A 230,686-nucleotide genomic window follows, 5' to 3' on the forward strand; every position below is an offset into this window, starting at 1 on the left:
TTTGGTGGTTCGCGATGATCAAAGTCTGCTGGGTCTGGTGAGTGAGCGCGATATTATCCGCGAATGCCTGTTTAGAAATTTGCCTCCTGATAAAACCCCTGCGATTGATGTCGCCTGGAAAAACGTCAGTATTCTCACTGTTAATGATCCAATCGAAAAAGCGATGGAAGTGATTACAGAAACCAAGCGAAGGCATGTGCTAATCACCGAAAACGGCGAACTGACGGCAATTTTGTCAATTGGTGATTTGCTATTTCACTTGCTGGAAGATAAAGCAAGAACTATTGAGCACCTGGAAAATTATATTCATACGTATTAATTGAAACTCCAACTTCTCTCCATTACACTTTTAAGGCACTGTTACTACAGTAACCTTTAATTGATAATGGAAGAGCCAATGCCTAAGCACTGTCAGTGGATACTCAGCTTCATCTTCTCCTTTTTTATTACACTTGCATGGGCCAAAGATAGCGATAGCCAGTGGTACGAACTGGATGCGAATAATAAGGTGACAATCAAGGTCGACCTCTTTTTGTCTTCCACCTGTCCTCATTGTCAGAAAGAAGATGCCTACTTCAAATCAATTGAGCCCCAAAACAAATGGTTGAAGGTGGAGCGACATTATATTGATAGGGACAAAGCATCTCTTGAGCTTTTCAATCAATACCTCAATCAGCAGGATTCAACTGACTTTTCCGTACCAGCGGTTTTCTTCTGTAATTCAAAATGGGTTGGATTTAACGAAGCGGCTAACAGCGGAAAAGCGATTATGCAGGGTTTGGAGCTTTGCCGACAACAGATTGAAAAGCGGGGCCAGCTGACTAAAAACACCTCTTCAATTCTGGGGACTATGGCGACCACCAGTATGATGGAAGCCAGTATCGAGCAGGGTGCATCGTCTTCACCCCGCACATTGATTCCCTTAATGGCTGCAATTGATGCCTTAAATCCCTGTGCCTCCATTCTGGTGATGCTATTGTTTGCATTCATGGTAGCAAGTAAAGATACCTATCAGAGATTAACAATTGCCGGATTATTTTTATTGACTGCCGGAGTGGTGCATTTTATTCAGCAAAGCCATATCCTCCATTTTTATAGCCTGTTGCCCTGGTTAAGGATTCCCGTGATATTAGTGGGTGGAGCATTAATCGGGTTTGCGTATTATAAATATACGAATAAATCAATTGAAGCCGTGGCCTTGTTCGGGGTGGTGTTTTTCACCGCTTTAGTGGCGCAAGTCTATCAACTGGGATGTTCTCCCAACATCGGTTTGATTTTTAAACAATGGCTCGGAGCACAAGGATACGACAGCATTAAGCAACAGTTACTGCTTGTTCTTTACAATGTTCTTTACCTGTGTTTCCTGGGGCTTTCCACAATTTTTATGTATGGAGTAACCCGGATGAAGCGAGCTTTGCGTTATGAGCAATTTATTAAATATTTTGCTTATTCCTTCTTATCGCTGGTCGGTATTACCCTGATTGTCTATCCTTATATCATAGCGAGTGCAGTTTATATGCTGGCTGCAGTAGTATTGGCAGTTATTGTGGCCCAAATCTTAAAATACTATAGAGTGCGCTAAATGGATGCTGAAGATGCAGGGCCTCCTCCTTATTTCCCCATTGCCTGGGATGTAGAAGAGGGGCAGACATACGAATGGTGTGGTTGCAAGGAAACAAAGACGCCACCGTTTTGTGATAAAGGGGATTGTAAGGAAAGAGTGCTCTACCAGGCGCCGCTTACGGATACAGTGTACTTTTGTCATTGTAAGGAAACAAAAGATCCTCCATTTTGTGATGGTTCTCACGCGAGATTATTACGTGAATTTATAAAGAAAAGAAACAGCCAGGAATAGCCGGCAGTTTTTATAAAGCGTTTGATATTTGCTGGAAAACAAAAATTCACTTGATCTGCGCCTGGTGATTTGGGATTATCAGAAGATTTAATTTTCAGGTAGCGGTGGTATGAGTAAACTGAAGGATATTCCTGTTGTTATAGAGAGCGGCAAAAAATACAAAACCTCTCAAGGTATCGTCGCAATTAAAGACGGCATCAAATCGGCTGCAGAGGATGCGCCCCGGTTACCAAAACCCAAATGGCTTCGGATTGTTAATAATACCAGTCCTGCCTACCATCAGGTAAAACAACAGGTTGAAAAACACCGTTTAGCGACTGTCTGCGAAGAAGCCAAATGTCCTAATATTGCGGAATGCTGGTCTCATGGAACCGCTACTATCATGCTCATGGGAGCTGTTTGTACCCGCGCCTGTCGTTTTTGTTCTGTGGATACGGGGAACCCGCGTGGCTGGCTTGATGCTCAGGAGCCTGAAAATTCGGCCAATACCGTCGCACTGATGAATCTGGATTATGTTGTTTTAACGTCTGTAGATCGTGACGATCTTCCTGATGGCGGAGCCAGACATTATGCGGATACTATTCGCGCCATTAAAGAGCGTTGCCCCAGAACGAAGGTAGAAGCACTTACCCCTGATTTTCAGGGGATTGAGGAGCATGTCGCTATACTGCTGGACAGTGGTGTGGATGTGTTCGCGCAGAATGTTGAAACGGTAGAGCGCTTAACTCATCCTGTACGTGATATTCGTGCGGGTTACTGGCAGACTCTGGATGTGCTTGCTTTTGCAAAGCGCTATCGACCCGATGTGCTGACCAAAACCAGCCTCATGCTGGGTTTAGGGGAAACCGATGAGGAAATCATTCAAACGATGGATGATTTACGGGCACAAAATGTGGATATCCTGACTTTGGGGCAATATCTGCAACCTACCAAAAACCATTTGCCTGTTATTCGATACGTTACTCCTGAAAAATTTTTAGAGTTTCGAGAAATCGGGCTGGCTAAAGGGTTTTTTGAAGTCGCCTCGGGTCCTATGGTTCGCTCCAGTTATCGCGCTGATCGCGTATTTAAAAAAGATAACCTGGGATTATAGATTTATCACAAGAAAGGGAATTCCATGTTCAGACGAGCAATTGTTCGCACTCCAGCCAAATCGATGGTTCAAGGTATTTCAAGCGCAGATTTAGGCCTTCCTGATTACCATCTGGCACTACTTCAGCATCAGCAATACATCAATGCACTCGAAAACTGCGGTGTTGAAGTGCTGGTTTTGCCTCCTGAAGAGAGATTTCCTGATTCCTGCTTTGTGGAAGATCCTGCGTTGTTAACCGAACGTATCGCTGTGTTGGCGAGGCCGGGAGTCGAGAGTCGGCAAGGGGAGGTGAGTCTTCTCGAAGAGAGTATCCGCCGCTTTTACGCTGCCAATATTGTTAAAATTCAGGCTCCGGGAACATTGGATGCCGGTGATGTGCTTAGGGTTGAAGATCATTTCTATATTGGATTATCGAAGCGGACCAATATGGAAGGGGCCAGGCAATTAATTAGCCTCTTACACAATCATGGCTACACTGCTTCAGTCATTCCCTTAACCGAGTTTTTACATCTGAAAACCGGGGTATCCTATCTTGGCAAGGGAAATTTATTAGTCAGTGGGGAGTTAATAAATCACCCGGAGTGGAAGTCTTTAAAGCAAATTATTATTGACTCCTCCGAGACCTATGCCGCTAATTGCATTGTAGTGAACGACTATGTACTGATACCCAGCGGATTTTCAATGATTAATCTCCGCTTAAAAAGTCTTGGTTACAAGCTTGTGGAAATCGACTGCAGTGAGTTCCGCAAGCTGGATGGTGGTTTGAGTTGCCTCTCTTTGAGATTTTGATTAAAAACAAAAATCACAGCAATTCAATATTGCGCCGCTTTAAATTTCCCTGGATCAGATGCGCCAGGAACCACATGACTAATCCAAGAATAATGGCGGATATTCCAAAGCCAAGATAGTAGTTTTGATAAATGGGCAGTGAGTCGATTGCCAGGATATCCTTAGGCACTGCGACAAAACCTGCCAATTTTCCTGCAATCGTATTTGACAGCGAACTGGCCAGATACCAGACGCCCATCGCAAATGCCAGATCCTTGCTGTCACAATAGAGTCCGATCATACTAAGTCCAATAGCGCTTACCCAAAGCTCTGCTAATGTGATAAGAACATAAGTCAAACCAATAAAATTACCATTTACAAGCCCATTAGAGGACACGCTACCTGCCAATGCCATAATTAACAGCGCGATTCCAGCAAGTATGGTTCCGCTGGCAAATTGATAGGGGATTGTAAATCGCGGAATGCGGCGATAAAAACGCGGGAGCTGAGTGCCCAGTAAAATGATCAGCAGGGGATTAAGTATTTGGTAATGAGCAGGCGATATTTTAAGGCCCAGCAGCTGAAGATCAGAATTACTCTTGGCAAAAAGTACCAGCGTGCTGTTCATCTGATTATAAATTACAAAAAATATGATTGCTTCTATAATCAGCAAAACGGCGACCATTTGTTTTATGCGCGCAGTTGATGACAATTTCAAGGTCTTGATTAAAAACCAGAGAATGCCTAAGCCGCAGCCGATACTAATCAGAATTATTGATAATTGAACATGCGAATAAGCAAAGAGGGTGAATAAATAGATACCCGCGATATAGGCTGCTAATCGTCCCGCCATTTTTCGGCTGAAGGGTTTGGCGTCCTGACCATAAATCACGTTATCATAGAGCCTGTACTTTTTAGCAAAATTCAATGCGGCAATCGATTTTCCAGCGAAGGCGAGTGTGAGTACCGACAAGGGCCCATAGCGGCTATCCAGCAGCGCAGGCGCAATCATCGTTGCCAGCAAGGCGCCGACATTGATTGCCATATAGTAATAGGTCATTGCGGATTTGGCCTTAATGGCATTATCGCTGTAAATATGAGAAACCATGCTTGAAGCAGTGCCCATTAACAGGGAATTAGTTACTGGTACAAGGGCATAAGCCATGATGAACAGCTTATCACCATGTTCGTTGAGGGAGTATCCGCTAAGCATTACAAATAAATAGGCTAAAGCAAGTAAAAAACCACCTAATAAAATCGAGCGCCTGATCCCTAATACCTGATCAGCCATAAATCCGCCTAATATAGGCATCAGATAACCCGTTGCCTGCGATACTCCGATAAAGGCATAAGCCTGAGCATGGCTGTATCCGAGACCATGCTCGAGAAAGGGGCGGGTGAGGAATAAAATCAGAATGGTATTTAAAGCATAGACAGCAAACTGGCTCCAGAAGGTAATGAGCACGATGTTATTGGTCTGTTGCTGGCGTGTATCTAAAATTGCGGAGTCACTCCTTGCAGCATGAGAAAACACATTCACTCCTTGTGAAAACTTCATCCATAAACTACATGCTAAAACCATAACACTCTTTGAGATTTGGGTATAGATAGATCTGGGTCTTCCCACCAATTAATTCATTCCCCCTTGTGCCTCGGCTTGTCCGAGGCATCCAGGAAATGTTGAACTATATTAGGATTCAGAGGGCTATCGTATCCATCTAAACCATAGCGTCCAGCCTGATTATTAACGGTATTAGCCCTTGACTGAGAAACTTATGGATGCCTCGGACAAGCCGAGGCACGTAGCTGGTTGTTGATTAAATGTAGTCAGTGTGTAAAAATAAGGCACGAAATAATCTCTTATCCATTCCTTAAGAGATAAACAAGCGTTTCTATTAGCGGAGAAATTAATGAGTTTATTTGATGCACAAACAATTGAAGAGTTGCAGATTATGCTGCAAGGTCTGGTTGATAAAACAGAACTCAGCCAGAAAAATTCAGAAAATCAAACGCCTATTGTTTATTTTGCTTCAAGAAGGGAATGGGATAAAGTTCGAGCTTTGTTAGACGTTGCCCCAATTAGCGCAGATGACGCGAATTTATTGGGACGTGAGGCAGTTCTTGCAGCCCGAACCGGCAACATGGAATTAGCTATTAATCTTTTAAAAATTGACAATGTATCACGCTCAGAGCAGTTGAAGGGCTGGACTATTCTGCATTGTGCCGTTGCCGATGCGACTGATAGCGACGATCTGGAGGCGCAGGCAGAAGCAATACAACAAATTCAAACACTTCATCAGCTGGGTGTTGTAAAACAAAACTGTAATCAGGCTACACTTCGTGAAAGCAGTCCTATTTTCCTCGCTGCAATGAGTCAAAAATGGTATTTGGTTGATGCCTTATTGAATGAGTTCAATACTCCTGATGATCCTCAGCAATTGGCAGAAATCATTATTCGTGCACGCACTGCGGGTCAAATTGAACTGGCACAAAAAATACTTAATACAGTACAGCCAAATACTAAATGGTTAATAATCAATGAAGATGGCAGCAGAGAGATAAGTCTTTTACATTTGGCAATTCTTAGAAATAGACAAGAAGAAATCGCCAGGCTGGCACAAGAAGTTGATTTGCGGGTTAAAACAGCCAGGCAGGAAAATGCGGGAATGACTGCGTTACAGCTTGCCGTTCATTGTAAAGATTGGAGTACTGTAGAATTACTGACACAGCATAGCACTGATCCAGAAGACAGCTTTCAATATGGTACAGCAATGCTTTATGCTGCAGATAATGAAAAGTGGCAACTAGCTATCGATTTAGCACAAAAAGGAGCACAGCCCACTTGGCATTTTGGACCAAAAGAAGATAAGCTTAACTCATTTCATATTGCCATTCTAAAAAATCAGGATGACTTTCTCACAGCGCTAATTGCAAATCAAATTAATAGAAGGGCGGACGATACCTGGGCATTAGGACATAAATACCAAAATCGTACCCCAATTGAATTGGCTGTTCATTCTGAAAGATGGGATTTATTGCCTTTGTTTGCCAAGATTAAACCAGCTGACCCTGTGGCCTGCGGTTATGTGGCTGCTTATGAAGCTGCGAAAAATGCCAATATATTAGCGCCCGAAGATCTGGAGGTTCTGCGTGAGGCAGCAAAAGTCCCAAAAGAGTTAGCTCCTGAAGCTGAAAAGAAAGATAGTCCATTAGGTGAAAAATCTGCCGATAGCCGCCAAAGCAAACAGGAAGAAGATGCACGTTTTGTTGAAGCATTCAAAAAGATTTATCAGGCTTTATATAAGGGCCAATCCTCATGGCTTAAATCTGCAAACTTCCTTGAGCAGCACGATAAATTGACTCGGGGCTTGATTGAACAGCACATCAGTGCAAAGCCTAATTGTCGATCTAAGAAAGCGGCAGCATTGGCTGAAACATACAAGGATGACATCAACAACATCAAATTGGTTCAAGAGATCCATTCGTACTCTTTGGATCGAAGCGGGTTTTTCAGCCGAACCAAGAACGGAGCTCAATTGAATTCTGACCAAGCGCAGGAAGCTATTGATAATGCGGATGAAAATTCAAGATTGGGCCAAATCAGAATTGCACTGCGTTAGTTGTTATTCTCATCACAAGGTTTTCCCGAACTAGTTGGGAAAACCGAGAGAGTTCATAAACTGTGTCATTACTCACAGGAGCGCCGTCATCTCGAACACAGTGAGAGATCTCCTCAATCTTGGTTTGTGCCAGCATTCGGAGATCGCTCACTGCGTTCGAGATGACAGGGCATGATACAGTTTGATGAATGCTCCGGGAAAACCTTAGTAACTTCAATTGTCCAGCAGCTTTATAATTAACTCGTTTTTATTCCTCACTCTGTATTTGGATTTTAATGATTCGATCTTGTCTTCGATGGTTCTTGGTGAAAGATTCATGGTAAAAGCAATTTCCTTTGTGGTTTTTCCGCTAATCAGTAATTGGGCACATTCGATTTCTTTCAAACTTAAAGGCATCTTACTTGAACCGGAGAGGGATTGTAGAAAAGAGGCCCTATGGCAGTCAGGGAGCTTGCCAACTTCCGTGCTGTTTTTTTCAAAAGAAAAACGCTGACTATAGGCACTACACAACTCTTCATCCTCACTGACTCTTGTTTCAAAATACTGAGTAAAACGCTCAAGCAGATCCAGATTATTGATATAAGTTTGATGAATACCAATATTGCTCAGATGAGTGCCAAAATGATAATAGTCGGAATACTCAGCAGTTTGTTTGACCAGGGTAAACACATGCCTGAAATTATAATGAGCTGAATCCTGCAGCATGGCGGCAGTTAGGCCGCGACAATCAAGTATATCCCAGACGATATACTGCCCAAAATCAATGGATTCAGACTTGATCTGCACGCAGGGATCTCCTTTGTAATACTCTTTTTTTGCATAGTTCTGTACAAAATCAGGGTGATTACAGAGTAATGAAAAATCATTTTCATTGTAACTTCTGATGTGTGAAAAAGTACTGATATTGAGGTGCTGCAATGGGTTGCATAAAGTTTGTATTTTTTCAGAATGCGAAACAAGAGGGTGTTTTTTGAGCTGTTTCATCATGCTATTCATGGTTTTTACTCTCTTTAATCATACCGGCTTCATCTCGCTTTTAAGTTCCATAGCCGTTGATAGCTCAAATCCAAATGTCCGATAAAAATCTTTAGCGCTGGCATTACCTTGCCAAACAAATAAACCGACAGAGACAAAATCGCGTCCTTTAATTTTATTAATCAGATGGTTCATAATCAGACTGCCAATTTTCTGTCTTTGATACTGGGGATGAACGCATATGTCATAAAACATGCACATTTGTCCGTCTTCTAAAATTCGTCCGAAAGCGATCAACTCGTTCTGCTCTTTGATATAAGCGATATGGCTGGAAGCACTAAGTACAACCTGCCATTTCTCAGGTGAAGAAAAGAAATTCTTGCCCCAGCCTACAAGTTCAGTCAGATGATTAATTTCATTCAGTCTGATAGCATGCTTTGATTCACTGATAAAATATGCCATGGTGTCTCCGCTCAATAAGATAGCGCAATTATACAAGTCAATTGATCAAAAAATAACCGTAGTTTTTCGGTATCACAAAATTTTCTGACTCCATGCTCATGGTAGCCAGCTTAGTCAATCTATCTAAGTTGATGACATAAAAGCTCAACCCTCTCGTCCTACGTTCCCCGCTTTATGCCTGAGGGCTCCCCTCATTTTTTATATAGTCAGCGGATGACTTAACAATTGCTCAACAGGTCTATTTTCGTGTCATTCCCGCGAAGGCGGGAATCTATTTCTCAAGGTAATTCCTAACGTTTGTTTGCAAGATGGATTTCCGCCTACGCGGAAACGACACTATTTAAAGTCATTTTGGTCTTATAAGCTACGTATTTATTTGAATGAAAAAATGAGGGGAGCCCTCAGGCTTTATGCGGGAAGCCGAGGGGAGGCGCCTGCACAATTAGCAATGTGTTTTCTGAAAAATATGCTAACATGCTTCCGATTTTTTTAAAGAAATCAGAACGAATTGATAAAAATGTCATATGGAGAAATGCATGTTAGATTTAAAAAAAAACTGCTTTAGCGGTTTTAGTGTCAGTAAGCAGTGCAGGTTTTGCGGGAACAATGGGACCTGTCTGCCAGCCAGGTAATGTGACCGTCCCATGCCCATCCAGCGCCTGGGATTTTGGGGTTCAGGCCTTGTATTTAAAACCAAGTTATAGCGCCAACGCTGTTTATGTCGGCTATGTACTGAACGGCGATCGTCAAATTCGGAATGAATTTGAACCGGAATGGGATTGGGGTTTTAAACTGGAAGGATCTTATCATTTCAACACTGGCAATGATATCAATGTGAACTGGTATCATTATAAACAAAGCACTCGTCGTTCTTTTACCTTGTATAGTTCAACCTTTGAAGCCAATGTCCCTTACTCCACCTGGATTGAGCCTAAGTGGGATGCAGTAAACTTTGAATTTGGCCAACATGTTGATTTTGGAGAATATAAAGATATTCGTTTTCATGCTGGTTTTCAGTACTTGCGTCTTGAGCATGATATACAGAATGGCGTGACCGGAGGAGCAGTTCATCCATTCAATCTGGAGTTTAAAGGATTTGGTCCACGGATCGGTATGGACATGGCCTACAACTTCAATGATGCGTTTGCCATTTACGCCAATAGTGCAGCTGCTTTATTAGTCGGTGATAGTGACGCCAACGGATACTCAGCAGCAACAAGCCTGTATATTTCGTCCAGTAAATGGACCACAGTTCCAGAACTGGAAGCCAAAACGGGTATCAAATACAATCATTTATGCGGAAGCGGCGTACTGACTGCCGATGCAGGTTACATGTGGGTGAATTATTTTAACGCCCAGCATTCTGTTGATATCGCCGATGAAACCAATGTCGCGTTTAATGGGCCCTATATTGGCCTGAAATGGCTTGGCAGCATCTAAAGTAAACCCGGTTGAAACCGGATGTATCTGAACTGTGTGTGACTAGCAGCCCGATTATCGAAGCGGGCTGCTGATTTAATTACTTACTGTTTACCAGGTTTTTCATCTTATCGCCGAGAGCATTGGCTGTATTGCGGCATACTTTCGATAATTCATGTGTATAATCTCCGAAACTTGCTCGACCGCTTTCAACATCGTAAAGAGCACCCACAATGCCAATTTCATTTTGATCCAGCATAATTCTTAAAATTTCGCTATCCTGATAAATTTGCTGCAGGGTGTTCGCAATATTAAGCGATGTGACATGGCTTACAAATTGTCCATTCTGACTCGTACGATTTTCTGTCGTTTCAGTTTCAGCATTTACCGCTGGTTTAATTTTTGCGAGCAATTCGGTAATATGTCCTTTTTCGACATTATCACAGGCAGCACCAATCGCTCCGCAGCGTGTGTGGCCAAGAACAACAATCAGTTTGGCGCCTACTACGTGACAAGCGTACTCAATACTTGCCAGCACGTCATCATTAACCACATTGCCTGCTACACGAACGCAGAAGAGATCTCCAAAACTCATATCAAAGATTGTTTCAACCGGAACACGTGAATCAATACAGCCGAGAACAACGGCCATTGGATGCTGCGTTTTGGCCGTTTGTTTGATATCTATTTTAGGATTACGGTGTATACGCGTGTCTTTAAGAAAGCGCTGGTTTCCTTCACGCAGCAGGTTCAAGACTTCGACTGGTTCAAGTGTGGCCAGCACGTCATAGGTAGTTACATTGATGAAATCGATGTAATTGTGAATATCATAATGCTCCTTGAACCCCATGAGATTGAGCGATATCTGTTTCAGAGGCGCTTGCTCATCCTTAAACTCTTTAATCTGCTCAATAATTTCTTTATCGATATAATTGGTATAGCGAGCATCGATAATCAATTGAGAGTTTCGCGGAATAGAATTGAGCTCACTTATCAGCGAGGCCTTATTCAGGAAAGAAATCTGCTGAGGAAGTACCAAACGGTTGACTACGCCGTTAGGATAGTTTTCCTTCACGATGTCCAGTCTGGCCTGGCTGTTAGTTTTAAGAATATAGAATAAGCTTATTGCAAGACCAATGCTTATTCCTGCCAGTAAGTTAAATGCGACGATACTGATTACTGTCGCGATGAACGGAATGAAGCGATCCATTCCCTGCTCATAGACTGATTTATAAATAGCGGGTTTAGTGAGTTTATAGCCGGTATAGATCAATATGACTGCTAAAGAGGATAGAGGAATCTTGTTTAACCATCCTGGAATAAGCATCACGGCCAGCAACAGGAACACACCGTGGAGAATAGCCGACATTTTGGTTTTTGAGCCGGCCTGCACATTAACCGAGGTGCGAACGATAACTGAAGTAATTGGGATTGCTCCGACCAGGCCTGCGGTAAAATTACCAACGCCCTGGGCGATTAATTCCTGATCTTTTGAGCAATAGCGATGCTTGGTATCAAGCTTTTCACCTGCCTTGACATTAAGAAGACTTTCCAGGGAGGCAACAGTTGCGATAATAAAAGCATAAAGGTAAACCTTTGGATTCTTCCATGCAGACCAATCAGGAAATTGCAATTGATTGAAGAAATCTGCGAAGCCATCATGTTTGGGAATGTTGACCAGATGAGGATTATTTTGAGCAAGGGTAGAGCCAAGCGTAATGAACAGTTCATTGAGTAAAATACCGGCCAGAACGACAACAATCGGAGCTGGAATTCCCTTAAGCCATTGGGTTTTAGTTTTTTCAAAATAGAACATTATGGCCAGAGAAATCACAGAGATGATGATCGCGCCGGTATTGATATGGTAACTTAAGTCTGACAGGGGACTAAATGAGAAGCTTTCTGTCGTTTCCAGCAAATGGGCCTGTAATTCCTTTGACTCAGTCGATAAAGTAAATGTAAAAGGGATTTGCTTGACAATGAGCAAGATACCAATTGCACAAAGCAGGCCTTGAACCACATTGGACGGCACATAATCTGCAACAAATCCAGCTTTAAAAGTGCCTACTAACACTTGTAACATGCCGGCAAGAACCAGTGCTAACAGGAAAATATTATAATCACCCAGCTGTGTGATGGCTGCCAGCACCACCGCCGCCATACCCGCCGCCGGACCGCTCACGCTCACCTGAGAACCACTCAGGCTGCCAACTACAACTCCCCCGATTATTCCGCTTAACAGTCCCGCAAAAAGAGGGGCCCCTGATGCAAGAGCAATTCCAAGGCAAAGTGGAATTGCTACCAGGAACACTACGATGGCGGCAACCACATCAAATTTAAAACTGCGAGATCGATAAACCCGTAGTTTTCTCATGTTGTTGATAATGTTTTCAGTCATAATGCTACAGAGATTTAGTGATTTTCCCCAATGTTAGCGCAGTTTGCACATTTTGTTAACCCTTTTCTTTACAAAAAAGAAATATTTCTTAACTTGACATAAATTTTGATGTTTGAGAGTTTAGGCACTGCTCAACATACCTGGTTCCCTCATGCAGTTGTTATCTCTAAGCAATTTTCAGGAGTTGCTAATTCAGTCTGGCACTCAGATCAAATTATCTCAACTTTATCTAACGAAAAATCATATCAGACTACTTGCAAATTATTTAAACAAAAATCGCAACATCAATTCACTTTTTATTGAGAACTGTTCTATTAATGATGATTTATTTGCTGAGCTGGCTGAGTTCTTCACCAGAAAAAATACGGAGCTGCATTTGATCGGTGACATCGTTAATGCTAATAGTCTCCGATGCCTTGAAAAAAGATCTCCCCAGTTCACGACGCTGGTTTTACAAGGTCAAACCGCTATCGAACACGAGACAGCCTTAGCCATAATTCGAGTCATTAAAAACTCTCGGAATCTGAAAAAAGTAATTCTGGGTTCGCTGAGTGAACAAAGTGTTATTGTTTTGACCGATTTTTTCAAAAGTTCAAATACCATTACGGATCTGGAATTCAGGCATACAAATTTTAACATGCAGTCTGGAGAAAAACTTGCAGCGATGTTGTCTGAAAATGCAAGGATTCAAAATCTCTCTTGGTGTAACTGCCGAATGGATAAGATGGGTCTCTCCATGTTGACCAGGGTGGTAATTCAAAGTAATAACTTAATCGATATTAAAATTAATGGAGTGTCGCTGGCCTCTGAGAATTTATATCAACTTCGGATTAATGAGGATGAGGATACTTTAGAATTCTACAGAACAATGGCTGTACACCTCAAACGTGACCAGCGTATCAGACAGCTCTGGCCTGAAGTTGAGAATGCCATAGGAAATAGAGATATTTTGAAAATGGCCACACTGTTCTCCCAACTGAAAGCCAGGGATTTACCGTCTGATACCAGATTTGAGATTATTGAGGGCTTTTGGAATTTGCAATGCAGCATCTCGGAGCCAGATGTAAAAATTGCTTACTATCGTCTTATGTTATGGTTATTGCGTGAGGAGCAGAATTGCCCGTTTTACCAGCAAATAATTCGCAGCTGTGCCAGGCAGTTACAAACACATGAGAATAAGCAATTAGTCAATTTAGATTCAACGATGCTTGGATTGTATAATGATTCTCTCGCGAGTGGAGTGGTATTCAATATTGAGGCTTTTATGGCTGGCTTATATCAGTTGCCAATATTGGAATTATTAGAGAAGGATCAGGCGCTTCTCAATAATTTTGCCATGCGAGCAAAGCTCTGGTCAGTTTCTGATTGTATCTTTGGCTTTTTCTATTCAGTATGGGATTCTGCGAATAAGTTTTTAGAGCAAGGGCTTGAAGAGGGTGGGCCTGTATTAAGTTAGTTTCAATTGTATATCACACTGTCATCCCCGCGAGGCATTGTTGTGTAATAGAACCAAGCAGCAAACCTGTTGTCTTTGCGAACAAAGTGAAGCAATCCAGCTCGAGGCTTGAACAAAGCAAGGAGCTGGATTGCTTCGCTGACGCTCGCAAAGACGATTTTTTATGCCCCCATTTTCATTTACGCAACAACTCCCCGCAAAGGCGGGATCCATCTTCGCGGAAATGACAAAACTCCTTACTCAACACCCTCCAACTCAGCAATCGATTCCTCATCAATCACGGCTTCCCCTGTTGAATGAGCTGTTAGCAGTTCCGATTCAAGATTCTTGAATTGCCATAAATCCTGATCCATCAGTTGACTGGGTTTAACGCTTTGCAGGGCATGCAAAATGTTACTGGGAATTTTCGGGTTTTCTTCAGCAAGCTGATCAATCAATTTGCCTATTTTTTTTCTTGCCAGATTTTCCTGAGAACCGCAAAGCGTGCAGGGGATAATCGGGAAAGCCTGCTCATTGGCAAAAGTAATGATATCTTTTTCCTGAACATAGGCTAAGGGTCTTATTACAATATGTTTCTTATTATCACTTAAAAGCTTTGGCGGCATGGAACGTATGTCGCCATTGTACAATATGGACATCATTAAGGTGCGAATCAAATCATCGCGGTGATGGCCCAGAGCGATTTTAGTAAAGCCATTCTCTTCGGCATAGCGATAAATAATACCCCGCCTCAGTCTTGAACAAAGAGAACAGTAAGTTTTGCCTTCTGGTATTTTCTCTTTGACGATGCTGTAAGTATCACGGGTTAAAATTTCATAGGGGATCTCTTTTTCCTGAAGCCAGGCATGCAGCGCCCGATCATCCCAGCCCGGCTGGGCCTGGTCAAGTGTAAAGGCAAAAAGATCAAATTTATGATTTGAACGGCGTTTTAAACTGTGCAGTAAAGTTAATAAGGTGAAAGAATCTTTACCACCTGATAAACATACCATGACTCGATCGCCACGCTGAATCATGTTGAAGTCTGCAATTGCCTTACCAGTGTAATGTAAGAGTTTTTTTTCGATAAATGTGGGTGTCGATGACATAATAATATACAACCTAAATTCAAGTTTTGTTGAAGGCTAAGCGCATCATAGCCTGTCGAAGTAGTAATTAAATAAAGCTTAATGCTTCCAAACTAAGGATGGCGTCGAACTGGCCCCGGGTTAGGGGGAAATGTGCTTATTCGTGTTGTGGCCAGCCAGGCATTAACTTCCTCAATGTCGTTGGCGTTCAAAGTACCTGCAAGATACTTTAAATTCAGTAAAGCGTTGATCAAATCATACTGATCACTGGCGAGCTGCCGCTGCGCTTCAAACAGACGTTGCTGTGCATTCACCACATCAACCATTGTACGGGTTCCCACCTGAAACTGTGCTTCAGTACTTTCCAGAGAGTTCTGGGTTGAAATCACCGTTTGTCGGTCGGCCTTCACCTTACTGATTCCGTCAATAATTGTATTAAAGGCAATACGGCTATTCACTTCTACGTCGCGATACGTTCTTTCCAGTTGTTCACTGGCTGATTGAAAGTCAAACTGTGCCTGGCGGGTTTGTGACTGAACCAGACCACCCTGGAAGGCAGGAAAATTCAATGCCAGTGCAACATTTGAATTGCTCTGTCGTGATGGAATGAAGAAAGAACCATTGCCTGCTGCATTATGCGTTTGACTGCTGTTACCCTGAATGGTAAGCGTTGGCCAATTGCCCGCAGCCTGAGCCTTAATATTTTCTCGTGCCGATAGCAGATTATACTTGGCTGCAAAGAGATTATAATTCTGGTTCAAACCCAGATCTATCCATTCGTTCACATTATCCGGTTCGGGTTTAATCAGTGGGATGCGGCTGTCACGTAAGGGAGCCAGATATTCATAAACATGATTAGTCAGCTTGCGTAAATTTTCATTTTGGTTAATCTGATTATTTCGCGCACTGATTACTTCTGCCACTGACTGATCATAAGCTGCCTTGGCCTCATAGACCGAAGTGATCGCGTCCAGACCTACCTTGAACCGCTGCTCAGCCTGATCAAGCTGTCTTTTGTTGGCCCGTTTTTTCGCTTCAGCAAAGTTAAGCGTATCTTTGGCTAACAGGACATCAAAATAAGCTTTCGCAGTGCGCAGGATCAAATCCTGTGCTGAATTATTAAAAGTTGCCTGTGCCGCTTTAACGGATGCTTTTGCCTGCTGAACTTTGGCCCAGGCCTGATAATTGAATACCGCCTGAGACGCAGTGACCTGCCATTGATTACTGTTGTAGGTCTGCTCGACGCTCGCGCTTTGGCTTCTTACATCTTCCACATTCCTCGCAACCTGAGCTGTCGTTGTCAACTGAGGGTAGAGCGCTGCACGTGCCTGAGGAAGCGCTTCGTTACTGGACATGTAAGTGCTGTAGGCTTCTTTAAAAATCGGATCATTTTCCAATGCCTGATGGTAAATATCCATCAAATCAGCTGAATAGGAAATTGTGCATAAACCCACACTCAAAAGACAGCTTAGAAGCGTTTTTTTCATTGAGCAAGTCCTAGAAAACAAATTCTTTGGGTTTTAATCTGTCTACCAATGGAGGAATATTAGTATCAAACAGGAAGGTTTCATGCCATTGATTATTGTGATCAAGAGTATGCAGCTGGCATTGCATAACTGGCTCTCTGCCCACGATAGTAATTAATTTTCCACCCGGCAGAAGCTGAAGACGTAATGTTTCAGTGACTTTTTCAATAGCGCCTGTAAATACGATCACTTCATAGGGCGCTTTATCAAGCCAGCCGCGGCTCGCATCGCCAGTGATTAGCTCGACATTACTCACATGATGCGTTTGCAGATTCTTTTTGGCCATACTGGTAAATTCAGCATAATAATCAATTGAAATTACTTTCTTACAGAGCTGGCTTAGCAAGGCACTGAAGAAACCAGTGCCTGTTCCGACTTCAAGAACAGTTTCATTTCCGCTCAGCTTTAAAGTCTGTAAAATTTTGCCCTCTTCGAGCGGCGTGAGCATGCGCTGACCATGAGGTAGCGGGATTTGCATATCGGAGTAGGCAAATTCCTGCATATTTTTAGGTACAAATTCATGACGAGGAAATTTGTCATACAGAGCCAGGATGTTTTCATTTAAAACATCACCTGTTCTTAATTGCTGTTTGACCATATTTATTCGAGCGTTTTGACTAATCATTGAATCTTACCATCTACTTAAGTGACTTAGGCCTTGCTGAGATTTGGCGTGATACGATGCCGCGCCTGAAATTTCAGAAGCTCCTAGGTTAAAACGTTACTGGCATTTTAGCAAGATTTACCAGCGGGCGCGATTATTATCCGCATAATAATTCATTCTTTTTTTGCAAAATCCCTGAGTGCTGCATCGATTTTCTTCACTTCTAGTGAACAAAGAGAGAATTTGTTATGATTGCATCAGTTTTTTAAATCTGGGAGAACAGCGTGCTTGAGCGATTTTTGGATCATTTGCATTCCGAAATAAATAACCTGAAAAAAGAAGGTTTATATAAGTCCGAGCGAATCATTAGTAGTCAACAGCAAGCAGCGATCGAAGTGAATGGCAAAGAGGTCATTAATCTTTGCGCAAATAACTATCTGGGTCTGGCCAACAGCCCCGAGCTGATTGCAGAGGGGCAAAAAGCCCTGCAAACCTATGGATACGGAATGGCCTCTGTTCGTTTCATTTGCGGAACGCAAACGCCTCATAAGATGCTGGAAGCTAAAATCAGTGAGTTTCTCGGAATGGAAGATACCATTCTTTACTCATCCTGTTTTGATGCGAATACAGGCTTATTTGAAACACTGCTCGGAGAAGATGACGCAATTATCAGCGATGCCTTAAATCATGCCAGCATTATCGACGGCGTGCGTTTATGCAAGGCGAGTCGTTATCGCTATGCTAACAATGATATGAAGGATTTGGAGCAACAGCTGATTGCCGCCAAAAATGCTCGTTTCAGGTTAATTGCGACAGATGGCGTTTTCTCTATGGATGGTATTATTGCCAATCTTCCTGCTATTTGCGATCTTGCGGATAAATACGATGCCATGGTCATGGTGGATGACTCCCATGCGGTGGGATTCATGGGGGAAACCGGACGAGGTACTCCGGAGTATTGCGGCGTGACAGATCGCATTGACATTATCACCGGAACTCTTGGAAAAGCGCTAGGAGGTGCTTCAGGCGGCTATACTTCTGCCAATGCTGTAATCATAGATTGGTTAAGACAGCGTTCAAGACCTTATTTATTCTCAAATACTCTTGCTCCGGTAATCGCTCATTCTTCTATTGCGGTTCTTGAGCAATTAGAGCGAAGTAATGAATTGGCGAATAAGGTAAAACAAAATGGCCAATATTTTCGCAAGGCAATGACGGCGCTAGGTTTTGATCTGGTTCCTGGCGAACATCCAATTATTCCCGTAATGCTTGGGGATGCCGCGCTCGCTGGAAAAATGGCGGATTTATTATTGGCTGAAGGAATTTATGTCATTGGTTTTTCTTTTCCGGTTGTACCAAAAGGCAAGGCCCGAATCAGAACGCAAATGTCAGCAGCTCATGAGACTCATCATTTGGATCGAGCCGTAGAAGCTTTTGCCAAGGTTGGAAAACAGCTTGGTGTCATTCAATAAAGAGAAAACCCTCTCTACCCCGCGGGGAGAGAGGATTTTTAAAATATAGACAAATCGATGGGAGCACTATGAAATCACTGGTAAAAGCCAAGCGCGAACCTGGCATATGGATGCAGGATGTTCCTGTTCCAGAATACGGTGTAAATGACGTTTTAATTAAAATCCATAAAACTGCGATTTGCGGAACTGATATTCATATTTATTCCTGGGACGATTGGGCGCAGGCGACTATTCCTGTTCCAATGACAATAGGTCACGAGTTTTATGGCGAAATTGTCGAAGTAGGGAGGGAAGTCCAAGGTTTGAAACCAGGACAAAGAGTATCCGGAGAAGGACATATTACCTGTGGTATGTGCCGTAATTGCCGTGCTGGTAAGCGCCATCTCTGCCGTAATACTCTGGGCGTTGGTGTGAATCGTCCGGGTTGTTTTGCTGAATATCTGTCAATGCCTGCCAGCAATGTGCTGGTTTTACCGGATGATATAAGCGCTGATCAGGCCTCTATTCTCGATCCTTTCGGAAATGCGACGCATTGTGCCCTGGCCTTTGATGTCGTGGGGGAGGACGTGCTGATTACCGGTGCCGGTCCTATCGGAATTATGGCTGTGGCGATTGTGCGCCATATCGGCGCAAGGCATGTGGTGATTACTGACGTCAATGATCACCGTCTTGAGCTGGCTCGTAAAATGGGTGCTACCGCTGCGGTGAACGTAAAATACCGTTCCATTAAGGATGTAATGGAAGAGTTGGGTATGCAGGAAGGTTTTGATGTGGGGCTTGAAATGTCCGGGAATCCCATGGCTTTGAATGACATGATGAAAGTGATGAATCATGGCGGTCATGTGGCCATGCTGGGGATTCCTCCTCAGGAAACAGCCATCGACTGGAATCAGGTGATTTTCAAAGGTCTGGTGATCAAGGGGATCTACGGACGTGAAATGTTTGAGACCTGGTATAAAATGATTGCCATGTTGCAAAGCGGCCTGAATATTTCTCCGGTAATTACCCATCATTTCCCAGTAGATGCTTATCAGGATGCTTTCCAGATAATGGCTTCCGGGCAATCAGGCAAGGTTATTCTGGATTGGTCATAAGTTGAATTGATAATAACGAGAGCACAATGTCGCAATATATTTTTACAATGAACCGGGTCAGTAAGATAGTAGATAATCAACGAGCCATTCTCAAAGATATTTCCCTTAGCTTTTACCCCGGCGCCAAAATTGGTGTTTTGGGCTTAAATGGTTCGGGAAAATCCACCTTATTAAAAATCATGGCTGGTGTGGATCAGAATTTCGATGGAGAAGCAAGGCCGCAACCAGGGATCCGTATCGGCTATCTGGCTCAGGAGCCTGAGCTTGATCCTGAAAAAACCGTCAAGGCGGTTGTTGAGGAAGGAGTTGCCTCTATTAAAGATAAACTGACTCAGTTTGATGAGATCAGCATGCGTTTTGCCGAGCCAATGAGTGATGACGAGATGAATAGTCTTCTCGAGAAGCAAGGTGTGCTGCAAGACGAAATTGAAGCATGCGGCGGCTGGGATCTGGATAGAAAGCTGGAAATTGCAGCGGATGCCCTGCGTTTGCCTGACTGGGATGCCAAAATCCAGAAACTTTCGGGAGGTGAGCGTCGACGTGTAGCGCTCTGCAGATTATTGCTTTCCAGTCCCGATATGTTATTACTGGATGAGCCTACCAACCATCTGGATGCTGAAAGTGTCGCCTGGCTTGAGCGCTATCTGGAAGAATTCCCGGGAACAGTAGTGGCTGTTACCCATGATCGTTATTTTCTCGACAATGCGGCTGAATGGATCCTTGAGCTCGATAGAGGAGAGGGTATCCCTTATAAAGGAAATTACAGCGCCTGGCTCGAGCAGAAAGAAGCTCGACTGGCTATGGAAGAAAAACAGCAGGCGGGTCATGAGCGTGCATTGAAAGCCGAGCTGGAATGGGTCAGAACGTCACCCAAGGGAAGACATGCCAAAAGTAAGGCAAGACTTGCCCGTTATGAAGAAATGCGCTCCAGAGAATTTCAAAAACGTAATGAAACCAACGAACTTTATATTCCGCCCGGCGATCGCTTGGGTGATCTGGTAATTGAAGCCAATAACATTTCAAAAGCTTACAGCGATCGTTTATTGATTGATAACTTGAGTTTCAAGCTACCAAAAGGCGGTATTCTCGGTATTATTGGTCCTAATGGCGCAGGTAAATCCACATTTCTTAAAATGGTGACTGGACAAGAACAGCCGGACAGCGGTGAAATCCGAATTGGCGAGACGGTTAATCTTGCGCATGTGGATCAGTTCCGTGATCATTTGGATGACAGCAAGACTGTATGGGAAGAAATTTCAGACGGTTTGGATATCATGCAGGTCGGATCTTTCCAAATGCCTTCCCGTGCCTATGTGGGGCGCTTTAATTTCAAAGGCACTGATCAGCAAAAGCGTTTATCGCAGCTTTCTGGTGGAGAACGAAATCGGGTTCATCTGGCCAAACTATTGAAAAGCGGCGGTAACGTCCTGCTTCTTGACGAACCCAGTAACGACCTGGATGTTGAAACCCTGCGCTCGCTGGAGGAAGCTATCCTGAACTTCCCGGGTTGTGCCATTGTTATTTCCCATGATCGCTGGTTCCTGGACCGCATTTGTACGCATTTAATGGCTTTTGAGGGGGATTCTCAGGTAGTCTTTGTAGAAGGAAATTACAGTGATTACGAGGCTGACAGAAAGCGGCGTCTCGGTGATGAGGCCAATCGTCCTTCGAGAATCAAATACCGTCGTTTGAAACATTAATATACTACTCTGCTGCATTACAAGCTTTACCAAGGCTCGCAATGCAGTGGATAATGACTCCGGTCGCCTGGTTTTTGACAAGCAGGCGTTATTGCATTAATGAAAATAGGTACAAAAACTGTCTTTGCGAGCGTTAGCGAAGCAATCCAGCACTTAACTTTGTTCAAGGTTCGATCCGGATTGCTTCACTTCGTTCGCAAAGACGACTGGTTCTATTGATGCAACAATGCCAGCAAGCTACGGTACATTGATATAGTTACTTTGATAATTGAATCCTGTGTGGAGATTTCTAAATATGAATAAGTTGTTTTGGCTGGGGCTAGCCTGCTCCGTGGGGTTGACCGGCTGCGTTGAATTTGATGAGTCAACCTATATTACGGATGATGCCGGAAAAGTTCACCATACGATTCACTATACTAAAGACAAACGAGGACGTGATCATTTTCCCGTTAAAGCGACGGCTACAGGCAGAAAGCAATTTATTTTCGACCCGAAAGCCTATGCATGGGCCGCTTATGATGAAGAGGGCAATCGGGTTATGACTGGGGCTGCTTCTGGAGGTAAAGACTTCTGTGAAGATGTCGGCCAGCCTTGCCGTACAGTCACCGGTACATTCCGCGTTTATAATAAGCGAGGCATTAATTGTCTTTCTGGTGAGTATCCAGTGGAAACAACCGGCGGGGCAAAAATGCCTTACTGTATGTACTTCTATCGCGGGTTTACAATTCATGCAGGATATGAAGTGCCTTATGGCAATTCAAGTCATGGCTGCGTACGAGTGTTCCCAAGTGCAGCCAAGTGGCTGAACGAGCAATTCATGACCATAGGTACAGGCGTGACCATTCTTCCTTATTCTGATGATGAAACAACGAATGGATAATCCAGAGCCCGGTGGTTTGCAACCGGGCATAGCTCGATCAACGTATGATTGAGTTATCCAATACTTTTCGCGCTTGCTCATCTCTGTGCTTCTGAACAGCTTTTCGATATTCCGGATATTTATTACCCAGAATTGACGCCGCCAGGATGGCCGCATTGACTGCACCGGCTTTACCCACTGCTAAAGTTCCTACTGGGATACCCGCTGGCATTTGTACAATAGAAAGCAGCGCGTCAAGACCGTCGGTGAAGGTGGAGGAGGGCATAGGCACACCTAAAACCGGCAATAGCGTTTTGGAAGCGACCACCCCTGGTAAATGGGCAGCTCCTCCGGCTGCAGCAATAAATACCTCAACACCGCTTTCCTCTGCTTCTTTAAGATAACTGAATAAGGCATCAGGGGTGCGATGCGCGGAGAGCGCCCGGACTTCATGCGGTATAAGCAAGCCTTCAAGTGTTTTGCTTGCTTCTTCCATAATTGTCCAATCCGATTTGGAGCCCATGAGAACAGCAACTAGTGGAGTTGACATATCGATCCTTTTTTTAATTGTTAAAACTCAATTTTAGCAGAGAGCTTATTGAACTGTGTCATTCCCGCGAAGGAATCCATTTCTATCTTGGCACTGTGCCAAATTATAGATGGCTCCCCGCCTTCGCGGGGAGGACATGTTCTATAAACACTCTGCTTGCATATTTAATGTATGCGCATTTATCGCTCGTATCAATGCCTTTGCTTCCAATGCCTGTAGCCTGGTTTTCAATAATTCAGGCGTATCATAGGGAAGCACGGGACATTTGAGCTGACAAATAATCGGTCCCTCATCCACTTCTTCGCTGACATAGTGGACAGTGCAGCCAGAAACACGCTTGCCTGCGGCAAGAACTGCCTTGTGTACCTCCAGATCCATTAAACCCGAGAAATCAGGTAACAGGGAGGGATGTACGTTTATAATTTGGTTAGGCCATGCTCTTACAAATTTAGCCGATAAAATTCGCATGTAACCGGTTAAAACGATTAAATCAATGGAATGGGATTGCAGTAAATCATATATTTGCTCATCATAAGCTTCACGGCTCATCCCCGCCGGGCTTAAAAAATAGTTCGGTATCCCATTATCCTTCGCTTTTTGAAGAATCAGGGCATCATTTTTATTGCTCAATACCAATTTGATTTTTGCCTTCATACGGCCATCTTTACTGGCAGCGATAAGAGGCAGCAAATTGCTGCCTCTTGTTGAACCGAGGACTGCCAGGTTTATCATTGCGCTTTCAACCTTTGCATGTGACTGATACGCTGTTCAATCAAGGCTGCAGTTCCTATATCTTTGCGGTGATAAAGGGAGCCGCCGACTCGGGAAATTTCAGCTTCAGCAAGAACTTCTGCCTGATAGATGGTATTTGCAATGCCTACATAAGCGGCTGTTCGGGAGCCTGTAGCCACCGTTCGCTCATTGATCTGATTCACTGCGCCAAGGTAAAGATTATCGGGATTAGTGACGGAATGAATATCAATTTCAAAATTATTTAAAGGCTTATCCGGATAGCCTTCAGGTACCGCATATTTGCAAACAGTCGCTTTATTAGCAAAATGAATATCGGTCAGATCCAGTCTTCCTGTAACCATAGCGGCGCAAAGGGTTACAAAATCGCTTTCAAGTATAGATAAAACGTTTAAGGCCTCAGGATCTCCCATGCGTGCATTGAATTCAATCACATAGATCCCTTCTGCTGTCGCAATAAAGCTCCCGTACAAAAAGCCAATATATTTATCCTGGCATTCTGATGTTAATGCATGATATACCGCATTATTAATGGCCAGAGCGGTTTGAACTTCATTTTTGGATAGAAAGGGCAGACTGTGATTGGCGTCGGAATAGCTTCCCATTCCCCCGGTATTGGGGCCTTCGTCACCTGCAAAGGCTCGCTTATGATCCTGAACCAGCGGCATTGGAAACAAGCGAACACCGTCTGCAAAGCACATAAATGAGAATTCCTGGCCTTCCAGTTTCTCCTCAATAATAATGGATTGGTTTTTTGCGAGAATTTCGTCACAGAAGGACAGCGCTTCCTCTTTGGAGTGAAGATGCTCTCCAAAGAGCTTGACCCCTTTACCACCCATCAGCCCATTGGCTTTGATGACATAATTATTGTTTAAAGAATCAAGAAAGGACTCTATACCTGACATTGAATTAAATGTTTTGTAAACGGGCAAACCCGGGATATTGTATTTTTGCATCAGGTTTCTTGCGAACTCTTTGCTGGTTTCAATACGGGCCAGACTTTGTTTAGGGCCAATGGTCGCAATGCCAATCTGCCAGAGCGCATCGGCAAGTCCCATTTCCAAAGGGGCCTCTGGTCCAATGATACATAGATCAATGGCCCATTCATGTGCCTGATGAGTAACCCGACCGAAATCAGTTATATCGCCTGCCAGATAGTCCTGAGTCAATTGTCTGATACCCGCATTGACAGAAGAACCAATGCAATAAATTAAAGGTTGTTGGGGTGAGCGATGCAAGGCTCTAACAATAGCGTGCTCACGGGCACCTGAACCGATAATCAGAATTTTCACAGCAATTTTTTCCTATTTTTTGATATTTATAACAATGTTTCTTTATCGGTATGTCATTCCCGCGAAGGCGGGAATCCATTTCTTCATGAGGCACAGTTCCTGGTCTGGCGTGGATCCCCGCCTTCGCGGGGATGACAATAAAGCAATCTCTTTAATTCTTTCCCCTGTTCACTTCTTCGCCTTATCCTTAGCCCTTTGTAATTCAAGCTCTTTTATTTTTTCCGGTGTAATTGATTTGCAAAAGTATTCACCATCCATACAGGACATACAGGGTTTTTTGATGTTGTGATCACCGCGTCTGGTGACCGCCTCTATTAAATCTTCAAATGATTGATACAGTAAAATATCCACACCGATTTCATTAGCTATTTCTTCTTCAGATTTGTTGGACGCTATCAGCTCCTGAGAGCTGGGAATGTCAATACCATAAAAACAGGGATATTTAATCGGAGGGCAGGTGGACACCAGATAAATTTTCTTTGCCCCCATTTCTTTTATCATTTTTACAATTTCACGAGAGGTAGCGCCGCGAACAATACTATCGTCAACAATGAGGACCGATTTATTTTGTATTTCGGTTCGTAAAGGAGTTAGTTTGTAGCGAATATTACGTTTGCGTGCTTTCACATTAGGCATAATGAATGTGCGGCCAATAAAAGGATTTTTATAAAGTGCCTCGGTATAACGAACGCCCATCTCCCGGGCGAAAGACAATGCGGCTGTATTCGCAGTAAAGGGTACCGGCACGACTACATCAGGGATAATATCAGGATATTGGGCTTTCCATTGCTTACATAAATTTTGGCCCATCCGTAAACGGGCGCGGTACACATTAATATGATTTATTGTAGCGTCGGGTCGGGAGAAATAGACATATTCAAAGACGCAGGGCCTGAATTCTGTTTCTCTTTTATTGATAACACGGCGAAACATCTGCCCCGATTGACTGACATAAACAACTTCTCCAGGCAATACATCACCTTCCTCTTTAAAACCCAGCGCATAAAACGGAGTGGTTTCAGAAGCAAAGATGTAATCGGTTTTGCCGAATAAGCCCTCACGAGAACCCCAGACAAGAGGCCGGATGCCATGAGGGTCGCGGAAACAAACCAGCCCCTTTCCAATGACCACGCTAACAATGGAATAAGCGCCTTTCACATAATAGGAAATGAATTCCACCGCTCTGCAAAGCACTTCAAAAAAGCGCTCATCATCTTCGTCAAAATAAGAATTTGCCAACTGATCAGCCAGTGTAAGCAGAAGTACTTCCGAATCCAGTGATGAATTAAGATGGCGTTTTTGTTTAAACCGAATTTGCTCGGCTAATTCCTGATAATTAGTGAGATTACCATTGTGTGCCATAGCTATGCCGCGCGGGCTGCCAATCCAGAGAGGCTGAATGTCGGTATTGGTATAACCACCTGCTGTGGGATAGCGGGTATGCCCAATGCCAATGTTTCCCAGCAGACTGCTGACGTTTTTCTGATTAAAAATCTCTCGAACCAGGCCTAAGCCCTGGCGTGAATAGAAACGCTCGTCACAGGTTAAAATTCCCGCCGCATCCTGGCCGCGATGCTGCAGGTGAATCAGGCTGTCAAATAACTCGTTGGCTACGGGTTCCTGGCTGATAATTCCGACAATCCCACACATAATCGACTACCTTATATAATCAGCGATATTATGCAATATGCGTTTTTCTGCTGTTTCGTGATGTTTTTGGAACTCAAATGGGCGGCCAGTGATCATTTCATACAATTGGATGTATCGTAGAGACAGCTGCTCGACTAATTCCTGGGGCGCTTTTGGCAAATCATTATCTTTATAAGGGTCACAATTTTTGGCAAACCACAGTCGCAAAAATTCCTTATCAATGTTTTCCGGCTCCAGGCCCTCAGCAATACGTTGCTCATAGGTATTGGCCAACCAGTAACGACTTGAGTCCGGTGTATGAATTTCATCCACCACAATGACTTTGCCTGAAGAGTCCAGACCAAATTCATATTTGGTATCAACCAGTATTAATCCATGCTGGCGCGCAATTTCAACGCCTCTGGCATATAATTTCTTTGCTAAAAGGCTGGCCTGTTGCCAGTGTTCCTCTTTCATCCAGCCTTCGGAAATAATCTCTTCGGGTGAGATGGGCCTATCATGAACTTTTTCCTTGGTGGTTGGAGTCAGAACTGGTTCCTCCAGTATCTGATTCTTTTTCAGGCCTTCTGGAAAGGAAATACCGCAATAATTTCGGACTCCTTTGTTGTATTGAGTCCAGAGAGAAGTATCGGTGGTGCCAGTAATATAGCCTCGCATCACAAATTCGACAGGAAAGACCTGGCATTTTTTTGCAATGACTGCATTGGGGTCTGGAATGGCGACGAGATGATTGGGAACGATATCTTTGGTTTGCTCAAACCACCAGGCACTGGTTAGGTTGAGTACTTGTCCTTTGCAGGGGATAAGAGCGAGAGGTCTGTCGAAGGCGGTCAGTCGATCGGTAGTAATCAGCAAAAGATATTCACCCAAATCATAGGAATCTCTGACCTTGCCTGTGTACTTCTTACCTACTGGCAGGTTAGTCTGATCCAGAACATAAGCTTGTTCAGCGCGTATCTCTTCCAAATAGCGGGAAGTCATAGTTGAAGTATTCGTGAGCATACCGGTTCCCTAATATGTTAGTTGATAAAATATCTTTAACAAACTGACTGACAGGCAGCGTATCGCTATGAAACTGCCAGACTACTCCATGCCTTATCTTAAGTCCTGTATCTGTATCATGTTGAGCATCGAGCGTTTGTTTGGCTTGCTGACCTATCAAATCCTCTTTAGTTCGTACCAGACAGGAGAAACTGTTGTTTTGTTCAGTATAGGACGCAGGTTTATAAATTTGTTCTTTCCGTTCGCAAAATAAAACACCACTTGATTGGACGCGCTCGAGCTGACTGGCTGATTCGCTAAGAATTTCCCAATGATCAAAGCGTTTTACTTTTACAGGAAACCCCATTTTTTCAAGTGTTTTTTGAACGGTAAGGGCTTGATTATCTGTAATGTTTAACTGAATTAGATATTCTTTAGAGCCTGTTTGAGGCTGGTAAGATTGTATAGGGATTTCGGGAACAGGACGCTTGCTATAGTTTGTAATCGGTTTACTGCCTTCGCTGATATATTCACGCATTGAATGAAAAATTGCATCCCCATTTTCTGTTCTCTCGGGATGAGGCATCATTGCCATCACATTACCTGCCTCATTGGAAATGGCGGCAATATTGTGCAGGGAACCGTTGGGATTAATCGGGAAATTATCGATGATTTGGCCCTGTTCGTCGCAGTAGCGAAAAAGACATAAGCCATTTTCCTGCAGATACTGTAATAAGGATTCAGGCATGATAAACCGGCCTTCAGCATGTGCAACCGGTAAATGAATGATAGTTTTGGAATCGAGAAAACGGGTAAAGGCATTGGCTTGATAATTATCGGCCAAGCGCATATTGACCCAGCTGTTGTAGAAGCCCGTTCCAAGAATTTTACCTTCCTGGATGCGTTTATTCTCAGTAAGCGCGATTTCCCCATAGCCAGGGATCATGCCTGATTCGACGAGAATTTGTGCGCCATTACAAATTCCTAAAACGGGTTTTCCTTTTAAACTTTGCTTTTTTATGTCATTCAAAACAGGATCAAGTGCTGCGATAATTCCTGCCCTCGAACGATCTTCATAGGAAAAGCCGCCTATTAATACATAACCATCCAGGGTTTCCAGCTTATGCAACGGCTCATTCCACAAAAATTCTACGGGCTCCATCTTGGCCCGTTTGATTGCCAGAGCAGTTTCCCGTTCACAGTTTGAACCAGGGAATTGAATCAGGCCGATGCGGATCATAATAGAGTGACCTCTCTGTTACCGTTAGTTATACGTCCGATTTCATACAGGGGGAAATCAGGAAATGCCTTTAAGGTTTTGGTAATCGCTGTTTGGGCTTCAGGCGCAAAAACCAAAACCATCCCCGCACCCATGTTGAACGTGCGATAGAGTTCCTGATCATCTAAACGGCTAATGCGTCGCAGCAGATTGAACAGTGGGAGTTGGGGAATCTTACTTTTATTTATTTTTGCAGCACAGCCAGCCGGCAACACCCGTGGAAGATTCTCAAGCAAGCCGCCACCCGTAATATGTGCCATTCCTTTTATGGGCATATTATTATCAAGCAGATGCAGAATCGGTCTGGTATAGTTGATATGCGGAGTCAGCAGCTCTTCACCAAGGCTTTGATCAAAATCCTGGAAATGAGAGTTCACATCATAAGCGGCGACATCAAAAAATAATTTCCTGGCCAGAGTATAGCCATTCGTATGAAGCCCGCTTGAGGCAAAACAGGCGACAATATCGCCTTCACAGATAGTTTGTCCTAAAATCGCTTTGTCTTTTTCTACAACGCCAGTAATAATACCCACAAGATCAAGCTCGCCTGGACAATAGGTTCCCGGCATTTCTGCCATCTCGCCACCGACCAGTGAAATATCATTATCACGGCATGCACTCACCATGCCTTTGATAATATCCTCTATAATTAAAGGATTTAATTTGTCGTTGGCAATGTAATCCAGCAAGGTCAGCGGTTTGGCGCCTAAAACAATAATGTCGTTGGCAGTAGCACTCACCAAATCCATTCCAATAGTGTTAAATTTTTGCATCATTCTGGCGACCATCATTTTGGTTCCTACGCCATCGATGCTTTGTACCAGCACAGGATGCCTATAATGTTCCAGCAGAGATTTTAAATCATACATGGAGGCGAAATTGCCGATACCGGTTAAAACCTGTTTTGAAAAAGTACTTTCAACTGCATTTTTGATACGCTTAACGGCCTGATTGCCTGCCTCTACATCCACACCTGCTGTTTTATAATCGATGCTTGTCATGATAAAAGCCTTTTGCGTAAACCATTAGTCCAGGCCGAACGAGCGTCTTCGACAGCCAGATTAATCAGAGAGTTAATTTTTAAGCGGGAAGCCTGGGTAGTTTTACCAATCACCTGGGGACTAACCTGATATTCTGCAAATAAATTAAGAATAAGCTCCAGAGCCTCAGGAAACACTTCCAGGATAAAACCACCGGTTTCTGCAAATAGCAATTTATCGGCGGCAAGGGGATCTTTTAAATGCACCTCAGCACCGATACCCAGTCTAAAGCTCATTTGTGCCAGTGTAGTGGCGATGCCGCCTCGGGAAATTGCTGATGCCGAGAGGATCAGGCTCTGCTGAATAGCCTGATAGACTGCAATAAGCTCCTGACCAATTTTTTTCAGATCAGGTTTGGGTAAACTATTACCCAGTGTATGCTGTGTTTGATAGTAAACACTGCCCCCGCATTCGTCACGCCGTGCACCCACCAGAATCAGGATGGAACCGGCTTGCTGGAAGGAATGTGTTAAAGCCTTGTCAGCATCGGGCATGGCACCTGCGCAACTGATAATGGGGCTGGGTGGAATAGAGCTTTTGGTTGATTCGTTATAAAGCGAGACATTCCCCGAAATAATCGGCAGGCTAAATTGAGGAAAATCAATAACCGGGATTGCTTTTGAAGCATCAACAATACCTTGTATAGCTTCAATCAGTTCTGCCATTTGTTCTGGTTTTTCCGGGTTGCCAAAGCATAGGCAATCGGTCAGAGCGACAGGCCAGGCACCAGTGGCAACAATGTTGCGCGCCGCTTCCATAACGGCATTGACCGCACCCCAGTAAGCATCAATTTTACAATAGGCAGGATTTTGAGCAACTGAAAGGGCAACGCCTGTTTTGCGGATTTCAACCGGGTATTTATCTTCGTTAAATGGGGTCAAAACACCTGCGGCAGCTTCACCGCGCTCCAGCCAGGTGCGGCCCTGAACCTGTTTGTCGTAAGTTTCATAAACAGGCTCCCGACATGCGATATTTTCATGTGTTAGTAGCTCAATCAGCGCGGCATTGAAGTCAGATGGCGGGGTGATTACAGAACTATCGAATTCGCGTTGTTTCTTTTCATAGGGTCTTGAGTAAAGGATCCCTTGGGTGATGTCTCCGGCCTTTGCCTGAACTATCGTTTGATTGTTATATTTAACGATATATTGATCGTCTGAACGCAGTCTCCCTATGATGGTCGCCTGAGCGCCGTCGCAAATATCGGGCAGAGCAAAACGGATATTGTAATGTTGCAGGAATCGGTCAGCGAGAGACTCGGGAACCACCCACATAAAGCGTTCCTGTGTTTCAGAGCACAAGATAACTGCCGGCAGTAAATCAGCTATACTCGTTGGAACTTTTTCAAGATCAATTTCAGCACCGAAACCAGCGGCATCAGCCAGCTCAACACTGGCACAGGCAATTCCGCCGGCTCCCAGATCTTTAAATCCGACATGAGCAATCAGATTGTCGTTTCTCAACTGTTCAAACATAGCATAATTGGCTTTCAGAATATGGCGCTGCAAAAAGGCATTAGGCTCTTGTACTGCACCTTTATTCTCATTTTCCTGTTCGCTGTCTAAGGTCGATGAGGCAAATGCTGCTCCGCCAAAACCACTATTATCTGTCGGCTTTCCAACCAGAATAAACACGTAGTCTTTTGCATCAGCAGGAGCGTGGGAATGAATGATCTGATCCTCGCGCACCACACCTAAAGTCACCAGAGTAACCAGGCAATTTTCATTATAACCTTCGTCATAAGCGACATCACCAGCAAGATTCGGGATCCCCAATGGATTGGCATAGCCTGCAATTCCCCGGACTACACCTTCCTGAATCCATTTGGTTTTCGCCCGGTCGATGGCCCCGAATCGCAGACTGTCTGCCACGGCAATCACTTCAGCCCCCATACAGCATACATCCCGTACATTACCTCCCACTCCGGTTGCAGCACCTTCATAGGGAACGAGTTGAGAGGGATGATTATGCGATTCATGACTCATCACAATGCCATAGCGTTTGCCTTGCTTATCGGTGGCGACGGAAATAATACCGGCATCTTCTTTTGGACCGAGTATGACATGAGGGCCGTCTGTGACAAATTGTTTCAGATGTATTCTGCTGCTTTTATAAGAGCAATGTTCCGAGCCCTGGATGGACCACAAGATACATTCTGCATAAGTAGGGGGGCGTTTTAAAAAGTCGTTTTGTATGGTAAGTGCTTCGTCGACAGTCAGGCGGATATTAAATTGATTCAGGAGCCGAGCGATATCATCCCTGGAGAGAAGGGAGAAGTCAAAAAAATCGGGCGTTTTCGTCACTGAGTCATCCTTCGGGCTCAAACGTATTGTATAAGATAGCAGCTTTTAAATTTAAATCAATATTTTTTGCTAACTTTGCATAATTAGGTCAGTTTGTTGAAAATATAACTGATCGGTTCTTGATCCATTCAAATATTTCCTTGGCAACCAGAGGATGAGAGATATAGTATCCCTGGGCCTGATCGCAGCCTATCTCGCATAAATAGCTAAGCGTATCCTTGTCTTCGAGCCCTTCCGCGGTGGTTTGTAAGCCCAGACTTTTACCTAAGTCCACTATCGATTTGATCACTACTTTGGATTCCAGAGAGTGTTTTGCATTAATGACAAAGGATTTATCAATTTTGATTTCCGAGAAAGGCAGGCGTACCAGCTGCAACATGGAGGAAAAGCCTGTTCCGAAATCATCTATTGATAATTCAAAACCCTGCATTCTCAGACGTGTCAGAATTTCCAGAGATGCAACCGGATCTTCCATTGCTGCGGTTTCTGTCAGTTCCAGAATCAAACAATTGGGCTCGAGCCCAAGCTTTTTGATGTTTTCACTTAATTGTTCAAACAAAGGGGTATTTTTTAGGGAGGAAGTCGAGATATTAACGGAAAGTTTCAGGTTTTTAATTGTTTTTTCTGAAAGATATTGTTTATAAACTGGACCTGAAATGATGTCGCTAAACCAGTGCAAGGCCTGGTCCAGCACCTCATAGGTAATGCCATCAATCAGGTGACAGGATTCAGCAAAAGGTATGAAACGATCTGGCTGTACAATGCCAAAACGGGTGTTAACCCAGCGGCTTAATACTTCAAATCCTTTTAATTCCTGAGTTTTGCAGTCAATCTTGGGCTGATATACCACATAAATCTCTTTTTGCTCCAGAGCATTGGATAGATCGCTTTTTAATAGAAGTTCCGGTTTCTTTTCAATTAAACCGAAATAGTTAGACGGAGGTTTTTTAACTGAGGTGTTTAGCTGAGTTAATAATTTTCTCAGATCAGTTAATGAGAAAGGTTTGGGAAGTACTGCCACTACATTAAGACCATGCTCATAGGCGGTTCTCTGGGCAGCATCCAATACCCGACTGCCTACTCCGCTGGTAATAAGTATCTTGGATGTGCAATGATGCCTGGCCAGCTCGGTCATAACCTGAATACCGTCCATTCCAGGCATGATCAAATCAATTGCGAGAAGTTCTGGCTCCCAGGCCTGAACCTGATCCAGAAATGTCGCTGGACTTGTTGTATACTGAGCTTCGATGTCTGTAAACCGTGCAATGTTTTGAATGGTTTTACAGATCATTACATCATCATCCAGAATTAATAAACGATTACTCATCCTGGTCTTCCTTGTTATTCGCTTTTCAATGTATCCCTAACCTTGTTTAATAAATCCGCTCGCCGATAAGGCTTGTTTAGTAAATGAACTCCGGGTGTCAATTGTCCCTGATGGCGTATAATATCTTCAGGATAGCCCGAGGTGTATAGCACTTTTAAATCGGGTCTTAATTTTTGAGCCAAAATGGCCAGTTCTGTTCCACTTAATCCTCCTTCCATTATTATATCTGTAAAAAGCAACTCAAAATCATCTCGTGCCTTAAGAATTTCAAGAGCACTAAGACCATTAGCTGCCACCTCGACCTCATAGCCTGCGGCACGTAATTGCTCGGAAGCATAAAGGCGTACTTTCTCATTGTCCTCTACTAAAAGGATTTTTTCATGTCCTGTAGCTATGAATTTGGGTTTAGCTTCCTCTTCAGGCATAGCCACATTATCGGCTTTGGGCAAATAAAGGCCAACAGTGGTACCATTTCCTGGTTCTGAATAGATATTGATGTGCCCCCCTGATTGTTTGATAAACCCAAACACCATACTGAGTCCAAGACCAGTTCCTTTGTCCTTGGGCTTGGTCGAAAAAAAAGGCTCAAACACTTTGTTCAGATGCTCGGGGGCAATTCCGCTGCCAGTATCTGAAATCAGAATTTCAGCGTAGTGTCCAGGCCTGATTTCAGTATGTGAATCGGCATACGTTTCATCCAATTCGGAGTTTCTGGTTTCAATAATGAGCTGTCCTCCACCAGGCATGGCATCACGAGCATTTAAGCATAGATTTAAAATAGCATTTTCAAGTTGCGATGGGTCAACCAGCGTTGGCCATAATTGAGGCTCTTTTTTAAATTTTAATTCGATATTGTCGCCGATTGTTCGTTTCAGGAGACCCATCATGTTTTCCATAAGCACATTCAATTCTATAACTTTAGGTTCCAGGGCCTGGCGCCTGGCAAACGCCAGTAAGCGTTTGGTCAGCTCCGCTCCTCGCTGAGCAGCGCTGTATATCATTTCTGCCATTTCATTTAGCATAGGGTTATCGGATAATTGCTCAGTCAGTAATTCAGCGTTACCCATTATAATCGTGAGCATGTTATTGAAATCGTGTGCCACGCCGCCCGTTAATTGCCCCAGGGATTCAAGACGTTGCGATTGGCGAAGCTGCTCTTCGAGCTCATAACGTTCGGTTAAATCGGTCATGCCGCCAATCATGCGTATAGCTTTTCCGCGGTCATCCCGTATTACATTGCCCCGATCAAATACTATTGCGTAAGTGCCATCTTTCCGCCGGAATCGATACTCAGCATTCCAATGTGTTTTTCCCTCATTAATTACTTTGAAAACCCCCTGAATTACCCGATTGAAATCATCTGGATGAATATAATTCATCCAGGAGTTGATATTGGGAACAATTTCTTTACGCTGATATCCGAAGAGTATTTCAAAGCCTTCATTCCACCAAATTGAATTATTTAAAAGATTAAGATCCCAGATGGCATCATTGGTCGCATCAGATAGCAAGCGAAAGCGCTCTTCACTTTCTCGAAGCGATTGTTCGGCTTCTTTTCTCTCAGTGATATCTTCGGCGACCCCGGCAATCCTGTAAAGCTGACCTTTACTATCGTAAATATTAAACGAACGATCATGAATCCAGCGCATTTGACCGTCAGGCCTGATAATGCGGTATTCCTGATTATAACCCTGGCTTGAGTCATCAAGTAAGGAAAGCATCTTACTTCGATCTTCTTCATAAATGGCTTCCAGCCACTGCCGAGGGTTTTCACAAAGACCCTGACAAGATCGCCCCCAGATACGTTCGTAGGCCGGGCTGATATATAAAATCTGATCATGAGCCGCATTGGTTAGCCAAAACACTTCCTGAATATTCTCAGTGAGCTGGCGGAACCGCTGTTCGGTTTCCTGGCGTACTTCTTCGAGCTTTTTTTGCTCAGTGATATCTTGAAACGCTCCCTGGACCTTAATGATCTGCCCTGATTTATCCCGGGCAGATTCTCCCATAATTTTTATCCAAAGCGGATTGTTCTTCGGACTGAGAAAGGGTAATTCAAGTTGGAAAGGAATGCCTTTATACCTGCATTGATCGAAAGCATCCTTAAGCTTTTGGCGACACTTTTGGGGATATAGGCTAATTAGATTATCAAGTGTAGGATTGAAAGAGCCAGTCATTTCATGAATAAATTGTGCTTCCTCAGACCAGGTAAAGCATTGCTCCGGTAGTTTTAATGACCAGGCGCCAGTACGGCTTATCTGTGACGCCATGCGAAGAAAGGATTGGTTTTCCTCAAGCTCATTAAGCATTCTTTTTTTCTGGGTAATGTCTTCGCATACAGCGATAAAATTAATAGGTTGTCCGGTTTCATCGCGAGGTGCTGAAATGCTTAGCCGAACCCAGATTTCCTCATGGTTTTTGGTCAGATAACGCTTTTCAAAGGTATGTCCTTCCTGCTTATTCAACAGACTGCGAGTAAGTTCCCAGCTAATTATTTTATCATCGGGATGGGTAACATCCATAAATGTCATTTCATAGAGCTCTTGCTCTGAGTAGCCCAACATCTCACAGTAAGCCGCATTGACCTGCAGAAAATGACCGCTCAAATCAGTAATCGCAATGCCAGTTGCCGCATCCTGAAACGCATGACGAAATCGGGACTCACTTGTTTGTAATGCGTTAGTTTTTTCATTAAGCTCAATGCAGATTCTTACCAGATAACCGGCATGATCAATCAGTTCAAAATCGTTTTTTGTTGGCTCATAGCAATGGTCATAATACAGGGCAAAGGCTGCAATTACTTTATTATTACTGTCAAGCACTGGCGTCGACCAGCAGGCTTTCAGATTATTTTCCCCGGCTAAATTAGCGTAATCCTCCCAAAAAGCACTGCTGCTTATATCCGATACTATCACTCGTTTCTTTGAAAACATCGCCGTACCGGAACAAAGCTGTTGGGGACCAATTTCCATTCCGTCTATTGTTTTCGTGTAAACAGGAGGTAAATGAGGAGCGGAACCCTGACGAATATGAATGCCGTCTTTGTCCAATAAAAGAATGGCTACTTTTGCGCCTTCAGTAATTTCCTCGATACCTAAAGCGATTGTGTCCAATAATGCGGAAAGAGGAGTATTTCCAAGAATCAGCTCAAAAATCCTTCTTTCAACCTGAAGCAAGGATTCATATCTCGATGCAAAAGTTGCTGATTTTTTAGCCGGTGAATGCGGTCCAATACGTTTTGGGGATTTCTCCATTGACTCACCTTTAGTTATACCATTTGTGCCTTTTTTATAAGTGTAGCTTATCCAATTGTGCTGAGTGACAGGTGATGTAACAGAGAAGTATGTCAGAGATGATTAATTGCCCCAGAATGATAAAAGAGTACTATAATCATATTATTAGGACAAAGAGAGTAGCCATCATGCATGAACTTCTTAATTTAATTGCAGTCATTATTGTCTTTGGATTGGTCATGTGGTTGATTAATGTTTTTATTCCAATGCCTGCGGCCATTAAATCTCTTTTGAACATTCTGGTACTAATTGTTTTGATTATTTATATCCTGCAGTTCTTTGGCGTGATCAATACGATATTGCCTCCCATTCGTATTTTGAAGTAAATTGACAGTTGAGTGGATTAACTGTCAATAGCAAGGATGGAGCATGCCCAGTTCAGAAAGAGCCAGCGAGAAAAGGGACTTTAATCTTAGGTCGCAGAAAAAAAATTCAGCGATTGCTGTGAAATCTGAACAGATAAGTCAGAGCATTTCATATGACCATTTTTGTGCAGAGCTGTTGGCTGAAGCGAAACATGTTAATGAAACGCTCAATGGAATACCGCTATGCAGCGGGGCACAGTTTAAAATCGCTTTAATTGGATTTGGAGACAGGCAGATGCTGGAAAGACAAATTAATTCGGATCTTAAAGTGGACCTCCCTGAAAAGTTTGAAGTCGATATGAATGCCGGTTTTGATTGGCTTGATCTGGCTGTTAGTTATGGCAGCAAGGAGGCAAAAAAATACTTTCGTTTACACATCCAGGAACCCTTTTTTCGACAAGCATTCTGTGAATATCGAACACACCGTTCAGACAACCATCTGGAGCAACTCGTAGACATAAAGCCCGGCTTTTTCAATGAGAGTTTGAAGCAGAAAGAATCGGCAGCTGGTTTGTGGCAATTGGCTAATTTGCTGAGTCATCGCAATCAGGATGGGCCGCAATTCAAATAAAATTTCGGAGTAACTCACCCGGTACGTCATTCTGTCCCATGGTACGTCATCCTGTTCCCTGGTACGTCACCCTGTTCCCTGGTACATCACCCTGTTGCCTGGTACGTCACCCTGTTGCCTGGTTACGTCACCCTGTTGCCTGGTTACGTCACCCTGTTGCCTGGTTACGTCACCCTGTTGCCTGGTTACGTCACCCTGTTCCCTGGTTACGTCACCCTGTCCCTGGTACGTCACCCTGTTGCCTGGTTACGTCACCCTGTTCCCTGGTTACGTCACCCTGTCCCTGGTACGTCATCCTGAACGCAGTGAAGGATCTCCTGAATCTGGCTCAGCTCTAAGCAGTTTGAGATCCTTCACTGCGTTCAGGATGACGTTGGGACGATTTGATGCTTTTTACATTTTCATTTTTTTGTAAATAAAGAAGGGCAAATTAGAGATGATTGCCATGATATATCGCCAGAAAAATGGATGGTAGCTTAGCCTTTTTTTTCTGTCTAATGCTTTGAAGCAGGCTTTGGCGCAGTCTTTTGGAGAGGACGCATAAAAAATACCGGGCTTTCCGAACGTTTGCGTCGTATCAATAAAGCCGAGGCGCATGATAGTCAGTGTTTGCGTCTGTGAAGCAGATTGCTGTAGCCCCTGCAGATAAGTTTCGATAGCTGATTTGCTGGCACCATATAAACTATTTTTACTGCGTCCACGGCTGGCTGCGACTGAGCTTAAAAAAATAAGCTGGTGGTCACTTTGTTCTTTTTTAAGATACCCATAAATTAGTTCACAGCTGCTTGTAATATTGACTTTAATGACTAAACCAATATCTGATTCATTAAGATCCTGATTTTCAATAATTAAACTATGAGCTAAAAATAGCGACAAATTCTCCTGACGTGAGAACAACTGATGGCACAAGGTTTTGCTGTCATTGGCGAAGTCAAACACTATGGTCTGGCAAGGGATTTTATAGCGCAGCGCATAATCGGCAGCCATAATTTTAAGTTCGGCCGCATCACGTGCAATTAAAATTAAAGGATGCCCCTTACTCGCTGCTAAATGACCGAATTCTCTGGCGATTGCCGAACTGGCCCCGCTAATGATCCAGGTCGTTTTATTCATATACAAATCCCTAATCGTCGACCTAAATCAGAACAGGGGTGATTAGGCAGGGTTTCAAGCAGTTTGATGAATTGTCCGCTATTAGGGTATTGGCATCTGAACTGCTCTGATGTTAATAGCAAATCTTTTGCCAGGTACACTTTGCCCTGATGCTGCGTGATCCATTCATTCAAATTTTTAATTGTTTGCCGGGCTTGCGGTTGATTCACAAAATCAATGGCAATGGTAAAGCCTGGCTGAGTGAATGACAGCAAGCCCGTTCCAGTATGATTTAAATATTTTAAGACTGCCAGCGCAGGCAGTGCATGATGTTTACGGCTAACCAGCAGACATTGCTCAAGGCATTCCTTAATCAAATCAGCTCCAACGACGGCCTGGAATTGAATTAAGCCTTTTTTCCCATAGAGGCGATTCCAGTTACTGATTCTATCTAGCGGATTATTGAATATCTGGATAGGGCTGACTTGTGGAGAAGAGCTGGTAAAACGAAAATAAAGCTGATTAAATACTTTCATTCCCAGACGGTTAATCAGGCGAAAAGGAATGGGTGGAATATTAACAGGAGCCGCTTCCTGCCTGTTTAAACTCTCATGATAGCTGGCATGAGAAAGTATGGCATGCTCCGGGTTAAGAAAATCGAGCCAGGCGGCTTGATAATCACTGCTATCTGCCAATTTCAGCATTCTTTCAACCAGTTCATCCCAGCTCTGATATTTCTCATTTTCGGATTTTACAAACTGCGGTGCTTTCTTAAGTTTCAGCCCGACACGTTTGATAATTCCTGTCAGTCCCAGGCCGGCAATGGTTGCATAAAACAAGTCAGCGTTGTCCCTGGGGCTACAGTGTATTGACTCCTGATGACATTGTAATTCTATCCATTCAATATGCTGCCCCAAAGCCGCTTCTTTCGGATTATTTTTTCCATGAACATCATTAGCAACACCTCCCGCTAAAGTGGCGCGAAGCGTGCCGGGAATCACTGGTGGGATAAAGCGCGTGTCAACCTTGAATAAATCGGCAAAAGTAACGCCGCCCTGACAAACTAACAGGCCGCTTGCAGCGTCAAAAGAAAGAAAGTGATTAAGTCGCCTGGTATCAAGAATGGACTGTTGATCATTGAGGCAGCAGTCATTATAACTGGTTCCAGCGCCGCGTGCCAAAATCGATTCTTTCGCAGGTATCAGTATTTTTTCTATTTGTTTTTCACTATCCGGACGATAGCATTTCGATTGGGTCTCAATATTATGGGCAAAGTTACCAAAGGGCATTAATTTAGGCTGCATTGCTAGTTTTATCAATCGAAAATTCAAGTGTGTCATCTTTACCAGGCATTGACAATTGTATTTTGAAATCAGCGCCTTGGCAAAATGAATTTGGTGTATTAAATAGCCGAAATGAATGCAGGCAGATCATGATGAACTGCTGATGCTATAATTTTTAATCAAAGGATATTGCATCGATACTGGAAGCACTTCAAAAGGAAAAGTCATGGAATTGTTAAAGTTAATAGTGAAATCGGCGTTGCTGGGACTTTGGATAATGATTCCAGTTTCTATTTATGCAGCTGATTTACCGACAGTGGTTATTGGCTCTGAGAAATACGATAAACAAATGTGTATTGAGCGCTATACCCAAGACTGCCTGGATTCAGTCTGTATGACATCTTCTGATACGGATTGCAATGATAAATGCCAGTCGGCTGCGGAGGATAAGTGTCAGGATGAGGCAGATGATTAGTCATTTTTTTGACTGATAAATATTAAAGCCCGTTCACATGCGTCTGCCACCATGATTAAAGTTGGCATATAAATTGCTAGGGAATAGTTTAACGTATTGAAGCAGATTGGATGCAGGATTACTCATGGTTGAGAAGGATGTATTATCGCAAGAGGAAATTGATGCCTTGTTAGGCGCTGTAGACAGCGATAATTCGGATTCTGCAGAAGACGAGATTAATGCAGAGAATGATCTCCCAACGTCGCCAACCGCTCCTAAAACTGAGCATATTGAAGTCCTCAATTTTGCAAGCCAGGAACGTATCGTTCGTGGTGAGCTTCCGGTTCTTGATAAAATCCATGATCGGGCAGCGCGTTATTTTGCCAATGATATTTATCTTTTAATGGCCAAAGAAATTCACATTAAGCAAGAGCCGATGACGGTAGTGAAACACCGTGAATATCTAAGTGCTTTGCCCAATCCCAGTTTAATGACTATTTATCGATTTAAGCCTTTACGTGGTAAGGCGCTGATCGTGTTTGACAATACCTTTGTGTATGATTTGGTCGATTATTATTTTGGCGGCAGTTCGCAATTTTGTGCACAAACCGATAAAACAGATTTCACAGCCGCAGAATTGCGAGTGATGGATATTGTGATCGGTAAACTGGTGCGCAATATCGAGCAAGCCTGGGCACCGATTATTCACCTCGAACCCCTCCGGGTCAATGACGAAACCAATCCGCAATTAGTGCACATCGGTGAACCGGATGAATTATTGCTAGTCAGCAAATTCAGCCTTGATTTTGGTAAGGAACAGGGGACCTTTGCATTCATTTTACCTTATTCAATGGTGGAACCTATCAAACAGCAACTGGAACTTGGAGCTGCCAGACCTGATGAAGATATTGATCCGAACTGGATTATGTCTCTTAAGGAAGAGTTAATGGAGGTGGAGTTAACTATTAGTTCAGTTATGGCGCAAACCACAAGCACTTTAGGCAAGGTGATGGAGTGGAAAGCAGGAGATTTTTTAACCCTGGAAATGAATGAGGAAGTGACAGTCGATATAGAAGGGACGCCTGCTTTTGTTGCTACTGTAGGGAAAGTGAATGATAAGCGAGCTTTAAAAATAACAAAAAAAATAAGTTACTAGAGGTGGTTATGAGTGAGAATACAGAGGTCGTCACAGCCAAGTTAACTCAGGATGCAGCAGGCAACACTGAGAATGAAAAAATGGAAATGATTCTGGATATTCCAGTGACGGTCACCGTAGAAATCGGCCGAACTAAAATGTCAATCCGAAATTTATTACAACTTAATCAGGGGGGCATTGTCGCTCTGGATCGCATGGCAGGGGAGCCGCTTGATGTACTGGTCAATGGAACTCTGGTTGCTCATGGTGAAGTTGTTGTGGTGAACGACAAATTCGGGGTCCGTCTGACGGATATAGTAAGCAAGGCAGAAAGAATCAAGCGATTAAGATGAAGCTAGCAAGCAAGGGATTGTATCTGTATTTATTTTTAAGCAATACGGCTTATGCAGCGGGTTCTGAAGGATCAAGTCTAAATGGTGGCGATTTCTTCAGAATTCTCATGGGTTTATTGTTTGTTATTATCTTTATTTTGGGTTTGTTCTGGCTTATGAAGCAGACAAGCCGATTAGGAACCGGCAAACACATCAATCTGGAAGTGATTTACTCTGCTAACCTGGGCCCACGAGAGAGAGTTCTACTGGTACGCGCGGGTACACGCTATCTGCTTTTAGGGGTCACCAGCCATAACATCACGACATTATGTGACTTTGGCGAAGAGCTGCCTCCGGGCTTTGAGAAGCAGGCCGAGACGCGGTTCACTGAATTTTTCAAACAAGCTTTAAGGACGAAGTCTCAATGAAACGACGCAGTTTGTTGTATGTCCTGATTTTATTGTTATTCCCCTCAATTGTACTGGCGACGAATTTATCGCTTCCAGCCGTAACAGTGAGTCCATCAGCAAACGGTGAAACCTATAGTGTCAATTTACAGATTATACTGTTAATGACCTTATTGAGCGTAATTCCGGGATTGTTAATGGCGATGACTTCATTTACCCGAATCATCATCGTTCTTTCAATGCTGCGTCAGGCAATCGGGCTTGGGCAAACACCCACCAACCAGATATTAATAGGCATCTCTCTTTTCCTCACTTTTTTTGTTATGTGGCCTGTTTTTAATCAAATAAATCAAAATGCAATTCAACCTTATATTAAGGAACAAATTGACTTTCCCCAGGCTCTGAATCTGGGAGAGCAGCCCTTAAAACAGTTTATGCTTCGACAAACCCGTAAAAACGATTTAGCCTTATTTGAAAAATTTGGCAATAGCCAGGTCGCGAATGTTTCCGACATTCCCATGCAAATTGTTATTCCTGCTTTCATAACCAGCGAATTAAAAACGGCGTTTCAAATCGGATTTATTCTATTTCTCCCTTTTTTGATTATCGACATGGTGGTGGCTTCAGTGCTAATGGCGATGGGTATGATGATGCTATCCCCCTTAATTATTTCATTACCATTTAAAATAATGCTGTTTGTAATGGTCGATGGCTGGACCCTGGTGCTGGGTTCATTGGCCTCGAGTTTTGCGGTGAGCTAGGAGAAATCATGACAGCAGATTCCGTTTTATCCTTATTCAGTGAAGCGGTGTATTTAATGATTTTATTATTGCTGGTTCTAATAGTTCCCGGATTGGTTGTGGGCCTGATTGTAGCCATGTTTCAGGCCGCCACGCAAATCAATGAAGCCAGTTTAAGCTTCATCCCCAAACTGCTGGTTACCTTTCTGGTGATGGTTATAGCCGGACCCTGGCTTTTAAAGACCATGTTGAATTATACCGAGAGTTTATTCGGTAATATTCCCTATTTACTGGACTAACATGGCCATTTCTCATCAAACCGTTATCCTGTATTTAAGTCAGATAGTTTGGCCGCTGGCTCGCATATCCGGATTATTCCTGTCAATGCCTTTAATTTCTTCTGTATTATTACCCAGAAGCATTCGTATTATTTTTGCATTTGCCCTGGCGTTCATCGCCATGCCCTTTATCCCGGAATCCATGTCTTTTTTATACTTCAGACTGGAGCATCTATTTTTTCTGATGAATGAGATATTGCTCGGATTGCTTATGGGGTTCGCGCTGCAATTGGTTTTTCAGATTTTTATTGTGGGTGGCCAGATTATCGCCATGCAGGCTGGACTGGGTTTCGCGGTAATGGTTGATCCGGCCAGTAAAGCCAGTGTGCCTTTGGTAAGTCAGCTTTATCTAATGATGGTAAGTCTTTTATTTTTGACTTTAAATGGTCATCTGGCGCTTTTCGACTTATTTCTTGAGAGTTTCAAAATAAAGCCAATAGGTCAATTTGAGGTAGGGGTGACTGAATTGGCTTCGATACTGGGATTTTCTGCCTGGATGCTGAAAGAGTCTGTTCTGGTTTCTCTTCCTGCAATTCTTTCCTTATTATTAGTCAGCCTTGCCTTTGGTGTGATGAGCCGGGTGGCGCCACAGCTTAATTTATTTTCGATTGGCTTCCCTATTACTTTGTTGATGGGATTTATAGTGATTCGCTTTAGTTTACCCGGCCTTTTTGACCAAATGAGCGATAGCATTGAACAGGGCATTTTACTCATAAAAGGGATGTTACGCTGATGGCCGAAGAAGAACAGTCGCAGGAAAAGACGGAACAGCCCTCGCAAAAGCGCATCAAAGAGGCGAGAGAAAAAGGGCAGGTGCTGCGTTCCAAAGATTTTAACGCAACACTGATTCTCATTTTCTCAAGCTTAAGTGTCCTGATTTTGGGTCATTTTCTGGCTGAACAGGCCAAAAAGATGATGCAGCAATCGCTGCATTTCAATTTGGAATTATTCCGGTCGGATGCCAACCTGTTCTATAAAATGCGCGAAGTGATGAGTTTGGGATTTAATCTTGTCTGGCCATTGCTGCTCTTAATTTTATTGTTGTCAATTATTGCTCCCTTACTAATTGGCGGCTGGGTATGTTCATTTGAGGCAGTGAGGCCTCAGTTTTCACGCATGAATCCCATGAAAGGATTAAAGCGTATGGTTTCCTTGAAGGCAGTGGTCGAGATGGCCAAATCCTTTATCAAATTTGTGTTAGTCGCTTTGGCAGCGCTGCTTATATTGCATTGGCAAGTGCCTTCATTAATGGCATTGGCTAATTTTTCACTGGAAAGCGCTATTGGCGAGGGCCTTAGAATTATTTCCTTTTCTTTTCTGATGATTAGTTCCTGTTTGATTCTCATTGCGGCCTTGGATGTGCCTTTTCAATGGTATGAATTTCAAAAGCAGTTAAAAATGACGCGTCAGGAACTGAAGGATGAGTACAAGGAAACGGAAGGAAAGCCTGAGGTTAAAAGCCAGATCCGAAGAATGCAGCAGGAAATTTCGCGCCGGCGAATGATGGCAGAAGTGCCCAAAGCCGATGTGGTGTTGACGAATCCAACGCATTTCGCAGTCGCACTGCAGTACAAACAAAAGGGTAATCGCGCGCCGGTTGTGGTGGCTAAAGGGAAAGATCTGATTGCTTTCCAGATCAATAAAATCGCATTAGCGCACAAAGTGCCGATCTTGTCCTTACCCCCATTGACCCGGGCTATTTACTTTTCAACTGCTCTGAATAAAGAAATTCCCAGAGGCTTGTATGTGGCGGTAGCGCAAGTGCTGGCCTACATTTTTCAATTAAAAAATCGTCAGTATTACGAGCGGCAACCCGCTTCGCTTAACGATTTACCTATTCCTGAAGATCTTAGACGCAGCGAGGAGGAGAACTGATGAATTCCTGGGTACAAACGATTAAATTATGGATCAATCAGGGACTCGGTACTCCGCTGATGATGGTTATCATGCTAAGTATGATGATTCTGCCTCTGCCTGCTTTTCTGCTGGATATCTTCTTCACTTTCAATATCGCCCTGTCCCTGATTGTGCTGTTGGCCGTTATTTACAGCGAGCGCCCCCTTGATCTGGCGGTTTTCCCAACAGTCATTCTGATAGCGACCCTATTACGTCTTGCATTAAATGTCGCTTCAACACGAATCGTTTTGTTGAACGGCCAGAATGGCACGGATGCCGCGGGACAGGTAATTCAATCCTTCGGTGAGGTCGTTATTGGCGGCAATTATGCAGTGGGCCTGGTGGTTTTTATCATTCTGGTGGTGATTAACTTTGTAGTCGTCACCAAAGGAGCCGGACGGGTCTCGGAAGTTAGCGCCCGATTCACTCTGGATTCTTTGCCAGGAAAGCAAATGGCCATTGACGCTGATTTAAACGCTGGCCTGATTAATCAGGAACAAGCCATTAAACGACGGGCGGAAGTATCCCAGGAAGCAGATTTTTACGGATCAATGGATGGTGCCAGCAAGTTTGTCCGAGGAGATGCGATAGCCGGTATTTTAATTTTGCTGATTAATATGATTGGCGGTCTAATCATAGGCGTTTTGCAGCATGGAATGTCGTTCGATGATGCCTTGCACAATTATATTCTATTGACTATTGGTGATGGTCTGGTGGCTCAGGTCCCTTCGCTGGTTCTGTCCACAGCAGCTGCTATTATTGTCACTCGCGTTTCCAGTGCGCAAAATATGAGTCAGGCATTGGTAAAACAAGTATTCGGACATCCGAAGGCACTCATAATCGCAGCGAGTATTATCGGTTTGATTGGTGTGGTTCCTGGCATGCCTCATATTGCTTTTCTTTTATTGGCAGCAGGTATTGGCACTATGGCTTATCTCATGATTCGCAGCAATCAGGACAAAGCCAGAAAAGAAAAACTCAGTGAGTCGCACGAGCCTTTAAAGGATAATTTACTGGTCTCTGAATTAAGCTGGGATGATGTCAACCCGGTCGATGTTATTGGACTGGAAGTAGGTTACCGCCTTATCCCACTGGTTGATAGCTCACAAGGCGGTGTTTTATTATCCAGAATCAAAGGCGTCAGAAAAAAGATTTCCCAGGAATTAGGTTTTTTAATTCCAACTGTTCATATTCGGGATAATCTTGATCTTAAACCCAATCATTATCGAATCAGTCTGGCGGGTGTCATTATGGGAGAGGCGCCTGTTTTTAATGATCGTCTGTTAGCTATAAATCCCGGACAGGTATTTGGTGAGCTGGATGGGCAGGCAACCAGGGATCCTGCTTTTGGGCTTAATGCAGTCTGGATTAATGAAGGCCAAAAAGAGTTGGCACATACTTATGGCTATACAGTAGTTGATGCCTCCACTGTAGTCGCTACCCACTTAAGCCAGATTCTTGAGCAGAATAGTCAACAGTTATTAGGCTATGAAGAAACCCAGCAGCTGCTTGATAAGCTGGCATTGTCCTCACCTAAGCTGGTCAAAGAGCTGGTTCCTGACAATTTAACACTGGGAGCTGTAAATAAAGTATTGCAAGGCTTGCTGACTGAACATATTCCCTTAACCGATATTCGCACTATCGTGGAAACCCTTGCAGAGTCATCCGGCAAATCCAAGGACATTGATTATCTGATTGCTCAGGTTCGTGTCGCTTTATCGCGTTTGATCACACAAAAGATGAGTGGTTTAAACGAGGAGCTGCAAATCATTACGCTCAAACCGGAGCTGGAACAGTTATTGCAGCATTCACTCCAAAACAGTAACGGACAAAATATGAGTTTTGAACCGGGGATGGCAGACAAGATTCAGCAGGCCTTACTGCGGTTTGCAGATCAACAACAGGCACGTCAACAATTGGCCGTTTTGGTGGTTCAGCCTGGAATACGATCCATCCTGGCACGTTTTGTGCGTAACATTTCCAATAATCTGCATGTAATGTCCTATCAGGAAATACCTGACAACAAGCAGATAAGAATAGTGGGTACAGTGGGATAACAAGGGATTTTTATGAAAATAAAACGTTTCACCGCATCGGATACACGAACAGCCATGCAGCAAATCAAATCCGTTTTTGGACCGGATGCTGTTATTTTATCCAGTTCAAAAGTGGATAATGGCGTGGAGATTGTGGCTGCTATCGATTTCGATGAAACTATATTAAGCCCTGAAGCGGCAGTCTCAACTCTTGGCAGAGAGAACGCTTCCAATACTGCGGTATCCTCTCCACTGGATGAAATGAAGCAGGAAATTCAGACACTTAGAGGGATGCTTGAGGCGCAGTTGCGCGGCAATGTTGGCCGGCAGGAACCGCTTCATACCATTTTGATGCAAAAATTGCTTTATCTTGGTGTCAGCCAATTGACAGCCACATCTCTGATTACGCATATCAACCCGGGACTTAACCAGCAAAATGCCTGGCAGCAAGTATTAGGTCGTTTATCTGAAGCGCTCCCTATTTGTGACAGCCGACGAATTGAAGAAGGGGGAATCTATGCTTTCGTAGGACCCACCGGAGTAGGTAAAACAACTACTCTGGCAAAGATTGCCGCCCGATTTGTATTACGCTTCGGGGCAGACAAGTTGGGTTTGATCACAATGGATACCTATCGAATTGCTGCTCAGGAGCAGTTAATCGTGTATGGAAAAATATTGGGTGTGCCTGTTTGCGTGGCACAGGATGAACTCTCTCTTTCCCGAGTTATCAGTCAGCTGAATGACAAAAAGCTGATTCTGATTGATACGGCGGGAATGAATCCTGCTGACGAGAGGGTTAGCCAGCAGATGGATATGTTAAGCTCCCATCTCCACTCGATTTCAACGGTACTGGTTTTACCTGCAACCAGTCATTATCAGGTTATTATTGAGGCGATTAAACGCTATCAGGTGAGCCGGGTAGAGCAGTGTGTGGTGACGAAACTGGATGAATGTCTGGCCTTGGGAGGGGTATTAAGCGCTATTGCGGAAACTGGAATAGGGGTCAGTTACGTAACCAATGGACAACGGGTTCCTGAAGATATCAAACTGGCCACGCGCTATCAGTTAATTGAACAGTTTGCTCAGCAGGAATTACGCATGAATGAGTATGATACGGCTGCGCAAACAATTCAGAATGCTGCAAGGAGGTTTTATGTCGAAGATTGAAAAACCTTTAGATGATCAGGCAGCGGGATTACGAAACATAACTCGCTCCAAACCGGTTAAAGTCATCGCGGTGTCAGCCGGAAAAGGAGGTGTCGGCAAAAGTAATATCTCTGTAAATCTGGCAGTTGCACTCGCGCAAATGGATAAGAAAGTACTGTTACTGGATGCCGATTTGGGTCTGGCCAATATTGATATCATGCTGGGTTTGCATACAAAATTTAATTTGTCTCATGTGATTCAGGGGATCTGCCATTTGGCGGATATTATGTTGACAGGCCCCTATGATATACGAATTGTTCCCGCTGCTTCCGGAACTGATTATATGACTCAGCTAAGTCCGAGTGAGCATGCCGGCATTATTGATGCATTCAATGAGTTAACCGATGATTTCGATTATATGATTATCGACACCGCTGCAGGGATTTCTGATACTGTATTGAGTTTTGTCCGTTCTTCGCAAGAGGTGGTGGTAGTCGTTTGCGATGAACCCACGTCATTAACCGATGCCTATGCTTTAATTAAGGTGATGAGCAAACGCTATGAGTGGAGCCATTTTCATATCCTGGCCAATATGGTCAGAAGCATGCGCGAAGGGCGTGAGTTGTTTAATAAGCTTTATCGAGTGTCGGAGCAGTTTCTCGATGTTAGCCTGGATTATCTGGGAGCCATCCCATTCGACGAAAGAGTGCATGACGCGGTTAAAAAACAAAAAGCGGTATTGGCAGCATTTCCCGATTCAAATGCCGCCAAGGCATTCAGAAATCTGGCAAAAAATGTGGAAAAATGGCCGTTTAAACCTGTGCTGGGTGGCAATACCAGTTTTTTTCTGGAGCGTTTGGTAGCCAGTGAACATTAAAACTGGCTTAGCCTAAAAGGAATTTTTTCAATAAGAAAAAATAAGGAGACAGTCGTGGATGCGTTAGCAGCTTACGGCAAAGTAAATCAGCAAACCCAGGAAACCCTTGTCAAGGCGCATGCGATGCTGGTTAAACGAATCGCGCATCATCTGATGGTTCGTTTGCCGCAAACAGTGCAGCTTGATGATTTGATTCAGGCAGGGATGCTGGGCTTATTGGAAGCGGTAAGACATTATGACTCAAGCAAGGGGGCTTCCTTTGAGACTTATGCCGGCATCAGAATCCGCGGGCACATGCTGGATGAAGTTCGTCGAAATGACTGGGTTCCCAGATCAGTGTATCGCAATGCCAGAATGATTTCTGAAGCAGTCAAACAGGTAGAAAACCGCCTGGGTCGAGAAGCTAAGGACGCGGAGGTTGCTGCAGAGCTGAATTTAAAACTGGAAGAATATTATGAAATGCTGCAGGACTCTGCGGGCAGCCAGTTATTCGGGTTTGATGATCTGGGTGTAACCGAAGATGTATTAAAAGGTGAGGGCTATACCAGCGAACCGCACACCCATGTGATTCAGGACGATATGATCGCAAGACTGGCTCATATTATTGAAGGGTTGCCCAAAAAAGAGCGGCTGGTTTTATCCCTGTATTATGAACAGGATTTGAATTTGAAGGAGATCGGAGAGGTCTTGGGGGTCAGTGAATCGCGAGTTTCACAGATACATACTCAGGCAACTCTGCGAATCAGAGCACGCCTGTCAACAGAAGAATAGAGAAATTATGGATGGTTTGACTTTTCTGGGATTAATTACCGGATTTACAGCGATTATTATTGGCCAAATGTTTGAGGGCGGAAGTTTAACCTCGCTTTTAAATATGCCGGCTTTATTCATCGTCATGGGGGGAACGTTGGGGGCTGTGATGGTGCAGACTCCCTGGAATACGTTTAAAAGGGCATTCAAAATCTTTCCCTGGATATTTTCACCGCCAAAAAATTCGTTTGAAAAAAGTAAGGAGCAGTTGATTGATTTAGCTCGAAAAGCCAGGCAGCACGGCCTTTTAACCCTTGAACAGCATATGGAAAGTGAAAACAATACGCTCATGCGTCAGGGATTGGAACTGTTAGTCATTGGAGTCGATAAGATCACCATTCGCCAAGTACTGGAATCAGAAATTGATCGCCGCGAAGATTATGATTTGCGTGCTGCCCATGTGTTTGAAAGTATGGGGGGATATAGCCCTACTATCGGGATCCTGGGTGCTGTTTTAGGGCTTATTCAGGTAATGCGAAACCTGGCAGATCCTGGAGAACTGGGCGTTGGTATTGCTGTTGCTTTTGTCGCTACTATTTATGGGGTAGGTTTAGCCAATCTGGTTTTTTTACCAATCGCCAATAAACTGAAGTGCTGTATTGCCAACCAGATTCATCATGACGAAATGCTGGTAGAGGGTTTGGTTGCTATGGCCGGTGGAGAAAGCCCAAATATGCTAAACTTAAAGCTAAATAATTATGGACTCCATCAAGAGAATGCGCGGAAGAAGAGCAAAAAAGATTGAACATGAAGATACACATCGGTGGATGGTTTCCTACGCGGATTTCATTACATTACTATTCGCTTTCTTTGTAGTGATGTATGCGATTTCCTCGGTGAATGTTTCCAAATATAAAACCCTCGCAGATGGAATGCAGTCTGCCTTTAACCAGAATGGCAAACAAAAAGCCCCAATGAGTAACCGGAATGATGGACAATCAGGTGGTGCCATAGATGTGGATGCCTTTAATGATCTGGAGCAAAAACTAGCCGAGTTGCAAGATTCGGACTACAGTGCAAACAGACAAAACGGATGGATTGAGCTGGATATTAAAGCAGAAGCGCTTTTTGACAGTGGAAGTGCAGAGTTACGCCCGCTTGCTGTAATTAAACTAATGAAATTAGCCAATATACTTAAAAAAGTTCCATTTCCTATCGCCCTGGAGGGATATACCGACAATCTTCCAATCAGTACCCCCCAATATCCTTCAAACTGGGAACTATCCGCGGCCAGGGCTGCTGCTGTAGCCAGAATACTAACCAATTATGGGGTTGATCCGGGGCGTATAACAGTCACGGGGTATGGCGAGCAGTTTCCAGTTGCTGATAATATTTCTGACGATGGCAGAGCGAAAAACAGACGAGTGAATTTAATCATTGCCAAGGATAAAACCATTCCACGGTTACTAAACCCTGCTGAAGGAAAAAATCAGTTTACAGTGGAAACTCAAAAAAACAATGAACCCCCTCTTTCATTACAGCCTAAAACTGATATGGTAGTACCATTAGCCAAGGAGACACCATGATGTTAATTATCAGTTGCGGTTTAATAATTTGTGGCTTATTTGCTTTATTCATCATGAAGCAACGAAAGGAAATGAAAAGCTTATCTCTAAAACTCAGTCAGTTGAGCCAATCAGTAGAACGCTATCAGTCCGAGCAGACCGCACTGGTCAATGCCGATCTGGTCTTTGCCAGGCAATTAACAGACTTGAACCGCCAGTTGGGAAGTATTGATTCCCAGGTGAATATGATAGAAAACAAACGCAACAACGATGGCGGTTATCAACATGCCCTGCGTATTTTGCAAATGGGAGGCGACAAGGCCGAAATTATCGATAATTGCCATTTATCGAACGCTGAAGCAGAATTATTGATGAATTTGCATGCTTATCGCGAAGCAATAAAAACCTCGGAAAAGATTTAAAGAGGATTGCGATTAACCTGTCGAAACAGGCTTACAACACATATAGATCCTGTGTCATTTCCGCGCAGGCGGAAATCCATCGATGATTTGACACCGTGCTTGCGATGAGAAAAGATTCCCGCCTGCGCGGGAATGACACAGTTGCACAGATGTTAAATCATCGTGGACTCGGCTGAGGTTTTGCTTCGGGCTCTGGTTCCGGGCTTTTAATTGTTCCCAAAGCATCGCGCATCGAGTTGGTGTGATTAACTGAAGGGATCTCGGAGAGCGCTTTCAACGCTTTAGTATACATAGGCTGAGGATTCGCCTTATTTGCCAGTTCTATTGCTGATTTAATCTCTTCGACTGTGCCCTGATAAAGCGTGCCGTCTCCACAGGAAAAAACGGTAAAGCCTGTAGGTTTTCCATCTCTCATTTGCTGAGCAAGAAATTCACGCTTTTGGCTGGCCTGATCAGTAAAAAACTCGATGGCACTTTCCTGAGAGGGGAAGACCAGACTGCCGTCTTCTTCCGGCTCCTGACCATACTTGAGTTTAAATTGGTCAACAATTTTGAGCCAGTCGTCATCATTGATAGAAAGTTTTTTAATACTTACTGGTTCTGGTGCAGGCTCATCGGCTTCGGATTTTTTTTTGTCAGGCTGAGTTAAATTTTCTTGTGGAAGAACTGGTTTTTTAGCTTCCTGGGCTTGAAGGGCTTCATTCGCGCGACGCTGGGCTTCCAGCTGATCTTTATGTTTTTGGGTGTTGGCTTTGGTCATCGTTATCTCCAGTCCTGATGAGGAGTATAATATTCTGTCAGTAAGTCCAGGAATGATAACATACTTTTCAGGTGCAGCATCTGGGGAGAATTGTTAAGTTCCTGTTAATTTTCTGTCTAATTGCAATGTTTTATCTGTATTCTAAAATTGTAGTCTGAAAATACAGCTATGGTTTCAATTTAGCTTTCGCGTTAAACTAACAGGCTTATCGCTGGAGAGATTAATTCGACCTGTCTGCCCCAGGCAAATGACAACAGGTTAAAGCTCATGCTTATATAATAAATTATTGATGAATTGAAAGAGAAATCCATGTTAGAAGTAAATCAAATCAGTTTTTCACTGGAAGACCTGTCCAAGCGTACTCAGGCGCTTAGGGGGTATCTTTGACTTTGATACAAAAAAAGAAAAATTAGAAGAGGTCGTCCGAGAGCTGGAGGCGCCAGAAGTCTGGAACAATCCTGAAAAAGCGCAGGCTTTAGGGAAAGAGCGTGCTCAATTGGAGGCAGTCGTCAACCAACTGGAACAGCTAGGTCAGAACATCGTTGACCTTAATGAGCTTTTTGAATTAGCTCGTGCTGAAAATGACGAGTCTGCAATCAATGACGTTTTTCAGGAACTGCAGGATGTTGAACAGCAAGTGGCTGCGCTGGAATTCAGACGTATGTTTTCCGGAAAAATGGATCAGGCGCCGGCTTATCTTGATATCCAGTCCGGTTCCGGAGGCACAGAAGCCCAGGATTGGGCGGAAATGCTGCTTCGTATGTATTTAAGATGGGGAGAGCAGCATGGGTTTGATACAGAGCTTGTTGAATGCTCAGCAGGGGATGTGGCTGGAATAAAAAGTGCTACAATTCATTTTAAAGGCGAATATGCCTATGGCTGGTTACGCACAGAAACCGGAGTTCATCGCCTGGTTCGTAAATCCCCCTTTGACTCGGGAAACCGGCGTCACACCTCCTTTGCTGCTGTTTTTTTGTCGCCCGAAATTGATGACAATATTGAAATTGAAATTAATCCGGCTGATCTGCGTATTGACACCTATCGTGCTTCAGGGGCCGGTGGACAGCACGTTAACCGAACAGACTCCGCAGTAAGAATTACTCACGAGCCCACCGGAATTGTTGTCCAGTGTCAGACAGACAGAAGCCAGCATAAGAATAAAGATCAGGCGATGAAGCAACTTCGCGCGAAGTTATATGAGCTTGAGATGCAAAAGAAAAATGCCGAGCAACAAGCGCTGGAGGCCACCAAATCGGATATTGGCTGGGGTTCGCAAATACGTTCCTATGTCCTTGATCAGTCTCGAATCAAGGATTTACGTACAGGTGTTGAAACAAGTAATACGCAGGCAGTACTTGATGGCGACCTCGATCGTTTCATTGAAGCCAGTTTAAAGGCAGGAATAGGTGCAGAATGACAGAAGAACATTTAGACGAAAGTACAGTATATCAGATACGTAAACAAAAGCTGGAAGGGCTACGAGGAGAGGGTTTTCAATTTCCAAACCAATTTCGCCGCCAATACCTGGCTGCCAATTTAATACTGCAATATGAAAATCAGGATAAGGAAAGCCTGGCTGAACAATCGGTCCATGTTTCAATCGCTGGTCGTATTATGTTGCGAAGAGTAATGGGAAAAGCCAGTTTTTTTCATATTCAGGATGTTTCCGGACGCATACAGGTTTATATTCGACAAAATGATTTACCAGAGATGTACGAGCAATTTAAGCACTGGGATCTCGGAGATATCGTCGGAGTCAAAGGCCTTTTGTTTAAAACAAATACTGGTGAATTATCCGTCCATGCCGACTCTGTCGAATTACTAACCAAATCACTTCGTCCATTGCCAGATAAGTTTCATGGTTTAGCTGATCAGGAAATGCGTTATCGTAAGCGTTATGTGGATTTAATCGCTAATGAAGAAAGCCGCCGAACGTTTTTAATACGCTCAAAGCTCATTACTGCCTTACGGCAATACATGGATCATCATGATTTTCTTGAAGTAGAAACGCCAATGATGCATCCTATTCCTGGCGGTGCTTTAGCCCGGCCATTCATTACTCATCATAATAGTCTGGATATGCAGATGTTTCTGCGCATTGCCCCGGAACTTTATTTGAAGCGGCTGGTTGTCGGTGGATTTGAAAGGGTATATGAAATTAATCGAAACTTTCGTAATGAAGGGCTGTCCACACGGCATAATCCTGAATTTACAATGATTGAGTTTTATCAGGCTTATGCCGATTACAATGACATGATGAATTTCACCGAAAGCCTGCTTCATCACCTTTGCGATGTGGTCAATGGTTCGCGGCAAATTCAATATCAGGACAGTGTGCTAGATTTTTCCAATACTTTTGCAAGACTCTCTGTGCGGGAAGCGATACTGAAGTTTCATCCCAATCTCAATGAAAGTCATCTGTCTTCCATTGAAGCTTGCCGTAAGGTACTTGACAGCCTTTCACTGCCCTATGGCCAGAATGACGGGCTTGGTAAATTGCAGATGATAATTTTTGAAGAAACCGTTGAACATCTTTTGATTCAACCCACCTTTATCACCGGTTATCCAACAGAGATTTCGCCTTTGGCGAGAAGGAATGATCGCGATCCTGAGGTAACGGATCGTTTTGAGTTCTTTATTGGCGGCCGCGAAATAGCTAATGGATTCTCAGAGTTAAATGATGCAGAAGATCAGGCCGAACGTTTCCGCAAGCAGGTTGATGATAAAGATGCCGGCGATTTGGAAGCGATGCATTACGATCATGATTATATCGAGGCATTGGAATATGGAATGCCTCCAACGGCAGGTGAGGGAATTGGAATTGACCGTCTGGTGATGTTATTTACCAATTCGCCTTCAATTCGGGATGTGATTCTGTTTCCGCACATGAGATCTCAGGATTAGATCTGATTAAATAGAGTCTTGATAAGCACATTGAGACTCTATTTTACTCTTTTCCATAGACTCTTCGCTTCCTGATAAATTCCTTTCTCTCAACTAATTGTCTATGCTGTAAGTAAAGTGCTCAATTGATTCTATTATGATCTTCATACACAGGTATGTGTTGTTCATCTTTTTATTCGTTTTTGGTTACCAGGCTAAAGCAGGGCTATATCCAGGCGAAACGATAATGAAGGGAGGAGGCGCCGAATCCCTCGTGTTTTTTAAAAAGGGAGATCCCAATAAGCCATTAATCGTTTTTGTACCCGGAGATTCCCATCTGGCAAGGATCTCTTATGGATATCCTCAAGGCAGAGAAAAGGATTTTCTGTCCTATTGGTTAAATAAGGAAGGTTACTCCTTCCTGGGAATTTCCTACCCACTTGAGAACCCTGTATACACTCAGGTTTATCCCGGATTCTCAATCCATGATTGGGGAGAACAGATTGCTGAAATATCACAGCAGATTATCGCGAAGCATAAACTGAGTAATAAGATTGTCATTCTTGGCTGGAGTATGGGAGGTTCAATTGAAGAAACAGCAACCCGGGCAGCTGCAAGACATGGGCTTGAGGTGCAATTATTCATCGGCTTATCTGCTGTTCCCCCCTTGCCCTATGTCATGCAATCCGGTCCATATTCAACCAGCACGATGAGAGCCAACCATTTAGCAGACCGAAGTAAATTATTTCCTGTTTTTTATCAATTAATTGAACAGCAAAATCAGCTTAATCAACACAAAATTATTGCGGAAACCGTGTATTTCAGTGAGTTTGTCGGTCATATTCCAGCTGCATTATCTGCTGAAGGGTATAGTTACCAAAATCAGCATCTGGTAAAAAATATTCCCAAAACCTTAAAAGATGGTCAGGTTTTTGACTTTGCCAATACTCCCTGGATTGCATTGATTGTTGATGATTCAATGACTACAGCCAAAATTTCTCTGATTGATCCGGCTGCATGGAATTTTTTGCGCGCAGAAATGATTTATAGCCAGTATTTAACAGGAAAATTGTCTGGCGCATCCTCTCAAAAATGGCATGAGATTTCGGAGTTTTTAAATAGCTTACCCCAGTTGCTTACTATGACAGTCAATGGAAATCATTTCTTTTTCCTGGGTGAAAAAGGAGCTAAAAACACTGCCGAGCATATCAATTCACTCCTGGGCAGGGTGGAATCTGTTAAAAAGAAATTGAATCAATTACTGCAATAAACTACCTCGCTCCTGAATATCATTGTGCTTGACTTCAAAAAATAAGCTCGATAACATCCATTGCTATTGAGCTGCCATCAGGTAAGCCAATATCGGACATATATGGAAATTGGAGTTGTAAAATGAAAGCCAACCTGCACGCAGCGGCGCTGCGTTTTTTATTCTTTGAATGAAACCGTAATCTATCACTGTGTTCAATGATTGATTTAATGGATTATTCAAATGATAAAAAAAATATTAGTGTTTGTTCTTGTTTTTAAAGCGCATTTATGTTTTTCCTTTAATGCAAACCCACAGGGCGCCGCGGTACTTAGTTATGTATTCCCACCGCCCCAAACTGTGTATGCAGGAGACCCTGTGCGTTTTCGCATGCGTGCTGATTTTTTTGAGTTTGGCAGGCATTGTGCTTATTACTGGAAAACGCCGGTAAATGCCATATTAAGCTATGTTTCGGGGGATTGTCCTTTGCTTAATAATTCTATCCCCAACCCCCGCAGTCCTTTTTCTGTCTGTTTTTTTGATGTGATTATCCCGACTACAGTTAATCAGATCATTAAGGGAGATATTTCATATAATAACTATTCTTTTAATTCAAACAGGTGTTGCGGTGGAAACCAGTTTCAAGCTCAGTCCACACCTTTTGAAATTAGGGTTATACCTCATCCATTATCGATTTCAGCTACAGCGGAGCAAACTGCGACGGCTAATGTAGGTTTCAGTTATAATTTTTTGAATGTAATTAATTATTACCATGAAAATGTACAGTCTGGGGCAAGTCCAGTAATTCACGTAGTGCCTGCGGAGCAGAATGGATTGCGCTTTGCTCCTGCATTGCACAGTGTGGTTGGCAAACCAGAGCGTCCGGGGATTTATCAATTTCAATTCAGTGCCAGCAATTTTTACAGCTATACAGCGCCGGCAGTATTAACGATCAATGTCAGGGAAAACCCTCAGGATAAACCGGTTTTTATCCCGGAAGTAATCCTCCCTTCTGCACAACCGTTACAAATGTATCAACTGAATCTATCCGCTTTACTCACTGCCAATTCCAGTTTTTTTTCCAATAACCAAATCAGATTTCGATTTGATTCTCGTTATTCCAATCCTGATTGGCTGCTGGTGGCCGAGGACGGTTTACGGCTTCAGGGGATTGTTCCTGACAATGAGGAAACTTCATGGAACTTCACTTTGATAGCCAGTTCTAATGCTGGAGGGGACTCATTGCCTAAATCCTTTGTTATTGAAAGGGCAATTGATCCTGCAAAGAAACCTGTTTTGAAACCGCTTGCTCTTAGTGCGGCAGCCGGTGATTATTTCTCGTTTAACATACAAGATGCACTGGCAAGCGCTCCCGAAAATACGGACATCAAAGTCTACCTTGATAAGGTGGAGCCTGCGGCTCCCTGGATCCATTACAGCTCAGGATCTCAGACAGGGCTTGAAGGCGAAATTCCTTTTGATGCTATGGGGGAAGTATTTCACCTGACCATCCGTGCTGCCAGCAGGGAAGGCGGCAGTTCAGATGCAATGAGCATTCCTCTGACAATATCAGCCAATCCAGTGTATCAGCCAAGACTGAAGGACTCGGCATTTGCCTTACCGCTAGCTTATGCTGGGCAAGTATATCACTTTGATTTTGTTGACGAAAAAACGATTTATCCGGACTATCATTCTATCCCTTACGAGATATTTCTTAGCAATAACTGCTACGGAATATCCAATCCTCCCTGGGTTAGAGTCATAGACAATAAGCTCGAGGCAAATATTCCGAAAGACTTGACTGAAGAGATTCTCTCTTGTGTACAAATAAAAAATAAAGCTGGAGGTTTAAGTGAGGTTATTCCGCTAATGATAAGAGTAGCTTAATGAGATTTGCTCCGCTCAATATCTCTAACCGCTAACTACCGCGACTTATCTTATAGGTATCAACACTGTCTGCTCTTAGCTTCTACATCCCTCGGCTTGTCCGAGGGATCCAGAACGACAGGTTGCACCGGGTAGGAAAGTAATGCAAGCGTTCACTGCCTGTCTGGAAAAATATCTTTAAACTGCAGGTGATTATTAACTGACATGGCGATATGACGTTTCTTATAAAAACCGCCCAATTTATAAATTATAATCGGCACTACAAAGCTGACAAAACCCATAGCGAAGGCAATTTTGTAGGTAGGATCCTGATTCAGTAATAGAAAGATTAGACAGGCAAGCATTAGCACGATGGCTACAATGCCTGTATAAGGGGAGCCGGGCGTTTTATAACCCAAATCTGCTGTGGTGTAACCTGCCTGATATAAGCGACGTCTAAAGTTAATTTGTGCCCAGCACAGTGAAATCCATGCCAGAGCGCCGGTAAATCCGGATACCAGCAATAATGCGATATACAGCATCGATTGACCAAAAAAGTAGCCGGCTGCTAATAAAAGCCAAATGGCCGCAAGCGTTACAATGCCTGCGTTTTGCGGTACGGCATTGCGGTTAAGTTTACTAAGCCGATGAGGAGCCATACCATTTCTGGCCAGGGCGTTTAATGACCGTACAATCCCATAAACACCAGAATTAGAGCAGGAAAGCGTAGCGGTTAATGTAACGAAACTGGTGGCTGCACCTGCCCAGCGTAAGCCATAGAAATTGAGTGCATCGGCAAATACCGAGTTGCTCAAGCCTGCTTTCTGCCAGGGAAAAATTAATACCAGACAGAACACTGGAATAATATAAATGAATAAAATACGAAACGTCACATTGCGGATGGCGCGTGGAATCATACGGGCAGGATTGACTGATTCACCAGCGGCCAGACCAATAATTTCAGAACCCTGATAGTTAACCAGCAAAAGCACCATAGCAGTCAGAAGAGCCATTCCCCCATTGGGAAACAATCCTCCCTCATCAAAAATAAATCTGCCGCCTATAATACCTGCAGGCTGTGGGCCATGTATGATGCCGAAAAAGATTAGCAAGGCGAGAATTACGAATCCCATTAAAGCGAGAATTTTAATGAGGGCAAGCCAGAATTCTATTTCACCAAAGGTTCCAACCTTGGCAATATTTACATAGGTAATAATAAGACCGAAACATACCGCCCAAATATAGCCGTTCACGCCAGTAAAGTGCTGCATAATAATCCCGCCGGCTATACATTCTGCAGGGATATAGGCAACCCAGCTAATCCAGTAGGACCATCCGACGCCACAGGCGACCGAAGGAGAGATAAAATCGGCGGTATAGGTGATGAATGAGCCGGAAATAGGAATGGCAACAGCCAGTTCACCCATACATAGCATAGTTAAATAGATGATTAAACCGCCTAAAATATAGGCGATGAATACTGAGGGACCTACCTGATTGACCACCGCGCCAGTACCCAGAAAATAACCAGAGCCGATAATGCCGCCGAGGGCAATCAATTGAACATGGCGATCTTTCAAACCGCGTTTGTAACCGCCATCGTTAATTGGCGCACTTTGATTTTTAATCTCATTAGTCACTGACTGTATGGTCTCTCGAATGTTAAAAAATTAACGAATTGTACAATAGTGCTGTACATTGTCTACTTTTTTTTTAAAAAAATAGCACAAGAAAGAGATTTTTATAAGAAAAATTGAGAGAAGGCAAGTGTTATTTTTCTCTTTAATTATTTAGGACTAGTTCTTTGAGGAAATAATTTCCTGAAGCATTCTTTCAACACTGGGGTTTTTAAAATGCACATGATCGGTCAGGCCTGTTGCAACAAGGGTTGGCGCCAGATTTTTCATGGTTTCCCAAGCATTTTGCCGAGCTAAAACGCTGCTGTCCCGATCTTCTATGATCTGAATATTTGCAATAAAAGCAGCAACGGTTCCTTTGCGAACGGGAACGCCTTTAATTACTGTATAATCCACACCATCAGCAAGAATATCTTCAGGTTTTACTGAGAGATCAGACATAATTGGCTCCTGAAAAAATCAAGATGATACTTAGATCTTGGGTTGAGTTCAATTGTTCAGGTTAAGTAGTTTGTATTGTTTCATAAATGAAGATAGGTGCACAAAACCGTCTTTGCGAGCGCTAGCGAAGCAATCTCATCACTTTGTTCAAGCTTCGATCTGGATTGCTTCACTCTGTTCGCAAAGACAATAGCTTTTCTATTTACGCCCCCGTATTCGCGGGGATAACAGCCGCGCACACAGAGGGTTAGAATAAGTTCGTCTACAGAACATTCTCTTGTTGTGGTGGAGGATAAAAAGCGCTGACCAGGTCGTCTATGGTATTGATTGGCTTTTTAGTCTGCAAAAACTCACTAAGTGCGCCACCTGATTCTTTTAGAAATTCCTTAAGACTTCGACCCAGGCTGCCTTGTTTGATGATTGCAAGATCATCAGGGGATAGATTATCTCCTCGTGTTATGGTCTCCAAAAAATTCTTAACGCTAGCTATTTTTTGAGGTCCACTGTATTGAGAGAAAAAAGTCCGATGGTAATAATCCGGCTTCTTTGCTCGTTCTTCTTTGTAGGTATTCAGGATACGCTTAAGGGTTTCAATCGGTTCACGTTTATTCAAAGTATTTAACAAGTCATCGAAAGACTGCAGATCCTGATTTAACTCCTGGCATATTGCGCGGCGATTATCCTCATCATTAAATACGTTGTTGAGTGTTGTATATAAGCGACCATTCTTGAGCGCTCCACGATCCTTGGAAGTGATGAAACCATCTTTATTGCGTATTGCATCAATAAAATGGTTTGCAGCGTCTAGCTTATCGTCTTCTGTATACTGACCCCATGAAATCCGATGCAGGGTTTTTCCTTTACCCTTACGGTCATCGTGGTATGTTTTGGCTGCTTTTATGAGCAAGTCCAATGCAGAAGAGGGTTTGTCTGAATCGATTGGCTGTTCTTTATGCTGAGCTTCATCTGAATCCATTAATGGATGGATAGTCACAACTTGTGCTTCAGACTCAGCTTCCCGTTCTTGCTGCGCCTCCAGTTCACGAACACGTTCAGCCTCCAGTCGGGCATTTTCTTCCGCTTGACGCCGTTCAACTGCCAGACGCGCCCGCTCGGCCTGTTGACGTCGTTCAGCTTCCTTTTCCTGACGAGCACGCTCCTGCGCCTCAGCTTCCTGACGGGCCCGCTCTTGCTCCTGCCGTTGTTCTGCTTCCCTACGAGCACGTTCTTCCATTTGACGCCGTTCGGCTGCCAGACGAGCTCGATCGGCTTGTTGACGTCGCTCAGCTTCCTGTTTAGCACGCTCTTCAGCCGCGCGTTCCTGAGCTTCGCGCTCGGCTTGTTCTTTGGCCGCACGTTCCTGAGCTTCGCGCTCGGCTTGTTCTTTGGCCGCGCGTTCCTGAGCTTCGCGCTCGGCCTGTTCTTTAGCCGCGCGTTCCTGAGCTTCGCGCTCGGCTTGTTCTTTGGCCGCACGCTCCTGAGCTTCGCGCTCGGCTTGTTCTTTGGCCGCACGCTCCTGAGCTTCGCGCTCGGCCTGTTCTTTAGCCGCGCGTTCCTGAGCTTCGCGCTCGGCCTGTTCTTTAGCCGCGCGTTCCTGAGCTTCGCGCTCGGCTTGTTCTTTGGCCGCACGCTCCTGAGCTTCGCGCTCGGCCTGTTCTTTAGCTGCGCGTTCCTGAGCTTCGCGCTCGGCCTGTTCTTTGGCCGCGCGTTCCTGAGCTTCGCGCTCGGCCTGTTCTTTAGCCGCACGTTCCTGAGCTTCGCGCTCGGCTTGTTCTTTGGCCGCGCGTTCCTGAGCTTCGCGCTCGGCCTGTTCTCTGGCCGCACGCTCCTGAGCTTTGCGCTCGGCCTGTTCTTTAGCCGCGCGTTCCTGAGCTTCGCGCTCGGCCTGTTCTTTGGCCGCGCGTTCCTGAGCTTCGCGCTCGGCCTGTTCTTTAGCCGCACGTTCCTGAGCTTCGCGCTCGGCCTGTTCTTTGGCCGCACGTTCCTGAGCTTCGCGCTCGGCCTGTTCTTTAGCCGCGCGTTCCTGAGCTTCGCGCTCGGCCTGTTCTTTAGCCGCGCGTTCCTGAGCTTCGCGCTCGGCCTGTTCTTTAGCCGCGCGTTCCTGAGCTTTGCGCTCGGCCTGTTCTTTAGCCGCGCGTTCCTGAGCTTCGCGCTCGGCCTGTTCTTTGGCCGCGCGTTCCTGAGCTTCGCGCTCGGCCTGCGGCGCTTGTGTTGCTTTTTGAATAGGTCCTGCTTCTTCGCTGATCACTTTATAAAGATCAGTTAGAAAGCTTAGAATCTGCGGTTCGTTTATTGTCTTCTGCTTATATTTATCGAGCTGCTCAAACAACGTTTCAATCCATTTTTCTTCAGCAAAATAGCCAGGAACCAATTGTTCTTTTTCAAATGTCTGGTGAATAGCTTCCAATTGCTGTAAGGCGGTTTTGGCATTAAATCCTGCTTTCTGAAAACCCTCCAGATACTCTACGAATGTCTGTGACATCTGATCAATTTTTTGTTTGATCTGCAAAAGGTCCTGAATGTTGTCTTTGTTGTGTTTGGGCAGATTATCCAGTAGATGATCCAGAAGGGCTCCATCAGTGAAGTAATAACTCGCAAGTTTTCCGTCCTGAAAATCCTTTTTTATAGCGGTTAATTCTTTGAGAGCTTCATCTGGAGCATAGGCATTGCTGGAAATGGTTTCCAGAAAACGGTTATACCGAATTTGCAACTTGTCAATAGTATTCTTAAATTCGTCCAGACCAACTATAAAACGAGAGACCTTGCTTCGGGTGGCTGAGGGGATGCTGCTCTCGGCTTTAACCATTTCACCTTCAACGGTATTTAGTAAAGTGTTGACCTGCTCATGTTCGCTTTTCAGAATCCATGCGAGCGCTGAATCAGTTTTCTTGTCAAGAAGTTGCACCAATTCCATGCGGATATCTCTGCCGGCAGTTTTAAAGCCAGTGAGCAGATCCTCACGATGCTTTTCTAATTCGGTTATCAGCTCTTTATCAATCGGAGGGGATGAGTGGTCAGGAGATGTATAGGTACAGCTTTGCAGCAGGCCAACCAACGTTCCCCATTCCTCTTTATTCTGTCTGGCTTTCTCCAAAGCTAGCCGAATAACGCTATTGGCTTCATAGAAAGAAAATAAATTGGAAATCACTTTGGTCTGACCCGTTTTGGCATATTTTTTAAACAGTGCCATCACTTCATCATTTAATGAGCTGGAGCGATCATCAACTAAGGCTTCAGGCTTCTCAGGTTTAATCTGTTGCATTAACGGCAGCAATTTATCTTCATTGTCTTCATCCAGGGCACGAAGAATCAGCTTGTTTTCAAGCAAGCTATTGGCTGAAGCTCTTCTTTCATTACGAGCGGGTGCTACATCAGCAAAGTGACGTAGATTTTTCTGACTGGTTCGCAGATTGATAATGACGTCCTCAATCTTGCGATGAGACTCTTCAAATGGAGCGTAGTTTTCATTTTTAATCAGCGAATACAGACGTCCCAGCTTTTTATCGTACAAAGTGTCGAAAACCTTTCGCCAGTGGTATTTTTTCATCGCCTCATTGATTGGCGTATCATCTTTTGTATCAACGGGAGGATGTCTTGTTACCGGCGGATCAGGTAATTTTCTCTGCTCTGATTTTACAGATTCATCTTCAGTATTGACTGGAACTTGTTTTGCAATTGGGTTTAGTGATTTCCTATGTTGCAGTGGAGGTGTTGATTTTCCTTGAAATTGCGCCTGGGCCATCATTTTTTGTTGGTCGGATGACAGTCTGTTCAGTACTGAGGGAGTGCGTTTATTAGCCCCGGAAGTGGCATCTCTTTCTTTGGCTTCAATGCTTTCTCTTTCCTGCCTTCGTTGTCTCACCAATTGTGGATTAAAAGGTCTGATTTTTTCTGTTCTATAAGGCGCATTGAATAAATCATCCAGTCGCTCAAAAAGAGATTCTTTTTCTCTTGCCTTGGGTTGATAGGTTTCGAGAAGAGAGTTTACAATGGTAAGACATCGATTGCTGCAGGCCTGATCAAATAAGCCATCGATGTTCCTGACATTCTCACCAAACGCTGAAAATTTAAAAGTATCTGGGCTATCTTTGAGGCGTTGAAAATTAATTTCAGGAAACTTTTTATTAAATTCACCTAGCAGCTCAGAATTGCCTTTTTCATAAAGCTTTTCCAGGTGTTTTATTAACTGATTTGAGTCAAAGAAGCGGCTTTGAAAATGCTTATCCTCGAATACCTTGTGGAGCAGTTGAATATCGTTTGTTTTAACCAAAGTATCTAAAACATCAGAGGCGGTAATGTCTTTAAGCAACGCGCCATTTTCCAGTAATAAAATCACCCCTTTGCTATTATGAGCGGCAAATGCTTTATAAACAGGTGTTGCGTGGGTTGAATATCCACTATTCGCAAATCTGGACAAAGCGACAACCAGCTTTTCATCATGTCGTTCAACAGCCTTATTAAGCAGTTGCAGGCGATAGGAGTCATCTTTTAGTTTGTTTTGGCGGATAATTTTGTTTAATAAAGTGAACTGGCCTTGTTCTTCCAGCTGTTTGTAAAGATCAACATTCTCAAGAAGGCTGGAGTGCTCCATAAACAGATGATTTAAACACTCATCATCACCTAATCGATTAACCTCTAGAAATAAATTATAAAAATAGTCGGGACTTGCTGTGAAGCACTGCGAAAGTGAACTTGCGAACTCAAATTCTTTATTTAAAATTGCCCAACGATAAGCATATTTTTCCGCAGGATATTTCTTATGTTTCACTAGCTTATTCAGTCGGATTAGCTCATCTCCACTGGCTGTCTGCATTGCTTTCATTTCTGGATTAAGAGCCGGGAGAAGATGGCTTTGATCAAGAAGTCTGGAGTCTCTGAATAAAACAGCGACTTCTTTTAATACATGGGGAGTATCATGAAAGCGAGCGTGATGAATTACCTGGGCTGCATGGCTAGCCAGGGTCTCCTCTTGACCTACAATTAACGTCTTTAATCGATCAAGGAGAAAGTTATACATTTTGTCTTGTCGATTTGGATAATCCGCAATCAGTTTTTCCAGAGTATCAATCTTGAGTGCTGCACCTGATTGCCGCAATTTTTCCGCAATCTCCACATTCCCTGACTCCACTGCCCAGGATAACGCTTCATTTTTTGTAAACTGTGGTATCTTTCTGGTCGGCCAATTATCGAGAATTATGTGATTATTGTTGGGGAAGCGGGCTAATACCTTAAATGGAGTATAGGGCTTGCCAGCATCAAAAAGCGAAAGGGGCAGTTTCTCACCTTTCTTAAACTTGCCATCCACTGCTTTCTTAAGAAAATGAACCCAGGGATCATTCCCCGATAAAGCGCCCACACAAGTTGCAAAAATAGCGGGTTCTTTTCTATTTAAGGCAGTAGCGAACAAGCTTTGAGGAATAGGAATATTAGCATCGGCCAGTAGTTTTAAATTGTCTGGGGTAATTTTTGATATTATTTTCTCATCAAAAATAGAGTCTTTGCTCGCCGAGCCTAGTCTACTAACTTGCTGTAGTAAAATCTTTAATGACTTGCTGCTATTATTTTCCGCGGCGACTTTTAATAAGTCCGCAATCATTTTTTCGTTGATCAGATCAGGGAAATGAAGGAATAAATTTTCCAGTATTCCTGATTTATCTTTTCCAATATTCTTTTTTAAGGCTTCAATAATCGGATCTATATCGCAGGAACTGGCATCAATTGAGTGAGCCTTTAAAAACTGGGCAAGCACCTCTATATTTTTTTTATCTTTACCTTTAACCGCGTATTCGAGAAGGCTTGTGGCTTTAACAGTGGGATTGCTGCTGTGTACAAATTTTTGCTTAAATGCGTTCGGATCATTGGATTTGGTGGTGAAATAATTATCAAGCATTTGCTTAAACAGATCGGCAGATCCATATAATGGCATGTACCTGATAACTCTTTCTGCTTCAATGACGCTTAAACGTTTAAAGATATTCAATGCCAGCTCATAGCGGGTATGACCTTCTGCGCAGGTAGCGTGTTCGGCTTTTAGTGGCATGTGTTGAACTAAGTGCTGGATAGTGTCCGTGTCATTTGCTCTGATAGCGCAGGTCATGGAATCATATCCGTATCCTTTGGGATGGTTAATACTGCGTGTCAGGGAGGAAGAAGTAGCGAAATGTGCTCTTTGAATATCAGCTTTGGAGGGATATACGGCTGCTCTTTTTTCATTGGGGTGAGCAAAGACTCTGACTGATATTCCCAAGTAATCACGATAAAGATTCGAGGGATTTACATCACCAAAACATTTCTCAATCTCTTCTATTGCCTTAGCTGCTGTGTCAAAGCTCTTGGTATTATTAATTTTTTTATTGGCATCTTCATCGTAATTAGGATCGTATACGACATAGCGATTATTTGAGAAAGAAATAGCAATCGCATGGTTATTTGACGCAACATAACAAGCACGGCCTTCATTTTTAATGGATCCCAGTATTTCTCCCCATTTGACTCGGGTATCCACTAAACCAATATTGTATTCATTATTTACCGGTTTACCATCAAATTTGAGGATCGCGTTTAAGTCTCCCTGATAGGTCCCTTTATGATAAATCTGGCTGTTAAAAGCGATTTCAACATCTTTAATAAAATTATCAAAGTCGGGATCATCACCCATGTTATAATTTTTAGGAGGATTAGCCAGCTTGCGCTCCATCTCAAAAAATTCAGTTTCTCTGCCTTCAAGACAATACTTGACATAAATACTTGCCAGTCCTCCGCAAACACCGCCAGTATTTAATTCGAGTTGAAACCCTTTTTTCTTTAATAATTCATTAACTGAATCGATGATTTTAGTTTGCGCAGGCATTTTTAACTTCTCCTGAAATTCGTAACAAATGGGAATATAAAAGGTATTGGAAGAGGGCTGCAGGATTTCGACAAAGCACAGAGAATGAAAAGCGCATTTTTAATGCCTGCAAAACAAATAGAAAATGTACTAATAAATATAGCTCTAAATTATTAAACTGCCCATTAGCAATCAGGAACAGCATGAGTGCTCATTATATTAAGGAAATATTAAGAAAAAATTAAGAAGAGCAACTTACGCAAATCTTTTTTGACCATCCGGGGGGAAAATCAGCGTAGCGGGCATTATCATGTTGCTCTTCAGAGGGGAATTTTAGAAGATTAAATAAACGGTCGACTTCTGAAAAATTGTGATGAGTATAGGCTTCATCAATTGCTTGCTGGGCCAGATAATTTCGCAGAATATATTTGGGATTTTTCTGCATCATTTTATCTTTTCGCATATTTTCAGAGGTAGATTCCCTCGACAATCTTTGTTCATACTGCTTTAACCATTCGTTCACTTTTGTGATGAAGGAAAATAATGGTTTGCTTCCTGACCTGTCGCCAAGCCAGCGAAAAAAAATAGTATAGTCAATTGCCTGCTCATGAAGGATTGAGAGCAGTTGATTGACGAGTAATCTGTCATTTTCGTCTTCTCGAAAAAGCCCCAGTTTAGCACGCATTTGAACCAGATAATTTCGCTGGAAATGAGTTTCAAAAAGTGAAAGAGAATCTTGCAATAAATGGACTGGAATTAATGGGGTTAGCGCTTGAGCCAATGCCTGCAAATTCCAGTAGGCAATAGCAGGCTGTCGATTATAAGCATAACGTCCCGATTCATCAGAACTATTACAAATATGATTAAAATCAAAGCTATCCAGAAATCCGAAAGGGCCGTAGTCAATGGTTAATCCAATAATTGACATGTTATCTGTATTCATTACCCCATGACAAAAACCAGCCGCTTGCCACAGGGCCATTAATTCTGCGGTTTTTAATACGGCCTGGCGGAATAACTCCTCATAACCGGATTGATCGTTCGGGCATTCCGGATAATGTCGTGCTAATACATAATCGGCTAACTGTTTAAGCGCATCCAGTTGGTTGGTATAGTAAAAATACTCAAAATGACCAAAGCGAATGAGTGATTCTGATACGCGAGTGAGAATGGCACCAGGTTCTTCAGTATAGCGATATACCGGCTCGTTGGTCGCAATAATACAGAGCGCGCGGCTAGTGGGAATCCCCAGAGCATGCATTGCTTCCGAACAAAGATACTCCCGAATGGTGGATTGCAATACCGCTCGGCCATCGCCCATACGTGAGTAGGGCGTTTTTCCAGATCCTTTTAGTTGCAAATCCCAGCGTCGGTGTTGCCTGTCCAGTATTTCGCCCAACAGGTGGGCTCGGCCATCACCGAGCTGAGATACATAGTAACCGAACTGGTGGCCAGAGTAGACGCTGGCGATTGACTCGCTGCCTGGAAGCATTTTATTCCCGGAAAAATAAAGAGGGATTTCCTCGACTGCAATAGTATCCAGACCCAGCTGATTCGCCAGTGAATTATTAAAATGTACCAGTTCAGGGCGTGCTACCGGTGTTGGTTGCAATCGGCTATAAAATAGGGGAGCCAGTCTGGTAAAGCTGTTGTCAAAGCGAATAGGCATTAATTTACAATCAGATTTTTATCGTGAAAATTATAGATTTAAAGGCTGAGGAAATAAAGGGGATTTTCGGAGAGAGAGGGATTCGAACCCTCGATACGTTGCCGTATACACACTTTCCAGGCGTGCGCCTTCAACCACTCGGCCACCTCTCCAAGCGCGCAAGAATAGCGGTTTCTTAATAAAAGATCAAGCCTCAGAGAAATTGTGATAATTTCTGATTGCCCATTCTCTGCCTGACAGATCAAGGCTTTTTCTTTGTCGCCTTTGACGGTTTAGATCCCTTTGTTTTCACGGTATTAGTACTTGTCGGGTTTATGGCTTTTCCCTCGACAAAGTCTGGATTTGTATAATCGGGAATATTGTTTATAGGTAGCCCGCCTGATATATTTTTAAGGTTTTCATCTGATATTTTTCTGTCTTTTGTATTGGAAATCGTTGATTTAGTTGCCATATTCTAATAACTCCAGTGGCATAAAGTATCTTTAATATAGTATTTGCACAAAAACATATCAAATGAATTGAGTCCCTTGTGGGCTAATTTGTGCATTAACCTTATTCTCAATCCATAACGTAACTCCCATGCCATCCTGAGCTCAGCGAGGGATCTTTTAAATGACGTTGGGAGTTACTCCATAACTTGTTTTTAGGTCTAAACTTATATCATTGGATGATAAAGGGAAATTTCATATGATTCGCTTATTCTCAATTCTGACTGGGCTGATGATTTATAGCTATTCATTTGCATTTACCTGTTTTGCAACCGTGGTTAAAGACAATTGCTGGACGAATTATGATGTTAATGTCGCCATTATGGACGCAACTAGTCATCAGCAGATATTGGCCGTTACCGTTCCTAAAGGACAACAATGGATTAGACAGGAATTTACCTGTCAACCTGGACAAGCATTTATGTATCAGGCTACATTTACTCCGACTATCTGGGAGGGGGAGGAGGGAAAAGTGTATAAAGCATTACGCTTTTGGTTTCTTCCTGCGGCCCCGACACCTGATCAAACCGCATGGGATGTATCGATTTGCTATTCAAAGGATTTCGCTGAAGTTCCACTTCCACCCCAGGCTACAGGGGCTTGTACCTGTAACATGAAAGCACCACCCCCTATAGCTCCCATGAAACAACAACCAGCGTCTTAAAATAAGAAAAAAAATATGGCAGGAACCAGTTTATTAACCTTGCTAGATGATATCGCCACAGCTCTCGACGATATCGCATTAATGACTAAGACCGCGACTAAAAAAACAGCCGGCGTATTGGGAGATGATCTTGCTCTGAATGCAGAGCAGGTCATTGGTCTTCATGCGCACCGGGAGCTGCCTGTGGTATGGGCTGTCGCGAAAGGGTCGATAATCAATAAATTGATATTAATCCCTTTAGCGCTTCTCATTAGCTTTGTGATGCCGCCATTGGTGCTCATTTTATTAATGCTGGGTGGATTGTATTTAAGCTTCGAGGGCTTTGAAAAAATCCTGGAAAAGTTCCATAAACATGAAAAACCAAAGCCAGTTAATGAAATACTGGAAATCGATAAAGAGCAGTTTGAGAAAGATAAAATACGAAGTGCTGTGCGTACTGACTTTGTGCTTTCCGCTGAAATTATCGTAATCACACTGGGTGCAGTGGCTCATTCCTCGCTGATCAATCAGGTGATGGTATTAAGCTTGATTTCAATGATTATGACCATTGGAGTGTATGGTTTAGTCGCTTTGATAGTAAAGCTCGATGATCTGGGCTTTCTTTTAAGAGAAAAAAGAAAGCCCATAAAGCAAATTGGTCTTTTTTTAATTGGCTCAGCCCCCATGCTAATGAAGTTTTTAGCAATTGCTGGCACCATTGCCATGTTTTTAGTAGGGGGAAGTATCATTAATCATGGAATACCGGCTCTTCATTTTTATACTCATAATTTATCGTTTCCCGTCAACTTGGGAGTTGATTTTTTAATCGGGGTTATCAGCGGGGGAATAGTTGCTGCTCTATATACTATCTTCAAAAAAATGAGGTTAAAGTAGTTATTTTTTATCCTTATCGGGTTTATCATAGCGTGTTTTAGTGACACTGCTATTAAGTAAAGTTCAAATTTATACTAAACGGTTCTCCCCGCGAAGGCGAGGATCCATTTCTGAACTCGCTATAATGCCAACTGAGGAATGACAAAATTCTTTAACTTAATGCCAGTGTTTAAGCGGGAGTCTCTATTGAACTCGATTGGTTGGACAGAAAGACAGAGTCTTTTTCGACTCATTCCTTTGATTATCAGTATTTCATTCGCAATGGATGTTTTCGTGCCGGCGATTCCTTCCATGAGCCGTTTTTTTCATACTGATAATACAATCATGCAGGCAAGCCTGTATGTGTTTATGTTTACCGTGGCTTTAGGGCAATTGATTACCGGGCCTCTGGCGGACAGGGTGGGGCGAAGGAATATAGCGCTTGGCAGTGCGGTGCTCTTTTTTATTGGCTCTTTTCTTTCAACCTGGACCAGTTCTGTTCATGCGTTAATTTTCACCAGAATCATTCAGGCTGCCGGTGCATGTGGTACTTATCTGGTATGTTTTATAATCGTCAGAGATAATTTTTCAACACAGGCATGTGCCCGATTATTCAGTATCTTATCAGGAACCAATTCAATTATCGCCAGTAGTGCACCGGTTATTGGCGGTGTATTACTTGATCTGACCCACAATTGGCACAGCGGTTTTTATTTTCTGACCCTGCTCGGATTGCTGATGACTGTCATTGCTTTTCGTGGAGTTCCAGATTATCAATTCCCAAAACCCAAAACATCCTCAGCCAATTGGTGGCAGGCAATGAGGCCAATGATAAAGAATGCTGATTTTCGTCGATACACGCTGGTTGCCTCTTCCTGTTTACTGGGATTGTATCTGTTTTGCGCTTTATCCCCGGGAATATTGATCACGCAACTTCATTTAAACGGCACAGAATATGGTATGTGGTTTGGTTTAAACGCAATGACCATGTTTTTTACCAATATGCTTGCAGTGCGATTCACTTATTCTTATCCACTGGAGACTATAGTTCGTTGCGGCATTATTATCATGATTGCTTCCTGCTTAATGATGACAGCGCTTAATTTTGATCAGTGCAGTGTATTACGATTTATGCTGCCTATGATTTGTTTAACGATAGGCATTGGAATGAGTATGGGATCTGCCACTGCGCTCGCGTTGAAGGATTTTGAAACGCAGGCAGGTACAGCAACTGCCCTGGTAGGCGCTTGCCAGTTTGGCCTCTCTGGGTTAATGGGAGTTATCACCGCTCAGGTAACACCGGGACCTTTGAGTTTAACGATTCCTGTCTTTTGCTTCAGTGCATTGGGGCTTATTCAATTATCGAGATTTGGATGGAGGCTAGGACGTGTTTTTTAAAGCTTGAAGATTATGCCAGGGCAGGGAGATCCCTCGCTTCGCTCGGGATGACGTGAGGGGCGGGATGACGTGAGGGGGCGGGAGGAACGTGGTGAGGCTTGGGATGACATAGAGAGTTACAAAAAATTTGTTATTTCTGGTAAAATGTTGCCCATGATGTCTCTATTCGACCGCCAATCGTGTTCCAGTATTTTCAACAGTTAATAAGCAAGGCAAATCGATTTCCTTTATCCGAAGTAAAGTTCAAGCGTCTGACTTCACTGGTTTTACCTTTAGCCCCCCAGTTTAAAAACCAGGCGTTTCCTCAGGCCAATTGGTCATTGACAAGGGTATCCAATCAGGGTGGGGTGCAACAGCGGCATCTGGTATTACCGCGTTTTAATCGGGTAAATGAACGTTGCTATCTGCAGGATGATGGTTTGATTGGAAGCGGAGTTGAAGTAGAGAAGCTTGAAGTTCTTTATCAATGTAAAAATTTGAATCCTGAGCTGGCTCTGGACAGGCTTTTGATTGGACTTCACCCTAATCAGGTAGTGTCGGTAATGGCACTGCCAAGACCCGGTAACAGTATGAAGCTTTGCAGGGCGCTTTCAGGGAATGAATCACTCGTTTCTATAAAAGATTTGCATAATCCAGACCAGGTGAATCAGCATTCCTATCAATTCGCGCCTCGCGCAGGCGCTGATCCAAGAGCGCGGGCCTCTTTGCAGGTTCGTTGTGATAATGAAGCGGATATCAGGCGTTTGCAATGTTTCATGACGGGTATACAAACCCTGGGTGGTTTTAGTCAGCCAATAACAGCACTTTGGGAAGACATTCAAAAACAAATGGAATCTCAAAGTTCCTGGATGATTCAAGAGGATATTCCGGTGGTTGCTGAGCGGATGTTGTTTAACGGTTATCCCAATGGAATAGCCGATTTACAGCGGCAAACAGCCATTTCAAGCTTCCATCCCGACGATGTGCTGAATTATCCAAACGCAATTCCGGCTATTCACCTGGCAATCCTGGCTCAGAATGAAGAGAAAGTAGAGCAGTTGTTGAGGAATGATCCGATGCTGGTCTATCAGCGCTGTCCCGAAGGTCGATTGCCGATTGAACTTGCCGAGTTCTGCCTTAACGCGCCTATAGTGGCGCAAATTTTCAATAGCTGGCAAGCACTTCCAAAATCAAGACAATGGGCTTCGCAGCGTTTTATTGAGGCAGCGAATAATATGGTTTCCGATGAGAATACTAATATTCAGATATTTGATGAGGAGTTTAAACAAAGCAGAAATCGTCAGTATTTCCAGAAAAGCCTGCCCTGTTTTACAGATCCTTTGGCTATTTATCAGAGCAGTCTATCGCAAGATAACAATAAACTGAATGAAGAGTGCGAGAGGGAAACCGCCGATTGGATAGCGATGGAATCGGCTTGCCTGTCAGGGAGTTTAGAATTGGCAAAAGCTATTTTTGCGCAAAGATTGCCTCTTAGACTGACATTATTCAAGGGGATTTTGTCAGGCTATTATCCTATGATCGAGAGTGCCTTACAGGATAGTCTGTCAGTTACCGACTATGAGATGCAAGCTAAGATTCCAGAACGACTAAGACATTTATTGCGGCTGCAAAATGAAATGATGAAAGTCCTTAGCGATAATGGCAAACGATATGAACAATGCCGGCTTATTTTTGATAGAGAACTGGAGTTATGGACAAATATTCGCGATGCGGTTCGGCAAAGGGATGCCCTGCGCCTTAAAGTTATCAGCCGAAATCATTTCAATGAGAAATCAGGGAGAAGTTTTAAAGCACGCATATTATTTGAAGATAGCGATTGGGATAAAATTGAAGATTATTTAAAGGATGAGGCGCTGCTTTTTGAACATTTCGATATTTATCTTGCTCTGTATCAAAAGCAAACATCAAAAGCCCTTGCGCTTATCCGTGCCCAATTGCAGGCTATTCGCTCACAGATTGAGCACATTTCAACTACGAAACCTCAGAGGTCGGAACGCGGATTGCTTCATCATCAGGCAATACTGGGTGTCATTCAGAATTTTGACTCATTTATTGAAGAAAAGCATGCATTTGATCAATATAAGTTGATAATTAAAGAGATTGTGAGCCGTCAGGCGACTCACCATAAAGAGTACTTGCTATCCGCGCAGCGGCGAATGACCTCGCTTCCTGAACGATTGATTTTTTATATAAATAGTCTGGTAATTGATACGAGCTCTCTGGAAGACCTTGAAGCAGATGTGGAAAAATACTTAAGTCTTGATTTGACAAAAGACAGGGATCTTCTTCGGGTAGTCTGGGCACCTGTTGCGAAACGAAAAAGGCTGGATCTTGGAGCATTGGCTGAAGCGTCAGCAAACTATAAAATGGTATGTAAAGTCAGGGATGAGAAAATTTTTCAGTTATTCAGTGCCTGTCTAATCTGGCAGACAGGCTCACAGGTTTATCTGCAAAGTCTGAATGTAGAACGGTCAATACAGTTTCCTTCATCAATCCTGGCAATGTGTGTAAGAGATAGCAGTGGCTACAATGCCGGTCAGGCGCTGCGTCATTACTCTGCAAGAGATGATTTTCGCCTTGATTCGATTATTAAAAGCAATTTACTTAGTTATGAAACTCAGGACTCCTGGGGGTATACGCCTTTATTATTGGCTGTTGCCGCCAACCAGCTTGCAACGGTTAAATCATTTTTTGAACAAGGGATTGGAGGGGATATCGTAGTTCCTTTAAGGAGAACTGATGGTTTATATTATAGCTTGCTTGATAATTCCCCCTCGCGTGAAATGACCGCTTTACTACTCCACTATTATTTAAAACCCGAATTTATCTTTTCCTGGAAGGAGGGGATGGAGGATAAGTTGCAGATACTACTTATGTATCATCATCATTTAAGCCATGATGCGTTCGGTCAGAGTCTGCTTGATTATATTGCCGCAGGTCATCACTATGATTTGGCTTTGCTTGATGTGATATTGGAACATCGGGATAGTTTTGTGCAGGAAGGTCCCTATGATCCTGAAATGCCTGTGGAAGTACAAAAGCGCTTTGAAAAGCATAATGAGACCATTGCTTTGAAAATAAAAAGGCTTGCTCAGCGGCAGGCTAGCCTTCAAACATATAGTTTTTTTCAGAAGAGTCTTCCTTCACTGGGTTTTAAGGTGAAAGAAGAGGAGGCTCCCGCCAAAGCATTTTATTCCTTATTGAAAACAACCGCTGAATTAAACGCAGAAGAACAGGATACACTGGCGGGAGTCTTTGCACGTCAATTTGAGTTACCCGGAGATCTTCAGTCTTTCCAGAAATTGCTGGTGTTTTTTAAAGAAAAAGTACTAAGCCAGCCTGCTTATATATTTGATGTATTTTACGATAGCCATGACCTGCCGGTCGCCTTTTGCTGCTTTAAAATAAAACAGGTTGATAATCCTGTTTATGGTCGTTTTAATGTGATTTATGCGTCTATTGCAGCCTGTGAAACACAGGCTGCCCGTTATAATCTGCTGACTTCATCGTTCAAGATTGTATTAGCCGCAAAAAAAATCAGTGATGCTCAAAATATTCCTTTAAAGTTTTACGGGCGTTTTGGCCGTCCGGGAATTGCTTATCTGCTTATTCCAAAAGAAGCGCAGGTTTCCACCAAATATCATCAGCTCGGGAACTTGGTGCAATTTATAGCAGGTTTATTTGATAATGCCATTGAGAAGGATGGATCCTCTTTACCTCCAGTGCAATCCAAAGCCGTTCCTGCGGGCAGAAACGCCAGGCTTGAGGAATACAATTATTTACTTAATGAGTGTCTCAAGGCTCGAGCCAATGCGTCCTTGCCTTTGATTTTCGAGGTGGACGACGTGGTTTATCACAGTTGGCTCAAGAGATTATCTCAAACCTGTGCTGTGACGGAGTGTTATATCGAAGAGCTTGCCAGAGATGAAAGACTTGAGCCACATCCTGTAGTGAGCACAGACTGTGAAATCGCTTTTCCAGGCAGAAGTTGTTAAAATGCAGGAGTCACAATCGATGAGGACGGTATGAACCTCAAAAAAATCTATCGTGAACATCCCTGTTTTAGCCATGCTCAAGCATTTACTGAGCTTTGTGAGCCGCTTAAAAACCTGGGAATCACTCATTTTTCCCATGTTAGTGTAAGCAGAGAAGGGCGTTTTTCTTTCATATCGCAAAATCCTGATTTTGTTGCTCATTATCTTGAAAATACCTACTTTGATTTCGACGTCCATCGAATCGTCCCGTCGCGGGAGGAGCAATACTTTATCAGAGATTTGCAATGCCTGACCGGGCGAACCAAAGCCTTGCAGGAGGCATTTAACCAACACGGCTTTGGCCATTCTTTTACTATTCTTCGCTTGGGAAATGGGGTTGTGGATGCCTATAATTTTGCAACCCGTTTGGGAAATAACGTCATTAATGGCCAGTATCTCGAAAAGCTTGATTTTTTGAAGCAGTTTTTGCTCTATTTTCACGATAAAATCGACACGCACTCTGATTTAAAAAAAGCCTATGGATTATCGCTGTCCTTACAAAAACAAAATGCAGGATTTCAGGAGGAAAGACCTGTTTGCAAAGATGCTCTGATTTTGCCTTTTCTTGAACGAGTTCCTGTCCCAGGAACGGGTTCTTACCTCACCTTTCGTGAATATGAATGCATGTGCTGGCTTGCCAGAGGAAAAACGCAACAGGAAATTGCCGACATTTTAATGCTCAGTTTGCGCACTGTGAAAGCACATGTCGGGCAGGTCAGGAAAAAGATGGGCTGCGAAAATCAGTTTCAGTTAGGGCTGCTGTTATCCAGACTGGAATCGTTAATCACAATAACCCGAGATAACGCCAGTAAGGAATAGAGGCATAGATAACTGCTATTTTGGCGATGGCCAATAAGGCGTTGGTAATCAATACTGGTTTCAGTTCAAAATTTTGCTGCTGATTAAGCAGTTTTTTAAAACAAAGAAAATAGCTGGATTGATAAGGGAATATCCAGGATTCAGTCGCCATGAGAATCACAAAGGCAATGATCCATTGATTGACGCTTCCACTTGCCAAAACAGGGGCTAGCAAGGTAAAGGCAATTCCCGGGGCAATCATAGTGCCGAAAATGATACACAAGAGCCAGCTCAGTGCGAAGAGTAAGAATATGAAAATAAATATATTCTGAGAAGCAGGGCTTAACCAGTTATGCACTTGGGCAATCCATAAGGGAAGCTTCATTCCATTGATAAATTTCATAATGCCAATCATGGTTGCCAGGTAGCATATAAATTTCCAGTTAATATGATTGCTAAAGTCTTTCACTCTTAAAAGGCCAAAGCAAAGAGGGATAGATGCGGTTAACAAGGCAATAAACAATGGGTGTACTGGCAGTATACTTCTTAATGCCAGACTTGCGATTAGCACCGCTATTGAAAGCAGGGAGGCATACTCTTTTGCAGATATTGGTCCAAGCTTGTAACAGGTTTTCAATAGACTGAAACGTTTAATCTCTGGAACTTCTGGCGCTTTATAGGCGATGGAATGGATTAGAAAAAAAGCAGCGACCAGTAATATCCCCGGAAAGGCTGCAAACGAGAGCCAGACCAGCCAGGCGTTGGAAAGGCTGTCCGAGGAGGACATTGCACTGAATAAAAGATAGTTACTTGATTTGCCTGTTAAAAATACCGTTGACAATAAAACACAGCCGCTAAAAGCAGCATTGGCCATGGCATTCGCTGCCTTGCCTTGAGGTTTATAACCGCTAATGGAGACAATATTATCCAGAACCGGCGCCATAATCGCCACTCGAGTACTTTGGACTGAGAGTATTGGAGTCATCAGCAGTCCAATTAAAAACAAGAGTTTTTCAAGGCAGGCTGGTCTGTGAGCAAATCTTAGTAATAACAGAACAATCATTCTTTGAAAAATCTGTGACTTCTGAATGACACAGGCGACGATAAAAAAAGACAAAACAATGTATACATTCCCGCTAGTAAATCCCGACATAATAAGGACCTGGGATTTCTCGGGAATAAGTAAACTCGAAGCGAAGGTGATTGCTGAAAGCGTATACTCTGAAATTAAGCCTATGCCGGTCAGGAAAAGAGCCGCAATAGAAATAGTAAGAAAAAGCTGTTCTTCCATACCAGAATAAGCAGGCATAATCTGAATCGATTTGAATGAAACCAAGGAACTGAGAAGGCTTGCAGCAAGACCCATCGCGAGAAGTGTTTTTACTAATAACCCGGCTGACAAGTGTTGTCGCTTTGAATCAAAAAACTGCATATCAAATTCCCGCTAAAGCTTATTCTTCTTATTCATCTCCCTGATTGTGGTTTCATCCTGCGCCTTTGAGTTTAGTTAATAAAAATAAAGACGGATATTGTACTAAAGTGCAATCTGGCCATTATGTCGAGCAAAGAACGTTTGATTTTATAAGACAAAGCTTAAGTTTTTATTAAATGGCTTAAATTGGTTTTAAGAGAAAGACCGCTGCCTTGCTCCTGAATAGTATATAATTTGAACAGAACGGTCTTGTGAGCAAGCGGTTGAGTGCATTGTCATTTTACATTTCGGTATCCGGCTTCCATCATGTGAATGGAAAATATGTCAGATCAGATCATGACAATTCAGCAGCAATAACTTACTCAGACTATTCAAGTCTAATGAAACGCAAGAGGTGGTTGTAAAAAATAAATAAAAAACCAGGACACAGGATTATAATGTTCTGCGTATCAAATTGATTGAAACTCAAACCCGCTTGTGACACTATCTTTTTTTGTGATGCAGACCTCTTCACACTAGTTAAAAAATAAACATAAACCAGGATTTAAGTGATTTGACGCGCTTAGCCGTTGAAAACGAGAGTGTACATTAAACTGTGTCCTTACTCACAGGCACGCCGTCATCTCGAACGCAGTGAGAGATCTCCCAAATCTGACATGGCATGACACAGTTTGATGATGACTCTCTTGAAAACCGATTGTAAAAGGCATTTTTCCGATGAAGATAAGAAAATTAAGCTACTCAGAGTTTGGAGTTGAAAAACAAAATCTATTGGCGGTATTGCGTGAGTGGCAAAAAAAGCAAAAAGAGCATACTTCAAAAAATCTTTTCAACTCAACCAACTCGAATTTGCTTTATCATTGGAGAGAATCTGTTAACGATATGGTAGCTTATTTAGAGAAAGATATTTCCGAGGAAGGCGCCAGCAGATTTAAAAAAAATGGATTTTGTTTTCTTATCGCTGAGGATAATGGGGAAATACTGGGCGTGGCTTTTAGGAGGGGGGATATGCACTTATAAGTCACAAGCCAATGAATTTTTTGGGGCGATGGGTCGATATTTTGAAATAAGCGAAATGCTCATTTCAGCATCCTGCATGCTGTCCCGATGTTATCCTCAAGAGGAAAACTTACAAGCGCATAAACAAGTGGGGAAAGAGTTGTTAATCGCAATGGTTGATCACGTCAACTCTTTAGGAAAACAATGCCGTGTTTTGGCAAGACCCCATTTCAATAATGAGACCGCAAAGCAGTTTTTTTCAAAACATCTTTTTAAGCAGAGCGGTGGTTGTATAGGCTATAGCTATACACTGGAAATAGAACACTTCAAATGGATTGCTAAAGCCAGACACCGGGAACTGATTGCAAAAGAGTACACTTGGCTTATTGAGGATTATAATGTTTGCGAAGATAAACGCTCTTTTTATATGTAGTCTACAAAACCATATAAAAATTCAGACTCATCCGTTAGAAATTTTTTATCTATCTCTGATTCATTCAAATAGCTTGTTTGCATAATAGCTTGTTCAGGACTCCGCTTTTTTTCATTAATTAGATAAAGAATTGCTTTAGCATGACTCTCTGTGAAGGGCTCTCCAGCCTCGCAAGGTTGCCATTTCTGTAAGTGTTTTTTAGAAACCATTCCTTTTGAATCACGCATGGTATTTATCATTGCCTGATTTAATTTAAAAGGAGTGGCAAAAAAAGTGATTAGATCCGGGGATGGTTCCTGAGGTAAATAGGGGCTTTGGCTCGAGTCTGATCCAGGTTTCTTGTGGAATTGCTTGATGTACTCTTGTTTTTTGAGTTCTAGATCGTTGATCAGAGAGGCCGTGTGTTCTGAGAATGACATGATTGACCGCAGGTAAAACATACCAGAGGAGTGTGTTATACAAGTCTCCTCATCTACCACAGGAGGAACAACGTCCCCATTAAGCTGAAGTTTCACTTGAAGCCTGTAGATTTCTTCGGCAGGCACTTCATCAGAAAACCTGAGAAAATATTCGCCTGAATCAGTTTTGTGGAGAGTGCATGCGTATTTTTTTTGCATTGCCTGCAGTATGGTATTGATTTGTTCCTGAATTAAATTCTCATCAATAAGCGATGGTTTGCTCGCCCTTACTGCGGATAGTCTGGATTCCAGATATTTCTTATGGGCATTTGGATCATCTATATCAATTATTGGGTATCTATAAAATTGCGAAGTGGAGAGGGGTAACGGTATGTTGATTTTCTCTAGCCTATCCGCAATAGCTCTGTAATATTCATAGTATTCCTGAAGGAGATTATTCCCTTCCATCCTCGTATGCAGATTGTAGAAAAATGCCAGATTAATAAAAATACCCTGTTGATTTACATCAATAAATGGCAGAGACTCCCAAGGTATCACTGCAGGCACTTCAATAGAGTTAAGCATGTTCTGAATTGCTTGAGCTCTGAGAATCTGCTCTTCGGATGCATTCATTACAGACATATAATAGGCAGGGGATTGTAAAATGTTTTTGGATAAAATTTTCAGGGCCTCAGCAGCACTCACTTCAATTTGATAGAAAAAATGATCTTTTTCTATTAGAAGTAAATAATTCTGATGCTTAAAAAATCGCTTAATGAAGGTCTGCACGAACTGATCATCATCAGAATAGCTGAAGATTTTCAGACATGTGCTTCCAGGTATCATACGGTTATGCGTTTGCAGCCAACCGAAGTCCTGCGTTAATTTTGAAAGCCTACTTATCGTTTCAAATTGCTCTCGATGAAAGGCCAGCAAATCTGAAGCTGTTATGTTAAAACTAAGTCGAGTGCCTGCACTATCCAGAATCGGATTGAGGTTGGCAAAATACTCCTTGTAAGATTGCGCAATGTAGCAAGAATAAAAAACATAACTAGTGGTTTTTGCGCCCATCGACTCGATATACCCTGTGGGAAGATCTATTTGTGAAAGATTGTAGTGGTCATTGGCATTCTTAAATTCACTAGTCTCCATGACTTCTTCACGGGATAGGGCTATTAGAGCCGGACGGTGTTTTGGATCATAGGAAAATAACCCAACATGAATCCCTTGCCGTGCGAGAAAACCCTGTATCTCCAACGCATCCATTATGCTTGTGTGTGACCTGGTATTTAATAACACACCGGTAATATCTTCCATTTGGGCAGCCAGAAGTGCTTCATTGTTTATTAAAACGCCAAACTCCGTAACTGATCTTTTTTCCAGATTTTCCTTCACTTTACCGGAGGTTGTTTTATAAGTGGTATGGCTAGATTTTATCCTTTCCCGCTGCTCTAAGATTTTATTTCTTAACTCTGGAACATTTTTCTTCACTTTAGCTGTGTATTGTTTCAACGAATGGTTTAATTCATACAGTTTTGCATAATCAATTTCTCCGTCTGGAGTTAACATGTCTTGATTAAGGGTGTAGGTATAACTCCCAATCCTTTTTAGATAGTAGAGATCAGTGCTCATATCTGACTTGCCAGCGAAATGACATTTTACGCGATGTGAAAACACAACGCCCCCTATATATTTCCAGGCTTTATTACAATCAGAAGGAACTTGACCTATAAGAGCAATTAGCACATCATTGAGAACAAAAGTGGCAGATAGGAGGCGGGTTTTCGGGCCGTCAGTGGTAATGGATAACCAATCATCTCGCATAAACCGCGATGCCGTGACCTGACGTATAAATACGCCCTCGTTATCATTATTATAATCACCGATCACTTCATCAGGGCTCATGAATCGGGGGGATTGTTCTTGGGTGAGAATAATATGAGCGGCATACTTTTTCTTTAATTCTCCTGGCAAGCTATTAAAAAAAGCTTTATTCATTTGGATGAATAGTATTTTTGAATAATTAAAGAGTACAAAAAATAAAGTTTCTAACCTGTGCTCAACGGCTCTATTCATTTCGGTGAAACCGATTAGACTCATTTTTTGCCAATGCTTATCCAGCTTTAGCTGTACCAAAAATTGGTTCCATTTTTTTTCGTCGCTGTCAGTTAATTCAGACAGCTTTAATTCGAGTGTGTTCAAACTATAAATCTCTGTTTAATGCTTGCGAAGATAAAAGTTCTTCAGGGATGCTGCGGTAATTATTTATAATTAGCGAGCTTTAATACCAATTCAATTTGACTCGAGCATCTCAATTTGTTTTTCATGTTTTGGATGTAAAATTCAATCGTACGAACCGATAGTCCCAGCATTCTGGCAATCTCCTTCACTCGCATCCCATTCAGTAAAGCAAATGAACATTCAAGTTCCCGCTTTGATAATCGAGGTTGTTGAGCATTGGCAATCTTTGACTTATCGGCTGGCTTGATAATTAACTTCTCCCGGCTGGCTTGTTCAAGCAAGCCTTTTGCCTGCTCTTTAAACTGCAAACCGTATTGATGCAAACGATCAAGATTGTTTAAGTAAAATTTGTTAATAATCGACTTATTATTCGTGTGAGTCCCAAAACAAAAATATTCAATAGAATCGTCCTGTCGTACTGCAATTGAAATCCCATTGGAGGTATCAAAATTAATTGCAGCATCGAGAAGCATCTCCGGGCAATCTTCTGTTAGCCAGATAAAATAATTAACAGGCTCTGTGAGATAGGTACCTGGCACCGTCAATTTGTTAAGATAATCTTTTTTAAAAAAATGCTCTGTCCATGCTCTGTCGCTGGAAAAACGAATGACTGTGCCGTCAAAATACATACGGTAATAATTAAATGCGGTAATCTCATGTTGTATCAGATGAGGAATCGTGAGTGCATGAACTTCTTCACAAGCACTTAATGCGATGGGAGTATGCAAAATGACTGACAGGTTATTGGACCATGCAGCATTATAAACAATTTAGTTCATTGTGATCAAATTGGGTTCATTTGCCAGTGTTACCGTAGTTCTACGGTATCTCAAATATCAGCTTTTCTCTTTATAATGAGTCTTTTTTTATCATTGTGGCAAAATATAATGAAAGATAAGTTGGGGAATAATTCATCGAGTTCAAATAAAAGCAAGGATGGCGTTGAAAATACATCGCAGGCTACTTCGGATAAAGATCAATCGAGTGTAGCAGTCATTTTATTTGGAAAAACACCTCCTCCTGCTAATACACCCCTTGACATGTTATATCGAGGAGAAGGGGATAGACTCTACACTAAAATTTTTCAAGAGGGATTCACTGCGCGCGGAACGGATATGGACTTATTGGCTCATGTGAATCCTGTGGGCGAACACTCTTCTGCTACCAGTGGCTATATTTCTACAACAACATCCAAAGACGTCGCCTTAACATTTCCCAGGACTGTTACTGAGACTAGATTTCTCTATGAAATTAATCCTCAACGAAATGCCGTTGACGTTAATAAAGGATTGCTCTCTTACGTAGCTCAAGGAAAACTTGATCTAGATGACTATGAATATTATAAGCTTGAAAAGGAACGGGCTGTCCCTGAGAAAATACGATCGTCTGACATTAAAGGAGTCTGGCAAGTAGAAATTGTGGCCGGGAAATCGGTTTACTCTTCTTCTTTTTCTGTAAAACAGGATTCATTTATTCCCAATCCTTCGTATATCCCTCCTACATCTACGGGTCAGAAACTTTGGTTTGCTGGGAAAATGCTTGGCCGTACGATGACCGGTGTGGGGATTCTACTGGACGGAGCAAGTCTGGTCAACGAATTTCAAAAGGGCAAGGAAACAAACAACTATGATGGGTTTTTTCGTGAGAGTGCTCGTGTCGCAGGAGGCTGGACGGGAGCTGTTGCTTTAGGAACTGCGTTTGCAAAAGCAAGTGCTGTAGCATGTTCTCCCTTGACTCCAATAGCTCCCTGGGCTCCGCCGCTTTGTGGTTTAGTGGGCGGTGCTGTCGGATCAGTCATAGGATATACGGGGGGCAGCCAAATTTCTACATGGGCTTATGATATTAAAAAAACTCAGCCTAAATCTGTATCAAGTATTCATAATAGCTATCAATCTCAAGCCCAGACTAACCTGGTCAGTCTACGCACGCGTGATAGTGCAATGAACTCTTTTGCGCCTGCCTTCCATTTTCAGAACAGCGATTTTTACTGCCCGGCCTTATTCCTATTATTCACCCTATTTCAGCCGTTTTTCTTATTCAAGCAACACTTACCCGTATCATTTTTCTTCGTTGAGCCAATTTAATACCTATAGTTTTTCCAATCAATTCTTATTTCGTGATACTAAGGTTCGCGATGCCGTCCAGTATGCCATCCGAAGAGAAATGCAGGGCACAACGCCTAATATTTTTTCAGCGTATTTGACTGCCCAATCGCAATTGGGTGCAGGTTTTTTATTAAGTTTATCGGAGTTTCGTAGTGTAGCTGCAAGTACTCATCTCATCACGAGCTACAATAATTTTAATCCGCGTTCAAATATGCGAGATGTAGCCAATTTCTGTAAGGATATTGGCGGTGTTGCCACTGAAGTTGCCCTTATTGAAGACTTAATTGACAGTGATGCTCATGCCCTGGCTTCTGATTATGTGATTTGTTTTCCTTCTGAAAACTATCCATTTTCTGACAGACTTCTGACACAAATACAACAGGAATTGGCAAGTGCGTATTTTACTCACAAAACCACGCCGTTTTTTAGTTTACATTTTAATGATCAGGGATTTCTTTATCCAGTTATTAATCCGGCTTTTGAAAATACCCTGGTGGGTGAAGTGATTGGTTTTTTAGATTACTGGATGAAATGTTTTCTCAATGGCGGTGCTTTTGATAGCAATTTTTTAAAGAACTGGCATCACAGCGCCAATTGCGATGAAACATTTCTGCGAAGTCATTTAATTGATCTTAAAAAATATTGTGCAGAGCATTGCAAGGAGATGGATTATTTTTCTTTACGTGAATTATTAAGCCGTCATGGATTAAAGGACCAAGTCAGCCAAACGACATACAAACAGCCTTATAGAACTTCGTTTCGCATAATTGCTTATCAGGAAAAAATTGAGCGTCAAGGCAATGTATTCATTCCGCATGCTAACTTTCGGGTGGAATACACAATCGAACCGATGCCCGATTATAAAAAATATCTCGAAGATTATCGTAAGGAACACGGCTGTTATCCGGAGGATTATCAGCATGTTCTCAATTGCTATGAACTCTATGCCCAGGAAATTCAGGAAAAATTGCCAAAAATCCCTTTTTGTCGTGATTTCTTTCAACTTTTAGGAATTATGAATTTCTTTTGTTACTTCAATACAACCCTGGATAAGATGGGTAAAATGCCTGTCTTTTCATCACCAATTGATCATTCCTATTCAGCGTTTCCCAAAGCATTGCCGCCAATCCCGGTGCGTTATTACCGGCATTATCCGATTACGATAAAATTCGATGAGGTATTACAGGCACTTTCAAAAGAAAATACATTGTTTGATACGGCTTTACTAAATTTATTTAAGGAGAAATTAACAACTCATTTGCCAGAGGTATTTGTTTCAAAAATTCGCGGCATTATTACTCAATTAATAAATGATAAGCTTCGTCCTCATTTTGAAGGTAAACAGGATTTAGAGTTAAACGATCATGAAATTGAACGGATCACCAGGCTGGCGAGCCAATTTTTATTGGTTAATTTATTAAAAGCAAAGCAGGAAATTCATCAGTCTCTTAATCAGGAGATAAAGAGCATGTCGGTTTCATTTGCAAAAAAGTGGCGCTTTGTATCTTTACCCAGGAAGCTGGAGAAAACAAAGACTTTACTTTCAAAAAAACTATCTTTTCTAAAAGAGCGCTGGGAAGCTGACCCCGAATTGGCAAAAACAGAAATATATCAGGAGACTCCAGAACCTTTACATGGCGAACTTGATGAGCTTTTTAAAAAGTTAGAGGTTGAAATACGAAAAGAAACTGAAGCGCTTGTCGAAAAGGAAAAAGAAGATGATGCAGTTTATGTTAAGAATGAAATAGAGCGATATACTCAAGAGAAATCAGAAGAATTAAATCAGCTGATTGCTGAGCTTAAGCAGAAAGAAGAAGAGGAACTCAACAAACAATATGCTGAAGTAGAGCAAATTATTAATGAGCAAGCTAAAAAGGAAATCGAAGAGGCCAGGCAAGTTATTCTTAAACTTGAGGAAGCAAACAATTTTTGCAATCAGGAAATAAATCTTGGTACCCAGGCAATTACGCGATTAAATGAAGTGATCTCTCAAATGAGGCAGCAGGCTAAAGCTGGTGCCATTCAGCAAGGTGCTGCGCTCGAAGCAGCACTTAATAAGAGATTTGCCGATGAAGCGGTTCAGGCAAATGCAGAAATTGCGAGGCTTCAAGGATTTATCACACAATTAAATCAAAATAAAACAACTGAGATTGCTAAAAATCCACAAGCTAGCCAAGCACAAATTAAAGCGTTTTCTGACGCGATTGATGAAAAAATTAAAGGCATTAATCAAGCAATAGCTGAAATTGGTAAAGCAATTCTTGAAGGCCGAGTTAAAGTGGCCTCCGATATTTTAAAAAACAAATATGATATTCAACAGGAAATAAACAAAAAATTGCAAGTCTTTTGTAGTGAGCAAGAGACAAAAATTAAGACTATAAACGAAGAAATAATCAAATTAAAGAACAGTATTGACACTAACAATCAAACCTTGGGTAAAATAAATAAAGCAATTGAAGATGCTCCTGTAAAGAAAACCTCCGAATATATCAAAGCCAGAGTAGCAATTCGTAAAGAAATTCAAGCCCAGACAGCTCAATTTATTGAAAAGGAGAACTCCCGGCTAGCCATAATTACAAAAGACTCGATTGCCAGCTTTGTGCAAAAAAAGGAAAAGTTGCTTGAGGAAAAAATAGCACATATTCAAGACTCTGCATTAAAAGTTCTACAGCTAGCCTATAAAACGCAGATATTCCTGATCATTGAAAATCTGTGTCAGAAAAAGCTGGAAGCGTTAACAGAGCTGCAAGAAGACATCCGTCATTTTAGCCGTCTGAATAAATTATTAAGCAGCAACCCTAAAATTACAGAGCACCTTGTGAGCAGTGAGTATACACAGGCCTTTCTTTGTTTCAACCAGAACGACCTGGGTGATAATGTGAAAGTTGTGGGAGGATGCGGCATGTCTTTACCCAATATAAAAAGCAGTGCCATTCACAATGCCGAGGCCTTCTTAAATGCAGTAGAGTTTGCCTGTCCTGAACAACCTGAACAAGTCAGCCATTTCATGTTTGAGGGGCAAGGATATAAGCTATTTCGAGTTAGAGTCAATAATAAACAATGGACTGAGAATGTCTCACCCCGGGCAGAAAACATGTTGAATCTGCTGGAAGAAATGGCTGAAAATGAAAACGCTGCTCTCGAAGTCTCCCCGGAATTAGCAAGAGAGCCGCTTGATGCAAGTGGTGCAAGCTTTATTCATTATGCTGCGGGGCTGTTACCTGAGCCGGCATTCAGTAAAGCATTAGGCTCAACAGTTCATCCAAAAGACCAGTTCGGTTTATTGCCCATTCATACTGCAGCCGTTAGCGGGAATGCCGAGGTCGTGGCAAAACTTGCAGCAGATAGTTTGCAACGAGAAGCGAAGACTAATCGAGGAGCCACACCGCTTATTCTTGCTATTGAAAATGGTCATCTGGCTGTCGTAGAAAAACTGATTGAATGTGGTGCCAATGCCAATGAACACTTGGCAAATGGCCTTTTTCCTCTTTATCTGGCCATTCAAAATAATTACCCGCAGCTAGCGGTCTTATTACTTGATAAAGTAGACAAGCTCGATGTTAATGCACATCCTGACAGCGGCATGACGCCGTTGCATTTGGCCATTGAAAATGGTTTGGACGCTGTGGCCTTACTCTTGATTACGAAGAATGCGGTACTCGATTCTCGCCGGAAAGCCGATGGATTTACAGCATTTCACCTGGCAGCGCAATCAGGCAAAGTGGACTTGATGAGGGCCATGCTTGCTACTGGATTATCAATCCATTTAGCTCTCGAATCCCAAAAAACAGGCTTGCACCTGGCTGCTGAAAATGGTCATCTGGAAGCAGTTTGTTATTTGGTGGAGCAGGGAGCAAGCGCAGATGCCAAAACCACTGATGGGGAAACTCCTTTAATGCTTGCCATTCAGGCAGGTTATGAAGATGTTGCACTTGAATTAACAAAAACTGCGATTGTCAATACCTGCAATCAGCAGCAACAAAGTGTTTCTCTTCTCGCTGTTCAACACGCGATGCCCAAGGTGGCAGATGCATTAATTGCCAGAGGTGAAAAAGTAGAGCAGGTCGATCGCCATGGTTATGATTATGTATATTACTTAACACGACAAGGGGATTTCCATCGATTAATGGCTTTAATCAATGGAAAAATTGTTTCGCCAGGAAAACAGTGAAAATCTTGTTGCCATTGCTGCAAAATATGGCCATTTCCTGATTGTTTATGAACTTCTCGATCGAGGTATTTCCTTTAGAAGTAAACAAGGTGATTTAAGTTTAATTCATTATGCGGTTATTGCGGATGAAATTGCATATTTACAGGAATGGTTAGAGGAGCATGCCATTTCTGATGCTAATGTAAATGGCAAATCCTTAGCTGTTTTTGCAGCGGGTGCAGGAAGTCTACGCTGCCTTGCTTATTTACTTAAGCAATCCAAACCCACAGCAGATGAAGCTCGACAACTAATTCAAGCCTGCTGTGAAAATAACTATCGTTCAGCACTGGATTTAGTGATTCCTTTTATTGCTGACATAAACCAGACTTTGGATGATAAAAATAATACGGCTTTACATTGTGCAACTCGTCATGGTGCTGTTTCAACTGTTCAAATGCTACTGGGCCTGGGTTGTCATGCTCAGGTTCGAAATATTGAGAATCAAACCCCATTTCATATTGCGGTTCTGCAGGAAGATGCTCATCTGTTAAAGCGATTGTTTAAACAAACTAAACCGCAGGAATGGCCCGATGATTTGTCAACGGAAAACAGCAGTTCTCGCATTACTAAAATTATCGATAAATACAGAAAACGATTACCTGCAAATCTTACTGCTAACATACCCTCTGATGAGAAAAATCAGGAATCAAATAAAAAAGAATTAAGGTCCACTAAATTTAAACCTTACATCCAGAATATCCAGGCTTTATTAAGCAATCAAGCCTTTGATGATGCGGCTGATTTATTTGAAGAGCAACCGGATCTGATACAGATTTTTAATTCTGAACAGGGCGCTGTGCTTTTTAAAAGTCTATTCCAATCGCTTTATGATTTATCGGATGCAACAACTGATGCTGGCAATTCTCATGCACGCCTGCTTGGCTTACTGAAAAAAAATAAAATAAACCCAGCTCAACATCTTGGGAAAGAGAACGTCTTATTAGCAATTATTCGAACAGGAGATGAGAATTTAGCCTGCTATCGACTCAATGTATTGGCTACTTATTTTCCTGAGTCGTTAAGCCTTTTAGCGAATGCTAAGGTCAGCCCTGATTTCAAAGTCATCGAACTGGCATTAAAGCTTAATAAATTAAAACTTTTTGCACGTCTGGATGAAGTTTGTTCCGACGGTTTAACTGAAAACAAGCATTTTTCCGCATTGCATCAGGCAGTGCTCGCGGATAGTTATGGTCTGGTGAAAACCCTTTTAAAGCGCTATTCGGCCAATGTAACCAATACGCGAAAACAAACCCCTCTGATGCTGGCTGCATTAAAAGGCAATCTGCGACTGATGGAGTTGCTGCTTCTTCATGGCGCATCTGTTGACAGTTGTGACCTGGAAGGTCAGAGCGCACTATACTATGCGATTCTGGGAAAATCAGAACAAGCTGCCTTAACATTATTACCTCTGCTTCGCTTTCCTAATCAAGCGAACCGAAAAGGCTGTACCCCATTATTGCTCGCTGCAGGTCAGGGGCTTTTAGCAGTAGTTCGATATCTCTGTGGGCAAAAAAATGCAATGGAGATAAGGGATCATCTGGGGCGAAATGCACTACACTATGCCAGCATTCATGGTCAGGTCAGCGTAATAGCGTTCCTGTTGCAACAGAAATTTGCTATTGATGCGAGAGAAGAGCCTCAAAGTCTTAAAAAAATCAGGCAGTCCAGTCAACGCACACCCCTACATCTGGCCGCCTTGGCTGGAAAAATCGAAGCGGTCATTAAATTAGTCGAATCAGGGGCGAATCCTGGTCTTAAATGCCGTTTCGGCAAAACAGTGACAGAGTATGCAATTTTAAGTAAGAGCACTCCCATGCTTCAGCTCATACAACAGCTTCCTTTTTATCACGATGAGGCGAACGATCAATCTCTTATCGAGGCCGCAGCAATCGGTAATCATGAAGAAGTAATGGAAGAGCTCCTCCTTGACGGTGTTAATTTCAATACGCTTAATGAGCATGGTCAAAATGCCTTGCATCTTGCAGCGCTTTCCAATGCGGGTAATGTTGCTGAATTGTTAGTAAATCATGAGGAAATTGCAATTGATTTGCCGGACCTGGCTGGTAACAGCCCCATTCATCTTGCCGCTCATCGTGGCTATGTACGTATTTTAGAAAGTCTTGTGAATGCAGGCTGTACGATCAATAAAAGGAATGCAAGGCAGGAGACCGCCTTGTTCATTGCTTGTGAGCAAGGGAACTTGGGGGCGGTGTGTTTACTAGTCAAGCAGGGAGCGGATACTGCGCTTGCTAATGCACAGGGTGTCTTACCTCTTCAGGCTGCTCAAAAGGCAGGACACAAAGAGATTGTTGATATTTTACAAGTACTGAAACCAGAAAGTACTAACTCATTCAGTGTATTGTTGAAGCGTTTTGGTCTTTATCAATGTAGGGCACCCAAGCCTCATACTGATACAAATTACAAAGAAGAAATTAACTCCCCAGTTGCGTCATCCTGAGCTTAGCGAAGGATCTCAAACTGCTTAGAGCTGAGCCAGATTCAGGAGATCCTTCACTGTGTTCAGGATGACGTACCTGAGGAGTTACAAATGAAATTTCTCATTCTCATCTTAACAATGGCTTTGATGAATTTACGGAGTTATGCTGTGCCTCAATTATTAGACAAACTTTTACAGGATGCATTAAACCACTTTCATGCAAATCGTTATGAGCAGGCCATGCAGGCCTGGAGTGAAGCGTTTAAATTGGAGCATTTTCTTTATTATGGTCTCCTCCATACCTGGAAAGGCTTTGTTGAACAAGTTAAAAAAAGTGATCTCGAACAAGCCGAGAAATTGCTTGTATTAAAAACGATTTTTCCCTGCTTTAAGCATCCATTGGAATCAAAAGATGTAACACAGTTTCTAAGCCTGATTGAACAGTTGAAATCGACATCGGGACTTCGGTTATTTCATTTATTATTAACTGCAGATGTACCCAAAAAAGATCGTTCATTATCGTATTACATTGAAGCCTGTCAGTTCCTCATTGAATTAAAAGATTCTCCGGGGCTTTTAAAATGCGTTAAATCGATATTGCCTGATCTCGGTTTACTCGTTCATACACTGCGAGATCGTCATAATACTATGCTCAGTGTCAAATATCCTGAGCGTAATCTCGATGAAACGATATCTGCCTTTGCAAAAAAAGATGCAAATGTTGCATTTCCGCTGTCTATGAACGAGCTTTCCCTGATTAAGAAGGACTACGAACAGGTTAAAAAAATTCTTGGCGAGCTTCAAACAGAATCTCAGGAAACATTAAAAGAAAAATTAAAAGATTCCAATAAGTTTGAAAGGCTCGCAATTTTAATTGAAACACTGCGGCGCACTCATAGAATACAAGCCTATGACACGCAAATACTATCCATTTTAGCCTTATTGAATGCCCCGGAGAAGATGAAGGGCCGGATTGCGCAAATTAAAACGGGAGAAGGCAAATCATCCATCATTGCGCTTTTAGCTGCTTTTATGGCTTGCCAGGGGCAATCCGTAGATGTCATCACGTCCTCTTCTTATCTAGCACGGCGCGATTGTGAAAAATATACTTCTTTCTATAACGCGGCGGGTTTGTCGAGTTCTTATATCGATTATGCCCATATAAAACAATCTGATTTTAATGCACAAATTATTTATGGCACAAATACTGATTTTGAATTCTCATATCTTGAAGATAATTTATATCAGCATTCATTAAGATGTTCTCAAAAAGAAGGGAAATTACAGCCGCGCTCTTTTGATGTTGTGATTGTCGATGAGGCTGATAATTTATTCCTTGATGCAGCCCTTAATTCAGCACGCATGGCTATTCCCAGGCAAGAAGAAATTTCGTGGATTTATCCCATCATCCTTGATTTCGTCAAAACCCTGAATCGATGTGAAGCAGTCACCAATGTTATGATTGAGAACTTGCAGAATTATCTGATTAAACATGCAGATAAACAATATGAAACTCAGATTCATAGTTTTTCCCGGCGCCGTCTGGCGAATTGGCTTGAAAGCGCGCAAGAGGCCTGGTATCGAAAAAAAGAAAAGTACCATTATTTAGTGAAAGAGAAAGAAAATTCCGAGATATCAGGAGAAAAAGAAATTGTAATTATTGACTTTGCCAATACTGGTCGTTTAAATCAGGGCTCGCAATGGCAGCATGGTCTACATCAATTTTTGCAGGCAAAGCATCAGCTAAAAATAAAAACAGAATCATTCACCGCAGCCTCCCTGTGCCACCCAACCTATTTTAATTTGTATCAGAAAATTTTTGGTCTGACTGGTACGCTTGGCGAACCCATTGAGCGGAAAGAAATTGAAGCGATCTATCAAGTGGACAGTTTCGATGTACCACCTCATTTTCCAAGTTTAAGAAAAACACCAGCATATTCTATCGTATCTGAAACAGAACATTTTGATGCCATTCTGAAAGATATCGAAGAAAAAACTAAACGCAAACAGCCGGTGCTGGTTTTATTTAAAACCATTGCTGACTCCGAAAAGTTCAGTGATTATCTGACTAAAAAAGGAATGAAGCATCAGCTGCTTAATGAGAATCAGCAGGAATCAGAGAATTATATCGTAGGGCGTGCGGGCGAAGCTGGGCAAATCACTATTGCTACTAATACAGCGGGCCGTGGTACTGATATTCTTTTATCCCCTGAGAGTATACAGGCAGGTGGCTTACATATGATTTTCACTTTTTATCCCGATAATCTACGGGTAGAGGGTCAGGGTTTTGGTCGTGCTTATCGTCAAGGTCAACCTGGCAGCCTGAGCATGATACTCAATATAAAAGATGATTTTATTAACCGATATTCGTCAAGATTAACGCAAATCATTAAAAATCTCCCAGCAGAAGAAGCGATTGAGGTGCTGGACAGACTGAGATCTATGCAAATTGAAAAACAGTCTAAATGGCGTAGTTTATCCTCACAGATAGAAATGCTCTATTATGAAAAATTAAGCCATTTTTTTGAAAAAATTAAAGAAACTAATGCATGGTTCTCGCAGCCGGAAAATAAACAATCCTTCATCACAGCCTGCGAGTTCTCGGATTTTTCATTAGAAAACGAATTGCCTTTTTCATTGGAAAGTAAAGAATGGAAATTACTGGAGGATATAGCAAGCAGCTTACTTGAAAAACAAGAGCAGGGTATAAAAGTAAACTGGGAAGGATTTTATGCTAAATTTACGGAGTCCTATCTTGCTGAAATTCAACTTCAATGGGCAAAATTCTATAGTAAACTCCAGGATGAAGTAGATAGAACAGATCCAGGTGCAGCAAAAGAAAAAATTGATAAACTGTCTCTTAAAGCTGAAGGACAGATAACGCAGCTTTTGAATCATCCTGAACAAAATATTCAATCATATTTGCAAAAAATGCATTGTCAGATGGAAAAAGTAAGTGAATTGGTTCCTTCATGAGAAGGTCGATGCGCTACACCCAGGATTATCTGATAGATGCAGGTAAAGACGACTTTACCTGCGTTATTGAATGCTGGCTACATGCATAAGTTTGAAACAGTCAGTCCTTCTATATGCTCCTGAGTTAACAGTTGGGTTGAGCCATCTTGAAACTTCGATTTGCACTGAACCATTTCTTCAGAAGTTAAGGTGCTGGTTTCATCTTTATTTTGAGCTGTTGTTTGAAAATTGCTTATGGCATGAATTTCCGAGGGGCTATTAAAATAACCAATAATTCGATATTCGCCTACAGCAAGTTTTGAAGGTAGAAATGAAGGAACAACATGCGTTAAACCAGCACTTTTTAATTGACAGATCATTTGTGATTTAGCAGATTCAAATGACATAGTATGAACTTTTTTACTAAACCGAAGACCGGTTCTGTCTGTGGAACACTCCCATCCTGTTGCACTACTCAATTTACACACCGCATTAGTTAACACTTCATTTGGTAACAAAGGATATGCAAATTGATTTTTTGCCATGGCTTCTATTTCAAAAGGGCGCTCAAAAACAATAGAGGACTTGCCATGAGAGGGGGAAAGGCCATATTCCGTATTAAAACAAATGCTTGGTTTAAAATGAATATTCGTTAATATGTTACTCAGTATATGTTGAGTCGAGCCAATAACTCCTTCTGTATATAAAATCATATTTCCCTTATGTTCTTTATATTTCCATTCAAGGCCTGTTTTTTTAGATAAATTTTCAGCAGCTAATTTAACATCCGAAAGTTCAGTTTCACGCGATTTCATAAGGTATTTTCTCCGGGCTGTATAATAAATGACCATTCTACGGGAGGTTGACACAAAATGCAACAATATGACAAAAATTGTCACTAATGAGCAATATTAATTATCTTTGATTGGTATAAGGGAGTACAGATTTCTAAAAAGATACTATGAAAAAGCTGAGCAACTATCCCATGCCAGAGAAAGCATGAACAATTTAGTCTGCAATATTCGAAGGTAAATTATTTCTGTTTCTTTTTCTTAGTCTTATTTTTTGTATTGTTGCTGCTCTTGGTATTGAGGTTTATTTCTGGCGCAACAGAAGGAGCTTTGTAGCTACTCGCTACTCCTTTGTATAAGGCTTTACCATAGGTCAATCCTGTGAAACCCCCTTATAAATTTTCCAGTTCACTATCTGAAACTTTATCGAGGTGCTTTGAGCCGTGCTTTTTTGATTATCGTCTTCTAAGATAATTGCTTGTCTTTTTAGAATAGATTTTGCACATGTATTATTCAAGGCGGTCTATCCAATTATCGCACACCATCTGTTGCGTGATTATTTCAATTTATAGGTTAAATGCGCGTGAAGAAGTAATTACTTCATCTGGCTGGCAGCCAGCGACTTCTTTAAGTTGATTTGCTTTCAACAGAACCAGTGCATTACCAAGCTGTTGAAACTCCATAAATAACTCAGAGTTTAAAAACTGATTCAACCAGGTATATAAAGAGCTTAAATCAGAGAAATCTTTTTTTTCGAAAACCTGTCTTAATCGCAGTGCTCTTAATATCACTTCCTTGAAATCACTGAGACTGGGCTCGGGCTTGTCTCGCATGGATTGAATTGCAAAGTGTAATAAAAAAAGACGCTGCCTGGATGTTGTAATAATAATTTTGCCAGCCAGCTTAATCTTTTCTTTTTCACTTAATGAATCCAGTAACTTTTGATTTAATAGAAAAGTATCTGGACTGCGGCAAAAGTACTCGGCGGGATGAGTTAATTTTTGTAGATTTTCAAGAGTCAGCACATCATATCCTGTTATAAAACTTCACAAATCCATTATCCATGTGCCAGGATTATATTCTTTGTGAACTTGAAAGTGTATCGACGTCAGAACCTTGCTGTTTTGGTGTCGGGCTTTGAATGGCTTGTGGTCTATAATTAGACGATAACCATTGGTTAATTAGTTCTATGAAATTTTATATATGTGCAATAAGACCCTATAAAAATTCACTCGATCCAAGTGATTTTGTTTCGTCTTTCATCAACCTCATTCCCTCTATTACGACTCAAGCTAAAGAGGCATTGGGGGAAGATGTTATTACTGTGATTGCAACTTATGAATACGCGATAGGGGGCCAAAAGGGAATTACTAAAGAGGAAAAAACGAAATATTTAACCAAATTACAGGAAGCAGTAAAATCAGTACCTAACATAGTTCTGATTCCAGGAACCATTACAACCCTTTCTGATATAAGCAGCAATGATTTTGAAAAAATTACAAAAAAAGAGCAGAAACTGGCAATTAAATATAATGAAACCAGAAGGAAGTATGAGGCCTATGAATTTCCTACAGAAGAGGGTTGTTTCTATAAAGAAAGATATAAGTTTCTGAGAAATCAGAATCAACCTGGTGATAAAAAATATCTGGGAAATATTGCTCATGCTTTTGTCGGGAACCAAGAAATTAAACATAAAAAAAATAGGCCTATCTTCGAAACTCGCTTTCATCCAGAAAGAATTTATAACCTTGGTAGAGAAGAATACTTCTATGATATTAACCTGGCTGGTAATAACGTGGAAATGGGTATGCTGATTTGTGCTGAACAAAATGACGATGATCTTAGGAAATTAATGAAAGAAAGAGCTCCTTTTTTACAAGTAGTCTTGTCAAATGGAACCGGGTTTATTCCTGACAGCATGTTTGGTGCGCTTAATTTGCACGTTGATGTGGATACTTCTTGCAGCGGTTGTTGTATTAATAATGCTCATCGCTTAGCAAAAAATATTGAGGCTGTGCAAGTTCATAACCTGTTTGTAAGTACTAAGGATGCTCTCGTTGATGACTATAGAATTCCCATTTCAACATGGACCACTGTCGCTTCTTTAAAACCAGAAATCCTCGTTTATGATGACAAAAAGCCTGGAATAATAAATCCTGATTTTCGTGAAGATATCGATAATATCCTGGCCAGGATTACTGACAAGCATTCTTTTCTACTTAACAATCCTGAATTGATAAAGGATGGAGAAGATATATTAATGGCTTTAAAGTACTTAGAGCCACAGGAACATCTGCAATTCGTTCTGGAGCATATTAAGAAAATTCATCCTGCAAAGATTGGGAAGATAATTCAATTATTTCATGGAAATGATCTTGTCAAGCTAATAGATAGTTTTATTGCAGAAAACAGCAGAAACAACATTGTCAAACCAATCATTATGATAAATATCGCAAAGGCTTTGCCGTCATCAGATTGCTATCAATTTGCCAGTAAATATCATCAACATTTACCTAAACAATCTCAATGGCTAGTAACCATACTAAAACGCTTGCATCCGAATGATAGATTTGAACTTTTAAAACAGAGTAGGTATGAAATAAAGGATACAGACTCTCTGATACAAATATGTAAAGAGATCCCGCAACATGCTCGCTTATCAATACTTCTTGATCATAAAGATCTCGTGGAAAAAGACATTAGTTCTTTTAAGATTTTATTGGATGAAAATCAACTTGACGAATTGGTTTCAGAGCTAGATAGTACAGTAAACTCCGGAATCATTTCTGGATTCAGATAATCAAGCACCCTTCCGGGCGTGGAGGTCATAGCCGTCAGGCTAAGAAGTAATGTTATCCCCTCTCCCCCAGCTGCGCGGTGGAGAGGATCAGATATTCTTAGCCTGGCGGCTATGGGTGTGGAGGTTGACCTGTTGCGGCTTGTCCGGGGTATCCATTGGATGGTCGAGTAAAAGAGAGATTTCTTGATAAGGAAGAGTGTTTGTGTTCGCAGCTAGAATTGTGCCGGCTCAGGGAAGGATAGATTCGTCAGTCACTGCGTTCCTTCCTCACCCCTTCGGGGCGCGCTGAAGCGCGTCCAAAATGCTGCGCCGCGCTTTGCGCTCTTCGCTTCGCATTTTGTCGAACCTCATTCGGTTCAAACCCTTCCGGGCCAAGGGCATGAAACTCCACTCCTACGTGCCAAGGCTTGTGTATCCGGGGCGTCCATGGGATGGGCGAGTAAAAAGAGATTTCTTTGATAAGACAGAGTGCTTGTGTTCGCAGCTAGAATTGTGCCGGCTCAGGGGAAGGATAGATTCGTCAGTCACTGCGTTCCTTCCTCACCCCTTCGGGGCGCGCTGAAGCGCGTCCAAAATGCTGCGCCGCGCTTTGCGCTCTTCGCTTCGCATTTTGTCGAACCTCATTCGGTTCAAACCCTTCCGGGCCAAAGACATTTGGTATTTTTATTATATTTCGGAGTGATTATTGCTTTTTTGATTTTTACTGGGAAATGGCGCGCCCGGAAGGATTCGAACCTCCGACCCCCTGGTTCGTAGCCAGATACTCTATCCAACTGAGCTACGGGCGCGTTGTTCTTGGCGGAGAGAGAGGGATTCGAACCCTCGATGGGATTTTGTCCCATACTCCCTTAGCAGGGGAGCGCCTTCGACCACTCGGCCATCTCTCCGGTCAATGGTTGCGAAGTATAGCAGGAATTCTGTGGAGGTCAACACTTAATGTGAAAGAAATAAAGTTATCTGAAATTCAATAACATAATTTCCAAAAATTTTAATAGCTGGTATCTTTGATATATACTGAACTATTCAAAATGCTGAATACTCACAAGCCTTATATGTGACGGGATAATCTCTATTTATGTCAACAAACATGGTTGGCAGATATCAGGAGGACGAATGAAACACAAGTCTAATTTAAGCGGCCGCGATGTGTATGTCGTGGACGGACTGAGGACGCCTTTCTTGAAAGCAAAAGATGTGGGTCCTTTTACTGGTTCCGATTTGGCGGTAGCTGCAGGCTTACCACTCTTAAACCGGCAGCCTTTTTTACCCTCTGATCTGGATGAAGTCATTATTGGTTCTGCAATGCCCGGACCAGATGAAGCCAATATTGCCCGCGTAGTGGCTTTGCGTCTGGGTTGCGGTGATAAGGTTCCTGCCTTTACCGTGATGAGAAACTGCGCTTCCGGAATGCAGGCTCTCGATAATGCCGCCATGCAAATTGCCTCCGGGCGCAGCAACCTGGTGCTTGCAGGGGGTACGGATGCGATGAGTCATGCTCCGCTGCTTTTTAATCAAAAAATGGCATCCTGGCTTGGAAAATGGTTTGCCGCTAAAAGCGTTGGTCAGCGATTCGCTCTCGCTACGCAATTTCGGCCTGCTTTTCTTGCGCCAGTAATCGCTTTGCTTAGAGGCCTGACTGATCCTATTGTTGGGTTAAATATGGGGCAAACCGCTGAGAAAGTAGCCTATCGTTTTGGTCTGACCCGTGAACAAATGGATACATTTGCAGCGAACAGCCATAAACGCCTGGCTCAGGCTTATGCCGAAAATCGCATGGAAGAAGTGGTGCCGATTATCGACAGCAAGGGAAGAATTTATACTCAGGATGATGGAATTCGACCCGATTCTACAGTAGAAAAATTAGGCCAGCTTAAGCCCTTTTTTGATAAGAAATACGGGATGGTAACTGCTGGAAACAGCTCCCAGATTACCGATGGCGCCTGCCTCTTGATTCTGGCTAGTGCCGACGCAGTTAAAAAATATAAATTACCTGTTTTGGGTAAAATCGTGGATTCGCAATGGTCGGCTCTTGATCCTTCTCAAATGGGGCTTGGACCTGTCCATGCAGCAACTCCCATTATGGAAAGACAGCATGTGAAACCTTCAGAGCTTGATTGCTGGGAAATTAACGAGGCATTTGCTGCCCAGGTTCTTGGATGTCTGGCTGCCTGGGACGATAAGGAGTACTGCCAGAATCAGTTAGGTTTGACGGAGCCAATGGGGGCGCCTTCACTTGACCGGTTAAATCAGGATGGCGGGGCAATCGCTGCTGGTCATCCCATTGGGGCTAGTGGAGCAAGAATAGTACTGCATGTTTTGCAATCCCTGAAACATACAAATGGTAAAAAAGGAATGGCGGCAATCTGTATTGGAGGTGGACAGGGAGGCGCAATGTATTTGGAACGGGTTACAGAGGTGAAAGGATAATGACTAATTACAATCATTGGGAAATCGATACTGATACAGATCGTATACTGTGGCTTGGAATTAACAGAAACGATGCGGCGGTCAACTCTATTAATCAGGAAGTGTTGGATGAGTTGAATATCATTCTTCAGGACGTTGCTAAACAAGCCGACCTTGCAGGTCTGGTCATTTATTCGGCAAAGAGTAAAGGCTTTATTGCAGGGGCTGATATCAATGCGTTTTCTCAGTTTAAAACCCCGGAAGAAGCGGTTAACTTCCTAAGAAAAGGACAAACAGTCTTCTCCCGGCTTGAATCGCTAAAAATACCCACGGTGGCTATGATCGATGGATTTTGCATGGGTGGCGGATTAGAGCTGGCACTGGCCTGTGATTATCGTATTGCAAGCGATGACGAGGGCACTCGGCTTGGGTTGCCAGAGGTCATGCTTGGAATTCATCCTGGCTGGGGGGGAACGGTTCGTTTGCCGCGGCTGGTAGGTGGTTTCGATGCCTTATCCAGAGTTATTCTAACCGGCGCGCCTGTTTCTGCAAAAACAGCAAAACAAATTGGTTTTGTCGATGATGTCGTTCCTGAAAGACAATTGAGAAGAGCAGCCATCTATTTTATCAGAAATAAACCAGCCAAACATAAACCCCGGTTTTTACAATCGATTACTAACATGGGATGGATGAGAGCAATTATAGCTCCTGTTCTTCGCTATCAGGTTTCCAAGCGTGTAAGAAAGCAACATTATCCAGCACCCTATGCCATTATTGATCTGTGGGAAAAAGAAGGGGGCGCCGGGGAGAGGGCTTATCTGAAAGAGGCTGATTCTGTGGAAAAACTGATTACTCAGAGTAATACAGCCAGTAATTTGATTCGGGCCTTTCTTTTACGCGAACGCATGAAGGCTTTTGCAAAACACAGCGACTTTAAGGCCAGGCATGTACATGTAATTGGAGCTGGTGTCATGGGCGGGGACATTGCTGCCTGGTGTGCTCTAAAAGGATTAAAGGTTACTCTGCAGGATCAGAATTATAGCAAAATCGCACCTGCAATAGGCCGTGCCCATACACTGTATAAGAAAAAACTGAAAAAACCCCGATTAATTCAGGCGGCGATGGATCGGCTGATTGCTGATCCGGAAGGCTTTGGTGTAGCTCGAGCTGATGTGATTATTGAAGCTGTTTTCGAGAATCTTGAAGTAAAGCAGCAGATCATGAAAAAGCTGGAAGAAGAAGCCAGAGCAGACGCTATCATTGCAACCAACACTTCCAGTATTCCCTTGGATGAAATTAGTCAGGTTATGAAACATCCCGAGCGACTCGTGGGTATTCATTATTTCAATCCTGTTGCGAGAATGGAACTGGTGGAAGTTGTTAGCAGCAATAAGACGCTGAAAGAGGTTCGTGATAAATCCTGTGCCTTTGTAAATCAAATCGGACGTCTTCCATTACCCGTGAAATCAAGTCCAGGTTTTCTGGTTAATCGGGTCCTCATGCCTTATTTGATGGAGTGTGTTCAATTACTGGAAGAAGGTTATTCAGGAGAGGCTATCGATGAGGCTGCCGAAGCTTTTGGTATGTTTATGGGGCCAGTTGAGCTTGCTGATACAGTAGGAATGGATGTATGTCTGGCCGTGGCTGAGAATCTGACCAGGCATTATGGTGGAACTGTTCCTCAGAAATTGCGTGATATGGTCAAAAATGGGAAGTTAGGCCGCAAGACAGGCGAGGGCTTTTATGTCTATAAAAATGGCAAGCCTGTTAAAAAGAAAGTTCAGGCCAAAACTGAAAAAGATATCGCCAATCGCTTAATTTTGAGAATGGTTAATGAGTCAGCTGCCTGTTTACGTGAAGGAGTTGTTGCTGACAGTGATTTGCTTGATGGTGCAATGATCTTTGCAGCTGGATTTGCTCCATTCCGTGGCGGTCCTATGAATTACGCGAAAGATTTTGGCCGCGATAAGCTAAGCCAGCTTTTCAGTACTTTGCAAACTCAATACGGCGAGCGATTCAAGGTCGATGGCAGTTTGTAAATTTCAAATTTAATGGCAGGAGTAATCCTGCCATTTCCGAGAATAAATACTATGCGTTTAGCTGTTTTTCTATTATTCATAACCAAGGCATTTTTTGTCCAGGCTGAAACTTTTGTATTACCTGCAGAAGGTGATGTGGTCGGAAAAATCGAGTACGTGAATCCCCAGGTTGGAGAAACCCTGAGTGAAGCAGGTATTCGTCATGATGTTGGATATTATGAAATGCTGAATGCCAACCCAGGTGTTGACCCCACTCGACCCTTGCCGCCTCAAACCCGGCTGATTATCCCGAGCCAATACATTCTGCCTTCAGGTCCACGCAGTGGATTGGTAATTAATTTGTCAGAGTATCGTTTATATTATTTCCCGCCCAATGATAATGTAGTTATAACCATGCCTGTGGGTATTGGACGTGAAGGCTGGAATACTCCTGTAGGTCAAACCCGGGTTACCAGCAAGGAGCATGATCCAATATGGCGGCCTACAGCGAACGTCAGGGCAGAAGCTGCAAAACATGGTACACCAATTCCTAATGAATTCCCTCCTGGAGCTGGCAATCCCCTGGGACGTCACGTTTTTCGTTTAGGGTGGCCAACGTATCTTATCCACGGCACTAATCGACGCGATGGTGTTGGATCCAGGGTAAGTGCTGGATGTATCCGCATGCTTCCTGAAGACATCGAAGTACTTTTTGATATGGTTACAGTAGGAACCTCTGTACGGGTAATTAATGAACCCGTCAAAATAGGCCGGCTTAATAATGAGCTCTATATAGAAGTGCACACTCCGCTCGAGCAAAGTATTAATCTGCCTAAACAATTGAGCACAGCGCTTGGTAAATATGCCTTGCCCTCATGGAATAAAAGCCAGGTGCAAGAGGAGGGCTTACGGCCATCTGGTATCCCAAGGAAGATCGCTGGTTAGTTCGGCAAGCACTGCCATTAAGTTAAGGACTTCTGTCATTCCCGCGAAAGGCGGGAATCTATTCCTCAATCGGCATTGTGGCTAGCTCAGAGATGGATCCCCGCCTTTCGCGGGGATGACAGTTTAATATACAATTGAGCTTAACTTAATGGCAGTAGTTTGGCAAGCCGCAGAAACAGGCCTGCTATAAATGTTTCATTTACAATTGGGGAAAATGCTGTGCAGTAAAGTGGGTAAATATTTATTACAACGGGTATAAAGATAATTTGACAGCCATATAATTAAAAAAGCCCCCAGAATATCCAGTGGATAATGCCATCCCAGAAGTACGCAGCTTAAAATCAAAAGTGTATTAATGATTAGCAGTAAGCTAAAGGCGATGGGCCAACCGCACATCAATTCCAGGCAATACCAGGCCCAGAACGTGTGAAAAGAAGGGAATGCAACCATTCCGCCCTGAATGGTATCAGGTGGTATGTGCTGATGCAGCTGATTAAATTTAATACCAGTTGCCAGTTGCTCGATGGCAAACTCATCTGTTTGATACATAGCAGCCGGTGCAACCGTGGGGAAAAAATAATAAATTGCAAATCCAATCAATGAACTAATCAACAGCAGGCTAAAAAAACGCCTGATTTTTTCAAACTGCCCGGCAGCAATGACCAGGAGGGGTAAAAAACCTAGTTGATAGGGTAAGGTATCATAGCAAAGACCCAGTATATTTTTAAACCAGGGGTGATGATTCGTCCAGGAAACAATTTCAGGGAGAGCAATACCTAATTGATTTTCAAAGGCAATAATATAGCGATCAATGGGCGGAAAAGGGGTAAATTGCACCGCGTTAGTGGTAAATGCAATGAGAGACATCACAATGTAAAAGAGCAGGATCTCCTGAATGATTTTTACCAGATGATGATTTTTATTTAACAGCAACCTGCAACCGGCAAGCATTAATAATAAGGAAATTCCTATGCCTGCAGATCCTTCAGGGAAATAATTATTACCTGGAAATTGGTAGAAAAAGCAGTTAATAGCAAATGCAATTGAAGCAAAGGAAAATAATAAGAGCAGTTGTAGTAACAAGCAGCTGTGATGGAATTTTGAAGTTGGCATTACTTATTCAGTTACGAGTTCGGCTTCTTTCTCTTTTTGCTTAATAGCCTGATGAATTTCTTCACGATGTACTTTAATACTGCGCGGGGCTTCAACTCCAAATTTAATGTTGCCATGCTCCGGGGTTTTAAACGCAACAATCTGAACGATTTCCCCATTGATAGATACGGCCAAAGGCTCTTCAAATGAAAGGGTTATTATTTCCATGTAAAATCTCTTGTTTTTTAGTATGTTATATATCAATACCACCCTAAAAGCAATGCTATGTTCTGCTTCCCGGGACTGCCAGGTATTTGAGCAACTTTACAAGCCATGTTAATGCAACAGTTGCGCATAATACTGCTATAGTGAGCTATGAGTATATAGATTAATCGGCAAACGTTGGTGATTTTCGCGCTTAAATAATTGAGCATTGCCCGGAGTTTGAAAATGGGTTAAACTAACTCGCTTTTTATAACCTTGCCTCATCCAGTGAGAGAGGCTTTTTCCATAAGGATACACTATGCGACATTATGAAATCGTATTCCTTGTTCATCCTGATCAAAGTGAACAAGTTCCTGCAATGGTCGAGCGTTATGAAGGTATCGTTACCAATAATAACGGTATTATTCACCGCAAAGAAGACTGGGGCCGCAGACAATTGGCATATCCTATTGCTGAGGTGCACAAAGCGCATTACATTTTAATGAATATTGAATGTAATCAGGCGGCGCTTAATGAACTTCTGAACGCATTCAAGTTTAATGATGCAATTATTCGTCACATGGTTATCAAACGTGATGAAGCAATCACTACTGAATCAGTTCAGATGAAAAAAGAAAAAGATACTCGTGCAGCCTAAGGAATTAAACTATGTCAACTACATCCTATTTCCGCAGAAAAAAAATGTGCCGTTTCAGCTCTGAAGGCTCAAACGAAATTGATTATAAAGATATTAATCTGTTAAAAAATTATATCACTGAAACTGGAAAGATTGTGCCTAGCCGAATTACAGGTACTCAAACCAGATTCCAAAGACAATTGGCGCAGGCAATCAAGCGAGCACGCTTCTTAGGCTTGTTACCTTATTGCGATAGCCATAAATAAGATTTAATTGGGTATGAGCACATTACTGTACAAACAGGGAAATCTTCTGCTAAAGAATAAACTCTTTGCCTATTCTTTGGCTGCAGCACTTCCGTTTGTGCCGTTTGCTTCATGGCTATCTCTGGTGATTGTGGCACTGATTACATTACGTCAGGGAGCCAGAAGTGGCGTGGGCTTGTTATTAACCAGCCTGGTTGCGTCCATGCTGGCAGCTAATGCCAGTTATTCAGTACCATACATTGCGGTTAGCATTCTGCTAACCAATATAATTTGCTTCTTGGCTGCAATGGTATTGAGGGCATCTGCAAGCTGGCAATGGGTTGCTTCGGCAACGCTAGGTGTAACTTTGCTGGTAATAGCTCTGACGTGCAGCATCATACCTGATTACATTATTAACGAATATAACTACATACTGCTGATTTTCAGTAAATTGAATTCAAGTGATTTACTCGAAAATCTGCCGAAGGAGAATTCAGGCGATATATCATTTTTCGCCAGTTATTTTTTTGGTATTAAAGAAGCTTGTATCGCGATTTCTGCACTTGCTCCTTTATTGTTTGCCCGTTATATCCAGTCGATTCTTTTTTATCCTGGTGGATTCAAAAAAGAATTGATGGCTTTTAGAGCCAGTCGTCCGATTGTCGGACTTTTTGGAATTGCAATGGTGGGTGCATACCTGAATAACCTGGCGGCGATAAGTTGCTTACCTGTTTTGAGCGTTTATTTAATGATTGCGGGGCTTTGCCTGATGTTCAGTCTGACGCCTAAAAAAGGTCGTGCCATTAGCCTGGCTCTGTTACTTATACCGCTTGTTATGAGGCCTGATTTAATGTTACGGGTTTATATATTGTTTGGTTCTCTCGATAGTATGTTTAATTTTAGATTGCGTCTGGCTTCTAAAGCCAGCAATTCAAAAGGGGTTTAGTAATGGAAGTTATTTTATTAGAAAAAGTAAGAAATCTGGGTAATCTCGGCGACAAAGTAAAAGTTAAGCCAGGTTATGGAAGAAATTTCCTGATTCCACAAAGCAAAGCAGTTTTTGCTACAGCAAAAAACGTTGAACTTTTTGAACAAAGAAGAGCGGATCTTGAGAAGAAAGCTCAGCAATCATTAAGCAATGCTGAGCAACGCGCGGCCAAGCTGAATGATATCACTGTTGTTATCAATGCAATGGCAAGCGATGAAGGTAAACTGTATGGTTCTGTAGGCGCCAGTGAGATTAAAGATGCTCTGAAAGCGCAGTCAGTTGAAGTGAACAAACGAGAAATCGTAATGCCTGAAGGTCCTATCCACTCAATTGGTGACTTTGTGGTAGAAGTTCACGTTCATAGTGATGTGATTGCCAAACTGCAAGTTCAGGTCGCTTCTTCAAAATAAGACATCAGAGAAGACACTGCTTTTATTTAGATCCCGACTGCTTGCAGCCGGGATTTTTTTTTCTGCTGGCCAAATCAATCACTGGTTCTAATCAGTTCTTGCAATGCGATTCCAGGTTGGATCCCAGGCGAGAGCGCGTATTATTTTCCTGGCTTTCAATTGTTCAATGAGTATGTCCAGAGCAGGCTTGTCTGCAGCAATAATAATCATATTCATTGATTTCCTGACGGGCAATACTAATGTTGACATGTCGAACTGCTGTTTTAGCCACTTGAAAACGGGATATTGTTCCCTGCGATTGGCCAGGTTAACGCTAAGATAGCCATTGGCTGAGAGAGCGCTCTGACAGTCATTAAAAAACTGCGGGTTATAGCAATTGAGAGGAAAGCGGTGCGCATCAAACAAGTCGACAAGAATGTGCTTGAACTGCGTCTTGTTATTTATAATAAACGTACTGGCATCCTGGTTAATGATATTGAGATTTTTGAGCCTTTCTGTCATGAAATAAGTTCTCGCCACCTGAATAATTTCTTCATTGATTTCAATGGCTGTCAAAGTAGAAGAAGTAAGAACAGGGGACAGTGCATGCGCAGCCCCAGCTCCCCCTAATCCTAATAAGCAGCTCGGCCCGGGAAATAGTCTGGCAGGAAGAATTAGCGCACCAATATAATTCAGACCAGGCCTTTCTGGCTTATAAAGATTAATTAAACTTTGAATCGCCGGACTACCCAGCGAGAGCCAGCGAAAAATAAAATTGTCGTAGACAGAAATGCCGCTTTCACTTTGATACAGGCAGCGGCCAGCAAAGGTTTTCCACATCGTTTGTCAAGCTTGTTGAAAAGGATAAATAGAACCTAGGTCCAAAATCTGCGTCAGCTCATCGAGAGCGAGAAGGACTTCATCCACCAGTAAAGGATCCATGAAATCCTGAGCGTGCAGGCGATCGCGATAATGTCTTTTGACCCACTGTTCAAGACCTGTGAGCAGCGATTCATTTATTAGCACGCCCTGGTGCATCTCTGCAAGCTCTTCTTCCTGGAGCAAAACCCTTAATCGCAGACAGGCGGGGCCTCCTCCATTCCGCATACTCTGCTTTAAGTCCATGAAATAGCAATGATTGATGGGATTATTGGGTGATGACAGAATGTGATTGATTGTTTCATGAACCTTCTGGTTGTATTGACATTCACTCGGTGCCACAAGAGTCATCGAGCCATCCTCAAGCGTTAGCAGCTGAGAATTAAAAAGGTAACTGGATACTGCGTCATCAATGCTGATTTGCTGGTCATTTATTTCAACAATAGTAAGATCAAAATCAGCTTTGTCTTTCAGTTCCCGGATTACTTCTGCCTGATTGAGAAAGGCCTGCTGATGAATTAACAAAACCGATTCGTTGGCAACTGCAATAACATCATTGTGAAAAACCCCCTTATCAATGGCAAGTGGATTCTGGCAGGCATAAACTACTTTATTCGGATCAAGGAGATGGGCTCTGGCAATTGCACTGGAAGCTTCATAGGTTTGTCTTGCCGGGAAACGCTGAGGGGCTGGCGCATAGGTGGACCATAGGGCGCGTTTGCCGTATACGAATAGATGAATGCCCGCCTGATTATGATTTGCAGTAAGTCGGCTATGATTTGCAGCTCCTTCATCACTAGTCACCACACTAGCAGGTAAGGACGAATGATGCGAGAAATAACTATCCGTATTAAAGAGTTTTTTGAGTAAACGAGAGGAAAAAGACGCTTCCTGATGCCGGTGTAAATTGGATATCAGATTAGCTGCTGTAAAATGAACCCGCCGATCACTACTATCAATACTTGGAGTCACTGTAGCCGCATTGGCAGTCCACATACTGGATGCAGAATAAGCGGCTGCCAGAATTTCAGGCGCTTCGCGGCTCGCCTGAGACAGCATTTGCTCAATACTGCCGTAAAAACCCATTTGCATGAGCAAATTTAAATTCGGCCGCTGATGAGGGGGTAAGACCGCCTGTTTCAAGCCCAGCCCATGCAGGAAGCGCATCTTGGCCAAACCCTGCAGAGCTGCTGCCTGGGGATTGGCTATTGAGAGTGCATTCGAAGTAGATGCAATATTGCCCAGGGATAAACCCGCATAATTATGCGTTGGCCCCACCAGCCCATCCATATTCAACTCATAGCTTTTCATAAAGTAATTCCGGGTAATAACTGAGCTGGTTTAGTTAGTTCAGCGCTCTCCATGCTGGCAACGGGATAAGAACAATAATCCGCTGCAAAATAGGCACTGGGACGGTGATTGCCGCTGCATCCAATACCACCGAAGGGAAGGCTGCTGGCCGCTCCAGTGGTGGGCCTGTTCCAGTTTATAAGTCCTGAATTAATCTGCCTGTAAAACAATTGATAATGTTCAGGATGCTTACTTAAAAGGCCAGCCGCCAGCCCATATTTGGTTTGATTTGCCATTTTAATTGCTTTTTCAAAATCCTGATAACGATGGACCTGTACCAGAGGGGCAAAAATCTCTTCATCGATAAGAGAGCGGGCGTCTGACATGTCAATAATTCCAGGCGATAAAAATGCAGCATCGTCCTGCAATAATCTCATTTGCAGTAAGGCTTTGCCTCCTGAATCAAGCAGTTTTTGCTGTGCTGCAAGGTGTTGGCGGGCATGTTCAGGCCGGATAACCGGACCCATAAAAGGCTCAGGGCGCTGTTTATAATCACCAATAAGCAAGGCGTCGCAGGCTTCAGTAAACTTATCAAGAAAGCCTTTGCCCTGTGCGTTGTCTTTGATGAACAGCCTTCTTGCACAGGTACAGCGTTGTCCTGCGGTGATCATTGTAGATAAAAGCGTATGATAAACAGCAGCGTCAATGTCATCAATATCATCCACAATCAAGGGGTTATTTCCACCCATTTCGAGAGCAAGAATGACCTCAGGCCGATCCACAAACTGTTGATTAATTCGTTTGCCAGTGGAATAACTTCCTGTAAAAAATACCCCTTTAATTTTCTGGGATAAAAGAGTCTGAGCAGTTCTGGTATCCCCCTGAATACAATTGATCACACCCTCTGGTAATTCGCTCTCATGCCAGCATTGCATAATCAAAATGGCTACTGCGGGACACAATTCACTAGGCTTATAAATGACGGTGTTTCCAGCAAGAAGGGCAGGAACAATATGACCATTACTCAAGTGAGCCGGAAAATTAAAAGCACCGAGGACAGCTACCACACCATGCGGTTTGTATCGTAAAGCTGCAGTTGATTCCGGGCTTATAGTTGATTTTTCGGCATTGCGCTCATGATAAGCCTGAATCGATATGGCTATTTTGGCAATGACCGAATTAACTTCTGTCAGGGATTCCCACGATGGCTTGCCTGTTTCGAGACAAATCAGTTCAGCTAACTGCTCCCGTTTTTTTTCAACGGTATTGGCAAAACGTTTCAGACAGGCAATACGCTCCTCAACGCTTAAACTCATCCAGGGTCCTAAAGCCTTGTTTGCGGCTTCGGCTGCCTGTCTGATTTCAAACTCTGTTGCGTTATGTCCTTTCCACACTAACTGATTACTAGCGGGATTAATGGAGATTAAGTCAGGCCCTTCCCCTGACACCCACTGCCCATCAATGTAGTGGCTATACGAGGTATTTGAAATCGTATTCATCGATGTCCTTCATGTAAATGTTTTTCGGGATGTAAAGGAGAAAGTCTGACAGCGTCTCCCTTTTTTAGTTTTAACCGCTCCGCTGTTTCCTTGCTCACTATACAGCTATCGCTTTTGGTAATGATGGCTTGACTAAGGGTTGCCCGGAAATCAGAAAAGGTATTAGCTACCATATAGGATTTGCTACTGACCTCATCACTTATGCTGCCAATTGTTCGTAATTGGCTGGTTTTAATAGTATTGATTTCTTCAACAGGGGCTTCCAGTGTGGGACCGGCATCAAAAATATCCACGTATCCCAAAAAGCGAAACCCTTCATGCATAAGAATATTCATGGCCGGCAGGGTTGACTGATGGGGCTGACCAATGACAGATTGCGCAGCAGCCGCCAGTAATTTGACATAAATGGGATTGCGAGGCATCAAATCAGCAATAAATTGCTTGTCAGTGGAAATGGTCAGGCGATCGGCCTCAGAAAACGTCATATGAAAAAAATGACTTCCAACATGATCCCAAAAAGGCGAGTGGCCAGCCTCATCTGAAATCCCGCGCATTTCAGCAATTATTGTAGATGAAAACCGCAGAGGAAAAGCAGCAATGAAAAGAAAGCGAGCTCTGGAAAGCAGTAATCCATTGCTATTACGGCGATAAGCGGGATCGAGAAAGAGGGTACACACCTCACTTTTTCCCTGGTTATCATTTACCAGGCTCAAGACCTCATAGTCACTGCGAATATTAAGTGAATGACAAAATCGGGTTCGTCGGGAAATTTTATAGGAATAAAAAGGGCTGTCGAAGCCCGTGGCTCCTTCAATGGCTGATGTGCCGACTACTTTCTTCGTTTCCGGATCTTCCAGAACAAAAAAATAATATTCATTAAGCGGCTTTTTGACCTCTTTTTCAAAAGAAGCACAAGACCATTCAATGCGTTTTTTTAATAACTCCCTGTCCTTTACCAGCGTGGTAATACCGATACCGCTATGCATTGCCAGGTCATAAATCGAGTCAAGATCAGAAAGAAAAGCGCGACGGAAAATCATCATGAGTGAACTGCCTCCAAACTGCCCTGAGCCAGGTCCTGCAATATAAACAGACTTAAAGCGGTCCGCTCAATGAAACTGTCGAGCAGGATGAATTCTTTATCGCTATGAATCGCACCGCCGCGAACGCCGAGGGTATCGAGCACCGGTAAGCCTTTCTGTGCCAGATTATTGCCATCGCAGCAGCCGCCGCTATCTTTCCATACAATATCGAGATTAAGCCTTTCACCGGCGCGCTGCACGCATCCAAACAGTTTTTGCGTTTTGCTGTCGACAAATTTTACTGGCCTGCCGAACTGTCCGTCTATTGCTAACTGATAATCCTGTCTTTTTTCCTGGCCTAGTATTTTATTCAATTGTTGTTGAATCCACAGTTCATCCTCTGAATTGCTCACACGTATATCCAGTTTGGCGACCGCTTTATCTGGCACCATATTCAATGCCTCTCCACCGGCAATTTTACCCACATTAACCGTGATCCCTTCACGCTGGCCATTAAGGGCATGAATCGAAAGAAGCACCTGTGCCAGATAGCAGATTGCATTTCGCCCTTCTTCAAAAGCACGTCCGACATGGGCGGATTTTCCAGTTGCCACCACGGTAAATTTTCCACTGCCTCTTCTGTTTTTGGCCAGTGTGCCTTTAGCATCCATTGCTGGCTCATAAATGAGGCCCGCCTGATAACTGGCCGCCATGCTCTCAAGCCAAGGGCTGGAGGCGGGTGAGCCAATTTCTTCGTCGGCATTAATAAAAACATCCCAGCCCAGAGACTGAGATTCGGGAAGTTGTTCAAACATTTCGAGAGCATTCAGAATGATGAGCAGGCCGCCTTTCATATCAGCAACCCCAGGACCGTTAATCGTATTTTCATCAAGATAGCGAAGCGTCTGAAAAGGATGGTTTACGTGATAAACAGTATCCATATGCCCGCCTAAAAGTATTCGTCTTTTTAATTCCGGCCGCTTTCGGATAAATAAGGCATCCCCACAGACAAGTCTTTGGGAGTTACCGTTCATATCGATGCTGTGAAGAGGTGGAAAAGAAACTGACTCAATGGAATCAGCAAGGGGGCTAAATATCCGATGCAATTCACTATGGATGTCGGCGAGGCCATTAGGATTCGTGGTGCCGGAGTTAATCTCACATAGTCGCAGGAGCTGCTGAATCATCTCTGGTTGTCTTTCGCGCAAATCGACCAGGACACGTCTGGTTACAGGATCCATTGCATTGTCCAGAAAAAAAGGTAGTTAACCTTAGCCAAATTTCAGAGGTCATGCAAGACTATATACTCAATTCTATTGGTATTGAGCTTTCATCATGCTGCTCGGTATCTTCCATATTTTGTCTGACCAGTTCTTTCATACTGAGCTGAATTTGCTTGCGTTCATTGGCATTTTGAGATGTTCTAAATGTAGCCACTCCCGAATTAAACATTTTGGAGGAGCCAAAGGTAAATACATAGTGAAATATTCCGGCGATTATTTTCATAATACCGGCAGCAGCACGCCAGCGGGGATCTTTAACCTCCAGTTGATTAGCCAGGAGTTCATAGCGTTGTTTTTTCTCAGGACTAGGATTTTCCAGTAAATCGATGGTATCGCTAACCGCCTGCAGCAATAAACGTTTGCCGCTGGTATTCTTCCTGGCCTGCTCTTCAACTAAATCGATAAGTTTACCAGCCTGCTCAGACAGTTCTTTGGTACTGCGTTTGAGTTCCTGCAAATCAATTCTCGCCTGAGGTATACGTATCAGGAGAAGTTCATTGGCACGTCTGTGAGGACAATTATCGTCTCTCCACTGGACAAGCCAGGGGATATCCTGTTTAACCTGTTGATAGCCTGAATTAATATAGAAATCGATTGCATTCCACAGCAGTTCTTCATGGTGATTCATGCCGCGTCCTTTAACCATGGCCGGGGCAGCATGAAGAGCGCGTTCAAATTCCTCGCGGCTCATTGGAGAGCCTAGCTCGATGGATTTCATTAGATTGTAATAAGCGGAGGATACCCCTGCGCGATCTATCGCATCTTTACAGGTGAAATTAAAAGTTAAAGGTTTGAGTTCGCTAATCACAAGATCAGGTAAGGCAAATTTATTAAAATCAAACCAGATAGCCTGTCTTTGCGCTTTACTCAAAGGTTTATCATGGGTGGCTCCCATCGTGGTAAAACTGCCCAGGAGTAATCTTTTTATAATCTCTTGCTCGTTTGTTTTGTATAGCAGTTTTTTTATCTCAGGGCTGATGTAGAAGTCCTTTATCGCTTCGTTTGAGTTACCGATTGCAATGTTAAACAATCGCTCGAATTCTTTCTCATAATTCAGATTGGCTTTGGTGGAATGGTAATCACCAAAAGAAAATATTCCTTTGTCGGCGGGTAGAGTAATTACTGCAATATTGTCATGTTCTTTTTCAAGTCCTTCCAGGGTCTGGGTCATACGGCATTCCAATCTGCCCTCAGGATCAAAACGATCCCGGCCCAGATTGTTAAAGTAAACATGCGTAATTCGCTGGGCAGGGTCAGGAGATTGAAAAAGGGAGTCCAGAGGCCTTCTCAACTGATTGTTTAACCATAATTTAAACGAAGGGCTGATTTGAGTCAGGCCTTTTTCTCGTTGTACCTGGGTTCCGAAACGTAATTCTATAGGCAGGGTTAACCCGTTTTTATATTTGTAGTCTCTTTTAGTTGCCAGACTGGTTTTATGTTGTGGTTTATACTCGCGGCCAAAAGTGTCTTGTGCCCGGCTTTTAAAAGAGTCAACATCGGAGGGCGACGGCGCAGTATTAACCCGCGGATGCTCGTTTGCCAATTGGTTGCGAATTGCAGAGGTTATTTTCTTTTTATCGCCCGGCTTGTGATTTGCGGGGATGTGTTTTATGGCCTCGAATGTTACATCGAGAATGTGATTATCATTAGCATAGATCTTGTGAATAAAATCATTTAGTTCGCTAATTTCCTTTTTAAGTGCATTAATTTCGCTTTCTGAATCAGATAAGCTGCCAGTTTGAATACTCTGTTTTGCATCAAAAAATCCACCAGAGCTAGGTCGAAGATTTTGCCTCGCGGTCAAAATGTCCAGCCTTTTTTGAAGATTTCTCTTTATAAGCTCAACCGCTTTGCTGTTCCCGTCTATAAAAATAAAAAAATCACGGTATAAATCCGCATAGGCAAAATTAGGATTGTAGGCTGCCTGTAAAGTCTTTGTTAAATGATCCTGTAGCGCTTGGGGTAAAATCGCATAAATTGCCTTTGGTAGCTTGCCGTTTTCCGCGATGCCTCTTAAATAGAGATAGCAGTTCTGATTATGGATTTGCTCACTGGACATCGCCATAGATTTGTTCTCTTATTTTAGTCTTACATATTGTAAATAAGTTTTCTTAAGAAAATATGATGAATTATTCATTTTTGATAAACTAAACTTAATCAGTCCTTTTGAATTAACCAAGAAAAACATATGGCTCGTGATTTTACATTATATAATTTAATTGAAACAACCCATTATCAATGGCACGAAATCATTGAAGAAGGCTTGTCTGCTATGGACCCAGCCTACCTCAGGCAGTTGGAGCTAACTGACGATTGGCTTCCGGGAAAAGAGGCCTTATTCTCTGCTTTTAGCCTGCCGCTTGACGCCACGAATTATATTTTATTGGGTGAATCTCCTTACCCTCGAATACAATCAGCCAATGGCTATGCATTTTGGGATGCTGCGGTGAGTGATATATGGAGCCAAAGCGGTTTAAGTAAGGAAGTGAACCGTGCAACCTCACTCCGTAATTTCATAAAAATGTTACTTCTGGTTAAGGGTGATCTGAGTGAGGATTTATCGCAGCAGGCTATTGAGAAGGTTGATAAAACTAATTATGTGCAAACAGCCAATGAATTCTTTACTGGTTTAATTAATAGGGGATTTCTGTTGCTGAATGCCTCATTGGTTTACAGTGAGGGGCAAGTAAAATATCATGCCAGAGAGTGGCGGCCTTTTATGAGTTATCTTTTTAAGCGTCTCGCTGAAATTAAGCCGTCATTGCAATTAATTTTACTGGGCAATATTGCCAAACAGCTGGAAGAGACAAAACCCTTTTCCGGTCTGGTGGCTGAGCACCCTTATAATCTGAGCTTCATAACGAACAAGAATGTTCAGAATTTTTTTAAACATTTGGATTTGCTAAGTGTAAATGACTAAATCAACAATCGATGTGCGGGAAGTTTCAAAATTTAATGCCCTTTCCAGGCACTGGTGGGATAAGAACGGCCCGCTTAAAACACTGCATGATATTAATCCTGCCCGGATGCAATTTATTCAAAAATATGCGCTTCTTGATAAGGCCAGGGTTCTCGATGTGGGCTGCGGCGGGGGTATTCTGGCTGAGGCAATGGCCAAGCAGGGTGGGGAGGTTACAGGAATTGATGCAGATAATGATGCTATTGTCACCGCAAATACCCATGCCCTTGCTCAAAATCTCTCCATTAATTACCATGTCACCCCTATAGAGGATTTTGAGGAGCCAGCATTTGATGTGATTACCTGCATGGAAATGCTGGAACATGTTAGCAATCCTGAGCTGGTAATACAGCATTGCTTTCGTTTGTTAAAGCCAGGCGGCAAGCTGTTTCTTTCTACAATTAATCGAACTTTGAAGGCTTATGGAGCCGCTATTATTGCTGCGGAATATATTTTGGGATTATTACCCCGGCAAACGCATGATTATGAAAAGTTCATCAAACCGGGAGAGCTGGCAGATATTCTGAGGAGCACGGGATTGCAGCTCATTGCGCTGGAAGGAATCAATTATAATCCTTTTAGCCGACAGGCCGAACTCGCCAAATCAGTGGATATTAACTATTTAATGTGTGCAGAGAAGCCAGGCTGAGTCTTGCTGGCATTCATGTTAAACGCTTTGTTTATTACACTGTCATCCTCGGGCAGCGTTGTTTGCATAAATAAAGATAGGTCCACTAAACCGTCTTTGCGAGCGTCAGCGAAGCAATCCAGTCCATATTTTGTTCGAGCTACTATCTGGATTGCTTCACTTTGTTCGCAAAGACGACAAGTATATACATTCAGTGCAGGCTCAGGGTTTCCGAGTCGATCGCAGCCCTGCATCCTCGCTTTAAAATCACTCGGCTTTTTCAGAATCAACAGTCGATTTGTCAGATTTGGTGTAGCGAGTCTGAAAACGCTGGTGAGCGTATTTGGCTTGTTCTTCTGTAACCACATCTACTTCATTGCCATAAAGATCAACTCGAGCTGTATTCACTTTCTGACAGCTAAGATAGGCTGGTGATGAGCTATAGTAATTCAAGGCTTCCCGCAATGATTTTTTACTAAAAGGAGGTGACTCCAGTCGATCGTAAAATTCAATAATATCGTCGAATATTCCTATCTGCAGGGGTTTCACCTGTACGGGTTTTTTAAAAAAAGCATTTGGAAAATGTTCTATCAGCCAATCAATAATTAGTAATCTATCTTTTTTGACCAGGTTATTTTGCTTCATAGTTCTTACTCTGTTTACTGACTTATAAGCGGAGTCCAATAAATATCTATAACTTTCTTCATCTTGTCTGCCACTCATCTATCAGTTTTGCTCAATCAGAAAAATGCTTACGTAGAATAGCTACGCACACATTTTTCTTCAATCACAAAATTGAAATCTGAACGCCATACAAGCGAATAAAGTTATAGATATTTATTGAACTCCGCTTAGTCAAATTGCCTCAAGTCGATTATTCCATGCTATTCTAAACTAGAAAGCTGTAATTTTCTATCGTACTTAACTTGTTCATCCTGCTTACTTGACATCCGCTTTTGCTCAAGACACCCCAAGATATTTCTCAATTCCATTGAAGAAAAGGTAGCTTTTAGTGTTCAAGTGTCTCTTGATTTCACATTAACTAATTGAAATATATGATGTTTATTTTAATGTGTATAATTGCCTGTAGCATCCTTTGATGAGAAGCAGGCTTGCATAGACTAAACATCACTGCTAAATTTTATACATGACTTCAACGGAAATGAGGTCTTTAAAAGGACTTTCGTCATATGGAAATGAAATAATCAGGGAAGATTTCGGGACAGGATGTCCTGATTGGATGACTGCGAAAAAGCCAGGGTACGATACCCTGGCTTAATTTTTTATGCCATTGCATAACCAGTATGCGATAAATAAAACTTGTCGGGATAGTAAGCAAACACTACAGATCCTCCCTTAATCGTATTAATTACCGGCTTGGCCAGAGTTTGAGCGATAGAAGGGCATCCCCAGCTTCGTCCTGCACGGCCAGTTTTTTTGATAAAATCAGGCTCTACATACCATGCGCCGTGAATCACTACTCTGCGATTGTAAGCATTGTCATTAATTCCTCTTTCAAGCCCCTGAAGATTTAATGACAGGCCTTTTGACCCATAATAAGTATCGCGCGTTACATACGTTCCCAGGCTGCTTTCTTTGCTGGATACTTTGTTCGAAAAATGTTTTGGCACGTCCATTCCGGAGTTTTTACCGTGCGCTACGTAAGTATTATATAAAAGTCTTTCTTTATTAAGATCAAAAATCCACATTCTCTGCTTGTTAGAAGGTAATGAATAATCAATGACTGTCAGCAAAGGCTTTTTGACAGCACCTTTTGCAGATGCTTTCTGATAGGCCGCCAGTGCCAGCTTCAATACTTTTTTATTTAACTGAGGGGCTTTCTTGCTAAGATGCTGAACTTGAACGCTCAGATTACTTGCCGGTTTGGCTGCCGCAGCAACCTGTGTTGAAATAGGGTGAGTCGGCGCTGAATGCGATGAAAAAAACAGTGCCGATAGAAGGCTAATTACTGTACTCATGATACTCCTTTTTTCTTGTGAAACATTGATTACAATGCAATCAAAAGCTGATGATTATATTTACAAGTGAGGCAAAAGTAAAATAATAAGAAAAATCATTGCTCATGAGGAAAAAAAATATATCAATTCAGAATCTTAGCTAATTTTTCTAATCTATTACATGGCTTGTATATGGTCTACATGTCCAATAAATGCTCTAAAGGCGGTCGGGTTTTGCGAATTAACGGTATAAAAATAGAGCAATAAGGTTTAAATTAGATCTAAAAATAATGGGTTGTGCTTTTCCTGGAAATCGCTTTTCGGCGTAAATTTTCATGAAATTAAGTCCGGGTGGATTTCATTTGAGTGCATTCTGAATTATCATTGATTGTTAAATTTTATACCAAATTTTGTGGTGGAGACAGCAATGCTAGTTAAGCGTCATTTGCAAGGTCCGGAAGGATTGCGCGCTCAAATTAATCAAGCCTATAGAATCGACGAATTATCAATAATTAGTCAACTCATTGATGAGGCAACACTCTCCGATCCGCAATTGCATGGCGCAAGAGGGCTTGCAACCGATTTAGTCAAACAAGTTCGTTTTGAGCGGACAAAAAGCACCGGGATTGATTCTTTCCTGACAGAATACTCCTTATCCAGCGAGGAAGGGATTGCGTTGATGTGCCTGGCGGAGGCCCTATTACGAGTTCCTGATAATCCGACTATCAGCAGCCTTATCAAAGACAAATTGACCGCTGCCGACTGGAAATCGCATCGGGGTCAAAGTCAGTCGTTTTTTGTTAATGCAACCACCTGGGCGCTTATGCTTACGGGGAAAGTATTGACGCCAGAAAAAGCGGAGTCGGTCTTAAGCAAGGCTGTTTTCACTGTTCTTAATCGCAGCGGCGAAGGTGTTGTGCGTAAAGCGGTGGATAAGGCAATGCGTATCATGAGCAAGCAATTCGTAATGGGGCGCAACATTTCGGAAGCCTTAACCCGGGCGAAGAAAAAAGAAGCAATTGGCTATCGTTATTCTTATGACATGCTGGGCGAAGCAGCGTTGACGCAGATCGATGCGGATCGTTATTTCCAGGCGTATAAAGATGCGATTAAGGCGATTGGGGAAAAGGCGGATCGGCAAGCGACAATCTATCAACGGCCCGGGATTTCCATCAAACTATCGGCTTTGCACCCAAGATATCAGGAAGCGCAAAAAGAGCGTGTGATGCGAGAATTGCCTCCTCGACTTCTTGAGTTATCTCAAATTGCCAAACACTATGACATCGGTATGACCATTGATGCCGAAGAATCAGAACGTCTTGATATCTCATTGGATATTATTGAAGCCGTTTTCAATGATGATAGTCTGAATGGCTGGAAAGGCTTCGGTCTCGCTGTTCAGTCTTACCAGAAAAGAGCATCCTTTGTTTTGGACTGGCTTGCTGATTTGGCACGTAAAAAAGGCCGCCGGATTATGGTTCGGCTGATTAAAGGTGCTTACTGGGATAGTGAAATTAAAAAAACACAAATGCAGGGACTGGAAGAATATCCTGTATTCACCCGTAAAGTATTCACCGATGTCTCTTTTCAGGCCTGTGCAAAAAAACTGCTTACGATGACGGATGTTATTTATCCTCAGTTTGCTACCCATAATGCCTATTCGGTCGCAATGGTCTTGCAAATAGTAGGTGATTACCGGGATTTTGAATTTCAGTGTCTTCATGGGATGGGTAAAGAGCTCTACGAGCAGATTGTTCCTGCGTCTAAACTGGGGATCCCTTGCCGTATCTATGCGCCAGTCGGCAGCCATGAAGATTTATTACCCTATCTCGTTCGCAGGCTTCTTGAAAATGGAGCAAACTCTTCTTTTGTGAACAGGATAGTGGATGAAAAAGCACCGATCGAATCTTTGGTAGAAGATCCAGTCGCTAAGGCACGTGGGTTTTTATCCAAAATTAATCATAATATTCCATTACCTTCTGCCATATTTTTACCTGAGCGTCAGAACTCATCCGGATTCGATTTCACCAATAGACAGGAATTGAATCAATTACGCGCTTATTATGGTACCCAGGATTTGACGCACTGGCAGGCCAAACCTTTGTTAAATGGTCGTGAAGCAGGACAAGTGCATCGGAGTGTCACATCGCCGCAACGCACTGATAAGCCGATTGGTCAGGTCAGCGATACTGCAATTGAAGATATCGACTGGGCTTTAAAACAGGCGGAGAAGGCCTTTTCGCACTGGAATACTCGTCCTGTGAAGGAAAGAGCCGCTCTTATTGAACGCTATGCCGATCTGCTTGAAGAAAATCAAGCCAGACTAATGGCTTTGCTTTGCCTTGAAGCCGGAAAAACCTGGAGCGACAGTATTGCTGAAGTCAGGGAAGCGGTTGATTTCTGCCGTTATTATGCCACTCATGCTGTAAAGCTGATGGGCTCACCACAGTCATTACATGGCTATACAGGCGAGGTTAATGAGTTATCGCTTCATGGAAGAGGAACAGTGCTCTGCATTAGTCCCTGGAATTTTCCCCTGGCTATTTTTACAGGTCAGGTGGTTGCCGCATTGGTGACGGGAAATTGCGTTATTGCCAAGCCAGCGGAACAGACGCCTTTAATTGCTTGCATGGCAGTTAACCTTCTGCATGAAGCAGGGATTCCTACAGGGGTTATTCAACTCCTGCCTGGCCCTGGTGAAACTATTGGTGCGGCACTGGTGGCTGACTTGCGTGTGAAAGCAGTTGTATTCACCGGTTCGACACAAACCGCTAATCTGATTAATAAGACACTGGCAACACGGGGTGGAGAAATTATCCCCCTGATTGCTGAAACAGGCGGTCAGAATGCTATGATCGTTGACTCTTCCGCATTGCTTGAGCAGGTTATTGTAGATGTGATTACTTCCTCATTTGGAAGTGCGGGCCAGCGCTGTTCAGCCCTGCGTGTCATCTATATCCAGGAAGAGGTTTATCCTCGCTTCATTGAGCTCTTAAAAGGGGCTATGGAAGAATTAACGATTGGAGATCCTCAATGGCTGAGCACGGATATTGGGCCTGTTATTGACAGTGAAGCTCTGGAAGTGCTTAAGGCCCATGTGGAGCAAATGAGAAAAAGCCATGAGATTATTTACCAATGCCGCTTAAGTGAGGACTGCCGAAACGGATATTTCATGCCGCCCACAGCAATAGCACTCGACTCCATCAACTCGCTCAAGAAAGAAGTGTTTGGGCCGGTTCTCCATGTGATTCGCTATCCACGAAAAGGGCTGGATAAAGTCATTAGCGAAATTAATGGAACGGGTTATGGCTTGACTCTGGGAATTCACAGCCGGATAAATCATACTGTTGATTACATTCGTCAGCGGGTACATGCCGGTAACTGCTATGTTAACCGTAATATGATTGGTGCGGTGGTAGGACTCCAGCCTTTCGGCGGAGAAGGATTATCCGGTACAGGACCCAAGGCTGGCGGCCCATACTATTTGCTGCGTTTATGTCATGAGCGTACCTATACAGTGGATACGACAGCAGCAGGAGGCAATGCGAGTCTTATGTCTATTCCTGAGGGAATTTAATCCTGAATCGTCTCAACGTCATCCTGAATTGTATCAGCGTTATCCTGAATTGTATCAGCGTTATCCTGAATCGTCTCCAACGTCATCCTGAGCGTAGCGAAGGATCTCTGAGTCAGATTTAGGAGATCCTTCGCTACGCTCAGGATGACGAACCTGGGCAGGATGACGTACCTGGGGAGTTACATTCAGTGTTTATCTTTATTCTTTTTCTTACCCAGCAACCAATCCACACTGACCTCCAGCTCGCTGGCTATGGTTTGCATTGTGCCTGAGTCAACCATCACTCCATTCAGAACCGCTTCGGCCTTAAATTTTGGCAATTTAAGCATCTTCGCAAAGGCTTGAACCCTTTCGGCCATTAAATCGGGAACTCCTATCGCATCCAGTTCGTTATTCAAACGTTCAGACAATTCTCTGTTAGACATGACAGTCTCCTTTTTCATTTTGTTTTAGTGTAAAACAGGAATGCTTAAGGCTTGATTAACAGAATAATTTTTAAATAAAATGATTGGGAGCTCAGGGAGGGGTTTAAAAAAAAACCTCACTCTCACTCTCACCCTCACCCTTACTGCTGCCATTAAGTTAAGGATTACGTCCTTCCCGCGAAGGCGGGAATCCATTCCTCAATTGGCATTATAGCTCGCTCTGAGATGGATCCCCGCCTTCGCGGGGAGGACGGTTTATATACAAATGAGCTTAACTTAATGGCCTAGCCCTCTCCCAACTTGGGAGAGGGGATTTTTTTTAAATGACGCCTACTTCCTTAAATACTCTCTCCCCTTATGGGAGAGAGTTAGAGAGAGGGGATTTCTTTGTATTCTCAAAATACTTTAACCCACAAATAATTTCTGGCCAGGTTTGAGAAGATTCATGTTGATATTTGGGTTTAGCTTTGCCAGATTGGCAACACTGGTATTATTGCGCTTGGCAATTGCGCTTAAACTATCGCCGTTTTTAACGGTATAGATCCCCGGATTCACTTTGTTCCTCCAGATGACTAACTGTTGTCCCTTTGATAGTGCTTTTTTCGGATTGAGTTTGTTCCATTGTCGTATATCGGCGGCTGCAACCTGATATTTGGCTTCAATGCTGCGGATATCCTCTCCATTTTGCACAATATGAATTACTTTATAAATTTGTGTCGAAGCAGGTTTATCCACTATCGGTTTGGGTCGATTGCTGGCTATCGCTCGCGGCGCGTTCTTAGTGCTTGGAATTAAAATAAACTGGCCATTCTTTAGGCGATCGTTAGGGAGCTGGTTAACTTCACGTAATAATTTTGCAGTTGTAAAATAGCGTTGGGCAATAGAGTTCAGATTGTCGCCTTTCCGCACCTGATGCCTGGTCCAGCTGACGCGTTGCTCTCGTGGAACATGAGCCAGGTTACGATTAAAAGCGGCTACTTTGGCAGCAGGAATTAATAGCTTGAAAGGCTTATAAGGCGCTGTGGCCCAGCGATTGTATCCAGGATTTAATTTTATTAAATCCGTGTAGGAAATGCCAGCCAATTTAGCGGCATGGTTTAAGTCAATCTGGCTGCCAATATTAACTTCCTCAAAATAGGGGACATGCGGTATTTCAGGAAGACTGACCCGGTAACGCTGCGGGTATTTAATAATTTCGGCAAGCGCCAGTAATCGGGGTACATAAAAGCGGGTTTCATTCGGAACCGGTAATACCCAGAAATTAACTGCGCGACCTGTCTGACCGCTGTTTTTGATGGCTCTTGAAATAGTTCCTTCGCCTGAATCATAGGCTGCAATAGCCAGAACCCAGTTTCCATTAAAATATCGGCCAAGGTAATTCAGATAATTAAGGGCCGCATCGGTAGAAGGAGTGATGCTTCGTCTGGCATCAAACCACCAGTCCTGTTTTAAACCAAGATTAGTTCCTGTTCCCGGCATGAGCTGCCATAAGCCGGCAGCGCCGGCTCCTGAATAAGCAAAAGGATCGTAGGCACTTTCCAGCATGGGTATAAGGGCCAGTTCTCCTGGCAGATTCCGTTTTTTAACTTCAGTGACAATATGATACATATAGGGTTCTGCACGGGCCAGTTTTTGCAGATAGCCGGGGTGATTGATGAGCCATTGCAGTTGGCTTTGAACTTCAGGCTGTGTGACTTCATGATTCATTTTAAGCTGGCTTCTCAATACCTCCCATACCGTGGGAACAGAATGACCAAAACCCCAGCCAAAACAAAGATTCATTGATAAATAAAGAAATATTCCACAAATATAATTGAATTTAAACTTCAATGTGCGAACCTATTTCTGATAAGGGGAAGTCAGTTTACTAAAGATCAAATTCAGGATAAACCCTTTAATGCCTCATTTACTGTTTCTGTCGATTTATTAATCAATTCTCACGAGAAATTATTTTTATCTTCCCGAAGCTGTCTGAATACCCTCAATGGCTCAACTGAAGAACATCCTCGATTGACTGCATACTGTATAACAGAGGGTTCTGTAGTCCGCAGAAAGGGATTGATACGCTTCTCTTTTTCGATGGTCGAAGGCAGAGAGCAGTGATAATCTGGCTGGTTAAACTTGCTCATTTCCAATTGAATATCTGTATTTTGAGGTTCAACCTGATTAGCAAAGCGAAGATTTTGCAAGGTATATTCATGGCCGCAGTAAACCTTTGTGCTTCCCGGCAAATGACCAAGGCGGGTCAGTGACCCAAACAGCGCCTCCAGACTGCCGTCAAATACTCGCCCGCAACCTGCTGAAAAAAGTGTGTCGCCACAAAATAAGGCTTCTAATCGAGGCTCAAAATAGCAGATATGGCTGCTGGTATGGCCTGGGATTTCAAGTACTTTGAAATGACAATCAAGCCATGTAATCGAATCGGGTTCGGTGATCGAATGAAAGGGTTGTGGTATCCGCTGATCATTCGGACCATAAACCCAGGCAAGAGGAAAATGATTAAGCAATTCGGGTACACCGCCTATATGATCAGCGTGATGGTGAGTGAGTAAAATGCCATCCAGGCGAAGCTTGTGTGTATTGACATAGCTTAAAACCGGTTGGGCCTGTCCCGGATCAACACAAATGGCTATCTGCTGCTCTTCATTAACTAGTGTCCAGATATAGTTATCCGAAAATGCCGGTACAGGAATAATGTTCATTGTGCTTCCTCTCTTGAATTAAGACCCCGTCTTTTCAATACGATAAAATGATTTTTTGGGGTTAATTATAGAGCATAAATAATCCAGACCGCTTTTAACCTGCTCCTCGAGCAGATAGGGCGGGTTTATTATCCATAAGCCGCAGCTATTCATTCCATCGCCTGGAACGCCCAAATGGAACTCAATGTTTAGTGTTTGTTTAGCAGGGATGGCACCCAAATGCCGAATAAGCTTTTCATGTAAACGATTATCAATAATTGGATACCAGAGGCAGAACACGCCGGTTTCAAATTTTTTATAAGCCAGGCCCATTTTCTCAGGGATCTGCTTGTACTCTGTTTTTATCTCAAAGGATGGATCAATAAAAATCAAACCACGGCGTTCGGGTGGAGGAAGCAAGGCTGTGAGATTATGCATCCCGTCACTATGGGTAAAATGGACGCGCTTGCCCTGGTGAGACAAGGAGTCGAGATGGTCAAATTCTCGTGGGTGCAGCTCGCATGCTGTTAATCTGTCCTGAGGACGCAGATTATCAATAATTAATGAGGGTGAACCCGGGTAATATCTGAGCTCCTCATTATTTAATTTCTGGATGCTTTTTAAGTACGATTCAAAAGACGTCGGCGCTTTTTTCTTAAATTTCCAGACCTCTGCGATTCCCGCCAGATATTCTCCTGTTTTATTCGACTGCCGATCGCGAAGATCATAAAGCCCTCGTCCGGCATGGGTTTCCAGAATAAACAGAGGTTTCTCTTTTTGTTGCAGACTGGAAAGCAGGTTGGTGAGAACGAAATGTTTAACGATATCCGCAAAATTGCCGGCATGATAACCGTGTTGATAACTGAGCATAAAGACTTTCAAAAAATGAGATTTAAGCAATTATACGTTTTAAACCAGTTACAGCATACACTGCACAGCTCTTTTATTTTTTGCACTATACTCAAATTAAGATCAGTCTTGCACTGATTTGGGCTGATAAAAAAACTAAAGTTGCGTTTAGGAGGCGGGTATGGGTTTGCGAAATGAGCATGATGACAGTTACTCGTTTTCTGATTATGAGTATACTCATGAAGACGAAGAACAACTCTCTCACAAAAAACGTGTTCGAAAAATGCTGGAGGAGCGGCTCGAAAAAAAACGGCTGCGTGAAGAAATAGATGAGCTGGATGGTGATTTTGACTGGGATGAGCTTGATAGATGATTGACCGGATCACGAACCAGTGAGGTGTTTTGAAGCAATCAATGTATTCTGTAGCAGCATTGCGATAGTCATTGGACCAACTCCGCCTGGAACCGGTGTAATCCAGGCGACTTTTTCTACCGCCTTTTTATAATCCACATCGCCGCAAAGACTGCCATCTTGCAGTCGGTGTATTCCCACGTCAACTATTATCTGATTCTCTGACAGCCAGCTTGTATCTAGCACATCTGTCTTGCCCGTGGCGACTACAATGATTTCTGCATTACGAACATGTTTTTCCAGATTGTTACTGAAACGATGGGTGATGGTCACTGTAGAGGCTGCCAGCAAAAACTCGAGCATCATTGGTCTGCCTACAATATTGGAGGCGCCTATCACTAATGCGTCAGTGCCCCAAAGAGGGATGTCATAACTTCTCAGAAGCTCAATAATTCCAGCGGGAGTACAGGGCCTTAGCAGGGGGGAGCGCTGAGCGAGCCGGCCTATATTATAGGGATGAAAGCCGTCGACGTCTTTTAAAGGCGAAAGAGCCTCGATAATGGTTCCTTCGTTGATATGCTGAGGCAGTGGCAGTTGAACCAAAATACCATGTGTGTTTTCATCCTGATTGAGCTGCTCAATCAATTGCAGCAAAGTCTTTTCATCGGTATCAACTGGTAAATCATAGGCATAGGAATTTATTCCGATTTCAGCACAGGCTTTGCGCTTGTTAGCGACATAGACTTCTGATGCGCTGTCATTCCCAACCAGGATAACCGCGAGACCAGGAGTTACTTCGCCAGAGGATTTTCTTTGATTAATTTCTTCTTTAAGAGATAATTTAAGCTGGGATGCGACAGTTTTCCCATCCAGTATTTGAGCAGTCATTGATTACCTCCTTCAATTTCACATTACCCCGAATGATTATGCCTCTATCAATAGCTTAGCTGCAGAACAGGGATTTTGATGGCCGGCATTATGAAATAGAGCAAATTGATATGCAAATGTTAAATCGTTAAAGAGTATAACTTCGCTTGAATCCATTGAATGAAGATGATAATTTTGTTCTTTTATCTTAGGTTCCGTGAACATATTTTAATTATCCGCATTTTCGCTCACAATAAAATTTGTCCACAGAACCTGGTATTGAGAGTTTTTCCTACAGGGAGTGTTGTGAAACTAAATCGTCTGTATGCTGCAATATTAACGATTACTATGCCATTTGCCGTTTACTCCCTGGGCATGGGCGAACTCACTGTAAGCTCCTATCTTAACCAGCCCTTTCAGGGTGAAATTCCCTTGATTGATATTGATGGTATTCCACTTAACGGGATTAAAGCCAGTCTGGCTTCGGTCGAAGATTTTGAACGGATTGGTCTGGAGAGAAAAGAAATTCTCTCGTTCATCCAGTTTGACGTCCGATTAAATAAAAAAGGCAAACCCGTTATTGCATTGACATCCCAGGAGCGAATTACCGAGCCTTTTTTGCAATTGGTTGTGGATTTGGCATGGGCAGAAGGACAGTTGTACCGATCCTATACTATTCTACTTGACCCTCCCGGCTATAAACTGGTTACTGTAGTCCATAGTGATAAAGTAATCAGAAGCAAGACGATAAAAGGACCCGGGGTTGTAGACAAGCCAGTGTTTACGCATATTGTGGAATTACCCGATGCTGCTCATCAAGTTCGGAAAGAGGCGAGTTATGGCCCAACCCTGGTTAATGAAAATATCTGGCAAATTGCGCAGCGTTATGTGACAACTGACTCCAGCTTACAGCAAGTAATCCTTGCCATAGTGGGCACCAACTCTCAGGCATTCACACAGGGCAATCTGAATGGTCTGAAAATCGGAGAACGGCTTAGAATTCCATCGAATGAGGAAGTATTAAAAATACCTGCTGATCTGGCAAAAAAAGAAGTAGAGGCACACGATATCGCCTGGAAGTCAGGGAGTGAAATAAAGCATGTCCTGTTACCCCCCTATATAGACGCAGTGACTGGCAGTTCGCAGTTTGACCAAAAAACCAGGCAACAGCCAGGCGTTTCAACAGTATTGCCTGTTCCTGCATTTCAGCAGGACAAGTCCACCCAGCCAGTTTTATTTACATCATTATTACCCAAGCCTGATACTGTGGCGCAAGCAGGGGCCAAACAAACTGATCTCAAAATGAAAGCTGAGATGGACGTAAATTCCGCAGCAATTGATGCCGTCCGTTCTGAAAATATGCAATTAAAAGCACAACTTTCTGCTCTCCAGGGCGACAATAAGCAATTGCTGCAAAAGATGCAGCAGCAAAATCAGGAATTCTCCGAACTTAAGACGCAGATAAGTCAATTTATTACAGAAAGAAAAGGTTTAAAAGCTCAGGTTAATGAACTAAATGATGACAGCAATGGCCTGCCCTGGTGGGGGTATCTGTTGCTGCTAACAGGGGGTATCAGTTTAGGTATTATGTCAGGCATGTTAATTAGCAGACGGCGCACGGAAAAGCCCCAGTGTGCCCCGGTGGCTGCAAGTTTGCCAGCAAAACCGTGGTCAAATAATTTGCAGGAACTAAAGCCTCAGCTCGAACCGGTTGTGCCTGAAGTAAAGGAAGATTTAAGCCAACAGGTTCCTGAAAGGCCGGCTTTTGCTCCCGGCACCACAGAGCAGGCCAAAGAAAGAGAACCGGAGATTCAGGATGATAAGGAGCGCGATGATATTTTACAGGCAGAACTCAGCGCACAGCGACTGGATATGCCAAAGGATATTCCTGCTGAGAGTGTTCAGGAATCGATAGACAGCCAATCAGAGCGAGAAGATGAACCTTCTGCTGATGAAGTCATTGATGATGAGGAAAAATTGTCCGAGGCGGACTATACCCTGGAATTTGAACCCGGTCTGCATAAAAAGTTAACTCAGGAAAACCAGCCTGAAACTTCATCGTCGTCTGAATCAGATGATCGCAGTCTTGACTTTGTCCTCGATAAAAGCGACTTGCCTCCACTGCAGGAGACTACTGCAAGTGAAGAGAAAAAGGCAGACGAGCCAGAAGCAGCAGAAGCAGTAATAGAATTATCCAGCGACGAAAAGGATTTTTTTGCATCAATGAATCTGGACGAAGAGAAAACAACCACTAGCCAGCCACCGATTGCGCCTGCTGCTCCGGAAACTGCCAATAATACGAAGCCCGAAGAAAAGGCCTCAGAGCTGGTAACAAGTAAATCCGCGTTAGACACCTTGCTGGCTCTGGCCAAAACATATATCAGCATGGATGACCTTCAGGCCGCCAGACAATCTTTGCAGGAAGTGATTGAGCATGGGAATGAAGAACAGAGGGAGCAGGCGAAAAAGCTCCTCGCTGAGATCACAGACTAATTCCATGAAGTTAATGAATTGTGTCCTTCACGCGAAGGCGGGAATCCATTCTTCTATTGGCATTATAGCTAGCTCAGAGATGGTTCCCCGGCTTCTAGGGGAAGACGGTTTAATATACAACTGAGTTTAACTTAACGGCAGTGCTTCCCTACGTTCCGCGGCTTGTTCGCTGGGATCCAGGATTCCAGTACAATTCCCTGAATTCTACACATAATCTGAGAGTTCTCAATGCCATCACAGAGGTTCTTAATAAACTTCTATAGACAAAATAATAACGGTGTATTACATTGGGCCTTTTGAGCAGGAAATGCCATGCGTATTGCCTTAGGGGTTGAATACGACGGAAGCCAGTATCATGGCTGGCAGGCGCAAACAGGCCTGCATACGATTCAACAAGTTTTGGAAAATGCCTTATCCCGTGTTGCGGATATGGACATTTCAGTAGTATGCGCCGGACGAACTGACACAGGGGTTCATGCCACCAATCAGGTCATCCATTTTGATTGTGAAAAGCAAAGAACGATTCGTGCCTGGATTCATGGAGTCAATTCATTTCTTCCCAAAGATGTCTGTATCAAATGGGGAAAAGAAATGCCGGAGGAATTTCATGCCCGCTATTCAGCGCTTTCACGAAGATATCGATATATCATCTATAATTCGTCTATAAGGCCAGCCTTATTAAGAGGCAATGTGACCTGGCAGTATCGGCAGCTTGAGCATCACTCCATGCAAGAGGCTGCCCGTTTTCTGCTTGGAGAAAACGATTATACGTCCTTTCGCTCGGTAGAATGTCAGTCCAACACGCCCATGCGTAATATCCACACTCTGGAAGTGACACGTAATGGGGATTTAGTAATGATAGATATTACAGCCAATGCATTTCTGCATCATATGGTGCGCAACATTGCTGGTGTCCTGATTGCGGTCGGTACTGGAAAAAAACCGGTGGAATGGGTTGGGGAAGTGCTGCAGGCAAAGGATCGGCGCCTGGGTGCGGAAACTGCTCCTCCTTATGGGCTATATTTGGTCAATGTAAGTTATCCAAAAGATTATGGCGTTATTCAGGGCCCGCTTGGCCCCTTATTTCTCTGGAACAAATAATGAATAAACGCGTCCGGATCAAGATGTGCGGGATGACCCGCCGGGAAGATATCATGGCGGCTGCTCATTTGGGCGTCGATGCCGTTGGTTTAATTTTTCACCCGGCCAGCCCCCGTCATGTTTCTCTGGAGCAAGCCAGGGAGTTGGTTCGTGACTGGCCTGTTTTTGTTGATCTGGTGGCCGTGCTGGTCAATCCTGCTGTACAGATGGTGCAGAATATTTTAGATGAGCTGCCAGTTAGCTGCCTGCAGTTTCATGGGGATGAGCCGCCGGAGTTTTGCAGGCAGTTTAACCGTCCTTTTATCAAGGCCGTTCCAGTGATGTCTTCTGCTAGCGTTAATGACGCAATAGCAAAGTATGAAACTGCTTCTGCTCTGCTGCTGGAAACTCCTTCAGTTGGTGTGAGAGGAGGCAGCGGGCAAGTATTTGACTGGAATCTAATTCCTTTACAGAGAAGACTTCCGCTCATCCTGGCGGGGGGATTGAACACTGCAAACATCGTACAGGCGCTTGAGACCTGTCATCCCGATGCGGTGGATGTCTGCAGTGGAGTGGAGAGTTCTCCAGGTATTAAAGATCATGACAAAATGATTCGTTTTGTCGAATTGGCAGGAGGAATACATGAGCATTAATGAGCTGCCGGACCGATTTGGTCATTTTGGCCCCTACGGTGGGATGTTCGTTGCAGATACGCTGATGTTTGCGCTTGAAAACCTTAAGAAAGCTTATGAGTTTTATAAAAATGATCCCGAGTTTCTTGCCGAACTGGATTTTGAATTAAAAGATTATGTCGGCAGGCCTAGCCCCTTGTACTATGCCGAGCGCCTGAGCAAGCAATTGGGTGGAGCCAGAATTTACCTGAAAAGGGAAGATCTGAACCACACCGGCGCACATAAAGTAAATAATACCATTGGTCAGGGATTATTGGCCAAGCGGATGGGTAAAACCCGTATTATTGCTGAAACCGGCGCAGGCCAGCATGGAGTTGCCTCAGCAACTGTTGCTGCCAAACTGGGAATGGAATGCGTTGTCTATATGGGCTCTGAAGATATTAAGCGCCAATCGAGTAATGTGTATCGTATGAAGCTATTGGGTGCGACAGTTGTTCCAGTAACTTCAGGCTCGAGAACACTAAAGGACGCGCTCAATGAAGCAATGCGTGACTGGGTTAGTAATGTAGATAATACGTTTTATATCATTGGCACAGTAGCAGGACCGCATCCTTATCCGCAGATGGTCAGAGATTTTCAGGCTGTCATTGGAAGAGAGTCGCGTCAGCAAATGCTCGATAAGACTGGTCGCCTGCCCGATGCGGTTGTGGCTTGTGTGGGAGGCGGCTCGAATGCAATTGGCTTGTTTTATCCCTTTCTGAACGATCCCGCGGTGAAGATATTCGGTGTGGAAGCTGCTGGCAAGGGTATCGAAACTGGAGAACATGCGGCTTCCCTGATTGCTGGAAAACCAGGTGTGCTGCATGGCAATCGAACCTACCTGCTCTGTGATGAAGATGGTCAGATAAAGGATACTCATTCCATTTCTGCGGGTCTTGATTATCCCGGTGTAGGACCGGAGCATGCCTGGCTTCGAGACAGCGGTCGTGCTGAATACGTAGGTATTACAGACGACGAAGCGCTGAACGCCTTTCGCAGTTTAACCCGGGTTGAAGGAATCATTCCGGCCCTTGAGTCAAGCCATGCAGTTGCCTATGCGATGAAACTGGCGCCAGAGATGAAAAATTCCCAGCAAATTATTGTTAACCTGTCAGGCCGCGGCGATAAAGACATGCACACCGTGGCGGAAATTGACGGGATGACGATTTAACCAAGCAAGTAAGAGTGACTGAATGAATCGAATTGATAAAACGCTCTCGGCATTAAAAGCGGCTAATAAGAAAATGCTTAGCCCCTATATAACGGCAGGCGATCCGGGACCTGAGCATACTGTGGAGTTAATGCATGCTCTGGTTGAAGGAGGCGCGGATGTGCTTGAATTGGGGATCCCTTTCTCGGATCCTATGGCTGAGGGGCCGGTGATTCAGGCGGCTATGGAGCGCGCTTTGAGCCATCAGGTGAATTGCGATCAGGTCCTGGAGATGGTCAGGCAATTCCGAGAGAAGGATAGCAATACGCCTGTTGTGATAATGGGCTATGTCAATCCCATTGAAATTTATGGCTATGAGCGTTTCGCAAAAAAAGCCAGAGAGGTCGGTGTTGATGGAACGATTTTAGTGGATTTACCTCCCGAAGAAAGCAAACTGGTGAATGAAATTTGGCGCTCGCAGGGTTTGTACAGCATTTATTTATGTTCCCCCACGACTTCAGATGAGCGAATGAAATTAATTAATGAATATGGCCAGGGCTATCTGTATTACGTATCCTTAAAGGGCGTTACCGGCTCAGACGCCCTGGATATGCAGGCTGTCAGGGAAAATTATCAGTATCGAAAAACGCAGACAAGCATCCCTTTAATGGTAGGCTTTGGAATTAAAACTCCGCAAATGGCTGCGGATGTCGCTGAATTTGCTGATGGCGTCATTGTGGGCGCTGCGCTAATTAACGCGATGATTGATGCGTTTAACCAGAAAAAGAATATTAAACAGGCTGTGAATACTTTAACTAATTCGATCCGAAATGCGATAGATGGATAATACGATGACAGAAATTAACGAAAAAAGAGCTCATTTTATCAGACAGTTAATCACTGATGATCTGGAGACTGGAAAGCATAAAGAAATTATTACCCGATTCCCTCCTGAGCCTAATGGCTATTTACATGTAGGTCATGCCAAGTCAATTTGTTTGAACTTTGGTCTGGCAGAAGAGTTTTCCGGAAAATGCTACTTCCGTTTTGATGACACCAATCCAATCAAAGAGGAAGAAGAATATGTTCATGCAATGATCGAAGATGTCAAATGGCTGGGATTTCAATGGCACGAGATGACTCATTCTTCTGATTATTATCAGCAATTGTATGATTATGCGGTGTTGCTGATTAAAGAAGGCAAGGCCTATGTGGACAGCTTAAGCATGGAAGAAATCAGAGCCTATCGTGGAACTTTGCAGGAACCAGGTAGAGAAAGTCCCTATCGCACGCGAAGCATAGAGGAGAATCTGGATTTATTTAAGCGAATGAAAGCAGGGGAGTTTCCTGACGGAACTCATGTGCTGAGAGCCAAAATTGATATGCAATCCGGCAATATTAATATGAGAGATCCGGTACTATATCGTATTCGACATACCAGCCACCAACGCACAGGTGATCAATGGTGTATCTATCCGATGTATGATTATGCGCATCCCATTTCGGATGCACTCGAAAAGATAACTCACTCGCTATGTACGCTTGAATTCCAGGATCATCGTCCCTTATATGATTGGTTTATCGATAACCTGCCTGTTCCGGCTAAACCCATTCAAACCGAATTTGCACGCCTGAATCTGTCACACACAGTCACCAGTAAACGCAAGCTGCGACAGTTGGTTGAGCAAAATGTTGTAAACGGTTGGGATGATCCCCGTCTTCCTACCATTCGCGGCATGCGTAAAAGAGGGTATCCGCCAGCGGCTCTCCGTGAATTTTGCGAGCAAATTGGTATTTCCCGCAGTGATTCCGTTATTGACATGTCTGTTCTGGAAGCCTGTGTTCGGGATGAGTTAAACCGCCATGCTAAACGGGCTTTGTGTGTTCTTGAACCCATTAAACTGGTTATTGAAAATTATCCTGAGGATAAGGTGGAAGAGCTTATCGCCTCCTATCACCCTCAGGATCCGGATGCTGGTAATCGAGTCCTTCCTTTTGCTCGTGAGATATATATCGAGCGCAGTGATTTTATGGAAAACCCTCCGAAAGATTATTTTAGATTGACAGTCGGTGCAGAAGTGCGTTTAAGACACGCCTATGTGATTCGCTGCAATGAGGTGTTGCGCAATGAACATGGTGAAATTGTCGAGTTGCGCTGTACTTATGATCCCGAAACACTTGGAAAAAACCCGGTCGGCAGAAAGGTAAAAGGGGTTATTCACTGGGTCTCCGCACATCACGCTTATCCGGTTACTATTTATCAGTATGATCGTTTATTCAACGATGCGAATCCGGGGCGTGAGGACGATTTCATGCAGTTTTTGAATCATGATTCATTACTGGTGCAGCAGGCTTATTGCGAACCATCACTGGCAAAGTCTAAAGAGAATGAAGTCTATCAATTCGAGCGTCTGGGATATTACTGTGTCAATGAAACCGATGCAGGGCAGGTGAAAGCGTTTCACCGTGTGGTTGGACTAAGAGACACTTGGACAAAAATTAGTTAAGAGAGCAGGCATGTTAAGTTTATATAATTCGCTGACAAGACAAAAGGAAGCATTTAAAGCACTAACCCCGGGTAAAATCGGCCTGTATGCCTGCGGTATCACCGTATATGATCGTTGCCATCTAGGTCATGCACGTTCTATGGTTTGCTTTGACGCGATGGTACGCTTTCTGCGCAGCCAAAATTATGAAGTGACCTATGTGCGAAACATTACGGATATTGACGATAAAATTATCGTGCGGGCGCAGGAGCGGGGCATTTCTATTAATGAACTGACCAGCCATTTTATTGATGCCATGCATAATGATGAGCGTTCATTAAATATCTTACCGCCAGATGTTGAGCCGCGTGCTACAGCTCACATCCATTCAATCATTCAGTTAATTGAAAAATTACTGGAACGCAAAAACGCTTATATCAGTGATAATGGCGATGTATGCTTTGAGGTGAGCAGCTTCAAAGAGTATGGCAAATTATCTCACAAGGATTTGGAAGGGCTGGTAGCAGGTGCCAGAATCGAGGTCGTCAGAGAGAAGCGTTCTCCTCTTGATTTTGTATTATGGAAATCAGCGAAACCCGGCGAACCCAGTTGGCCTTCTCCCTGGGGGGACGGACGGCCAGGCTGGCATATTGAATGCTCAGCAATGGCGATGCATGAGTTAGGTCAGCAATTTGATATTCATGGCGGAGGCCTGGATTTACAGTTCCCTCATCATGAGAATGAAATTGCACAGAGTGAAGCGGCAACTGGAAAACCCTTTGCCAATTATTGGATCCATGTGGGAATGCTGCAGGTTAACAATGAGAAAATGGCGAAGTCTTTGGGTAACTTTTACACTATTGAAGATGTGCTCAAGAACCATCATCCCGAAGTGATCCGTTATTTTCTGTTAAGCAGCCATTACCGCAGCCCGCTGAATTATTCAGATGAGAATTTAAGCAACTCGGCCAAGGCGCTGACCCGGTTATACCAGTCACTGAAGGATATTGAATTCTCAGGCAATGAAGAGATGGATACTGACTGGTCTAATCAGTTTAATGAGGCGATGAATGATGACTTTAATACCCCGATCGCTCTTTCAGTGTTATTTCAACTGAGCCATGAGTTAAATAAAACCCGTGATCGACGCCAGGCTGCGACCTTAAAGAAGCTGGCTGAAGTTCTTGGCTTGCTGCAAATAGAGCCCGAGCAGTTTTTACAAGCTGAGCCCACAGGTATTGATAAGGCGACTATTGAACAGCTTATAGCTGAGCGTACACAAGCCAAGGCTGAAAAAAACTGGAAGCGTGCTGATGAAATCAGAGATCAGCTTGCCGAAAGCGGTGTGGAGTTGGCGGATAGCGCTGCTGGAACCAGCTGGCGGCGAAAAAACTGAACTTAAATTTCAATACGCAGCCATGCCATGTCATCTCGACGTAGTGAGAGATCTCCGAATGCTGGCACATACCAGGATTTAGGAGATCTCTCACTGCGTTCGAGATGACGGGATGCCTGTGAGAAGGACACAGTAGCACAATTAAGCGGACTGATTTGAGGGACCCTCAAGCTGCAGTGATTCAAGTTTCTCCTCAAGGTCTGCTACATTAGACTCCCGAGATTTACTGGAATGAAATAGCGTATTACGCCAGTCAACCTTCTTAATCATCGTTTTCAATTCATCCTGTGTATTGGATCTCAGCATTTCTGGAATTACTGATTTAGTATATTTGCTTGCAAAATACCAGATGGAGTTATTCTTTAGTAGTTCTCGCGGATTATTCTCTCCGACCTCAATATCCGGATTAAATTCTCGGTTAGGTAGTGCTTCCGGGCTTTGAATACCGTATTTATCTCGTTTATGGTAGGCCCAGGCTCGCAAATCCTGGGCCTCACCTTGTTTGCTGGTCCTTAGAACCTGTCTTGCGTCCTCATTATTAGCAATATATTGCTTAAGCTGCTTGGGTGAGCTTGTCAAATGCATGAACTCAGGCGGCAAACGATAGAAAATAATAGTTGTTCCATCAACGTTTTCTTCACTGATGAAGTACTTGTCTTTTAATACTTCTTTGGTGAACGATGGGTATCTGCACACCATTGATAAATTTTTCAGAGCATAATAGCGGCATCCCGTGGCAGCCGACTGCTGAGCGGTTTGAGATTTCAAAAGGACAACATCTTCACCTGATATGGAATATTTTCCGCTATTCAGTAAATCCAGAATAAATTGTTGCAAATTCCATGTAGCCAGAGAGTCGACAACATTTATATATAAGATTTCATCGATTTTTTCTAAAACAACCAGACAGCGATGCGCGCCATCATCATGATAGATGTGGCAGCGGTCTTTATCAGACACAAAAAATTTCTCAGCAAATTGCACGAGTTCAATCGCATGGCAATCACCGCTGATAAAATAGACAGATAAATCCTTATGGTTCTGATGGCGTGATCTGATTTTATTTCCCTTAGCATTCAGCATTAATGCTAAACCTTTTATGGAAAGATCATCATTTTCATCAAAGACTGAGTCGTTTGAAATGTTCCGATTAAAAATATCGAGCAATTGGGAATCATAGGTTGAATACAAAAAAGAACAAAGCTCGGTTAATTGAAGTTTTTCAGCCAGGTCAAAGGCTGTTTCATTAGCTTCATTCCTGTAAATATAAGGTAGATACCATCCGCTCTCAATCAGCTTTTTGGCAATGTTTATTTGAGAACTCTGAATTGCAATGAGTATAAAATTATTTTTCCTGCTATCCCGAAGATATCGGGTTTCAGGAAAGTGAGTCAAATAATAGCGGACATCATCCAGATTACCAGATTGTATCGCTTCAGTTATCACTTGAAGGTAATATTCGCTTTGCAAAAAGCCTTTGTTGCCTTTCCATTTCTGAACCTGATGAATAAACTGAATCAAAGACTCAAGTTTCTCAGGAGAAAGGGCTTTATTTTTATTTGATTCACAAAATGAAATGAGCTGGTCTAAATCAACTGCTCCCCGTTCAGCTAAATATCGGGCAATGTTGCTGCTTTCAAACTGAATACAGAAAGTAATTAATTCCGGACTGAACACGGAAAGCCAGGCTCGTTCAATTTGAGGGTAGGACCTGAAAAATTTGAGCAAATCTTCCAGGTTATCATCTTCAAATAATTGGCGAAAATCTTGAGGGCCCATGATATCTAAGCAAAGTTTTAAATTAATCTATTTTAAACAACGATGCTTAAGTCAATATTAGCAAGTTAAATTTCAGCAATTATCTGAAATGTCTTGGCAATCGAGCTATTTAAACCTATTATTAATTTTTACCCTAAATGTGAGTTTTTTTCTCTATCTTCACTTTTTTCTATTAATCAGTATGTTATTGTAAAAAAAGGACTTTATTTTGAACAAGAAAAAAATACTGGAACTTATTCACAGCAAACAAAATTACAAGAAAATCTCAATGGCCCTAATCAATGGATTGTCGAAAAATCCTGGGCTCATGGCATTAGCTTATAAAAGCACTACTTCAAGCGCTAGCAACTTGTCTCTCTTTCACTGTCTGCTTGAAAATAATAAAGAAGATATATTTTTTGAGCTACTTAAAAATCAAAGCTTTTGGCCATTACTATTTCGAGAGGATAGTGAAGGGCAAAGTGTCCTCCATTACCTTGTGAAAACTGAAAAAGACAATTCAACTTTGTTGGCAAATATTCTTGAAATTCGTCCTGGTCTAATCAATCGCTTAACAAGAAACGGCGATACTGCGTTGCATATTGCAGTAAAAAGCGGACGAATTTGGGCGATAAAAGCCTTGGTTAAGCAGGAAAAAAATGATGTATTGGCAAGAAATGAGCAGGGTGAGTCAGCTTTCGGCCTGGCCGCCAATAATCGAGCCGTATTGAATGCACTGGTGAGTAAGGATTTGGAGCGCTTAAGATCCTTAAGTCTCGTTGCCTGTGATACGTCCTCATCAAAAAAATCGGAAATCAGAAAGACCTTTCCTCGTTTTTGCCCTTTACCCGCTGGAAACACATCTTCTATCATGGCGGAGCTTGAAAATGACAGAAGGTATACCTGGGAAGAGGCACTCCAATTGATGAGAGGAGATTCTTTTCAATCCCAGGAAGACGAGTCTCTGGATGATTTCTCTCGCACATTTCTTGAATTGCTTAAAAATTATAACGAAAAAAGCACATCAATAGTCTATTTAAGACAACTTTCTGATTTTATTAAAAAATCAAGAATATTATCCTATGCGGATAGCCAACTGGAAGCGACTATTTTTAAAAATGGCAAAAGCCAGGAAATACTGGCAGAACTGTTGCAGGTTCTTCAACCAGTTGTTCAGGAGGAATCAAAAAAACTCTATGAAAAGCACTTCAGGCTAGTGGAAAATTATCTCCAGTTAATTTTAATCGAAGGCTTTAATCAGAACTATGTAAAGAATACTCCACCTTCATTTGAAACCATGGACTCTAATAAGGCAAAGTTACTTGAGGCTCTCTGGAGTATGACGGAGATGTCGAGTATTAGTTTTGAGAGTGGGCACTTTCCTATTGAGTTGCTGAATCGACAAATCCTCGGCCTGCAACAGGAGTATAGTTTTGAAGAAATTCTGAATGGTTTGTATCTCCTTTTTCCAAAATTAGACAGAAGACAAAAACTGCTTTCTCACTATTTCAATTGGCAGCTTCTTTATTATAACGGAGCTATTGGCAACATTCCCAATGAGGCCTCTTTCCAAAATCAGTTGAGCTTATTCGGTAAACGCAGTCTATATTATACGCAAGGCCTGGATGAGTTAGGGGTTCCTTTAAGTAAATTATTTGACGAGCTCGTTAATCTTCACAGTTCTCCCTTCTTCAGGAACTATCGGCAACTGGTCGATTGGAGCAATCATCCAAAAATTTCGCAGCGGTGCAGTTTTGATGCCCTTGTAGATAGTGCATTACAAAAGAAACCTGGAGAGCGCAGTGCTGAAGTGGAGTTAATTGCCGATGAGTTACGCATGCTCACCCGCGATTTCTACAGAAACGTTTCACTGGAAGAGTTCAGGCATAATAATTGGTCTAAGGCTGATCAATCAGATAAAGCCAGGACAATTCTTCAATGTACAGATAATTTTAATAAATTAAATAATTATTTTGTACAGAAAATTCTAAGCCAAACCTCGAAAAATGTAGCGAATGTCTTGCAACTGCTTTTACAATTAGCCCAGGCGCTTTGTAATTTCAGGGGAGAAAGTGAAGCTGATTTGAACCATCTGATGTTAATAGCGAGTGTCTTGAATTCTCATCGCATCCTTCGGCTTAATAAATATTTTAAAAAACTAACGCCAGCTGATCGTGAAGTCTATAATCAGCTTGATGAGCTGGTCAGCAACCAGGAAAATTTTAAATGGCTGCGCCGTGCGGCAAGCTCATTTGATAGCTCGCTGCCGTTTATCCCTGGGATACTGGGAGATATTACGAAGGCCTCCGAAGGTAACTCCAAATTGATTTCCAAATCAGAGCAGGTGGGCGGCACTATTCTCAATCTCTATGAAAGAAAATGTAAAAACCAGTTTCAAGCCGATTGTTTTCGTACGGATATACGTGAATTTTTAGCTAAGTATAATTTTTATAATGAGGATGAGCAGTCCTTAGCCTCTTATGTGTTATATCCCAGGAATGTATTTCTGGATTTAAGCCAGATTAATTTTTCTAACGTAACCTCAATATTGCAGCGATTCAACCAGGATTTTCTGGATCAGAATCTGCTGCCAAAAATCAAAATAGGGGATAAACTGGATTTACCTAAACTCTCTTTACCAAAGTTATTATCGGTTTTTCATAACTGGCTGAAATCCATGACTCACTTGTCGGAACCCCAGTACCTTTTCTTACAGAGTACGCTGACCTCTTTGAGTGAAAGTGTAGCCCGTGCAATAAAAATTAATAATGAGATTTATGTAAAAAAGATGGGTTTTCCCTATATTGAAGAGCATTGCTACAAACAAAGGCTTCAGTCATTCTTTTTACATATTGAACGAATAAAGACGCAGCCAGCGAATAGAGAAAATGCGGATAGTCCAAGAACAGCTATAGGGAAACTTAAAGCACAGCTGCTTTTCTTTGGTTCTTCGCGAGCGATGCCAGGTGAAGGAGAATCCAAACCAGCTAAACGAGTTCAATCTCTAAATGCATCAGAGAGCAGTTCCTCTTTATGGAAAGAGCCCCGGCGAAAAAGCACGCCCCCTTCACTGGAATGCGGTTCTGTCGGCATCAGCCTCGATGGGGGTTTAGCGAGTCTTACGCCCATTGAAGAAAGTATTATTCAGATGGCTAGCGATACATTTTCTCTCTGAATAAAGATTTTGTTGCTGTAGGAGTCAGCCCCTCTCCCTAGCCCTCTCCCGGAGGGAGAGGGGATTTTCTTAAAAAAATTTCACTTAAAATCCTCTCTCCCTCTGGGAGAGAGTTAGAGAGAGGGTTTAAATGCTTAGCTCAAGAAAAAAAAAGCTTAATGCTGACTGGTTACCCTTAATATCTCGGCGAGTGAGGTGTCGCCAGCCAGCACTCGTTTGAAACCATCTCCGCGAATTGTGGGAACAGCTGGCCTTAAATATTTCTCAATGGTCTGCAGGCTGTCGTTACGGTGAATCATTCCTTGTAAAGTCTCATCAACAGGGATGAGTTCATAAATACCGCTTCGTCCACGATAGCCCAGAAAATTGCATTCCTCACAACCTTTGGGTTCACATACTTTTGATGTATCCATATCAGGAGTAAGTCCCATGAGTTCTCTTTCATCAGGTCGTAAATGATGAGGGGCTTTGCAGTGAGGACATAGTCTTCTGACCAGGCGCTGCGCAATTAATCCAACAAGGCTGGAGGAAAGTAAAAAAGACTCTACCCCCATATCATTTAAACGGGTTAAAGCCCCAAGCGCACTGTTGGTGTGTAAGGTGGAAAGTACCAGGTGCCCGGTAAGACTCGCCTGTACCGCAATTTCGGCAGTTTCCAGGTCGCGAATCTCTCCAATCATCACCACATCCGGATCCTGTCTTAAAATGGCGCGTAAGCCCTTTGCGAAAGTCATCTGCACTTTGGTATTAACCTGCGTCTGGCCAATCCCTGGTAAATCATACTCAATGGGATCTTCAATGGTGAGAATATTACGGCTTACTTCATTTAATTCGGTGAGCATTGCATAAAGGCTGGTTGTTTTACCTGAGCCAGTTGGACCGGTCACCAGAATAATACCATGCGGTTGTGCAATCATTCCTCGCATGATTTTAAGAATATAATCGGGCATTCCTAATAAGCTAAGGTCGAGCTGTGCGGCCTGCTTGTCAAGAATACGAAGCACGATGCGTTCACCGTGGTTGGAGGGTAGGGTAGATACGCGTACATCAATGTTATGCCCGCCAATTCGTAAGGCGATGCGGCCATCCTGGGGAATTCGTTTTTCGGCAATATCAAGCTTGGCCATAACTTTGACCCTTGATATAACCAGCGGGGCGATTGCACGCTGAATTTCCAGCACCTCATGCAAGACACCATCAATCCGATTACGGACTAACACTCGGCTTTCATAGGTCTCAATATGAATATCGGAGGCTTTTTGTTTGATAGCCTGAGTGAACAAGGCATTGATTAATCGAATAACCGGTGCATCATCCTGATTTTCGAGCAAGTCTTCACTCATCGGCAGTTGATCCGCCAGCAGGGATAAATCCATATCCTCTTCCATCCCTTCTGCGGCATCAAGTACTGAGGAGCGTGATTCATAATAATGTGCCAGATGCTGTTGGAATTCGGTATCCGAGACTTCCTTTAATTCGAGACGGCATTGTAAGGAGCGCTGTAATTCAGCCAGAGCTGAGAAAGAGGGTTGCGGTAAATGATAAACCAGGGCGACCCCTTGCTCATTAGGGGGGGCGGCTACGATACCATTATTTTTGGCAAACCCGTAAGGAATTTGCCTGGGTTTATCCTGTGTTTCCATCATTATTTAGTCGGCATGGGAGTGATAACTACTTGCTTAATGGCACGGTTAAATGGTTTTGGCAATTCAGCTCCACTCAAAGCAGGTAAAACAATCTCATCGTCACTTTGGTGGAAACTTTCCTGCTGACGCAATGAATCAAGCTGATACTCTCTCAGATCATTGTATTTGCCACCAGTTACCGAAAATGAGTCTCTTGGGTTTCTTAAAATTATAGGACGAATAAATACCATTAACACCCGTTTTTCACGATTACGGATATTATGTTGAAAAAGCCTTCCCACACCGGGAATATCCCCAATAATCGGTAATTTATTATCATCATTTGCCAGACTATCCTGGGTTAGTCCTCCCAATACCACGATATCGCCGCTTTCAACATGGACTGCGGTCACAATACTGCTGATTTTGAACGTTGGATTATCAGTATTCAAAGTTGTTGATGGATCCAGCGTATCATTACCCTGATCAATCTGTAGCTGAATACCCTGGCCGCGAGTGATCTGGGGACGAACGTATAAATGCAAGGCGACATTGACCCTGTCAAAGGTAACATAGGGGCTCGCTGTGGTGGTACCGCCGGCATTGTTAGGATAAGTGGTTGACGCGACTGAAACCTGTTTACCCACCAGAATTTTCGCCTGGCGGTTGTCGAGAACCACAACGGAAGGCGTGGATAAAATATTGGCCTTCCTTGCCCGGGCCAGAGCATAAATCTGTGCCTGGAAATCATCGATACTGGTCTTACTATTGATAATGGCGAATCCAGGAGAAAAACTGGCGGGATTGCCTGTCTGGCGATCAGTACCCCATTCTATGCCAAGGCTATTGATGTCGCTTTCATCCACTTCTGCAACCAATGCCTCAATCAGCAACTGAGCGGGTTTGATATCCAGTTGATTGATTACTGCCTTTAAAGTTCGAATCAGACTGACAGGGGCGTTGAGAATAATTGAGTTAGTGTTCGGTTCTGCAATAATCTGAACGGTTGGTTTTGTGCTTCCTTCATTTTGCGTGGTACTTCCAGTGGTGTTTGGCGTCGCTGCCGGATTGCCAGATTGGCCCCCCTGGCCGAAGGGATTATTACCGCTGCTGCTATTACTGGAGGAACTGGATGAGCTGTTATTGGAAACAAGGCTGGAAGCGGGGTTTGTGCTGTCAAGCTCAGGGCGTGTGATTGTACCAATTGTTGTGCCGACATTCCCGCTGAAATTGGCCTGGGCAATACCTGCCAATATAGGAACCAGATCTTCAGCTCGTAAATAATTCAGATAAATTACCTGGGTGTTACTGTTAGTACCATTAGGATGTTGTCTGTCTAATCGGGAAATTAAAAGACGAAGCCGAATCCGTTCTGTTTTATTGCCGCTGATCAAAATCGCATTGCTTCGATCATCTGCTGCAAGCATCGTTTGCGAATGAACTGTTGAACCGGGCTGAGTTTTCATCAGATCTTTTAAGGTGGCCACCACGTCCATCGCCAGCGCAAAATGCAAGGGAACGATATCTATTCCATTGCTAGTCGAACTATCAACTTGCTTAATAATCGAGGCCAGTTTACGGATATTGCTTGCGCGGCCTGAAAGAATCAGCATGTTGGAAGGCGCATAGGCGGAAACACTGCTCCATTGCGGCATCAGCGGGCGCAATACCGGCACCAGTTGTTCGGAGGGAACATACTTCACCGGGATCACTTCAACCAGCATATCGTCGCCGCGAGGGGGAGATTTTAAATCATATTCGTAATCAGGAGAGATCGTTTTGGCGTCAATATTGGGAACAATTTTAATAACATCGCCTGAAGGGATAGCGGCATAACCGGAAACCTGCAACATGGAAAGAAAGACCTGATAGAGCTCCTTATCAGACATGGGTGTGCTGGCGACAATCGATATTTTACCCTGGACCCGCGGATCGATGATAAAGTTTTTGCCGGTTACGCGTGAGACTTCAGCAATCACCGCTCGAATATCGGCACCTCGCAGGTTCCACAATTTTTTTGTGGAATCAGCAGAAGGGGCAGTGCCTGAATTAGTTGTTTTAGAATTTGAGGCAATTGGAGTGCTGACTGATTTGGGGGTGTCGTTGCCTAATAATTTCTGGAGTTCTTTAGCCTGTTCGAGATTTTTAATCGGCCCCATTTTGACGACAAACAGTTTTCTGTTTGTCTGATAATCAATGGTTAATGGCTGCTTAAAAAGGGCAGACAATTTAAGCTTAAGCTGTAAGGCACTGCTTTCTTTGGGAAAAGCGCCAGCTTCCAGCACATAAGCTTTCTCACCATCGATAGTTATTGTTTTAAGACCAACCTCTGCAGAAAAAGCAGTGAATGTTAGAAACAATAAAGAAATTACTAACGCACCTGTTCGCATTCAACAACCATTAAATCCATGTTGCCCACATCATAGCGAAAAAAGAACGGCGACAATAGACTTTTTGTGAATTAAATACCTTTAAAACAGGTGCTTTCAGGAGCTTAAGTTATAATAAGCTGCATGTGGAAGATCCTTCCAGATGCTCGCGGGCCTCTTCGTTGGGGAGTAATTGATTTAACTCGTCTTCAATCCGATGCCAGAGCTGATTTGACTGCTCTTTAAGATCCAAAGAAATGATGCTGTAATGAGCGTGTATGATAACTACTGTTCTATCAAATTAATACAATCTTCATGAAGAGAAGTTTTAATGTAACTCCACAGGTACGTCATCCTGAGCGTAGCGAAGGATCTCAAACTGCTTGAACTGAGCCACATTCAGGAGATCCTTCACTGCGTTCAGGATGACGTTGAGACGATTTGATTGAATTAAAATCAAATTTATTCACAACCTGTTTTAGTTTGAATTTAACAGAATGGTTCGTCAATATTGAGGATGATGTGTCGTAATGAAGGATATGGTGGCTATGGGTGGACTCGAACCACCGACCTCAGCATTATGAGTGCCGCGCTCTAACCGGCTGAGCTACATAGCCACGAAGGTCGCCATTTTGTCTCGGATTGGCTATTCTGTCAAGTGGTAAAAATACTTTTTTTGCGGCATCAAGAAATTCTGTGTATGTCAGTTTGTTTGAGAGTGTTTATTAAACTGTGTCATTACTCACCGCCATCTCGAACGCAGTGAGAGATCTCCCAAATCTAGGTTTGTGCCAGCATTCAGAGATCTCTCACTGCGTTCGAGATGACATGGCATGACACAGTTTGATGAAGACTCTCGTTTGTTTGGAGAACATATATCAGCTCAGCTTTGTCTTTTTTATGCAGCAATGCCGCGGAAACGACTAGTTGCAAGAGCTTGATAACTCGGTGACTGCCTCAAGGGACTCTGCAATTACACGCAGGTTGGGCTTTGGCCAACCTGCAGTGATTCTTTAACTTAGTATTTAAATAATCAGAATGTACAATGCCCCTGGACCACGTAAAACCTGTACCAGAAGTTGTTGTTTTTTCTGCATGGCAATGTTTTGCAGGGCTTTAACATTAGGCGTTGGTTGCTTATTTGCACTAATGATAATATCGCCTGGGCGTAATCCTGCTCTCCATCCGGCACTGTTCTCAGAGGCGCCAGTAACCTGAATACCCACCACATTGCCATGAAGGGGAGAATCCTGCTCATAATTGCGAAGCGCAAGTCCATAAAGAAATGGGTTATTGGCCTGCAATTTTTGCTCATGTTTTTTGATGTCTGTGACGACAGCGGTAAGCGTGATATCTTTCCCGTCGCGGCGTACAGTCATTTTGGCTTCACTACCTACCCGCAGCAGACTGATTGTGGTTTTAACCTGAGTGGCCTGGGTAATTTTAGTATTGTTGATTTGGGTAATCACATCACCAGGCTTAAGACCGGCTTTTTCTGCGGGAGAGTCTTCATTGACCTGTGCAACCAATGCACCTTGAAAATCTTCAGAGTATCCCATGGCCTGTGCAAGTTCAGGAGTCAGGTGCTGCACAAATATTCCCATCAGACCGCGATGAATAGAACCGAACTGCATGATTTGCTGAACAACGTCCTTAGCCATATTGACCGGAATGGCAAAGCCTATTCCCACGTTACCACCATATGGAGACAGAATGGCTGTGTTAATACCAATGAGCTCACCCTTCGCATTAACCAGTGCACCGCCTGAGTTACCTGGATTGATGGCAGCATCTGTCTGAATGAAGTTTTCGATGCCTTCAATATTCAGATCACTGCGCTTCATGGCGCTAACGATACCAAAGGTTGCGGTCTGACTGTTTCCGAAACTGTTTAATCCGAATGGATTTCCAATCGCAACGACAAAATCACCAACTTCTACTTTGTCAGAATCACCAATAGGCAATGTTTTCAGATTTTTAGCATCAATCTTCAACACGGCAAGATCAGTATCCGCATCGCCGCCAATTAGTTTGGCCTTAAGACGTCTGCCGTCGTTCAATGTGACCGTAATAAGATTGGCATTGCGAATCACATGGTCGTTGGTAATAATAATTCCGTGTTCAGGATCAACGATGACGCCTGAGCCAATGCTTTGAAATTTTTTAGGCTTGGGAGGAGTGCCTTGCTGGGTTTCCTGATTGTTATCTTCATCCTCTTCGTCTTCAGTTGGGCCTGCCGGTGGAAGAACCCCCTGAACAGCGACATTCACAATGGCTGGCATCGCATTTTTAAGAACGGGAGCAAGACTTGGCATCGGAGCTTCCTGTTCTGCTGCCAGGGCGGAGGAGGAGAGAAGAGCCAGTAAGATACCGCTCCCCAATAAACGCAAATGACGAAACATAATTTTTTTTCCTGTTATTAAAACCTGTTACTAAATAAACCACACAAGAGTGGCCATTCTACCTGTTTGTGCTGCACGGCGGTAGGAATAAAATTCATTTTTTTGCTCAAATGTACAGACATTGGACTGAGCGATCTGAGCGACATGGTGATGAGCAAGAATTTTTTCAGCGATTGCAGACAGATTCGCCCGCCATTTGGAATCATCAGCCAAAAAGCAATCATGAGCAAATAGGTATTGTGTGAGAAAGCAATCATATACTTCTGGGCCGGTCTGATAGCAGGATTGACAAATCGCAGGTCCGACCCAGGCAATGAGATCCTGAGGCTTGCTGGTCATTTTAGCCAGGGTGTTTTCAATAATACCATTGGCCAATCCGCGCCACCCTGCATGAATAGCCGCCACTTCATCTCCCTGGGTATTTGAGAGTAGGATGGGTAAACAATCGGCAGTCATAATCGCCAACACGCGCTGATTGGAGCGCGTGATGGCGGCATCAGCCTGTCGATTATTATCCTGCTCTACAATAACGCAATCCGTACTGTGTGTCTGTTCAAGCCATTCAGGGTCTGCAGGCAGTTTGAGTGAGTCCACCAGAGAGGCTCGATTGGCCTGCACATGCTCCGGATTATCTCCGACATGTTGTCCCAGATTGTTTTTATCAAAGGGATGCTGACTGAAACCTTGTAAACGAGTAGTGGTCACTGCTCTGACATTCGCTGCTGCGTTCCAATTGGCCTGCAAATAAGTCATTTATTTTCCTTGTATTGATCCAGTGCACTCAGCAAAGTAGCGAAATCTTCAGGTAATGGGGCGCTGAAACTCACCATCTCATCAGAATGCGGATGTTCAAAACTTAAAGTGTAAGCATGGAGTGCCTGCCGTTTGAATTGCTGCAACAATTTAATCAGGCTTTCATCGGCCTCGGCGGGTACGCGGGTTCGCCCTCCATACAACTGATCACCAAACACCGGATGCTTGATATGAGCCATATGTACGCGGATCTGATGCGTTCTTCCAGTTAATAACTGCACTTCAAGCAAGGTAAAGTATTGGTATTGTTTTTTGATTGAGTAATGGGTAACTGCCTCTCTGCCTTGCGCGCAAACTGCCATTTTCAGCCTGTTTGATGGATGCCGGCCAAAACAGGTGGCTATTTCTCCTCCGGAGATTAAATGCCCCTGAACCAGAGTCAGATAATGGCGATGAATTTCCCGCTCCTGCATTTGCCTTGTCAATTGAGTATGGACAGTCAGTGTTTTGGCGATTACCAGCAAACCGGTGGTATCCTTATCAAGGCGGTGTATTAAACCTGCACGTGGTAATGCGGATAATTGCGGGAGATGATGCAAAAGAGCATTCACCAGGGTGTGCTCCCAATTTCCTGCCCCGGGGTGAACAACAAGACCTGCGGGCTTATTAATTACCAGCAGATAGTCATCTTCATAAACAATATCGAGTGGAATGTCTTCGGCCTCGGCAATTCCGGTTTTATTTTCTGTTAACTGGTCAAGATTCAGTTGTATGAGACTTCCATGATTTACTTTGTCTTTAGGTTTAAGAGTTCGACTATCAACAGTAATTTTTCCCTGTTTTAACCATTGGCTGAGCTGGGAGCGAGAATAGTCAGGTAGCATTCTGGCGAGAACCACATCAATGCGTTCCCCGTGGAGTTCACGGGGAATCATTAATTCTTTTGTATCAACGTCAATCATTAAGTGCCAGTTCCTCATCTTTAATTAAACGGCCACGCAGGGAGTTTGGTAAGGATTCAGTGATGCTGACTGATCTAAACTGACCAATTAATGATGCAGGGCCATCAAAGTTGACCACGCGATTGCATTCGGTTCGTCCAGCGAGTTGCTCTTTATTTTTCTTGGAAGCTCCTGTGATCAATATTCTCTGAGTGCTTCCCACCATCGCTTTACTATAATTTGAGGCATTAGTCAGCAGGCGATTTTGTAATATCTGCAAACGCTGCTTTTTTACCTCCATCGGTGTTTCATCAGGTAAATTGGCAGCGGGTGTACCTGGCCTGGCGCTGTATATAAAGCTAAACGACGTATCGAAGCCAATTTCATGAACCAAATCCATTGTATCCTGGAAGTCTTTATCGGTTTCTCCGGGAAATCCAACGATTATGTCGGTGGATAAACGAATATCAGGTCTGACTTTACGTAATTTGCGGATTCTTGATTTAAACTCAAGTGCAGTATATCCGCGCTTCATCATACTTAAAATGCGATCAGAACCGCTCTGTACGGGTAGATGCAGATGGTTGGCAAGTTCCGGAACTTCGGCATAGGCATTGATTAAATTATCTGAAAATGCCAGTGGATGCGAGGTGGTAAAGCGGATGCGTCCGATTCCATCAATTGCGGCCAGATAATGAATCAAAAGAGCCAGATCAGCTACCTCCCCGGAATTCATCTTACCACGGTAATCATTAACATTCTGACCCAGAAGATTGATTTCCCTCACTCCCTGAGCGGCTAATTGATAGCATTCAACCAATACATCGTCAAAGGGCCGGCTGATTTCTTCGCCCCGGGTGTAAGGAACAACGCAGTAGCTGCAATACTTACTGCATCCCTCCATAATTGATACAAATGCGACTGGTCCCTCTGCTCGTGGAGCTGGTAAATGGTCAAATTTTTCAATTTCGGGAAAACTTATGTCAACTACTGGTTTTTTTGATTTAAGACGTTCTTCAATCAGATCGGGCAGGCGATGAAGTGTTTGCGGACCAAATACAAGATCCACGAAAGGTGCCCGTTTGATGATATCGGCTCCTTCCTGGCTGGCCACACAACCACCTACACCAATAATCACATCGGGATTTAGTGCTTTAAATTCCCGCCACTGGCCTAACTGGGAGAACACTTTTTCCTGCGCCTTTTCACGGATTGAGCAAGTATTTAATAAAATAACATCTGCTTCTTCCACCTGCTCGGTTTTGTGTAAACCATGCGATTGCAATAAGACTTCTGCCATTTTTGAGGAATCATACTCGTTCATCTGGCAGCCATTGGTTTTAATATATAATTTTTTAGACATAGCTTCTTCAACTTCTCATTCAATAGATTTCAAAAGTGCATTATTGAACATTATTACAATAAGTCTCTTTTATCCTGGGCAATATAAGCAGGGAAACCAGTATGCCAATTGGCAAAATGGCCAAAGCAATGTGGTAGGCTTCCAAGGGATAGACGCGAACTTTATCAATGATTTCGCCTTGCCACAACCAATCCAGTATAAAACCGATTAAAGGTTGGGCAATGGCGATCCCTACCATATTCATCATATTCATAAAACTCAGACTGGTAGCGACATAGCGGCGGCTGCAGATTTCTTTGGCAACCGCAAAAGCGGGTAGAAAACCTGAGGAGAATACTCCGAATAAAAACAAAAGGAATTGAGTAACCAGTTTGGACTCAATTGGGGCATATAAAAATAACAAGGAAGTAATCAGCGCACCGATGCTACCGATGTAGAGTGAAGGTTTTCTTCTGCCGATTCGGTTAGAAAAAATTCCCCATAAAGGACTTGCGATAGCCCAGCCTACGAAAACCAGTGAGATAAGATTGGCGGCAACTGCTTTGCTGATACCCATTTTGAACATAAGATAGGGAACGCCCCATAATCCGCAAAATACCGGGGTTGCCATATACATAAGGCCGCCATAAAGGGCGACAAGCCAGAGTTGTTTGTTTTTGATAATAGCGAGCAGACTGGAAACTAAAGGTTCTTCGTCAGAATGATGTTCGTGGTGGATAGCGCCTTCCGATGGAGCATCTTTTGCGATTAGCAGTATTAGAATTGCCAGTACAATACCAATACAGCCCAGTATAGTCATGCTATGGCGCCAGCCCGCGTAATCTATGAATATCGCAAGGGGTGTTTCACCCCCAATGGCACCTAACATCCCAATGGTCACCATCATTCCAGTCAGAAGAGCGAAACGATTTGCTGGAAACCAGTTGGCGGCAAGCTTCATCGCGCCCACCGCAGCAAATGCTGAGCCAAAGCCAATCATCAGGCGTGCGAAACAGGCAGCAAAGAAATTTTCAGTCATCCCGAAACCAATTGTACTTAATGCGCAAATCAGTGTGGCTATCGTTAGCAATCGCTGCGGACCGAAGTAATCCATCAGAACGCCGCCGGGTAATTGCATGATGGCGTAGGAATAAAAATAAATACCGGACATAATACCGAGTGTCTGACTGGTAACCGCGAAGTCACGCATGAGCTCATTACTCATTACGCCAGGTGAGACCTGCAAAACCCATTCATAAAAGTAGAAAAGACAACCCAGTCCCCATACTATCCAGGGTTTTAAAAAAGAAAGGCGACTCTTTACAGTAGCAGGTAAATGCTCGTTGCCGTATACCATTAAGTGTTATGCTCCCTGAAATAGTTAGACAAACGATATTTCCCAAAGAATATTACAACAGGCTATTTTAACCCAAATTGTTGCTGGCTGTTAAGAGAAAATTAAAATCTTATCAGCTTGAACAGGAATTGTCTATTGAGACGCTTGTCCGTGGTGGGTGATTCATGCGATCCACCAGATAATTATGAATTTTCAATTGAGCCTGGACTGATTTGAGCGTTATAATAAGCTGTTTATTGCCTTATTTTCATAACAAGCCTGTTCCCACATCCCCTGGAGAAGTGAATGGTTGAGCTCTTATCGAGGATACAATTCGGATTTAGCATTGGTTTTCATATATTATTTCCTACCTTAAATCTGGGATTAGCCGTATTTCTGGTTATAATGGAGTCTGCATGGCTTAAAACTGGAAACCCGCTTTATCTTAGAATTTGTAAGTTCTGGACCAAAGTTTTTGCTTTAACCTTTGGGATGGGGGTTGTTTCCGGGATTGTACTTGCCTATCAGATAGGAACTAATTTCGGACCCTTCATTGCTCAATTTGGCAATGTTCTGGGAGCTTTATTTGCTTATGAAACCCTGACTGCTTTCTTTCTGGAGGCAGGATTTCTTGGCGTTATGCTCTTTGGCTGGAATCGGGTTTCGCCAGGCTTTCATTTTATCGCCACCTTGCTGGTTACTGTGGGTACAACAATTTCTGCGTTCTGGATTATGTCCGCAAACTCATGGATGCAGACGCCAACCGGTTATGAGCTTATCGCTGGGAAATATGTGGTTTCCAGTTGGCTGGAAGTGGTATTCAATCCTTCATTTTTACCGCGTATGATCCACATGCTTCTTGCATCCTATGCGACTACCTGTTTCGTGGTCGCTGCGGTTGCAAGTTATCATTTAATCAAAGGGATTCATTACCAGGTCGCCACTACCTGTCTTTCTTTTGCTATGTGGGCAGCCTTAATTGTTGTTCCAGTACAGATTTTTGTTGGCGATGTCGTCGGTCTGGTTGTACACGAGCATCAGCCATTAAAAACCGCTGCAATGGAGGGCGTTTGGGAGACACAGAAAGCTGCCCCGCTTGTATTATTCGCCTGGCCGTCGCAGCAAGAACAGAAAAATTATTATTCGGTGGAAATTCCAGGATTGGCCAGTCTCATTAATACTCACCATTGGGATGGTGAAATGCTGGGGCTTAAATCGGTTCCACCTGCAGATCAACCGCGTGTTGCACCGGTATTCTTTTCTTTCCGTGTGATGGTGGGGATAGGGCTGCTAATGCTATTGACTGCTCTGGCTGCCCTTTATTTGCGTTTCAGAGGTAAACTTTACCATGCTTCCTGGTTCCATCGATGGTGTCTGATGATTTCTCCCTTAGGTTTCGTCGCCAGCATTAGCGGATGGTTAACAGCGGAAATCGGCCGTCAGCCCTGGGTCGTATATAATCTCCTAAGGACTCAGAACGCTATTTCCGCAATTGGTACGGAGGAAGTTACCATATCATTTAGTTTACTCGTGCTCGTCTATGGCATCGTCTTTGGTTTTTATCTGACTTACTTATTCAAAACTATACGACTCGGGCCCCATGCGCTTAATGCAGACAAGTCCGAGCATCATTCCTTCCAGTATATGACCGACAAACCAGGAGAGGACGAATAATGCTGGCTTTTCTCTTTGCGGTAATTTTAGGTTTTATCATTATAATGTACGTCATTTTAGATGGCTTTGATCTGGGAATAGGTATTTTATTCCCCTTTACCCAAAGCGAAGCAGAGCGCGATAAAATGATGAATTCTGTGGCACCGGTCTGGGATGGAAACGAGACCTGGCTGGTTTTTGGAGGCGCGGTGCTTTATGGTGCTTTTCCCATAGCATATGGTCTCTTATTACCCATTTTATATATGCCTTTAATGCTGATGTTATTGGCATTGATATTCCGCGGAGTGAGTTTTGAATTCAGGTTTAAAGCGGAACGTTCAAAGCCGCTATGGAACTGGTTGTTTACAATCAGCTCGATTTCCGCCGCTTTTTTTCAGGGAGTCATTTTAGGTAGTTTTGTGCGCGGTTTCCCAATTAATGAAGCAGCGATGACCATCAGCGAAACCGATTGGCTTACTCCCTTTAGCCTATTAACAGGAATTGCCTTGATTTGTGGTTATGGGCTTCTGGGTGCTACCTGGCTAATCATTAAAAGCGAAGGGCATCTGCAGCGAAAAATGATTCATTTTGCCAGAGGCTTTCTGATAATGGTCAGCTTCTTTCTTGTTATTGTCAGTATATGGACACCTTTACATAGCAGTGAAATATTTGAGCGCTGGTATAGTTTTCCCAATTTTATTCTGCTGTTGCCTTTGCCCGCGATCACAGCACTTATGATCTGGATGACATGGCGAAGCCTTAATCTCAAGCAGGAATGGCGGCCGTTTATCTGTAGTGTGATAATATTTTTATGTGCCTACACGGGAATCGGCATTAGCGTATTTCCTTACCTGATCCCGCATCAGGTTACTATATGGGAAGCGGCGGCACCGACTTCAACCCTGCTCTTTATTTTGGTAGGTGTAGTGATTATGTTACCTATTCTGATAGCATACACTGCATACGCCTATCATGTATTTCGAGGGAAATCGACACAGGAAGGCTATCACTGACTGTCTCGTATGAAGGCTTGCGTTCACTAGCGATTAATTGTCTAATTATTCATAACATTAACGCTAAACTGTGATATTCTTAGTTCGCGCAGTATTTATACACGGTTAAGCAGTGGTGCCTTATTCGGAAATCGCTTAATAATCGATATTCATTTCTATATGGTTAGCATGTTCGAGGCTTGTGTTTATGCATGATGGTTCGGTTTTTTATACTATTTTCCTAATCTTTGCAGGAGCTGCTGTCTTCTCGACTTTGGTGCTTTACACCAGGCAATCGCTTTTAGTAGCCTACATATTATTAGGCGCAGTTCTGGGGCCCTGGGGGTTAAAGCTTGTAAGTGATGTCAGCACTGTTCAGCAGGTTGGCGATATGGGCATAGTGTTCCTGCTTTTTTTACTTGGCCTTCACCTGCAGCCTCAAAATCTGGTTCATATGCTTAAAAAGATTACCTGGATTGCACTGGTGAGTTCCATCTTTTTTGCTCTGGTTTCCTATCTGATTGGCCGCTGGTTTGGATTAACCAATATGGAGTCTGCGGTTCTGGGCGCAGCAATGATGTTTTCGAGTACGATTATCGGTCTGAAACTTTTACCCACAACCATTCTGCATCACCAGCATACCGGTGAGGTTATGATTAGTATCCTGCTTATGCAGGACGTCATTGCCATTATCGTTCTGATCCTGATTAATGGTGCACAGCAGGGCGGCGGGTACTCCGTTGATGATTTGGTTCTGGTGGGTGTCGCATTGCCAGCGCTAACCTTGTTTGCCTTTGCGGTAGAGCGCTATATTCTGGTTAAGTTACTGGCACGATTTGATAGAACCCAGGAATATGTTTTCCTGTTATCCATTGGCTGGTGTCTGGGTATGTCAGTGCTTGCCCAGGAAGTAGGGCTTTCTGAAGATATTGGCGCCTTTGTGGCTGGAGTTGCTCTGGCATCAAGTCCCATTTCACTTTACATTGCGGAAAGTCTGAAACCACTTCGTGACTTCTTCCTGGTTATGTTTTTCTTCTCAATTGGTGCGACCTTTAATTTCGGATTTGCAGCGCAAGTGATTATTCCCGCTTTGCTACTCTCTATTCTAATGTTAATTTTAAAACCTGTATTATTTAATTTTCTTTTGTTTAAGGCAGGTGAAAAGAAGAGCGTTGCCAAAGAGGTGGGGTTGCGTTTAGGACAGGCAAGTGAATTTTCTCTATTAGTAGGCAGTATAGCATTTAGTACCAAACTAATTTCGGAAGTGGCGACTAATTTAATCCAGGCAACCACAATTTTGACCTTTATCGTTTCTTCCTATTTAGTAGTATTAAAATACCCAACGCCGATAGCGTTGTCTGACAAGATGCGTAAGGACTAACTATGAAACTGTTGATTATTGTACTTTCATTACTCAGTGAGCGTTATTTGATTCATTCGGTTTCACAGCATCGATTTAATTGGTTTGGCGCTTATTTTCAGCGTATAGCGGGCATGCTTCCCAGGAGTGAAATTTTACAAAATTCTTATTTTCTTTTGGCTCTCGTTGTTTTGCCACCGGTTTTACTGCTTTGGTTGCTCTTGTGTTTAATTGGCCCCTGGTTCTTTGGTTTTATCGGATTATTACTGAATCTTTTTATTTTTTATTATTGCATTGGTCCTGAAAATCCTTTTTATCCCGTTAACTCAGACCCTGCACACTCTGATGGAGACAAAACGGCTGGTCATTATTTCTACCTGGTGAATAGTCAATTATTCGCGGTTATCTTCTGGTATATTGTGGCTGGTCCATTGGGACTTTTATTCTACAGATTATTAACACTATCAGTGAAATATCAGCCCATTGCTCAGCCGGCAGAGTTAATAGTTAGCCTATTGGACTGGGTAACGGCAAGGGTTACTGTCATGTTATATCTACTGGTGGGAAATTTTCAGCGTGGATTTATCTTTTACAGAGAACGATTCCTGAGTGCCCCAGATACAAATGAACAATTTCTCAGTGAGGGTGGAATTTTTGCTGCAAAACTTCATGATGGAGACACCGTGAGCCTAACCAATGCTCAGACTCTTGTAGAGCATGCGCTGGTTGTATTTTTAGTGCTGATTGCTTTCTTTACTCTGGTTGCCTGGCTGTAAAGAGATCGCTTTTTCGTCAGGTAATTAAAGTTACTGAATATCAACCCAATTATGGAAAGTGAGTAATTTTATGAAACAGGTAGTTTTTGTATTAATGACATGTTTGTTATTCTTTGTTAGCGCATGCTCTGAGCATCGAGTAATCAGAGAAACCAATATTGAATTTGAGAATTGCTCTCAGGGTTGTGAAATTAAACAAGAAAAATGCCAGGGAAGCTGCAGAAATAATTGTGTGCAATGTTCCGCTCATGCGAACCAGACGAGCAAACTCAGTTACCGTCAGTATCAGCGGGAACAGGTTATTCGGGGGGGAACTATTGCACGTCAGTTGAAATCTTACCGGGATCCACTACAATGCCGCAAAACAACTTGTAACTGCAAAGCAGATTACCAGGTTTGCATCCAGGCCTGTGGCGGAAAAATTCATAAGGAACTGAGAGCTGCCCCAGTTTGTTAACACATTAGATTTACGAGGAAACATTCATGGCGAATGAAATAAATACCGATATTGACCCAATAGAAACCCGTGAATGGCTGGATGCTTTACAGGCTGTGGTCAATAATGACGGCAATGAGCGGGCTGCTTTTTTGCTGCAACAATTACTGAACAAAGCGAATGCAGAAGGTGTTGCCCTGGAAAATAAAATCCATACTCCATACCGCAATACGATAAAACCGCATGAAGAGCAATTGATGCCCCCTGATGAAGGCCTTGGAAAACGAATTGGCGCACTCATTCGCTGGAATGCTGTCGCTATGGTGCTTCGTGCTGGCAAGTATGCTCCTGAGCTGGGAGGTCATATTGCTTCTTACGCATCTTCCTCCACTTTATATGAAACCGGTTTTAACTATTTTTTCAAAGGCCCGAATGGCGAAAATGGCGGCGATTTGATTTATATACAAGGCCATTCTTCTCCTGGTATTTATGCTCGCGCCTTCCTTGAAGGACGTTTGTCAGAGCAACAGTTAGCCAACTTTCGCCAGGAAGTAGAGGTTGATGGATTATCATCCTATCCTCATCCCTGGTTAATGCCTGATTTCTGGCAATTCCCTACTGTATCAATGGGTTTAGGGCCACTGCAGGCTATTTATCAGGCGCGTTTTCTTAAATATCTTGAAAACAGAAGCTTAATCAAGTCGGAAGGCCGCAAGGTCTGGGCATTTCTGGGTGATGGTGAAATGGATGAGCCCGAATCACTGGGTGCTTTGTCTATTGCCGCAAGAGAGAAACTGGATAATCTGATTTTTGTTGTAAACTGCAACTTGCAGCGCCTGGACGGCCCTGTACGAGGTAACGGCAAAATTATTCAGGAACTGGAAGGCATATTCCGGGGGGCGGGCTGGAATGTAATTAAAGTGATCTGGGGCGGCCGCTGGGATAACCTGTTCGCCCGTGATAAAACTGGAATCATGCAAAAACGCATGGAAGAATGCGTTGACGGCGATTACCAGGCTTATAAAGCCAATAACGGCGCTTATGTCAGAGAACATTTTTTTGGACAGTATCCTGAATTGAAAAAAATGGTTGAATCCATGTCAGATGAAGAAATCTGGCGGCTCAACCGCGGTGGTCATGATGCGCAGAAAGTATATGCCGCGTATGCAGAGGCAGTAGAGCATAAAGGACGTCCCACCGTAATTCTTGCAAAAACAATTAAAGGCTATGGAATGGGGGCTGCAGGCGAGGGGCAAAATATAACCCATCAGCAAAAGAAAATGTCGATTGAGCAACTCAGGGCTTTCCGTGATCGTTTCAGTATTCCTGTCAGCGATGCAGAAATTACCGAGATTCCTTTTTATCGTCCTTCTGAAGATAGTCCTGAAATACAATATATTCGCAAACAGCGTGAAGCATTGGGCGGCTATTTACCAGCACGTAATACCAGTGTTGAACCTTTGCCTGTTCCTGACTTGTCTGCGTTTTCTGCGGTGACTAAGGGAACTGGGGATCGTGAAATATCCACGACAATGGCCTTTGTCAGAATTTTGTCAGTTCTATTGAAAGACAAAGTACTAGGTCCCCGGATTGTGCCAATAGTGCCTGATGAATGCCGGACATTTGGAATGGAAGGCTTATTCAGACAAATCGGAATTTACTCTCCCGTAGGGCAGCTTTACACGCCAGTGGATCATGAGCAGGTGATGTATTACCGTGAAGCGCGTGACGGTCAGATTCTGGAGGAAGGTATTAATGAAGCTGGGGCGTTCTGTTCCTGGATAGCAGCTGGAACTTCTTATAGTTCTAACAAGTTAGCCATGATTCCTTTTTATATCTATTATTCCATGTTTGGTTTTCAACGGGTTGGTGATCTGGCCTGGGCAGCGGGCGATATGCAGGCACGCGGCTTTTTATTGGGCGGAACAGCGGGCCGCACGACGCTTGCTGGCGAAGGTCTCCAGCATCAGGATGGTCACAGCCATATCATGGCCTCAACAATTCCCAACTGTGTCAGTTACGATCCCACCTACGCCTATGAACTGGCAGTCATCATGCAAAATGGCCTTGAGCGGATGTATACCAGACAGGAAAATGTATTTTATTACATCACAGTAATGAATGAGAATTATACTCAACCTGATATGCCAGAGGGTGTGGAAGAAGGCATCATCAAGGGAATGTATTTACTGCATGCAAGTAATAAGAAGAAAGCGAAAGCCCATGTTCAGCTAATGGGTTGCGGTACTATCCTGCGTGAAGTTGAAAAAGCCGCCTCATGGTTACTCTCTGACTTTGATGTAAGTTCGGAAGTCTGGAGCGTGACAAGTTTTAACGAACTACGGCGGGATGGACTGGCGGTTGAACATTATAATCGGATGAATCCGGAGCAATCTCCCAAGCAAGCTTACGTCACGCAATTACTCGCTGATCGAAAGGGTCCTGTTATTGCAGCTAGTGACTATATGCGCTTATATGCAGAACAGGTTCGCCCCTATATCAATGCGAATTATGTAACCTTGGGAACTGACGGCTACGGAAGAAGTGATACCAGGGAACGTTTGCGCCACTTCTTTGAAGTGGATGCCAAATATATTGTCATTGCAGCCTTGGAAGCTTTAGTCAAGGACGGCAGTCTGCCAAAATCGGTTATGGCTGATGCGTTTAAGAAATATGGGATCAAACAGGATAAGCCAAATCCTATAACCCAGTAGGGTTTAAGTTAAGTTGTCCTTTCCTGGCGTATAGGTGGCAACTTAAGAGAAAACCCCTCGCCCAAGCTGGGAGAGGGCTAGGGTGAGGGTTGATTTTAATCCCCTCTCTCTAACTCTCTCCCCTGATGGACGAGAGGATTTTAGGTGAGATTAAAAAAGAAATCCCCTCTCCCAAGTTGGGAGAGGGCCCTGGTGAGGGTTGATTTTAATCCCCTCTCTCTAACTCTCTCCCCTGAGGGCGAGAGGATTTAAGGTGGAGATTAAATAGAAATCCCCTCGCCCAAGCAGGGAGAGGGCCAGGGTGAGGGTTGATTTTAATCCCCTCTCTCTAACTCTCTCCCCTGAGGGGCGAGAGGATTTAAGGTGAGATTAAAAAAGAAATCCCCTCTCCCAAGTTGGGAGAGGGCCAGGGTGAGGGTTGGTTTAAACCCCTCTCTCTAACTCTTTCCCCTGAGGGACGAGAGGATTTAAGGTGGAGATTAAAAAGAAATCCCCTCTCCCAAGCTGGGAGAGGGTTAGGGTGAGGGTTGATTTTAATCCCCTCTCTCTAACTCTCTCCCCTGAGGGGCGAGAGGATTTAAGGTGAGATTAAAAAAGAAATCCCCTCTCCCAAGTTGGGAGAGGGCCAGGGTGAGGGTTGATTTTAATCCCCTCTCTCTAAATCTCTCCCCTGAGGGGCGAGAGGATTTAAGGTGGAGATTAAAAAGAAATCCCCTCGCCCAAGTTGGGAGAGGGCTAGGGTGAGGGTTGGTTTAAACCCCTCTCTCTAATTCTCTCCCCTGAGGAAAGAGAAAATTTAGGGAGAGTTCCTTAAGAATTAAGCGTCTTAGTGCAGCATATAGGTGCTTCGTTAAGACAGTTTGACCAGTTTGCTGAGGAAAAATATGTCAGATGAGATGAAAGTTAAGGTTCCAGACATCGGGGGTGCGGCTGGTGTGGATGTCATTGAACTATTGGTGAAGCCTGGTGATGAGGTCCAAATCGATACACCTTTAATCACGCTGGAATCCGATAAAGCGAGCATGGAAATCCCCTCGCCTAAAGCCGGTAAGGTACACTCAGTGCTGGTTAATATTGGCGATAAAGTCTCGGAAGGGGATGATATTCTTGTTTTAACAGTTGATGAAGGCCTGCCTGCGGCCAGACAAAGCGAACAAAAGAAAGAAGAACCTGTCGCTAAAGCAGCAGCTGAGCCTAAAGCCGAAGAAAAGCCAACTATTCCACAAGGCACTTCATTGCTTGCGGTCAATATTCCCGATATTGGCGGTGCAACTGATGTTGATGTCATTGAAGTGATGGTTAAAGCAGGCGATTCAATTGAAAAAGATCAGGCTTTGATTACTCTCGAAGGGGATAAAGCCACAATGGATATTCCTTCTCCAGCAGAGGGCGTCGTTGAAAAGGTTGCTGTGAAGGTTGGGGATAAGGTATCGCAGGGATCTCTGGTCCTTACAATGAAATCCACAGAGCAGATAGAAGCGCCTGCACCTAAAGCTCAGGAAGATAAACCATCGCTTGAGACAAAATCAGCTGAACCAGAAGTGAAGCAAGCGCCAGTTCGTGAAGAGAAAATTGAAGAATCAGGCAGCAGTTCAGGTGTTTTTGCAGGTCCTGCGGTTCGTCGTTTAGCCAGAGAATTTGGCGTTGACTTAAAGCTTGTAAAAGGCAGCGGCAGAAAGGGACGTATCAGCAAAGAAGATGTTCAGAGTTATGTTAAAAGCCGCCTTGCAGAAAAGCCATCGAGCTCTGGATTTTCATTGCCGCAGGCACCGTCTATTGATTTTAGTAAATTCGGAGCGATCGAAACAAAGCCTTTGAACAAGATCAAGCGCCTGACTGGTGTTAACGTACACCGATCCTGGATTACTATCCCTCACGTCACCCAGTTTGACGAAGCAGATATCACCGACCTGGAGTCATTTCGTAAATCAGAATCAGAGGCTGCCAGTAAATCCGGATATAAATTAACAGTGCTGGCTTTTGTCACTAAAGTGGTTTGTAAAGCATTGCAGGTGTTCCCCCAATTTAATGCTTCATTAGATAGCAGCGGTGAGAACCTGATTTTTAAACAGTATTTTAATATCGGTATTGCTGTTGAGACGCCTAATGGTCTGGTTGTGCCTGTTATTCAGGGAGTAGACAAGCTTAATGTTGCCGGAATTGCATTGGAAATGGCTCGTTTGAGCACTAAAGCTCGCGAGAAAGGACTGATGCCTGCTGATATGAGCGGCGGCTGCTTTACCATATCAAGCCTGGGAGGTATCGGTGGAACGGCTTTTACTCCAATAGTAAATAGTCCTGAGGTCGCTATACTTGGATTATCTCGCTCCAGCATTAAACCGGTGTTTGATGGAAAAGAATTTAAGCCGCGCTTAATGCTTCCGCTATCTCTATCTTATGATCACCGGGTGATCGATGGTGCTGAGGCGGCCAGATTTACTCGCTATATTGCAGACACATTGGCAGATATTCGGAGAGTTCTGCTTTAGACAATGTTATTAATAAATATTATGTGCTAAACGTTAAAAGAGGCGTCTAATGAGTGTAAATATGAAAGCGGAAGTGGTTGTTTTAGGCAGTGGACCTGGTGGTTACACGGCAGCGTTCAGAGTGGCGGATTTAGGTAAGAAAGTGATTCTGGTAGAGCGCTACAATAGCCTTGGAGGCGTTTGCTTAAACGTGGGTTGTATCCCTTCAAAAGCCCTGCTGCATATCGCCAAAGTGGTCGATGAAGCGCATGAAATGAATGATTTGGGAGTAAGTTTCAACCAGCCTTCCTTCGATAACACTAAACTGGTTGGCTGGAAAAATAAAGTGATCGGCAAGTTGACTGGCGGCTTGAAGATTTTAGCGAAACAGCGAAAGGTTGAGGTCGTAACCGGAGTAGGGCGTTTTTCAGGTACTCATCAGATTACAGTGGAGAATGAAGGACAAACTACCACGATTGATTTTGATAATGCGATTATTGCGGTGGGCAGTGAATCTGTTAAATTGCCGTTTATTCCTGAAGATCCAAGAATATTCAGCTCAACAGGCGCTTTGGAACTGGCAGATATCAAAGGCGATCTGCTCGTTCTTGGTGGTGGAATCATTGGGCTTGAAATGGCGACGGTGTATTCTGCCCTCGGGGTGAATGTGACAGTCGTGGAGTTCATGGATCAACTAATTCCGGGCGCGGACTCTGACTTGGTCAATGTTTTACAAAAACGAATGAGCAAGAAAGGCGTCAAATTCCTTCTTAAAACAAAAGTTACCGCAGTTGAGGCAAAAAAAGATGCCTTATATGTGTCTATGGAAGGTCAGCATACCACTGAACAACCCATGAAATTCGCTCAGGTTCTGGTTGCCGTGGGAAGAAAACCTAATGGCGGCGCGATTAATGCTGGAGCTGCTGGTATCAAAGTGGACGATAGAGGCTTTATTAAAGTTGATAACCAGATGCGTACCAATGTGCCGCATATTTATGCGATTGGCGACGTAGTAGGCCAGCCAATGCTTGCCCATAAAGCGATGCCCGAAGGAAGGGTAGCTGCTGAAGTAATTTCAGGTTTGAAACACTATTTTGACCCAAAATGTATTCCCAGCGTAGCCTACACTGATCCTGAGATTGCCTGGACTGGTTTAACTGAGAAAGAAGCTAAGGAAAAAGGCATTTCCTATGAAAAGGCTGTATTTCCCTGGATGGCAAGCGGTCGTGCTCTAAGTATGGGCCGTGAGGAAGGGATGACCAAATTACTGTTCTGTCCTGATAGCAAACGAATTCTCGGAGCTGGAATTGTCGGGATTAATGCAGGCGACTTGATTTCAGAAGCTTCATTGGCAATTGAAATGCAATGTGATGTGGAAGATATTGCTCTAACAATTCATCCGCATCCCACTTTATCTGAATCGGTTGCTTTGGCCTCTGAAATCTTCGAAGGGACAGTGACGGATTTATATATGCCAAAGAAGAAAACTGAGAAGTAAATGACTCCTGTCATTACCCGAAGGCGCATTGGCGCCAACTTGTGAAAAAATCTCCTCTCCCAAGTTGGGAGAGGGCTAGGATCACTGTCATTAAGTTAAGCTTAGTTGTATATAAACGGTCCTCCCCGCGAAGGCGGGGATCCATCTCTGAGCTAGCTATAATGCCAGTTGAGGAATGGATTCCCACCTTCGTGGGAATGACAAAATTCCCTCAACTCAATGGCAGTGAGGGCTAGGGTGAGGGTTGATTTTTGAACCCTTCTCCCTGACTCTCTCCCTTGAGGGGAGAGAGAACTTTCAGGCAAGCGGGAACGACACAGCTAAAGGATACCCGTGAAGTATTCAATACGGCCGATGAGGCTTGAAGATATTGATGATGTATATACCATTGAAACTCAGGGGCATAAAGCGCCCTGGAGCCGCGGTATTCTTGTAGATTGCATACTGGTTGGTTATGATTGCCGGGTCATAGAGTCTATTAAAGAAAACCAGCAACAGATTCTTGGTTATAGTATTTGCCGTCAGGCATTCAATGTCTGTCATATTTTAAATTTGTGTGTTGCTCCTTCGTATCAACAGCAAGGCGTCGGGCGTCAGCTTTTAACTCAGTTACTTGATTTACCAGTTAGTCCGCTTATCAATACCTATATTCTGGAAGTCAGACCCAGCAATGCGGGGGCTATTCAGCTTTATGAAAAAATGGGTTTTTTACGCGACGGAATCAAAGAACATTATTATGATGATCAGGCTGGAGTTGAAGACGCGTGGCTGTATAAGAAAGTCATCGTCTAGTTAGTTCGTGAACTTATCCAGCGCTTGGTTTCTTATATTCATCAAGGATCTCATTAAACATTTTGGTGCTGGCAGTTGTCGTTTGAAACCAGTGAGCGTTTCGATGAGTGCCAATTAATCGCCGCTTGTCCGTTAACCAGTCTTCAATATGATGGATCAGTTTTGGATAATCACAAGCATAGTCCTGTGTGGTTTCATTATAAAGCTGCTTGATAGCCTCAAATTTATCACAGGTAATTGGATTTTTATCTCCAATCTGAATCATTTCATCCAGACGACTATAGAGTCTCTTTGCAATAGCCAGAGTTTTGGGATGCATGTTGGTAAATGCATTTGGCGGAGGAGGCAGCAGAAAGAAATGATCGGTTTCAACAAGTCCTTCGTTTAATCTCATGGACAAAGGCAGTCTGCGAAAGAAAAGCCGTGAAACTCCTTTGCCAAGATCATCCAAAAGAGTAGCGCGACGGGTCATATCGACAGCGGTATGTCGGCAGGTATTTCGCTGGCTTATTTCACAGTAATCGGGTTTAAAGCCCTCCTCTGTATCCGCAGAGGTTAAGTCTCTCAGGAATCGGTGCTGAAAAATGATTTCATCCTCATTTTCCTCAACTGGCTGAAACGCTGATAAGTACCTGCTGGTTACTTTTCTCTTTACTTGTTCGGAAGAAAATGTAGCCATTTCTGCCATATGCCGTTTATAACTCTCGTAATCGATTTCAAACGCTTTATAGGTTACATCCTGCAGATAGGCGCCTGAAGTATTTAGCAGGATCGATTCATCATACATAACCCCCTCGGCTTGCCAAAAAGCCATTTCACAACGAGTAGCATTTTTCTTCTTGTATTTACCGAATCCAGCAAGGATCAACGGGATGTTGTTATGAATGACACCCAGACAACTAAAGGAGTGTGGATTGTCCTTCCTTTTACAGATAGCTACAAAAAATTTATCGTCAGGCTTAATCTTTAAGGAAAATTTACCATCAGAATCTGTAAATAAAGAGTGTTTCATGGAAAGTCCTGGTTTTTACACACATACTATAACTTAAACCTCTTAAGAAACCCTTAAGCGAGATAAAGTTTGTTAGCGCTTATGCCATCTGCTTTAAAAATTCCTGACAATGCAGCCGTTCATTTTCTCCTGCCAGATAAGTTTTGAGAGTCAGGATGGCATTTTCATACTCCTGCTGCGTTATACTTCCCCGAATTAACTCAAAGCGGAGATAGACACAATAGGTATTGAGAACGTCCGTTTCACAATAGTCACGAATACTTTTTAATTGACCTGCCTGATACTGATCCCAGACTTTTGAGCCGCTCATTCCCATTTTACCGGGAAAACCCAGCATATGGGCAATGTCATCTAATGGTGCAGAGGCGCGGCTCTGATAAGCTGCGAGCACGTCCATCAAATCAAGGTGGCGGTAATGAAAACGGTTAAGATAATTGTTCCAGCGAAAATTCTGCTGATTTTCTCCATACTCCCAATAGGTAGGGGCAGGAATTCCATGCAGCAAGGCGCGATAATGCAGAACCGGCAAATCAAAACCACAGCCGTTCCAGCTCACCAGAATAGGAGTATATTTGTCAATACCGGAAAAAAAACGGCTAATCAGTTCTTTTTCATCGGCCTGTTCATCGCCTAAAGACCATACTTTGACCTGATTGTTATTCTGAATCACCGCTGAGATAGCGACTACTCTTTGCAGATAATGAGGCAGGAAATCATTTCCGGTCTTGGCACGGCGCAAGGCAAACATCGCTTTGGCTGTTTCTTCATCGCTGAGATTGTCCAGATGAAATAGCTTTCTGCCAGAATGCACATCGGGAACCGTTTCAATATCAAAGACTAAAACACTCATAAACTACTTGATAAATAATAAATCTCAAATTCTAGCACAGTTATTGCTACCAGGATATTTGTTCCTGTTGTCAAAGGAAAAACTCGATGATATTGCGAGACAGTGGGATTTTTGTTACTAATACGCTCATTTATACCAACATGACGTGGTTTTTTAATATGAAACGCCTTTTATTGCTTGTCCCTTTCTTACTGCTCAGCGCCTGTGTCAGTACACCGCCACCGCGAGATGTTAATAATGTTTGCAGTATTTTCAAGCAATACCCTAAATGGTATCTGGATGCAAAAGATGCTGAGCGTCGCTGGCGGGTGCCTGTGGCTGTTCAAATGGCCATTATTCATCAGGAGTCCAAGTTTGATGCGAATGCAACGCCCAAGCGAACCAAATTGTTATGGATTATTCCCTGGAAGCGTCCTTCTTCTGCCTATGGCTATACTCAGGCTTTACGTGCTACATGGGCCCAGTATAAGAAATCAGATGGCGGGGTATGGGCGGCTCGTGATGATTTTACCGACGCAGTAGACTTCGTTGGCTGGTATGCTAACCAGGCTTATCGTCGTGCTGGAATTCAAAGAGATGACACCTATAATCTCTATCTGGCGTATCATGAGGGAATAGGAGGTTTTATGAGAAAAACCTATCTGCAAAAACCCTGGCTGATTGGCGTTGCCCGCAAGGTTAAAACCCGCGCAATGATCTATCAGGCTCAAATGGCGCGTTGCGGCCGTGGCTCCTCTTATTATAGCGGGTATAAATAAGCGTCTATTATTAAAGAATATGCACATGTTGAGATGTCGGATAACCGCGAACACAAGTCGCGGTACGTAGGCCAAGAGACACTGCTATTAAGTTAAGGAATTTGTCATTCCCGCGAAGGCGGGAATCCATTCCTCAGTTGGCATTATAGCGAGCTCAGAGATGGATCCCCGCCTTCGCGGAGATGACAGTTTAGTATACATTTGAGCTTAACTGGATCTAGAAAAAATGCCTGTTAGTGACATTTTCATTCAGGCAAGTTAAAATAATAAGGCCGTTTGACGGATATTGCCTTGAGTCGATAGCACAGTACTCTTCTTTAAAAGTTGAGGGCTGCTTTTCAAGTCTGGTCAAGCTTGAACTTTCCATGTAGGAGTCACGAATGCGTTTAATGTTATTAGGGGGGCCAGGTGCTGGCAAGGGTACTCAGGCAGTACGGCTAATTGAATATTTTGATATTCCGCAAATATCCACAGGCGACATGTTAAGAGCCTCTATTGCAGCCGGTACTGAATTGGGTCGAAGTGCCAAAGCGGTCATGGATGCAGGCAAACTGGTTTCTGATGACATCATTATTCGCCTGGTAAAAGAAAGGTTACAGCAGCCAGATTGTACAAATGGCTTTTTATTTGATGGATTCCCGCGAACTATTCCTCAGGCTGAAGCATTAAGAACTGCCCGTATACGTCTGGATCATGTGATTGAAATTGCAGTTCCCGATTCTGAAATTATCAGCAGACTTAGCGGGCGGCGCGTTCATCCAGGCTCAGGCCGTGTGTATCACATTCGATTTAATCCTCCCCAAGCTGAAGGCCGGGATGACCTGACTGGTGAAGCACTCATCCAGCGGGATGACGATAAAGAAGAAACGGTCAAAAGACGGCTTGAAATTTATCATCAGCAGACGGAGCCTTTGGTTCAATATTATCAGCAATGGGCGGATAGCGACAGTTCAGGTGCTCCGGCATTCCATAGAGTTTCTGGATTAGGAAGCGTTGATACCATTTTTTCCCGCATTCTGGAAGCCATCACGACTAAGGAAGAGTCATGCTCAAAAGCGTGAATGAAGATCAGCTGGATGTATTGATTAATCAGAAAGGATTGTTCCTGATTGATTTTTGGGCTCCCTGGTGTGCACCTTGCAAGCAATTTGGCAGGATTTATGAACAAGTAGCAGAGCAAAATCCAGATATCGATTTTGTAAAGATCAATATCGAAGAGCAGCCGCAAATCGCAGACGCATTTCAAATTCGCTCTATTCCCCATTTAATGATTATTAAAGAAGGTATCGCCATTTATTCAGAATCAGGTAGTATGCCCGAATCAACTCTTAAAGAATTACTGCAGCAGGCCCAAGATATCGATGTCAGCGAGATCCTCAATAAAATGAATCAAGATGAAGGCTAGAGATTAATAATAAGGTGTAACCTAATCATGATCGCAAGACGGTAAAATTCAACAGTATAGGAAGTTTTCAATGTCAACAACACAGACAGTAGTGCTTGAGATTCAAAACACTGATAAAAAAAGAAATGGCTTTTTTAAGCATCAAAATAAACTGCGTTCTGGTGCCCCTGCGCCAACTCCACCTGATGGGAGTAAAACAGTTTGTGATGATGATCAGGATGATTCCAATAAAAACTCTAGTAGTTGCTGTGTGATCAGCTAACTCTGAACGAAAATTAAATTAAAAACTGAATAATAATAACTATATGATTGTATTGACTATTAAAAGACTCACTAAATATTTGCTCCCAATGCTGCTGGCTGCTTGTACCCATCAGCAATCGAATACTCCGGATCACTATGTGATCAAAGGAAAAACCTATCAGGTGATGAAGTCAGCCAAGCATTACAAAGCGAAGGGAGTTGCTTCCTGGTATGGGGGACGCGGTCGGAATCAAAAAACATCTACCGGAGAGCGCTACAACATGTATGCAATGACAGCAGCTCATCCAACACTCCCATTTGCTACAAGAGTGCGTGTCAAAAATCTGAATAATGGCCGCTCAATTGTGGTTCGCATCAATGATCGAGGTCCTTTTTTATCAAACCGATTAATAGATTTATCCTTTGCTGCCGCTAAAAAACTCGGCATAAAAGGTATCGCCCCTGTTGAAATCGAGGTAGTTTGATTTTGCTAGGAAGTATATGCACCGTAAGTTTGCTGTGTAATCTCCTCTTTCCCAAGCTCCTCGCTTTCAGTATTAACAGGATAAGGCATGGGAATAAAAAAACGTGAGTTTTGAGCTCCCGCCGCTTTGTTATAATAATATCCTAACAAATCCAGCATGTGCTTATCCTGTTTACTGTAAGCAATATTGAAAGGGCTGCGGTTTAAAGAATCGACAGTAGTCAGCTGCATCAGGCTTTGTTCTAAAATAGCCTCAACAGCTTCATAGGCTGATTCATAAACAGCCCGGTGTATTGCAAAATAGTGATAATCTCCTATTGTGAATGGAGTATGGGCGGCTTCACTTTGCAACAGTTCGCTTATAACCGCTTTGCGCTGATTACAGCAGATAGCCCAGTGAAGAAGCGATTGAATAAATGCAGGCTCTCCCTGACTCGCCTGCTGTCGAAAAAATTTCATCCCTAAAGAGAAAATACAATCAATAACCTGCTGAGTATGCGTTTCGCGAATACAATTCAACAGGGAACGTCCTGAGCTTTCTGTATAGAACAATAGGGGCAGCAGGCCTTCGTACATTGAGCTAACAAGCATCTTTTCTTTTGCATAAATAAACATATCTATGACATTGTCAGGGAGATTTCGATATTCCTGCGCGGCAATAGCTGGAAATTGAGCAACAAATGATAGAGATTGATCAAAATCGGCTGCCTGGATCACTGAGGGTCGGAAATGCTGGTTTAATTTTAAACGCCAGAACTCATTGTTTCTAAGTACAGAATGATGTTCCGCATTTAAGGAAGTGCACTGATAACGCGCTCTTAACCCATACCTGTATACACGAAGGGCATCTTCAGGAGCAAACTGTATCTCCAAAGGATTGAACTTCTCAGTATTCACTACTTTTTCAACTACTGGTTCTCGTACCGGCTCTTGGACACTCTTCGGTGTTAGCTCTTGTTGCTCTGGCAAAGTCTCAGCAGATGCAGGTGCAGAGGATTCAGCTTCCGGTAATGTTGCCTTTTCTGGAATGGAAACAGGTTTCCGTAAGGCGTTATGATAATCGGCAGAGCTTGTTTTAAGCGCATTAATAATTTTTTTGGCTATGTTATTTATTTGCTCAAGCTTAACCACTTTGTTCCATGCAATTTTGCACATTAAGAATTGATCTACGACCTCGACTTCTTTGTTACCCAAAACTTTGCTTAAACTGCTCAGAAGCGCTGTGTCGAACCAGGTTTTTGTTGCATAAAAACGGCTGACTCGCTCATTCGCTTTGCTCGTTTTAACCTGCCAGTAACTATTAATTTCCGGGGGTCGAATCCTGAGTTTGAAATAATCAGTTTCCTGAAGCACCATGTCGATAATCAGGTTTTGTGCTTCTCCAAAAATAAGATCAATTGCTTTTTTCCAGGCTGTAATTTGCTGATCCTGCTTTGTAAGAGTCGCAGACTTGCCTTTTTCAACCTTAGGTGCTGTTGATTCAGTCAGTTTAGTCTCTGCCAGTTTCTTGATGATTGGTTCAACTTTATCAGGAACGGGCGCTTTGGCTGCCGGCTCATTTTCTGTAATAACTAAACTTTCTTTTGGAGCGGGGAGATTGTCTCTGGGCGTCGGGACTGGTGCTGGAACAGCTGTTTGTTCAATACTTACTCGCGGGCTAAGTTGCTGCTCCACTTTATCAGGAATAGACGCTTTGGCTGCCGGCTCAATTTCCGTAATAACTAAACTTTCTTTTGGAGAGAGGAGATTGTCTTTGGGCGTCGGAACTGATGCTGGAACAGCTGTTTTTTCAATAATTATTCGCGGGCTAAAATGCTGCTCGAATGTTTTCTTTAGCTGACTTGGCAGCCAGTCGATCAATTTAGGATTTAAAGTAAAAAAACTTCGCCTGTCAGGCCTGCTCATTAAATATTCAGCAGGTGATAAATTATCAAGCTTGGAAAACTTTTGCAAAAAAAGTCTTTGCGTAATTAAAGATACCAGTCGAGGTTGATTTTTGAAGTAATTGAAATGTTGTTCAAAAATAAGAAACAAAATAAACACCGGGAATTCGCCCCTAATGGTATTTTCCTTAATTAAATTGTTCATCGCCTTGGATGAAATAGCATTTGTAATTTCCGGTCTGATCTCAAATAGTAAAATAGCCAGAGGATTTTTTAAGAGACAAGTCAAAACACTGACATTTGTTTTTTTGCCTTCAGCGTATATATAGCTTTCCAGCAGGGTTTTCAGGGAAATTGTTGTATGGTGTTGGATGTAACCAATAAAACTGGTCAGATTGTCTATGTTTGACTGGCAAAGTTTAATGGTACTAGTCAGATAGCCGTATAAGGCGAAATCTATGGTAAGCTTCGAGCGCATGTATTCCAGTTGTGAAATTAATGAGGTAACAGAGTTAACCGCTTCACAACTGTTAAGACGTTCTAATGCGTCTTCGCGGCTTTTAACTGCCCGATTCGTTCTGGTTAGTTCAGGCATATAAAGAGCTGGATCGGCATTTAAAAGTTCCAAAAGTTCAGCATAAGAGGAAGTCGCCTTATCTATAGAGTTATCTATTTTTGGAGCTGAATTACTGGCACAATCGGCTGTGGGTTGTGGCTGTATAATTTCTTGTTTTCGTGTTCCTGATGCTTCCGCTAAAACTTTGTAGGCGGTCAGGAGTAAAATACACTGTAGAATCGCCTGAGCTTCCTGACTATCTGTTATTGAGTTTTTCAAAGCATACAGCGCTTCAATAATCTTAAGCAAAGCTTCATATTTGCGGTCAGGAGCCTGATGGACGATTTCAAATATTTTTGATGCAGTTTTAGCGCTTAAATTTTTACGCAGGCAACTATCCGATGCGATTTGACGATTGATGCTGAGTTGCCAGTTATGAAAGTGCATTTTAGCCAGCATTGTTAGTTTTTGCCGCTCAATTTGCTGGCTTAACTGCTCACATTCAGAAGTGTTGGTCAGGCGTTTAAAATCCGTATCAACGGAACTCAATTGCTCAGGTGCTGGTCTTTCATAGCGCGTAATTAATTGTTTTAATTCATCAAAAAGCATTATTAACTCGTTATTATGACTGCTGAAAATAATGGTAACCAGGTTTTACAAATTATTAGCAATCGAATAAAAATAAGGCAAAAAAAAGTGCAAAAAGCCAGTCATTATATTAATGAAATATTAACTAAACCTTAAGCTGTTTTCGTTTTGAAAAAGTATATCACAGTATTGATTTAAACGCGCTCTATATGTATCAAATCAGTTCATCTTGTGATAAGATTCGCTACTATGTCTGATATTGGATCGAAACCGGGTCTGACTTATAACGCTCGTGAAAACGCATTATTAAAGCCTGCCAGTAGTATAAAGTTAAAAGGTTAAGTATGAACTATTTTGATGAAATTTATAAACTTGCCATTGAAAACAAACCTGAAGATTTGAAAGCATTTCTTTTTAAACACAATATCAGTATTGATATTCGAAAAAAAATAGTTAATACAGAGGCCCCCCCCCTAAATCCTGAAGATCCTGAAAATCCTGTTTGGCCAGCAATTATTGTATCAGCGGCAGAGTTACTCACTTACGAAGGAAAAATAGACGCTGCCAATCTGCTTATGCATCTCGGAGCCAACCGTGATTCGATTGTACGGGGAGCAGCAAGAGCCAACAACACAAGGTTGGTAGAATGGATGCTTACTCATAGAAATGCCAACATTAATATGGCTGCTCAAGGATACGCACTGCGTGGTAATAGCTATGAAGCAAGAAAACTGATAGAAAAAGGTGCAAGGATTGATGCAGTTGCCATAAGTGCAATTCAAGGAAACGACTCTTATTTTGTAGATGAACTGTTTGCTATGCTGGCCGACATCAATGTGATGGCAGAAGCTGCCGCAACCTGTGGCGATTGGAAAACAGTAGAGCTCATGCGTTCATTCGGTGCAAATGAAGATTCTATTACACTGGGTATCGCCAGTGGCGGCTGGATTGATAAATTACCCTCAATTGATATAAACGCCAATATCAATCTGATTGCCAAAGGCGTGGCGCGAGCAGGGCTTATCGTTTTTGCTAGATCCTTGCTTAACCAAGGTGCAAGCCTCGAAGCAGTCGCAGAAGGCGCCAAACAGGGAGGCTATGGTTTCCTGGCAATGGAATGTCGAGCGCGTATTAATTACCATGAAATCATTTGCCGTCTTGCTGAAGAAGGAAAGGAGACTGCGTTAATAGATTTACTGAAAGACCCCTTGGTTAGCATAGACGTGCGTAAGCAGGGAACTGATTGGACACCTGCAGAAGTGTTGGCCTCTCAAAAAAAGGTAGATGCAGTCAAATTACTGGTCAAGCTAGGAGCGAATATTCATTTAGCAGGCAGAGGCGCTGCGCGCTCTGGCGATGTTGAAGCCACAGAAGTGCTCAGGCGCGAATCAAACACTTGTATTCATCAGATTGCCAGGGGCGCTGGCGAAAATGGTGATCCGATTTTTACCAATTGGTTATTAAATCAGGGAGCATGTACTTCAGCGATTGCTGAAGGCGCGGCTATAAAGGGAGATGGGGATAAAGTCTCAGAGATGCTATTGAAAAAGGCTAGTTTTAAAGCAGTTTTACGAGGGTATTTACAGGGAAAACATATAGAGCCGATACTAACTTACTATAATAACCCCCATAACTACGGCAATCGGACTTTTTTGGCTATCTATGCTGCTGCAAGTGGTTTACACGAATTAGCTTACGAGCAACAGCAAGCGGGAGTTGAGTTTAAGTATATTGCTATGGGACTGGCCAAAGGCGGATATATCAATGAACTCTTGCCATTGATAGACCAGATAAGTGACATCAGTGAGGTTGCTGCAGCAGCCGCTCTTAGCGGTCATTTGTATTTAGCAGAGATCTTGCGAAGAAAAGGTGCGGACATAACTACGCTTGCGGTTGGCGCTATAAAAGGCGGACACGTTAAATACGCTGAATATCTGCGTTTATCGGGAGCTGATATCCACCGGATTGCAGCAGGGGCTGCTGAGGTAGGAAACATTGCTTATGCTGAATCCCTGCGTCTGCTGGGGGCGGATATAGATCACATAGCTCATGGGGCTGCCAGAGGACGCCAGCGTGCTTATGCAGGAGCATTGCGCGAGCTCGGTGCTGACAAGCTTACAATTGCCTCGGGCGCTATACTGGGCGAGGACTGGGAATATGCAGAATATCTAGGGACCCTTGGTGTTGAGTTGAGTCATTTAGCTCGTATGGCTGCTTATTATGATTACCAGGAATATGCCGAATTCCTAAGAGCAAAAGCAAAAGAGATGGGTCTGGATCTGACTGATCAAATGGCTGAATCTGCAGCCCAGGGTGGAAATATGTACTATACGTTGTTTTTAAAGAACAATGGTGCCAATTGGGCTGCAATTCTCAGGGGGGCTGAAAAAGCGGGTATCGATTTTCTTAACTATATCACCCCATTCCTTAATCACTCTGAGACAGAGACCAGTCAGGGATCACTGTTTCCTGCTGTGGATGTAAATCCTGTATCAGATATTTTGTCCGCTGATTTTGCAAGTATTCATACAGACTTAGAGCCAATGACGCTGGAAATTTTTGATGTTGACACCCTTCAATTTAATGAGGGTAGCTTATCCAGTCCAATTATTATTACAGATGACTCTGAAGGATTGAGCGAATCATCATCCGCGACTGCAGTCATCAATATTTCAGATGATATCGAGCAGGAACTTCCCGAATCCAGGGAGCAGAGTCCCATTCCTTTCTCACAGGAGCCTCAGGAAAATCGATCCAGGCTGCAAAAGAATAAGCGACTGAGCGACTCTTCTTCTGAAGAAGAGCTACAATCAAAAAAACGAAGTAAGAAAACTAAAGATCCATCGCGTATAAAAAAAGCTAATGAAAAAAATGCTCTGTTTAGTGCGAAATATTCACAGACATTTGAACGCATACCGGAAATCCCTTTTTTATTAAAGAAATCCAGCCGCAATATTACCTATTCCGGGGCATTCCAGTTTAAATCCCTTGATTCCTTCAAACAGACAATGGAAGAGCCTGAATTTACTCATGAAATCAGCAGTGGTGACTCAAGATTTCGCCTTGTTAGCCGCAGAAATGATTTGCCGTCATCCGATGAGACAGTGACCTTCGTGTTTGCAGGACGTAAGCACGATGCGATGATCCCTGACCCCAGTCTACTGGGGGATAAGCAGCGTTTGTTAGTGGTGGTCAGCGCTTATGAATATGAGAATTTGAGCGATCGAAATAAGCCTGAAAATGTCGAGTTTTTAATTACAGACGCTCTAAGTTATAAAACACACGGCAATTACCATCCCGAAGATATTCAAACGCGCCGGTTGACGGCATTTATGCTCTCGTATTTATGGAAACTCAAGCATTGTGTTTACCTTGATGACAATCTTAGTCAGATACAAGCCACAGAGGAGTTTTGCGATGTGTCGACATGGGCTGGAATAACGAAATCGCTTGCCGCTGCACGAGAAAAAGATAAGGCGATTATCTGCGGCATGCAAACTTTATCGTTTAAGCGGTTTTACTTTTTAGAACCAGACTATGGGTATAAGCTGTTCGATTTTGATTTTGAGCAGGCAGCCAGGGTTTTGAAATTACAAACTGCTGAGGATGTGTCTATTCTGGCATACCCTGGAGTGCATTCTCGCTTGTGTATGCAAGACTTTTATTTTCAAATGATTATTGATCATGCGCTGGAAGAAGCAAGAAAGGAGAATGGTGATCAAGATAATGAATTAGCCAGAAACCTTCTGCATTTACCTGGGCTGAAGTCAATAAGTTTAACGCGTTCAAAAAAAGTTAAAAACCAGGCAAAAGCAAATGCAGGTGGATATATTGAGCAAATCCTGGCTATTCAGACTGAAGAATTTCCTCCTCAGGGATTAAGCCCATTTTATACTCGACTGATGACAAATAGTCTTTCGCATATGAAAAGTGAAATTGAAAGAAGTTTTAAATCGGTGGAGAAACAAAAACGTCAAGTTGAAACTCGCGATTTTCGCTCAATAGTGGAAGCGAATAATCAACCTAAATCTGACTCTAATCCTAATCTTAATCTTAGAGAGTCCTTTGATGGTGGAGAACCGGAAGAATATGAGAAGCCGAATCTTCTGGCCAAACAAAAAAGATATGCGAAATCAGCTGCTCCATGTAATAACACATTTCTCCAGAAACAATGGACTGGCTCTAAGCTTAATTCACTGTTTGACCCCCAAAAACTGGAAGAGTTCTTACAGAAAGAAGAAGTTTATCTTTATCCTTACCAGGCTGATGCGTTAAGAGCTGTCAGTCAATGCGACTCATCAAACGGAGTGGTCCAAATCACAACCGGCGGCGGGAAGACTCTGACTGCTATTCTGATGCTCATCTACCTCTTTAAAAATAACCCTGATGCTGTGTTTCATATTGTGGTGCCCACACTTCAACTGGTAGATCAATATCATGAAGAGTTTATGGCAGTTCTTGAAAGGCTAGGGAAGTTTGCAGAAATTAAGCCAAAGAATGTGATTCCAGTCGATAGCAAGGAAAATGCAGTAACGATCAACTTGCTTCACAAGAATAAACCCATGAGGGAAAAGGCAAGCGTTCTGATATTCTGTAAAGCCAGCTATGCAAAATTTGTCAGTGCAAAAGATGATATCCTGAAAAAGCACCGTAAACCTTTGCTGACTGTCCTGGATGAGCATCATCTGTATCAGAAAGATGCTCAACGAGTAATGGAAAGCGGGATGACCTCGCTGGGCTTTTCAGCAACGCCGGGGAATTCTGTTAAACCACTATACGTATTTACGCGAACGGATTCTCGTAAAGCGGGTAAAACTGCCCCGCTGATAGTGGGTCGTTTGCCTTATTCACTGGCAATTGATTCTGCTGAAAAATGTCAAAAAATTGCGACTTTAATCAAAGAGCATCGTCATCCGATGGGTGAGACACTCGCTTCCTACAAAGGCATCATTTATACCTCGAGTATTCAAGAGGCGAAATTATTAACAACTGCAATTAATGAAGGAGCTGGAACTAAACTCGCCAAGTCGATTCACTCAAATATCAAAAAGTATAAGGGATGGATTGAGCGTTTCAATAAGCGGCCAATGGACCAGCCAGGGATTCTGGTCGTCGTTAACATGCTAGGTACAGGCTACAATGACAAGAATGTGGCCTGGGGCCTGTATGCGAAAGAAAAAAGTCCTGAAGAAAGCCAATATCAAAATAACTCGGTTGATATTCGTACAAAGATTGATAAACGCTCACAGGAGGTGGGTCGTAGTTTACGAATTCCCCCGGAATTCCCGGATAAAATTGCCTATTATCTCACTGGATTAGGAGTGCCGCTAAATGACGATGAAGTGTTTAATGATGAAGATGCTTTAAGGAATGCACATCCTGATTACTATAAATATAATTGGCAAGTGATTTATCTTGAACTTTTGAATGCAATTGAAACTCAACGCCCCTTTAAGCATTATGCGCCTATGTTTCAATATGATAAGTTGAGCTCGATTTGCAGTTTATCCAAAAATCTGATGCTGTTATTAAAAGCACTGGTCAGCGAAAATGAAGAATGGAGCAGAGGTCTGCTGAAATTAAATCAGGGGCTAAGAAGAAACTGGAAAGACCAATGGGGTAAAGAATTCAATCTTTTGGAGATATTCATTAATGAGGTCATTGGAGCATCCCTGCGCCTTCGAAATGGCTCGAAAAAAGATCCTTTAAAAGATATTTTGTTTAATACGGATTCCTTTGATAAGTTATTGAACTTTCTGAGCAGAGAAACTCCGGAGTTTTTAACGCTATTGACGGCAAGAACCAGTCTGAAGGAGCTATTAAGAAGGGTGGATCTTCAGTATGCTCTTCTCCTGCAAAAATATAGCAGCCTGAATGTTGGATCGTCTGCTGACATGACTTTATCCTGGCCAGATAACATACGAGTAAGGCCCACTACGGCATCCTTGTCATCGAATCGCTACAGTTTTGCGAATTCGCAGGCGACTGCAAGATCAGGAGAGGGGTTGAGCAGGAGAGATGAGAAAAGGGAAGATTCTGAGCTAGCCTCATTTTACCAGTGAAGGGTAGTCGATAGAAACTGTGTCATACCATGTCATCTCGAACGCAGTGAGAGAATCTCCCAAATCTTGGTTTGTGCCAGCATTCGGAGATCTCTCACTGCGTTCGAGATGACGGCGTGCCTGTGAGTAATGACACAGTTTAATGAACACTTTCCGGTATTCAGTTCTACACGCTCTGATACTATGCTAAAATTTCAATTTGTATAACTAATCTCAACTATCAATTATCAATGCAAATATGGATCGATGGTGATGCCTGTCCAAAACCGATTAAGGAAATCGTATTTCGGGCAGCAATCAGAACTCAGCGCTTACTCATGATTGTCTCAAATCATAATCTGACTATTCCTGCCTCCCCCTTTATCAGGAAACATCAGGTGGGGGCGGGATTTGATATGGCCGATAAATACATTGCAGAAAATATAGAGCCTGGTGATTTAGTGATTACCGCTGATATCCCACTGGCGGATATAATAATCACTAACGGGGGTTTTGCTTTAAATCCGAGAGGAGAGATGTATACCGCAAACAATGTAAAAAGCCATTTGTCAATGCGTAACTTTAATGAAGTCTTGCGCGGCGCGCAAATGCTTTCTGGCGGCCCGCCTAAAATAAGCGCCAGAGAAATCCAGAGTTTTGCCAATGGTCTGGATCGATTTTTAGCGGGTATTGTGAAATAAACTGAGACTATTCTTGCTGACGATTGCAATACCTCTCCAGTTTGATTTTTTCCTCAACCGAGAGCTCAAGCCCCAGTTTGGTTCTTCGCCATAAAATATCATCAGCGCAGCTTGCCCATTCCTGATTCATTAAATAATCCACTTCTTTGGTATAAAGCCCATGACCAATTTCCGATCCAAGATCATTCATTTTTTTACAACCAGCCAGAAGCAGCTCGGTTCTGGTTCCATACGTTCGCAGGTAGCGGGTGAGTATACCAGGGGCAAGCCAATGATACATTTCCCTTGCATGAAATTGATATTCATTAAAGGACATCGATTCAAGTTTCGCACCAGGAAGAGCTGCTTTTGAACTGCCTGATGCAGGTAAACCGGGAAAAACCGGCTTTAGCTGATCAATCGTTTCAGTAGCTAACTGGCGATAGGTGGTAATTTTACCACCGTAAATAGAGACTACTGGCGCAGGTGAGTAATTCATATGAAAAAGATAGTCCCTGCTTAATGCCTGAGGGCTTTCTCCCAGCTTGAATAGTAGAGGACGAACCCCGCTCCAGGTATTGATAATATCGCCGTGGGTCAGATGATGCTTAAAATAACCGCGAACGAGCTTGAACAGATAGTTTATTTCAATGGGAGAAATGGCTACGTGATCCAAATCGCCAGAAAATGGCACATCGGTGGTGCCAATCATGGTATGCCCATAATAAGGAATTACAAAAACGATGCGGTTATCCGTATTTTGTAATAGATAGGCGTGATCTCCCTCATAGAGTTTGGGAACGACGAAATGACTGCCCTGAACCATCGATATTTTATATTCAGATTTAATTCCAAGAAGGGTATTCAGAGATTCCACCCAGGGGCCTGCTGCATTGATTACCACTTTTGCCGTAATGGTTTCAATCGATTGATTTTTACTGCGTATGCGCAGTGTCCATTGATTATCATGGGCTTCAGCAGCACATAATTCCGTTTGAGGTAAAATGTGTGCACCATGTTCTCTGGCAAGCAATGCATTGACCAGGGTTAGACGGGAATCATCCGTAGTACAGTCCGAAAATAAAAAGCCCTTGTTAAATTCCGGATTGAGCGCGCTGAAATAATTCGGGCTTTTGTTGCGCTTAATTAAACGGCTTTTGGGTAATTTATTTTTACGACTGAGATTGTCATATAAAAAAAGACCAGTACGTAAAAGCCAGGTCGGGCGCATGGATTGCAGATAGGGCAGAACAAAGGTGGTAGGGTAGACAAGATGTGGAGCAAGACTGATTAGCAATTGTCTTTCGTCCAGTGCTTTTTTTACCAGAGAGAAATCATAATATTCGAGGTAGCGCAGGCCCCCGTGAATTAATTTACTGCTGTTTGAGGAGGTTTTTGAGGCAATATCATCTTTTTCCAGCAAAACTACGGAAAGTCCGCGCAATGCTGCATCCGCTGCGATACCACAGCCATTAATCCCGCCGCCAATCACCGCCACATCATATCCTTCAACCATGTATTTTGCTCTCCGTAAAAAGCGTATAGAATTATTTCCAGGGATAATACGAAAGAGAACAGGGCATGAAATACTTACTTGCAATCGATCAGGGAACAAGCAGTACCAGAGCCATGCTCTATGAAAGTAATGGCAGGCTTATCACCTCCAGTCAATACCCTCTCACTCAATATTATCCTGAACCCGGGTGGGTTGAACATTGTCCTGAAGAAATTTGGTCTAAAACCCTGGCCGCTTTAAAAGATGTTGTTAGCGGTGTTGAGTTAAAATCGATTGCTGCCTGCGGGATCACGAATCAGCGGGAAACCGTTTTACTCTGGAATAAAAAAACTGGCGAATGCCTGCACCGGGCTATTGTATGGCAGGACAGAAGAACCCAGGATTTTTGCGATAGCTTGCATACTGAGAAAGAACTAATTCAGGCAAAAACCGGACTGCTGCCCGATCCCTATTTTTCCGCCAGTAAAATACACTGGTTAATTAAAAATATTCCTGAAGCCGCGAGGCTGGCACATTCAGGTGAACTGGCAATCGGTACAATTGACAGTTTTTTAATCTGGCGTTTAACGAGAGGCAAGGCGCATGTCACCGATATTACCAATGCCTCAAGAACTTTATTATTCAATATTCATGAAAGACAATGGGATAAGGAATTACTCGATCTCTTCCATGTCAACTCCACACTCTTGCCCCAAGTGCTAGCCTCTGATGCTCATTTTGGAACAATAGATAGCTCATGGCTGGGTGCTGAGATTCCCATTACAGGAGTGGCCGGCGATCAGCAGGCAGCATTAATCGGACAACGTTGCTTTAATAAAGGAATGATTAAAGCCACCTATGGTACAGGCGGCTTTCTGATGATGAATACAGGTAGAGAACCGGTGTCCTTTGCCAGTCATTTGCTAACTACGATTGCCTACGAGATTAAGGGCCAGACTGCTTATGCGCTCGAAGGCAGTCTCTATCATGCCGGAACCACAATTAAGTGGCTGAGAGATGAAATGAAACTTATCCAAACAGCTGCTGAAACTGAGCAGCTGGCTGAATCACTGAATGATAATGCGGGTGTATATCTTGTACCATCGTTTACAGGACTCGGAGCTCCGTACTGGCTTTCGACTCCTGGCGCCATTATTGTGGGATTGTCTCGCAAGAGTAACCGTGCTCATATTGCCCGAGCGGCACTGGAAAGCGTAGCTTATCTCACGCGCGAGGTGATACGCTGCATGCAAGATGCTGTTGAGACCGACTTGAATGTTTTACGCGTGGATGGGGGAATGGCTGCCAATCACTGGCTTCTTCAGTTTCTTGCTAATCAGTGTCAGATGACTGTACAAAAGCCGCTTGATATTGAGTCTACCGCGCAAGGTGCTGCCATGCTGGCCGCTTTGGGCTGCGGTCTGTATTCTGAGCCTGGCGATCTGGAGAGCAGCTGGCAATGTGCAAAAGAATTCAACCCTGATGAAGGTTATCAACAGAGAGACTGTGATTTTACCGGCTGGCAAAAAGCGGTGGCTTTACTGTTATAAAATGCTCTTGCAAGTGCTGTTTTTGTTTATCCGTGGGGCAGTAAATCACAATTAGATCATCAATAGAATATGATAAAAAAATATTGATAGCTGCCCATAAATTATCCAAAAAGTAAACTATAATTAATCATCAAATGTTTCCTGGAAGGATGTTGTTCTATGGCTGTTGCTGTAAACTCCGGGATCTTTAGTCAGCTGGCTTTAAATACACAGTTTGAGCTTCCACAGGTTGCTAGGATTCTTCCTCTCTTTCTTTCAAATACCCTGGTGATTTCCATTAATGACAGTTTTTTTGCAGTGCAACGTCCCGCCTATCCGCCAGCTGAGGTCGCTGAACGAGATGATGGCGCTGAGCAGACGGATCCTGATCTTTTCAATTATCTGCTTAATTTTCTGCCTCCTTCCTATCTGATCGTCGAACCTGATAATCTCGATGGGAGCACTTTCGTTTCATTCAATCCTTATTATTCTCTGGGATATGTGGATGCAGGATATGATACATTAGGTATTAGTCAGTCCATTATTAATACATTATTGGATAACTGGTTCTTTCTTACCAGGCGTTTAACCTTACTCGATTCTGACGCTGATCAAACTAATAGTACTGAATCAACGGAATCAAGAGAGTCGAATGCTTCGGTTAGTGTCTCTCTTTTTGAATCAGGACTTCAGAATGGACATGCCCCCGGTGCGGCTACGACATATTCCGGGAACCTGACTCTGTTAAATCCAGAAAACAGCCCTGTTGCTTTAGCCGCAGGCTCGGGAGTTCTACCCTTCACTTCAAATGATCTTCCGATTAATTACATTATCGAAAACTCTCAACTGATTGCCCAGGCTGGTGGTGAAACGATATTTATTCTGCAGATTTTACCGAATAATCAGTTTAGCTTTCAGTTAAACAATAATCTTGATCATCCCTTACCCGGTGCGGATCAGATTGTTATTGATTTAAGCGAATTTATTCAAATAGGAAATATTAACTTACCCCCAGGTACTTTTATTACCCGGATCAATGATGATATTCCTCTGGCTGTGTCTGGAAGCAATCAACAGTCGCTTCTGCATGAAGATGCTTTGCCTGGAGCCAATATCGATATTCCCAATCCCATATCCGAAATTAGTGGAGCATTATCCGCACTTGTTTCGTTTGGTGCGGATGGTCAGGCCGGTTTTCATTTTATATCAGAACCTGTCTTAAGCACTGTTCTTGAGAGTTTTGGGCTGAGTTCAGGCGGGCAACCATTGGATTATCAGATTTCAGACAATCGATTACAGGCTTTGGATCCTGACGGGAATGAAGTTTTTACCTTAATAGTAAACTCAGATGGCAGCTACCAGTTTATTCTGCAGCAATCATTGGATCATTTGGGCTCTGATTCGTCAGTTATTCCTATTCCCTTAGGTTTTCTAATCGAAGCAACGGATGGTGACGGAGACGGCATCACCTTAAATAATCAGTTTATAATTGTTATTGCTGACGATACGCCGTTCGTAGTCCTGTCCACTGACATTCCCGAGTCAATCCAGTTTAGTGATAGTGTTTTGAACGTCACATTAAGCACTTCTCTGGCCGATAGTTTTATTGGTCAGGGTGGAGCCGATGGCCTGTCGTCCCTTGAGTATCAACTTCAACTTAATAATACTGTAAGCGGCCTGACTGATAGTTTAACCGGACTTCCAATAATTCTTAGCGTAAACGCTGCTGGTGAAATAGTGGGTTATGCCGGAGGCAATCTGGTATTGGTATTCACTATTGATGCCAATGCGGAGCTTTCATTTACACAATTTAGGCCTATTGTTCATCCTGATAACTCTCTCCCCAATGAAGTGATAAATTTTCCCTCAGGAATAGTAGCTGTCGTGGCTGTAGCCACCGATGGCGATGGGGATCAAGGCAGCAGCTTTTTAGATATCGCTTCGCTGATCTCCATTCAGGATGCAGGTCCGAGTCTATCAGTGACCGATCCCGGAGCTGGCGCCCTAAGTGTGAATGAGGCCAATCTGGCGGTAAACAGCTCAATTGCTTTGACTACCGTATTTAGCAGCAATGTGGGGCCGGATGGCGGCAGTGTCGACTATCATTTTGAACTGGTCAGCAATGATTCCGGTTTAATCGATAGCCTAAGCGGTTTGCCGGTGTTGCTGAGCATCAATGCCCAGGGCAATGTCGAAGGGCGAGCCGGCGGGCTGTTGGTGTTTACTTTGAGCGTGGACGCCAATGCGATTGTACTGGATTTAGACCGCGGCGTGATTCATCCCGCCGGCAATGGCACGAACTCACTGTTGTTTGCGGAAGACCTGATTAGCCTGGTGGCTACCGTTACCGATGGTGACGGGGATACGGTCAGTGAAAACATTGATGTCGGCGCCTTGATTCAGGTGGTAGACGGAGTGCCAGCATTAACGGTAGACACCGGCCTGGCCGGCCCCCTGAATGCCAATGAAAATAGCTTAAATACAACCGTCAGTACGTCGCTGGCGCAGGTCTTTGAATTCACAATTGGCGCGGACGGCAGTCTGCCAATTAGATATGCCTTAGAGTTTAATAATGCCGATCCCGACAGCGGCCTGATTGATACCTTAAGTCAGGAAGCGGTGATATTAAGCTTCAATGGCAATGTAGTGGAAGGACGCACGCAATTGGGTGATGAGCTGGTCTTTAGTGTCAGCATTGACAGCAGCGGTGAACTGTCGTTCACCCAGTTTCGCGCGGTGGTGCATAGTGATGGCGGCGGCACTAACTCAATTAATCTTGATAACAATATTCTATGGGTTATCGCCAGTTTAAGCGATCTTGATGGCGACAGCAGCAGCGCACTACTGGATTTAACCTCAGTGCTCTTCATCATTGATGATGTGCCGCAGCTAACCGTGGATGCCGGACTAATTGGCAGCATTTTAGTCATGGAAACTGGGTTGGGCGTTTCGAACAGCGTCTCGCTTGCCGCTGCGTTTATTCCTGATTTTGGAGTGGATGCCGGCTCATTGGCCTATGGTTTATCCATTATCAATACTCAGTCCGGCTTGACTGACAGCTTAAGCGGCGCTGCTGTTCTGTTAACAGACAACAATGGTGTCATTGAAGGCCGCGCCAATGGCGAGCTGGTTTTTACCATTAGCATTGATGCCAGCGGGGAACTCCTCTTTACCCAGTTTCGCCCCATTATTCATCCGGACAGCAGCGATCCAGCAGATCCGCTTGTATTCCCGGCCAGTGTCGTAGAAGTGGTAGCCACCGTCCTTGATGGCGACAATGATCAGGCGATTCAGGGTATTGATTTATCGGCCATAGTGTCCATTCATGATGCGGGTCCGAGTGTATCAGTGACCGATCCTGGCGTGGGCGCTTTGACTGTGAATGAAGCAAGTCTGGGAGTCAACAGCTCGATTGCCTTGAATACGGTATTTACCAGCAATACAGGCCCGGATGGCGGTAGTGTCGACTATCATTTTGAACTGGCCAGTAATGACTCCGGCTTAATCGATAGTTTAAACGGTTTGCCGGTGCTGCTGAGCATCAATGCCGAGAGCAATGTCGAAGGGCGAGCCGGCGGGCTTTTAGTGTTTACTTTGAGTGTGGACGCCAATGCCATTGTACTGGATTTAGACCGCGGCGTGATTCATCCCGCCGGCAATGGCACGAACTCCCTATTGTTTTCTGAAGATCTGATTATCCTGGTGGCTACCGTTACCGATGGCGATGGGGATACAGTCAGTGAAAGTCTTGATGTGGGGGCTTTGATTCAGGTGATAGACGGAGTGCCTTTATTAACGGTGGATGGGGATTTGGCAGGCACTGCATCGGTTAATGAAAACAGTCTCAATACCACGGCCAGCGTTTCTCTGGCGCTGGCCTTTGAAGCCGCGATTGGCGCGGACGGCAGCCTGCCGATAGATTATGCCTTGCAGATTAACAATGTTAACAGCGGCCTGTTTGATACCCTCAGTCAGGAAGCGGTGATATTAAGCTTTAATGGCACTGTAGTGGAAGGGCGCACGCAATTAGGTGATGAACTGGTCTTTAGTGTCAGCATCGACAGCAGCGGTGAACTGTCGTTCACCCAGTTTCGCGCGGTGGTGCATAGTGATGGCGGCGGCACTAACTCAATTAATCTTGATAACAATATTCTATGGGTTATCGCCAGTTTAAGCGATCTTGATGGCGACAACAGCAGCGCACTACTGGATTTAACCTCAGTCCTGTCTATCATCGATGATGTGCCCCAACTGACGGTGGATCCCGGATTAGTTCCGTTATTAACAGTTAATGAAGCTCAGTTAGGTCTAACAGGCACAACTTCGGTTGCCGCAGCTTTCGGTGCGGATTTGGGAGAGGATGAAGGCAATCTTGATTATACGTTGCAGATTAGTGGCGGCGATAATACTGACTCAGGACTAATCGACAGTTTAACCGGCGCCTCCATTCTGTTAACTAACAACAATGGAAGCATTGAGGGCCGTGCCAATGGTCAGCTGGTATTTACTCTGAGTGTTGACGCTGCAGGCCTGGTCAGTTTTACCCAATATCGCTCGGTAATCCATCCTGATGCAGCAGGAGCTAATGCTTTAAATTTGGCTGTGAATAGTATTTTTGTCATCGCAACGGCACTGGATGGAGATAATGATCAGCTTAGCGCTCAGATTTCATTGGGTGAACATCTCCAGATCATTGATGCCATTACCTCCCTAAGTGGAGCTTCATTAAGTGAAACTGTACATGAAGATGTGCTGCCAGCGGGTAACAGCGAAGGAGGGCAGACCTTATCGGTTAGCGGTTCGCTGGCCGCTCTGGCGAGTGTTGGCAATGACAGCGGTCAATGGGTTTTTGATACCAACTATGAAGCTATTTTAATTGCTAATAATCTCACAGCAAACGGTGCCGGTCTGAGTTATTCCCTGAACGGGAATATTCTGACAGCCAGCGCTGCGGGTGTGGATATCTTTACATTTGAATTGAATAGCGGTGGTATAGCAGGCAATTTTATATTCAATCTTTTAGCTGCGATCGACCATCCCCTTGCAAATGGCAATGATCTTGAACAAGTATTGGTTAACCTGGGCTCAGTGATTAATCTTATCGACAATGATAATGATCTGGTTAATCTTGGTAGTCAATTTGTGATTGCTATTCAGGATGATGTGCCTATTGTGACCGCCAGCGCTGAGAATGCCAATGTGTATGAAAGCAATCTAAGCTTAGGGCCTGTTGCTGTTTTGGGTAGTCTTGATGCCTTGGTTGCCTTTGGCGGAGATGAGCAGGGCTTCTTTTTATTCCGTTCCCAGGCCGAATTGACTAACTTGCCGGCGGTAACTGTCAATGGTGAGGCGGTTACTTATGAAGTGAATGGCAATACCTTGTCGGCACTGGTGAATGGCTCGCCGGTCTTCACACTTGAGTTGGAAGCGGATGGGGATTATACCTTCACCCTCATTACAGCGATTGATCATGCTGCCAATGAAGAGTGGCTTGCTCTTGATTTCAGTACGGCTATTCGAGCCGTGGATCGAGATGGCGATCCGGTCAACCTCGGTGCTGCACAGTTTATAGTCAATGTGGCTGATAATGCTGTTTTTAATCCCAATGCCGGGGATACGATGTATCTGACAACCTCTTTAGGCGGTGTAGTGCCTATGGAAGGTTTTTACGGCTTGTCGGCATTGGATCCGATTGAAGGTGACTTGCCGGCATTGATAGCGGCTTTGATCGGCCCCGGGGGGATTCTCGCGGGAGGAACTACCGAAGATGCTCTGGCTCTGATTCTCGAGCAGGAAGGTGTGTTCTTTAATGAAGACATCTTGAAATTAACTGCCGATGGCTATGAAATGGCCTTTAATGGCAGCGAAAATTTCAATTTTGAAACCAGTCTGTTAAATCAACTCTCGCTTTTAGGATTCAGTATTGACGGCTTGCATGTTGTGGGAAATCAGATTTTATTTTCTACTGCAACTGGTGGAAATTTACCGGGAATTGGCAGCTTTGAAAACCAGGACATTGTTCTGGCGACACAGGGCAGCGATGGACGATATACTTTTGAACTATTTCTGGATGGCAGTGCTCAGGGGCTTCAGGACGGTCTTTTAAATGACGGAATTTTCCAGAATCTGCTCATTGATTTTAATATGGATGATTTTTCATTTACCTCAAGTGATAACAGTTTTAATAATGGCACTTTGTATTTTACATTAAGTAATCTGGTTGACGTTGATTTGGCCTATGCTTTGCAGACATTGGATGTCTGGGGCGGAATTACCGCAAATGGCACTGAGGTCTTATCGATTAATCGCGTCAATGGCTCCTGGGATATTGGCTCTCTGGATATTTTCTTCAGCGGAGAGGATATTGGACTGACGGATGAATTGCTTGGCAATGCACTACAGGCATTGAACAATGTTGATTTGGCCGGTTTAGTCGCTGCCTTACTGGATCCAGACACTCGTTTAATTGAAATTGATGGCCTTGAGGTGAAAGGGGATACCTTGTATTTTTCTCTGGCTCCCATTTTAAATGTTGACCTGCTCTTTGGCTCCCTGGGTGAACTCTTATCCAATCCATTTGATCCACTCTCGGCATTAACCTTTCGAGGTGAGGATATTTATTCGGTCACCAAAAATCCAGTCACTAATCAGTGGGATGTTAATACACTTAAATTATTCTTTGACGGCAGCGAACATGGACTGGCCTCCAACGATGGTTTGCTTGGCGGCTTACTGGATAATTTGCCGGAAAATCTGAATGCCTTTTCCTTAACCGAAGGTACGGAAGTTCATGATACGATTCTATTTTCTACTGAAGGAGGCGGAAATGAGCGTCAGGTCAGCGGCTATGACAATCAGACATTGATTGAATATAATAATGGACAATTTCATGAATCATTCGATTTGGCGGCCATTACAAATGGCAGTTTAAACAATCGAAATATTAGTTCTGTCCATATTCTTGATAATGGTTCAGTATTGTTTACTCTCTCAGCTGCTTCAACTTTGCCGGGTAATGTGCTTGCCGGCACCAATGATGTAATCCAGTGGAATGGCAACAATTTTAGTTTGTATTTCGACGGTTCCAGTCATGGTCTGGACGATAGTCAAAGCATTAATTCTCTGTATGTTTTTCCTGATAATCATGCCAGCGCCGGACAGATGGTTTTCTCACTGGCTGCGGATAGTAGTCTTCCGGGTGTAGGGGATTTTGCCAATGAAGACCTGATTTTGTTCAATCCTGTAAGTAACAATTATTCCCTGTCATTTGATGGTTCAACTGCAGGAATTAATGATCTGAGTATCGATGTAACCGTGACCACTGATTTATCAGCCAGTGTCGGGGCGCAGGTCGATTTATTGTTTAACCCCTTACTCACTGAACTGGATGGGCTGGTGGATGATGCACTGGGAATAATTGAAGCTAATCTGAATACTTTGGATGGTTTATTGCTACAATTACAAACGGTTCTAAACTCCAATCCCATTGCTATTTTACTGAATTTAGTCGGGGATTTATTGACTGGACTGGACAATTTACTGGGGACCGGTCTGAATAGTTTGCTCGACGGTTTGTCGACAGCGACTGGTATAGATAGTCTAATTGGTGCGCTGACGGATTTGATCGACGAATTAACACCCACTCCTCTAAGTTTACTTCTAAATCAAGCACTGGTTAACTCCATAAAATCATTATCAACGACCATTATCGGACAACTGGATGCTTTGGATCCCAATTATTTGTCCACGCTAAATAATGCGATAGATACTGTGGATCAAGGTATTCTTGCTTTGACATCAACGCTTGAAGATGCCGTCTCAGCAGGTGCTCAGCTGGAAGTTAAAATACTGGATGTCTCAGTAAACGGCCTGCATATCAAAGAAAACGGCGATTATCTCTTAAGCTTCTCCCAGGATTTGCGAGCCGATATTATCTTGAATCTCGACACCAGTTTCCTGGCAGGTTTAGCCAGCTTAAATCTTGCGGTGAATACGGATACATTAATCACTGAACTCAATGATATCCTTGATCCAATTGTCGCTCCTTTGCTGGGTGCTTTGAATTTAACGGATGTATTAAGTCCTGATCTAAGTTTGACCGGAATGAATATTTATCAGTTGCATCAGGATCAGACCAGCGGCACCTGGCAGTTCAGTCTTTATTTTGATGGTGTCGATCACGGGCTTGATAATGGCGGATTAGGCGATACTGTGCTGGATTATGTCACGGCAATTGATTCTGATCTGACCGTCCTTGATTTACAGGATTTAGGCGTATTGCATTTAAGTTCGAATGAAAACCTCGATGCCATTTATGTCAATGAGCAACATGGAGGCGCGGTTATTAATGGCAGCGATATAGGTGATTTACTGGTTGGTGATGCTGGAAATAATAGCTTTAATGGCGGGATGGGAAATGATTTGATGATCGGAGGCAAGGGCGCTGATAATTTTCATTTTGATGCAGCATCTTTGACTGCGCAATCTCCACAACAAGATGTAATTGCCGATTTTAAGCCTGCAGAAGGCGATGTGCTCACGCTGGATCAGATATTTAATAATTATAATCCCTCCAATCCATCCAGTCTGAGTAACTATATCAATATCTCTGTTATTAACAGCGACAACATAGGAGGAGTGAATGACAGCCTGTTGAGTTTATCGGCTGATCCCAATGGGGCAGTGGTTCAGACGATTACCCTGCTAAACTATGTCCCTGCTGGTGCAACTTCCGTTGAAATGTTGCAGAATTTATTAACTCAGGGCAGTTTAGTGGTCAATGCCTGACCTCGGCCAGATCGGGTGTATTCATCAATTTGAGTACCATATCTTTTCCAATGGCTTCGAGCATGAAAATGAATAATCCAGGTTGACGTTCCTGTAATCGCTTGAGGGTTTCGTATTCCCAGTAGATAAATTTCACAGGCTCTTTTACGATGACATCCGCAGTGGCAAGTTGATTATTAAAAAAACTCATTTCTCCCAGAAAATGATAAGGCTTCAGTTCAATGATCTGTTTATCGCGGTAAATCAAGGCTTTTCCTTCAGTCAATAAGAGGAGACGTGATACGGGTTGATCCCTGCTCATCAATGATGCCGTGCGAGCTTCCCCTTCCTTGCTGAGTTTAATTAACTTCACAAACTCGGAGGTTAGCATGTGAGTAAACAACTGGTCTTTAATCGCTTGTAGAGGTGGAGCGAGCTGGGCAGGTAATTTTTGTCGGAAAATTAATAAGATTTGGAATATATTGACTACAAGATAAATAACCGACCACCAATAGATCTCGGGCAGATTGTGGTTTATGCCATAGAAAATATAAAGCAGACTAACGAAACAGGCTACTATTCTTAGATGAAGCATGTCACGTAATAAATAAGAAACGAGTAGTAAAAGTTCTGCAATATGGTAAGTCAAATCCATTGCCGGCCTCCAATGAAAGTATCTATGATGTTAAGCGTTCTTTCAGTCAGCATTCATCTTAAACTGAATTGAGTTTACGCGCGAATTTTGTTTCTGACGCTATGAGCAAAATAAGGTTTTCTTAATTATTTTCTGATAGAGTTTTGATCTGAATGAATATATAGAGTGCCAAAATGCTTCAACTTATTACCAAGGGAAATTCAGATAATAACGACTATAAATTGTATTTGAGCGATACAGGCTTTTCCAGCCTTGAAGAAAGTCTGGAACAAGATGTAATCAAGGTGCTTTCTTTTTTATGCAATGAAGAGATGATGCTTGCCGGTTTCAAGAAATTCGCTAAAAGCTACTATGAATTTAAACAATCTGAAGGCAGAGCAGGACGTACAGAGAAGCATACTATAAGAAAGTTTTTTGATGAGTGGGGGAGTGTAAATCATTTTAATCAGGGATCAGACGAGCCTGTTCCTGCGGAATATCGAACCAATACTGAATTTGATTTCCCCAAATCGACAGCTGTATTAATCGATGAATTAACCACCGGTTTATTTCTCGATGTGTTACTAAAAAATGCTTATCTATCCTCTGATCCGGGAGCAGGAGTCACTCATGGTAAATGGTCACACTCAATTCAGTTATTTATATTGGAAGAAGCACGCAAGTCCGGCTTTTTACAGTTAAATGCAGTTAATATCGCTGAATTCATCAAGCAGATTTCACAGATTAAACCGGAATTTGGTTCCTTAAACCTGTGGTACCTTATTTTCGACAGCACACTGGAAGGAACATTCACTTGCCCGGATATGATAGTCAGAACATTAGAGTCTAAATTGGATGAAGCAGAGGAAAGCATTTATTTAAGTGAAAAAATGAATGTGTATAAGAAAAAATCTGAAATACCTTCATCCGAAGTTATAGATGAGAAGCGTTATAATACTTATGTAGCTAAAAAATATGCTCGAAGAACTCCTGAACTAGGATTCATTGAAGCAGACCAGTCAAGAGGTTTGCTATGGTTTACTCATAAAAAAACCACAGGCCACGAGCAGGAAATATCGCCTTCGATGAATATTGAGATTAAATAAGCAAAACTTACTATTATTGAAATTAAACCAGCTGAAACGGATCCTCGTTCTGTGTTTCACAATTCATCTCTGCCTCATTTGCTACCCTGGCTGCTTTGATCACATTTCCAAGAGCCACTTCTTCTTTGGGACTAAAGAAGCTGAATTTTGAAAGAAATTGATCAAAGGGGAGTCGGGTCGCCAGATAGATTCCGGCCAGGGCGCCCATTAAAGCGCCAAACGCCGCAATGAAAAGAGCGCCAGGGCCTGTCATTTTAGCGCCAAGTGCCAAACCTGCTACAAAGCCGGCCATAGTCGCCGCCATAATAAAAACGCTAATTAACAAAATTTTAAACAAAACACGCGAGTACCATTTTCGCCAGCGAAAGCTGGAGTCTGCATTATCATAAAGTATTTTTGTACAGGTTTGCTGGTAATAGTTAATGGCAGCGAGTTTGGAAATATTTTCATCCCGGGTAAAGCGCTCGATCAGATTGACTGTTTCATTCTCAATTCTGTTTCTCTCTGAAACTGGTAAATGGTTCAGGGCAGCATGCAGATCTCTCAATGCTTTTTTAAGCTCTGGATACTGTTCATTCAAAAGCGAAATTGCGTAGTCGATTGGCTGTGTTTCCAAATGGTTTTCAATAGCTTGCCTTAGCAACCTGATTCCAGCAGCTCCTCTGGAAGGAGAATAAGTTTGTGTATCATCCGGCTTTGCAGAGGTTATGAATGTGTTAAATCCCGCTGCAATTAATTGCTTTTCGAGTGTGTCCACTGAATGAGTAAATTTCTCGTCTAGTTTGTCATAATGTGTCAGGGCCACATAAGTCAGAATACCTGATTTTGCGTTGGATAATTTTAGTCTTTCTACAGTGGATATTTCGTAAGAATGGCCCTGGTCTGGTTTTAAAAACTCTGGCAGGTTGATGCAATAAATAAAGATATCAATATCCTTAATAAAAGCATTCCATTTTAAACTTTCATTAGTCAGGATTAGCTCCGAACTTAACTCATAGAAATTAAACTTGGCATGAGATCCCGGAATCTGTCTGGTGCGAAAGAATAAAGAGGGTAATTCGCCGGTTGAAAAGGGAGCATCACATAAATACTTAATAAGCGCCGTTTTTCCTGATTTTTTTCCTCCAATTACTGCAATATTGGTTTTGTTTTGGAAAAACATAGGCCTGGATACTCTCCGGAACGTGTAATAATAATTGCATCATTGTACACAATTTAATCTAAAAAGTCATTGCTCAATTTATTGTCTTATATTTAATACAGTTAATTGTATTGCTTAAGTCATTCTGAAACGGGTAAATTATTATTTTAACAGGAGCCTTTATGAAAACTAATGATTGGCCAGCAGAGGATTATGCCATTGGTTCTTATGTTCAGGCGACAGCCGCAAGGGAATATCTCCCCCGACTGCAGTTCAAGCCGCAGGATAAGATATTGGACATTGGTTGTGGAAACGGGTCATTCACCGAGAATTTGATTAAAATGTTGCCAAATGGATCAATTATTGGGGTTGATGCATCAGAAAATATGATTAGGCTGGCGGCAGAGCTTAGCCGGGTTTATCCCAATTTTTCAGTAAAACAAATGGATATGGAGTCACTGCTATTTGAAGAACAATTTGACTACGTTGTATCATTTTGGTGTCTGCAGTGGTCTAAACATCTGATAGGGGTTTATAACAATATATTTCGCGCCTTGAAAAAAGGGGGCAGAATCTTTCTGCTTTTTCCATGCGGTGATGATCCATTTATTAATACAGCGGTCGCGGTAACCCAATCGGGGCAGTTCCCAGAGTTACGTGATTTCGTTTCGCCAGTGGACCGAAGCCAATACAGTGACTTTAATAAGTTAAAAGAGAATCTTAACAAAAATGGGTTGTTCAGCAGATTCCATATAGAAAAAAATCAGCATTCTTTGCTGTTGCCTTCACTGGATTTTTTCCGCAAATTTGTGAGAGGGGTGGGATATTTCCAAGGCCAGGTTTCCACTTCTTTAATCGATGAAATTAATGAGGCAATGGTGGCTATGTATGCGAAAGAGTGTGAGGAAAAATACCAGGGTCAGTATTATTTTAATTTCAGCCTTTATGTGATTGAGGCGGAAAAATAGCCGGTTGATACTGAGCACAAATCTGTCATTTCCGCGTGGCATTATTGTGTAAATAGAACAAAACAACTAACTTGTCGTCTTTGCGAACACAGTGAAGCAATCCAGATCGAAGCTTGAACAAAGTAAGGAGATGGATTGCTTCACTTGCGCTCGCAAAGACAGTTTTTGTGCTCCCATCTTCATTTACGCAACAACGCCTCGGGCGTAGCCGTTTAGAAGGATTTGGAACTACAATTCAATCGAACGAATCTGATTTTTCCCTGAGTTTTTTGCCTGATACAAGGCTTTATCCGCTGCAGAGATTATGTCTTCGGCTTCTATGTTCTCAGGTGGTACGGTTACTATACCAATACTAAGCGTCGTGTTATTCACAGCCGATTCTTCTTTGAAGCATTCCTGTATTTTCTTACAAATATTAATTGCCTCCGCAGCGGTACTGTTGGCGAGCATCGCGGCAAACTCATCTCCTCCGATTCTGAAAGCAGCGTCGTTTGCCCGAGTAGCCGTTTTTTTAATCGCCCTTGCCAGTCGTTTCAGCATTAAATCCCCTGCAGGATGGCCGAAATTATCATTAACGAATTTGAAATCATCCACATCGATTAATATTAAATTAAAATAATGCTGATTACGCTTAGCCCTTCGCAACTCTTCATCCAGACGAGCGTCAAAATATCTTCTATTATAAAGTCCAGTAAGAGAATCAGTTATTGATATGCGATGAATTTCTTCAAGCACTGCATCTTTTTCATGGTTGGTGTGATTCAGATTCTGAATCAGGTTGTCTTTTTCCTTTCCCAATCTGATAGTTTCCAAAAGAAGCTGGGAGGGGAATTTAGCAGTTACCATGAGCATTATAACAAAAAGAAGAAACATAGTGGCTAGTATGCTTTTATCTACTTGTAAAAACGAATAATTGTAAACAATTAGAGGGATAAACATAGGAAGTAAATAGGCATAATATGCCGGTAAATAAATAGAAAGTGATGCAATACCACCAGCAGCCATTCCTCCAAGCACCAGAGTGATTATATTTTGATGTGCAGCAGATAGATAATCATAAAAAAAAATATAACAGCTACCCCATAATCCCCCCATAATGAAAGTGAGACTGACGAATAGAATCATTTTTGATTTTTTGGAATGGATATAGGACCTGCTGGCAATACATTGGCGGCTGTAAATCCAGCGTAAAATGCTTAAACTAAAGATTGCCAGAAACCAGATTGTGGATGCAGTAACAGGGGCGCCCCTATAGATGAGATACCCCCAGATTATTATTGATAGAAAGATATTAAAAGGTATCGCTTTAAGTGAGCTTTGCAGCAATAATAAAAAAGATTCATCCTGGATTTGACGAATGTCTCTCATATGGTCTCCTGTCCTTTGCCGCTTATATCCTTCAACAAACTTGTCGTCTTTGCGAACTAAGTGAAGCAATCCAAGTTCGAATCCTATAAAGTAATGGGATTGCTTCGCTGAAGCTCGTAAAGACGGTTTTATGCATCTTCCATAAAGGCAATAACACTGACTCAATTAGTATCCAAATACTTGACCTATTTGAATTATAGTCGAATCAGTTATGCACAGCTAAAATCAGATGAGTACCCGCCTGAATCAGAAGGGAGTTCGTCAGGAATCGGTTCAGGTTGAGCATCACCCATTATTTCCGAATACTCGGCCAATGTTCGTGCTTCCGCTGTGAAAGCAGTTTGCTGACGCTGGAAGGCGTGAATAAAACGATTAATGGACATAATCATGAGCATAAAAGGGGAGAGAATCGTTCCGGCAGTGGTCCCGCCAGAGAGAATTGTACCGGTTATGGTCACTGCGAAGAGTACAATGCTGGCCAGAGCTAAAAGGGATGCAATTAGAATATCTTTTTTATTTACATGGGTAGTCTCGTATCCGCCTTGATTAAGCAGTTTCACTAAATACGCAATAGCCTGGGGATTTTCCGGTTGGCTAGTCACTTTTTGTGCTGCGTTCACACATTCAGTTAGTTTATGTATACGGTGCATCGAAGGTTCTTCTGCTCTTAATAAATCAAGCGCCAGATCCTGAGCGCAGCTTAGAACAGTCTGGGCCTGTTTTTTCAGCAGTTCTTGCCTGGATAAATTGCTGGATTGCTGAAGTGCTCGTAAGGCAGTGATCAAATTGGTGGCTTCTTTTGATAAATCGGAAGTATCCTTGTATTTTTGCGCGATTACTTCATCCAGCAATTCAGTTCTGCGATTTACCAGATCATTTTGGTCTACCCAGTCCTGATGTGAGCTTGATAGGTTGGTGGCGCTACACATTTTTTCCATAGAATCAAAGAAAAGGGTCTTTCTCTGATCACTGTTAGAGAAATAGTGTAATTGACCAAGACCTACGCCAAGACTTACTCCCTCAGCGGAGATAATCCAGGCATGTACAGCCATGGATAAGCCATGACTGGCGACTGCTTCAAATATAGCTAAGCCTAAAAGGGCTGCGGACACCAGGATATGAATAACTGCATAACTGGTTTTTTCACGATCTGCTCGATAGCGGCTATAGTCACTTTGTTCCACCATCTCCGAAAGTTTAAGCACCTGTTCTTTGTTGCCAGGATTTTCAATGACCGATGCGGTTTGTTTGAAACATACAGACAATTGTTTGATTTTAGTGATTGAAACTTTCTTGTTATTGAGGATTTCAAGAACCAAATCCTGACAGGCCAGAAACGCTTTCTTTGCGGCAGCATGAATCACTTGATTAGGTTCTGCACCAGCCAGCTGTTTTGCGATTTCATTTAATGAGGCAATTAATGTTCTGACTTCTTCCGTAAGTTTAGAATTAACTTTGTTTGCAGCAATAAAACGAGCAAAGGCCTCTGTGACTTCTGGATTCAAGTAACGTATTAGTTCGTCTTCAGGATTATCAGGGCATGAAGCAAGACGAGATAAAACCATTCGCGAACTGGCGCTTCGATTAACGAGAGTGAAATGCTCCAGTGTCTCTGACACATAATCTTTTCTGGCAAAGTGAGAGCGTGGATAATCGGTACGGAAAATTCCACTGCGCCCATAGTTAACCGCATTCACTACCGAATCGATCATGACCAGAGGGTAATGTATGAAGGGAGAGGAATATTTACGAAACTCGAAAGCATTGCTATTAAGCAATCGACGCAATTTTTGCTGATACTTTATGTTGTCCTGATTAGTATGACTTTTAGTGATAAGCCTGGTGCAGGTGATAACGTTTTTGGCAATACGATTTTTTTCAGAATCAGAGAGATGATCAGCATTTTTTAAGACGTGGATGCTAATAAGATGCAGGCGAATCAGGAGCGATTTTAATGAATCGTTATACGCACATTCTTTAAGATTAAGCAGCTTCGCTGTATTTTCTAATTCTGTCGTTAAATGGTCAGGAAATCCATTAATATTTTTTTGCTTGATGAGTTTATTAAGTTTTCTTGTTAATCCTGTAATTTCTGATGATTCTGCCATTATTATTTATCATCTTCCTTTGGGTGATAATTATGAAGGCCAGTTTATCAGGAAAAGCTTAAGGAATACTTATCAGATTTTTGTAGCTCCCCAGGTACGTCATGAGATCCTTCGCTACGCTCAGGATGACGTTGAGACCTGGGGAGTTACGATTTTTTAACTTAAAATGGTTTAAATACCATCAGGTAAAAAATTGCTAATACCGAAAAAAATGCAGGCCAGCCTAAAATGAACCATAATTTTGCATAGCGGTGGTATTTCGAAGGCAGACCTTTTTCGGATAGGGTAGTTTGATTTAGCAATTGATCCATTTTGATTTGCAGCCATACCACCGGAAGCCAGCAGGCGCCGGTAATTACATATAGAATCAAACTGAGAATAATCCATTTGCTGGTGATAGGATAATGCATAATAGCCATTAACCAAAATCCGGTTATTGGCTGAATAACGACGGCAGGTGCTGTAAAGATCCAATCGGCAATCACCACATTCCTGGCTGCAAAACGCATTGCTTCAACATTAGCACTTTGATTGGCGCGCCACATATAAAAAGCACTGCCTAAACCTGTGCCAAACAATAAAGTGGAGCTGATGATATGAATATATTTCAGCAGGAAATAGGCCATGGTATCCGCTTATCAACGATAGTCATTTCATGCAGCATAAAATGCTTTTGCTATAAATAAAAGGAAATAGGAGAAAATTATGGGATCAATTAAAAAAGACAAAGCCAAGGACCATCCGGAAATTAAGGAAATCAAGAATGTTTGCGACATTACGCCCGATTCCAGCAAGCCGGTGTGTAATGAAATTAAAAAGGAAAAGAAGCAATCGCCAAAAAACTCCCCAAAGGGAATTTAAAGCGGCTTTTCCGGGATATTAATGGGTTCGGGCTCAGGAATATGAACAGGTTCTGGCTCGGGAGTATTTTCCGGGCTGGGTTCCGGAGTGTCATTTGGTAAGGGTTCAAACTGGTCAGGAGAGGATGGAATCTCATCAGGTTTTTCAGGAATTTCACCAACTATATATTGCAAGTCATTATTGCTCATGATAAATATTTCCTTATGTTGAGGTTAATCAATTCATAACAATTAAAAAAATATCAGTATGATTTCCGCTGAGCAGAAACATAATTATTCTTTATTTATTATGGCAGCTGAGAGCATAAGTTAAAGCAGGAAATTGATAGTCGGGGAGGACGCTATGTTTGAATTTGAGAAACTTGAAAAGCATCATCTGGAAATAATCTTTTCCTGGCTTGCCGAACCTCATATGCTGGAATTCTGGGATAATAGCCAGGAACATAAGGATGATATTATTAACTTTGTGGATGGCAGGAAAAAACCTTCTGCTTATTTTTCTGGAAATGTCAGCTATTGGATTGGCTCCATCAATAAGGAAAAATCCTGTTTCATTTTAACTTCCCCGCTTGGCTCCAAAGAGGACTGCCCTAAGATTCTGGCTGAAAATCGCTCTGTAACAGGCGCTACCTATTGCATCGATTTTGGTATAGGTAACAGGGAGTTTCTTGGTAAGGGATTTGCCAGTGAAGCGCTTTGCGCCTTTATCGACTTTTTCCGTAAAAAGGTCGATCCTGCTGCGGATACGTTTTTTATAGATCCTGATGCAAATAATCCCCGCGCACAACATGTGTATACGAAGGCAGGGTTCAGAACAGTGGGAAATTATATTATGGACAAAGGCGTGTTTGAGGGGCAAAGAGCCTGTTTGATGGTGCAAAAATTTGAAAAAAAATGATATTTTGAAGTTAATTTAACGAGGACCTTGGAAAATTCGTCGAGATTAAAAAAAATTGTATTTAAAATCAAATGAATTTTCTGTTTCTTTCATGCTGATTCTTACTAAAAAATTGACAATTTTATTGAATTTGAGACAATGAGCTCGCGCATAACTAGAGTGCCGATTGATTGCCTCTGAATAACAATTAGGAAGAATTTTCATGCGAGCAAAAACTGACCTTGGCGATACGGTTCAAATTCCCGCGGGTATTCATCCTCAAATACGACTGTTGGCCTGTGATTTCGATAACACACTAGTCAATTTAAAGGGAAAGTATGCCTCTGTTCTTAATCATGATTTGTTAATCCCCATATTACGCTGGGCATCCTTAACCATCCATTTGGGGATTGATACTGCGCGCGATAGAAAACTCGATAGCGATATTGGTTCCAGTGGAGGGGCATCAATCACTGATTTACTCAAACTGTTTGAACGATTTGGCATTCATTTTTCGGTAAATAATCCGAATCTTGTAATTGCCAGCGAAGATGTCACCGAGTTTAGAAATATATTGATGAAAAGGTATGAGCATGATCTCGAAACAAAGAACCTGTTCACTAAACAAAAGAACGCGGATCTTCACTTCATCATGCAGGAGTTCAACAAGTCATCCAGCGGCATTCCACTCAGACCCGAAGACATTTTAATTCTTGATGACACTGAAGGGGTAGTAGAGTGGGCAAGAAAGGCCGGATTTAAAGCGATACATGTAAAGCATGAGTTCAACAAGAACACTGTAGATGAGAGCTATGCCTATGAGCTTGCTAAAGTTTTAGGTCTTGAAGACTATGCAAACGATGTGCAGGAGCATCCTGAAAATCATCGAGAGGATCCTGAAGTTTTTTTGACTGTCGCAAAAGAGTATTGGGTTGCGAAACAGGCTCGAAAAGAGAATAAACTGCCTGCTGCTTTACTGGTTCATCCTTTACTTAATGATTTATTAGGACATTTCCGAAAAGATCCAAGACAGGTTTTTCCTTTATTAAAGCAATTGCATGGTCGAGCAGGGTATTCTCAGATAATTGATGAGGAATATGAAATTTCTGATACGCTTATAAGCACGCCCAGACAGCATATAGTGACTTCAAGGCCAGTCAAACAAACCCTGTTAGGCCATTCGATACAGGCCGATGATTTTTACAGGGTCAACGATTTATTAAAGTTAGGAGCAAGCTCTAACCACTGCTTCGATTTAGGTCCAAACAAGAGACAAATCAAGCCCTTGGTCGCTGCCGTTATTCTGGATTGCTCTTCCGATATTTTAGCCGCACTGATAAAGGCAAATGCACAAATTGATTTGACTCATGGTGATATATCCATTTTAAAAATAGCGCTTGAAAATTTACACGGAAAGTTATTGCATCTTGTGCCAGGAAAAAGACAACCTCTCTATGAGCAATTACAATTGATAGTTGAGGTCATTCAGAAACAGCATGGTCTGGACAATTATTTTAATCATTTAGCTGCAATTTTCCCAATGATCCTGAAAATTGAAGACGCTAATATCCTGGCAATTTTTATGAATAATCTGAGCCTTAATCATAGACAGTCTCTTTATCATTTCGTAGATATTTCAGCGCAGAAAAATTCTGATTTTTCTCAGCAACTAACGGTAGAGTTCTTTTTTCAGCAGTCATTGAAATCGCTGAAAGAAAAGTTCGACCCCTTAGCCCCTGCGCCAAACGAACTTGCCCCCCCGGAAAAGCCGGGGAAATGTCCTCATTATAACTCGGCCAAGGCACTCTTTGAGCTTTTAAGACATGAATCCCTCAGTTCACCAAGGCAGACTAAAAAAACCGGGAGTGCAATTAAATTATTCCGCTCCTCCGCCGAAGCACTGGCTGATGTCAAGTCGCTTCAACGGCAATTCTTTTTTAATGTTTTGGGTCATATGCTGCGAATGAATTTGAGTGAGTTCAGAGTTCAAAGTCTTTTAAACGTGTTCCTGACGATGTTCTGTAAAAAAGACACTGTAGAAAGTCCAAAAGGAGAAAAAAGAAAAGCGGAAGATCTGGATATTGATAAGGTTTATTCGTCTCGTGCTCCACAATTTGAATTAAGTTTACTTGGAGTAGCTGTCACACATAATAATTCCTGGTTTGCCGAGCGATTACTTGATCTTCGAGCAAATTCAAGCCAATTATTTCTTTTGGATCAGACAAAAATCAAGATCTTAAACGCGGCAATAATTTTTGAGTGTGAACCTGGTCTTATCAATGGGCTCATAAAAGCTGGTGCTACAATTGGACAAATTGAGGGAACCTATAAAAATGGCGTAAAAGAATCCATACTCAGCATAATGATTAAACGAATTTGTAGTACAGCAAATATTAGTCTTAGAAAGGAGTTAATTGAGCAATTACATCCTGTTATTCAACTGTTTTTATCGCAACACGGTGTCGATAATTATTTTGCAGCCTTATATCCTGCTATTCAGTCCATTATAGAAAGTAAGGACAGTAAATTAATGGCAAGCTGCTTTGGCATGCTCCCAAGCCCATTCAAACAAAGTTTGTGGGATATCTTTGCAATGGAGGGTTTATATCCCCTGAAGCCTGCTACAGATGTCAAACAGGAAGATTTTAAATTAAGATTCGAGATGGAGTTCTTTTTTCAGTTGAAAGAGGAGGAACTGCCTCTGCAGGGAAAGGCATTTCGCCGCATTCTTCCATTAATTCAATCAGAATATTGTCTGCTTGTTGAGCTGCGCGCCCGTTTGAGAATTGCTTTCGCAAATTTCGAGAAACCTGAATCATCAACACAGGGCAAAAAAAGTTTTTTTAGCGTATCCGATGTGAATCCAATTGAAGAATGCAAACTGAATGCTCGAGTCAGGCGTTTGAAACTTTTTTTTAATACCGTGAATTGCTTAATCGAAACAGTCCCAATAGACTCGCTTCAAGCAAAAAGCCTTCTGCATTCCTGCTATTTCGCCATTAAGGAATTAAACAATTTCTCAGGTTATGCCGCCTATTTCAAAGGACAGACCAAGTCAATTGAGGAACTGCTTTTATTTTTGAAAAATTCATTACAGGAAAGTCAGACGGCGCAATACCAAATTCAGGCTCCACTCACCTCACCTGAGAGGGTCCAGATAGCGAGTTACAGAGAGCCCTTGCTGCCAGTATCTCCAATTGCTGGAGTTAATCCGGACGAATCTAATGTTTCATTGACTGGTAGTCGATAAGCTAAACACTGTTTAAGGAAATCCTCTTAAGCAAGTAGGTTGGACCTTGGCCCATAGCCGTCACCATCAGGCTAAGAAGTAATGTTATCCCCTCTCCACCACGCGCAGCGTGGGGGAGAGGGTAGGGTGAGGGGGTTAAAAAATTTATCACGTTAGTGATTCCATTTAGTTGTAGCAATAAACCATAATCACAGAAATATGATTAATGAATCGCTACGCGACCTTGTTTATAGCCCCCTCTCCCTAACCCTCTCCCCCGCTGCGGTCGAGAGGGGATCAGATATTCTTAGCCTGACCGCTATGGGCTTTGGCCCAACATTGAGTTCTCAATCTATGATCTTTTGCAGATACTCCCGCGCTTTTTGAGCATAGGCGAGAGGCGGTGCTTTGGCAGGATCCTGCTCGGCTTCCACAATCAGCCATCCGTGATAGCCGGTTTTCTTAAGTTCTGCCATTATTGGCGCAAAATCAATCATCCCATCACCGGGTACTGTAAAAACACCGGCACGCACCGCATCCATAAAGCAAAGTTTCTCTTGTGAAACTCTTTCAAAAACGGCTGCGCGGATATCTTTTAAATGAATATAGCGTATGCGGCTTCGATACTTTAGCAACAGATCCATTGGGTTTATCCGGGCAAAGGCGGCGTGACCGGTGTCCAGTAATAAGGAGACTAACTCTGGACTGGTATGTTGCATGAGATAATCAATTTCTGAGGCATTGAAAACCCCGGTTCCGGCATGATAGTGATAGACAATCTGCATGCCATAATCATGGGCTATACGACCTATTGCATGCAAACCCTGAATCAATCGAGTCCATTGTTCATCGTTAAATACTGGTTTATTCTCACCTAGTACCGGCTGCTCGGTACCCTGAACTGCATATCCGCATTCACAAATATTAATAAATTTTGCATTCATCGCACGCATAAAACTTAAGTGATCCAGAAAACGCGACAAGGTTTTCTGATAATTTTCAGGTTCAGTAAAATACGTACTGAACCAGGCACTGCTTAATACGAGGCCCACTTCATCGAGTGTTTTCTTCAAAAAAACAGGATCTTTGGGAAATTTATTTCCCAATTCCGTACTTTGATAGCCAGCTTGGACCATTTCATTGATACATTGTTCAAAACTAATATCTGATCCGAGGCTTGGATCATCATCATTAGACCAGTTAATCGGAGCAATACCCAATTTCATTGTTATTCCTTAAAACAATTTTGCGCTTTCAATTTGCTGCTGCATATTGGCGTGAGCAGCTCTTACTTTTTCAGAATTGGAGACAGCCGCCACTCCCACACGCCACCATGTTTCGTACCCCTTACTCATTGTTTTTGGTAAAACGGGGAGAACAATTACGGTGCTGCCTGTATTCTGTTTTGCATTTACGAGTGCCGTTTTGAAGTCGTCATAACTATCCGCATAAATGGCTTTTGCTCCCAGCGCTTCGGCATAGCGGCAAAAGTCAATTTTAATGTAATCGCCGTCTAACCGCCTGCTTTGCAAAGAGCGATAGCGGAATTCATTTCCGAAACCCATGCTGCCATTGGCTTCTTGCAGATTGCGTATGCATTGATAGCCATGATTATCAAAAAGAATAATCGTTATTTTCAACTGTTCCTGAATACAGGTGAGTAACTCCGAGTGCAGCATAATATAACTGCCGTCTCCAACCAGTACATAGACTTCGCCTTCCTCTTTTTCCTTAGCCATACGAACGCCAAGGCCCGCTGAAATCTCATAGCCCATGCAGGAATACGCATATTCAAGATGATAGTCCTTGGCTGCCTTGGATTGCCATAAGCGATGCAAATCCCCTGGCAGACTGCCCGCTGCACCGATGATCACATCATTTTTAGTAGTCAACTGATTTAACAAGCCAAGAATAGCTGTTTGAGATAATCCATTCGCTCTTTTCTCAGGAATGGCGATAACTCGGGTTAATTCGTCCTGCCAGGCTTTTCGGTATTGCTGGATATGCTGGCGATAACTCGGAGAGGTTTCAAAATTCTTCATTGACAGACTTAATTGAAGAAGACCGCTTTTGGCATCGCCTTTTAAAATCAGGCTATCCATTTTGACGGCATCAAAGCGGCTGATATTTAAGTTAATCAATTGGCAGGTTTCGTTTTTAAACCCCCATTTAGAAGCGGTAGTGAAATCCTGCAGGCGCGAACCGACCACCAGAATCAAGTCGGCCTGTGCAGCTAACAGATTGGCAGCCTCCGATCCAGTAACCCCAATACCTCCTACATTCATTGGATGTGAGGCGGGAAGGGCGCTTTTACCTGCCTGGGTTTCTGCCACGGGAATTTGATGCTGCGAGGCAAACTCAGCCAAGGTGTCTGCTGCCAGGGAATAGTGAACTCCTCCGCCAGCAATAATTAGAGGTTTTTGTGCTTTCATTAGCCGCATGGCTGCTTCATTAATAGCTTCCTGACTGACAGATTCTCTTTCAATTCGCCATACACGTCTGGCAAAAAAGGTTTCCGGGTAATCGTAACTTTCGGATTGAACATCCTGAGGAAGACAAAGGGTCACGGCCCCTGTCTCTGCAGGGTCTGTAAGAACCCGCAGTGCGTTCATGCAGGCGCTTATCAATTGTTCAGGTCTTTGAATCCTGTCCCAGTATTTACTCACCGGTTTAAAGCAATCATTTACAGAAACCGTGTAATCATGAGGCACTTCCAACTGCTGTAAAACCGGATCGGGCTGACGGCAGCTGAATATATCGCCTGGAAGCAGCAAGAGAGGAATTCGATTAGTAGTGGCGGTTGCCGCTGCGGTAATCATATTGGTCGCGCCAGGTCCAATGGATGAGGTGCAGGCCAAAATACCCAAGCGGTTTTTTTGTTTGGCATAGGCTGTGGCTGCATGCGCCATGCCTTGCTCATTATGACCCTGATAGTATGTCAGACCACTGTCATCGTATTCCAGTGCTTCGCCAATCCCGGTCACATTCCCATGGCCGAAAATTCCAAAAATACCCTGTACAAAACGGTATTCTCTGCCATCCAGTTTAATATACTGATTAGCAAGAAAACGAAGTAAAGCCTGGGCAGTCGTTAATTTTATAGTTTGCATTAAACATCTCTCGTTAAATTAATCGCCATACTCTCTGGTTTGCAGAGTCGCTGCGAGTCCAGTCGTGTTCATCGACAAAGGTCGGCTGCTCATAAGGCTCCCCTGGCAGATGACGTATAAACCACAGGGTATAAAGCGAATACCCCGGAGCAGTGCAGTGGGCATGGGTTTTATTGGCGGCTATCTGATAGGTATCGCCATGTGTTATACGAAGCGTCTGCGCTCCATTTTCTGCCAATGCGAATCCCTGGGGCTCCGAAAATCGGTAATGGTAAATTTCGGGCTGGGCATGGTAATGGGAGGGATAACTCGACCAGCGCCCCTGAAAACTGATAATCTCGCCCACAACCAGATTGGATTCTGGTCGATTACGCTTGTCAAAAACCGTACGAACTATACGATAAGCGGTGTTTTCCAATTGCTTTTGTCCGCGATGATCGGTTTCCAGCATATTGTTTTCTGTAAAAACCATCGGTTCAAAAGGAGCAGGATTTTCAGTTTCCATAATTAAGAGCTCACAATCGCTGTGAGCTTGTATGGAAGCTGTGGTGCCGCTTGAACAGTGTAAAACAATCGGGTTTTCAGCAAAATAATCGCAGCGTTGTGCCCTAAGTTTTTTATCTTCAAAGTGAAAGTCAACTCGTCCAGTCATTAGCAGTGCGGCAAATTCAAATAAGGGATTGAACTGAAAACTTTCTCCTTTATTTAAACGCAGTGATTTGAAATTCATTTGCATTTCAAAAGGATTATTTTCCATTTCGACAATTGAATTTATGCCGTCATTGAATGGATAAGCAGATGTAAGGACATTAGTTTTTTCGTGTAGCTGATTTAATATATGACTTTTCCAAACCAGTGGATTATTAGTGAACTCGCGTATAAAGTACTGATGCTCTTCCCAATAAGGCATTGCGGGCGCACAGCCATGTCGCGTTACCAGCAAGGCGCCGCTGGCATTCGCCCACTGCATAGCAGTTTCCCAATTCTCTTCGCGCAGCAAGCCTCTTAACAAGCCGGCCATAAAACCATCACCAGCCCCTAGAACGTTTAGCACTTCGACCGGATAAGGTTTTGATTCCAGGGTAAAAGCGTTTTTAAAAACCTGGCAGCCGAGCTGTCCGCGTTTAACTACAATCGGCGCCTGGCTAAGAGATTGAATACGATGAATTGCGGCAGGCAGATTGTCCGCACCTCCCGCCAATAACACTTCTTCCTCGGTGCCAATAATGAGTGAGCAGTCAGCAAGAACCTGTTGGTAAATAGCGGTGACTTCTGCCGCTGGCAGATAGCGGGTTTCGCCATCACCTGCTGTGGTCAGATTCCATAGAACTGGCCGGTAGTCCAGATCCATAATAATGAGTGTACCGGCTTTTTTAGCGAGAGCAATTGTATGCTGTGTCGTTGCAAGCATGGCTTTAGTGGATAAACCGGTGCCGGTGAAAAGAAGGGCTTTGGCCTTTTCTAAATACTCTAATGAAATATGCTCCGCTTTAAGCTGCATGTCTGCGCAGTTATTTCGATAGAACATCAGAGGGAAATGATTCGGTGGACTAATACCCAAAAGCACCAGCCCTGTCAGGTGGGCATCTGACTCCTGAAGTAAATCGATATTAACGTTTTCATTAATGAGTGTCTTCTTTAAAAAAGTGCCCATTTCATCCTGGCCCACACAGGATAACATCTGACAGTTTAATCCCAGTCTCGCTGCACCAACAGCGATATTTCCAGCACATCCCCCCAGATATTTTTTAAAAGTACTGGCTTCAGAAAGGGCAAGGCCTATGTCTTCTGCATAGAAGTCTACTGCTACTCGGCCCATGCAAATCAAATCGATAGGCCTTGTTTTTACATAATTTAGTTCTGACATTTATCGCTCTCATTTAGAATTACAATTTGACCGGCGCATTCATTTTCAGTGATTGTTTTGCCGCCTGAGCAATTTTTAATGCCTGAAGTCCATCGAAGGCTGAAACCAGCGCAGGCTTTTCAGAAATCCAGCTCTGATAGAATGCGGTTAATTCGGCAATAAAAGCCTGCTGGTAGCGCTCTAAAAAGAAATACAGGGGATTAGCAGAGTGAATGCCATTCATCGCATAACTTACTACCTGATTCGAAGGTTGGTTTCCAGCGAGGAGCATCCCTTCTGCCCCCAGTACCTCAATTCGCTGATCATAGCCATAGACTGCTTGTCGGCTATTATTGATGATACCCAGTGCGCCATTCGCAAAGCGGAGTTGTATGGTTGCCGTATCGACATCATTCAAGGCTTCAAATTCAGGGTTTATCAGGATAGCGCCAGCTGCATAAACTTCAACCACCTCTGAATTGGCGAGGAAACGTGCCATATCAAAATCATGAATACTCATGTCCATAAAAATACCGCCTGAGGTTGCACAATACTCCTTTGAAGGGCAGGCTGGGTCACGTGAGGTAATGCAGATAAGTTGTGTCTGGCCGATTTCACCTGTTTTTATACGGTTTTGCAAGTTTGAAAAACTGGGATCAAAGCGACGATTAAAGCCGACTTGCAGCAGAGTATTATTTTTATTTACTGCTTCAATTGTCTGAAGGATTTCCTGTTCAGATAAGCCTAATGGTTTTTCACAAAAAACAGCTTTTCCAGACTCGCAGGCCTTAAGAATCTGTTGGCTATGCAAATGAGAGGGTGAAGCAATTAATACAGCGTCGATGTCCTGATTATCAAGTATATCTTCAACCGATTTGCTGCAGAGGGGGATATCCAGTGTTTTTGCCCAATGAGTATCCAGCTGTGGGTCCGCAATGGCGTTCAACTCAAATTGAGGGAGTTGTGATTTTAAATTGGCGGCATGTAATTTCCCAATCCGTCCTGCACCGATGATTCCTATTCGACATTTTTTATTCATTTGAGACTTCCCAGTTTAATGCTAATTTATTTTTTTGTTCGTTAAGATTTTGCCCAAGATCCCTGATTTTGTGACCTTTAAGCAGATTGTCTTCAATTTTTTCGAGAGAAACACCGCTTGTTTCCGGTATAAAGTAATAAATAAAGAAAAAAGCGAGTAAACAGAAGCCCCCGTAGATAGAAAACGTTAATGAGGGTCCGGTATTGGTAAAGAATGCAAGGAAAGAAACCGATACAAGAAAATTCGCCAGCCATTGAATGACCGTGGCGATACTCATGGCAAATCCGCGAGTGGCTTGTGGAAATATTTCAGAAATTAATACCCAGAATAGTGAGCCCACGCTGACGCAATAGCCCATTACATAGGTACAGAAAAGCAGGAGAATGATTGCAGGTGATATGCGGTTAAAGCAGAGTGATATGGCGAACAGGCTGAGACTGGCGAGCATCATCCCGTTTAATAACAGAAAACGGCGGCCAAAGCGATCCACAAAGCAGAGCGTGAACGCGGTGAAAATAAAATTGACTACTCCAATGACAAAGGTGGCGAGAATAGCCGTTTGGATAGACAGAAATCCTGCGCTTTGAAAAATCATCGGACCGTAATACATCAGCGCATTAATTCCTGAGAACTGTTGAAACACGCCAAGAAGCGTTCCAACTGCCAGTACTGAAAGAAAGGGCTTGCTTAATAACAGCGTTTTAGACTGTTTTAGTGAGGAACTATTATTTTTTATTTCGGCGATCTCACTCGTGAGATCTGCACCTTCTGGTCTTATTTTTTTCAATGCGATAACCGCTTTTTCAAGCCCCTGTTTTTTTATCAGCCAGCGTGGGGAATGGGGCACAAACAGCATACCGATAAACAATAAGAGTGCGGGTATTATCCCGGTCCATAAAATTAAACGCCAACTCGAGGCGGCGCTATCATGTAATAAATAGCCGATTAAATAGGCAACAGCCTGGCCAAAGGTGAGGGCTAATCCATTAATCAAAACCAGTGCGCCCCGGTTCTTTGGAGGAGATATCTCCGCGATAAATAAAGGGGCGATATAAGAGGCAATTCCTATGCAGACACCTATTATGAATCGACCAAGCAATAAATAATTAAGTGTATTGGCAAGCGCACAACAGGCGGTTCCCAGGATAAAGCCAACTGCAACTGTTTTTAGCAGCGTTTTACGGCTGATCTGATCTGAAAGATACCCACTTAGTGGAATGCCTGCGATTGAACCGAGCAGACTAAAACTGACAACGAGAGACCATTCCCAGGAATTAAGGGATAGCTGACGGATAATTTGATCCTGAACATCGGCAATCACGCTTGAATCAAAACCAAAAAGGAAACCACCCAAACCTGCGATTATCGCAACCAGTAACATATACGAATTAATATTGCCATCCATTGCCATATCCTGTTTCACTGTTGAGCAGCCTGTGCTTTCTGAAAAGAGAGGCTTAATCCATCGAGGCAAATAGTATCACTGTCTTTTGCAAATGGAAAATCCTATTGCATTTTTTGTGTAATTCAATGACCATACAAAAATCCCGTTTTAAATTAGTTACCTATGCTTTGTAAATCCAAACGACACTGGTATTGGCTCTTGCTGATTCCCATTCTGGCGGTTCTGCCTTTACCCTGGTACAACAAGCTTGAACCAATACTATTCGGTTTCCCCTTTTTTTACTGGTACCAGTTAGCATGGATTTTTTTTGGCGCGATAATAATTGCAATCGTTTATTGGATGACAGAGGTTGCAAAGAAGTAAATGATAAAGCCACTTAACTCGTAAACTGGTTTAAAGAATTTGGTGCCTCGGGAGCGTCTTCATTGGATGCTTTTTCAATCGACAGTCGAGATTTGATGCTCTGACTAGTCGCTGCTGGATCCTCTGATATTGGAGTCACAGACTTCACTTCATCAATCTGTTTCTTATATTTTTGAGTAGATGAGTCAGTCTCGGCTTTTGACGATCTAAAAAAACTGGCTATTTTATCTACTATCATGGAGATAACTGCTCTGAATGACGGTAATCTCCAAATAAAATGCTTAACCTCCTCCTCGTTAGAAGGGTAGGCGGGCATTTCATCATCTGCTGAATTGAGGTCATTTGCACTGTCCTGTGCCATGCCTGGTTTTTCGGCAACAAGATTTTTTAATATCTGCAGACATTGAGGATTCCCAGCTTCCCGGGCTATTTCCAGCACATCAGGAAATCCTGGGACATTTCCTTATTACTGGTGTAGCCCAGTTTAACTTGGTAATCAATGCCTGACATAAACTTCTCATTGCAACAACATATATTACAAATGTAGACCATTTATTGACCAATTAGAGATGGGCTATCTTAAAATAGGCATAAGAATCAGAACTTTCTGGTGTTCGCTTGCATTTGATATTTATAATGAGCAGGTTTCAGGGAGTGATTCTCAATAATGGAGTAATTCGTGTCTGTTAGCATGCTGCTGATTTTTCTTTTCTTTTTTCTGTTGGTGAGCCTCATTGGTTTTATGGCTGTTCACTGGCGAAAGGCAGACATGGATTCACTTCATGAATGGGCTCTGGCCGGGCGCAGTTTTGGAACCATTATCTCCTGGTTTTTAGTAGGTGGCGATTTATTCACGGCCTATACCTTTATTGCTGTCCCTGCGTTTATGTATGGGGCTGGCGCTCTTGGATTCTTTGCTATTCCCTACACCTTTATTGTGTACCCGCTCGGCTTTCTTATCCTTCCAAAATTATGGGCATTGTCAAAACAACATGGGTTTATTACGGCAGCCGACTTTGTCAGGGCTCGCTATGACAGTTCACTGCTGTCTTTACTGATGGCGATAACCGGGGTTATCGCCACGATGCCCTATATCGCTTTGCAATTAGCCGGCATTCAGATCATTATCGCAGCCTTGGGATTTCCCACATCAGGCCTGGCTGGCGAGGCCCCTCTAATCATCGCATTTATTATATTATCTGTTTACACGTATCGAAGCGGGGTCAGAGCGCCTGCTCTGATTGCAGTGGTGAAAGATATATTAATTTATATCGCTTTGATTGCAGCTATTATAATAATTCCGGCAAAGTTAGGGGGATTCTCTGCTATTTTTGCAAAAATCCCTACCGATAAGCTGCTTTTAAAAGCCCCGCTTGAAGGCAATATGAATCAATTCAGTGCCTATCTTACACTGGCTTTTGGTTCAGCATTGGCATTGCTGTTATATCCGCACAGCATTAATGTGATGCTGAGTGCTAAAAGTGAAAACGCTATCCGAAAAAATATGATACTTCTTGCGCTTTTCTCAGTGCTATTGGGGATATGCGCTTTGCTAGGCTATATGGCGTTGGCGGCTGGTGTTGAAGCAAATCCTCGATTTACCGCCTATTTCCAACAATATAAAGCAAATTTTGCGGTGCCGGCTTTGTATCTTGCCAGCTTTCCAGACTGGTTTCTTGGCATTGCTTTCGCGGCCTTTGCTATTGGCGGTTTAGTGCCGGCTGCAATTATGTCGATTTCTGCAGCTAATTTATGCACGAGAAACATTTATAAAGAATATACCAGGGCTTCAGTTTCGCTTAAGGATGAGGCGAAAATTGCCAAGATTATCTCCCTGTTGATTAAGGCTGGCGCATTGGCATTTATCCTTTTTTTGCCGTTGGATTATATCATTCAATTACAGCTATTGGGTGGAATCTGGATTAGCCAGACATTTCCTTCTGTTATTGCGGGTTTGTATACGCGCTGGTTTGATTATCGTGCCTTGATTTTGGGCTGGATTGTAGGAATTATCAGCGGCACCTGGGGGATCCTGTGGTTGAACTTTAAATCTTCCATCTATCCCTTGAAAATAGGAGATTATATTATACCGGGATATTTATCCTGTTACGCATTAATTCTCAATTTTCTAATTGCTGCTTTGGGTACTTTTTTAATCAAAAAAATGCAGTTAAAACCATCTGATGATTTAACGACATTAATGCAAGAATAAATGTAATTCCCCACGTCATCCCGAGCGCAGCGAGGGATCTCCCCGGAGTGGGCACGGTCTTTACCATATCGATAGATCTAAATCATCCTGCCGGGATTTTACTCACTATTCGAGTGTGGTGCAACTGCAGGGAAATCCCTCGCGGTGTTCCGGATGACGTGATTTAAAAATATGCAAAAAAAACAACTGTTTAGGCTATACTAATAATATAGACACTGTATTTTGGAGTACGCGATGGACATTACAATTTTCCTGGCGAAAGTGATAGGCTGGTATTTGGTGATTACCAGCTTATATGTCTTTTTCCGCCGTAAAAATATACATCCCTTAATCAATGCGATGGTTGCCGATTCCCCGTTGATGCTTTTCATGGCAATTATAACTTTGATTCTGGGATTATTGCTTGTTGTCAGTCATAACGTTTGGGTGGTCGCCTGGCCATTAATTATTACCATTGTTGGATGGCTTATTCTATTGAGTGCGCTCCTGCGTTTATTCTTTCCTGAGCAGGCAGTAAGAATGGCTCACTGGTGGTCTGCCCATGCCAATGGATTGATGATAATGGCCTTGATTTATTTGTTGATTGGTTTGTTCCTGTTGTATAAGGGTTATTATTATCTGTTTACAACCTTTTAATAAGAAGCTTGTCAGGACTGCAATTGTTGTAGTCCTGATAAGGGATTCTAGTATTTTACATACAACGTTTGTTGGTATATTTAGTGCAGGTGTGGGCAAAATAATATTTCAAATTAGACACAAAAAGATCACCCTCATGGTCCATTACAAATATTCTTTCTGGCTGCAGCTCGACATAATTGGAAGAGCGAAGAATTCCAGGATAAATAGAGCTCGCATAGGGGCTAATCCATTTGTCGAGAAAAGGTAAGACGACTTCCGGATCGTTGGAGTAAAAACGGTTGTAAATATCGGCTATGAGTTCCTTTTTCAAATCATAATTGCTTTTAAAAAAATAATTTCCACGATCCTGGTGATATAAAGTATAAGTGGTTTTGCGCATGTTATTCTTATAACCGGCATTGAGGTTCATAGAGATAACAACGCCTTTTGCACTTTCAATATTAAAAGAGGTTCCTAGCAGATCAGAACCATTATATTCGGCCAGATAGTTATTTAAATAATCGATAGCATTATCTGAAAGCGGGTCAAAATAAGTATTGATTAAAAAGCTGGTGGCCAGACGAGTCTGAGGATCATAGCTGCATGAAATATAAATATTGTAAGTAAATTTATCAGGAGTTATTTTTGAAACCATCGCCTTATCAATCGCTTTATTGACCTCATCGCAACTTAAGTTTTTATCTGCAAGGCTTCCTTTGATTCGGACTATTTGTGTGGGATAATCAATACTGCGCTGGAAACTGGCCAGATCAGCTGTTTTGTCTTCTGTTGTATATTGGCGCACAACTGTGTTTTCAGGAGCCGCGTTTGCAGCAGGTATTACAGGTTGATTTTCAGGAACCTCATCCGCAAATGCTGACAGGGGAGACAGGAGCAGAGCCGCATAAAATAATCTGAACTTCATTACAACCTCCTTGTTGAGAGTTAAATCCTTTTAACATCTATGAAGCATGTGAGGTTTCAGTATACTCCAGCTGACTCATGAATCAATACACTAAAACTTGCACGTAATAATTCAAAAAAGTATGTCTCTTTTAATATTTTGTTAATTTTTGACCTGTAAACTACTCGAAAATGTTCAGCTTTCGCTGAAAGTTAAGATTCAATTTCGAGGTTTAAAATGCGCCAATCTCAGATTCAACAGTTAATCCTTAACAGTGCTGTCGCACACCAACCAAAAATTAATATCTCCAATAGTAAAGCAAAAGGGATTGCTCATTATTTAACAGAGACTGGTGTAGAGGATAACGACATCATCCATAAAATTGTTCCAGCATTGATTGATCAGTTAGCCTTGATACCTGCTGCGACGAATAAATTTCCGCATGCTGCTTTTCTTGATCAATTTATCCGTGACAATCAAATCGCTGTTCCTCCTGAGCCACTGAGAATAAGTAAAAGCGCAGTAAAAGCACAACGGCGGGTCGATAGTTTGAGTCGTCTTATGGCGGTGCAGGATACGATTAGCCCCTGTGTTGCAGTCGTCTTGCATGAAGGAAAATTTGTAATCGCCTCTAACTTTCCTCGTATTGAAGCTACTGGCGAAGCGGATACTATCAGCAAGTTTACTAAATTGATGGAGCGACGCTTAAATATCGTACAGGATTTCATCAAAAAAATGGAAGCCGATTTTCTGGCTGATTCTAAATCTGAAGCCTCCGAAGATATTGATATGTTCCTTACCGACGCTGAATCGCTTGCGGCTGAAGAGTTAAGTATTGCTTTTAATGCAAAGGGATTGGCTTTGGCAGCACTGGCAGTCAGGGCTTTAGGTAAGGATGATGCAGGCGGTTATGCTACTGTAGTGCCGGAGCTCAATAAAAAGTGCGAGAGTCAAAGAGAGCACCTGCAAAGAGCATTATTAAAGCTGGCATCCTCTTATTTCCTCGCAAAATACTATGGTAAAACGGATACCGGGTTATCTGTCGAGCAAGCCAACGCATTAACATCTGGCAACTACGAATTATTAGTCCGTTCAGACAGCATTGGCAAAGGGAACTGGCATGCAGAACAATTGATAGTTGACTATCTGCTTCAGAATAACTCGATAAACCCGGAGGAACCTGTTCATATTGGTATATCCAAGCTGTGCTGCCAGGCATGTGATAGTGTGTTATCTGAATTCAAAGGTATAGAATATCGTGGGTCGCACGGAGTCAGTTTTCCGGGTGTGCACAATATGTTAACCGGAGAAGTTCACCAGGGACTGAGAACAGGAAAATCAACGCATCTTTGTGCAAGCGATAGTGATAGTGAAGTCGATTTGAGCAGTTCAAATTCTTCTTTGACCAGCTCAATGGATTTACCCAGTTCCAGTTCACAGATCACTGCGGGCAGTGAATCAGGAATGGGAAGTCTGAAGCGGTCCGTTGATTCGATGTACGGTTGTGGACAAACCTTTTTTATGGTGAAGAAAGCAAGAGAGGCAAATCGTTTAACAGCATCATGCGATGGACTTACGGTAGCTATAAAAGTCTAAATATAAAACTTACTGGATAAAAATTGTTATTTACTGTAAAATTATCAGAATAACTAGCCGATTAAGGAGCGTCTGTGCCGCGTAAATCTCAGGGTCATCACACTTTAAAGGGAGATAGAGGTGTGTACAACTCAGATCCCCAACAGCCTCTGCCTCCCGGCTTCTATAAAAAGCAGAAATCTTCTGAAGAGGAGCTCAATGATGCCTCAAAAAACATTGAGTATAAACTCGATGGAGATTCAAAAAACAATGAGTATAGAATAGCCAAAAAAAATACAAAAGGGCTGGAGGCTTTTAATTCTGATATGAATGACATGAATAGCTTGATTCAAAACTGGGATAATTTTTTTAAGACACAATTCCCTGAAAAAGGCGTTCCCGGAATCGAGAAAGTTCGGGAATTTCTTGTCAGTCAGATTGAGTTATTCCTGATCCTATTTGCCGACTCATACAAAGTCTTGGCAAATGATAGTCAGAACCCGGTTTATAGCACCTCTGAAAGGCTTGATGCACAGAAACCGCTGAAAGAACTTCATAATCTTGTGAGACCCTGGTTTGGTGAACTGCAATCTACTTTGAATAAAGAAATCAACTTTTTAAAGACCAATGCTGGAAATTTGAAACTTCATGCACTGCTTATCTTTTGTTTGAGTTTTATGGATAAATGCGCAAAGCTCATCCTCGATGATCTTAGCGAAAACAAGCTTCCTCAGGCCTATTTATTAGATTTGGAGTTGCATCTGATTGAGGTAGCTAAAGAAACTTACAAGCTGGGTAAGGATAAGCGTATCAGATTTAATGAAGATGTTCTTCGATCGTCTAACTCGCATGAGATAGCTAATCCAGAGATGGCTGATAATCTTATTGGTACACTATTGGAGAACATTACTAATGTATCTGGTCCTGGCTTTAATATCAAAAATGATTTGTAGCCTGTGTCCTGCTATTGTAAACTTCAGGGATTGAAGTAGGAATGAAAGGATTCAATTCAAGATGTTGGTTAAACACAAACCCTGCAATTTGTTCTTATTCGGCACCCAAGGCGACCTGGCTCGCCGAAAACTCCTCCCCGCTCTTTATCAATTGGAAAGCTCGGGAATGCTCCATGCGGATACGCTTATCCACGGTGTAGCCCGCGAAGATTTTAATCTTGAGTCCTACGGGAATTTTGTTTCCTCCAATCTCAAAAAGTTTCTGAATACCCCTTTTAATAATGCAGTATGGGATCGCCTGGCTTCGCGCCTTCGTTACTCTCAACTGGATTTATCACAGACTGATGAGTATCGCAAATTAAAACAGCAAACAGCAGATCATCTGATCCCGATTGGCTATTTTGCAACACCGCCTTCATTATTTGGCCATATCGCCGAGGGCATGGCGAAAAATGGTTTGGCTGATTTTCCTGCCCGTATAGTTCTCGAGAAACCCATCGGCAAGGATCTGGCTTCAGCGATTGTAATCAATAATCAGGTCTCCTGTTATTTTGCAGAAAACCAGATTTACCGAATTGATCATTATCTCGGAAAAGAAACTGTTTTGAATTTGCTGGCTTTGCGTTTTGCGAACTCATTATTTGTAAATAACTGGGATCATCAGTCAATTGACCATGTGCAGATTACTATTGCCGAAGAGGTAGGGGTTGAAGGGCGCTGGAGTTATTATGATGATGCAGGCCAGATGCGCGATATGCTGCAAAATCATTTGTTACAGGTTTTATCCCTCATCGCTATGGAGCCTCCGACCAGTCTCGATGCAGACAGTATTCGGGATGAAAAACTAAGAGTGCTAAAGGCATTGCGTCCGATCAATCATGCCAATGTTCAGGCCTCAACTGTGCGCGGGCAATATACTAGTGGATTTGTGAATGGAAAAGCCGTTCCTGCGTATCTCGAAGAAGAGGGAGCCCGTTCTGAGAGCAGAACTGAAACGTTTGTCGCAATGAAGGTCAATATAGACAACTGGCGTTGGGCAGGTGTTCCATTTTATCTGCGAACTGGCAAACGAATGCCGAAAAAGCACAGTGAAGTAGCTGTTTACTTCAAAGCTCCCCAGCACAACATTTTTCAGAAAACCTACAAACAGCTTGCTCCCAACAAGTTAATTATTCGCCTGCAGCCTGATGAAGGGGTCGAAATTCAAATCATGAACAAGATTCCTGGACTTGGAGAAACAATGCAGCTTCAGGAAAGCAAACTGGATTTAAGTTTTGACAAAACCTTCAACAAACAGCGCATCGCTGATGCCTATGAGCGTCTCTTATTAGAGGCAATGCTGGGTAACCAGTATTTGTTTGTACGCCGAGATGAAGTTGAGCAAGCCTGGGATTGGATTGACGGGATTTTAAAGGCTTGGCAGGAAAGCTCGGAAGCACCTCGCCCTTATCAGGCAGGAACCTGGGGGCCGGCGATGGCAACCAGTTTATTAGCACGGGATGCGCATAGCTGGGATGAATAAATGGATATACATCGTTTTGATAACTGTGAAATGCTTCACGAGGAATTTGCCAATCGATTGATACAAATTCTTGACGAGGCTATTACTGCAAAAGGTGAAGCCTATCTGGCTGTTTCTGGTGGTAAAACTCCGGCTGCATTATTTGAAGTGATGGCTGGCAAAGATTTAAACTGGAATGCGGTTTCGGTAATTCTGGTGGATGAGCGCTGGAATACCGCACAGGAGACGGATAGTAATGAGTGGATGGTGAGAAACTGTCTTTTAAAAAACAAGGCCGCTGCTGCCGCCTTCATCAATTTTTCTACTCAAAATTTAACTATTGAAGAGGCTATTGGCGAAGCTGAGGCCAAACTTGCCAGGATTCCTTTGTTTGACGCAGTGATATTGGGAATGGGAGAGGATGGCCATACTGCCTCTTTATTTCCTGGCAGCAGAGAGCTGGAATATGGCTTATCGAATTTCGCAAAGGACGTGATTGCACTAACACCAATTCATGCACCGTTTCAACGAATTACACTAACCAAACCCCGTCTGCTTAGAACCCGAAAGTTGTTTTTGCAGCTAGTCGGTGAGAATAAGATGCGTGTCTTTCAGGAGGCATTAGCAGACAATGACGCACTGACCATGCCTATTCGTGCTTTTATTAATCAGCCTGCGACCCGATTGCAGGTTATGTTTGCTCCCTCTTGAGGTTGTTATGCATTTTCGTATCAGAGATATCACCGATAAAATTAATGAGCGCAGTCTTAAGTTGCGTGAAAAATACCTTTCACAACTGACAGAGGCCAGAGTGCAAGGCCCCCATCGTAAAGGCCTGCACTGCGGTAATCTGGCACATGGATTTGCTGCCTGCCTTTTGCATGAGAAACAGATTCTCCGTGAAATGAGACAGCCTAATATCGGTATTATTTCCGCTTATAATGATATGCTATCCGCGCATCAGCCTTATGAGCATTATCCTTCACTAATAAAGAAGGCGGTTGCAGAAGCCGGAGGCATTGCTCAGTTCGCCGGCGGTGTGCCCGCCATGTGTGATGGTATCACGCAGGGACAGCCTGGCATGGAGTTAAGCCTCTTGAGCCGTGATGTAATAGCCATGTCCGCGTCTATCGGCTTATCTCATAATATGTTCGACGGCGGTCTGATGCTTGGCATCTGCGACAAAATAGTACCTGGTCTGTTGATTTCAGCCTTATCTTTTGGTCATTTGCCCTTTATGCTAATTCCCGCAGGGCCTATGCCATCCGGGATCTCGAACAAAGAGAAGGCGCGAATACGCCAGTTGTATGCTGAAAAGAAAGTGGACAAAGACAAGCTTCTGGATGCTGAAGCGGCTTCCTATCATTCTCCTGGTACCTGTACTTTTTACGGAACAGCCAACTCTAATCAACTCCTCGTGGAAATAATGGGTTTGCAATTACCTGGCTCATCATTTGTACATCCAAACACTGCTTTACGTGATGAATTAACCAAAGCCGCTGCACAGAAAATTATTGAACTGACCGATTTAAAGGGGGAGTATTTACCAGTAGGCAAAATTGTTGACGCAAAATCGCTGGTGAATGCAATTATTGGCTTACTGGCAACCGGTGGTTCAACTAATCATACCATGCACCTGATTGCTATTGCGCGTGCAGCCGGCCTGATTATTAATTGGGATGATTTTGCAGAGCTATCGAAGATTACCCCTTTACTTGCCCGGGTCTATCCGAATGGTGATGCCGACATTAATCAATTCCAGCAGGCAGGAGGTATGGGCTATCTGATAAAAACCCTGCTTGAAAATGAGTTACTGCATGCTGATGTGCACACTGTGGCTGGATTTGGTCTTCAGCGTTACACGCAAAAGCCGACTCTCGAGAACGGACAACTGGCATGGATTGAAAGTGAATCTCAGTCAGCTGATATGAATGTTTTGCGTCCGGTGAGCGACGCCTTTCAGCCTCAGGGAGGATTACAGGTATTATCAGGTAATCTCGGGCGAGCTGTTTTCAAGACTTCCGCAGTGGCTTCGGAAAATCAGGTGATTGAAGCGCCTGCTTTGGTTTTTTCAAGCCAGGAAGAGTTTGAAATGGCCTTTAACGCCGGCGAATTGGAGAGAGATTGTGTAATTGTAGTGCGTTTCCAAGGGCCTAAAGCCTGTGGCATGCCTGAATTGCATAAACTGACTCCGCCACTTGGTGTATTGCAGGATAGAGGCTTTCGCGTTGCCCTTTTAACGGATGGCCGCATGTCTGGCGCTTCCGGTAAGGTGCCAGCCGCTATTCATGTCACGCCTGAGGCTGCAGACCAGGGGCTTATTTCGAAAGTAGAAAATGGCGATAGGATCCTTATCGATGGGCAAAGAGGTATTGTCGAACTGCTGGTATCTGCTCAGGAATTAAAAAATAGACAACATGCGGTCAGAACGACCGCACCAGTTAATGGATTGGGGAGAGAGTTATTTATTCATTTAAGAAATAATTTTTCAAGTGCTGAGGAAGGAGCCTGTAGTCTTTTTCCTGCGGGAGTTGCAGTAAATGGCGAGTGAGCAGTATGCGGTTGCCGCTGACATAGGGGGTACAAATGCCCGATTTTGCCGTGTTGAGCTGAACAGTCTGGCTATAGATCAGATTAAGATCCTTCCCTGTGCCAATTATCAGCGCATAGAGGATGCCTGGATTCACTATTTGAACAGTTGCGAAGTAGAAGATATTAAGCATGCAGCGATTGCCATTGCCTGTCCCGTTAATAGCGATACAATTTCCATGACGAATTCTCACTGGCAATTCTCAGTTAACTCTGTAAAGCAGAAACTAGGTTTAAACCGCTTATATATGTTGAATGATTTTACTGCCACGGCCATGAGCCTTACTGTATTAGAATCTTTGCATAAATTGCAGATAGGCGGCGGTTATCCAGAACCAGATCAAAACATGCTGGTTCTTGGTGCGGGTACGGGTCTTGGAGTGGCTCAGTTAATTCCCGGCAGTCATGGGTATATACCTGTTGCGGGTGAGGGAGGGCATGCTGACTGGCCAGCCCAGACTGAACAGGAGTGGTTCATTTACCAATATTTGTCCCGAAAATACGGACATGTTTCCTGCGAGCGTGTTTTATCAGGAGGAGGGCTTGAAGATCTTTATCAGGCCTTGGCAATGTTTCAAGACCAACCCATTGAGTTTCGATCTGCTGCTAAAATCGCAGAATTGGCGCTCACTACCGCTTGTCCTCTTGCAGTAACGGCGGTCAATCAGTTTTTTGCAAGTCTGGGCAGTTTTGCCGGGAATCTGGCTTTAACAGGTAATTCTCTGGGGGGTGTTTATCTCGCAGGAGGAATTGTTCCCAGGCTATTGCCATTATTGAGCGGTAGTGAATTTCGTGATCGGTTTGAAAATAAGGGACGTTTTACGGGCTTTAATCAAAAAATTGCAACATTTGTAATCACTGCGGAACAGCCTGGCTTATTGGGAGCTGCTGCATATTTAAAACAAAGGATGAATGAGAATGGAGTCTTTTAACTGGAAACTATCGGCAAAGAAGGTTTTTTCTGCCAGTGCGCTGATTCCTGTCATTGTTATCAGAGATCTTGATCAAGCCTTGCCCTTGGCTGAAGCCTTGTTAAAGGGAGGCATTCGCATCATGGAGGTGACATTACGCACTGAAATCGCTCTTGAAGCGATTCACCTGTTGAGCCAGGAAATGAAAACGATGATTATTGGCGCGGGAACGGTGCTTAATGACTTACAGCTACAGCAGGTGCTCGACGCGGGTGCGGCCTTTGCATTAAGCCCGGGAGCTACCCCCAGTCTGTTATCAGCAGGGCGAGAAACTTCGATTCCCCTTATTCCGGGAATATCCAGTGTTTCTGAGGTCATGCTGGGTATGGAGATGGGATACAGGCATTTTAAATTTTTTCCCGCAGGCGCAATGGGCGGCGTTGCGGCATTGAAATCATTCTATGGCCCATTGCCCGATGCTGTGTTTTGCCCTACTGGCGGAATTAATAGCAGCAACTGTATGGACTATCTGGCATTGCCTAATGTACAGTGTGTTGGAGGTTCCTGGATGGTTCCTGAAACAGCGGTGCAGAACGGGGATTGGCAATTAATCACAGATCTTTGCAAAAAAGCCAATGCTCTGATTTCCGATAAAGTGTAGCTGGAGCAGATTGGTAAACTTGAGCTTAATTAAGGATAAGAAATGGCATTATTAGTTGCAATCATTGGATCATTAGCAGGTTTTCTATTTGGCTATGATGAAGGAATCATTGCCGGCTCCCTTGCTCTGGTGAAAGAGCATTTCGCTTTGAATCATACTGAAGTTGGAATTATGACCTCCGCGTTGCCTTTTGGGGCACTTCTCGGCTCTATGTTGATCGGTGCTTTGCTGGTTTCCAAACTGGTAAAATATTTTGGCAGACGAAGTGCTTTATCGGCAGCCGGTCTGCTTTTTTTTCTCGGCGCTCTGGGGGCTGCTCTTGCCGCTGAGGAGTGGATTCTGATTGTGTCACGCTTTATTCTCGGCATCGCCATTGGTACTGCAGCAGTAATAACACCGCTCTATCTGGCTGAAACTGCTCCTGAAAAATGGCGTGGAGCGATGGTCGCTATTTATCAGCTTGCGATAACAATTGGGATTGTATGTGCTTATTCTGTTAACTATTTATTGATTGAACAGAATGCCTGGCGCGCGATGTTTGCTTCAAGTGCCATTCCAGCCGGTTTGTTGACTATTTTCATTCTGTTTTTACCTGAATCTCCACGTTGGTTATATAGTGTTGGAAGAAAAAAAGAGGCTGCTAATGCCTTACAGCGTCTGAGAAAAGAAAACTGCAGTCACGAATTACAGCATATTGAATTAACTTTAAGCCGTGAACCGCACACACAAGGCTGGAAGCAGTTATTCAGCCGCTCCATGCTGCCGGTGTTATCGCTCGGTATGATGCTATTCTGCTTACAGCAATTAAGCGGCATTAATGTCATCATCTATTATGCACCGGAGATTTTTAAGAATCTGGGTTTCAATAATGCAACCGGACAGATTCTGGCAACCATGGGGATTGGTTTGGTCAATATGCTGGTTACCATAGGCGCTATATTCTGGGTTGATCAACTTGGGCGGCGAAAGCTTCTTTTAATTGGTTTCTCTGGTGCATTTATCAGTCTTTTTGCGCTGAGTCTCTTTTCATTTTACCAGACCTCTTTAATCGCTTCGCTTTCTGTCATTTGCCTGACGGTTTACATATTTTCCTTTGCTATCAGCATTGGCCCCATCCCGCATATTGCAATGTCGGAAATCTTTCCCTTGCACGTAAGAGGGGCAGGCATGGGCTTATCCTCAATCAGCAACTGGGGTTTCAATACACTGGTCGTTTTTAGCTTCCCTCTCTTGCATGCCGGAATTGGAATTGAATATACTTTCGCATTGTATGGGGCAATCTGTTTCTTTGGACTGTTCTACAGCTATTATTTCATGCCAGAAACCAAAGGTCTCAGTTTAGAAACTATTGAAGATTATTTAATGAGTGGCAAACCGCTGAAAGAATTAGGTCGTACTGATTCAAGCTCTGAGGACTATGTTAAAAATGGATTAAGGGCTAATTGATACATCCGGGGAATGCTTGCTCTTAATGAGAATCTTTTGGATACCGTACACAAGGCAATCACTTAGCCCCATCCCTGGCTGCCATTAAGTTACGGAAATTTTGTCATCCCCGCGAAAAGCGGGAATCCATTCCTCAGCCGGCATTGTAGCTAGCTCAGAGATGGATCCCCGCTTTTCGCGGGGATGACAGTTTTTAGCCTCGTAAGAGGAATAGTTTGCTCCCACCAACAATTAAGCTGAAACAGTATCTTCCACAGTTCGTGAATGATTAACAGGCATCTGCTCAAGTGCCTCTTTCGCCTGAATTGCTCTTAATACAGCGACATAACTCCAGGTTAAGGAATAGGCGCCTTGCTGTACTCCGGTTTCAAGATTAATTTGCTCACTCATTAGTAAATCAGGGGCGTAGTCTTTGATCAGACGTAAATAAGCATCACCAAGCTGGATGTATTGTTCGACAGTGCTCTTGTGATGCGTATGTTTCAGTTCATTTGCTGCAAGGGTATAGTAATACTCAGCGGCAGCGGCCGTTAATATAAACCAGGGGTTTCCTTTACCGTCATTGCGATAGCCGTCATAAGTATCTCCCGGGTAACGTCCAAACAACAGGGCATGATTATATTGCTCATTGATTGGATACAGGGATTTAAATTGATCTTTGAGTGCCTCCACCGTGTGTTTAACATAGCTTGTATCGGCTGAAAAGAAACTGTCATTAGTATTGCCTAACAAGACACCCAGAATTACTGCGCTATCCAGCTCCAGAGTTTTTTGCGGGCCTGAGTGCGGGGGCAGGGTAGCCTGAATCAGGTTGTTTTTACAATCGATGTGTTTATAAAGGCGCTTTTCAATCAATCGAGCCTGTTCCAGATAGAATTGAGCAGCAAGCCTGTCATTGAATCGTTTGGCGAAGGCTGAACCCTCCAGCAGTGCTTTGCGCTGTACCATAGCAGTAAAGAAATGATCGCCTAAAACCTCTTCCCAGAGATCAAAGTTTTTATCCTGCCAATGATGAGCGGTATACTCGAGATCCATTTTGATAGCGCCCATCGTATCCGGGTTTAAGCCTTCAAAGTATAAGTGCTCACGTACATAATTACCTTCACCATCTGCAATAAGGCTATTTGCAAATCGCATCAGGGTAATCGCCCTTATCGCCGGACCATCGTTTTGCGGACGACCCCAGGGGCCTGTGTAGGGCTGGCTGGCTAATGGACTGTCAGGCATATAAAATTTGGGTTCTCCTAATATATCCTGCCCGGGTAACGGATCTTGCTGGTGTTGGAGACGTTCAACCCAACTGACATAGTTAAATAACTTTTGTTTGCTATCCTGATCCCGGTATTGCTCATACCAGGAGGCAATAAGATTCATCGATATTGCTGAGTCACGTGCCCAGTCGAAATAGTAGTCAGGATTACTGCGTGAGGGGGAGGCCATAATCGCACCTTCCGCGCTGATATTCGCTTTGAAATGTTCTTTAAGCGTATTGACATCTTCTGCAGTGAAGATTGATGCTATTGCATTGCTGCCAATAACACTCAGCCATAAGACAAATAAAATCCTTTTCATAATTTCCTCTATCAGAGCGTTAATATAAAACGCTCACATACTACAGGAAACCGGTGCTGGTGGCTATAAACATGTTGCGGCCTCTGACACACGCCCTAAGGACAGATAGCGATAATTTCGGCGAGCTCAACTGTTTCGCTTACTACTACCGGGAGTTGTGATTCAGTAACAATATTACTCACTGCAGTATTGATTGTCGTGTTTTCAATTAGTGAAGTGGTGAGGCCGATTGTCTCAGTAGCAATCTGGCTATTTTGCTCTATTGTACTGCTATTACTATTTCCTCCCGTTGTCCCCGCGGAGCTATCCGTACTGGAGGTTTGTGTGCTGTCTGAATATTTCCAGGGAATAGGACCGGGTGTAAAATTTCCACTTCTATCGAATGAGCCGCTGGAAAACTGCTGACCCGGCCCTACAAGCTGATTTCCTCCTTTCACCAGTCCCTGTTTTACATCCAGATAAGTATTGCTGGGAGTTGCAATAGCCTGAAGCTTTGTACCTAGAATGGCCAGTGCAACTACCGGCGTCTGGATGCTTCCTTTTTTCTTTTTACTGGAGGTATACTCGATCGCACCTTTATTTAATTTTGTTTTAAACTCCACATTCTGCTGGCTGGAATAAGAGACAATCTGATAACTGGTGTTTTCCTGTATACTGACCAGGGAACCATCCGTATATTTTATTTCGGCTTTGGCACCGGCGCCGGTGATGATGGTGTCGCCAGTAAACAATTGCGATCCCCTGCCTATTGTACGCTCCTTTCCTCCCTGTTGCGCGCTGACTTTACTGGTGACCGAAAGCACTAAAGCGGCAGGAGCAGTAAAAGCCGTTCCTGTAAATAATATAAAAATAACCAGTATTATTTTCTTCACTGTCATTCCCTCATCATTTGCTTACATGTGTGAATGTGCCATCCCAATCCGAAGATGGGGGGTGGCTGATAAATGCATTAATTCGCGCCAGATAGAGGCTATAGAGATAGCGTTCTGGATAAGAAAAATGTAAGGTTTCAAATTGAGTTTTTGCAGCCTCCCAGTTTTGTTTATAGTAAGCCTGCAAACCCGCTTCATAATCCCTGATCTCATCTTTTTTTTCCTGGGGAACCTCCGCATAATACCCTTGAGGCTCATAAATTGTAACTGCTTTATGGGAGCCTTTAACAATTACTTTATCAACCGGCATCCAAAGAATGTCGTCTTGATGATGACGGCTTGCTTCTGAAACTAAAATATCCACTCGATAATATTTGGTTAAATCCTGCAGACGAGAAGCCAGATTAACTGTCTCGCCAATGACTGTGTAGGAAAGGCGAAATTTGGAGCCCATATCGCCAACATTCATGATGCCGGTGCTTAGCCCCATCCCAATTTTTACAGAGGGGAGGTTAAGCTGGTTTAATTGCTGATTAATCTCGGGAAGTTTGCCTCTAATCGCCAAAGCAGCGGCTAAAGCATTATGACAGTGGTTTGCATCTTTTAGCGGCGCTCCCCAGAATGCCATGACCATATCGCCGACATATTTATCGATAGTGCCCTGATGATCAAAGATAATATTGGTTAAAGGAGTAAAAAAGCTATTGAGCAAACGTTTGAGCTCTGTTGCTTCAAGTGATTCGCTTAAAGTGGTGAAGCCACGTATATCAGCGAAAAAAACAGTCATTTCACGGGATTCGCCTCCAAGATTTACCTGTTCCGGATGATCGGTAATTTCTTTCATATAGGAAGGAGGAATATATTGGCTGAACAATTGTTTAATACGATTTTTTTGCCGCCTTTCCTGAATAAAGGAATAGGTAAAGTTAGCGAGAGCCTGTAAGCTAATTAAAGCCAGTAAAAGTCCTGGAGCTACGAAGATATTTTTAAAATGAAAGAAGAGGTAGCTGGCTATTAAAATTACTGTGATGAAGAAAAGAAAAAGAATGGGAAGAAGAACAGGTCCCAAGTAGGGAAATAACAAGGTGAACACAATCCCTGATAACAATATTAAGATAATCCCTGTATTGGTATGCCAGTCAAATTGGCTGGTGATCTGTTTTTCCAGAATTCCGGTAATAATATTGGCATTCATTTCCACGCCGGGAAAGCTTTGAGATAAGGGTGCCTGGTGAAGATCACCCAGTAATACCATAGTAGAACCTAAAAGGGCTATACTGCCTGATAATTCCTGAGAGGATACTTTATTGTGAAGGATATCCGCTGCGGAGTAGGTTGGAATCGTTGCAGGTCCGCCCCAGAAAGGAATCAGCAGCTGCCCTTTGGAATTAGTGGGTATGAAAAGACCGCCCACGTTAATACCATACAACTCTTCTTTTCCCTGAATCCTATGAGTCATTAACTCGACATTGTCTGCTAATAAATAGCGCATGACACTTGAGAGGGCAAGACTTGAGTATAGTTGGTTGTTATAAACTGCTAATAAAAGTCCATGACGAACTGAGCCATCGAGATCAGGAACATTGCTGACAAAGCCAGCATGACCTGCCGCCTTTAAAAATAGGTTGAGTATACCGTTATAGCCAGTGAAGTGCAGAAAATTGAGTGTTAGTGTATTGACTGATTGTGAATTGTTAAACAGCAGCGGTGAGGGTAAAGCGCCCTTTTTAATATCAGAATTGTCATGGAAAAGAAATCCCAATACCACTTCATTCTCTGATAGAGTCTTCGCAAAGGCCTGATCATTATCTATCAGTGGGGCAGCTTTCATCAGTAAAGGCATTAGCTCTTGAGAAAGTGTCTGGTTATTTAGGCTCTGTAATTTTTTTTCCAGTCCTTGGGCATAATTAATTTCCGCCTCGGATAACACAATATCAAAGGCAATTACCACAACCCCCGCATTTTTCAGGTTGCTTAGCAGCGTTACAAATTTGTCTCTCGGCCAGGGCCATCTTCCCTCAGCCTGAGTGGAATAATCATCGACATCGATAATCACCACACGAGGCGGCAGGCTTTTATTGCCAACAGTCAGATGAAGGATCTGGTCATAGATAAAGCTGTTACTTCGGGTTATGAATTGATCAAGATAGGGAAAGGCATTTTTCTGCAGGGCAAAAATAAAAGCCAGCAGCAAAAAACCAATTCCGAATTGAAGTAATTTTTTTTTAAATTGACCTATCAAACAGAACTCCATCTCAACAAGCGGCAACGAACACTTTTAAGCCATATTCATATGCAGTGAAAGCATTGTCAGATTACTATGATACACCCTGCCTCTCTGGCTATACTGATGTTCAATACGCAGGCTTAGTTGCTTATATTTGAAGGATAAACCGCCTCCTGCGCGATAACCATTCTGATCCAGATTAAATTCAGGCAAAGCACCCACAAATTCGCCCGAAATGCCGGGACGATTATTGGAAAATTGCAAGACCTGTATTAATCCAGCATTCACAAATGGCTGTACCCATTCTTTTAACTGGTACCCGATTTCTGCGTTTTCAAGCGAAAAGGCCGATTTGTTACGTAAAAATGGCACTCTGTTTACGATCTGATTAGGAATAAATGAATAGTTAAAACTGTCCTGCTCTATCTGACTGTACAATAATCCAATGCTCCCGAGAAATTTCCAGTTAGAAAATGAACGACTATAAATTCCGTTTACACTTGTAAACCAGTTATTACTGTTACTGTGTGCACGCCCTAATTGCTGGTTCTCAGTCTGGGCCGCAATAGTAGTGGAATAGGAAAGTGAGTTATAGCCCAGTCCCGCCATTAAATCGATAAGTAAATTGGGCGTAATGGTTTGCAGCAGGTGACCATAAATAGAATCATTTTTCACCTTCTGGTCCGTTTCACTGGGTAAACCGGGATCGATTCGCATCGATGAATGAACATTGCTTTTGACTTCATAAATATAAAGGCCGGCAGTTAATCCTTCGCGTAAGCGAAAATTATTACCCCCTGCCATATACAAATTTAAATGACCGCTAAAACGATTAAA

173 protein-coding genes and 4 tRNA genes (2 of these 177 running past the window's edge) are annotated in these 230,686 nt (G+C 43.1%); 98 read left to right on the forward strand and 79 right to left on the reverse strand.

From position 1 onward, the window contains the following. The 5 genes from E1O89_RS01265 to E1O89_RS01285 form a co-directional block, all read left to right on the forward strand. Window positions 1–319: the 3' portion of a cyclic nucleotide-binding/CBS domain-containing protein gene (locus E1O89_RS01265; RefSeq protein WP_112219944.1), read on the forward strand. The gene continues 116 nt to the left of window position 1, outside the view; only the last 319 of its 435 coding nucleotides appear in the window; its start codon lies off the left edge, out of view; the stop codon is at window positions 317–319. 78 nt (window positions 320–397) lie between these two features. After that, window positions 398–1,582: a hypothetical protein gene (locus E1O89_RS01270; RefSeq protein WP_133138576.1), complete on the forward strand. Its 1,185-nt coding sequence runs from the start codon at window positions 398–400 to the stop codon at window positions 1,580–1,582. After that, a complete protein-coding gene (locus tag E1O89_RS01275) occupies window positions 1,583–1,855 on the forward strand; it encodes a CDGSH iron-sulfur domain-containing protein (protein WP_133138577.1) in 273 nt (90 codons plus the stop codon). Between the two features lie 109 nt (window positions 1,856–1,964). After that, window positions 1,965–2,948 (forward strand): lipoyl synthase, encoded by a 984-nt coding sequence (gene lipA, locus E1O89_RS01280; protein ID WP_133138578.1) that lies wholly within the window; start codon window positions 1,965–1,967, stop codon window positions 2,946–2,948. A gap of 24 nt (window positions 2,949–2,972) precedes the next feature. Beyond that, window positions 2,973–3,737 (forward strand): dimethylarginine dimethylaminohydrolase family protein, encoded by a 765-nt coding sequence (locus tag E1O89_RS01285; protein WP_133138579.1) that lies wholly within the window; start codon window positions 2,973–2,975, stop codon window positions 3,735–3,737. Between the two features lie 13 nt (window positions 3,738–3,750). On the opposite strand, the gene E1O89_RS01290 is transcribed toward E1O89_RS01285, so the two are convergent. Next, window positions 3,751–5,274, reverse strand: coding sequence for a peptide MFS transporter (locus E1O89_RS01290; protein WP_133138580.1), 1,524 nt, complete (start codon window positions 5,272–5,274; stop codon window positions 3,751–3,753). Window positions 5,275–5,626: 352 nt separating this feature from the next. Between E1O89_RS01290 and E1O89_RS01295 the strand changes: the two genes are divergently transcribed. Further along, a complete protein-coding gene (locus E1O89_RS01295; RefSeq protein WP_133138581.1) occupies window positions 5,627–7,336 on the forward strand; it encodes an ankyrin repeat domain-containing protein in 1,710 nt (569 codons plus the stop codon). Between the two features lie 213 nt (window positions 7,337–7,549). On the opposite strand, the gene E1O89_RS01300 is transcribed toward E1O89_RS01295, so the two are convergent. Both E1O89_RS01300 and E1O89_RS01305 read right to left on the reverse strand, forming a co-directional pair. Next, window positions 7,550–8,332, reverse strand: coding sequence for a helix-turn-helix transcriptional regulator (locus E1O89_RS01300; protein ID WP_133138582.1), 783 nt, complete (start codon window positions 8,330–8,332; stop codon window positions 7,550–7,552). An 18-nt stretch (window positions 8,333–8,350) separates the two neighbouring features. Beyond that, window positions 8,351–8,773: a GNAT family N-acetyltransferase gene (locus E1O89_RS01305; protein WP_133138583.1), complete on the reverse strand. Its 423-nt coding sequence runs from the start codon at window positions 8,771–8,773 to the stop codon at window positions 8,351–8,353. A 606-nt stretch (window positions 8,774–9,379) separates the two neighbouring features. Here E1O89_RS01305 and E1O89_RS01310 point away from each other — a divergent pair. Further along, a complete protein-coding gene (locus tag E1O89_RS01310) occupies window positions 9,380–10,213 on the forward strand; it encodes an Lpg1974 family pore-forming outer membrane protein (RefSeq protein WP_165483036.1) in 834 nt (277 codons plus the stop codon). Window positions 10,214–10,292: 79 nt separating this feature from the next. Here the strand turns inward: E1O89_RS01310 and E1O89_RS01315 are convergent, their stop codons facing one another. Further along, entirely contained in the window at window positions 10,293–12,590 is a 2,298-nt protein-coding gene (locus E1O89_RS01315; RefSeq protein ID WP_133138585.1) for a bifunctional SulP family inorganic anion transporter/carbonic anhydrase, read from the reverse strand. 151 nt (window positions 12,591–12,741) lie between these two features. On the opposite strand from E1O89_RS01315, the gene E1O89_RS01320 reads away from it, so the two are divergent. Then, window positions 12,742–14,046 (forward strand): hypothetical protein, encoded by a 1,305-nt coding sequence (locus tag E1O89_RS01320; RefSeq protein WP_133138586.1) that lies wholly within the window; start codon window positions 12,742–12,744, stop codon window positions 14,044–14,046. A 236-nt stretch (window positions 14,047–14,282) separates the two neighbouring features. Here E1O89_RS01320 and ttcA read toward each other — a convergent pair whose 3' ends face one another. From ttcA to E1O89_RS01335, 3 genes are all read right to left on the reverse strand, one after another. Continuing rightward, window positions 14,283–15,131, reverse strand: a complete 849-nt coding sequence (gene ttcA, locus E1O89_RS01325) for a tRNA 2-thiocytidine(32) synthetase TtcA (protein WP_133138587.1) — start codon at window positions 15,129–15,131, stop codon at window positions 14,283–14,285. Between the two features lie 92 nt (window positions 15,132–15,223). Next, the gene (locus E1O89_RS01330) at window positions 15,224–16,597 is read right to left on the reverse strand and encodes a TolC family outer membrane protein (protein WP_133138588.1); all 1,374 of its coding nucleotides are present in this window, start codon (window positions 16,595–16,597) and stop codon (window positions 15,224–15,226) included. A gap of 10 nt (window positions 16,598–16,607) precedes the next feature. Further along, window positions 16,608–17,261 carry a protein-L-isoaspartate O-methyltransferase family protein gene (locus tag E1O89_RS01335; protein WP_133138589.1) on the reverse strand — a complete coding sequence of 218 codons (654 nt, stop codon included), beginning with the start codon at window positions 17,259–17,261 and terminating at the stop codon, window positions 16,608–16,610. A 263-nt stretch (window positions 17,262–17,524) separates the two neighbouring features. Here E1O89_RS01335 and E1O89_RS01340 point away from each other — a divergent pair, with 263 nt between their 5' ends. From E1O89_RS01340 to E1O89_RS01355, 4 genes are all read left to right on the forward strand, one after another. After that, window positions 17,525–18,712, forward strand: coding sequence for a glycine C-acetyltransferase (locus E1O89_RS01340; RefSeq protein WP_133138590.1), 1,188 nt, complete (start codon window positions 17,525–17,527; stop codon window positions 18,710–18,712). 68 nt (window positions 18,713–18,780) lie between these two features. Further along, window positions 18,781–19,806: an L-threonine 3-dehydrogenase gene (gene tdh / locus E1O89_RS01345; RefSeq protein WP_058508686.1), complete on the forward strand. Its 1,026-nt coding sequence runs from the start codon at window positions 18,781–18,783 to the stop codon at window positions 19,804–19,806. Window positions 19,807–19,832: 26 nt separating this feature from the next. Next, window positions 19,833–21,506, forward strand: coding sequence for an energy-dependent translational throttle protein EttA (gene ettA, locus E1O89_RS01350; RefSeq protein ID WP_133138591.1), 1,674 nt, complete (start codon window positions 19,833–19,835; stop codon window positions 21,504–21,506). A 295-nt stretch (window positions 21,507–21,801) separates the two neighbouring features. After that, window positions 21,802–22,386 carry a L,D-transpeptidase gene (locus E1O89_RS01355; RefSeq protein WP_112219963.1) on the forward strand — a complete coding sequence of 195 codons (585 nt, stop codon included), beginning with the start codon at window positions 21,802–21,804 and terminating at the stop codon, window positions 22,384–22,386. A gap of 37 nt (window positions 22,387–22,423) precedes the next feature. On the opposite strand, the gene purE is transcribed toward E1O89_RS01355, so the two are convergent. The 10 genes from purE to E1O89_RS01405 form a co-directional block, all read right to left on the reverse strand. Beyond that, window positions 22,424–22,915: a 5-(carboxyamino)imidazole ribonucleotide mutase gene (gene purE / locus E1O89_RS01360; RefSeq protein ID WP_112219964.1), complete on the reverse strand. Its 492-nt coding sequence runs from the start codon at window positions 22,913–22,915 to the stop codon at window positions 22,424–22,426. Between the two features lie 141 nt (window positions 22,916–23,056). Next, on the reverse strand, window positions 23,057–23,647 hold the full coding sequence (gene purN, locus E1O89_RS01365) for a phosphoribosylglycinamide formyltransferase (protein ID WP_133138592.1): 591 nt from the start codon (window positions 23,645–23,647) through the stop codon (window positions 23,057–23,059). Next, entirely contained in the window at window positions 23,644–24,957 is a 1,314-nt protein-coding gene (gene purD / locus E1O89_RS01370) for a phosphoribosylamine--glycine ligase (RefSeq protein WP_133138593.1), read from the reverse strand. The genes purN and purD overlap by 4 nt, the downstream gene beginning before the upstream one ends. A 168-nt stretch (window positions 24,958–25,125) precedes the next feature. Further along, window positions 25,126–26,607, reverse strand: coding sequence for an amidophosphoribosyltransferase (gene purF / locus E1O89_RS01375; RefSeq protein ID WP_133138594.1), 1,482 nt, complete (start codon window positions 26,605–26,607; stop codon window positions 25,126–25,128). A gap of 6 nt (window positions 26,608–26,613) precedes the next feature. Beyond that, window positions 26,614–27,609: a phosphoribosylaminoimidazolesuccinocarboxamide synthase gene (locus E1O89_RS01380; protein ID WP_133138595.1), complete on the reverse strand. Its 996-nt coding sequence runs from the start codon at window positions 27,607–27,609 to the stop codon at window positions 26,614–26,616. Further along, window positions 27,554–28,828 carry a phosphoribosylformylglycinamidine synthase I gene (purQ, locus tag E1O89_RS01385; RefSeq protein WP_133138596.1) on the reverse strand — a complete coding sequence of 425 codons (1,275 nt, stop codon included), beginning with the start codon at window positions 28,826–28,828 and terminating at the stop codon, window positions 27,554–27,556. Before purQ ends, E1O89_RS01380 begins: the two co-directional genes overlap by 56 nt. After that, a complete protein-coding gene (gene purM, locus E1O89_RS01390) occupies window positions 28,825–29,868 on the reverse strand; it encodes a phosphoribosylformylglycinamidine cyclo-ligase (protein ID WP_133138597.1) in 1,044 nt (347 codons plus the stop codon). Before purM ends, purQ begins: the two co-directional genes overlap by 4 nt. Next, the gene (gene purL / locus E1O89_RS01395; RefSeq protein ID WP_133138598.1) at window positions 29,865–32,207 is read right to left on the reverse strand and encodes a phosphoribosylformylglycinamidine synthase subunit PurL; all 2,343 of its coding nucleotides are present in this window, start codon (window positions 32,205–32,207) and stop codon (window positions 29,865–29,867) included. Before purL ends, purM begins: the two co-directional genes overlap by 4 nt. 88 nt (window positions 32,208–32,295) lie before the next feature. Beyond that, a complete protein-coding gene (locus E1O89_RS01400) occupies window positions 32,296–33,534 on the reverse strand; it encodes an EAL domain-containing protein (protein WP_133138599.1) in 1,239 nt (412 codons plus the stop codon). 14 nt (window positions 33,535–33,548) lie between these two features. Continuing rightward, window positions 33,549–36,788 carry a PAS domain-containing protein gene (locus E1O89_RS01405; protein ID WP_133138600.1) on the reverse strand — a complete coding sequence of 1,080 codons (3,240 nt, stop codon included), beginning with the start codon at window positions 36,786–36,788 and terminating at the stop codon, window positions 33,549–33,551. 167 nt (window positions 36,789–36,955) lie between these two features. Between E1O89_RS01405 and E1O89_RS01410 the strand changes: the two genes are divergently transcribed. Then, window positions 36,956–37,153, forward strand: a complete 198-nt coding sequence (locus E1O89_RS01410; protein ID WP_058508722.1) for a Thivi_2564 family membrane protein — start codon at window positions 36,956–36,958, stop codon at window positions 37,151–37,153. 43 nt (window positions 37,154–37,196) lie between these two features. Continuing rightward, window positions 37,197–37,763 (forward strand): hypothetical protein, encoded by a 567-nt coding sequence (locus E1O89_RS01415; protein WP_133138601.1) that lies wholly within the window; start codon window positions 37,197–37,199, stop codon window positions 37,761–37,763. A 66-nt stretch (window positions 37,764–37,829) separates the two neighbouring features. On the opposite strand, the gene E1O89_RS15360 is transcribed toward E1O89_RS01415, so the two are convergent. The 3 genes from E1O89_RS15360 to E1O89_RS01425 all read right to left on the reverse strand — a co-directional run bounded on the left by E1O89_RS15360 (window position 37,830) and on the right by E1O89_RS01425 (window position 40,159). Continuing rightward, window positions 37,830–37,997 carry a hypothetical protein gene (locus E1O89_RS15360; protein ID WP_165483024.1) on the reverse strand — a complete coding sequence of 56 codons (168 nt, stop codon included), beginning with the start codon at window positions 37,995–37,997 and terminating at the stop codon, window positions 37,830–37,832. 159 nt (window positions 37,998–38,156) lie between these two features. After that, complete coding sequence (locus E1O89_RS01420) at window positions 38,157–38,876, reverse strand: SDR family NAD(P)-dependent oxidoreductase (protein ID WP_133138602.1); 720 nt, start codon at window positions 38,874–38,876, stop codon at window positions 38,157–38,159. Further along, window positions 38,873–40,159 carry an FAD-binding oxidoreductase gene (locus E1O89_RS01425; protein ID WP_133138603.1) on the reverse strand — a complete coding sequence of 429 codons (1,287 nt, stop codon included), beginning with the start codon at window positions 40,157–40,159 and terminating at the stop codon, window positions 38,873–38,875. The genes E1O89_RS01420 and E1O89_RS01425 overlap by 4 nt, the downstream gene beginning before the upstream one ends. Before the next feature lie 205 nt (window positions 40,160–40,364). On the opposite strand from E1O89_RS01425, the gene E1O89_RS01430 reads away from it, so the two are divergent. From E1O89_RS01430 to E1O89_RS01500, 15 genes are all read left to right on the forward strand, one after another. Continuing rightward, on the forward strand, window positions 40,365–40,613 hold the full coding sequence (locus E1O89_RS01430) for a hypothetical protein (protein WP_133138604.1): 249 nt from the start codon (window positions 40,365–40,367) through the stop codon (window positions 40,611–40,613). A 124-nt stretch (window positions 40,614–40,737) separates the two neighbouring features. Further along, the gene (fliM, locus tag E1O89_RS01435; protein WP_133138605.1) at window positions 40,738–41,748 is read left to right on the forward strand and encodes a flagellar motor switch protein FliM; all 1,011 of its coding nucleotides are present in this window, start codon (window positions 40,738–40,740) and stop codon (window positions 41,746–41,748) included. An 8-nt stretch (window positions 41,749–41,756) separates the two neighbouring features. After that, window positions 41,757–42,080: a flagellar motor switch protein FliN gene (gene fliN / locus E1O89_RS01440; protein WP_133138606.1), complete on the forward strand. Its 324-nt coding sequence runs from the start codon at window positions 41,757–41,759 to the stop codon at window positions 42,078–42,080. After that, on the forward strand, window positions 42,077–42,487 hold the full coding sequence (gene fliO / locus E1O89_RS01445) for a flagellar biosynthetic protein FliO (RefSeq protein ID WP_133138607.1): 411 nt from the start codon (window positions 42,077–42,079) through the stop codon (window positions 42,485–42,487). The genes fliN and fliO overlap by 4 nt, the downstream gene beginning before the upstream one ends. Then, window positions 42,484–43,227: a flagellar type III secretion system pore protein FliP gene (gene fliP / locus E1O89_RS01450; RefSeq protein WP_133138608.1), complete on the forward strand. Its 744-nt coding sequence runs from the start codon at window positions 42,484–42,486 to the stop codon at window positions 43,225–43,227. The genes fliO and fliP overlap by 4 nt, the downstream gene beginning before the upstream one ends. Before the next feature lie 8 nt (window positions 43,228–43,235). Beyond that, a complete protein-coding gene (gene fliQ / locus E1O89_RS01455; protein ID WP_112219981.1) occupies window positions 43,236–43,505 on the forward strand; it encodes a flagellar biosynthesis protein FliQ in 270 nt (89 codons plus the stop codon). A gap of 1 nt (window position 43,506) precedes the next feature. After that, window positions 43,507–44,277: a flagellar biosynthetic protein FliR gene (gene fliR, locus E1O89_RS01460; protein ID WP_133138609.1), complete on the forward strand. Its 771-nt coding sequence runs from the start codon at window positions 43,507–43,509 to the stop codon at window positions 44,275–44,277. Beyond that, complete coding sequence (gene flhB, locus E1O89_RS01465; RefSeq protein ID WP_133138610.1) at window positions 44,277–45,419, forward strand: flagellar biosynthesis protein FlhB; 1,143 nt, start codon at window positions 44,277–44,279, stop codon at window positions 45,417–45,419. The genes fliR and flhB overlap by 1 nt, the downstream gene beginning before the upstream one ends. Further along, window positions 45,419–47,497, forward strand: a complete 2,079-nt coding sequence (gene flhA / locus E1O89_RS01470) for a flagellar biosynthesis protein FlhA (protein WP_133138611.1) — start codon at window positions 45,419–45,421, stop codon at window positions 47,495–47,497. The genes flhB and flhA overlap by 1 nt, the downstream gene beginning before the upstream one ends. A gap of 12 nt (window positions 47,498–47,509) precedes the next feature. Beyond that, complete coding sequence (gene flhF / locus E1O89_RS01475; protein WP_133138612.1) at window positions 47,510–48,643, forward strand: flagellar biosynthesis protein FlhF; 1,134 nt, start codon at window positions 47,510–47,512, stop codon at window positions 48,641–48,643. Then, entirely contained in the window at window positions 48,630–49,499 is an 870-nt protein-coding gene (locus E1O89_RS01480) for a MinD/ParA family protein (RefSeq protein WP_112219986.1), read from the forward strand. Before flhF ends, E1O89_RS01480 begins: the two co-directional genes overlap by 14 nt. Window positions 49,500–49,553: 54 nt before the next feature. Further along, complete coding sequence (locus tag E1O89_RS01485; protein WP_058508713.1) at window positions 49,554–50,270, forward strand: RNA polymerase sigma factor FliA; 717 nt, start codon at window positions 49,554–49,556, stop codon at window positions 50,268–50,270. Between the two features lie 7 nt (window positions 50,271–50,277). Then, window positions 50,278–51,054 carry a flagellar motor protein gene (locus E1O89_RS01490; protein WP_133138613.1) on the forward strand — a complete coding sequence of 259 codons (777 nt, stop codon included), beginning with the start codon at window positions 50,278–50,280 and terminating at the stop codon, window positions 51,052–51,054. Continuing rightward, complete coding sequence (locus tag E1O89_RS01495; RefSeq protein ID WP_262337361.1) at window positions 51,008–51,835, forward strand: flagellar motor protein MotB; 828 nt, start codon at window positions 51,008–51,010, stop codon at window positions 51,833–51,835. Before E1O89_RS01490 ends, E1O89_RS01495 begins: the two co-directional genes overlap by 47 nt. After that, entirely contained in the window at window positions 51,832–52,236 is a 405-nt protein-coding gene (locus E1O89_RS01500) for a DUF2802 domain-containing protein (RefSeq protein WP_262337362.1), read from the forward strand. The genes E1O89_RS01495 and E1O89_RS01500 overlap by 4 nt, the downstream gene beginning before the upstream one ends. Before the next feature lie 157 nt (window positions 52,237–52,393). Here the strand turns inward: E1O89_RS01500 and E1O89_RS01505 are convergent, their stop codons facing one another. Beyond that, complete coding sequence (locus E1O89_RS01505) at window positions 52,394–52,996, reverse strand: hypothetical protein (RefSeq protein WP_133138614.1); 603 nt, start codon at window positions 52,994–52,996, stop codon at window positions 52,394–52,396. A gap of 309 nt (window positions 52,997–53,305) precedes the next feature. On the opposite strand from E1O89_RS01505, the gene prfB reads away from it, so the two are divergent. The 4 genes from prfB (at window position 53,306) to E1O89_RS01520 (ending at window position 59,015) form a co-directional block, all read left to right on the forward strand. After that, window positions 53,306–54,413 (forward strand): peptide chain release factor 2 gene (prfB, locus tag E1O89_RS15365; protein ID WP_410054748.1). Its coding sequence is split into 2 segments (ribosomal slippage): window positions 53,306–53,380 and window positions 53,382–54,413, totalling 1,107 coding nucleotides; the frame shifts between segments, so codons are not numbered across the junction. Next, complete coding sequence (gene lysS, locus E1O89_RS01510; protein ID WP_133138615.1) at window positions 54,410–55,900, forward strand: lysine--tRNA ligase; 1,491 nt, start codon at window positions 54,410–54,412, stop codon at window positions 55,898–55,900. The genes prfB and lysS overlap by 4 nt, the downstream gene beginning before the upstream one ends. A gap of 136 nt (window positions 55,901–56,036) precedes the next feature. After that, window positions 56,037–57,149, forward strand: coding sequence for an alpha/beta hydrolase family protein (locus E1O89_RS01515; RefSeq protein WP_133138616.1), 1,113 nt, complete (start codon window positions 56,037–56,039; stop codon window positions 57,147–57,149). Window positions 57,150–57,371: 222 nt separating this feature from the next. Then, entirely contained in the window at window positions 57,372–59,015 is a 1,644-nt protein-coding gene (locus E1O89_RS01520) for a hypothetical protein (protein WP_133138617.1), read from the forward strand. A gap of 152 nt (window positions 59,016–59,167) precedes the next feature. Here E1O89_RS01520 and E1O89_RS01525 read toward each other — a convergent pair whose 3' ends face one another. From E1O89_RS01525 to E1O89_RS01550, 6 genes are all read right to left on the reverse strand, one after another. Then, on the reverse strand, window positions 59,168–60,634 hold the full coding sequence (locus tag E1O89_RS01525; RefSeq protein WP_112219994.1) for an amino acid permease: 1,467 nt from the start codon (window positions 60,632–60,634) through the stop codon (window positions 59,168–59,170). Between the two features lie 156 nt (window positions 60,635–60,790). Next, window positions 60,791–61,072: a hypothetical protein gene (locus E1O89_RS01530; RefSeq protein WP_133138618.1), complete on the reverse strand. Its 282-nt coding sequence runs from the start codon at window positions 61,070–61,072 to the stop codon at window positions 60,791–60,793. Window positions 61,073–61,334: 262 nt separating this feature from the next. Next, window positions 61,335–67,922: a hypothetical protein gene (locus tag E1O89_RS01535; RefSeq protein WP_133138619.1), complete on the reverse strand. Its 6,588-nt coding sequence runs from the start codon at window positions 67,920–67,922 to the stop codon at window positions 61,335–61,337. A 220-nt stretch (window positions 67,923–68,142) separates the two neighbouring features. Then, window positions 68,143–69,570, reverse strand: coding sequence for a protein adenylyltransferase SelO (locus E1O89_RS01540; RefSeq protein ID WP_133138620.1), 1,428 nt, complete (start codon window positions 69,568–69,570; stop codon window positions 68,143–68,145). Window positions 69,571–69,637: 67 nt separating this feature from the next. Continuing rightward, window positions 69,638–69,722, reverse strand: a tRNA-Ser gene (locus E1O89_RS01545). An 89-nt stretch (window positions 69,723–69,811) separates the two neighbouring features. Next, window positions 69,812–70,021: a hypothetical protein gene (locus tag E1O89_RS01550; RefSeq protein WP_133138621.1), complete on the reverse strand. Its 210-nt coding sequence runs from the start codon at window positions 70,019–70,021 to the stop codon at window positions 69,812–69,814. Window positions 70,022–70,257: 236 nt separating this feature from the next. Between E1O89_RS01550 and E1O89_RS01555 the strand changes: the two genes are divergently transcribed. The 5 genes from E1O89_RS01555 (at window position 70,258) to E1O89_RS01575 (ending at window position 77,825) form a co-directional block, all read left to right on the forward strand. After that, window positions 70,258–70,722 (forward strand): hypothetical protein, encoded by a 465-nt coding sequence (locus E1O89_RS01555; protein WP_112218652.1) that lies wholly within the window; start codon window positions 70,258–70,260, stop codon window positions 70,720–70,722. Between the two features lie 15 nt (window positions 70,723–70,737). After that, window positions 70,738–71,595 carry a DUF808 domain-containing protein gene (locus E1O89_RS01560; protein WP_133138622.1) on the forward strand — a complete coding sequence of 286 codons (858 nt, stop codon included), beginning with the start codon at window positions 70,738–70,740 and terminating at the stop codon, window positions 71,593–71,595. Window positions 71,596–71,781: 186 nt separating this feature from the next. Next, window positions 71,782–72,972 (forward strand): multidrug effflux MFS transporter, encoded by a 1,191-nt coding sequence (locus tag E1O89_RS01565; RefSeq protein WP_133138623.1) that lies wholly within the window; start codon window positions 71,782–71,784, stop codon window positions 72,970–72,972. Window positions 72,973–73,151: 179 nt separating this feature from the next. Then, window positions 73,152–76,967: a hypothetical protein gene (locus E1O89_RS01570; protein WP_133138624.1), complete on the forward strand. Its 3,816-nt coding sequence runs from the start codon at window positions 73,152–73,154 to the stop codon at window positions 76,965–76,967. 30 nt (window positions 76,968–76,997) lie between these two features. Beyond that, window positions 76,998–77,825: a helix-turn-helix transcriptional regulator gene (locus E1O89_RS01575; protein ID WP_133138625.1), complete on the forward strand. Its 828-nt coding sequence runs from the start codon at window positions 76,998–77,000 to the stop codon at window positions 77,823–77,825. On the opposite strand, the gene E1O89_RS01580 is transcribed toward E1O89_RS01575, so the two are convergent. Then, window positions 77,791–79,236, reverse strand: coding sequence for an SLC13 family permease (locus E1O89_RS01580; protein WP_133138626.1), 1,446 nt, complete (start codon window positions 79,234–79,236; stop codon window positions 77,791–77,793). The genes E1O89_RS01575 and E1O89_RS01580 overlap by 35 nt on opposite strands. Window positions 79,237–79,953: 717 nt before the next feature. On the opposite strand from E1O89_RS01580, the gene E1O89_RS01585 reads away from it, so the two are divergent. Next, a complete protein-coding gene (locus E1O89_RS01585) occupies window positions 79,954–80,256 on the forward strand; it encodes a hypothetical protein (protein ID WP_133138627.1) in 303 nt (100 codons plus the stop codon). A gap of 76 nt (window positions 80,257–80,332) precedes the next feature. Continuing rightward, window positions 80,333–80,668: a hypothetical protein gene (locus tag E1O89_RS01590; RefSeq protein WP_133138628.1), complete on the forward strand. Its 336-nt coding sequence runs from the start codon at window positions 80,333–80,335 to the stop codon at window positions 80,666–80,668. Here the strand turns inward: E1O89_RS01590 and E1O89_RS01595 are convergent. Then, entirely contained in the window at window positions 80,659–83,166 is a 2,508-nt protein-coding gene (locus tag E1O89_RS01595; RefSeq protein ID WP_133138629.1) for a hypothetical protein, read from the reverse strand. The two genes, E1O89_RS01590 and E1O89_RS01595, sit on opposite strands and share 10 nt — an antisense overlap. 161 nt (window positions 83,167–83,327) lie before the next feature. Beyond that, entirely contained in the window at window positions 83,328–84,035 is a 708-nt protein-coding gene (locus E1O89_RS01600) for a helix-turn-helix transcriptional regulator (RefSeq protein ID WP_262337363.1), read from the reverse strand. Window positions 84,036–84,194: 159 nt separating this feature from the next. Between E1O89_RS01600 and E1O89_RS15585 the strand changes: the two genes are divergently transcribed. From E1O89_RS15585 to E1O89_RS01615, 4 genes are all read left to right on the forward strand, one after another. Beyond that, window positions 84,195–85,391 carry an enterotoxin A family protein gene (locus tag E1O89_RS15585; protein ID WP_262337364.1) on the forward strand — a complete coding sequence of 399 codons (1,197 nt, stop codon included), beginning with the start codon at window positions 84,195–84,197 and terminating at the stop codon, window positions 85,389–85,391. Window positions 85,392–88,527: 3,136 nt separating this feature from the next. Next, window positions 88,528–89,583 carry an ankyrin repeat domain-containing protein gene (locus E1O89_RS15590; protein WP_262337370.1) on the forward strand — a complete coding sequence of 352 codons (1,056 nt, stop codon included), beginning with the start codon at window positions 88,528–88,530 and terminating at the stop codon, window positions 89,581–89,583. Next, window positions 89,552–92,080, forward strand: coding sequence for an ankyrin repeat domain-containing protein (locus E1O89_RS01610; protein ID WP_133138631.1), 2,529 nt, complete (start codon window positions 89,552–89,554; stop codon window positions 92,078–92,080). Before E1O89_RS15590 ends, E1O89_RS01610 begins: the two co-directional genes overlap by 32 nt. Window positions 92,081–92,170: 90 nt before the next feature. Beyond that, complete coding sequence (locus E1O89_RS01615; RefSeq protein WP_133138632.1) at window positions 92,171–95,035, forward strand: hypothetical protein; 2,865 nt, start codon at window positions 92,171–92,173, stop codon at window positions 95,033–95,035. Between the two features lie 77 nt (window positions 95,036–95,112). On the opposite strand, the gene E1O89_RS01620 is transcribed toward E1O89_RS01615, so the two are convergent. Then, window positions 95,113–95,829, reverse strand: coding sequence for a hypothetical protein (locus E1O89_RS01620; protein WP_133138633.1), 717 nt, complete (start codon window positions 95,827–95,829; stop codon window positions 95,113–95,115). Between the two features lie 542 nt (window positions 95,830–96,371). Then, window positions 96,372–96,830: a hypothetical protein gene (locus tag E1O89_RS01625; protein ID WP_133138634.1), complete on the reverse strand. Its 459-nt coding sequence runs from the start codon at window positions 96,828–96,830 to the stop codon at window positions 96,372–96,374. A gap of 164 nt (window positions 96,831–96,994) precedes the next feature. On the opposite strand from E1O89_RS01625, the gene E1O89_RS01630 reads away from it, so the two are divergent. Beyond that, window positions 96,995–98,605, forward strand: coding sequence for a hypothetical protein (locus E1O89_RS01630; protein WP_133138635.1), 1,611 nt, complete (start codon window positions 96,995–96,997; stop codon window positions 98,603–98,605). A gap of 711 nt (window positions 98,606–99,316) precedes the next feature. On the opposite strand, the gene E1O89_RS01635 is transcribed toward E1O89_RS01630, so the two are convergent. Both E1O89_RS01635 and E1O89_RS01640 read right to left on the reverse strand, forming a co-directional pair. After that, window positions 99,317–99,393, reverse strand: a tRNA-Arg gene (locus E1O89_RS01635). 8 nt (window positions 99,394–99,401) lie between these two features. Next, window positions 99,402–99,492: transfer RNA gene (locus tag E1O89_RS01640), tRNA-Ser, on the reverse strand. A 226-nt stretch (window positions 99,493–99,718) separates the two neighbouring features. On the opposite strand from E1O89_RS01640, the gene E1O89_RS01645 reads away from it, so the two are divergent. From E1O89_RS01645 to E1O89_RS01655, 3 genes are read left to right on the forward strand one after another with little or no spacing between them, the layout of a single operon-like run. Further along, window positions 99,719–101,032: an acetyl-CoA C-acetyltransferase gene (locus E1O89_RS01645; RefSeq protein ID WP_133138636.1), complete on the forward strand. Its 1,314-nt coding sequence runs from the start codon at window positions 99,719–99,721 to the stop codon at window positions 101,030–101,032. Next, a complete protein-coding gene (locus tag E1O89_RS01650; protein WP_133138637.1) occupies window positions 101,032–103,050 on the forward strand; it encodes a 3-hydroxyacyl-CoA dehydrogenase NAD-binding domain-containing protein in 2,019 nt (672 codons plus the stop codon). Before E1O89_RS01645 ends, E1O89_RS01650 begins: the two co-directional genes overlap by 1 nt. Window positions 103,051–103,101: 51 nt before the next feature. Continuing rightward, window positions 103,102–103,974, forward strand: a complete 873-nt coding sequence (locus E1O89_RS01655) for a L,D-transpeptidase family protein (RefSeq protein ID WP_133138638.1) — start codon at window positions 103,102–103,104, stop codon at window positions 103,972–103,974. Between the two features lie 195 nt (window positions 103,975–104,169). On the opposite strand, the gene E1O89_RS01660 is transcribed toward E1O89_RS01655, so the two are convergent. Then, window positions 104,170–105,087, reverse strand: coding sequence for a phosphatase PAP2 family protein (locus E1O89_RS01660; RefSeq protein WP_133138639.1), 918 nt, complete (start codon window positions 105,085–105,087; stop codon window positions 104,170–104,172). Window positions 105,088–105,090: 3 nt separating this feature from the next. Continuing rightward, window positions 105,091–105,294, reverse strand: a complete 204-nt coding sequence (locus E1O89_RS01665; RefSeq protein WP_112218635.1) for a carbon storage regulator — start codon at window positions 105,292–105,294, stop codon at window positions 105,091–105,093. 295 nt (window positions 105,295–105,589) lie between these two features. On the opposite strand from E1O89_RS01665, the gene rpsF reads away from it, so the two are divergent. The 4 genes from rpsF to rplI are packed head-to-tail and all read left to right on the forward strand — an operon-like array spanning window position 105,590 to window position 107,550. Continuing rightward, window positions 105,590–105,928 (forward strand): 30S ribosomal protein S6, encoded by a 339-nt coding sequence (gene rpsF / locus E1O89_RS01670; RefSeq protein ID WP_058508108.1) that lies wholly within the window; start codon window positions 105,590–105,592, stop codon window positions 105,926–105,928. Window positions 105,929–105,939: 11 nt separating this feature from the next. Further along, on the forward strand, window positions 105,940–106,173 hold the full coding sequence (gene rpsR, locus E1O89_RS01675; RefSeq protein ID WP_058508109.1) for a 30S ribosomal protein S18: 234 nt from the start codon (window positions 105,940–105,942) through the stop codon (window positions 106,171–106,173). Between the two features lie 13 nt (window positions 106,174–106,186). After that, window positions 106,187–107,098: a hypothetical protein gene (locus E1O89_RS01680; RefSeq protein ID WP_112218634.1), complete on the forward strand. Its 912-nt coding sequence runs from the start codon at window positions 106,187–106,189 to the stop codon at window positions 107,096–107,098. 2 nt (window positions 107,099–107,100) lie between these two features. Then, window positions 107,101–107,550 carry a 50S ribosomal protein L9 gene (rplI, locus tag E1O89_RS01685; RefSeq protein WP_133138640.1) on the forward strand — a complete coding sequence of 150 codons (450 nt, stop codon included), beginning with the start codon at window positions 107,101–107,103 and terminating at the stop codon, window positions 107,548–107,550. Between the two features lie 87 nt (window positions 107,551–107,637). On the opposite strand, the gene E1O89_RS01690 is transcribed toward rplI, so the two are convergent. From E1O89_RS01690 to E1O89_RS01715, 6 genes are read right to left on the reverse strand one after another with little or no spacing between them, the layout of a single operon-like run. Next, window positions 107,638–108,369, reverse strand: coding sequence for a spermidine synthase (locus tag E1O89_RS01690; protein WP_133138641.1), 732 nt, complete (start codon window positions 108,367–108,369; stop codon window positions 107,638–107,640). A 6-nt stretch (window positions 108,370–108,375) separates the two neighbouring features. After that, on the reverse strand, window positions 108,376–109,719 hold the full coding sequence (gene astB / locus E1O89_RS01695) for an N-succinylarginine dihydrolase (RefSeq protein ID WP_133138642.1): 1,344 nt from the start codon (window positions 109,717–109,719) through the stop codon (window positions 108,376–108,378). Further along, complete coding sequence (gene astD, locus E1O89_RS01700; protein ID WP_133138643.1) at window positions 109,716–111,197, reverse strand: succinylglutamate-semialdehyde dehydrogenase; 1,482 nt, start codon at window positions 111,195–111,197, stop codon at window positions 109,716–109,718. The genes astB and astD overlap by 4 nt, the downstream gene beginning before the upstream one ends. Then, window positions 111,194–112,240: an arginine N-succinyltransferase gene (astA, locus tag E1O89_RS01705; RefSeq protein ID WP_133138644.1), complete on the reverse strand. Its 1,047-nt coding sequence runs from the start codon at window positions 112,238–112,240 to the stop codon at window positions 111,194–111,196. Before astA ends, astD begins: the two co-directional genes overlap by 4 nt. After that, complete coding sequence (locus E1O89_RS01710) at window positions 112,237–113,460, reverse strand: hydrolase (RefSeq protein WP_133138645.1); 1,224 nt, start codon at window positions 113,458–113,460, stop codon at window positions 112,237–112,239. The genes astA and E1O89_RS01710 overlap by 4 nt, the downstream gene beginning before the upstream one ends. 58 nt (window positions 113,461–113,518) lie before the next feature. Beyond that, window positions 113,519–115,567 carry a hypothetical protein gene (locus E1O89_RS01715; RefSeq protein ID WP_133138646.1) on the reverse strand — a complete coding sequence of 683 codons (2,049 nt, stop codon included), beginning with the start codon at window positions 115,565–115,567 and terminating at the stop codon, window positions 113,519–113,521. A 123-nt stretch (window positions 115,568–115,690) separates the two neighbouring features. Here E1O89_RS01715 and E1O89_RS01720 point away from each other — a divergent pair, with 123 nt between their 5' ends. Continuing rightward, complete coding sequence (locus E1O89_RS01720; protein ID WP_165483026.1) at window positions 115,691–116,422, forward strand: uracil-DNA glycosylase family protein; 732 nt, start codon at window positions 115,691–115,693, stop codon at window positions 116,420–116,422. Next, the gene (gene ubiG, locus E1O89_RS01725) at window positions 116,415–117,110 is read left to right on the forward strand and encodes a bifunctional 2-polyprenyl-6-hydroxyphenol methylase/3-demethylubiquinol 3-O-methyltransferase UbiG (RefSeq protein ID WP_165483027.1); all 696 of its coding nucleotides are present in this window, start codon (window positions 116,415–116,417) and stop codon (window positions 117,108–117,110) included. The genes E1O89_RS01720 and ubiG overlap by 8 nt, the downstream gene beginning before the upstream one ends. Before the next feature lie 246 nt (window positions 117,111–117,356). Here the strand turns inward: ubiG and E1O89_RS01730 are convergent, their stop codons facing one another. Together E1O89_RS01730 and E1O89_RS01735 are read right to left on the reverse strand one after the other, a co-directional pair. Further along, window positions 117,357–117,734: a ProQ/FINO family protein gene (locus E1O89_RS01730; protein WP_133138647.1), complete on the reverse strand. Its 378-nt coding sequence runs from the start codon at window positions 117,732–117,734 to the stop codon at window positions 117,357–117,359. A gap of 638 nt (window positions 117,735–118,372) precedes the next feature. Continuing rightward, window positions 118,373–119,068, reverse strand: coding sequence for a murein L,D-transpeptidase catalytic domain family protein (locus E1O89_RS01735; protein ID WP_112218624.1), 696 nt, complete (start codon window positions 119,066–119,068; stop codon window positions 118,373–118,375). A 406-nt stretch (window positions 119,069–119,474) separates the two neighbouring features. Here E1O89_RS01735 and putA point away from each other — a divergent pair, with 406 nt between their 5' ends. Beyond that, on the forward strand, window positions 119,475–122,624 hold the full coding sequence (gene putA / locus E1O89_RS01740; RefSeq protein ID WP_165483028.1) for a bifunctional proline dehydrogenase/L-glutamate gamma-semialdehyde dehydrogenase PutA: 3,150 nt from the start codon (window positions 119,475–119,477) through the stop codon (window positions 122,622–122,624). A 185-nt stretch (window positions 122,625–122,809) separates the two neighbouring features. Here putA and E1O89_RS01745 read toward each other — a convergent pair whose 3' ends face one another. The 4 genes from E1O89_RS01745 to E1O89_RS01760 all read right to left on the reverse strand — a co-directional run bounded on the left by E1O89_RS01745 (window position 122,810) and on the right by E1O89_RS01760 (window position 126,600). After that, window positions 122,810–123,049 (reverse strand): hypothetical protein, encoded by a 240-nt coding sequence (locus tag E1O89_RS01745; RefSeq protein ID WP_133138648.1) that lies wholly within the window; start codon window positions 123,047–123,049, stop codon window positions 122,810–122,812. A gap of 405 nt (window positions 123,050–123,454) precedes the next feature. Continuing rightward, window positions 123,455–124,831 (reverse strand): LysM peptidoglycan-binding domain-containing protein, encoded by a 1,377-nt coding sequence (locus E1O89_RS01750; RefSeq protein WP_133138752.1) that lies wholly within the window; start codon window positions 124,829–124,831, stop codon window positions 123,455–123,457. 155 nt (window positions 124,832–124,986) lie between these two features. Further along, window positions 124,987–125,751, reverse strand: a complete 765-nt coding sequence (gene gloB, locus E1O89_RS01755) for a hydroxyacylglutathione hydrolase (RefSeq protein WP_133138649.1) — start codon at window positions 125,749–125,751, stop codon at window positions 124,987–124,989. A gap of 18 nt (window positions 125,752–125,769) precedes the next feature. Then, complete coding sequence (locus tag E1O89_RS01760; RefSeq protein WP_133138650.1) at window positions 125,770–126,600, reverse strand: 23S rRNA (adenine(2030)-N(6))-methyltransferase RlmJ; 831 nt, start codon at window positions 126,598–126,600, stop codon at window positions 125,770–125,772. Window positions 126,601–126,760: 160 nt separating this feature from the next. On the opposite strand from E1O89_RS01760, the gene E1O89_RS01765 reads away from it, so the two are divergent. Next, complete coding sequence (locus E1O89_RS01765) at window positions 126,761–126,952, forward strand: PA3496 family putative envelope integrity protein (RefSeq protein ID WP_058508126.1); 192 nt, start codon at window positions 126,761–126,763, stop codon at window positions 126,950–126,952. 9 nt (window positions 126,953–126,961) lie between these two features. Here the strand turns inward: E1O89_RS01765 and folD are convergent, their stop codons facing one another. After that, complete coding sequence (folD, locus tag E1O89_RS01770) at window positions 126,962–127,819, reverse strand: bifunctional methylenetetrahydrofolate dehydrogenase/methenyltetrahydrofolate cyclohydrolase FolD (RefSeq protein ID WP_133138651.1); 858 nt, start codon at window positions 127,817–127,819, stop codon at window positions 126,962–126,964. 285 nt (window positions 127,820–128,104) lie between these two features. On the opposite strand from folD, the gene E1O89_RS01775 reads away from it, so the two are divergent. The 7 genes from E1O89_RS01775 (at window position 128,105) to cysS (ending at window position 137,074) form a co-directional block, all read left to right on the forward strand. Further along, window positions 128,105–130,291 (forward strand): FimV/HubP family polar landmark protein, encoded by a 2,187-nt coding sequence (locus E1O89_RS01775; protein WP_165483029.1) that lies wholly within the window; start codon window positions 128,105–128,107, stop codon window positions 130,289–130,291. Between the two features lie 312 nt (window positions 130,292–130,603). After that, the gene (gene truA, locus E1O89_RS01780) at window positions 130,604–131,392 is read left to right on the forward strand and encodes a tRNA pseudouridine(38-40) synthase TruA (RefSeq protein ID WP_112218616.1); all 789 of its coding nucleotides are present in this window, start codon (window positions 130,604–130,606) and stop codon (window positions 131,390–131,392) included. Beyond that, on the forward strand, window positions 131,392–132,024 hold the full coding sequence (locus tag E1O89_RS01785) for a phosphoribosylanthranilate isomerase (RefSeq protein WP_133138653.1): 633 nt from the start codon (window positions 131,392–131,394) through the stop codon (window positions 132,022–132,024). Before truA ends, E1O89_RS01785 begins: the two co-directional genes overlap by 1 nt. After that, window positions 132,014–133,213, forward strand: coding sequence for a tryptophan synthase subunit beta (gene trpB / locus E1O89_RS01790; RefSeq protein ID WP_133138654.1), 1,200 nt, complete (start codon window positions 132,014–132,016; stop codon window positions 133,211–133,213). Before E1O89_RS01785 ends, trpB begins: the two co-directional genes overlap by 11 nt. Window positions 133,214–133,235: 22 nt before the next feature. After that, window positions 133,236–134,039 (forward strand): tryptophan synthase subunit alpha, encoded by an 804-nt coding sequence (gene trpA, locus E1O89_RS01795; RefSeq protein WP_133138655.1) that lies wholly within the window; start codon window positions 133,236–133,238, stop codon window positions 134,037–134,039. Between the two features lie 4 nt (window positions 134,040–134,043). Then, window positions 134,044–135,699, forward strand: coding sequence for a glutamine--tRNA ligase/YqeY domain fusion protein (locus tag E1O89_RS01800; RefSeq protein WP_133138656.1), 1,656 nt, complete (start codon window positions 134,044–134,046; stop codon window positions 135,697–135,699). 10 nt (window positions 135,700–135,709) lie between these two features. Next, on the forward strand, window positions 135,710–137,074 hold the full coding sequence (gene cysS, locus E1O89_RS01805) for a cysteine--tRNA ligase (RefSeq protein WP_133138657.1): 1,365 nt from the start codon (window positions 135,710–135,712) through the stop codon (window positions 137,072–137,074). A gap of 141 nt (window positions 137,075–137,215) precedes the next feature. Here cysS and E1O89_RS01810 read toward each other — a convergent pair whose 3' ends face one another. After that, window positions 137,216–138,853, reverse strand: coding sequence for an ankyrin repeat domain-containing protein (locus E1O89_RS01810; protein ID WP_133138658.1), 1,638 nt, complete (start codon window positions 138,851–138,853; stop codon window positions 137,216–137,218). Between the two features lie 208 nt (window positions 138,854–139,061). Between E1O89_RS01810 and E1O89_RS01815 the strand changes: the two genes are divergently transcribed. Further along, on the forward strand, window positions 139,062–142,007 hold the full coding sequence (locus E1O89_RS01815; RefSeq protein ID WP_133138659.1) for a RasGEF domain-containing protein: 2,946 nt from the start codon (window positions 139,062–139,064) through the stop codon (window positions 142,005–142,007). Window positions 142,008–142,162: 155 nt separating this feature from the next. On the opposite strand, the gene lspE is transcribed toward E1O89_RS01815, so the two are convergent. From lspE to E1O89_RS01855, 8 genes are all read right to left on the reverse strand, one after another. Then, the gene (gene lspE / locus E1O89_RS01820) at window positions 142,163–143,650 is read right to left on the reverse strand and encodes a GspE family T2SS ATPase variant LspE (RefSeq protein WP_133138753.1); all 1,488 of its coding nucleotides are present in this window, start codon (window positions 143,648–143,650) and stop codon (window positions 142,163–142,165) included. Between the two features lie 2 nt (window positions 143,651–143,652). Beyond that, the gene (lspD, locus tag E1O89_RS01825) at window positions 143,653–146,022 is read right to left on the reverse strand and encodes a GspD family T2SS secretin variant LspD (RefSeq protein WP_133138660.1); all 2,370 of its coding nucleotides are present in this window, start codon (window positions 146,020–146,022) and stop codon (window positions 143,653–143,655) included. A 519-nt stretch (window positions 146,023–146,541) separates the two neighbouring features. Further along, a tRNA-Met gene (locus E1O89_RS01830) sits at window positions 146,542–146,618 on the reverse strand. 408 nt (window positions 146,619–147,026) lie between these two features. Beyond that, window positions 147,027–148,316 (reverse strand): Do family serine endopeptidase, encoded by a 1,290-nt coding sequence (locus E1O89_RS01835; RefSeq protein ID WP_410054750.1) that lies wholly within the window; start codon window positions 148,314–148,316, stop codon window positions 147,027–147,029. Window positions 148,317–148,433: 117 nt separating this feature from the next. Then, window positions 148,434–149,156: a peptidoglycan editing factor PgeF gene (pgeF, locus tag E1O89_RS01840; RefSeq protein ID WP_133138662.1), complete on the reverse strand. Its 723-nt coding sequence runs from the start codon at window positions 149,154–149,156 to the stop codon at window positions 148,434–148,436. After that, window positions 149,153–150,118: a 23S rRNA pseudouridine(1911/1915/1917) synthase RluD gene (rluD, locus tag E1O89_RS01845; RefSeq protein WP_133138663.1), complete on the reverse strand. Its 966-nt coding sequence runs from the start codon at window positions 150,116–150,118 to the stop codon at window positions 149,153–149,155. Before rluD ends, pgeF begins: the two co-directional genes overlap by 4 nt. Beyond that, entirely contained in the window at window positions 150,111–151,460 is a 1,350-nt protein-coding gene (gene miaB / locus E1O89_RS01850) for a tRNA (N6-isopentenyl adenosine(37)-C2)-methylthiotransferase MiaB (RefSeq protein ID WP_133138664.1), read from the reverse strand. Before miaB ends, rluD begins: the two co-directional genes overlap by 8 nt. Before the next feature lie 40 nt (window positions 151,461–151,500). Continuing rightward, on the reverse strand, window positions 151,501–152,796 hold the full coding sequence (locus E1O89_RS01855; RefSeq protein WP_133138665.1) for an MFS transporter: 1,296 nt from the start codon (window positions 152,794–152,796) through the stop codon (window positions 151,501–151,503). A 285-nt stretch (window positions 152,797–153,081) separates the two neighbouring features. On the opposite strand from E1O89_RS01855, the gene E1O89_RS01860 reads away from it, so the two are divergent. From E1O89_RS01860 to rimI, 9 genes are all read left to right on the forward strand, one after another. Then, window positions 153,082–154,449 carry a cytochrome ubiquinol oxidase subunit I gene (locus E1O89_RS01860; protein ID WP_133138666.1) on the forward strand — a complete coding sequence of 456 codons (1,368 nt, stop codon included), beginning with the start codon at window positions 153,082–153,084 and terminating at the stop codon, window positions 154,447–154,449. Next, window positions 154,449–155,441, forward strand: a complete 993-nt coding sequence (cydB, locus tag E1O89_RS01865) for a cytochrome d ubiquinol oxidase subunit II (protein ID WP_133138667.1) — start codon at window positions 154,449–154,451, stop codon at window positions 155,439–155,441. The genes E1O89_RS01860 and cydB overlap by 1 nt, the downstream gene beginning before the upstream one ends. 187 nt (window positions 155,442–155,628) lie before the next feature. Further along, window positions 155,629–156,801, forward strand: coding sequence for a cation:proton antiporter (locus E1O89_RS01870; RefSeq protein ID WP_133138668.1), 1,173 nt, complete (start codon window positions 155,629–155,631; stop codon window positions 156,799–156,801). A gap of 2 nt (window positions 156,802–156,803) precedes the next feature. Next, window positions 156,804–157,556 carry a hypothetical protein gene (locus tag E1O89_RS01875; RefSeq protein WP_133138669.1) on the forward strand — a complete coding sequence of 251 codons (753 nt, stop codon included), beginning with the start codon at window positions 156,804–156,806 and terminating at the stop codon, window positions 157,554–157,556. Window positions 157,557–157,626: 70 nt separating this feature from the next. Continuing rightward, window positions 157,627–158,013, forward strand: coding sequence for an acyltransferase (locus E1O89_RS01880; protein WP_112218598.1), 387 nt, complete (start codon window positions 157,627–157,629; stop codon window positions 158,011–158,013). Window positions 158,014–158,039: 26 nt separating this feature from the next. Next, window positions 158,040–160,706, forward strand: a complete 2,667-nt coding sequence (aceE, locus tag E1O89_RS01885) for a pyruvate dehydrogenase (acetyl-transferring), homodimeric type (RefSeq protein WP_133138670.1) — start codon at window positions 158,040–158,042, stop codon at window positions 160,704–160,706. 884 nt (window positions 160,707–161,590) lie between these two features. Next, the gene (gene aceF, locus E1O89_RS01890) at window positions 161,591–163,195 is read left to right on the forward strand and encodes a dihydrolipoyllysine-residue acetyltransferase (RefSeq protein WP_133138671.1); all 1,605 of its coding nucleotides are present in this window, start codon (window positions 161,591–161,593) and stop codon (window positions 163,193–163,195) included. A gap of 49 nt (window positions 163,196–163,244) precedes the next feature. Then, window positions 163,245–164,672: a dihydrolipoyl dehydrogenase gene (lpdA, locus tag E1O89_RS01895; RefSeq protein WP_133138672.1), complete on the forward strand. Its 1,428-nt coding sequence runs from the start codon at window positions 163,245–163,247 to the stop codon at window positions 164,670–164,672. Between the two features lie 333 nt (window positions 164,673–165,005). Then, on the forward strand, window positions 165,006–165,464 hold the full coding sequence (gene rimI / locus E1O89_RS01900; RefSeq protein ID WP_133138673.1) for a ribosomal protein S18-alanine N-acetyltransferase: 459 nt from the start codon (window positions 165,006–165,008) through the stop codon (window positions 165,462–165,464). 13 nt (window positions 165,465–165,477) lie between these two features. Here rimI and E1O89_RS01905 read toward each other — a convergent pair whose 3' ends face one another. Then, entirely contained in the window at window positions 165,478–166,476 is a 999-nt protein-coding gene (locus E1O89_RS01905) for a hypothetical protein (protein ID WP_133138674.1), read from the reverse strand. A gap of 79 nt (window positions 166,477–166,555) precedes the next feature. After that, window positions 166,556–167,326 carry a 3'-5' exonuclease gene (locus tag E1O89_RS01910; protein WP_133138675.1) on the reverse strand — a complete coding sequence of 257 codons (771 nt, stop codon included), beginning with the start codon at window positions 167,324–167,326 and terminating at the stop codon, window positions 166,556–166,558. A 158-nt stretch (window positions 167,327–167,484) separates the two neighbouring features. Here E1O89_RS01910 and E1O89_RS01915 point away from each other — a divergent pair, with 158 nt between their 5' ends. From E1O89_RS01915 to E1O89_RS01935, 5 genes are all read left to right on the forward strand, one after another. Then, window positions 167,485–168,084, forward strand: a complete 600-nt coding sequence (locus E1O89_RS01915; protein WP_187347022.1) for a transglycosylase SLT domain-containing protein — start codon at window positions 167,485–167,487, stop codon at window positions 168,082–168,084. Between the two features lie 380 nt (window positions 168,085–168,464). After that, window positions 168,465–169,145 carry an adenylate kinase gene (gene adk / locus E1O89_RS01920; protein ID WP_133138676.1) on the forward strand — a complete coding sequence of 227 codons (681 nt, stop codon included), beginning with the start codon at window positions 168,465–168,467 and terminating at the stop codon, window positions 169,143–169,145. Further along, a complete protein-coding gene (locus E1O89_RS01925) occupies window positions 169,130–169,489 on the forward strand; it encodes a thioredoxin family protein (protein ID WP_133138677.1) in 360 nt (119 codons plus the stop codon). Before adk ends, E1O89_RS01925 begins: the two co-directional genes overlap by 16 nt. Before the next feature lie 70 nt (window positions 169,490–169,559). After that, window positions 169,560–169,751 carry a hypothetical protein gene (locus tag E1O89_RS01930; RefSeq protein WP_133138678.1) on the forward strand — a complete coding sequence of 64 codons (192 nt, stop codon included), beginning with the start codon at window positions 169,560–169,562 and terminating at the stop codon, window positions 169,749–169,751. A gap of 43 nt (window positions 169,752–169,794) precedes the next feature. Next, on the forward strand, window positions 169,795–170,217 hold the full coding sequence (locus tag E1O89_RS01935; protein WP_112218588.1) for a septal ring lytic transglycosylase RlpA family protein: 423 nt from the start codon (window positions 169,795–169,797) through the stop codon (window positions 170,215–170,217). 5 nt (window positions 170,218–170,222) lie between these two features. Here the strand turns inward: E1O89_RS01935 and E1O89_RS01940 are convergent, their stop codons facing one another. Further along, a complete protein-coding gene (locus E1O89_RS01940; RefSeq protein WP_133138679.1) occupies window positions 170,223–173,264 on the reverse strand; it encodes an ankyrin repeat domain-containing protein in 3,042 nt (1,013 codons plus the stop codon). 323 nt (window positions 173,265–173,587) lie between these two features. On the opposite strand from E1O89_RS01940, the gene E1O89_RS01945 reads away from it, so the two are divergent. Both E1O89_RS01945 and E1O89_RS01950 read left to right on the forward strand, forming a co-directional pair. After that, window positions 173,588–179,305 carry a DEAD/DEAH box helicase family protein gene (locus E1O89_RS01945; RefSeq protein ID WP_133138680.1) on the forward strand — a complete coding sequence of 1,906 codons (5,718 nt, stop codon included), beginning with the start codon at window positions 173,588–173,590 and terminating at the stop codon, window positions 179,303–179,305. Between the two features lie 230 nt (window positions 179,306–179,535). After that, entirely contained in the window at window positions 179,536–179,985 is a 450-nt protein-coding gene (locus E1O89_RS01950; RefSeq protein WP_133138681.1) for a YaiI/YqxD family protein, read from the forward strand. Window positions 179,986–179,992: 7 nt separating this feature from the next. Here E1O89_RS01950 and glpD read toward each other — a convergent pair whose 3' ends face one another. After that, window positions 179,993–181,480, reverse strand: coding sequence for a glycerol-3-phosphate dehydrogenase (gene glpD / locus E1O89_RS01955; protein ID WP_133138682.1), 1,488 nt, complete (start codon window positions 181,478–181,480; stop codon window positions 179,993–179,995). 65 nt (window positions 181,481–181,545) lie between these two features. Between glpD and glpK the strand changes: the two genes are divergently transcribed. Then, entirely contained in the window at window positions 181,546–183,009 is a 1,464-nt protein-coding gene (glpK, locus tag E1O89_RS01960) for a glycerol kinase GlpK (protein ID WP_133138683.1), read from the forward strand. A gap of 159 nt (window positions 183,010–183,168) precedes the next feature. Continuing rightward, on the forward strand, window positions 183,169–191,775 hold the full coding sequence (locus E1O89_RS01965) for a DUF5801 repeats-in-toxin domain-containing protein (protein ID WP_133138684.1): 8,607 nt from the start codon (window positions 183,169–183,171) through the stop codon (window positions 191,773–191,775). On the opposite strand, the gene E1O89_RS01970 is transcribed toward E1O89_RS01965, so the two are convergent. Further along, entirely contained in the window at window positions 191,765–192,409 is a 645-nt protein-coding gene (locus E1O89_RS01970) for a cyclic nucleotide-binding domain-containing protein (RefSeq protein WP_133138685.1), read from the reverse strand. The genes E1O89_RS01965 and E1O89_RS01970 overlap by 11 nt on opposite strands. Window positions 192,410–192,582: 173 nt before the next feature. Here E1O89_RS01970 and E1O89_RS01975 point away from each other — a divergent pair, with 173 nt between their 5' ends. Next, window positions 192,583–193,494 (forward strand): LirA/MavJ family T4SS effector, encoded by a 912-nt coding sequence (locus E1O89_RS01975; protein WP_133138686.1) that lies wholly within the window; start codon window positions 192,583–192,585, stop codon window positions 193,492–193,494. A gap of 22 nt (window positions 193,495–193,516) precedes the next feature. Here the strand turns inward: E1O89_RS01975 and E1O89_RS01980 are convergent, their stop codons facing one another. Further along, on the reverse strand, window positions 193,517–194,656 hold the full coding sequence (locus tag E1O89_RS01980) for a GTPase domain-containing protein (protein WP_133138687.1): 1,140 nt from the start codon (window positions 194,654–194,656) through the stop codon (window positions 193,517–193,519). 161 nt (window positions 194,657–194,817) lie between these two features. On the opposite strand from E1O89_RS01980, the gene E1O89_RS01985 reads away from it, so the two are divergent. Beyond that, window positions 194,818–195,603: a class I SAM-dependent methyltransferase gene (locus E1O89_RS01985; RefSeq protein ID WP_133138688.1), complete on the forward strand. Its 786-nt coding sequence runs from the start codon at window positions 194,818–194,820 to the stop codon at window positions 195,601–195,603. A gap of 228 nt (window positions 195,604–195,831) precedes the next feature. Here E1O89_RS01985 and E1O89_RS01990 read toward each other — a convergent pair whose 3' ends face one another. The 3 genes from E1O89_RS01990 to E1O89_RS02000 all read right to left on the reverse strand — a co-directional run bounded on the left by E1O89_RS01990 (window position 195,832) and on the right by E1O89_RS02000 (window position 199,705). Continuing rightward, window positions 195,832–196,971 (reverse strand): GGDEF domain-containing protein, encoded by a 1,140-nt coding sequence (locus E1O89_RS01990; protein WP_133138689.1) that lies wholly within the window; start codon window positions 196,969–196,971, stop codon window positions 195,832–195,834. A 209-nt stretch (window positions 196,972–197,180) separates the two neighbouring features. Next, entirely contained in the window at window positions 197,181–199,079 is a 1,899-nt protein-coding gene (locus tag E1O89_RS01995) for a hypothetical protein (RefSeq protein ID WP_133138690.1), read from the reverse strand. Window positions 199,080–199,240: 161 nt separating this feature from the next. After that, entirely contained in the window at window positions 199,241–199,705 is a 465-nt protein-coding gene (locus E1O89_RS02000) for a DUF2269 family protein (protein ID WP_133138691.1), read from the reverse strand. A gap of 79 nt (window positions 199,706–199,784) precedes the next feature. On the opposite strand from E1O89_RS02000, the gene E1O89_RS15370 reads away from it, so the two are divergent. Beyond that, window positions 199,785–199,940, forward strand: coding sequence for a hypothetical protein (locus E1O89_RS15370; RefSeq protein ID WP_165483030.1), 156 nt, complete (start codon window positions 199,785–199,787; stop codon window positions 199,938–199,940). Here E1O89_RS15370 and E1O89_RS02005 read toward each other — a convergent pair. After that, window positions 199,937–200,128: a hypothetical protein gene (locus tag E1O89_RS02005; protein ID WP_133138692.1), complete on the reverse strand. Its 192-nt coding sequence runs from the start codon at window positions 200,126–200,128 to the stop codon at window positions 199,937–199,939. The two genes, E1O89_RS15370 and E1O89_RS02005, sit on opposite strands and share 4 nt — an antisense overlap. 154 nt (window positions 200,129–200,282) lie before the next feature. Here E1O89_RS02005 and E1O89_RS02010 point away from each other — a divergent pair, with 154 nt between their 5' ends. Together E1O89_RS02010 and E1O89_RS02015 are read left to right on the forward strand one after the other, a co-directional pair. Then, on the forward strand, window positions 200,283–200,837 hold the full coding sequence (locus E1O89_RS02010) for a GNAT family N-acetyltransferase (RefSeq protein ID WP_133138693.1): 555 nt from the start codon (window positions 200,283–200,285) through the stop codon (window positions 200,835–200,837). Window positions 200,838–201,039: 202 nt separating this feature from the next. Then, window positions 201,040–204,066, forward strand: coding sequence for a hypothetical protein (locus E1O89_RS02015; protein WP_133138694.1), 3,027 nt, complete (start codon window positions 201,040–201,042; stop codon window positions 204,064–204,066). A 326-nt stretch (window positions 204,067–204,392) separates the two neighbouring features. Here E1O89_RS02015 and iolE read toward each other — a convergent pair whose 3' ends face one another. Genes iolE through E1O89_RS02040 form a run of 5 tightly spaced genes read right to left on the reverse strand, consistent with a single transcriptional unit; the run spans window position 204,393 to window position 211,445 of the window. Beyond that, window positions 204,393–205,271, reverse strand: coding sequence for a myo-inosose-2 dehydratase (gene iolE / locus E1O89_RS02020; protein ID WP_187347023.1), 879 nt, complete (start codon window positions 205,269–205,271; stop codon window positions 204,393–204,395). Window positions 205,272–205,280: 9 nt separating this feature from the next. Then, the gene (gene iolD / locus E1O89_RS02025) at window positions 205,281–207,155 is read right to left on the reverse strand and encodes a 3D-(3,5/4)-trihydroxycyclohexane-1,2-dione acylhydrolase (decyclizing) (RefSeq protein ID WP_133138696.1); all 1,875 of its coding nucleotides are present in this window, start codon (window positions 207,153–207,155) and stop codon (window positions 205,281–205,283) included. Between the two features lie 13 nt (window positions 207,156–207,168). Next, entirely contained in the window at window positions 207,169–209,022 is a 1,854-nt protein-coding gene (gene iolC, locus E1O89_RS02030; RefSeq protein ID WP_133138697.1) for a 5-dehydro-2-deoxygluconokinase, read from the reverse strand. Between the two features lie 19 nt (window positions 209,023–209,041). Continuing rightward, window positions 209,042–210,040 carry an inositol 2-dehydrogenase gene (iolG, locus tag E1O89_RS02035; protein ID WP_133138698.1) on the reverse strand — a complete coding sequence of 333 codons (999 nt, stop codon included), beginning with the start codon at window positions 210,038–210,040 and terminating at the stop codon, window positions 209,042–209,044. Next, window positions 210,033–211,445 (reverse strand): sugar porter family MFS transporter, encoded by a 1,413-nt coding sequence (locus E1O89_RS02040; protein ID WP_133138699.1) that lies wholly within the window; start codon window positions 211,443–211,445, stop codon window positions 210,033–210,035. Before E1O89_RS02040 ends, iolG begins: the two co-directional genes overlap by 8 nt. Before the next feature lie 162 nt (window positions 211,446–211,607). On the opposite strand from E1O89_RS02040, the gene E1O89_RS02045 reads away from it, so the two are divergent. Continuing rightward, complete coding sequence (locus tag E1O89_RS02045; RefSeq protein ID WP_133138700.1) at window positions 211,608–211,808, forward strand: DUF3311 domain-containing protein; 201 nt, start codon at window positions 211,608–211,610, stop codon at window positions 211,806–211,808. 13 nt (window positions 211,809–211,821) lie between these two features. On the opposite strand, the gene E1O89_RS02050 is transcribed toward E1O89_RS02045, so the two are convergent. Then, entirely contained in the window at window positions 211,822–212,247 is a 426-nt protein-coding gene (locus E1O89_RS02050) for a hypothetical protein (RefSeq protein WP_133138701.1), read from the reverse strand. A 240-nt stretch (window positions 212,248–212,487) separates the two neighbouring features. On the opposite strand from E1O89_RS02050, the gene mctP reads away from it, so the two are divergent. Beyond that, window positions 212,488–214,020 carry a monocarboxylate uptake permease MctP gene (mctP, locus tag E1O89_RS02055; protein ID WP_222845413.1) on the forward strand — a complete coding sequence of 511 codons (1,533 nt, stop codon included), beginning with the start codon at window positions 212,488–212,490 and terminating at the stop codon, window positions 214,018–214,020. 234 nt (window positions 214,021–214,254) lie between these two features. Further along, complete coding sequence (locus E1O89_RS02060) at window positions 214,255–214,656, forward strand: hypothetical protein (RefSeq protein ID WP_133138702.1); 402 nt, start codon at window positions 214,255–214,257, stop codon at window positions 214,654–214,656. A 55-nt stretch (window positions 214,657–214,711) separates the two neighbouring features. Here the strand turns inward: E1O89_RS02060 and E1O89_RS02065 are convergent, their stop codons facing one another. Further along, window positions 214,712–215,563: an Lpg0189 family type II secretion system effector gene (locus E1O89_RS02065; protein ID WP_133138703.1), complete on the reverse strand. Its 852-nt coding sequence runs from the start codon at window positions 215,561–215,563 to the stop codon at window positions 214,712–214,714. A gap of 216 nt (window positions 215,564–215,779) precedes the next feature. On the opposite strand from E1O89_RS02065, the gene E1O89_RS02070 reads away from it, so the two are divergent. From E1O89_RS02070 to E1O89_RS02105, 8 genes are all read left to right on the forward strand, one after another. Beyond that, window positions 215,780–217,138, forward strand: a complete 1,359-nt coding sequence (locus tag E1O89_RS02070) for a nucleic acid/nucleotide deaminase domain-containing protein (RefSeq protein ID WP_133138704.1) — start codon at window positions 215,780–215,782, stop codon at window positions 217,136–217,138. Window positions 217,139–217,212: 74 nt separating this feature from the next. Continuing rightward, a complete protein-coding gene (locus E1O89_RS02075; RefSeq protein WP_133138705.1) occupies window positions 217,213–218,070 on the forward strand; it encodes a hypothetical protein in 858 nt (285 codons plus the stop codon). Window positions 218,071–218,131: 61 nt separating this feature from the next. Then, window positions 218,132–219,592 carry a glucose-6-phosphate dehydrogenase gene (gene zwf / locus E1O89_RS02080; RefSeq protein WP_133138706.1) on the forward strand — a complete coding sequence of 487 codons (1,461 nt, stop codon included), beginning with the start codon at window positions 218,132–218,134 and terminating at the stop codon, window positions 219,590–219,592. After that, a complete protein-coding gene (pgl, locus tag E1O89_RS02085) occupies window positions 219,593–220,282 on the forward strand; it encodes a 6-phosphogluconolactonase (RefSeq protein ID WP_133138707.1) in 690 nt (229 codons plus the stop codon). Window positions 220,283–220,289: 7 nt separating this feature from the next. After that, entirely contained in the window at window positions 220,290–222,122 is a 1,833-nt protein-coding gene (gene edd / locus E1O89_RS02090; protein WP_133138708.1) for a phosphogluconate dehydratase, read from the forward strand. Continuing rightward, on the forward strand, window positions 222,112–223,092 hold the full coding sequence (gene glk / locus E1O89_RS02095; protein ID WP_133138709.1) for a glucokinase: 981 nt from the start codon (window positions 222,112–222,114) through the stop codon (window positions 223,090–223,092). Before edd ends, glk begins: the two co-directional genes overlap by 11 nt. Continuing rightward, a complete protein-coding gene (locus tag E1O89_RS02100; protein WP_133138710.1) occupies window positions 223,079–223,732 on the forward strand; it encodes a bifunctional 4-hydroxy-2-oxoglutarate aldolase/2-dehydro-3-deoxy-phosphogluconate aldolase in 654 nt (217 codons plus the stop codon). Before glk ends, E1O89_RS02100 begins: the two co-directional genes overlap by 14 nt. A gap of 42 nt (window positions 223,733–223,774) precedes the next feature. Beyond that, on the forward strand, window positions 223,775–225,178 hold the full coding sequence (locus E1O89_RS02105) for a sugar porter family MFS transporter (RefSeq protein WP_133138711.1): 1,404 nt from the start codon (window positions 223,775–223,777) through the stop codon (window positions 225,176–225,178). A 231-nt stretch (window positions 225,179–225,409) separates the two neighbouring features. Here the strand turns inward: E1O89_RS02105 and E1O89_RS02110 are convergent, their stop codons facing one another. From E1O89_RS02110 to E1O89_RS02125, 4 genes are all read right to left on the reverse strand, one after another. Then, window positions 225,410–226,750, reverse strand: coding sequence for a glycoside hydrolase family 15 protein (locus E1O89_RS02110; RefSeq protein ID WP_133138712.1), 1,341 nt, complete (start codon window positions 226,748–226,750; stop codon window positions 225,410–225,412). Window positions 226,751–226,845: 95 nt separating this feature from the next. Continuing rightward, the gene (locus E1O89_RS02115; protein WP_165483031.1) at window positions 226,846–227,622 is read right to left on the reverse strand and encodes a FecR domain-containing protein; all 777 of its coding nucleotides are present in this window, start codon (window positions 227,620–227,622) and stop codon (window positions 226,846–226,848) included. 13 nt (window positions 227,623–227,635) lie between these two features. Then, complete coding sequence (locus E1O89_RS02120) at window positions 227,636–229,864, reverse strand: CHASE2 domain-containing protein (RefSeq protein WP_262337366.1); 2,229 nt, start codon at window positions 229,862–229,864, stop codon at window positions 227,636–227,638. A 36-nt stretch (window positions 229,865–229,900) separates the two neighbouring features. Further along, on the reverse strand, window positions 229,901–230,686 hold the 3' portion of the coding sequence (locus E1O89_RS02125; RefSeq protein ID WP_133138714.1) for an autotransporter outer membrane beta-barrel domain-containing protein. The gene runs 177 nt beyond the window's last position; only the last 786 of its 963 coding nucleotides appear in the window; its start codon lies off the right edge, out of view — the gene reads right to left on this strand; it ends in the stop codon at window positions 229,901–229,903.

It is taken from the genome of Legionella genomosp. 1 (genome assembly GCF_900640215.1).
Classification (GTDB): Bacteria; Pseudomonadota; Gammaproteobacteria; order Legionellales; family Legionellaceae; genus Legionella_C; species Legionella_C quinlivanii_A.

Excerpts from the sequence above, each read along its gene's own strand:
- E1O89_RS01270 (WP_133138576.1), top strand. The coding sequence starts at position 398 with ATGCCTAAGCACTGTCAGTGGATACTCAGCTTCATCTTCTCCTTTTTT.
- E1O89_RS01275 (WP_133138577.1), top strand. The coding sequence starts at position 1,583 with ATGGATGCTGAAGATGCAGGGCCTCCTCCTTATTTCCCCATTGCCTGG.
- lipA (WP_133138578.1), top strand. The coding sequence starts at position 1,965 with ATGAGTAAACTGAAGGATATTCCTGTTGTTATAGAGAGCGGCAAAAAA.
- E1O89_RS01285 (WP_133138579.1), top strand. The coding sequence starts at position 2,973 with ATGTTCAGACGAGCAATTGTTCGCACTCCAGCCAAATCGATGGTTCAA.
- E1O89_RS01290 (WP_133138580.1), bottom strand. The coding sequence starts at position 5,274 with ATGAAGTTTTCACAAGGAGTGAATGTGTTTTCTCATGCTGCAAGGAGT.
- E1O89_RS01295 (WP_133138581.1), top strand. The coding sequence starts at position 5,627 with ATGAGTTTATTTGATGCACAAACAATTGAAGAGTTGCAGATTATGCTG.
- E1O89_RS01300 (WP_133138582.1), bottom strand. The coding sequence starts at position 8,332 with ATGAATAGCATGATGAAACAGCTCAAAAAACACCCTCTTGTTTCGCAT.
- E1O89_RS01305 (WP_133138583.1), bottom strand. The coding sequence starts at position 8,773 with ATGGCATATTTTATCAGTGAATCAAAGCATGCTATCAGACTGAATGAA.
- E1O89_RS01310 (WP_165483036.1), top strand. The coding sequence starts at position 9,380 with ATGGGACCTGTCTGCCAGCCAGGTAATGTGACCGTCCCATGCCCATCC.
- E1O89_RS01315 (WP_133138585.1), bottom strand. The coding sequence starts at position 12,590 with ATGACTGAAAACATTATCAACAACATGAGAAAACTACGGGTTTATCGA.
- E1O89_RS01320 (WP_133138586.1), top strand. The coding sequence starts at position 12,742 with ATGCAGTTGTTATCTCTAAGCAATTTTCAGGAGTTGCTAATTCAGTCT.
- ttcA (WP_133138587.1), bottom strand. The coding sequence starts at position 15,131 with ATGTCATCGACACCCACATTTATCGAAAAAAAACTCTTACATTACACT.
- E1O89_RS01330 (WP_133138588.1), bottom strand. The coding sequence starts at position 16,597 with ATGAAAAAAACGCTTCTAAGCTGTCTTTTGAGTGTGGGTTTATGCACA.
- E1O89_RS01335 (WP_133138589.1), bottom strand. The coding sequence starts at position 17,261 with ATGATTAGTCAAAACGCTCGAATAAATATGGTCAAACAGCAATTAAGA.
- tdh (WP_058508686.1), top strand. The coding sequence starts at position 18,781 with ATGAAATCACTGGTAAAAGCCAAGCGCGAACCTGGCATATGGATGCAG.
- ettA (WP_133138591.1), top strand. The coding sequence starts at position 19,833 with ATGTCGCAATATATTTTTACAATGAACCGGGTCAGTAAGATAGTAGAT.
- E1O89_RS01355 (WP_112219963.1), top strand. The coding sequence starts at position 21,802 with ATGAATAAGTTGTTTTGGCTGGGGCTAGCCTGCTCCGTGGGGTTGACC.
- purE (WP_112219964.1), bottom strand. The coding sequence starts at position 22,915 with ATGTCAACTCCACTAGTTGCTGTTCTCATGGGCTCCAAATCGGATTGG.
- purN (WP_133138592.1), bottom strand. The coding sequence starts at position 23,647 with ATGATAAACCTGGCAGTCCTCGGTTCAACAAGAGGCAGCAATTTGCTG.
- purF (WP_133138594.1), bottom strand. The coding sequence starts at position 26,607 with ATGTGTGGGATTGTCGGAATTATCAGCCAGGAACCCGTAGCCAACGAG.
- E1O89_RS01380 (WP_133138595.1), bottom strand. The coding sequence starts at position 27,609 with ATGCTCACGAATACTTCAACTATGACTTCCCGCTATTTGGAAGAGATA.
- purQ (WP_133138596.1), bottom strand. The coding sequence starts at position 28,828 with ATGATCCGCATCGGCCTGATTCAATTCCCTGGTTCAAACTGTGAACGG.
- purM (WP_133138597.1), bottom strand. The coding sequence starts at position 29,868 with ATGACAAGCATCGATTATAAAACAGCAGGTGTGGATGTAGAGGCAGGC.
- E1O89_RS01400 (WP_133138599.1), bottom strand. The coding sequence starts at position 33,534 with ATGAGTAATCGTTTATTAATTCTGGATGATGATGTAATGATCTGTAAA.
- E1O89_RS01405 (WP_133138600.1), bottom strand. The coding sequence starts at position 36,788 with ATGGAGAAATCCCCAAAACGTATTGGACCGCATTCACCGGCTAAAAAA.
- E1O89_RS01410 (WP_058508722.1), top strand. The coding sequence starts at position 36,956 with ATGCATGAACTTCTTAATTTAATTGCAGTCATTATTGTCTTTGGATTG.
- E1O89_RS01415 (WP_133138601.1), top strand. The coding sequence starts at position 37,197 with ATGCCCAGTTCAGAAAGAGCCAGCGAGAAAAGGGACTTTAATCTTAGG.
- E1O89_RS01420 (WP_133138602.1), bottom strand. The coding sequence starts at position 38,876 with ATGAATAAAACGACCTGGATCATTAGCGGGGCCAGTTCGGCAATCGCC.
- E1O89_RS01425 (WP_133138603.1), bottom strand. The coding sequence starts at position 40,159 with ATGCAGCCTAAATTAATGCCCTTTGGTAACTTTGCCCATAATATTGAG.
- E1O89_RS01430 (WP_133138604.1), top strand. The coding sequence starts at position 40,365 with ATGGAATTGTTAAAGTTAATAGTGAAATCGGCGTTGCTGGGACTTTGG.
- fliM (WP_133138605.1), top strand. The coding sequence starts at position 40,738 with ATGGTTGAGAAGGATGTATTATCGCAAGAGGAAATTGATGCCTTGTTA.
- fliN (WP_133138606.1), top strand. The coding sequence starts at position 41,757 with ATGAGTGAGAATACAGAGGTCGTCACAGCCAAGTTAACTCAGGATGCA.
- fliO (WP_133138607.1), top strand. The coding sequence starts at position 42,077 with ATGAAGCTAGCAAGCAAGGGATTGTATCTGTATTTATTTTTAAGCAAT.
- fliP (WP_133138608.1), top strand. The coding sequence starts at position 42,484 with ATGAAACGACGCAGTTTGTTGTATGTCCTGATTTTATTGTTATTCCCC.
- fliQ (WP_112219981.1), top strand. The coding sequence starts at position 43,236 with ATGACAGCAGATTCCGTTTTATCCTTATTCAGTGAAGCGGTGTATTTA.
- fliR (WP_133138609.1), top strand. The coding sequence starts at position 43,507 with ATGGCCATTTCTCATCAAACCGTTATCCTGTATTTAAGTCAGATAGTT.
- flhB (WP_133138610.1), top strand. The coding sequence starts at position 44,277 with ATGGCCGAAGAAGAACAGTCGCAGGAAAAGACGGAACAGCCCTCGCAA.
- flhA (WP_133138611.1), top strand. The coding sequence starts at position 45,419 with ATGAATTCCTGGGTACAAACGATTAAATTATGGATCAATCAGGGACTC.
- flhF (WP_133138612.1), top strand. The coding sequence starts at position 47,510 with ATGAAAATAAAACGTTTCACCGCATCGGATACACGAACAGCCATGCAG.
- E1O89_RS01480 (WP_112219986.1), top strand. The coding sequence starts at position 48,630 with ATGTCGAAGATTGAAAAACCTTTAGATGATCAGGCAGCGGGATTACGA.
- E1O89_RS01490 (WP_133138613.1), top strand. The coding sequence starts at position 50,278 with ATGGATGGTTTGACTTTTCTGGGATTAATTACCGGATTTACAGCGATT.
- E1O89_RS01495 (WP_262337361.1), top strand. The coding sequence starts at position 51,008 with ATGGACTCCATCAAGAGAATGCGCGGAAGAAGAGCAAAAAAGATTGAA.
- E1O89_RS01500 (WP_262337362.1), top strand. The coding sequence starts at position 51,832 with ATGATGTTAATTATCAGTTGCGGTTTAATAATTTGTGGCTTATTTGCT.
- E1O89_RS01505 (WP_133138614.1), bottom strand. The coding sequence starts at position 52,996 with ATGACCAAAGCCAACACCCAAAAACATAAAGATCAGCTGGAAGCCCAG.
- lysS (WP_133138615.1), top strand. The coding sequence starts at position 54,410 with ATGACAGAAGAACATTTAGACGAAAGTACAGTATATCAGATACGTAAA.
- E1O89_RS01515 (WP_133138616.1), top strand. The coding sequence starts at position 56,037 with ATGATCTTCATACACAGGTATGTGTTGTTCATCTTTTTATTCGTTTTT.
- E1O89_RS01520 (WP_133138617.1), top strand. The coding sequence starts at position 57,372 with ATGATAAAAAAAATATTAGTGTTTGTTCTTGTTTTTAAAGCGCATTTA.
- E1O89_RS01530 (WP_133138618.1), bottom strand. The coding sequence starts at position 61,072 with ATGTCTGATCTCTCAGTAAAACCTGAAGATATTCTTGCTGATGGTGTG.
- E1O89_RS01535 (WP_133138619.1), bottom strand. The coding sequence starts at position 67,922 with ATGCCTGCGCAAACTAAAATCATCGATTCAGTTAATGAATTATTAAAG.
- E1O89_RS01540 (WP_133138620.1), bottom strand. The coding sequence starts at position 69,570 with ATGCCTATTCGCTTTGACAACAGCTTTACCAGACTGGCTCCCCTATTT.
- E1O89_RS01550 (WP_133138621.1), bottom strand. The coding sequence starts at position 70,021 with ATGGCAACTAAATCAACGATTTCCAATACAAAAGACAGAAAAATATCA.
- E1O89_RS01555 (WP_112218652.1), top strand. The coding sequence starts at position 70,258 with ATGATTCGCTTATTCTCAATTCTGACTGGGCTGATGATTTATAGCTAT.
- E1O89_RS01560 (WP_133138622.1), top strand. The coding sequence starts at position 70,738 with ATGGCAGGAACCAGTTTATTAACCTTGCTAGATGATATCGCCACAGCT.
- E1O89_RS01575 (WP_133138625.1), top strand. The coding sequence starts at position 76,998 with ATGAACCTCAAAAAAATCTATCGTGAACATCCCTGTTTTAGCCATGCT.
- E1O89_RS01580 (WP_133138626.1), bottom strand. The coding sequence starts at position 79,236 with ATGCAGTTTTTTGATTCAAAGCGACAACACTTGTCAGCCGGGTTATTA.
- E1O89_RS01585 (WP_133138627.1), top strand. The coding sequence starts at position 79,954 with ATGAAGATAAGAAAATTAAGCTACTCAGAGTTTGGAGTTGAAAAACAA.
- E1O89_RS01590 (WP_133138628.1), top strand. The coding sequence starts at position 80,333 with ATGCTGTCCCGATGTTATCCTCAAGAGGAAAACTTACAAGCGCATAAA.
- E1O89_RS01595 (WP_133138629.1), bottom strand. The coding sequence starts at position 83,166 with ATGAGTCTAATCGGTTTCACCGAAATGAATAGAGCCGTTGAGCACAGG.
- E1O89_RS15585 (WP_262337364.1), top strand. The coding sequence starts at position 84,195 with ATGAAAGATAAGTTGGGGAATAATTCATCGAGTTCAAATAAAAGCAAG.
- E1O89_RS15590 (WP_262337370.1), top strand. The coding sequence starts at position 88,528 with ATGGCTGAAAATGAAAACGCTGCTCTCGAAGTCTCCCCGGAATTAGCA.
- E1O89_RS01610 (WP_133138631.1), top strand. The coding sequence starts at position 89,552 with ATGGAAAAATTGTTTCGCCAGGAAAACAGTGAAAATCTTGTTGCCATT.
- E1O89_RS01615 (WP_133138632.1), top strand. The coding sequence starts at position 92,171 with ATGAAATTTCTCATTCTCATCTTAACAATGGCTTTGATGAATTTACGG.
- E1O89_RS01620 (WP_133138633.1), bottom strand. The coding sequence starts at position 95,829 with ATGAAATCGCGTGAAACTGAACTTTCGGATGTTAAATTAGCTGCTGAA.
- E1O89_RS01630 (WP_133138635.1), top strand. The coding sequence starts at position 96,995 with ATGAAATTTTATATATGTGCAATAAGACCCTATAAAAATTCACTCGAT.
- E1O89_RS01645 (WP_133138636.1), top strand. The coding sequence starts at position 99,719 with ATGAAACACAAGTCTAATTTAAGCGGCCGCGATGTGTATGTCGTGGAC.
- E1O89_RS01650 (WP_133138637.1), top strand. The coding sequence starts at position 101,032 with ATGACTAATTACAATCATTGGGAAATCGATACTGATACAGATCGTATA.
- E1O89_RS01655 (WP_133138638.1), top strand. The coding sequence starts at position 103,102 with ATGCGTTTAGCTGTTTTTCTATTATTCATAACCAAGGCATTTTTTGTC.
- E1O89_RS01660 (WP_133138639.1), bottom strand. The coding sequence starts at position 105,087 with ATGCCAACTTCAAAATTCCATCACAGCTGCTTGTTACTACAACTGCTC.
- E1O89_RS01665 (WP_112218635.1), bottom strand. The coding sequence starts at position 105,294 with ATGGAAATAATAACCCTTTCATTTGAAGAGCCTTTGGCCGTATCTATC.
- rpsF (WP_058508108.1), top strand. The coding sequence starts at position 105,590 with ATGCGACATTATGAAATCGTATTCCTTGTTCATCCTGATCAAAGTGAA.
- rpsR (WP_058508109.1), top strand. The coding sequence starts at position 105,940 with ATGTCAACTACATCCTATTTCCGCAGAAAAAAAATGTGCCGTTTCAGC.
- E1O89_RS01680 (WP_112218634.1), top strand. The coding sequence starts at position 106,187 with ATGAGCACATTACTGTACAAACAGGGAAATCTTCTGCTAAAGAATAAA.
- rplI (WP_133138640.1), top strand. The coding sequence starts at position 107,101 with ATGGAAGTTATTTTATTAGAAAAAGTAAGAAATCTGGGTAATCTCGGC.
- E1O89_RS01690 (WP_133138641.1), bottom strand. The coding sequence starts at position 108,369 with ATGTGGAAAACCTTTGCTGGCCGCTGCCTGTATCAAAGTGAAAGCGGC.
- astB (WP_133138642.1), bottom strand. The coding sequence starts at position 109,719 with ATGAAAAGCTATGAGTTGAATATGGATGGGCTGGTGGGGCCAACGCAT.
- astD (WP_133138643.1), bottom strand. The coding sequence starts at position 111,197 with ATGAATACGATTTCAAATACCTCGTATAGCCACTACATTGATGGGCAG.
- astA (WP_133138644.1), bottom strand. The coding sequence starts at position 112,240 with ATGATGATTTTCCGTCGCGCTTTTCTTTCTGATCTTGACTCGATTTAT.
- E1O89_RS01710 (WP_133138645.1), bottom strand. The coding sequence starts at position 113,460 with ATGGATCCTGTAACCAGACGTGTCCTGGTCGATTTGCGCGAAAGACAA.
- E1O89_RS01715 (WP_133138646.1), bottom strand. The coding sequence starts at position 115,567 with ATGGCGATGTCCAGTGAGCAAATCCATAATCAGAACTGCTATCTCTAT.
- E1O89_RS01720 (WP_165483026.1), top strand. The coding sequence starts at position 115,691 with ATGGCTCGTGATTTTACATTATATAATTTAATTGAAACAACCCATTAT.
- ubiG (WP_165483027.1), top strand. The coding sequence starts at position 116,415 with ATGACTAAATCAACAATCGATGTGCGGGAAGTTTCAAAATTTAATGCC.
- E1O89_RS01730 (WP_133138647.1), bottom strand. The coding sequence starts at position 117,734 with ATGAAGCAAAATAACCTGGTCAAAAAAGATAGATTACTAATTATTGAT.
- E1O89_RS01735 (WP_112218624.1), bottom strand. The coding sequence starts at position 119,068 with ATGAGTACAGTAATTAGCCTTCTATCGGCACTGTTTTTTTCATCGCAT.
- putA (WP_165483028.1), top strand. The coding sequence starts at position 119,475 with ATGCTAGTTAAGCGTCATTTGCAAGGTCCGGAAGGATTGCGCGCTCAA.
- E1O89_RS01745 (WP_133138648.1), bottom strand. The coding sequence starts at position 123,049 with ATGTCTAACAGAGAATTGTCTGAACGTTTGAATAACGAACTGGATGCG.
- E1O89_RS01750 (WP_133138752.1), bottom strand. The coding sequence starts at position 124,831 with ATGAATCTTTGTTTTGGCTGGGGTTTTGGTCATTCTGTTCCCACGGTA.
- gloB (WP_133138649.1), bottom strand. The coding sequence starts at position 125,751 with ATGAACATTATTCCTGTACCGGCATTTTCGGATAACTATATCTGGACA.
- E1O89_RS01760 (WP_133138650.1), bottom strand. The coding sequence starts at position 126,600 with ATGCTCAGTTATCAACACGGTTATCATGCCGGCAATTTTGCGGATATC.
- E1O89_RS01765 (WP_058508126.1), top strand. The coding sequence starts at position 126,761 with ATGGGTTTGCGAAATGAGCATGATGACAGTTACTCGTTTTCTGATTAT.
- folD (WP_133138651.1), bottom strand. The coding sequence starts at position 127,819 with ATGACTGCTCAAATACTGGATGGGAAAACTGTCGCATCCCAGCTTAAA.
- truA (WP_112218616.1), top strand. The coding sequence starts at position 130,604 with ATGCGTATTGCCTTAGGGGTTGAATACGACGGAAGCCAGTATCATGGC.
- E1O89_RS01785 (WP_133138653.1), top strand. The coding sequence starts at position 131,392 with ATGAATAAACGCGTCCGGATCAAGATGTGCGGGATGACCCGCCGGGAA.
- trpB (WP_133138654.1), top strand. The coding sequence starts at position 132,014 with ATGAGCATTAATGAGCTGCCGGACCGATTTGGTCATTTTGGCCCCTAC.
- trpA (WP_133138655.1), top strand. The coding sequence starts at position 133,236 with ATGAATCGAATTGATAAAACGCTCTCGGCATTAAAAGCGGCTAATAAG.
- E1O89_RS01800 (WP_133138656.1), top strand. The coding sequence starts at position 134,044 with ATGACAGAAATTAACGAAAAAAGAGCTCATTTTATCAGACAGTTAATC.
- cysS (WP_133138657.1), top strand. The coding sequence starts at position 135,710 with ATGTTAAGTTTATATAATTCGCTGACAAGACAAAAGGAAGCATTTAAA.
- E1O89_RS01810 (WP_133138658.1), bottom strand. The coding sequence starts at position 138,853 with ATGGGCCCTCAAGATTTTCGCCAATTATTTGAAGATGATAACCTGGAA.
- lspE (WP_133138753.1), bottom strand. The coding sequence starts at position 143,650 with ATGGAAACACAGGATAAACCCAGGCAAATTCCTTACGGGTTTGCCAAA.
- lspD (WP_133138660.1), bottom strand. The coding sequence starts at position 146,022 with ATGCGAACAGGTGCGTTAGTAATTTCTTTATTGTTTCTAACATTCACT.
- E1O89_RS01835 (WP_410054750.1), bottom strand. The coding sequence starts at position 148,316 with ATGCCAAGTCTTGCTCCCGTTCTTAAAAATGCGATGCCAGCCATTGTG.
- pgeF (WP_133138662.1), bottom strand. The coding sequence starts at position 149,156 with ATGACTTATTTGCAGGCCAATTGGAACGCAGCAGCGAATGTCAGAGCA.
- rluD (WP_133138663.1), bottom strand. The coding sequence starts at position 150,118 with ATGATTGACGTTGATACAAAAGAATTAATGATTCCCCGTGAACTCCAC.
- miaB (WP_133138664.1), bottom strand. The coding sequence starts at position 151,460 with ATGTCTAAAAAATTATATATTAAAACCAATGGCTGCCAGATGAACGAG.
- E1O89_RS01855 (WP_133138665.1), bottom strand. The coding sequence starts at position 152,796 with ATGGTATACGGCAACGAGCATTTACCTGCTACTGTAAAGAGTCGCCTT.
- E1O89_RS01860 (WP_133138666.1), top strand. The coding sequence starts at position 153,082 with ATGGTTGAGCTCTTATCGAGGATACAATTCGGATTTAGCATTGGTTTT.
- cydB (WP_133138667.1), top strand. The coding sequence starts at position 154,449 with ATGCTGGCTTTTCTCTTTGCGGTAATTTTAGGTTTTATCATTATAATG.
- E1O89_RS01870 (WP_133138668.1), top strand. The coding sequence starts at position 155,629 with ATGCATGATGGTTCGGTTTTTTATACTATTTTCCTAATCTTTGCAGGA.
- E1O89_RS01875 (WP_133138669.1), top strand. The coding sequence starts at position 156,804 with ATGAAACTGTTGATTATTGTACTTTCATTACTCAGTGAGCGTTATTTG.
- E1O89_RS01880 (WP_112218598.1), top strand. The coding sequence starts at position 157,627 with ATGAAACAGGTAGTTTTTGTATTAATGACATGTTTGTTATTCTTTGTT.
- aceE (WP_133138670.1), top strand. The coding sequence starts at position 158,040 with ATGGCGAATGAAATAAATACCGATATTGACCCAATAGAAACCCGTGAA.
- aceF (WP_133138671.1), top strand. The coding sequence starts at position 161,591 with ATGTCAGATGAGATGAAAGTTAAGGTTCCAGACATCGGGGGTGCGGCT.
- lpdA (WP_133138672.1), top strand. The coding sequence starts at position 163,245 with ATGAGTGTAAATATGAAAGCGGAAGTGGTTGTTTTAGGCAGTGGACCT.
- E1O89_RS01905 (WP_133138674.1), bottom strand. The coding sequence starts at position 166,476 with ATGAAACACTCTTTATTTACAGATTCTGATGGTAAATTTTCCTTAAAG.
- E1O89_RS01910 (WP_133138675.1), bottom strand. The coding sequence starts at position 167,326 with ATGAGTGTTTTAGTCTTTGATATTGAAACGGTTCCCGATGTGCATTCT.
- E1O89_RS01915 (WP_187347022.1), top strand. The coding sequence starts at position 167,485 with ATGAAACGCCTTTTATTGCTTGTCCCTTTCTTACTGCTCAGCGCCTGT.
- adk (WP_133138676.1), top strand. The coding sequence starts at position 168,465 with ATGCGTTTAATGTTATTAGGGGGGCCAGGTGCTGGCAAGGGTACTCAG.
- E1O89_RS01925 (WP_133138677.1), top strand. The coding sequence starts at position 169,130 with ATGCTCAAAAGCGTGAATGAAGATCAGCTGGATGTATTGATTAATCAG.
- E1O89_RS01930 (WP_133138678.1), top strand. The coding sequence starts at position 169,560 with ATGTCAACAACACAGACAGTAGTGCTTGAGATTCAAAACACTGATAAA.
- E1O89_RS01935 (WP_112218588.1), top strand. The coding sequence starts at position 169,795 with ATGATTGTATTGACTATTAAAAGACTCACTAAATATTTGCTCCCAATG.
- E1O89_RS01940 (WP_133138679.1), bottom strand. The coding sequence starts at position 173,264 with ATGCTTTTTGATGAATTAAAACAATTAATTACGCGCTATGAAAGACCA.
- E1O89_RS01945 (WP_133138680.1), top strand. The coding sequence starts at position 173,588 with ATGAACTATTTTGATGAAATTTATAAACTTGCCATTGAAAACAAACCT.
- E1O89_RS01950 (WP_133138681.1), top strand. The coding sequence starts at position 179,536 with ATGCAAATATGGATCGATGGTGATGCCTGTCCAAAACCGATTAAGGAA.
- glpD (WP_133138682.1), bottom strand. The coding sequence starts at position 181,480 with ATGGTTGAAGGATATGATGTGGCGGTGATTGGCGGCGGGATTAATGGC.
- glpK (WP_133138683.1), top strand. The coding sequence starts at position 181,546 with ATGAAATACTTACTTGCAATCGATCAGGGAACAAGCAGTACCAGAGCC.
- E1O89_RS01965 (WP_133138684.1), top strand. The coding sequence starts at position 183,169 with ATGGCTGTTGCTGTAAACTCCGGGATCTTTAGTCAGCTGGCTTTAAAT.
- E1O89_RS01970 (WP_133138685.1), bottom strand. The coding sequence starts at position 192,409 with ATGGATTTGACTTACCATATTGCAGAACTTTTACTACTCGTTTCTTAT.
- E1O89_RS01975 (WP_133138686.1), top strand. The coding sequence starts at position 192,583 with ATGCTTCAACTTATTACCAAGGGAAATTCAGATAATAACGACTATAAA.
- E1O89_RS01980 (WP_133138687.1), bottom strand. The coding sequence starts at position 194,656 with ATGTTTTTCCAAAACAAAACCAATATTGCAGTAATTGGAGGAAAAAAA.
- E1O89_RS01985 (WP_133138688.1), top strand. The coding sequence starts at position 194,818 with ATGAAAACTAATGATTGGCCAGCAGAGGATTATGCCATTGGTTCTTAT.
- E1O89_RS01990 (WP_133138689.1), bottom strand. The coding sequence starts at position 196,971 with ATGAGAGACATTCGTCAAATCCAGGATGAATCTTTTTTATTATTGCTG.
- E1O89_RS01995 (WP_133138690.1), bottom strand. The coding sequence starts at position 199,079 with ATGGCAGAATCATCAGAAATTACAGGATTAACAAGAAAACTTAATAAA.
- E1O89_RS02000 (WP_133138691.1), bottom strand. The coding sequence starts at position 199,705 with ATGGCCTATTTCCTGCTGAAATATATTCATATCATCAGCTCCACTTTA.
- E1O89_RS15370 (WP_165483030.1), top strand. The coding sequence starts at position 199,785 with ATGGGATCAATTAAAAAAGACAAAGCCAAGGACCATCCGGAAATTAAG.
- E1O89_RS02005 (WP_133138692.1), bottom strand. The coding sequence starts at position 200,128 with ATGAGCAATAATGACTTGCAATATATAGTTGGTGAAATTCCTGAAAAA.
- E1O89_RS02010 (WP_133138693.1), top strand. The coding sequence starts at position 200,283 with ATGTTTGAATTTGAGAAACTTGAAAAGCATCATCTGGAAATAATCTTT.
- E1O89_RS02015 (WP_133138694.1), top strand. The coding sequence starts at position 201,040 with ATGCGAGCAAAAACTGACCTTGGCGATACGGTTCAAATTCCCGCGGGT.
- iolE (WP_187347023.1), bottom strand. The coding sequence starts at position 205,271 with ATGAAATTGGGTATTGCTCCGATTAACTGGTCTAATGATGATGATCCA.
- iolD (WP_133138696.1), bottom strand. The coding sequence starts at position 207,155 with ATGCAAACTATAAAATTAACGACTGCCCAGGCTTTACTTCGTTTTCTT.
- iolC (WP_133138697.1), bottom strand. The coding sequence starts at position 209,022 with ATGTCAGAACTAAATTATGTAAAAACAAGGCCTATCGATTTGATTTGC.
- iolG (WP_133138698.1), bottom strand. The coding sequence starts at position 210,040 with ATGAATAAAAAATGTCGAATAGGAATCATCGGTGCAGGACGGATTGGG.
- E1O89_RS02040 (WP_133138699.1), bottom strand. The coding sequence starts at position 211,445 with ATGGATGGCAATATTAATTCGTATATGTTACTGGTTGCGATAATCGCA.
- E1O89_RS02045 (WP_133138700.1), top strand. The coding sequence starts at position 211,608 with ATGCTTTGTAAATCCAAACGACACTGGTATTGGCTCTTGCTGATTCCC.
- E1O89_RS02060 (WP_133138702.1), top strand. The coding sequence starts at position 214,255 with ATGGACATTACAATTTTCCTGGCGAAAGTGATAGGCTGGTATTTGGTG.
- E1O89_RS02065 (WP_133138703.1), bottom strand. The coding sequence starts at position 215,563 with ATGAAGTTCAGATTATTTTATGCGGCTCTGCTCCTGTCTCCCCTGTCA.
- E1O89_RS02070 (WP_133138704.1), top strand. The coding sequence starts at position 215,780 with ATGCGCCAATCTCAGATTCAACAGTTAATCCTTAACAGTGCTGTCGCA.
- zwf (WP_133138706.1), top strand. The coding sequence starts at position 218,132 with ATGTTGGTTAAACACAAACCCTGCAATTTGTTCTTATTCGGCACCCAA.
- pgl (WP_133138707.1), top strand. The coding sequence starts at position 219,593 with ATGGATATACATCGTTTTGATAACTGTGAAATGCTTCACGAGGAATTT.
- edd (WP_133138708.1), top strand. The coding sequence starts at position 220,290 with ATGCATTTTCGTATCAGAGATATCACCGATAAAATTAATGAGCGCAGT.
- glk (WP_133138709.1), top strand. The coding sequence starts at position 222,112 with ATGGCGAGTGAGCAGTATGCGGTTGCCGCTGACATAGGGGGTACAAAT.
- E1O89_RS02100 (WP_133138710.1), top strand. The coding sequence starts at position 223,079 with ATGGAGTCTTTTAACTGGAAACTATCGGCAAAGAAGGTTTTTTCTGCC.
- E1O89_RS02105 (WP_133138711.1), top strand. The coding sequence starts at position 223,775 with ATGGCATTATTAGTTGCAATCATTGGATCATTAGCAGGTTTTCTATTT.
- E1O89_RS02110 (WP_133138712.1), bottom strand. The coding sequence starts at position 226,750 with ATGAAAAGGATTTTATTTGTCTTATGGCTGAGTGTTATTGGCAGCAAT.